This window comes from Arthrobacter russicus (assembly GCF_031454135.1).
Taxonomy (GTDB): domain Bacteria; phylum Actinomycetota; class Actinomycetes; order Actinomycetales; family Micrococcaceae; genus Renibacterium; species Renibacterium russicum.
Map to the genome: position 1 here is coordinate 2674500 of NZ_JAVDQF010000001.1, position 230686 is coordinate 2905185.

Sequence of the window (230686 nt, forward strand, 5' to 3'; positions counted from 1 at the left end):
GCCGCCGATGGAATTGCCGACGACAGTGACTTCCGCCAGGCCGAGTTGGTCCAGCAGCTCGGCCTGGATCTGAGCCAGGTCCTTGATCGTGCTGACGGTTTCGGGGCGGTCCGTAACTGGCGAAGGCCGGGGGCGACTCGGTATGAACGCGAAAATCTGCGCGGCCGAGCGCCCTAGACTCGAAGCGTGAATGTTTCGACGGCTGGACTCAGTTCAATGGACTCGGCACGGGGCGCGATTGCCGCCTTGATCGCCGGTGGCGTGCAGCAGGTGGTGTTGTCGCCCGGCTCGCGGAACGCGCCTTTGGTTTACGCCGTGGCCGCGGCCGGTGCTGCCCTGGAGGCGGTGGTCCGGGTCGATGAACGAAGTGCCGGGTTCACCGCATTGGGCCTCGCCGTGGGTTCCGGAGCCCCGACCGCGGTGCTGACCACCTCCGGAACCGCCGTGGGCAATCTGCTGCCGGCGGTGATGGAAGCCGACCACGCAGGCGTGCCGTTGCTGGTGCTTTCCGCAGACCGCCCGGAAGAACTCCGGGGCACCGGCGCGAACCAGACCACGGACCAAGTGGATTTGTTCGGCTCGCATGTCAGATTCGCCGTCGATGTGGCGGCCGGCGACGATCCGCGAGCCGCGGTGCAAACCGGGCTGGATGCCGCCCAGGGCCATTTGCAGGGTGTGCCGGCCGGCCCGGTGCAGCTGAACTTCGGCTTCCGCGAGCCGCTCACCCCAGCACTCGACGGCAGCGGTTATCTGCCGATGAAAGCACCCCAACCGGTGCGCAGCGCGGTGGAAACCGTGATCCCGCAACACCTGGAACCGGGCCGGCAGCACCGCACCGTGGTGCTGGCCGGGCACGGAGCCGGCCCCCAGGCTGAATTGTTCGCACGACGCCACCGCTTGCCGTTGCTCGCCGAACCCTCGTCGAACGCCCGCTTCGGACCGAACGCGATCGGCCCCTACCGGTTGCTGTTGCCGCACTTCGAGGCGCTGGTGGAACGGGTCGTGGTGTTCGGCCGGCCGACGTTGTCCCGTCCGGTGGCGGCCTTGCTGGACCGGAGCGATCTGCCGCGTGCGCTTTACCTGCCGCGGCCGGTCGCCTGGTTCGAACCCGGCCGGCGGAGTGAGCGGATCATCGACGGCTGGAATGAGCTCGGCGAGTTCGCCGGGGCCGGGCCGCAAGGCTGGTTGGAGGCTTGGCTGGCGGCCGGAATCCAAGCTGAAAGCGCTCTGGACGAGGTGCTGGGCGAGGCCATGGGCGAACAACCCAGCGGCTTGCTGCTGGCCCGGGAGATCTGGAAGCGGCCGGAGCATCTGGTGATCGGCTCATCGAACCCGATCCGGGATGCGGACCTGGCTGCCCGGCCGAGATCCGAAAGCCCCAGGGTGCATGCGAACCGGGGGCTGGCCGGCATCGACGGTACGATTTCGACGGCGAGCGGGTTGGCGCTGGGCAGCGGAAAGCCGAGTCGGCTGTTGCTGGGCGATCTCACCTTACTGCACGATGCGGGCGGGCTGTTGCTGCCCCGCGGCGAACGTGTTCCGGATTTGCAGATCGTGCTGCTGAACGATTCCGGAGGTGGCATTTTCAGCCTCTTGGAACACGGCAGGCTGGGACTCCAGGAAGGCTACCGAACCGCCGTCGAGCGCTTTTTCGGCACTCCGCACGACGTCCGGATGTCCGCGCTCGCCGAAGCCTACGGCGTGGACCACCGACTGGTCGGGACCGTGGCCGAGCTCGTCGAAATGCTGCAAGCCCCGGTCCGCGGGCGTTCGGTAGTGGAAATCCGCACCGAACGCACCGCTTTGCGGGGCTTGCATGATCAGGTCAAAACCGCGGTGGACGCCGCCGTCGCCGGTTGAGCCGGGGCTCAGAGCACCCGGCTGAGGAAGCCTTTGGTGCGTTCGTGTTGCGGGTTGGCGATGATTTCGCGCGGATCGCCGGATTCGACCACGACGCCGCCGTCCATGAAGGTCAGCGTGTCGCCGACTTCCCGGGCGAAGCCGATCTCGTGCGTGACCACGACCATGGTCATCCCGGATTTGGCCAGATCCTTCATGACCTGCAGCACGTCGCCGACGAGTTCCGGGTCCAGGGCCGAGGTGGGCTCGTCGAAGAGCATCAATTCGGGGTCCATGGCCAAGGCCCGGGCGATCGCCACGCGTTGCTGCTGGCCGCCGGAGAGCTGCGCGGGGTAATGGTTGGCATGATCGGCCAGGCCCACCTGGTCCAGCAGTTCCAGAGCGCGTTTTTTCGCGGTCGTCTTGGACTGCTTTTTGACCTGGGTAGGCGCTTCGATGATGTTTTCGACCGCGGTCCGGTGGCCGAACAAGTTGAACCGTTGGAACACCATGCCGATTTCGGAACGCTGCGCCGCGATCTCTTTGACTTTGAGGTGATGGAGCTTGCCGTCGACCTCTTTGTAGCCGATGAGTTCGTCGCCGACGTGGATCCGTCCGGCGTCGATGGTTTCCAACAAGTTGATGCAGCGCAGCAGCGTCGACTTGCCGGAGCCGGAAGGACCGATCAGCACCGAGACCTCGCCCTGCTTGATCGTCATGTCGATGCCCTTGAGCACATGGTGGCTGCCGTAGAGCTTGTGCACGCCCTCGATGCGGACCAGAGGCTTGGTGGTGGTTTCGGTGCTCATACGTTCTGCTCCGGGGCTCGAAGGGGGGCCGGTGAGAGATTGTCCACGCCTTTGCCGTAATAGCGTTCGATGTAGTGCTGGCCGACCATCAGGATCGAGGTGATCAGCAAGTACCAGAACGCGGCGATCAGCAGGAACGGAATCGGCAGGTAGGTTTTGTTCGCCAAGGCGTTGCTGGCGAAGGTCAGTTCCAAGGTGAACGGCACCGCGAGCACCAGCGAGGTGGTCTTGAGCATGCCGATGGTTTCGTTGCCGGTGGGCGGCACGATAATCCGCATCGCCTGCGGCAGCACGATCCGCCACATGACTTTGGCCTTGCGGATGCCGAGCGCTTCGGCCGCTTCGATCTGGCCCTTGTCCACCGACTTCAGGCCGGCCCGGAAGATTTCCGCGAGGTAGGCGGATTCGTTCAGCCCCAAGCCCAGCAGTGCAGCCAGGAACCCGGTGATGTAGTCCTGGGTGTTGAAGCTGAACAGCTCCGGCCCCCAGGGGATGCCGATCGCGATTTTCGGGTACAGCACCGCGAAAAGGCCCCAGAAGATCAACTGGGTGTAGACCGGGGTGCCGCGGAAGAACCAGACCCAGAACCAACTGACCCAGCGGAAAATCGGATTGTCCGATTGCCGCATGAAGGCGAGCAGGATCGCGAGCACGATGGCGAGCACCATGGATGCCACGGTGAGCAGCAAAGTCCAGCCCACACCCTGGATGATCTTCACATCGCGCAAGTACAACCAGACGATGTCCCAGCGGAAGTTTTCATTGGTGGCGACCGATTGGCCGATCAAGGCCACGATCACGGCAATCACCACGACGCCGATCCAGCGTCCGGGGTGCCGGACCGGCACTGCTTTGATCCGGTCGATTCGCTGCGGCACCGTGTGCTGTGCTGCGGTTTCGGGTCCGCTGGACATCAGTTGACCTCCGGGTTGACTTGGAAGGAGTCGATGGCGGAATCGCCGGAACCCCAGGAATCCAAGATTTTCTTGTAGGAACCGTCTTCTTTGAGCGCGTCCAGCGCCTTTTTGATCAGCTCGGCGAAGGCCAGATCGCTTTTCGCCACGGCGATTCCTTGCGGAGCCTGGTCGTAGGCGTTGCTGAGCTTTTCCACCTTGCCGTTGGTCTGCGCAATCGCGTAACCGGTGATCGGCGAGTCAGCAGTCATGGCCGCGATCGAGCCATTGATCAGGCGGGTGGTGATGTCGGTCTGGTTCTTCAGCGTGACCACATCGATGGGGGCTTTGCCTTCTGCTTTGCATTGGGCGTTGCGGCCGCTCAGGTCGGGGTCTTCCTGGGTAGTGCCGGTCTGCACGCCGATCGACAATCCGCAGATGTTGTTCAGATCCACGTTTTGCGGGTTCCCCTTCTGCACCGCCCAGGTGGTGCCGACGTTGAGGAAACTCACCATGTTCACGTTCTTCAGGCGTTCCTGGGTGATCGTGAAGGACGATATGCCGACGTCGTACTTGGGGCCGAGTGCGGGCAGGATCCCGGTGAATTCAGCGCTCTGCACTTCGGTTTTCAAGCCCAGCTTCTTGGCGATCGCGGTGATCATCTCGATGTCGTACCCGGTGGCATTGCCATTGGAATCCAGCGACTCTGCCGGCGGGTATTCGGTATTGGACCCGACGATCAGGGTGCCGCGGTTTTTGATCTGCTCGGGCAGCTGTGCGGCCAGTGCCGGATCCAGCTTGACCGAGTTCTGGTCGAAGGGCGCTGCGCTGGCGCCGCCTACCGGGCGGTCGAGTTTTTCGGATTCATAGGTGCATCCGGTCAACGCAAGCGCGCCGACGGCAAGGATTGCGACGGTTTTCGCAATCGCCGTAGTGGCTACTTTCATGAAGTTCCTCTGTTCGGATCAAAGTGCGTGCTGCAGCCTGCCGATGACTGCTCCCACATGTTTCCCCCGTGCGGGCCGTCACTTGTTGCAGGCCAGAACTATACCTTAGTAATCCAGATCACATTTTGTAAACAGTTGTTGCTCTAAAGAAAACTCGACTATTCCTGTGCGCCCAGGGCCTGCAGCATCGGGCGGAACTTGGCCCACGTCTCGGCGAGCTCAGCGGCCGGGTCGGAGGCGCCGACGATTCCGCAACCGGCATACAACCGCGCTTGGAATTCGTTCTCCAGAACTGCGCCGCGCAGGCCGATGCCCCATTCGCCGTTCCCGGCGGAATCCAGCCAGCCCACCGGCCCGGCGTAGGGGCCACGGTCGAAGTTTTCGAGTTCCCGGATCAAAGCCCCGGCCTCGGTGCGCGGGGTGCCGCAGACCGCCGCGGTCGGGTGCAGGGCTTCGACCAGGGCCAGGGAATTCGGCAGGTGGTTTCCGACGGCGGCCAATTCGGCACTCACATCGGAGGCCAAGTGCCACACGTTCGGCAACTCCAGGATGAACGGCTCGGTGGGGAAGTGCAGGTCCGCGGCGAACGGGGCGAGCTGGCGGATCAGCGAGCGGACCGCGAATTCGTGTTCTTGGCGTTGCTTCTCGGAGTCCAGCAGCATTTGTGCGGCATAACCCGGATCATCCGGGGCTCCGGCCCGGTCCACGGTGCCGGCCAACACCCGGGCCCGGGCTACTCCGGCTTCCACTTTGATCAGCATTTCCGGAGTGGCTCCGACGAAATCGCCGACTCCGTAGGTCCAGCATTCCCGATAGCGGCGCAGCAGCGCGTGCAGCACCGTGCCGCGGTCGATCGGCGCCGAACTGCGGGCCACGATGTCCCGGGCGAGCACGACCTTCTCCAAGCTCCGTTCGTCGATGGCTTTGATTCCCTCGGCCACCACGGCCATCCATTCGGCCTCGCTGAGTGCTCCGGTGGACAGCTCGAAACTGCCCTTGGGCTTGCAACCCTGATTCGAAGCCAGCCAGGCAGCGAACTCCGCACGGGCCTGTTCCTCGGAAACGTCGTCGTGCAGGCTGTTCATGGTGAGCCAGGCGTTGCCTTCGCGGAGTCCGACGAGCAGCCGCGGAACGATGAGTCGGGAGTCTTTTCCAGAGAGTTTGGAAAAGGCGAAGCTGCCGAAAGCCACCGGGCCGGTTCCGGCGACGCCCACGCGGTCCTGGACCTGCGCTTCGGCAGTGCGGGCGGCCCACCAATCCTGTGCTTCGGCGAAACGTTCCGGTCCGCGAACTGTGAATTCGCTGACATTTCCGAGTCCGACCAAGCCTTCGTCGCGGCGTACCCAGCACAGCGATTCCGGCACCAGGAAGCTGGAAAGTGTCCCGTCGGCGGACTTCGGGAGATCGGCATCCGTGAGTGGGACGGTCAGACTGCGTAGCACGGAACCAAGCGTACCCGCCCGTCGCGCAATGACCGTGTTCACCACCTCGCCCAGGATTTGCGAGAATAGGACGATGAGCCGTGCATCTTTGGACAAGCGTCCGGACGAAGTCGCCGCAATGTTCGATGACGTCGCGCCCAACTACGACATCACGAACGATGTGCTGTCCATGGGGCAGACCCGGCGGTGGCGCCGTCATGTGGTCGACGCCGTCGGTGCGCGCCCCGGCCAGCGGGTACTCGATGTGGCGGCCGGAACCGGCACCTCCAGCGAGCCGTACGCGGACGCCGGGGTCGATGTGGTGGCTCTGGATTTCTCCCTCGGCATGCTCAAGGTCGGCAAACGCCGTCGGCCGGACATCGATTTCGTGGCCGGCGACGCCACCGCACTGCCGTTCGCGGACGACTCGTTCGACGCAGTGACCATTTCCTTCGGCCTGCGCAATGTCAATGAACCCAAAAAGGCGCTTGCCGAGATGCTGCGGGTGACCAAGCCAGGCGGCAAACTCGTGGTTGCGGAGTTTTCCCACCCGATGTTCGGACCGTTCCGCACGGTCTACACCGAATACCTGATGCGCGCGCTGCCGGCGATTGCGAAGCGATCGTCGTCGAACCCGGCCGCTTACGTTTACCTGGCCGAATCGATCCGGGCCTGGCCGGACCAAGACCACTTGGCCCAGTGGATCGGCGGTGCCGGTTGGTCCCAGGTCAGCTACCGGAACCTCAACGGTGGGCTGGTGGCCCTGCACCGGGGCTACAAGCCCGGCGCGGAGAAAGCTGCTTTGTGAAAGTACTGATTGCCGGTGCCGGCCCGGCCGGGGCCAGTGCAGCCTATTATCTGGCGTCCGCCGGGCTGGACGTCACGGTGCTCGAAAAGACCTTTTTCCCCCGGGAGAAGGTCTGCGGCGACGGGCTCACCCCGCGCGCGGTGCGCGAGATCCAACACCTCGGGTTGCCGCATTCCTCAGCGCAGTGGCGGCGCACCCGGGGCCTCCGACTGGTGGCGCTCGGGCGCAGCGTCGAGGTGCCGTGGCCGGAACTGAGCGACTTCCCGGATTACGGATTGATCCGGACCCGGTGGGGTTTCGACCAGGAACTCGCCGAGCACGCCCGGTCGGCCGGTGCGGAAATCCTGGAAGGCCATTCAGTGATCTCCCTGACCGTGGACGAGGCGGGCCGGGTCAACGGAGCCCGGGCCGCGGTGCTCGACGCCACCGGCCGGAAGACCGGTGAGCAGCTGGACTTCGCCGCCGACGTCGTGCTTTCCGCAGACGGCAATTCGAGCCGATCCGCACTGTCGCTGGGTCTGGCCAAACGCGACGACCGGCCGCTCGGAGTGGCGGTGCGGACCTATTTCACCTCGCCCCGGCACCAGGAAGACTGGATGGAGGGCTGGTTGGAACTGGCCGGGCCCAAGGGCCCGTTGCCGGGATACGGCTGGGTTTTCGGGGTCGGCGATGGGACCTGCAACGTCGGATTGGGGATTTTGAATTCCTCCAGCTCGTTCGGCCGTCTGGATTACCGGCAAGTGCTCCGGGACTGGACCGGATCGATGCCCGGGGAGTGGGGGTTCAACGAATCGAACCAAGTCGGTGAAATCCGCGGCGCCGCCTTGCCGATGGGCTTCAACCGGACGCCGCACTATTCACCGGGACTGCTGCTGCTCGGCGACGCCGGTGGCATGGTGAGCCCGTTCAACGGCGAGGGGATCTCCTATGCCATGGAATCGGGACGATTCGCAGCGGAGCTGCTGCAGCGGGCCGCGGCACTGAAATCCCGGGTGGCCCTGGACGCGGCGATGGCCGAGTACGCGCAGCAGATCATGGCTGAATGGGGCAAGCATTTCACCCTTGGCCGCCATTTCGCGCAATTGATCGGAAAGCCGAACATCATGAAGCTGGCGCTGCGCACCGGCATGCCGGTGCCGCCGCTGATGCGATTCGTGGTGCGGCTCATGGCGAACCTCACCGATCAGACGAATCAAGACACCTCGGACCGGGTCGCGCACCTGCTGGAACGGCTGGTTCCGGCAACCAGTAACGGCCGGGTTAGGGTTAAAGCGTGAGCAACATTGCAGGTGCCGGCAATCCGGAATGGACGCACGCTGGCCACGGCCTGCCCGATTCGCATCAGATCGACCCGCCGACCAGCGCGATCGCCCTGGAAATCAAACTCCCGGCGGCTTTCTCCGAGATCGCCGACGACCCGGAATTGGGGCCGGCGATCTATCAGAGCCTGGCCAAAGTGGAGAAGCAACTGCGTGAGGCGATCGCGAACTCGGATCCATTGGCCGATGCCACGTCGCGGCATTTGATCGAAGCCGGCGGGAAACGGATCCGCCCTCTGCTGGTCTTGCTTGCCTCGCACTTGGGCGATCCGAGCCGTGCCGAGGTGATCCGGGCCGCCGTCGTGGTGGAATTGACGCATCTGGCAACGCTGTACCACGACGATGTGATGGACTCCGCGCCGTTCCGCCGCGGCGCGCCGACCGCCCACGAAGTCTGGGGGAATTCGGTAGCGATCCTCACCGGCGACCTCATTTTCGCCCGCGCTTCGATTTTGGTTTCCGAGTTGGGTTCCAAGGCTTTGGGCATCCAAGCGCGTACTTTCGAGCGGCTCTGCCTGGGCCAATTGCATGAAACTGTCGGCCCGCGCCCGGATGAAGATCCGGTGGAGCATTACATCTCGGTGGTTTCGGACAAAACCGGATCCTTGGTGGCGGCCTCCGGCCAGCTCGGTGCGATCTTCGCCCAAGTGCCGGAATCGGCGCAGAACGTACTCGTCGAGTACGGCGAAAAGGTCGGCGTCGCGTTCCAACTCGCCGACGATGTGATCGACGTGACCGGCATGAAGCAGACCTCGGGCAAAGCTCCGGGCACCGACCTGCGCGAACGAGTGCCGACGCTGCCGGTGCTGCTGCTGCGGAAGGCAGCAGTGACCGATCCCTCCGCAGCTGCGGTTCTGGAGCTGGTCGACGGGGATTTGACCTCGGACGAGGCGCTGGCCGCGGCGGTATCCGCGTTGCGCGCGCACCCGGTGACCGAAGAATCCTGGGCCGTCGCCCGGAAATGGTCCGAGGACGCGGTGGCTGCCTTGACGCCGCTGCCGGACGGCGTGGTGAAATCGGCTCTGGCGAATTTCGCTGCCGCCGTGGTGAACCGCGAAGTCTAGTTCTATGCTTGGCGCATGACCGATCAGCTTGCGCACATCCGAGGGTTGCTTTCGGCGATCGAAGAGGCCCAAGATCCCCGTGACTTCTATGCTCCGGACTTCGTGCAACACGAATGGCCCAATGCGATGTTCCCGCAGGGGGCGACCCGGGACCTCGCTGCAGCGCTGGAGGCGTTCCAGCGTGGCACCGAAGTCATTTCACTGCAGCACTTCGAAATCATCAGGAGCATTTCCGAAGGCGAGTCGGTGGCCGTTGAAGCCGACTGGTTCGGCACCTTGGCGATGCCTGCCGGGGATTTTCCCGCAGGCCATGTGCTCCGGGCCCGATTGGCGATGTTTTTCCGTTTCCGCGACGGCAAGATTTTCGAACAGGAAAATTTCGACGCCTACTTGCCGTAGCGAGGTACGGAATGAATCGTTGCCTGAATGGATTGACGTGGTTATGACTACTCAAAAGGTTTGGTTCATCACTGGGACTTCGCGCGGCTTCGGCCGGGAATGGGCGATAGCGGCCCTGGACCGCGGAGATCGGGTCGCCGCCACGGCACGCGACGCGTCGAGTTTGGCTGATTTGGTCCAGCAGTACGGGGAATTGATTTTGCCGATCCAGCTGGAGGTGACTGATCGGGAGGCGGTATTCGCCGCAGTCGCCCGGGCCGAAGCGCACTTCGGCAGGCTGGACGTGGTGGTCAACAATGCCGGTTTCGGACAGTTCGGCTTCGTCGAAGAACTCAGCGAGGCCGAGGTTCGGGCGCAGATCGAGACCAATCTGTTCGGCGCCCTGTGGGTCACCCAGGCCGCGCTGCCGTATTTGCGGGAACAAGGCAGCGGCCACATCATCCAGGTCTCCTCGATCGGCGGGATCTCGGCCTTCCCCTTGGTCGGCGTCTACCATGCTTCCAAGTGGGCGCTCGAGGGAATCAGCCAATCGTTGGCCCAGGAAGTCGCCGGGTTCGGGATCAAGGTCACCTTGGTGGAACCCGGTGGCTTCTCCACCGATTGGAGCGGCAGTTCGGCCAGGCACGCCACTCCGTTGCCGGCCTATGACGCGCTGCGGGAACAAGTGGTTTTGGCGCGGAGCCAGCGCGGGACGCCAGGTGATCCGGCGGCGACCCGCGGCCCGATCTTGAAGATCGTCGACGCCGAGGTGCCGCCGCTGCGGGTGTTCTTCGGCGATAAGCCGCTAGGCATCGCCAAGGCCGACTATGCGTCCCGATTGGCTGGCTGGGAGCAGTGGCAGGAATTGGCCGTCGAGGCGCACGGCGGACAGTGACCTGACTCAAAACCGTTGCTTTATGGACGTCGGTTTCCGGGTTTTCGGGGGCTAACAGTCAAAAAGGACTCATAAACCAACGGTTTTGAGCTGGCCGATTTCCCCACATCGGCTCGCTCGGTGCTGCGCAACCTGCTCTGCGGCGCGCAGAATGCGGTCATGGAACTGGTACGGATTCTGGAGTCCCGCGGCGGTGTCGCCCGACGGCGGACTTTGCTGCAACTCGGATTCACCGCTGCGGAGCTGCGAAAAGGGGTAGCGGCCGGCATTGTGCGCAATCCGGCCCAAGGCGTCTATGCCATTCCCGAGGCAGATCCGCAGTATCTGGCTGCCGCGAACCGGCATGGTCTGCTGACCTGTGTTTCGGCCGCATCGTATTACCGGCTCTGGCGGTTGCATGACCACCGGGAATTGCATCTGCAACTCAAGCCAGGGGTGCACCATGCCGGCGTTGTGGCACACAGGACCAGCCGGTTCAGGTCGGCGCAGACGGCACCGGTGGCGGCCTTGGCCGACGTACTCAGCGATGCCTTGCGGTGTTTGCCCGAGCCCGAAGCCCTGGTCATGGTGCAGTCCGCGGTGGGCCGCGGTGAGATAGCCCAGGAGTTTTTACATCGGAACCTGCCCGGCAAACGCAATGCCAAGGCCCGGAAGGTCTTGGCATTGGCCTACGGCAGAGCCGATTCGGTGCTGGAGGTGTTGGCGCGCAGCCATTTCATCAAAGCCGGGATCGGCTTCGAACAGCACGTCCAAATCCCCGGCATCGGCGAAGTCGATTTCGTCCTGGAAGGGTTTTTGATCGTCGAGCTCGACGGCGCAACCCATTTCGAAGCCAGGGGAGTCAAACGGGATCGGCGCCGGGACAATGCCTCGGTCCTCCGGGGGAATCCGGTGCTGCGCTATTTTTATGACGACGTCGTGCATCATCCGGAGCGGATGATGAGTCAGATCCACGGGGTATTGGACCGGGGGAGGGAGCTGGGGATCAGTCGTCCCCGTCGTCGTTGAGCACCCAATCGAAATAGTCGAAGACGAACTCGCTGAAGGTTCCTTCTTCGCAGACCCAATTGCCCTTGGCGTTGCTGCGACGCCAAATCAGCGGATCCGGGACGTCGATCTGATCGGCCCGGAAGCCCCAGGTGTAGAGCTCCTCTTCGTCTTCGAGGAAGAGCAAGTAGCCGTCCTCGATCTCCAACTCATCCGGATCCCAGAAGTAGTGGTGGGCTTCCATCAGCTCGCTGTTGCCCAGGGCCAAGTAGAACTCGCGCAGCACTACGGGAATCTCGAGCGAGAGGTCGGCAGCCAGCTCGTCGGGGGTCAGGCCGTCTTCTTCCTGCCACGGCTCGCCGATTAGATTTGGAATGACATCACGGAACTTCTGCAGGAACATTTCGCTCACAACACCATCCTACGGGCCGGGGCGGCTCCGCATTCACATTTTTCGGTGGCAGGATGGATCCATGCCTTCCGGAACGCCCACCCTGGCCGATGATGTCCGTACTCTGCTGAACCTTCCGCTGTCCACCGCGTTGGATGTCGCCGACGACGGGACCGTGCTTTTCGGAACCAACACCGACGGCACCAGCCAACTGTGGGAGAGTTTTCCGGATGGTTCTCAGCAGCAGCTGACCGACTTCGCCTCCGCGGCCACCGGGCGGTACCTCCCAGGCAGCCGAAAGCTCATCGTTTCCTCCGATCTCGATGGCAACGAGCACCACCAGCTCTACCTGCTCGACCCGGATTTGGAACAATTGCCGGTCACTGGACTGGCCCCGTTGATTGACGATCCGGCACACATCTACCAACTCGTGGCGCTGGACGCGCACAGCCTGGTCTACTCGACCAACCGGCGCAACGACGTCGACTTCGACCTGATCCGACGGGATGCGGACACCGGCGCGGAAACCGTTCTCTGGTCCGGTGGCGGCTTGTTCCGCCAGGCTTCGGCCTCGCCGGACGGCAGATTCCTGGTCGCCAATGAGCTCAGCCTGCAGCCAGCCTCGACGGTCTTGCGACTGCTCGACGTCGTTGCCGGGCAGTGGGCGGAGATCACCGCGGCGGACCGGCCCGGAGGCTACGGCGACAGCTATTGGACCGCGGACTCTTCCGGGTTCTTCGCCAGCCACGATGCCGAAACCGACTTCGCGTCGCTGGGTTTCTTCCGGGTCGCCGATCGGAGCTGGCATCGAATCGTCGAAGAACCCGGAGTGAATGTTTCGCTTGCCCTCGATGGAACCGGACGCCGGGCGTTGATCAGCCGGCTGGCGGACGGCAAAACCACGCTTTCCGTCTGCGACGTCGGCACGCAAACCGGCCTGCCGGTCCTGGGGCCGGAATCACCGGTGCTTTTCGCGGAGGAAGGTTATGCCCGGGGCATGCTCAGCGCCGACGGCGGCCGGTTGGCCTTGACGTTCTCTGCGCCGACTTTTCCGGACGAGGTGTTCAGCGCGGATCTGCCGGACGCCGTCGGCGTAGCGCCGATCCGACCGGTGCAACGCACTGCGGCGCCGGGCCGGGAGATCGCGGCGCGGCTGCCGCGGGCCCGCACGGTCCGCATTCCGGCCCGGGACGGTGAGCAGATCCCGGTCTTCGTCACCGATGGCGATGCCAGTGCAGTGTTGAGCATCCACGGCGGGCCGGAGTCGGCGAGCCTATACCAATGGTTGCCGCGCAATGCCTCGATGGTGCTGGCCGGCCACACGGTGGTGGTGCCGAATGTGCGTGGTTCCAGCGGCTACGGCCGGCGTTGGATCTCGATGGACGACGTCGAACTGCGGCTCGAATCGGTCAAGGACTTGGTGGACATCCACGCCTGGCTGGTGGCCGAGGGCATCGACGGTTCCCGGGTGGCGCTCTACGGCGGCAGCTATGGCGGCTACATGGTGCTGGCCGGAATGACCTTCCACCCGGAATACTGGGCGGCCGGAGTGGACATCGTCGGGATGAGCTCGCTGGTCACTTTCATGGAGAACACCTCCGCCTACCGCAGGGCCTACCGGGAGCGCGAATACGGATCCTTGGCGGGCCACCGGCAGGTCCTGGAAGACGCCTCACCGCTGCCCAGGATCAAAAATCTGGCCAAGCCGCTCATGGTGATCCACGGCGCCAACGACCCCCGAGTGCCGTTGAGCGAAGCCGAGCAGGTGGTGGCCGCGGTCCGGGCGAACGGGAGCGAATGCGAATTGCTGGTCTACCCCGACGAAGGCCATGGACTCAGCCGGCGCAAAAACCAGTTGGACGCCTACCCGCGGGCGATCGAGTTCCTGCGCCGCACCCTGGGCTGAGCTGGAATCGGGCTGGGCTGGGACCGGGCTGGGCTGGGATCGGGCTAAACGCTCGATTGGCCGGTCCAAGCGCCGGCTTCCGGGCTGCGCCGCCAGACCGCCAACGGTGCGTGCCAGCGGAAGTGCCAGGCCAACAGGCGGAAACTGAACACCAGCACCGCGATGACGATCCCGGTGCCCAGGTTCAGCACGCCGTTGAGCGAGCAGAGCACGGTCAACGCGGCACCGAGGAAGGCCGGAATCGCATAGATGTCGTGCGAACTGAAGAGCCGTGGGACTTCGTTCGCGACGACGTCGCGCAGCAGCCCGCCGCCGACCGCGGTGGTCACACCGAGTAATACCGAGGCCACTGGATTCATGCCGGAGTCGAGCGCTTTGGCGGTGCCGGTGATGCAGAACAAAGCGAGTCCGGCGGCATCGAAGACGGTCAGCAATCTGCCGATCCGTTCGACCGAGGAGTACAGGAAATACACCAGCAAGGCGGCGAGCACCGGCGCGACTAGGTACACCGGAGTCGAAAAAGCCGCCGGACTCTGGCCCAGGACCAGGTCGCGGACCACGCCGCCGCCGAGTCCGACCAGGGAGCCCAGGAGCAATGAGCCGATCAGGTCGAAGCCTTTGCGACCGGCCAGCAGCGATCCGGAGACCGCGAAGAAGAAGACGCCGAGCAGGTCGGGCAGAATTTCGATGCTCACCGGAGCAGATTACACTTCCTGCATGACTGCGCCGATCCTCGTTGCCTGCTCGCACGGCACTGACAACCGTTCCGGGCGGGCCGAAATCGACCACTTGCGGAAGCAGATCGCGGCCCTGCGCCCGGGCCTGGACGTGCGCGAAGCCTATGTCGACGTGCAGGACCCGGCCTTGCCGGAGGTGGTTGCGGCTTTGCCGGAAGGCGCGCCCGCGGTAGTGGTGCCGCTGCTGCTCTCCGTGGGTTATCACGTGGAAGTGGACATCGCACAGGCGGTGGCTTCCCGGGAACGGACGGTGGCGGCTACGCCCTTGGGGCCGGATCCACGGTTGGCACGCCTGCTGGCGGAACGGCTCGGCCCGCTCGGCCCGGAATGGGGGGTGGTGCTGGCCGCCGCCGGATCGTCCAAGCCGACTGCGGCCCGGGCCGTGGAACAGCTGGCGGAGCAGCTGGCCGGGATGATTCCGCAACCGGTCCTGGCCGGTTATGGCGCCGGCGCGGAGCCCAGGGTGCCGGCCGCGGTCGGACTCCTGCGCGGGCAGACCCGGCGGGTCGCGGTGGCCGCCTACTTGCTGGCACCGGGATTCTTCCACGACCAACTGGCCAAGGCCGGGGCAGATCTGGTCACTGCGGCGCTGCTGCCGGACCCGGTGCTGGCACAGATCGCACTGGACCGCTACGACGCCGCGGTGCTGGCTTTCTGAGCGCCTTGCCCCTTGGGGAAGCCCGCGGTGTCCCGGGTGCTGCACTTTGCCAGGGGCCGGGACGGCGGATTGCTGGCTAACCTCGAGAGGTGAGGTCACAGCAGGGGAAACAGGATGGTCCGGCCCAACAACGGCACCCTGGAGCTGGAAACCCCGGGCCCGCCCAGGGCGCATCCTGGCTTGCTTTGCAACGGACCGCCGGAAACCGCGCGGTGAGTCAGGTGCTGGCCGCGCCGGTGGTCAGCCGGGAAGCCAAAGAAGACAGCGGATTCATCGGCTCCGTCAAGCATGGCTACGACCTGGCCGCCAAGACGATGGCCCAAATCGCCGACGCGCTGGCCGTTCCCGGAGAGGTCGCCGGCAAGCTCGGCGAGGATTACGACCGGCAGAAATCCGCAGCGGCGGTCGGTGCCGCAGGAATCGAGGCGGCGCTGCAGCGGTTGGAGAACCGTTCGGCCAGATTCGTCTTCTCGGTCCTGCAGATTCTGCGCTCCACCGGTTCGGCGGAATCGCCCAATCGGGCGCCGTACCAATGGCTGATCGCCGGGCAGGCGTCGGCCTCGCCGCGGCTTGCCCTGATTTTCCGGGCGATCAGCGCGCCCAAGGGGATCGCCGATGCCGATTACGAGGGATTGCCGCCGGAGCAGGCCCGGGAGATCAAATCGTTCATCGGCCTGAGCTCGTGGGACGATCCGATCGCCGGTCTGCCGCGGTTGGGCAAGAGCGGTGCGGCGCTGACCGACGAGCAAAAAGCGCAGCAGCAAGAGCAGATCGGATACATCCGGACGCGGCGCGAATCCGCTTCCGCCGCCGGAAACCGCCTGAAAGACCACAAGATCTCCTCCGGCCCGAACAAAGACAAAGCCGGCCTCGAGTACGGCGGTTCCGGGAAAGCCGAACCGAATCCCACGAAAACGGTCGAAGGCTCGCTCAAGGCGGCGATTTGGAAAGAGCTCGCCGCCGAGGGTTCTTCGGCTGCCATCAACACATACGACAACCAACGGTTCACCTGGGGGCGGGGCTGGAGCGCCTTGTCGACGCTGCCCAAATTGGTGCAGGGCTATTTCAAAGCCGACCCGCAATTGCGGCAAGAGCTCATGGAAGCCGGGTTCACCAACGACGGCGCAGCGAAGGCGCCGGGTGATTCCTGGCTCTTCGTCGACGTCGAGCGTGGGGTTGTGCTCGAAGGGAAGGCTGCGCTGGAAGCTCTGCAAACCAACCGGAAATTCGCCAATGTCTTGATCGAAATCGCCGAAGACGACGAACACCTGCAGAAGATGGTGGACACGCAATTCGAGCAGATCAAGTACCCGAAGGCCTTCGAAGAACAATGGAACGCGCAAAAGTGGACCGAGGAGACAGCACGGTTCGCTTTCCATTGCGCGCATTGGGGTTCGAAGTTGGATGAAGCGGTAGCAGTCGGTCCGGATCTGTTGAAGCTGGCCAAATGGATCGCCGCGCAACGGATCGACCAGAAGGAGTCGAAGGGCAACCTCCAGGTGGTCGGCGCCGGCGCCTCCGCGACGATCCGGGTGATGGCGGACCATGCCGTGGAGAAGCTGCTCAGCGGGCAGAGCGCGGAGCCGCTGTCCGAGCACTCTGAACCGGGGATCTACGTTCAGTTCGGCGAACGGAAAAGCAAAGGCGGAGCGGCGGTCAAGGTCTACAAAGTGCTCAAGGCGCCCTGAGCCGGGCTCAGACCCGGGTCACCCACCGGGCGAGTGCGCTGCCGTCCGAGGTGAGCTCATCGGCCACCGAGATGATCATCGCCTGCATCGCGTGCGCGGCCGGTGTGGGATTCACATCGGAGCGGTGCGCCAAGCTGATGGTGCGCAGCAACTGCGGCTCGGCTGAAAGCGGCCCGGCCAGAGCCGCAGCGGGGGATTCGGCGAGCCGCACCGAACGCAGGCTGGGCCGGTCCAGCAGCACCATGGCCGGCACCACGGCCACGCCGAGTCCGCGTTCCACGAAGCGCAGCACCGCGTCCATTTCCGCGCCTTCGACCGCGACGGTAGGTTCCAGACCGGCGGCCCGGAAGGCGGCATCGGTGGTCACCCGCAAGTCGTAGCTCTCGTGGAAGGCCACGAGCGGCAGCTTCGACAATTCCGCCAAGTTTATCGCCGGATGCCGGGAGACCGGGGGATTCGCGGCCGACGACACCACGACGAGCTCTTCGGCCAGCAACGGCGTGTGCTGCAGGCTGCCGGCGACCGCCGCCAGGCCGTCCGTGGCCGTGATGATCGCCATATCGAGGGCGCCGCCGGCCAACTCTTCGACCAGGCCGCGGGAGCCGCGCTCGACGATGTGCAGGTCGATGCCCGGGTGCGCGGCCCGGAAGGCGCTGAGCACTTCGGCGACCAGGCTGATGCACAGGGTGGGTGTCGCGCCGAGCCGGACCCGGCCGCGTTGCAGGCCGGAGAGCTCGGCCATTTTCCGCCGCGCCGAATCCGCATCGGCGAGCATCCGGCGGGCCAGCGGCAACAGCGTCTCGCCGGCAGCGGTGAGCCGGATGTGCCCACGTGCCCGGTGGAAGAGTTCGGCGCCGAGGTCGTGCTCCAAAGTGGCGATCTGCCGGCTCAAGGACGGTTGGGCGAGATGCAACTGCTCTGCAGCTCGGGTGAAGTGGCCCAAGCGGGCGACTTCGACGAAGCTCTGTAGCTGTTCCAAATTCATGTCAATAGCATAATGGCATCGTAACGACTCGAACAATTCATTGGAGTAATCGTGGCGGAATTTCTAGCATGGAAGACATGAACACAGGGAGCAGCACCGAACGGCAATTGGCTACCAACGTCTTGGTCATCGGCACCGGCGGCGCCGGGCTCCGGGCCTCGATCGAACTGGCGGAACGCGGGGTGCAGGTGCTCGCGGTCGGCAAACGGCGCAAGCACGATGCGCACACCACGCTGGCCGCCGGCGGAATCAACGCGGCATTGGGCACCATCGACCCCGAAGACAGTTGGCAGCAGCATGCTGCGGACACGCTCCGGGAATCCTACTTCCTGGCCGACCCTGAGATCATCGAGATCGTGGCCCGCAACGCCGCGCGCGGGATCGAAGATCTGGAACGCTGGGGGATGCCCTTCGCCCGAGAGGCCGACGGCCGGTTGAGCCAACGGTTCTTCGGCGCGCACACCTACCGCCGCACCTGTTTCGCCGGCGACTACACCGGGCTGGAAATGCAACGCACCCTGGTCAGCCGGGCCACCGCCGTCGGCGTCGAGATCGTGGACACCATCTACATCACCCGGATCCTGGAGAGCGACGGGGTGGTTTTCGGCGCCTACGGCTTCGACGTCGTGGACGGCACCCCGGTGGTGATCCACGCCGATGCGGTGATTCTGGCGGCCGGCGGGCATACCCGGATCTGGCGTTACACCTCCTCCCGGCGGGACGAGAACACCGGGGATTCGTTCCGCTTGGCCGCGCTCGCCGGCGGGAAGATCCGGGATGCGGAACTGGTCCAGTTCCACCCCTCGGGTCTGATCGAGCCGGACGACGCCGCCGGGACCCTGGTCTCCGAGGCCGCCCGCGGAGAAGGCGGGGTCTTGCGCAACGCCTTGGGCGAGCGGTTCATGGAGCGCTACGACCCGCAACGGATGGAGCTGTCCACCCGGGACCGGGTGGCGCTCGCGAACTACACCGAGATCGCCGAAGGCCGGGGCACTGAAAAAGGAGGCGTATACCTGGACGTTTCGCACCTGCCGAAAGAGCAGATCCGGGCCAAACTGCCACGGCTCTACCGGAACTTGGTGGACCTGCAGATGCTGGACATCACCGAAAGCCCGATCGAAGTGGCACCGACTGCGCACTACTCGATGGGCGGGGTCTGGGTCCGGCCCGAAGACCACGGCACCGGGGTCGAAGGGCTTTACGCGATCGGCGAGGCCTCCAGCGGTCTGCACGGGGCCAACCGGTTGGGCGGCAACTCGCTCATCGAGCTGATGGTCTACGGACGGATCGTCGGTGAAGAAGTCGCCGAGTACTCCCGGCAACGTGGTTCAGTGCGCCGTGATCCGGAAGCCGTTGCCGCGGCCCGGGCGGAAATGCAAGGGCTGCTCAGCGGCGGGGGCAAGGAGAACCCGCGCCGGCTGCAGCGCGCGATCCGCGATTTGATGACCGAGCACGCAGGTGTGGTGCGCAGTGAAGCCGGATTGCGCGAAGGCCTGGCCAAACTCGCGGAACTGGAAGCGCGCTTGCCCGAGGTGACTGCATACCCGGACATCGCCGGATTCGACGACCTGGCGCACGCCTTCGACCTGCTCGGTTCGGTGCTCGCCGCCCGGGCTACCCTGGAATGCGCGCTGGAACGCCGCGAGACCAGAGGCTGCCACAACCGGGAAGACTTCCCGGAGCAGGACGACGCGCTGCGCGGCAACATGGTGTGGAGCAAGCACGAGGGCGTCGTCTTCGAGCCGGCGAAAGCAGCACCGGAGTCGTTCCGCGATCTGGCCTATGCCACGGCCGATGATTCGGTGGCCGGGAAGCTGGTCGAGTAGCCGACTAGTGACGGCGCTTCCGGGGCACGGCGGCGCCGAGCAGCAGCAAGCCCAGGGCCAGTGCTCCGCCGCTGGTCAGCAGTGCACCCGGGACGGACTCGATCCCGGTTTCGGCCAAAGTCTGTCCGGTATCCGCTCCGAGTCCGTCGACAATGCTCAGGCTGGTGGAGCCGAAGAGCGTCCCGTCCGGCAGATAGACCCCGATGGTGTGCTTTCCGACCGGCACTTCTGCCGGGATGGTGACCTGGTAGCTGCCTTGCGCCGAGGCAGTGTTCCTGCCGAGGAAGAACGGATCGCTGAACAACCAGGTATCCAATTCCTGCCCGGCTCCGACGGCTGCCACCTTGATCTCGATGGTCTGGCCTGGTTGCGCCGAAGCCACCGTGCGCACCGGGTTGCCGGTCTGGCCGGTCTGCGGCGCCACCGTGGGGGTGGTCGGTTGTCCGGTCGGTGGGCCGGTAGTCGGGGTCACCGGAGTTTCGGTCGGGGTGACCACCGGCGTCGGCGGAACCTCGGAGCCGAACGTTGCGAAAGCCTGCGCACTGCCACCGACGAAGGGGACTGACACGGTGCTCTTGCTCAGATCGATCGAGGTTTTGATGCCCGATTGCAGGCAGAGCGTGGTGCAGTTCTGCCCGTCGATATCGGTTGCATAAACCATCAGTTCCAAGGTGTGGTCCTTGGCGAGCAAGTATTCGGTCGAGATGAATGGCAGCTCCATGGCGTAGAAGGTTCCGGGTACGACCGCCGCGGAGCTGGTGAGCGAATCTCGGTTCTGCGGATCCCGCCAGGCCCGGGTGACGACCTTCGCTTTGCCATCGGGGCCCCGGTCCAAAAGCTGCAACGACAGGTTCGGAGCCACGCCGCTGAAGCTCAGATTCAGTTTGGCGGTGGCGAAACCGCTGAGCCGGATGTCCGCTTTGGCCGGGTTGGAGGCGTAGAGCAAACGCCCGGCCGAAGGTTTCGCGGCCAAATCCTGCTGCGAAGTCTTCGCATCGTCGGTCAGCGTCTGGATCGCCTCCGGCCCGCTGGGCAGTGCGCCTGGTTGGGGCGCCGGATTGAACGCGACCAGGCCGCTCTTGCCGGTGGAACCCGGCCGGAGGGTCAGCTCGGTCGTCCCGCTGCCGCGCAACGGCCAGGACGGCTGGTACTGCCAGGTCTTGTCTTTTGCGGCCTTCCCCGGGTCCGCATTCTGGATGCTGACTTCCGAAGTGTTCTCCACGCCGTTGGCCACGCCGAACAGATAGTGCGAGAACCATTTGTTGATCAGCGAGGTCCAGGAGAAGTCGCCGGACGACGGCGGGGTCTGGTGCCCGTACTGGTGCAGCACCAGTTTCACCGGCACATTTCGCGCCTTCAGCGCTTGGTACCACTTGGTGGATTGGTCCAATCGGACGTTCCAGTCGGAGAGGCCCGCGGCCAGCAGGGTTGGCGCTTTCACCTGGTCCGCTTTGTCCAAGAAGTTCCGTTCGGCCCAGAAAGCACTGTATTGGCCGGTGGCGCGGTCCTGCCTTTTCGCGTAGTCCTCGGCAAGATACTGGCAGGCAGCCTGCAGTTTTTCGGTGCTCAGCAGCGCTGAGACGTAGTTGTCCAGGTCTTCGCCGGGGTACCCCGCAGGTTCGACGACGGCGCCGCCGACCCGGTAGTAATCGTAGAAGTTGCTGAGTGCCGAAATCGGCACCACGGCTTCCAGGCCCGGCACTCCGGTGGTGGAGGCCAGGATCGGCAGGGTGCCGTCGTAGGAGACGCCGGTCATGCCGATTTTTCCCGTGGACCAGGCGGTGCTGCGGGCTTCGTTGCCCGCGGTGTCGCGGGCCACGGTGCGTCCGGCCAGCCAATCCACCACGGCCTTGGTGGAGGCGGCTTCATTGCCGTCCAGCATGGTCGGGCAGCCGGTGGATTCATTGGTGCCCAAAGCGTCCACCGAGACGAAGGCGAATCCGCGATCCGTGTAGAAGCTGCTGTTGGGGCGGTTGTTGGAAGGCCGGCCGGAACTGTCCTTGATCGTGCCGATGCCGCCTACCGGGATCGGCTGGCTGGGGTCCCAGGGGTTTTGTTTCATGTCATGCAGGAAGTATTCGGTATTGAAGCCGCCGTTGTAGGGGCTCATCCGGACTACCGAAGGAACTTTGATGCTGTCCTGGCCCAGATCGGTGTCTTTGGGCCGGTAGACCGTGGCCCGGATTTCGTCGTCCTTGCCGTCCCGGTCGGTGTCGATGCCCGGAACCGGGATCCAAACCTCATCCCTGACCAGGGGATGGCCTTTGTAGACCGGTTGGGCCTCGCCATTGCTGAACACCGGCTGTTGCGGGGTCACGCCGTCCCAGCCGGCAGCCGCGTCGGCCTCCGCCGTCGGGCTGCTCTGCCCTGGATCGTCCGACGTCCGGGCTGAGGACTCCTGGCTGGTCTGTTCCTGGAGTCCGACGTCGGCAAGCGCCGGCGTGCTGCCGGCGGCGAAGGTCAGGGCCAAAGCGGCGAGGATGGCGAGACTGCTGCGGGCGGTGGATTTTCCGAGTTCCATCTGTCTCCTTCACGAGTCGCAGCCACGCGGCGTCCCCGGTTCGTTTCATTGGCGTAACTCATGGAGCAGCTGTGAATTCGCCCTGATTAGCTGGAAACGTTACCAGCGCGGACGAGGTTCGTATAGGGCTCAACGGGCCGGCGCAGCATCGGATCCGAACGCCGTCGTCGCTTTGCTGACAGGGTGTGTGACGAAGTGTTTCCGCGCGTGACCTCGCGTGTCACCGGGGTTCGGGTGGCCCGGAGCCGCGCGCCTACCCTCAAGATATGACGCAGACCGCCACCGACACTTCGAATCGATCAGAAGGGTCAGCCCGCCCCGAGCGGCCATCCCGTCCTGCGGCCAAGCCGCACGGGCAATGGAAAGTGGACGGTACCGAGCCGTTGAACGCCAATGAAACCTGGAAACAGGAAGACGGCGGGCTCAATGTGCGAGAGCGGATCGAACAGGTCTATTCGAAGCAGGGATTCGACTCGATCGACGGCACCGATCTGCATGGCAGGTTCCGCTGGTATGGCCTGTACACCCAGCGCAAGCCCGGAATCGACGGCGGCAAGACCGCGACCCTGGAACCGCATGAGCTCGAAGACAAGTACTTCATGCTCCGGGTCCGGATCGACGGCGGCGCACTGAGCACCGAGCAGTTGCGGGTGATTGCGCAGATTTCGGTTGATTTCGCCCGGGGGTCCGCGGATCTGACCGACCGGCAGAACATCCAATTGCACTGGATCCGGGTCGAGGACGTGCCGGAGATCTGGCGGCGCCTGGAAGCCGTGGGGCTGTCCACGACCGAGGCCTGCGGCGATGTGCCGCGGGTGATTCTGGGCTCGCCGGTGGCCGGTATCGCGAAAGACGAGATCATCGATCCGACGCCGTTGATCAATGCGCTCGCGGAGCGGTTCATCGGTGATCCGGAGCTGGCGAATCTGCCGCGCAAGTACAAGACCGCGATCACCGGACATCCCTCGCAAGACGTCGTGCACGAGATCAACGACTTTGCCCTGGTCGGCGTGGTGCACCCGGAATTGGGCGCCGGCTACGACCTCTGGGTGGGCGGCGGTTTGTCCACGAGCGCTCGCTTGGCTGAGCGCTTGGGGGTTTTCGTTTCGCCCGAGGTAGCGCCGGAGGTGTGGCTGGGCGTGACCAGCATCTTCCGGGACTACGGTTACCGGCGGATGCGGACCAAAGCACGCTTGAAGTTCCTGATGAATGACTGGGGGCCGGAGAAGTTCCGTACGGTTTTGGAAACCGAGTACCTCGGCTATGCCCTGCCGGACGGACCGGCAGCGCCGAAGCCGAGCTCGCCCGGGGACCACGTCGGCGTGCACGAACAGAAGGACGGCCGGTTCTACATCGGCGTGGCACCGACGGTGGGCCGGGTTTCCGGTGACAAGTTGCTGGCCTTGGCATCGCTCATTGAATCTCACGGCTCGTTGCGGTTGCGGACCACGCCGCATCAGAAACTGGTGATTCTGGATGTGCCGGGGGATCAAGTGGATTCATTGGTTGCCGGTCTGGAGCCGCTCGGTCTGACCGCCAAGCCGTCGATCTTCCGGCGCAGCACGATTGCCTGCACCGGAATCGAGTACTGCAAATTGGCCATCGTGGAGACCAAAGTGACCGCTGCGACGGCGATCGCCGAGTTGGAAAAACGCTTGGCGGATTTGGTGGCATCGGGGGAGCTGGTGGACCCGATCGCGCTGCACATCAACGGCTGCCCGAACTCGTGCGCCCGGATCCAAACCGCGGACATCGGCCTCAAAGGGATGATGCTGCCGACCCCGGGCGGCGACCCGACCCCTGGTTTCCAGGTGCATTTGGGCGGCGGTCTGGCCTCGGCGAATCGGGAAGAGGCCGGGCTGGGCCGGACCATCCGCGGCCTGAAGGTCACGGTGGAAGATCTGCCGGATTACGTGGAACGCGTAGTCCGGACCTTCGTTTCAACCCGTTCCGAGGGCGAGACCTTCGCCGAATGGGCGCATCGGTCGGATGAGGAAGTGTTGAAGTGAGTACTGCACTGAGGTCCCAGGAAGATTTGCAGGCTTTGGCGGCATCGGGCGCCGATCGGCTCGGTTGGGATGCCCCGACGTCGGAAGTGATCGGCTGGGTGGCCGAGAACTTCGCGCTGCCCGCGGTCGCCGTCGCCTGTTCCATGGCCGACGCCGTGCTGCCGGCCCTGGTCGCGGACCAGCTGCCCGACGTCGACGTGCTGTTTTTGGAGACCGGCTACCACTTCCCGGAGACCCATGACACTCGGCGCGAGGTCGCCGAGAACTTGCGGGTGAACATCGTCGATGTGCTGCCCGAACAGACCGTTGCCGAACAGGAAGCCGCGCACGGCAAAGACCTGTTCGCGCGGAACCCGGCGCAATGCTGCCAGTTGCGCAAAATGGACCCGTTGAAAAAGGCGCTCTCCGGGTACGAAGTCTGGTTCACCGGCGTCCGCCGTGACGAAGCGCCTACCCGGACCAATACGCCGTTGGTCACCTGGGACTCGGTCCATGGTCTGGTCAAGGTGAATCCAATGGCCGCATGGAGCCTGGATGCCTTGGTCTCCTACGCCGAACAGCATCTGATTCCGGTCAATCCCTTGATGTCCCGGGGGTTCCTGTCCATCGGTTGCGCGCCGTGCACCCGGCCGGTCGCCGTCGGCGAAGATCCGCGGGCCGGCCGCTGGGCCGGCTTCGACAAAACAGAATGCGGGATCCACATATGAGCACGGAGACCATCCCGGTCGTCGGCGTCGGGCATGGGGGCGCGCGGCGTGGCGGGCATCGCGGAGCGGGCACGCGCCCCCTACCCGAGGCCGCACGGCTTTCGAGTCTGGACGTGCTCGAATCCGAATCGATCCACATCTTGCGCGAGGTCGTGGCGGAGTTCGAGCGGCCGGCGATGTTGTTTTCCGGCGGCAAGGACTCCGTGGTGATGCTGCACCTGGCGACCAAGGCGTTTTGGCCGGGACGGGTGCCGTTCCCGGTGTTGCACGTGGATACCGGGCACAATTTCCCGGAGGTGCTGGACTTCCGGGACCGGACCGTGGAGCGCTTAGGACTGCGTCTGGTGGTCGGCAGCGTGCAGGAGTACCTCGATCGCGGAGAGTTGGCCGAGCGGGCCGATGGTACGCGGAACCCGCTGCAGACTGCGCCATTATTGGGCGCGATCGCTGCGGAGAAGTTCGACGCCGTGTTCGGCGGCGGTCGGCGCGACGAGGACAAGGCCCGGGCAAAGGAGCGGATCTTGTCGCTGCGCGATGAGTTCGGGCAGTGGGATCCGCGCAATCAGCGGCCGGAGTTGTGGAATCTCTACAACGGCCGGCATACCGTGGGCCAGCACGTGCGGGCATTCCCGATTTCGAATTGGACCGAGCTGGACATCTGGCGCTACATCGAGCGCGAAGGCATTGAACTGCCTTCGATTTACTACGCGCACGAGCGGGAGGTGTTCGAGCGCGACGGCATGTGGATGGCGGTCGGACCGTATTCGGAGCCGCGCGCTTCGGAACCCGTGGTGGCCAAAACCGTGCGTTACCGGACTGTGGGGGACATGTCCTGCACCGGAGCGGTGCTGTCCTCGGCCGCGTCGGTGGCCGACGTCGTCGTCGAAGTCGCTGCTTCGACGCTGACCGAGCGCGGGGCCACCCGGGCGGACGACCGGATTTCCGAAGCGGCGATGGAAGACCGCAAAAAGGACGGGTACTTCTGATGAGCATTGCGGTTACCGAACTGGGTGCCTCCACGCTGTTCCGTTTCGCCACTGCCGGGTCCGTGGACGACGGCAAATCTACCTTGGTGGGCCGGCTGCTGCACGACTCGAAAGCGATCCTGGCGGACACTTTGGACGCGGTGGCGCGAACCTCCGCGGAGCGCGGCTTCGGCGGGGCTTCTGGTGGTATCGATTTGGCGCTGCTGACCGACGGGCTGCGGGCCGAACGGGAGCAGGGCATCACGATCGATGTGGCGTACCGGTATTTCGCGACCAATCGTCGGTCGTTCATTTTGGCGGACTGCCCAGGGCACGTGCAGTACACGAAGAACACGGTGACCGGGGCTTCCACAGCGGATGCCGTGGTGGTGTTGATCGATGCGCGCAAGGGCGTGCTGGAGCAGACCCGGCGGCATCTGTCGGTGCTGCATTTGTTGCGTGTGCCGCATGTCGTGGTGGCGGTGAACAAGATCGATTTGGTCGGGTTTTCCGAGTCGGTTTTCACGGAGATTGCTGCCGATGTTGCTGCGGTTGCCGAGTCGATTGGCCTGGCGGTGCCCGTGGTGGTGCCGGTATCTGCGCTGGCGGGCGACAATGTGGTTTCAGTCTCCGCGCGGACGCCTTGGTACTCCGGCCCGTCGTTGCTGGGGGTGCTGGAATCCTTGCCGTCGACCGATGATGCGGAGTCAGCGGCGGCTGCGTCAGATTCGACCGGTTCTACTGGTCTGACCGACAGTGCGGAGCCGTTCCGGTTCCCGGTTCAGTTGGTGTTGCGGCCGCAGGGCGGGCTTGCCCCGGGCTTGTCCGCGGACGAATTCCGGGATTACCGCGGCTATGCCGGGCAGATTGCTTCTGGGTCTGTGGCCGTGGGCGACGCGGTGACCTTGTTGCCGACCGGTCGGTCAACCACGGTGGCGGGGATCGACGGGCCCGGCGGGGTTGCTTTGGCTTCGGCGGCTGCGCCGCAGTCCGTGGTGCTGCGGTTGGCTGACGAATTGGATGTGGCGCGCGGTGAATTGATCGCAGCGGCCGGCACGGTGCGGGAACCTTCGCAGGATTTGTACTCGTCATTGAGCTGGCTTTCGCCGAAACCGTTGCGCGAAGGGTCTCGGGTCCTGGTCAAGCATGGAACCCGCACGGTCCAGGCGTTGGTGCGGGCGATCAACGGGAAGTTGGACCTGGATTCGTTCGAGCTCGAGCCGGCCTCCTCGCTGGAACTGAACGACATCGGCTCGGTGCAGCTGCGGCTGGCTTCGGCGCTGCCCCTGGAACCGTATGCCGCGCATCGCCGGACCGGGGCGTTCCTGGTGATCGACCCGGTGGACGGGAACACGCTGGCCGCCGGGATGGTCGGCGAGCACCCCGGGGATTCCGAAGATGAGCGGTATGTGATTTAGGGGTTCCTAGCTTGATTGTGCGCTCAAGAACTTTTCATAGGCTCGATGCAAGAGTTGTTGGTCAGGCCTTTTGTGTGTCGACTTGGGGATCGTCAGGAGCTTCTGTCCTTCATAGTTTTGGAGTCCAAATCGGAGCATCGAACCACCGGCTTCGTGGAGAATCTCTTCCCGAATTCTGACCACATAGTCTGGCGTGATTCCAAGAATCTGATTATCAAAGGCTGCGTGGTGGAGCTTGCAAAGCGCGAGTCCGTTACTTACCGAGGCGATGCCATCGGCTTCATTGTCCGGGATTATATGGGCTGCATCGAGAAGGGAAGCCTGTTTGAGCGAGCAGACTGCGCAGCGAGACTGGTATGCGGCAAGCACCATTGACCGAAAGATTGGCTGGTGAAGACGTTGCCTGGTCAGCACCTGGCGGTAACGTTTGATGGCCTCTTCTAAGGGGCTATCTGGTTGCTCAAATTTATCAACGAGATCCACGACAAACTGTCGCTGCATAGGTTCTTCGTTGATCAAAAAAACTGGAAAAATAGGAAGAAAAACCGACGGATCACTGCCTACTCCCTGAAACCAAATCAAGGGTTTTTGCTGTTCCATTGCGGTTCGGAGAGCCTTGTTATCTGAGTGTCCAGAGTCTTCGCCTCGCCATGCATAACGGTACAGTCCGTCCGCTGCAGGTGAATCTTCGTACGGACGGCTTACTCCAGGCTTCCGATAGACCGTGACGATCGATAATGCAGCAGTCAGCTGTCTGGGTTTCCAGATGCCGGTTTGCGTCGCTTTAAGCCGGAAAGGTTGTCCCCGAAATTCAAACTTGCTGAGGTCGTGGTTGCTTAGCGGTCGGTGACCCCCTTCAGTTTGAATACGAAGCCACTCCATGGCCTCTTGTCTCAGATGTCTATCAAATGAGTCGTCTTCCAACGATGACCTCGGCATATAGCAACCTTAGCGTCTAGCATTTTGTCGATCAGCGTGTGAGTGAGTGCGCGATCGAAATCGGGGGTTGCTGTGCTGTTCAATAACCAGATCGGTGTCTATCGGTTCAGCTAAGCTGCCGGAGCCGGGTTCCCTAGGCAGCGCACGCTTTTGAAGCGCTCGGCAACTAACGCTAGCCTTTTATCTGTGGTCAGTGCTGGGGCATTTAACTTCGGCTGAGGCATCGATCACTGGACGCTTCAACGCCTGTCGGCGTCTTTTGCGTTCATGACGTCGTCATGCGTGAGATAGTCGCAATCAAGCTCAACTTGCAGTTCGAGACCTCGGATGAAATCAATCGGGCTTGGTGTAGACGCATGACGGTTGAACTCTCCGGTCAGGAATTTCTGCAGTGATTTTCCAGATTGAGATGCCCGTGAAGCGAAGACGGCTCTATCTTCGTCGGGAACGTTCCGGATGGTGATGTTGACGCTCATGAACTGAGTTCGGTCTCCTGGCCTGCAAGGTGCATGCGCATTATCGTTCGGGCTATCTCATATTTTGATCTGCCGGGCAGGCCCAGCCGGTGGGGTTTTGTAGGCAGTTTTGGTCGACCCATTTGGTGGTGCTGCGCCAGACTCTGAGCGTCACAGTGTTGGTGTCGAAGTTTCCTTGGCCGGGGATGGCCACCGCTGGGCTGCCGTTGACGCTGTAGGTTCCGTTGAAGGTCGTAGTGACTCGCGCGTTGTAGTCGAGGGTGTCTTGGTAGGCATGTGAGGTCGGGGTTTTTTGACCGACGTTGTCACCGCTCAACGTAATGCCTGCGGCTACCGTTGGGCCGAGCTTGGTGCCGTCGCCGTAGTCGAAGGTGTAGGCAACCGGGGTGGCGTTGATTCGGACTCTTTGCCCGAGCAACGTAATGTCGAACGTCTGCGGCAGCGCCTCGACCACGAAGTTGGTCTGCGCACCCTTGAGGGTGTCCAGCCCGGGCTGCGAAACCAGAGTGCCAGCGTTGACCGGCTGCTGCTGGAATGCGGTTTGGATCTGGGCGGCGATTTGTTCCAGGATGTCGACGGGTTTCTGGTCGTAGACGCAGGTCGGGCTGCCAGCAGGCCTCCATGCCGGTGGCTCGAATCCGGCAAGGGCTGAGTACCACTGCACCATCTGACCGTTCTCACCATCGGTGCACTGGGAAGCGGAGATTGCTGCACAGTAGGCGCCGTCAAAGTTGCTGTTGTCTTGGCCGCCGGTGACGCACTCCTGGGTGTACTTGTAGATCTGTGAGTCTTGGGGTGTTATGGCATTTGACGAGGTCCAACCCCCATTTCCGGGGACTTGAATGAAGGTAGAAGTCCCTTTGTCTTTGTTCCATTGCACCGCGCCGGAGTCTCCATCTGCCCGTGAGCTAGTTGACGCGCTAAGCAGGAATACAGATGCAAAAGTCAACGACAGCGCGATTCTGAGCATGGCGGTCTGGTGCATTGTCGCGATCATCTTTAGCCAGCTTTTCCGATGTCTGTTACGACCCATTGATTTCCATTGTGGACCGCATTTAGGACATCGCCGTTTGCTACGGTCTTGTCGATTTTGTCGCCCAGAGTCTTATCGGCTTTGATGTATTGCCCCTCACCAATGCCGTACTGGATGAGTACCTGGTAGGCCCCATTCGACGCTTTAACGAAGGACACTTTGGTCGCGTCGACGGTGATGAGCCCTCCAACGACCCAGTTTTTGTTCTTATACCAGTCAGATGCGCTAGAGATAACGTTGTTGCACCTTGCGCATGATTGCTCAGTAACCGCCTGAACCAACGAGATATCCCCGGTTTCTTGCATGTAGTTATACGCCGCGTACCAGTACCTCGTGAACGCATCCAAACCTTGCTCTGAGAACTCGTCCGCCAACGCCGGCTTTTCTGGTTTGGGCACGTTCTCGGCCGGTCCGTTGGCGTCCGCCGGCTTGTAGGCCGCGGTCGGCGTCGGGCTGGCCGAACTGCTTGAAGCCGATGCGCTCGGTGGACTGGTTGAACTGCTCGGGGCGCCCCCTGCGCCGGTGCATGCACTCGCCCCGAGCAGTAGCCCGGCTACCGCAGTAAATCTGAAAACCTTCGTCAATACCAAGGGTCACTCCTGACCAGTCCCCAATGCGCCCCGCTCCCCAATGAGCCTGACTATGGTTGTCCACAGTAACCGCCAAAATCCGCAGAATGAAGCCCTTTTCTGAAATTGTGGATAACCCCAAGCCCCAGAAGCTGCCAAAGAACCAGCCCCGGAATGTGACCTCGGATTACCCCGAATGACCCCCTATTTCTGTGCCATTGAGCCGGGCCCAAAGCGAAACTACCGTTGACGCATGGTCAGCAAAACCTTGCCCGCAGCGGCTTCCGCGGCGGCCCTGGAACGGCGATGTCGAATGCGCTGATGCGCCCGCGCAAAGTCACCCAAAACCCCGCGGAAACCCCGCTCCCACTCACTCGCAGCAAGGACGCCACCATGCCGAACACTCCAGAAACTCCGGACCACACCCCCGAAGAAGTCCAGACCACCAAGATCGTGGCCGGCCAGAAACCGGCGCGGAACAATAAAGCAAAAACGAAGCAACCCCGGACCCAAAAGCGCCGCACCTTGGAAATCTCGATCGCCGTCGGCATCGCAGCGGTGATCATCGCCGGCGCCGCCACCGCGACGATCGCCGCCAACAGCAATAACAACAGCAGCAACAACCAACCGGCCCAGGCCGCCGACGAGCTCAAAGAGCTCAAGCTCGGCTACTTCGGGAACGTCACGCACGCGCTGCCCGTAGTCGGCGTGCAACAGGGTTTCTACGCCAAAGAACTCAAGAACACCGAACTGAAAACCCAGGTCTTCAACGCCGGCCCGGCCGCGGTCGAGGCGCTCAACGCCGGTGCCATCGACGCCGCCTACCTGGGCCCGAACCCGGCGATCAACTCCTACGTGAAGTCCAAAGGCGCGTCGATCAGCATTGTCGCCGGGGCAGCCTCCGGGGGAGCGCAGCTGGTGGTCAAGCCGGAAATCAATAATGCCCAGGACCTGAAAAACAAAGTCCTGGCCACCCCGCAACTCGGCGGCACCCAAGACGTCGCGCTGCGCAATTGGCTCGCGGACAACGGACTGAAAGTCTCCACCAACGGCGGCAACGACGTCACGATCAACCCCACGGACAACGCGCAAACCCTCAAACTCTTCCAAGAAGGCAAGCTGGACGGCGCCTGGTTGCCCGAGCCCTGGGCATCCCGACTGGTTCTCCAAGCCGGCGCCAAGGTGCTCGTGGACGAAAAGGACCTGTGGAAAGACGGCCAATTCCCCACCACGATCCTGATCGTGAACAAGACCTTCCTCAACGAACACCCCGCTGCGGTCAAAGCCCTGCTCAGCGCACAATTGAACACCCAGGATTGGCTCGCCGCCAACCAGGACCAGGCGATCAAGGCAGTCAATGACGGGCTCAAACAAGCTGCCGGTGCCACCCTGCCGGACGAAGTCCTGCAGCGGGCCCTGGCCAACCTGACCTTCACCGCGGATCCGATCGCCACCAGCTACCCCGCTTTGCTCGCCAATGGCGTCAAGGCCGGCGTAACCCAGGACGCCGACCTCAACGGGATCTTCGACCTGCGGCTGCTCAACGAGGTGCTCAAAGAACGGAACAAACCGGCGATCAGCGCCGGAAGCCTCGGCCAGAGCTGAAAACCCCGCGCAAAACCGTTGCTTTATGGGCATTGAGTTGCGTGAGAACCCTGAAATCGCCGGCAGATGGCTTCATAAAGTGCCGGTTTTGAGTCGGCCCGGTCCGCGGAATGTGACCTCCGATGAACCCCGATGACTCCGCGTTGCCGGATTATTGAGCGGGCAGGCCCGCAACCCTAGCGTTGAGGAATGACTGTGACCTCCACTGCCACAGAACCCCTGGCCCCGGAACCCCCGACGGCGCCGGAACCGACGACGGCGGGGCACCAGCCAGCGCCGCGGCCGGTCGTGGTCTTGGACGGGCTCGGCAAAACCTTCGGCAGCGGCCAATCCCAGAACACGGTGTTGGAAGACGTCGATCTGACCATTGGGCAGGGCGAATTCGTGGCCTTGCTGGGTGCCTCGGGCTGCGGGAAATCGACGCTGCTCAACCTGATCGCCGGCCTGGAGGCGCCGAGCAAGGGTGCCATGGAGATCCCCTCCGACGGCGTCGCCTTCATGTTCCAGGACGCGAACCTGTTCCCCTGGCTGACCGCGCAAGGCAACGTCGAACTGGCTTTGGAGCTCCGGGGAGTGCCCAAAGCCGAACGCAAAACGAGAGCCGAAGCGCTCTTGGCCCTGGTGCACCTGCAGCATGCCGGCAAGAAGCGTCCGCACGAACTCTCCGGCGGCATGCGGCAACGCGTCGCCTTGGCCCGTTCGCTGGCCCAGGACAAGCACGTCCTGTTGATGGACGAGCCCTTTGCGGCCCTGGATGCGATCACCCGGGATTTGCTGCACGAAGAGCTCACCCGGATTTGGCGGCACACCGGCCGCACCATCGTTTTCGTCACTCACAACGTCCGGGAAGCGGTCCGGTTGGGCCAGCGGGTTCTGCTGCTTTCCTCCCGCCCGGGCAAAGTGATCCGGGAATGGCGGATCGACGACGCGCAGAAGCAGCCGGAGCAGGCTGCGCTGCTGGCCGACGAGATGACCGCCGCACTGCGCCAGGAGATCAGCCGGCATGTCTAATACGCTGACTGATCCCGCGCAATCGGCAGCCGGGCCCGCTGAAGCGCAGCCGAACGGTGGAAAAGAAGCCGAGCTCGAGGGCCTGGACAAACTCCAGACCGACACTGCGCAGCAAAAAAACCTCAAGAAGACCTTGATCCGGATCATCGCGCCGCTGGCCGCGGTGTTGGTCCTAATCGGCATTTGGCAGGTCTACGTGCTGATCAGCGGCAAACGCGCCGATGTGGTGCCCGGACCGCTCGATGTGGCCGGTACTTTCGGTCAGCTCTGGGCGCAAGGGACCCTGCAAGAAGCGGTTTGGACCTCGGTGCAACGCGGGTTGATCGGATTCCTGGTCAGCGCCGTGATCGGAACCGCCCTGGGCCTGCTGCTGGCCCAGGTCAAGCCGCTGCGGATCGCTTTCGGGCCGTTGATCTCCGGTTTGCAGGTGTTGCCGAGCGTCGCCTGGGTGCCGGCCGCGATCATCTGGTTCGGGCTCTCCGACGGCACGGTGTATTTCGTCCTGCTGATGGGTGCGATTCCGTCGATCATCAACGGGCTGATTTCCGGCATCGACCAGGTGCCGCCGCAGTACCGTTCGATGGGCTCGGTGCTCGGTGCTTCCAAGCTCGAGATGGCGTTCAAGATCATTCTGCCTGCTGCCCTGCCGGGCTATCTTTCCGGGTTGAAACAGGGCTGGGCTTTCTCCTGGCGATCCTTGATGGCCGCAGAGATCATTGCGATCGGCGGCACCTTGGGCTTCGGTCTCGGTTCGTTGCTGCAACGGGGTCGTGACCTTTCGGATATGGGCATGGTGATGGCGGCGATTCTGGTGATCCTCTTCGTCGGAATCATCGTGGAGCTCGCCGTCTTCGCCCCGATCGAGCGCAAACTGCTCCGCGGCCGCGGCCTGCTGTCTGCCTGAGGCCCTGCCGTCGGGTCTCGGAAAAGCCTGTCGAATTTCGATACGGGCGCTCTCCATCGATCCGAAATGCCCCTGAAACCGGGAATTCCGAAATCGCAGAATTCATCGAACTAGAGGAATTTCCAGGAGACACGAACCCGGTCGACGCTTCCTGGAAAGTGGCTGAAAGTTTCATGCAAGCTGGGTTTAAGCTGAGAAATCTGTGCGTCAAAAGTGTGCACTTACGACTTAATCTGATCTGATAGATGCAAAAACAATCATAAAATGTCAAAAATGGTTTCAAAAAGATGAAATTAAGCTGAAAATAAGCTGAAAATTTGAATTTGCTGTGCAGCATCATGCTAGCCTCCTGGTGAGCTCGAAGTTCATCTCCGCGGAGAACCTGAGTTCATTTGGGGAAAACACGACAATTGGGGAATTGACATGAAAAAATTGCTTTCAAGCTTGGTGGTCGTCATTTCGTTGATGTTGGCCGGAGGGCTTGCTTTGGCACCCGCCGCGGCAGCGGAGACGCAGGCGGCACCTTCGACGACCAGCCCGGGCGAACCCGGCGACGGCGTCTGGTACCCGAGCCACGATGAGTCGCTGGCGATCATCCCGATCTGTCGGGGACCGCTGGCCACTCTTGACTGGCTCAATAAGAACTTCAGCGATCACGGTCGCGACAGCCAGAAGGCTTTCAACACCCGTTCGGCCCAGTACACCGCATGGTTGCTCGGTTCGAAAGATCCTTACGAGTTCTTGGCCCTGAGCTACGAAACTGCCTTGCAGTTCCCGGTCTACGCGATCAACGACACCAAGTTCCACGTTCCGGCGACCGTGAAAGACATCCTGAGCTTCTGCGCCTCCGCACGCTCACGCACCTGACGGAATCTGGCCCCTCTCCGATGAGGGGCCAGATTCTGCTTAACCCGAGTGCTGGGTCCGAATCTGCGCGATTCGGACCCAGCACTCGAGCCAACTCGGCGCAACCCGTTACCGGCGATATCATTTCCGGGCAAGCACCTTTTGCCCTCATGGTTTGGGGACCATTCATGAAGAATCAGAATTTGCCCATCGAAAACCTCGCGGGCGGGCTCAATCGCCGAGGATTCCTCGGCGCCACGGCCGCCGCAGCCGGCGGGTTCGTGTTCCTCGGATACGAGGCGCCGGCCAACGCGGCAGCCGGGCCGGCCGCCTTCCCGAAGACCATCCCGCTGTACCGCGAGGTCTACAAGAACTGGGACGAGGCCATCGTCTCCGACGCCCTCTGGACCTGCGCACCGACGTCGAGCGCCGACGTCGTCCGGGTGGTCAATTGGGCCCACAGCCAGGGCTACCGGGTCCGGGCCCGCGGCTACCGGCACAGCTGGTCGCCGCTGACCGTGGCCGGCAAAACTCCGGGCTCCGACAAGGTGATTCTGGTCGACACCACCAAAAGCCTGACCGGAATGCAGTTGGCCGGCGACCGGCTGGTCACCGTCCAAGCCGGGGCTTCGATGCTCGAACTGCTCACCTATCTGGCCGCCAAAGGCTATGGACTCACTGCGGCCCCGGCGCCCGGAGATATTTCGGTGGCCGGCGCGCTGGCCATCAACGGGCACGGCACCGCGGTGCCGGGGGCCGGTGAATCCAGCTATCCCGGGCAGGGCTTCGGCACGCTGAGCAACCTGGTGGTCTCGGTCAAGGCGATCGTCTGGGACGAGACGCAGAACGCCTATGCGGAGCGGCGCTTCGATCGCACTGATCCGGAATGCTCGGCCCTGCTGACCCACCTCGGCCGGTCGTTCCTCACCGAGGTCACGCTGCAGGTGGTCGACGATTACAACGTGCGCTGCCGCAACTACACGGACATCGATATCTCGGAGCTGTTCGCGCATCCGGACCGGATGACCTCCCGGTCATTGAGCCGGTTGATCGACGGTGCCGGCCGGGTGGGCATCATCTGGTACGCCTTCACCGACCGGCCTTGGGTGCAGATCTGGGAAGTCAGCCCGAACCGTCCGTGGTTCTCCCGCAAAGTGGTCACCCCGTTCAATTACCCGTTCGCGGACAACTTGCCGACGCCGGTGCCGCAGTTGCTGGGCGAACTGGTGGAGGGCAACCCGCAAGTAGCACCGAAGTTCTGCGCGGCGATCCTGGCGGCAACCGAAGCCGGACTCACGCTTTCCGGGGCCCGTGACATGTGGGGAAAATCGAAGAACTTCATCCACTTCGTCAAGCCGACGACGCTCCGGGTCACCGCCGGAAGCCACGCGGTGATCACCCGCCGGGACCAGGTGCAGCGCGTGGTGCACGATTTCACCACGTTCTACAACCAGAAGTTGGCCGAGTACCAGGCGGCGAACAAGTTCCCGATCAATAGCGGACTGGAAATCCGAGTCACCGGACTGGACGACCCCCGGGACACCGGGATTCCAGGAGCGCAGCCGGCCGCTTTGTCCGCGGCGCTTCCGGTGCCGGGCCGCCCGGACTGGGACACCGCGGTCTGGCTGGATGTGCTCACCTTGCCGGACACCCCGGACAACGCCGAGTTCTACATGGAGTTGGAAGACTATTTCCACCGCTTCGACCCGGCGTTGGGACTGCCCCGGCCGGAGTGGGCCAAACGCTGGGCGCACACCCCGCAAGGTCCCTGGACTGATCGGAAAGCCCTCAAGCAGCAGATCCCGGCGGCCTTCCCGCAGTGGGAATCGGCGGTGGCCACTTTGGCGAAACACGATCCGGCAGGGCTGTACCGGAATCCATTGCTGGACGAGCTCTTCGGCTGAGCCGCTTCCGGGTACCGGCCTCACCTTCGGCTTCATGACGTCGGATGACTCCGGATGAACCCGGCCGTAACACTCGTTCGTTGCGCTCATCCGGCGAAAACTACAGTCGGTCCATGACCGCTCGCGATCTGTATCCGATTTCGCTCCGCCTGCTGGGCCGCCCAGCCTTGGTGGTGGGCGGTGGCCCGGTGGCGACCCGCAGGGCCAAAGCCCTGCTCGACGCGGGTGCGGTTCTCACCGTAGTAGCTCCCAAAGTCTCGGCCGAACTGCACGGAATGCACGACGCCGGTCTGCTCACCTGGCTTGCCCGCGCTTACCGGACTGCCGACTTGGCGGGCATGTGGTTCGCGCAGACGGCTACCGGGCTCCCGGAGGTAGACGGCCAGGTGGCGGCTGACGCCGAAGCCGCTCGGATCTGGTGTGTGAACGCGGCCGATCAGGAAGCTTCCTCAGCCTGGACGCCCGCCGTTGCGCAAGTGGACGATGTCACCGTTGCAGTCAACGCCGGCGGGGATCCGCGCCGCGCGCTGGCGATCCGGCGTGGCATTGTCGAGGCCTTTGAGACCGGAGCGTTGCCGGTCCGGCGCCACCGCCCCGGCAACGGCTCGGTTGCCCTGGTCGGCGGCGGTCCCGGCGCCGAAGACCTGATCACGGTGCGCGGCCGGAAGCTGCTCGCGCAGGCCGATGTGGTGGTCGCCGATCGCCTCGGACCGCGCGGACTGTTGGCACAACTGGAATCCGATACGCAGGTCATCGAGGTGGGCAAGAGCCCGCAGCACCATCCGGTACCGCAGCACGAAATCAATGCAATTCTGGTCCGGGAGGCGAGGGCCGGAAAGCGGGTGGTCCGGCTCAAAGGCGGCGATCCGTTCGTTTTGGGCCGCGGCGGCGAAGAAGCCGAGTTCTGCCGGGAACACGGCGTCGACGTCGAAGTCGTCCCCGGTGTGACCTCGGCGGTTTCAGTACCGGCGGCGGCCGGGATCCCCGTGACGCACCGCGGGCTGGCCAGGGGATTCACCGTCGTTTCCGCACATGAGGATCTGGCCGACGTCCCGCCCGGCAGCGACCATACTGTGGTGCTCTTGATGGGCGTCGCCACGCTGCGCCGTTCCGCGGTGACCTTGACCACAAAGGAACGGGGCGAAAACTGCCCGGTTGCTATCATCGAAGATGGGTTCGGTTCCGGCCAGCGGATCACCATCGGCACCTTGGGCGGCATCGCTGATCAAGCGGAAGCCGTCGGGGTCGCCTCGCCCGCCGTCGTCGTGGTTGGCGATGTGGTGCGGATCAGCCCATTCGCGCCGGCCGAATTCGTCCGGGTTGCCATCGGCGAAGTAGCGCACGCAGCTCGTTGAGCTTCGTATTCATAAGGAGAACGAACTGTTGTCTAGCCATACCGAACTGTTCCAGCGCAATGCTGACCGTCCGTTGCGGGTTGCCGTGGTGGGGTCTGGTCCGGCTGGGGTGTATGCGGCGGATATTTTGACGAAGTCTGATTTGGTCAAAAGTGGTGAGCTGTCGGTCAGTATTGATTTGTTTGATCGGTATCCGGCGCCGTTTGGTTTGATTCGGTATGGGGTGGCGCCGGATCATCCGCGGATCAAGGGGATTATTCAGGCGTTGCATAAGGTGCTGGATCGCGGCGATATCCGCTTCTTCGGCAACGTCGACTATGGCACTGACATCTCGCTGGCAGATTTGCGGAAGCATTATGATGCGGTGATTTTTGCTACTGGTGCGATTGATGATGCTGCTTTGAACATTCCGGGTATTGATCTGGATGGTTCTTTTGGTGGCGCTGATTTTGTTTCGTGGTATGACGGGCATCCTGATGTGGCGCGGGAGTGGCCATTGGAAGCGACTGAGATTGCCGTGCTGGGTAACGGCAACGTGGCGCTTGATGTTGCCCGGGTCTTGTCGAAGCATGCTGATGATTTGTTGGTGACGGAGATTCCGGAGAATGTTTATGCGGGGTTGAAGAAGTCTCCGGTGACTGATGTGCATGTGTTTGGTCGTCGGGGTCCGGCGCAGATTAAGTTCACGCCGTTGGAGTTGCGGGAGTTGTCGCATTCGAAGGATGTGGACATTATTTTGTATCCGGAGGATTTCGAGTTTGATGAAGCTTCGGATGAGGCGATCAAGACGAATAACCAGGTGAAGACGATGGTGAACACGTTGACGAACTGGTTGGTAGAACAGCCGGAAGAGTCGACTGCTTCGCGTCGTCTGCATCTGCACTTCCTGCACAATCCGGTGGAGATTCTGGGTGTTGCTGGCAAGGTGACCGGGATCAAGTTTGAGCGTACTGAGTTGGATGGGACGGGTAATGCTCGGGGTACGGGGGAGTTCGTGGAGTACCCGGTGCAAGCGGTGTACCGCTCGATCGGCTACTTCGGCTCCGCACTGTCCGAGATCGAATTCGATGCGCAGCGCGGTGTGGTCAGCAATGCTGGTGGCCGGGTTCTGGGTGCCGACGGCGAACACACTCCGGGCATCTATGCGACGGGGTGGATCAAGCGCGGTCCGGTCGGTTTGATCGGGCATACCAAAGGCGACGCCCTGGAGACCATCACCTACCTGTTGGAAGACCTGGATTCCCTGCCGGCCGCAGAGTCTCCGGACCCGGAGGCTGTCGTGGCGCTTTTGGACCAGCGTGGCGTCGAATTCACCAGCTGGGAAGGCTGGCACGCCCTGGACGCCCACGAAAAGTCGCTCGGTGAAAACTTTGACGCCGCGGCCCTGGGACTGGAAATCAGCCGCGAGCGGGTCAAAGTCGTCGCCCGCGACGAAATGGTCCAGATTTCCCGCAGCATCAGCGCCGACGTCTAATCCCTGCCCTCCGGATTACGCGCGAACGCACACGTGTGCGTTCGCGCGTAGGGCAACGGGTGGGTTGGGCAGGTGGGGGAGAAGCGGGTCAGTTCAGCTTGCGGACGGAGAGGGCGAGCCAGAGCTGCACCCGGTCTGCGGTCACGGCCGGGTCGAATCCGGTCAGCTCGGTGATTTGGCCCAAACGGTAACGCACCGTGTTGCGGTGCAGTGAAAGATCGTCGGCGACGGCGGCCAGCGACCCGTTCAGCTGGAGGTAGCTGGCCAAGGTGTTCATCAGTTCCGCGCCATGCAACTCGTCGAATTCGAGCAACGGCCCCAAAGTCTCGGTTGCCATGTCCAGCATCGGCACGTCTTCGCTGGCCAGAAGCAACGAAGTCAAGGACAGCCGTTCCGGCTCGTTGACGTCCAAGCCGCGGCCCGCCGCTTCCCGGGCTTCGAAATAGCTCCAACGCAAGCCGTTGGCCTGTGTGTAGGCTCCACCGACGCCGACTGAGGCCGGAATCCCAGCGCCGTGCAAATATCGCGACAGATGCCGTGCCAGTTGCACCGGATCCCCGACCGCAGCGGGCAAAACCACCAAAAACTCACCGTCCACCACCGCAGTGATCCCGGCCCCGAGTGCTGGCGGCAAGGCGATGCCGCTCAACAGGGCGAACTTCTTGTCCGGGACCTGGACCAGCAACATCAGGTTCTTCTCCGCCGGATTGATCTGGATGCCGCGCAATCTGGCCGAGATGTCGGCTGCCGGCAACGCGGCACGCAGTACGTCATGGATGACCTGCCCGGCGACGTGCCGCCCGGCGTCCCGACGCTGCCATTGATTGGCGAGTTCCAAGCTGATCAGGCTCTTCGCATAGTCGACGATTCCGGCATCCCGGAATGGCTTGCGCAACCACAGCGTGCAGGAGTCCCGTTTGCCGGTCGGTACCGGAACCGGGAGCCAATCGTCGTCGTTGGGCTCGGCGTCGGGCAAGGAACTGAAAACCTTGGCCTGGAATTGTTCCAGCACGACGTCGGTGCCCACCATCGACTGAAGCGTCGCCAACAGGCTGGGCAGCCCGGATCCGAGGGTTTGGTTTGCGGTCAGCAAGGACTGCGCCAACGCTTGATGGCCGGCGAGCAGTGCCTCCAGCTCCGCGACGTGCTCGGCGCTAAGCGCATCGGCGACCAGCTTGCCGACCGCGATGAACGGGGTCTGGTACGGGACTTCGATGATCGGGATGCTCCAGCGGTTTGCCTCGGCGACCAGTGGGGCAGGTACCGCGTCATGGCCGAAGCCGGTGCCGAAACCGATGCCTACGGCGCCGGCCCGCTTGACCTGCCGGACGAAAACCCGTTGCGCATCAGCCGTGGCCAAGCGGGCTCCGGTGGTCAGGACCAACTCGGAGCCGCTCAGGAAAGGCTGTGGATTCTCGACTTCGGTGACCGCGACCCACTCGATCGGGGTGCCCACCGTGCTGGTCGAAGAGCCGAGCGCGCGCAGTTTGAGTGTGGGGTTGTCGAGCAGGTCGGTGAGCGTAATCGCCATGCACTCAACGCTACCGTGACAGACTATACAAACGCACTATCGCTTTGCTTGACTCTAGTGCATTCGTCCATTCATGCCGGGCACTACGTGTCATAGGCTCCAGATGGATCATCGTCATTACGCGCGATTACTCACCTACCGAACAGAGGTTGGACACCGTGGTCAACACCTTGCAGAACTTCATCAACGGCGAATTCGTCCCGGTTGCCGGCAGCGGAGCCCTCGACATCGTCAACCCGGTAACCGAAGAGATCGTCGCCAGCGCGCCGATCTCCGGCCAAGCCGATATCGATGCGGCGATGGCCGCGGCAGCAAAGGCCTTCACCACCTGGAAGCGGACGACGCCGGGCGACCGGCAGTTGCTGTTGCTCAAGCTGGCCGACGCCATGGAGGCGCGCAGCGACGAATTGGTCGAAGCACAGCACCGCAATACCGGCCAGCCGAAGCAGCTCATCGCCGATGAGGAGGTCGGCGCGGGCGCCAACCAGATCCGGTTCTTCGCCGGAGCCGCCCGGTTGCTGGAAGGCAAGAGCGCCGGCGAGTACATGGAAGGCTTCACCTCTTATGTTCGGCGCGAACCCGTCGGCGTGATCGCCCAGGTAACGCCGTGGAACTACCCCTTGCTGATGTTGATCTGGAAGATCGGACCGGCCCTGGCCGCCGGGAACACGATCGTGCTCAAGCCTTCGGACACCACTCCGGAAAGCACCCTGGTTCTTGCCGATCTGATCAAAGAGATCTTCCCGGCCGGCGTGTTCAATGTGGTGCTCGGCAACGGCGAGACCGGCGCGGCGATGGTGGCGCACAAGACCCCGGCGATGGTCTCGATCACCGGTTCGGTCCGGGCCGGCATCGCGGTGGCCACCGGTGCGGCCGCCGGACTCAAACGGGCCCATCTGGAACTCGGCGGCAAAGCCCCGGCGCTGGTCTTCGCCGATGCGGATCTGGCCAGGACCGCCCAGGCCGTGGCGGAGTTCGCTTTCTTCAACGCCGGCCAGGACTGCACCGCGATCACCCGGGTGCTGGTCCAAGACTCGGCCAAGGACGAGTTCCTCGGGCTGCTCAAAACCGCGGCCGAAGGTTTGCACACCGGCAGCCAGGACGACAGCGAGAATTACTACGGCCCGCTCAACAACGTGAACCACTTCAACGCGGTCAGCAAGGTAGTCGAATCACTGCCCGAGTACGCGACCGTGGTCACCGGCGGGCACCGGACCGGGGAAAAAGGGTTCTTCTATGCGCCCACCGTGGTGGCCGATGTGAAACAAACCGATGACATCGTGCAGCGGGAAACCTTCGGCCCGGTGATCACGGTGCAGAGCTTCAGCACCGAAGACGAGGCTGTGACCCTGGCGAACGACGTCGACTACGCGCTCGCCTCGAGCGTCTGGACGACCGACCACGGTACCGCGATGCGGGTCTCCCGGGAACTGGATTTCGGTGCGGTCTGGATCAACACCCACGTCATGCTGACCGCGGAAATGCCGCACGGCGGATTCAAGCAATCCGGCTACGGCAAAGATCTTTCGATGTACGGCGTCGAAGATTACACCCGGATCAAGCACGTCATGTCCGCTCTGGACGCGTAGCTCGCGTCGCTCAGCCTGGGCAACAACCCAAGCTAAAACTTTTTCGCAATCGTGAAAGGCAACATCATGGCTGAAATCCACTACCGGCTCGAACAGAAGCGCCGGGTGCTCGGCGACTTCCCGGGCCCGAAGTCCGTAGCGCTTGCCGAGCGCCGCAAAAAGGTCGTCGCCGGTGGTGTCGCTTCCAGCGTGCCGGTCTACGTGGCCGACGCCGACGGCGGCATCATCCACGACGTGGACGGCAATTCGTTCATCGATCTGGGCTCCGGCATCGCGGTGACTTCGGTGGGGGCTTCGGATGCCGCCGTAGTCGGCGCCGTGGCGGAGCAGGCCGCGCACTTCACGCACACCTGCTTCATGGTGACCCCGTACGAGGGCTACGTCGAATTGGCCGAGGAGCTGGCCCGGCTCACACCCGGCGAGCACGAAAAGCGCTCCGTACTGTTCAATTCCGGTGCCGAAGCCGTGGAAAACGCGGTCAAAATCGCCCGACTGGCCACTGGCCGCGACGCCGTCGTCGCCTTCGACCACGCTTACCACGGCCGGACCAACCTGACCATGGCGTTGACCGCGAAGGCGATGCCGTACAAGACGGGCTTCGGCCCGTTCGCCCCGGAGATCTACCGGGTGCCGATGAGCTACCCGTACCGCGAGGAAGCCGACATCAAGGGTGAAGAAGCCGCCCAGCGCGCGATCACCATGATCGAAAAGCAGATCGGTGGCGATCAGGTTGCCGCGATCCTGATCGAGCCGGTGCAGGGCGAAGGCGGATTCATCGTCCCCGCCGAGGGCTTCTTGCCGACGCTGGCTGCTTGGGCCAAGGAAAAGGGCATCGTCTTCATCGCGGACGAAGTGCAATCCGGGTTCTGCCGCACCGGTGCCTGGTTCGCGAGCCAGCACGAGGGCGTGGTGCCCGATCTGATCACGATGGCCAAGGGCATCGCCGGCGGTCTGCCGCTCAGTGCGGTGACCGGCCGGGCGGAATTGCTCGACTCGGTGCACCCGGGCGGCCTGGGCGGCACCTACGGCGGCAACCCGATCGCCTGTGCCGCGGGGCTCGCTGCGATCCGCTCGATGGAGGAATACGATCTCAATGCCCGGGCGCAGCGAATCGAAGACCTCGTGCTCGGTCGGCTGCGGAAATTGGACGAAGAGCTCGGCGCGCAGAGCATCATCGGCGACATCCGGGGCCGCGGGGCGATGCTCGCCGTCGAACTGGTCAAACCGGGCACTGCGCACACCACCAAAGAGCCCAACGCCGAAGCGACTAAGGCGATCGCAGCGGCCTGCCTGCAGGCCGGCGTGGTGATTCTGACCTGCGGCACCTACGGAAACGTGGTGCGGCTGCTGCCGCCGCTGGTGATCGGCGAAGAGCTGCTCAATGACGGTCTGGACGTTTTGGAAGCGGCGATCCGCAACGCCTGATCCGGAACTTCTGCCCCGGGCCGCGTGCCCGCCGTCGAGTGACGGCGGGCACGCGGCCCGGCGGCGTTTTCGAGGGCTTGTCCGGCTGTGTAAAGTGTGAGCAGTTGTCTGGTCTGGTTGTCTGTTCCGGCAAGTCCAAGGGAGGGCTTTTATGCGGTATGTGGTCGGTTACACCCCGAATGAGCGCGGCGCGGATGCGGTGGCGCTGGCCGCGGTGATCGCCAAAACCCAGGGCGCGCACTTGGACCTGGTCTATGTGGTCAAGGACGGCGCCCCGTACGTGGCGTTGAACCCGCAGGGCAACCGGGTCAGCATCGCCGAACAGGAAGTGCTCACTGCCCGCCGGGAAGCGCTCAAGCACGTGCCGGAAGGCATCGAGGCCGAGTTCCATGTCCGGGAAGCCGAGTCCTTCGCGACCGGTCTGATCGAGGCTGCCGTGGAGTACCGGGCCGGGCTGATCGTGGTGGGTGCGGCGAACAACGGATTGTTCAAACGCTTCACGGTAGGTTCGGTGGCCAACGGCCTGCTGCATGCTTCACCGGTTCCGGTGGCCTTGGCTCCGCGCGGTTATCAGCGGACCGAAGCGTTGAGCCGGCTGACTTTGATGGTCGGCACCCGGCAAGGTGCCCAGGCTGCGATCGATGTGGCGATCGATTCCGCGGGCCGGCGCGGCATCCCGCTCCGTTTGGTGTCCTTGGTGGAACTCGACGAACTCAAACAGCAAGAGTTCGATTTGGACAATCCGCTCAGCCCGGCCCGTCAGCACGTGAACACGGTATTGGCCAAGGCTGCTGCCCGGCTGCCGGACGGCGAAGCCACGGTCACCATGGCGCATGGCCGCAGCATCGAAGCGGCGATCGACTCGATCGGCTGGGACGACGGGGAGCTCGTGATCATCGGCTCATCCCGATTGGCGCAACGGAATTTGCTGTTCTTGGGCAGCACCGCGAACAAGGTGCTGCGGGCCTTACCGGTGCCGATGGTCGTCGTGCCGCGCGATTACGAACGGGTCGATTCGCAACTGTGAATCCCCGGCCTCGTTGAATTCTGCAGCTTGAAGTCCCGTTCCCGGATGGCATGCCATCCGGGAACGGGACTTTCGTCTGCGAAAACAGGTGATTCGGTGCTCAGACGCGCAACGCGGCCTTCCGCAGACCTGCGTTGCGTTGCACCGAGAGCAGCATGTCCACGGTGAGCAGCAGCAAAGCGAGCCAGACGATGCTGAACCCGATCCAACGTTCCGGCCCCATGTGCTCGCCCAGGAACAGCACGGCGATCAGGAACTGCAGCACCGGTGCGAAGTACTGCAACAGCCCGATCGTGGTCATCGGCAGCCGCCGCGCCGAGGCGCCGAAGAACAACAACGGGACTGCGGTGATCACCCCGGACGCCGCCATCCACCAGAAGTGCGCACCGCCTTCGGTGCCCAGCGTCGCGGTGCCGGTGAAGGTCAGCACCAGCATCACCACGGCGGCGAGCGGCGCCAGGACTGCGGTTTCCACGCTGAGCGAGCTGATCGCGGAGACATTCGGTCCGACCCGCTTCTTGACGAATCCGTAGATTCCGAAGCTGAACGCGAGCACCAAAGCGATCCATGGCAGTTGGCCGTACGCGATGGTCAGTTCGACGACGGCGATGAATCCGATGCCCACCGCGATCCATTGCAGGGGGCGCAGTTTTTCTTTCAAAACGAACACGCCCAAAAGCACCGAGACCAACGGGTTGATGAAATAGCCCAGCGACGATTCGATCGCGTGCCCGGAGGTCACCCCATAGGTGTAGGTCAACCAGTTGACCGCGATCAGCACGGCTGCGACCGCCAAGACGCCCAGGGTCTTCGGGGTTCGGAAAATCTGCAGCAGCGGCCGCCAGGCCCGGGTCACGGTGACCAGCAGCGCACAGAACACCAATGACCAGAGCACCCGATTTGCCACGATTTCGATCGGCGCGGCCGGCTTGAGCAGCAAGAAGTACAAGGGCAGCAGTCCCCAGAGCCCGTAGGCGGCGATCCCGTAAAGGATGCCGTGCCCGGTCTGCGGGGACTGTGCGGTTGGACCGGGGCGGACGGGACGGCTTGCCGGTGCTTCCGGCTGCGGTTCGGTGAGGGGCACCTACCCATAACTACCTGAGCGTGGCCGGTTATTCCAGTCTTCGCCGATGCCCGCGGACAGTTTCGAGCCGGTTTCCTCGACGCGATTGGTATTTGCGTTTAGGTTGGTGGGAGATTGTCTCCGGAAGCACCGACGAATGAGGAGCAACAGTGACGGACGAAGCTGGGTTTCCACGATTCCATCCGGACTTCATCTGGGGTGTCTCGACCTCTGCCTACCAAATCGAAGGCGCCGTGGCCGAAGCCGGCCGGGGTCCTTCCACCTGGGATGACTTCTGCGCGATGCCGGGTCGGGTATTCGACAACCAGAGCGGGCAGGTCGCTTGCGACCATTACCACCGCTATCGCGAAGATTTGGCCCTGATGAAGCAGCTCGGGCTCGATGCCTACCGCTTTTCGTTTTCTTGGTCCCGGGTACTGCCCGACGGCGTCGGGCAGGTCAACCAGGAAGGCCTGGACTTCTACGACCGGCTGATCGACGGACTGCTCGAGGCGGGGATCGCGCCGGCGCCGACGCTGTTCCACTGGGACACTCCGTCGCCGCTCGAAGCAGCGGGCGGCTGGCTCAATCGGGACATCACGGACCATTTCGCGGCCTACGCCGGATTGCTCGCGGAACGGTTCGGGGACCGGGTGAAACAATGGATCACGATCAATGAGCCTGTGGTCCTGACCTTGTTCGGTTACGGTTTGGGGCAGCATGCGCCGGGTCGGACCCTGTTCTTCGAGGCGTTGCCGGCGGCCCACCACCAACTGTTGGCGCACGGCAAGGCAGTTCAGGTGCTCCGGGCCGCCGGTGCCTCGAATATCGGAATTGCCAATAACCATGCTCCCGTATGGTCGGCCAGCGAGGATCCGGCCGACCGGATGGCGGCAGCCGGTTACGACGCCCTGACCAACTGGCTTTTCGCCGATCCGATTCTGCTGGGACGTTACCCGAACGACGAGTTCGCCGCTGCCATGCCGGGGCCGGTCGCCGAGGATTTGGCGATCATCGCCAGCCCGATCGATTGGTACGGGATCAACCACTACCAGCCGGCCAATATCGGGGCGCCGGGTGGTGCTGCAGATCCCGATGCCTCCGACGGGGCAACCCTGCCGGCCGGATTGCCGTTTCAACTGCGTGCGATCGAGGGCTATCCCAAAACCGATTTCGGTTGGTCCGTGGTTCCGGAAGGACTGGGCGAAATCCTCCGGATTTTCCGGAAGCGGTACCGGACCGCGCTGCCTCCGGTCTACATCACGGAAAACGGTTGCGCCATCAATGACGGGCGGAACGCCGCAGGTCTGGTCGACGATCAGCGCCGGGTGGCGTACCTTGCCGGATACACGGCCGCGCTCGCGCAGGCGATCGACGACGGTGCCGACGTCCGGGGCTACTTCCACTGGTCCCTGCTGGACAATTTCGAATGGGCAGTCGGTTACTCGCAGCGCTTCGGCCTGGTGCACGTGGATTTCGATACCTTGTCGCGGACGCCGAAAGCCTCCTTCGATTGGTACCGACGGCTGATCGCGGCGTCGCACGGATTGCCGGAGGGCCGCTGATGCTGGCGCGTCCGTTGCGGGTTGCCGTGGTGGGGTCTGGTCCGGCTGGGGTGTATGCGGCGGATATTTTGACGAAGTCTGATTTGGTCAAAAGTGGTGAGCTGTCGGTCAGTATTGATTTGTTTGATCGGTATCCGGCGCCGTTTGGGTTGATTCGGTATGGGGTGGCGCCGGATCATCCGCGGATCAAGGGGATTATTCAGGCGTTGCATAAGGTGCTGGATCGCGGCGATATCCGCTTCTTCGGCAACGTCGACTATGGCACTGACATCTCGCTGGCAGATTTGCGGAAGCATTATGATGCGGTGATTTTTGCTACTGGTGCGATTGATGATGCTGCTTTGAACATTCCGGGTATTGATCTGGATGGTTCTTTTGGTGGCGCTGATTTTGTTTCGTGGTATGACGGGCATCCTGATGTGGCGCGGGAGTGGCCATTGGAAGCGACTGAGATTGCCGTGCTGGGTAACGGCAACGTGGCGCTTGATGTTGCCCGGGTCTTGTCGAAGCATGCTGATGATTTGTTGGTGACGGAGATTCCGGAGAATGTTTATGCGGGTTTGAAGGCCTCTCCGGTGACTGATGTGCATGTGTTTGGTCGTCGGGGTCCGGCGCAGATTAAGTTCACGCCGTTGGAGTTGCGGGAGTTGTCGCATTCGAAGGATGTGGACATTATTTTGTATCCGGAGGATTTCGAGTTTGATGAAGCTTCGGATGAGGCGATCAAGACGAATAACCAGGTGAAGACGATGGTGAACACGTTGACGAACTGGTTGGTAGAACAGCCGGAGGAGTCGACTGCTTCGCGTCGTCTGCATCTGCACTTCCTGCATAACCCGGTGGAGATTCTGGGTGTTGCTGGCAAGGTGGCGGGGATCAAGTTTGAGCGTACTGAGTTGGATGGGACGGGTAATGCTCGGGGTACGGGGGAGTTCGTGGAGTATCCGGTGCAGGCGGTGTACCGCTCGATCGGCTACTTCGGCTCCGCGCTGCCGGGGCTTCCCTACGATCCGGTCAGAGGCGTGATTCCGAACGACGGCGGCAGGGTGATCGATGAATCAGGAACGCCGATGCCGGGGGTCTATGCGACGGGGTGGATCAAGCGCGGTCCGGTCGGTTTGATCGGGCATACCAAAGGCGACGCCCTGGAAACCATTGGATTTCTGCTCGAAGATCTCGACTCGCTACCCGCGGCCGAGGCACCTGCGGAAGACGCCGTCGTCGAACTATTGGATGCGCGTGGCGTCGAATTCACCAGCTGGGAAGGCTGGCACGCGCTCGACGCCCACGAAAGGTCGCTCGGTGAAAACTTTGACGCCGCGGCCCTGGGACTGGAAATCAGCCGCGAGCGGGTCAAAGTCGTCGCCCGCGACGAAATGATCCGGATCAGCCGGCAGGGCCCGAGCGCCGAAGAGCAGTCGGATAGTTAGAGGCTGCACTCCATGCAGCCGGTTGCGTGCACCTCTCGGGGCGCGGCGCTCAATTGCGGCCACTGGCAGGCGACGCCTACTACGCGCTCCATTTCGGCGGGCAGCGCGCAAGGCGAAAGCTCGCCGAGCGTGAGTGCCTCACCGATCTCCTGGAGGCTGCCGTAGATGAAACGGGCGGCCTCCTCAGCCCGGTGCGAACTGTCGAGGCTCGGCTCGGCTGACCAATGCAGCAACAGCTGGGTTTCGAAGAGCTGCAGCAAAGCCCGCCGGCCCTGGCGGTATTTGAGGTTCAGCATCGGATCGGTCACAGCTGCGACGAACAACGCCCGCAAAGCCAGATTGTCGTAGGCCTGGGCTTCGCTGGGCACGGTCACCCCGGCCAGAATCGCCATGATCCGTTGCCGCGGCGAGGCGTCCGCAGACGAACGGAGGGCTTCTTCGATGCTGCCGAACGTGCGATCGTGGATGACTTGGGCAGCATTCCGAATGAGTTCTTGGCGAGTGCTGAAGTAGTACTGGAGCATGCCTTTGGAGACACCGGCCGCATCCGCGACCCGTGCCAGCGTGACGGCTTCGATGCCGTTTTCCGCCGCCATCCGGATCGCGCTGTCCGCAATCTGGTGCCGGCGTTGCTGGTGGTCTACTAAGCGAGGCATGGCGTCCTGAAGGTTTTGTTGCTTCGAGGTCTTTCCGCGACGCGGTTACAGTCTACCAAAATGCCGCTTCGCCCCGGCTTCTTGTGTACTTTCTGAGAACCGTTCAGCTTAGTCTGATACAATCCGATCGGACTGAAAAAAGCTGACGTCGCCGTCAGTTGTATTGGGGTACCTCGCGGGGGCGGGGTTGTATTTCATTCATATTGGAGGATTTCTTGTTCATCAAGTCCGCGCTTTCGCGCGCTCTTTTCACGGTAACGACCTTGGCCGTTGCTGTCTCGGCGACAGTTGCGCCCGCAGCCGTCGTCCATGCAGCACCGGCCCCGACCAGCACCTCGGCAGCCGCATTGCCTGCAGCGTTGCCAGCCGCTCCGCCGGTAGTGACTCCGGGCCAGCCGCTCAGTTGCGTGAACACGATTTACGCGAACAACACCGGGACCGGCAACCAAGCGGGCACCGGAACGCTGATCGCGATCAACACTGCAACGGGTGAATACACCGAGGTGCCGGTTGCCGGTGGCCGAGTCGGCAATAACTCGCTTGGCATGTCCGCTGACGGCAAGTTCACCTACAGCTACCGCAGCGTGGGGCCCAACTACCCGGTAGTGGTGCACGATGTAGAGGCCGGAACCTTGCGGGAAGTTGCCACGACCATAGGTGCTGCCACGATTCGTGGCGCGGTCAACCCGGTCAACGGGCTCTTCTACCTCTCGACCAGCGGCTCCAACGCCGCGGTGTACGTCTTCGATACCAAAAACAACACGTTCCTCGGCAAAGTGGGCGACCTCGCGCCGGATGTCGTTTCAAAGGCGAACAACGGTGATTTCGCCTTCGACAGCAACGGAACTTTGTACATCACCTCGGGTGAACGGCTTTACCGGGCGACGGATCGAGTGCCAACGACAACGGGCAACGCCACGATCAACATGACCACGATCGCGGTGCTTCCTGATGGTACGAACAGCCCGGCCATCGCCTTCGCCAACGACGGCTACCTCTATGTGAGCTCTGGCAGCACTGTCACCCGAATCGACCCGAGCAGCGGACAGAGCGCCGGAAGCTACACCCTGGCCAATGGTTTTGTGCCTTCCGATTTCGCCAGCTGTGCATCGCCGAACACGCTCAGCGTGCAGAAGAACGTCGCAGGCCGGATTCTGCCGAGCGACCAGTTCAACTTGCAAATCACGGGTTCCGGTATCAATACCGGCAATACCGCGACCACTTCGGGCAGCGCCAACGGCATCCAGCCGCAGGTCGCCGGTCCGGTCCTGACTTTGCAGGACCGCAGCTACACGATTACCGAAACGGCTGCCGGGACCACCAACCTCGCCAACTATGTGAGTCGTTGGCAATGTGTTGACACCAATAGTGCGAATCGGGTCGTGGCCAGCGGAAACGGCAACACCGGAACCTTCACCTACCCGGTGCCGACCAATTCGGACGGCGCGAACGTGGTTTGCACGTTCACCAATACCGCGAAACCCCAATCCTTCACGGTGCAGAAGTCGGTCGACAAAACCGAAGCCAAGCCCGGCGACGTCGTGAACTACACCTTGACCTTGCGCAACACCGGTGAAGTCGACTACACCACGGGCAACCCGGCCCGGATCTCCGATGATCTGAGCCGCGTGATCGACGACGCCAGCTACAACAATGACGCCAAGGCCTCCGCCGGACCGGCCCCGAGCTACTCCGCGCCGACGCTGAGTTGGGCGGGGCCGTTGGCCGTCGGTGCTTCGATGACGATCACCTACAGCGCCACGGTGAAAGCCGATGGCCAGCGGGGCGATAGCTTGCTCAAGAACGTCGTCACCGGTGGTTCGAATTGTGCGGCCGGCTCGGGCGATCCGAGCTGTACCACGACCACGGGCGTTCCTTTGGTCCAGGATTCGAAGTCGGTTGATCCGGCTTCCGGGACCGCCGTGAAGGCCGGTCAGGAACTGACCTACACCTTGACCTTCGAGAACAAAGGCGGAGCTCCGGGCACGGTTGACCGGGTCGATGACTTGGCCAATGTTTTGGATGACGCGACGATCACGTCGGCTCCGGTGTCCTCGGACTCCGCGCTGACGGTTTCCAATGGCAGTGACGGCAAGATCTCGGTCAAGGGAACCTTGGCGGCCGGTCAGAAGGTCACGGTGACTTACAAGGTGACGGTGAAGCCGGATGGCCAGCGGGGCAATAATGTGTTGGGCAACTTCTTGGTTGATCCGGGCGTCACCCCGCCGACTACGTGTGAGCCGGGCAATCCGGACTGTACGGTGAACCCGGTACCGCAATTGGAGGATTCCAAGTCCGTCGATCCCGCCTCGGGCACCACGGTGCGCGCCGGTCAGGAACTGACGTACACGTTGACCTTCGAGAACAAGGGCGCTGCGGCTGGCACGGTTGACCGCGTTGACGATTTGGCCAATGTTTTGGATGACGCGACGATCAGCTCTGCTCCGGTGTCCTCGGATTCTGCGTTGACCGTGACCGACGGGTCCGACGGCAAGATTGCCATCAAGGGAACCCTGCAGCCCGGTCAGAAGGTCACCGTCACGTACAAGGTGACGGTGAAGCCGGATGGCCAGCGGGGTAACAACGTGTTGGGCAACTTCTTGGTTGATCCGGGCGTCACCCCGCCGACGACGTGCGAGCCGAACAATCCAGACTGCACGGTCAACCCGGTACCGCAGGTAGAGGATTCCAAGAGTGTGGATCCGGCGTCGAACACGACCGTGGTCTCCGGCCAAGAGCTGACCTATACGTTGACTTTCGAGAACAAGGGCGCGGCTGCCGGAAACGTTGATCGGGTCGATGACTTGGCCAATGTTTTGGACGATGCCACGATCACGTCGGCTCCGGTGTCTTCGGATTCTGCGTTGACTGTGACGGACGGGTCTGATGGCAAGATCGCGATCAAGGGAACTTTGGCTGCCGGTCAGAAGGTCACGGTGACTTACAAGGTGACGGTGAAGCCGGATGGCCAGCGGGGCAATAATGTGTTGGGCAACTTCCTGGTGAATCCGGGTGAGGAGCCGCCGACGACGTGTGAGCCGGGCAACCCGGATTGCACGGTGAACCCGGTACCGCAATTGGAGGATTCCAAGTCTGTCGATCCGGCGTCGAACACGACCGTGGTCTCCGGCCAGGAATTGACCTACACGTTGACCTTCGAGAACAAGGGCGCTGCGGCTGGCAATGTTGACCGGGTCGATGACTTGAGCAATGTTTTGGATGACGCGACGATCACGTCGGCTCCGGTGTCTTCGGATTCCGCGTTGACCGTGACCGACGGGTCTGATGGCAAGATCGCGATCAAGGGAACCTTGCAGCCGGGCCAGAAGGTCACGGTGACTTACAAGGTGACGGTGAAGCCGGATGGCCAGCGGGGCAATAACGTGTTGGGCAACTTCCTGGTTGATCCGGGCGTCACTCCGCCGACCACCTGTGAGCCGGGCAATCCGGACTGCACGGTGAACCCGGTACCGCAGCTGGAGGATTCCAAGTCTGTCGACCCGGCCTCCGGAACCACGGTGCGCGCAGGCCAGGAGCTGACCTACACCTTGACCTTCGAGAACAAGGGCGCTGCGGCCGGAAACGTTGATCGGGTCGATGACTTGAGCAAGGTTCTCGATGACGCGACGTTGACCACGGCGCCTGCTTCCTCTGATTCCGCACTCGAAGTTTCCGATGGCTCCGATGGAAAGATCACCATTAAAGGCACCCTGCAGCCGGGCCAGACGGTCACGGTGACTTACAAGGTGACGGTCAAGCCGGATGGCCAGCGTGGGGACAATGTGTTGGGCAACTTCCTGGTTGATCCGGGCGTCACCCCGCCGACCACCTGTGAGCCGGGCAATCCGGATTGCACGGTGAACCCGGTACCGCAATTGGAGGACTCCAAGTCGGTGGATCCGGCGTCGAACACGACGGTGGTCGCCGGCCAGGAACTGACGTACACGTTGACCTTCAAGAACACCGGTGCTGCCGCCGGAAACGTTGATCGTGTTGATGACTTGGCCAACGTTTTGGACGATGCCACGATCACCTCGGCTCCGGTGTCTTCGGATTCCGCGCTGACCGTGACGGACGGCGCGGATGCCAAGATCGCGATCAAAGGAACCTTGCAGCCGGGCCAGACGGTCACCGTTACCTACAAGGTGACGGTGAAGCCGGATGGCCAGCGGGGCAATAACGTGTTGGGCAACTTCTTGGTTGATCCGGGCGTCACCCCGCCGACTACGTGTGAGCCGGGTAATCCGGACTGCACGGTGAACCCGGTACCGCAATTGGAGGATTCCAAGTCGGTGGATCCGGCGTCGAACACGACGGTGGTCGCCGGCCAGGAGCTGACGTACACGTTGACCTTCAAGAACACCGGCGCGGCTGCCGGGGATGTTGACCGGGTCGATGACCTGAGCAACGTGCTCGATGACGCGACGTTGACCACGGCGCCTTCCGCATCTGATTCGGCATTGACGGTTTCCGATGGCAGTGATGGCAAGATCACGGTCAAGGGAACCTTGCAGCCGGGCCAGACCGTGACCGTTACCTACAAGGTGACGGTGAAGCCGGACGGCCAGCGGGGTAACAACGTGCTGGGCAACTTCTTGGTCAACCCAGGCGAGGAGCCGCCGACCACCTGTGAACCGGGCAACCCGGATTGTACCGTGAACCCGGTGCCGCAATTGGAGGACTCCAAGTCGGTTGACCCGGCGTCGAACACGACCGTGGTCGCCGGCCAGGAACTGACGTACACGTTGACCTTCAAGAACACCGGTGCTGCCGCCGGAAACGTTGATCGTGTTGATGACTTGGCCAACGTTTTGGACGATGCCACGATCACCTCGGCTCCGGTGTCTTCGGATTCCGCGCTGACCGTGACGGACGGCGCGGATGCCAAGATCGCGATCAAAGGAACCTTGCAGCCGGGCCAGACGGTCACGGTGACCTACAAGGTGACGGTGAAGCCGGATGGCCAGCGGGGCAATAACGTGTTGGGCAACTTCTTGGTTGATCCGGGCGTCACCCCGCCGACCACGTGCGAGCCGGGCAATCCGGACTGCACGGTGAACCCGGTACCGCAATTGGAAGATTCCAAGTCGGTGGATCCGGCGTCGAACACGACGGTGGTCGCCGGCCAGGAGCTGACGTACACGTTGACCTTCAAGAACACCGGCGCGGCTGCCGGGGATGTTGACCGGGTCGATGACCTGAGCAACGTGCTCGATGACGCGACGTTGACCACGGCGCCTTCCGCATCTGATTCGGCATTGACGGTTTCCGATGGCAGTGATGGCAAGATCACGGTCAAGGGAACCTTGCAGCCGGGCCAGACCGTGACCGTGAGCTACAAGGTGACGGTGAAGCCGGATGGCCAGCGCGGCAATAATGTGTTGGGCAACTTCCTGGTGAATCCGGGTGAGGAGCCGCCGACCACGTGTGAGCCGGGAAACCCGGACTGTACGGTGAACCCGGTACCGCAACTGGAGGATTCCAAGAGCGTCGACCCGGCCTCCGGCACCACGGTGCGCGCAGGCCAGGAGCTGAGCTACACCTTGACCTTCGAGAACAAGGGCGCGGCGGCCGGCAATGTTGACCGGGTCGATGACCTGAGCAACGTGCTCGACGATGCCACGATCACCTCGGCTCCGGTGTCTTCGGACTCCGCGCTGACCGTGACCAACGGCTCCGACGGCAAGATCTCGGTCAAGGGAACCCTGCAGCCGGGTCAGAAGGTCACGGTGACTTACAAGGTGACGGTGAAGCCGGATGGCCAGCGCGGCGACAACGTGCTGGGTAACTTCTTGGTCAACCCAGGCGAGGAGCCGCCGACTACCTGCGAGCCGGGAAACCCGGACTGCACGGTGAACCCGGTACCGCAGTTGGAAGACTCCAAGTCCGTCGACCCGGCCTCCGGAGCCGCAGTATCGGCCGGCCAGGAGCTGACGTACACGTTGACCTTCAAGAACACCGGTGCGGCTGCCGGGGATGTTGACCGGGTCGATGACCTGAGCAACGTGCTCGACGACGCGACGATCAGCTCGGCACCGGTGTCCTCGGACTCCGCGCTGACGGTATCGGACGGCAGCGATGGAAAGATCACGGTCAAGGGTTCCTTGGCTGCCGGCCAAACCGTCACGGTGAGCTACACCGTGACCGTGAAGCCGAACGGCCAGCGCGGTGACAACGTGTTGGGCAACTTCCTGGTCGATCCGGGCGTCACTCCGCCGACCACCTGCGAGCCGGGAAACCCGGACTGCACGGTGAACCCGGCCTCGGACCTTTCGGACAAGAAATCGGTCAATCCGGCGTCCGGGACCGCGGTGACCCAGGGGCAGGAACTCAGCTACACGCTGACCTTCGAGAACAAGGGTGCTGCCGCCGGAAACGTCGACCGGGTCGATGACCTGAGCAATGTGCTCGACGATGCCACGATCACGTCGGCTCCGGTGTCCTCGGACCCGGCGTTGACCGCTACCGATGGCAGCAACGGCAAGATCTCGGTCACGGGAACCCTGCAGCCGGGCCAGACAGTGACCGTGACCTACAAGGTGACGGTGAAGCCGGATGGACAGCGGGGCAATAACGTGTTGGGCAACTTCCTGGTGAACCCTGGTGAAGTCCCGCCGACCACGTGCGAACCGGGCGTCGAGACCTGCACCAGCAACCCGGTGACACCGACCCCAGTCGACCCGCCGGCTCCGAATCTGCCGGAAACCGGCGCGCAGGGTTTGCTGCCGCTGTTGATCGGTGCCGGTGGCGCCTTCCTGATCGGCGTCATGCTGTTGCTCGGTGCCGCAGTGCGCCGTCGGAATAGCTAAGCGATAGGCTGAAGGAAAGGGCGGGCAGCATGCTGCCCGCCCTTTCCTTGTCCGAAATCACCCGGAGATTGTCTCAGAATATGAGACAGATCTGCTGATCGGGCGATCGAGTAACCGCTTTGGTTAGGGTAATTTGGTTACCCTGGCCGGGCAACGACGCACGGTATGAAGGCGAAGGCAAAATCAATGAATCTAATGCGCACGAAATCCATCGAGCAATCGATGGCGGATGCTTCCGAGCCCGGACGGACCTTGAAGCGCTCACTGAGCACCTGGGATCTGATGATCATGGGCGTCGCGGTAGCAGTCGGCGCTGGGATCTTCTCGGTAGGCGCCAAGGCCGCTGCGCACAACGCCGGGCCGGCCGTCACGGTCTCCTTCATCCTGGCCGCGATCACCTGCGCGGCCGCGATCATGTGCTACGCCGAATTCGCTACGGCGATTCCGGTCACTGGTAGCGCCTATGTGTTCACCTACGCGACGATGGGTGAATTGCTGGCATGGATCATCGGCTGGAACTTGATTCTGGAACTGCTCATGGCGGCATCGGTAATTGCCAAGTACTGGGGCGTCTACCTCTCTGATTTCCTCTATGCGATCAATCTGCCGTTGCCTGCAGAAGTCTCGGTTTTCGGGCTGACCCTGTATTGGGGTCCGCTGATCGTAGTGGCGGCGTTCACCGTGGTGCTGGTCCTGGGCACCAAGCTCTCCGCCCGGGTCAACAATGTGGTCACCGTGATCAAGATCGCGATCGTGCTGTTCGTGATCGTGGTCGGCTTCTTCTTCGTGAAGGCGCAGAACTACACGCCGTTCGTGCCGCCGAGCCAGCCCGCTCCGGCTGCCGCCACCTGGGCCGAGCAGCCTTTCCTTTCCTTCCTCTCCGGCTCGATGCCGGCGATGTACGGCTTCGGCGGCATCATCACCGGAGCCGCCCTGGTGTTCTTCGCCTTCATCGGCTTCGACGTCGTGGCGACCAGTGCCGAAGAGGTCAAGAACCCGAAAAAGACCTTGCCGCGCGGCATCTTCGCCGGCCTTGCCGTGGTGACCGTGCTGTACGTGTTGGTGACTTTGACCGTGACCGGGATGGTTTCCTACACCGACCTGGCGCAGGCGAAAGACCCGTCGCTGGCGACCGCGTTCCAGCTGGTCGGCGCCGATTGGGCGGTGGTGGTCATAGCCCTGGGCTCGCTCATCGGATTGACCACGGTGATCATGGTGCTGCTGATGGGCTTGGCTCGGGTATCCATGGCGATGAGCCGGGACGGGCTGCTGCCGAGGACGCTGTCGCGCACCTCGGAGAAGCGCTCGACGCCGGCCCGGACCCAAATCATCTGCGGCGCGGTGGTGGCCCTGCTGGCCGGGTTCACGCCGATCGAGTTGCTGAGCGAAATGATCAACATCGGCACGTTGTCCGCCTTCGTCATGGTCAGCATCGGAATTCTGGTGCTGCGTCGCAAGCAGCCTGATCTCAAGCCGGCCTTCCGGGTGCCGTTCGGCCCGGTCATCCCGATCGTTTCCGCCCTGCTGTGCATTTACTTGATGTTCAATCTGGCGACCTTGACCTGGATCTTCTTTGCGATCTGGCTGGTCGCGGGCTTGATCATCTACTTCTGCTACGGGCAGTGGAATTCCCGCTTGGGCCGGGAGCAGAAGGCGGATCGTGAAAAAGTAGCCGATCGCACATAGGCTTCGGATATGACTCAGGGATTTGTCGCGGATAGCTACCAACCAGTTGCTGATGCCTTCGATTCGCTCTTCACCGACGGCCTCGAGGACGGCGGATCGCTGGCCCTCTACCGGCACGGCCAAGCGGTCCTGGACCTCTGGGGCGGGGTCGATCCGGATGACGGGACGCCGTGGGAGAAGCACAGCGTCGGGTTGGGATTTTCCACCACCAAAGGTGCCGCGACCATTTGCCTGCTCCGTTTGGCTGAGCGTGGCTTGATCGATCTGCAGGCCCCGGTGGCCCGCTACTGGCCGGATTTCGCCGCCGAAGGCAAAGCCGACATCACCGTGTACATGGTGCTGCGGCACCTTTCCGCACTGCCCTATTTGCCCGGGCCGTTGGAACAGTTCTACGAACCGGGACGCGCCGAGTCCTCGCTTGCCGCGCGGCCCACTTACTACCCGGCCGATTCCACGTTCATCTACCACGCAATCACCTTCGGCACCCTGGTCGGCGAGATCGTGCGCCGGGTCAGTGGAAAACCCATCGGCGAGTTTTTCGCCGATGAAGTGGCGGGGCCGCTCGGTTTGGAATTCTGGATCGGATTGCCGGAAGCCGAGGAGGGCCGGTTCCGCCGCAGCACTTACCGGAGCTTTGACGCGCCGCCGTCGATACCCGACGAAGCGCTCAAGCAACTCCCGGCCGATGTCGCGGCTTCGGTCCGCACCTTCCAACAACTCGCCGAATCGTCGATGCCGCCGAGCATCGATTCGGAGTTCAACAGCAGAGGCTTCCGGGCTGCGGCTCTGGCCGGTGCAAGCGGCGCGAACAACGGTCGTGCCCTGGCCCGGATGTACGCCGCACTGATCGGCGAAGTGGACGGCATCCGGCTGCTTTCCGCCGAAACCGTGGCTGCTGCCGGAGTGCTCACCACGGGCGGGGTGCATCGGCCGCCGCTGCCGGACGGGACTCCGCAGCCGGACCCGCGCTGGGGGATCGGGTTCCATCTCGACGACCAGTTCCAGCCGATGCTCGGCGAAGGCTCGTTCGGCCATACCGGGATGGGCGGGCGGCTGGGCTTCGCGCATCCGGCCAGCGGGATCGGCTTCGGCTATGTGAGCCAGCGGATGGAGCTCTCCATGGTGCCGCAAATCGACGAACGGATGCGCCGGCTGATCGCAGCCCTGCACGAGTCGCTTTGACGATCCGGGATAGTCCTTTGCACTTTGGTTAGCCGTTTGTCGTGCAAACGCCTAACTACAAGACAATCGACTAACTGAAACCGGAAGGACGCAAAGCGGCGGCGTCTGCGGTTCGTGAATTCTCACTACCGCAGACGCCGCCGCTTTCAGGTCAAACGAGCTTACTGGGCGCCGTCGTGCTCGCCGGTCAGGCCGCCCTGCTGGACCGCGCCGTCGGCTGAGCCTTTGTCACCCGCACCCAAGTTGGCGCGCAGCTTGGCACCGAGGTCGGAATCCACATTGGTCCAGTACTGGATTGCTCGTTCCTTGATGTCGGCATCCTGCACGCCGCCCACCGCACCGGTGATGGTCTCCAGGAAACGGGCCTTGGCGCCGTCGTCGAAGACCTCGCGGTACAGCGTGCCGGCCTGGCCGAAGTCGCTGTCTTCGGAGTGCAGGCGGGCCGCCGCGATGGTCAGCTCGCCGTCGTTCTCCCAGCCGCCGGCCTGGAACTTCGACTCGTCAGCAGCCGGGCCGCCCTTGGAGTTCGGTGCGTAGTTCGGAGTGGCCGCCGAGTTGAAGGTGTAGCGGGCTGCACCGTTCTGCGAGTAGTTGTGCACCTCGTTCTTCGGGGCGTTCACCGGGATCTGCGCGTGGTTGGTGCCCACCCGGTAACGGTGTGCGTCCGCGTAGGAGAAGATCCGGGCCTGCAGCATCTTGTCCGGCGAGGCAGCGATGCCCGGCACGAAGTTCGACGGCGCGAAGGTCGCCTGCTCGATCTGCGCGAAGTAGTTCTCCGGGTTCTTGTTCAGCGTCATGGTGCCGACGTGGATCAGCGGGTAATCAGCCTTGGGCCAGACCTTGGTCAGGTCGAAGGGGTTGAACCGGTAATCCTTGGCGTCTTCGTACGGCATGACCTGGACGTGCAGTTCCCAGGAGGGGAAGTCGCCCTTGTCGATGGCCTCGTAGAGGTCACGGATGTGGTGATCGCCGTCCGAGCCGGCCAATTCGGCAGCCTGCTCGTTGGACATGCCTTCAACGCCCTGGTTGCTGTGGAAGTGGTACTTGACCCAGAAGCGCTCGCCCGCGGCATTGATCCATTGGTAAGTGTGCGAGCCATAGCCCTGCATCTTGCGCCAGGACAGCGGCAGGCCGCGGTCGCCCATCAACCAGGTCACCTGGTGTGCGGATTCGGGAGAGAGGGTCCAGAAGTCCCACTGCATATCCGCATCGCGCAGGTTGGAACCCGGCAGACGCTTCTGCGAGTGGATGAAGTCGGGGAACTTGATGCCGTCGCGGATGAAGAACACCGGGGTGTTGTTGCCGACCAGGTCGTAATTGCCTTCACTGGTGTAGAACTTGATCGCGAAGCCGCGCGGATCGCGCCAGGTGTCCGGGGAGCCCTGCTCGCCGGCCACGGAGGAGAAGCGGATCAGCATCTCGGTTTCCGCGCCGGGCTGGAACAGTGCGGCCTTGGTGTACTTGGAGACATCTTCTTTGGTGACGAAGGTGCCGAATGCGCCGCCGCCTTTGGCGTGCACTACGCGCTCCGGGACCCGCTCGCGGTTGAACTGGGCCAGCTTCTCGACCAAGTAGTGGTCGGTCAGCGCAATGGCGCCATCCTGGCCGACGCTTGCGGAATGCGCGTCGGACGTGACGGGGGCGCCGGACTGGGTCGTAGAATTGACGGTCATGACTCTCCTTCAGTTGTGTTTCGTGCGGTGGAATGGAAACTTTGGGTCGCCGCATCCGATGCGGCGCAATCAGCGCAGATGCCATGAAAGGTGACTTCTGCCCGGTAAATGGCCATGGTCGAATCCGCCGGTTGCAGGCAAGGCGCGTGGCCTACCGCGCAATCCACGTCTTCGATCCGGCCGCAGACCGTGCACACCGCGTGGTGGTGGTTGTCGCCCACTCGGGTTTCGTAGCGGGCCGGGCCGGACGTCGGCTCGATCTTGCGTAGCAATCCCAGGCCGGTGAGGTCCGCCAAAACGGTGTAGACGCTTTGCAGGGTCAGTTCCGGCAATCCGCCGCGGGCTTCGCGCCAGATGTGCTCGGCATCTTGGTGCGGGGCGATGTGCGAGGCGGCAAGGACGGCCAGCCGCTGCTTGGTGACCCGGCGCCCGTGTGCGCGCAGGCTGGTTTCCCAGTCCTGCTGAGTCTGCTCCGGAGCCGGTAGGCCGGTAGCAGTGTCGCGCGTCACGGTCATGGAACAAGTCAAACATTTATTCTGAGTAATTCGTAATAAGGTGAACCTAAGTTTGTGCCGCGCCTGGAGTCCGGCTTTGCCGAAGCTGTGCGCGGGCGGTCTGGAACGCATTAGTCTGATCCGGTGCGAAAACTTTTGGTGGACCTCTCGCCCCTGCGGGAAAGTCCGGCCTACCGCAGACTCTGGATCGGCATGGCGCTCTCCGCGATCGGTGCGCCGCTGACCCTGGTGGCGATGTCGTTGCAGGTCTATGCCTTGACCCAATCGACCTTCGCGGTGGGCATGATCGGCGTGTTCTCGCTGATCCCATTGGTCGCGGCCGGCCTGTACGGTGGCTCGATCGTGGATGCGCACGATCGCCGTAAAATCGCGATCCTCGCCTCGATCGTGCTGTGGGCGGTGACTCTCGGCGTGGCGTTCCAGGCCTGGTTGAACCTGGAGCAAGTCTGGTTGCTCTATCTGTTCGCTGCGATCCAGAGCGCGGCAATGGGCATCAACCAGGCGGCGCGTAGCGCGATCATTCCGCGCTTGGTGCGGCCCGAATTGCTGCCGGCTTCCAATGCCTTGAGCATGATCGTGTTCGGTGCCGGGATGAGCGTCGGGCCGCTGCTCGCCGGGTTCCTGGTGGCCACCGTGGGCTATGGCTGGACCTATTCGATCGATGCGCTCACCTTCACCGCAGTGCTCTGGGCGGTATTCCGGCTGCCCCCGGTGCCGCCGGAAGGCGAAGTGCACAAAGCCGGCCTGCGTTCGGTGCTCGAAGGGCTGCGGTTCGTTGCGGTGCGACCGAATATCCGGATGACCTTCCTGGTCGATTTGTGCGCCATGGTTTTCGCGATGCCCCGGGCATTGTTCCCGGCGATCGGCGCGGTATGGCTCGGCGGAGGCGAGGCGACGTCCGGTTTGCTGTTGGCCGCGATCGCGATCGGCTCGTTGCTGGCCGCGCTGTTCTCCGGTCCGCTCGGCAAGGTTCGCCGGCAGGGCTTGGCGGTAGGCGTCTGCATCACGCTCTGGGGCGGCTCGATCGCCGGGGTCGGCATGGCGCTGCTGGCCGCCGGAAAGCACGACGGCGCTGGAGTTTCGGCCTGGCTCGCCGTGGTGTTCGCACTCTTGGTGCTGTCCGGGATCGCCGATTCGATCAGCGGGGTGTTCCGCTCCACGATCTTGCAATCGGCCACTCCGGACCATTTGCGCGGACGGCTGCAGGGGATCTTCATCGTGGTGGTGGCCGGCGGACCCCGACTGGGCGACTTGTTCGCCGGCAGCGCTGGGCAGCTGCTGGGCGAGGCGATGGCTGCGGTGGCCGGCGGCCTGCTCTGCATCGGCGCGCTCTGGGTGCTGCTGAAAATGCAGCCGAAATTCCTGCGCTACGACGCCCGGATTCCGGAGCCGTAGTCCCACCGGGTGAGCCGAAACAGCTCCTCAGGGGGATGACAGCCTGATCTGCGATGACAGAATGGAACCATGCGTCTCATTCTCATCCGACATGGCCAGACTGAATCCAATGTGCACCGACTGCTGGACACCGCGATGCCGGGACCGGAGCTGACCGAGTTGGGCCGGGCCCAGGCGACGAGCCTGGTTCCGGCGCTCGCCGACGAACCCCTGGATGCGATTTACACCTCGGTGGCCACCCGGGCGCAGCAGACCGCGCAGCCGCTTGCCGAAGCCCGGTCCTTGCCGCCGGTCGTGCGCGCCGGAGCGCGGGAGATCGCGGCCGGCGATCTCGAGATGGCAGCCGACCTGGATTCAGTGATGGCGTACCTCAAAGTGGTTTCCGAATGGTTGCGCGGGAACCCGGAACATCGGATGCCCGGCGCGGACACCGGGAGCGAGGTCCTCGGCCGGTTCGACGACGTCGTCGCAGAAGCGCGCGACGCCGGCCATGCCAGCGTCGCGGTGGTCAGCCATGGTGCGATGATCCGGACCTGGACGGCGGCCCGCGCAGTCAACCTGGATCCGCGGACCCCGGAGAAATACGACCTGAGCAATACCGGAGTCGTCGTTTTGGAAGACGGCACGGGAGATCCGGAACGGCCATGGAGGGTGATCAGCTGGCAAGGGGAAGCTGCCGGCGGCCCTGCGGTGGCCGATCCCTCGCATGATGGGCCGAATGTAGATGCCTGGAATTCCGAAGCCTGATTGGCGGTCTTGGACGGTTCGCCGGCGGACCGTCGGAGGCTCTGCCGGGACCGAGACCCGGGATAGCCGGCAGCGTGCGGAGTGGCTGAAGCAAGGTTCGTCCGAGCGGCTGCGCAGCATGTTGCGCACGCGTTGGGAACTGGTCCTGCTGCCGTTCGTGACCCTGGTCATGCTGGTGCTCGGGGCGGCGTTGAACACCGCGCTCTACGAGATGAACGTGGTGGTCGGGTTCGCCCTCGCCGTGGCCCACGCGGGCAGCATCCTGCTCACCTACAACCGCCCACTGCCCGGGATCCTGCTGTCCGTGGTGTGCGTCACCCTGATCGCCTGGGTGATTGCCCCCGAATCGACGTTGCCGCGCCCGTTCACCGTGGTGGCCCTGCTCACCCAGCTTGCGGTCACCGTGATCAGCGGATTCCGCGCGCCCTGGTATCTGGCCGCCGCCGGTTGGCTGGCCAGCGTGGTCTTGGTCTCGATCGGCGCTTCGCACCTCGGCAGCCAAGACGTGCCGCAGGCCGAAATCACCAATATGGTGGTCTTCGCTTCGATTTCCTTCGGAGCGCTGCTCGCCTCGATCATCGCCCGGCAGTGGCAGTTGATCCGGCAACAACTGACCGTGGAACGCACAGTCAGCGCGGCCGAGGCCGCCCGGCGCGAATTGGTCGAAGAACGTGCCGGAATCGCCCGGGAACTACATGATGTGGTGGCCCACGGAATGTCCCTGGTCACCGTGCAGGCGACCACAGCACGCTACCGGTACCCCGGCATGGACGAACGGATCGTGGCCGAGTTCGACGAAATCGCCGGGCACTCCCGCCGCGCGATGGCGGAAATGCGGCAGATGCTCGGCGTACTGCGTTCGGAATCCGCCGGCCGGGAGACCCTGCCGCAGCCGGGCTTGGATGATCTGGAAGCGTTGGTGGGTTCGATCCGGCGAGCCGGCATCGAGGTGGATTTCGAGGCGCCCGCTGGCTTGAGCCCCGGGCCGGTGCTGGGCTTGGCGGTGTACCGGATCGTCCAGGAGGCGCTGAGCAACGTGGTCCGGCACGCGCCGCAATCGCATGCCTCGGTGGACTTGGAGTCCCATGGCGAGCAGCTGACCGTGGTGGTCGAAAACGGCGCGGCCAAGGCCGCGGCGACGGTGAGCAGCGGCGGGCACGGCTTGGTCGGCATGCAGGAGCGCGCGCAGGCGGTTGGCGGTAGGCTCGATTACGGCCCCCTGCCCGGAGGAGGGTTCCGGGTGGTGGCCACGCTGCCGCTGGAAGGTGAAACGACGACGCCGGGACGGCCGAAGACAGGGAAGAACAGATGACCATCTCGGTAGTGCTCGCGGACGATCAGGCCATGGTGCGGGCCGGATTCGCTGCACTGCTCAATGCCCAAACCGATATCGAGGTGCTGGGCCAAGCGGTGAACGGGGTGGAAGCCGTTTCGCTATGCGCCCAGATGCACCCGGACGTGGCGTTGCTCGATGTGCGGATGCCCGAGCTCAACGGTTTGGAAGCCGCGCAGCGGATCCTGGCGGCGGGCTACGGCACCAAAGTTTTGATGCTCACCACCTTCGACATCGACGACTACGTCTACGACGCCTTGGCGATGGGTGCCAGCGGCTTCCTGCTCAAAGACGCGCTCGCGGACGAACTGGTCTCGGCGGTGCGGATCGTCGCCTCGGGGGAGGCGTTGCTGGCGCCGAGTGTCACCAAACGGCTGATCGAGAATTTCGCCAAGAGCCGGCCGCGCAGCCCGGTCCAGACGAGCCGGTTGAATGGGCTGACCGAACGGGAACGCGAAGTGCTGACCCTGGTGGGCCGGGGCTTGTCCAACCAGGAAATCGCGGCCGAGCTGTTCATCGCGGAGCAGACCGTGAAAACGCACGTCTCGAAAGTGCTGAACAAACTGGACCTGCGCGATCGCGTGCAGGCCGTGGTGCTCGCCTATGACACCGGTTTGGTGGAACCGGCCGGCTGAACCGGCAGCCCGGCCCAGCCGACCGGTCCCACCGGTCCGGAATCAGCCGAGGCTTTGGATGATCTTGAACAACGCTCCGGTCGGATCGGTCATCGACCCCATCCGGCCGAACGGCGTGTCCTCAATCGGCTGGACGATCTGCGCGCCCAGTTCCAGGGCGTCCGCGACTGTCTGGTCCGCATTCTCGACCGCGAAGTAGACCTCCCAATTGGACGGCGTGCCTTCGGGCAGGAAGGACGAGGAATCCATCAATCCGGCGATCGCCGCATCGCCTTCGCCCACCGTGCTGTAGCGGAACTCATCGCTGTCGCCCATGGTGGTGTATTCCCAGCCGAAGACTTCGTTGTAGAAAGGCAGCGCCGCCGCGTAGTTCCGGCTGTGCAGTTCGTGCCAAGCTGCCGCGCCGGTCTCATCGTGGGCTTGGAAGCCGGTGTGGCCGCCGAACTCCCAGACGCCGACCGCCGCTCCGTCGGGAGCGCCGATCATCATCATCTTGCCCTGCTCTGGGACCTCCATCGGCGGGAAGAAAACCTGGCCCCCGTTCGCCGTCGTCAGTTCTGCGGTCCGGTCGATGTCTTCGCTGCGCAGATAGGTGGACCAGACGTCGGGCTGCCCGGTCTCGGGCTCGTTCTTCATCAGCCCGGCGACGCTTTTGCCGTCTTTGAAGGCCAGCATGTAGCCGCCGTACTTTTCCTCGTCGCCGGTTTCATAGGTCCAGCCGAAGAGCTTGGTGTAGAAGGCCTTGGCCTTCTCCGGCTCCGAGGTCATCAGGTCGATCCAACAGGGTGCGCCCGCCGGGATATTCGGTGTCGGCATTTTTTCTCCTCAGTCGGTGAAGGTCGGTTCCCTTGACCCTATGCCGGGGCTCCAGCGGTTTCAATGCCCCCGCCTGGGAGCCAGCTTTGAGCGCGCCCTGCTACCGGGGTACCGGTGGCAAACAACCCGGATGGGGGATGTTTCGGCCGGAAGCTGCTTTCTAGCCTGCTGGTAAGCGAATTTCAGGGTGAAAAGGTGCAGGGTGAAAAGGAGTCTGAGATGACCAATCATGTGACGATCGGGCGCAGTGGCGGGCTTGTCCCGAAACCACGGCAAGCCGGCATCGGCGTGCCGCGGGACGGGGTGGTCGATCTCGCCCGGGCAGCCTGCCTGGCCGTTGTGGTGCTGTTCCACGGCATCATGATGGGCGTGACGCCGGCAGCTGCCGGCTGGTCGGTGACCAATGCTTTCGACGGCCAATGGTTCTTCCCGGTGCTGTCCTTGTTCCTGCAAGTGATGCCGCTGTTCTTCATCCTTGGCGGGTTCTCCAGCTTCGGCGCATGGCAGCGCCGGCAAGCCGCCGGAGTCGGGGCCGGGGTGTTCGTCAGGGAACGCCTGCTGCGTCTGGCCAAGCCCGCGATCGTGGTTTTCGGCACGGTCGGGTTGGGCCTGGCCGCGCTCGCAGTGGCCGGATTGCCGGCAGACCTGCTGGGCCAGATCGGTTTCCGGATTTCCCAACCGATGTGGTTCTTGGCGGTCTACATCGGCTGTTCCGCGATGGTCCCGTTAATGTCCGGATGGCACCGCCGCAATCCGTGGGCCACCGTGTCGGTCCTCGCCTTGGCGATCCTGGGCGTCGATGCCTTGCGCCAGGGGACCGGAGTCGAGGCGATCGGGCTCGCGAACCTGGCTTTCGTCTGGTTGCTGATGCAGCAGATCGGATTCTTCGTCGCCGACGGCAAACGCCCGGAACGCGGCATCCTGTGGCTGGTGTTCCTGGTCCCGTTGGCGGTATTGCTGATCGGCGCCGGCAATGGTTGGTGGCCCCTGGACATGCTGCTCAGCCTCAACCCGCCGCGTTTTTCGCTGATTCTGCTGGGCCTCGCCCAGCTGGGCCTGATGGAACTGCTGCGTCCGCAGTTGGCCGCGCTGCTGTTGCACCGGAAGGTGAAAGCGGTGAGCGGCTTCGCCAATGCGAAATCGCTCACCGTCTATTTGTGGCATGCCTCGGTGATGTCCGTCCTGCTGGGCATCCTGCTGGTGCTCGGGGTGCCGATGCCGGAGCCGTTGAGCCCGCTCTGGTGGGCGACCCGCCCACTCTGGCTCCTGGTCCTGCTGGCCGCGGTGGTGCCGGTCGCCGCGGTGCTCCACCGGTTCGAGAAGCCGTCGGCAGCGCGGCCGGCGGCCGGCCCGAACTCGCCGGCGCAGCTGGCCGGGGTGCTGAGCACCCGGAACTCGGTGGCCGCGACCGGGCTGGCGATAGCCGCCGTCGTCCTGGTCCTGGCGCTCGGTGCCAGTCCGCTGAGCTGGCTGGCCGCGACCCTGCTGCTTGCGGTGGGCCTGACCGTTGTGGGAGCCTGGCAACCCCCGGGGAACACGGCTCTGCGACTGCGCGTTCCTCTTTTCGGGAAAGCAATTTTGCGATGAAAGGCGAAGATTTTGCACCGGCATTACAACGGATTGAAAACCGCCGCGCTCTTCGGGGTGCTCTGGGCGGTGCTGCTGGGCATCGGCGCCTTGATCGCCAGCAGCACCCGCAGTCCTGCGCCGCTGGTGATTTTCGCCTTGATCGGTGTGGGCACCACGGCCTATGGCTATTGGAACAGCGACAAGATCGCGATCCGGTCGATGCAGGCCTACCCGGTCACGGAACAGCAGGCACCGCAGATCTACCAGATCGTCCGCGAGCTTTCGGCCAAGGCGAATCAACCGATGCCGAAGATCTACCTTTCGCCGACGCAGTCGCCCAATGCCTTCGCCACCGGCCGGAATCCGCAGAACGCAGCAGTCTGCTGCACTGAAGGAATCCTGCGGATCCTGGATCTGCGGGAATTGCGCGGGGTGCTCGGGCACGAGTTGATGCATGTCTACAACCGCGACATCCTGACCTCCTCGATGGCAGCGGCAATCGCCGGAGTGATCACTTCGGTAGCCCAGATGATGCTCTTCTTCGGTGGTGGCGACCGGCGTAACGCGAATCCGATCGCGATGATCGCGATGGCCTTGTTGGCACCCTTGGCGGCCTCCTTGATCCAGTTGGCGATCAGCCGGACCAGGGAGTACGACGCCGACGAAGACGGCTCGAAGCTCACCGACGACCCGCTGGCCCTGGCCTCCGCGCTGCGCAAATTGCAGTCCGGGATCCAGCAAGCGCCCCTGCCGCAGGACCAGAATCTGGTCAATACCTCGCACCTGATGATTGCCAACCCGTTCCGCGGCGGCGGATTGAAGAGCCTGTTCGCCACGCATCCGCCGATGGACCAGCGGATTGCCCGGCTCGAAAAAATGGCCGGACGCCCGCTCAACTGACGAACCCCATAACGGAGGCGCCTGTCCAGTTGGACAGGCGCCTCCGTTATGGTTGCTGTGCCGGGGTTCTAGCGCAGGTTGACGAACTGCAGGTCGGCCTCTTCGAAGCCTTTGAGCAAGGTCATGGTGGCTTGCAGATCGTCACGAGACTTGGAGCTGACCCGCAGCTCATCGCCTTGGATCTGCGCCTTGACGCTCTTGGGGCCTTCGTCGCGGATCAACTTGGTGATCTTCTTGGCGATGTCCTGCGCGATGCCTTCTTTGATCGACGCTTCCAAGCGGTACTCCTTGCCCGAGGCGAAAGGCTCACCGGCGTCCAGTGATTTGAGCGAAATTCCGCGCTTGATCAGTTTGGACTCGAAAACGTCCAGAACCGCCATCACGCGTTCTTCCGAGTTCGCCTTGAGCAGGATGTTTTCACCGCTGAAGTCGATTTCCGCGCCCACACCCTTGAAGTCGTAACGCTGCGCGATTTCCTTCTGCGCCTGATTCAGCGCATTGGCAACTTCCTGTTTGTCGACTTTGCTGACTACGTCGAATGTCGAATCGCCGGCCATGATTCCTCCTGCACGGGCTGGGGTTACTACTTTTGACTGGCCTCTAGCCTAGTCCAGTTCAGCCCCAAGGTGGATGCGTTCTTAGTACTCCCCAAGCTTAACTGGAGGCAGAACCTAAACAGGTTTGGAAGAGTGAGGCCATGAAGACGCAGAAGGCACGAAGATATGTGGTGCGGAGCGCGAAGGCGGCGGCGGGCACGATGCTCGCCGCGGCCACAGTGGCAGCGATGACGGCGTTCGCGCCGATCCCGCAGTCCGCACCGAGCACGGGGACCCGGGTGGCCGGCGTGCAGTCCGATTTGGCCCGCGCGGTCGCGTTGGGACAGGTGACCCCGGAGCAGGCCAAACGGTTCCAGGACCGGATCACCAAGCAGATCGCCGGCGGGGCTTAGGCCCAAGGGCGGTACAACACGCCTGCACAATTGCGGCATCCAACTGGTTCCGGGAGCGCCAGATCAGCAACGTGAACACGTTCAGCAGCATTATCCGTGCAGAAGTGTCCGCAGAACTCCGGAGCGCAGGGCCCGATTCGATTCTTGGCGATGAGTTCTGTAAAGTTGTCTTGCTTCCACTTTGGAAGCCGCTCACGGCAGATTACCCGAGCGGCCAAAGGGGGCTGACTGTAAATCAGCTGGCAACGCCTACGGGGGTTCGAATCCCTCATCTGCCACCGAGAAAGGCCCGGAATCATTGCGATTCCGGGCCTCTGCCGTTGCCGGAGTGGGCGACTGATCCGGAGCAGTTTTCGATGCGGCAGTGAGGCAGAGTCCGCGGATCGACCGAAAGCGGGCAGTTTCACCGGAAATCCGCCCCGCCTGTGCCGACCCGCGGGCCCCGCTTCCGGGCGCAGCCGCCGAACCGCTGGGCGGCTAGCTGCCCAGCGTGTAATACCCCACCAGATCCGAGTGCGAGCTGACCGGGTCAGTGCGCGCATTCGCCCCGGTGTACGGGGCATTGGCCATCTTGTCGTTGCCCAAGTAGATGCCCACGTGGTGGGTGTTGCGCGCGGTGCCGAAGAACCCCAAATACCCGGGCTTGGCGATGAGGTCTTGTGCATTTTGGCGAGCTGGTTGTCCGAGTTGCCGGCACCCAACAGGTCGGAGCTGTCGGCCAGGATGAAGACAACCAACGGAATCGACCGGCCGAGTTTGTCGCCGACCAGCAGAATGAAGAAGGAAGCCAGGATCCCGCCCCCCGGTGGAGCCGCTCAGCACCAGGCTGAGCTGCGCGTTGTCCAAGCCGGCCTGGCCGGTGCCGTGGGCAGCCAATAGGCGAACAGCGCGCCGCTGAAACTGAGCAGGCTCAGGAAGCCGAACACGGTGAGCATCTGGATGCCCAGCAACGGGATCACTGCCAGCACAATGGTCACCAGGACCCGGTTGGACAAGGAGCTGAGCCCGGACATGCGCTCCGGATCCTTCAGGGCCGCCAAGGCGGCACCACTGGCTGCGCTGGTCGCACCGATGCCGATGCCGCCGCCGACCATGCCCAGGAAAACCAGCAGATCCGAAGGGGCGAGGGCCGCCAGCAGGAAGCCGGAGCCGCCGACCAAGGCGCCGATCCGGGCCACCGGCTTGCGGCAGGTGCTGGTGCAGTACCGGGAGCTGAGAATGCAGGCGGCTGCGGTGCTGAGCAAGGATACTGTGGTGAACAGGCCCGCGGTGCTGACTTCGATGCCCAGGGCTTCCAGGGCCAGAATCATCACCGGGACCAGATTGGCGGTGAGCAGCCCCAAGACCGAGATGCCGAAGGTGGACACCGCGTACTTCGGCGTCAGCGCGCGGGCGTTCTGGCCCGGTGAAGCGAGGGTGACGGACAAGCGGCAGCCTTTCCAGGACGCCTGCGAGGTGCATTCTGAATGAGATGCAGATCACAAAACGAATGAATTTCGTTTAATGATTGGATATCGTCGGCGCAATTGCAAGAGGTTTCGGAAATCTCCCTCCGGGAGTGCCTGTTCAACCCAGAACTTCGGCTTCGCGGGCCAAGCCCTCCAACAGCAGTCCGAGGCCGAACTCGAAAGACTTCTGTGCCCGGTCCGGTGCGCCCAAGCCGGCATCGAGGGCGGCGCGCAGCTCTGGACTGGCGGCTTCGCCGGGTGCCCAGACGTTGTCCGGCGCGCCGGCGTCGAGCGCCGAGCCGAGCACGAAGTTGTCGATCACCGTGATGATCTCGAGTTGCCGGGTGCTGTCGAACCCTGCGGTGCGCAGTGTCTGGGCCATCAAGTTGTACATGCCGATGGTGGTTGCGTCCCGGACCGAATAGGCGGTGACCAGTGGCAGCAGCCGGGGGTTGAGTGCATAGGCGTTGCGGTAATGCAGCGCGATGATGCGCAGCGATCCGGCCCAGTCCGCCGATTCCGAGTCCACGCCGCTCAGGTCCATCCGCCCCATCACCTGGCCGCGCATGAGCTCGATCACGTCGGCCTTGGAGTCGATGTGGTTGTACAACGAAGAGGGGCTCACCTTGAGTTTTTTGGCAATGCCTTGGATGGTGAATTCGCCATCGTGGTCAACCGCGTCGAGCGCTGCTTGGGCGATGATCGACGGGGAAAGTTTGGGGCTGAGCGGCCGCGCCATCTGCACCTCCTGTTGGATTCCTCCAGCTTAGTGTTTTCTGCTGATTGGCAGGACATCCGGTAAGCTGCTTTCCCCCGACTGGACTGGGCGAGGTTCGGCGGGCGGTGGTTGGCGAGGGCATCATTGGAAATCCACGCTATGTATAAATAAAATTATCGTAACGTTTATTTTCCCCGGCATCGGATATGGTTTGACTATGCCTCCTTACGCGTACGATGAAAACGGTCGACGGGTGATGGCGCCGTCGAAGGGCGAGCTCCGCGAAAAGGCGATCCTTGACGAAGCCGAGAAGCAACTCATCGATATCGGCCCGGACGCTATGACCGTCAATTCGATCGCGATCGCGGCAGGGATCACCCGTGGGGCGTTGTACTTCTACTTCCGTTCGAAGAACGATGTTCTCGCAGCTCTCGTGCAGCGCGTCGTCGAGGAGCTCAGCAGTGCCGTCGCGACCCGGCAAAAAGCGATACCCGATTCTCCGCTCGACGCTCTCAAAAGTGCGATAGAACTGACCGGTGACCTGTGGAGCAGGCATGGTGCTGTGATGCGTGCCGCCGTTGATCTGTCGCCTTCGGTTCCTGTCGTCGCGAATCTTTGGGACAGCGCGCGGCGTGAGATCCACCAGAGTGCACGCGCCATGGCGGTTGCCGGCGGGGTCGCCGCCGACGACGGGCCGGACGGTGCGGGAGCGCTCGTGCATGCCCTCGTCGCAATGACGGAGCGGACGTTCTACGACGCCGCCGTGCAAGGAGCGTCGCTCGATGACGCTGCCCGAACAATCCAGGTCGTTTGGGGCAGGGCGCTTCGGATGAGCTGAACTGGTGTGCGCGCCGCGCTCGCGGACTCGGCGAGTTCGACGAGCTTGCTGAGGCCAGGCGGCCTTTCCGTCCGGACTGAACGCAATGGTGGATGGCCGGCCAAGCAGTCCGGTGTTCGCTTTTTCGAGCAGCCCCCGCCTGGTCGAGAAAGCGAACACCCCCAATAGCTATTCAGTTGATCTGGTGGGGCTCAAAGTCTGATTCGTTCGACGATTCCGTAGTAGGCATGCCGATCGAGCCAGGCGGTGCAAGTGACAGCTTTCTGGTCCTTCATCGTGAAAATGTACAGGTATTCGTTGTTGTAAGGCTCGCCATCGACGGCCTCTCCAGCGGAGGTCATATGCACAAAAACCTTGTTGCCATCTGCCCAGGTGCCCTTCTGGGCAACTCTCAGTGTGCCGGAAATCCGGTCGAAGAGATCCTGCTCGGCATCGTCGATCAGGCTGGCGATGCCGTGAAAGGTGCGCGCGACCGGGCCGTGGCCGGTGATGGTCCATTCGATATCTTCGGCGAAGACCTCGGAGAGCTTGCCGAAATCGGTCGCAGCGCCGTCGAGCGCTTTCCGGACTGCGTCGAGGTTTTCTTGTTCCTGAGTGCTGTAGCTCATCGTTTTCTCATTTCGTTTCAAGGCTAAGGCGGGCGCTCTGGCCGGGTCGTCCTGGAAAATTCCGGCGTGGGAGGCAGCTGCCGGGGTGGCGGACTTTGGCCTAGTGGCCGTCGGTTGGCACGCTTCGTCTGCCTAAGTGGTTGTTGACGTGAACGATCTTTGCACAAAAAAGACATAGCGTCAATTATATTTATCACTACGTTGAATCGACGCTCGGCGTGAGTGGGCGGAGCGTGGTTGGGTCGACGCGGTTGGGCGAAGTCGCGCCGGGTGGTGCCACGCGCGCCCATTTGAGTCGGGCGGCAGAGCCGGAAATGGATTTCCTTAGCAGTCTCGCAGCTCCGAACCCCGGCGGCGGAGAGTAAGATTCAGCGCTCCGGGCCGTCACGGATCGACTCTTGCGCCCCGGGTGGAGTCAGGTCATAATAAACGAACAAGATTCGTTTATTATGACCTGACTCCGGAGGAGTGGCCATGCTTGAAATCACCCGACTCACCCCTTTGCCATCGCTGAGCCCTGTTGCGCACGAGCAGGCCAGGTCGCTGCGGATCGGGCTCGTGCAGCACCGCTGGCAAGAGGATCCGGCGATGCTCAGAGCCGAGCTGGCCGAGGGGATCGCCCGTGCTGCCGGCCTCGGTGCTTCAGTGGTTTTCCTGCCCGAGCTGACGCTGTCCCGTTATCCGGCCGACAGCTATCCGGACACCGCGACGCCGGTGGACCAGGCCGAAGACCTGCGCACCGGACCGACCTTCGAATTCGCCGCGGAGCAGGCCCGCAAGCACGGAATCTCGGTACATGCTTCGCTGTACCAAAAGGTCGACGACGGCGATGGGCTGGGGCTGAACACCGCGATCCTGCTCGGTGCCGACGGTGAATTGCGCGGCGCCACGAACAAGCTGCACATCCCGGTTTCGGCGGGCTATTACGAGGATCACTACTTCCGGGCCGGACCGGCCGACGGGGACCCCTACCCGTTGTACCAATTGCCCGGCGCGGCAACCGCCCAGTTGGGCATGCCGACCTGCTGGGACGAGTGGTTCCCGGAGTTGGCCCGGGTGTATTCGCTCGCCGGCGCAGAACTTCTGGTGTACCCCACGGCAATCGGTTCGGAACCGACGTATCCTGATTTCGACACGCAGCCATTGTGGCAGCAGGTCATCGTCGGCAATGGGATCGCCAATGGACTGTTCATGGCGGTGCCGAACCGTTGGGGGGATGAGGGAAGCGTGAGTTTCTATGGTTCGTCGTTTATTTCCGATCCGTATGGCCGGATCCTGGTGCAGGCGCCGCGTGCCGAATCAGCGGTGCTGGTCGCCGAACTCGATCTGAACCAGCGCAAAGATTGGCTGACCTTGTTCCCGTTCCACGAGACCCGGCGTCCGGATACTTACGCCAGTCTGTTGGACCCGGCACCGCAGCGGAACGGGGTGCAGCCGTGAACTGGACCATGCCGGCCGAGACTGCGGAGCAGGAGCGGATCTGGATGGCGTTCCCGCCGTCCGGCCCGAATACCGGGGAGACCCCGGAGCAAGAGCATGCGGCACGGACCGCCTGGGCCGCCGTCGCGCACGCGATCCTGCCATTCCAGCCGGTCAGCATGATCGTGGACCCGGCCGACGTCGGACTGGCCGCGGATTACCTCGACGCTTCGGTGGAGCTGCACCAGGCTCCGCTGGACGATGCCTGGATGCGGGATATCGGGCCCAGTTTCGTCACCGGGCCGTCCGGCGAGCTGGGTGCGGTGCTTTGGCACTTCAACGGTTGGGGGCAGCAGGACTGGGCCGAATGGGGCAAAGACTCGTTGATCAATGCCGAAGTGGCGATGTTGTCCGGAGCACAGCCGTTGCGTTCGGCGATCGTCAATGAGGGCGGTGGATTCCATCTCGACGGCGAGGGCACGGTGCTGCTGACTGAAACCGTCCAGCTGGACCCGTTGCGCAATCCGAACGCCAGCAAGGCCGAGATCGAAATGGAGATCCACTCATTGCTGGGTACCCGGCACGCCGTGTGGTTGCCGCGCGGTCTGGTCCGCGATGCGCAGGCTTTGGGCACGAAAGGCCATGTGGACATCGTGGCCACGATTCCGTCACCCGGAACCGTGCTGCTGCACGATCAGCAGGACCCGGCGCACCCGGACTTCGAGGTCTGCGCCCAGATCCGGACGGTTTTCGAGAACAGCACCGATGCGGCCGGCCGGCCGTGGCGCATCGTGCCGGTGCCGGCGCCGAAGGTGCTCGAGGACGAGATCGATTTCGTCGACTACAGCTACATCAACCACTTGGTGATCAACGGCGCAGTGATCGCTTGCACCTTCGACGATCCGAATGACGCGGCGGCCTTGGCGATTCTGGCCGAGGCCTACCCGGGCCGGCAGGTCATCGGTGTGGACGCCCGGGAGATTTTCGCCCGGGGCGGCGGCATCCACTGCATCACGCAGCAGCAGCCGGCGCGCGGACCACACCGATGACCGGGGCCTAGAGGCTGCGCGAAATCAATTCCTTCATGATTTCGTTGGTGCCGCCGTAGATCCGCTGGACCCGGGCGTCCACGAAGATCTTGGCGATCGGGTATTCCTCCATGTACCCGTAGCCGCCGAACACCTGCAGGCAGCGGTCGGCGACGATGTTCTGCTGATCGGTGAGCCACCACTTGGCCTTCGACGCGGTGGGCACGTCGAGTCCGCCGGCAATGTGCTTGACCACGCAGTCGTCGTGGAAGGCCCAGGCAACCGAAGCCAGCGTGTCGCATTCGGCCAGGACGAATTTGGTGTTCTGGAAGCTGAAGATCGGTTTGCCGAAGGCTTGGCGTTCCTTGGCGTATTGCACGGTCAGGTCAACGGTCTTCTCAATCGCTGCCGCCGCCATGGTGGCGATCAGCAAGCGCTCCTGGCCGAGTTGCTGCATGAGCTGGATGAAGCCGACGTTGGGTTCGGTGCCGAGCAGATTGCTGGCCGGCACCCGGACCTCGTCGAAGAACAACTCGCAGGTGTCTTGGCCGTGCTGGCCGATTTTGCGCAAGTTCTTGCCGCGTCGGAAACCTTCCACTTTGTCGGTTTCCACCGCGATCAGCGACAGTCCGCCGGCGCCGCCGGCTTCCGAGGTCTTGGCCACGACCAGGATGAAGTTGCTCAGGAACCCGTTGGTGATGAAGATTTTCGAGCCGCTGATGACGTATTCGTCGCCCTCCAGCTTGGCCGTGGTGCGTACCGATTGCAGGTCGGAGCCAGTGCCGGGTTCGGTCATCGCGATGGCGCCGATGTACTCCGCGCTGGCCATTTTCGGCAGCCAGTTCCGCTTCTGCTCTTCGGTGCCGTAGGCCAGGATATAGTGCGCCACGATGACGTTGTGCAAGGGTGCGCCGTGGCTGGGTGCCAGGGCCCGGGTTTGTTCGATCACCACAACGGCCTCGTGCCGGTAGTCGCCGCCACCGCCGCCGTATTCTTCCGGGATGCTGAGGCAGTGCAAGCCCAATTCACCCATCTTCGTCCAGAGCTCGCGGTCCACGTGCTGCTGTTCGCTCCAGCGTTCTTCGTTCGGCGTGGCTTCTTTGGTGTAGAACTCCCGGGCCAGATCAGCCAAAGCGTCGAGCTCTTCGTTCATCCAAGTGGGGCGGTGCAAGGCCATAGTGGCTCCTCGTTGAGACGTTGTGACAAGTCGATTGTTGCGAACTAATGGACAAATGGCTAGGAGTGATCGAATTTCGATGCCGCTGGGGCCGGAGTTTTCACCGATTCAGTGAAAAGTATTGTCCTTAGGCAACCTAACTGTTAGGCTACCTAACTGTGACTGACTATGACCCCACGGACCTGGAGCTCGCTTCGGCATTCCGCACGGCTTTGCGCCAAACGGTATTCCTGACCCGCCGGCTGGACCTCGACGCGGAGCTTTCCGCGGCACAGCTGAGCGTGCTGAACATGCTCTCCGATGACGGCTTGCGAGTCAGCAAGATCGCGGCGAACCTCGGCGTCCGGGTGCCCAGCGCAACCGAACAGATCAGCCGGCTGGAATCGGCCGGGTTGCTCGAACGTCGGGCGGATCCCAGCGACTCGCGCGCCGTCGTGGTCTCGTTGACCGAATCGGGCCGGATCGCCACTGAGCAGGCCAATCGCCGGCGCAACGCGTTGATGGCCGGAATCCTCGCCCGGCTGGAGCCCGGGGAACGCGCCCAGCTCACTGCGGTCATGCCGGTCTTCGACAAAATCAACAGCTATTTCGAATCCCCGGGGACGCCGGGACACTCAGGAAACTAGGAACCAACCGTGTCAGCATTGCGACCAGCCAAATCCGAAAATCTGGACGGCCCGGAAATCCCGGACCCTACAGAATCAGCCGAAGAAATCCTGCACGAAGAGAAAATCTCGATGCTGCGCCAGCCGGTGGCCGTCTGGGCCACTGCGGTGGCGGCAGTCTTCGCATTCATGGGCATCGGATTGGTCGATCCGATCCTGCCGGCGATCGCGAAGAACCTGGAAGCGAGCCCGTCCGAGGTTTCCTTGCTGTTCACCAGCTACTTCCTGGTCACCGCGATCGCGATGCTGCTCACCGGTTGGGTTTCCTCGCGGATCGGCGGCAAGAAGACCCTGCTGATCGGCTTGGCGCTGATCGTGGTCTTCGCCTCCTTGGCGGGGTTCTCCGGCAGCGTTTCGCAGTTGGTCGGCTTCCGGGCCGGTTGGGGACTGGGCAACGCCCTGTTCGTGGCCACCGCGCTCGCCGTCATCGTCGGCGTGGCGAGTGGCGGCACGGCCACCGCGATCATCCTCTACGAAGCCGCGCTGGGCCTGGGCATTTCGCTCGGTCCGTTATTGGGTGCCTTGCTGGGCGGTTGGCAATGGCGTGCGCCGTTCTTCGGCACCGCGACCGCAATGGCGATCGCCTTCATCGCGTGCGCCGCGCTGCTGCCCAAAATGGCACCCCCGACGGCCAAGACCCGGCTCCGCGACCCGTTGCTGGCGCTGGGCCACAAAGGGCTGCGATTCACCGCCGGCAGTGCCCTTTTCTACAACTTCGGCTTCTTCACGATTCTGGCTTTCACACCGTTCATCCTCGGCATGGACGCCTATGGAATCGGGGCGGTGTTCTTCGGCTGGGGCGCCTGCCTGGCGGTGACTTCGGTCTTCGTGGCCCCGGTGTTGCAACGTTGGCTCGGCACCGTCAAGGTGGTGATCGCCACCTTGGCCGGCCTGGCCGTGGTGCTGCTCGTCATGGGCCTGGCAGCCGGCCACTCAGTGCCGCTGGTGGTCGCCATGGTGGTGCTTTCCGGAGCGCTCCTGGGCATCAACAACACCTTGTACACCGAGCTCGCCATGGGCGTTTCCGATGCGCCGCGTCCGGTGGCCAGCGCGGGCTACAACTTCGTGCGTTGGATGGGCGGTGCCTTGGCCCCGTTCGTCGCGGCGCAGCTGGGGGAACACTTCGGAGCGCAGGTGCCGTTCTTCGCGGCCGCGGTCGCGATCCTGATCGGCATCGCGGTGGTGCTCCTGGGCCGCAAGCACCTGGCGGTCGCCGGGCACTGAAGGCTGCCCGCGCGATGGCACGGGCAGCCGGACTCAGACGCCGACGTCGCGCTTCCGGAGCGCCAGGGCGGTCAGCCCGCCGAGCGCCAGGATCGCGAGGTAGAACCCGATCGCGGTTCCCCAGTTGGCCCCGTTGGTCAGCGGCGTATTGCCGAAGACCCAGGAATAGGGCGAGAACGAGTGCAACCATGCCAAATCGCTGCTCTGGTTGCCGATCGCGTTGAAAATGTACCCGACGACGGCCACGAAGGCACCGGCCCCGATGCCCCAGACGCGACGGCCGAACAGCGTCCCGAAGAGCAAGGCGACGGTGCCGCTGAGCAGGGTCAGCCCGCCGAACAGCAGGCTGGTGCCCAGTAGCTTCAGCGGGTCCAGTTCCAGCTTGGACGGGCCGTTCAAGGCCAGCACCAGGACGAAGACCAAGGCGGTCAGTGCCAGGACCTTCACGGCCAGTGCGGCAAAACGTTCCAATGCGACCTGCACCCGGGTCACGCCATGGGCCAGGGTCAGTTCCAATTGCCCGGACTCTTCGTCACCGCCCAGTGCGGAGGCGCCCCAGCTGACTGCCGCGATGGTCATCAGCAGAAAGCCGAGCAGGCCGAACATGGTCGACTCGGTGTAGCCGGATCCGGTGCTGATCTGGTCGTAGCCGATGCTTTTGGTCAGTTGCTTGGGCAGCGAGTTGATCAAGTCCTGCATTTGCGAGCTGCCGCCGATCGACGGGTAGATCGGCAGGTAGAGGAAAATCACGGCAGCGAGCCCGACGCCCCAGCCGATCAGCGACCGCCAACTGTCCGTGAACGCCTTTCCGAAGATCGGAAACGGCGCCCGACGGATGTCGGCACGGGAACTTGGCAGCGTTGCGTTAGTCATGGTGCTTCTCCTGACGTGGTGCCGGCTCGCCTGGCGCCGGTTGGTCTGGTGCGGTGTAGAGCTTGAGCACCGACTCTTCCAAATCGGGCTCTTCGATCACGAGGTCTTTGAGCTCGAGCGTCGATGCGGCCTGCACGAAGGGTTGGATTTCGCCTTCCAAGGTCGCCGTAGCCTCGACGGCGGCCGGATCATCGGAGGTTTTGAATTCCAAAGAACCGAGTCCGGAGACTGCGGCCAAGCGTTCCTGGAGCTCCGACGCCGTCACGCCGGTGCAGACGATGCGCAGATGCCGGATCGCCGAGTTGCGCAGCTCCTCCACACCCGCGATGCGGACGATTTTGCCATCGCGCAGAATCGCGACCTCATCGGCTGCCTGCTGGATTTCGCTGATCACGTGCGAGGAGAGGAAAACGCTCTGGCCGCCGTCGCGCGCTTCCTTGACCAAGTTCAGGAATTCCTGCTGCATCAGCGGGTCGAGGCCGCTGGTCGGCTCGTCCAGGACCAGCAGATCGGGCTGGTGCATGAAGGCCTGGATGATGCCGAGCTTCTGCTTGTTGCCTTTGGAGAGTTTGCGGACCGGGCGCTTGAGGTCCAGGTTCAGGCGCTCGGCCAGTTCTTCGATCCGGCCCTTCGCGACCGGGCCGGAGATGTCCGCATAGTGTTGCAGCAGCCTCCGGCCGCTGATCCGGCCCTCAAGGATGAGTTCACCCGGCAGGAAGCCGATTCTGCGGCGCAGTTCCGGGCCGGCGTTGCGCGAATCGACACCCAGTACCATGGCGTGGCCCGAGGTCGGCCGGATGATGTCCAGCAGGGTGCGCATGGTGGTGGTCTTGCCGGCGCCATTCGGCCCGATCACGCCGAAGACGGTTCCGCGTTGCACCGCGAAACTGACGCCTTGCAAGGCCAGGTTGCCGCCGTACTTTTTGGTCAGCCCGTGGGCTTCGACGGCGTATTCCGGCTGTCTCGAATTGCCCGAGGACTCGGTCATGGTCGCAGTATGGCTCATGATCGGGACTCCTTTCGTGGATTGCTCGTCGCGGCCAGGGTTTCCCGGGCCGCCTTGAGGAAGGTGTCGTCTGCGTAGAGGCCGTGCGTGTAGAGCTCCAGGCTGGGCAGTGCCATCCGCCGCATGAGTTCCGGACCGATCGCATCGAAGCCTAGGGTCCGGCTCAAATAGCCCGGCATGGTCAGGATGGAAAGGCTGGCCATCACGATCATCGCGGCCACCACTCGGATGTCCGAGGTCGGATTCATGCTGCCGTCGGCGATTCCGGCTTTGATGATCGCCTCGGTCTCATCGGTCATGATGTCCGCGAATTTCCGGCCGGCCGGCGAGTCTTCGGCAAGGGCTTTGCCCAAGTACGCGACGTCGACGTTGTATTCTTCCGGATTCGCGAGGTACTCCCGCATGATCGCTTGCAGGCCGATCGGATTGGCTTTGTGGTTCGCGCGTTCCACCATGGCCTGGAGTACGTAGTCGTCACACGCTTCGCGCAGTTTTTCCTTGCTGCCGAAATGATGGATCACCAGTCCCGGGCTGACCTCGGAAGCCGCGGCGATGGTCCGGATGCTGGTCTTGCGGAAGCCGTCCGCGGCAAAGCAGCGAATCGCGGCGTCCCGGATTCTCGCCGGAGTATTGAGATCCTCGTCCGGAGTCCGGGGCAGTGGAGTTGAACGCATGTTTAACATGCTAAACACGTGTTCAATTCTTGGCAAGAGGCCGGCTCCCGTGCCGGGCTGGCGGGCTCGATGGTACCAAGCGGCGGCACCAGGCGGCGGAAACGCATGATCCGGCCGGATGAGTCCGCCGCGCAGGCTCGGTGCCGGCTCGGGGTCTTTGCAATTCCTTGACGGAGGAATAGTTGACGCAGCATAGATTTCTCTGTCACCCTGGAAGAGCAGCACCTCGTTAGGCGAGGCTCCTGCGCGAACACAGGCCACTGATCTGACGACATCGAGAGATGCCCAAGATCAGGACAGGCCGCCTCGGCTTAAGGGGCGGTCCCAAGTGGCTTCCGGGTAGCTCCAGATACGTCGCGTAGTGCCGAAGCTCTACGTGGGGGTGACTTCTTCACTTTTCATGGGCGCATCCGGCATGCGCCCAGGTCTCCCACGCTGTCGTTCCCGAACGATCGATACGGAGGTGGACGCCATGGAATTCTTCGACGTGGTTCTGCGGATTTTGGCCGGCCTGGGCTTCGGCGCCCTGGTCGGATTCGAGCGGCAATGGCGGGCCCGGCTGGCCGGGCTGCGGACGAATGCCCTGGTGAGCCTGGGTGCCGCCCTGTTCGTGATCTTCGGCGGTTACACCTTTACCGGCCCTGGCGCCGATCCCACCCGGGTGGCCGCCCAAATCGTCTCCGGCATCGGCTTCCTGGGTGCCGGGGTGATTATGAAACAAGGTGCCAACGTCACCGGACTCAATACTGCCGCGACGCTCTGGGCGACTGCCGCCGTCGGCGCCTTGGCCGGTGCCGGGGAGTACGCGATTGCCGCAGCCGGCACGGTGGCGATCATGATTGCCAATATGCTGCTGCGGCCCTTGGGCCGGTTCATGGACAAAGCGCCCGAGGGCGGTCGGGAACCGCAGTCGGTCGACTATCTTTTCGAAGTGCGTTGCGCCGAGGAGGCCGAAGCCCATCTGCGGACCTTGATCGTGCACGCGGTGACGCTGCCGGAATTCAAGCTGCGCTCGGTGCAGTCCTCGGACACTGCCAACCCCGGCGAGGTGCGGATTTCGGCCGAATTGACCGCACACGAACGCGATGACCGGCAGCTCGAGGCGGCGGTGAGCCGGCTCAGTCTGGAGCCCCGGGTCACGTCGGTGCGCTGGACCATCGCGGAACCGGCGATCCTGGACTGATCCCTTCCGCCGAGCGTTGATTTGTGGCGGCTTTGAGCGCGTTGAACCAGCCACAAGTCAACGCTCGAGAGAGGTTTGCGGGAATACCCGGGCAGCGTGGGCTGTTGCCCGAAGCAGAAGAAAGGATACGGTTGAAATATGGCGACTATTGACATCACAGGTGAAACCTTCGGCCCCACCGTGGAGGGCAATGACATTGTCCTGGTGGATTTCTGGGCTGACTGGTGCCAGCCCTGCAAGCGCTTCGCGCCCACTTACGACGCGGCTTCGCAGAAGCACGAGGACGTCGTCTTCGCCAAAGTCGACACCGAGGCGGAGCAGCAGCTGGCTGCCGAGGCGAATATCAGCTCGATCCCGACTCTGATGGCGTTCCGCGAAAAGGTCCTGGTCTTCGCGCAGCCGGGTGCCCTCAACCCGAGCCAGCTCGAAGAGGTGATCACCGCAGTCAAAGGCCTGGACATGAAAGAGGTCCATGCCCACGTGGCGGCCCAGGCGGCTGAAGCGAAAAACGAAGAGGGTTAGACCCGCTCGAGTTTGACCGGCTCGGCCAGCAGGGCGGAGAGCGATTCGTTCAAGTCCTGCACGGCCGAGCCTTTTCCATGCGCGGCGAGTGCTTCTTCGCTGGCCCACTGCTCGGTCAGCACGATCCGTTCCGGGGTGTCCTCGGTGATTTCGTACTGCAGGCAGCCGGGTTCTTTGACGACCTCTTCGATGGCGATGTCCAGCGCCAAGCGGACCCGGAACTGCTCGCCTTCATTCGGCACGAAGGTGGCACGCAGGTTGATGATTTCGCTCATGGATTCAGCCTAGCTGCTGCGGCGGGTCGACGAGCACTCCACGGCCGGCCAGATCAGGTTCGGCTCAGATGTCCCGGTAGTCGCGCACGCTCATCCGAGGCCCGTGGCGTTCCTTGCTGATACCGGAGAGGTAGAGCATCCGCACTACACGTTGCCGGTGTCCACGCCACGGTTCCAAAAGCTCCATCATGGTGTTGTCATCCACCGGTTGTCCGGTCAACGCCAGGCCCACAAACCCGGCCAAATGGTAATCGCCGACCGCCACCGAGTCTGGATCGCCGTGGCTGCACTGGGTGACTTCCGCCGCAGTCCAGGGGCCGATGCCAGGAATGCTCATCAGTCCAGTGGCAGCCGTTGAGGCATCGGCTGAACCTAGGCGTTCCAGCCCGGCGGCTCGCTTCAGCGCGCGCATCACGGTGTCCGATCGCTGCGGCCCCACCCCGGCTCGGTGCCACTCCCAGGATGGAATCGAAGCCCATTCGGCGGGACTAGGCGCCAATCGCAGCCTGGCTGGAAAACCCGCACTTCCTGCGCCCGGCGGTACTGAACCATAGCGAAAAATCAGTCGGCGGTACCCGGCGAAAGCTTCCTTGCCGGTGACTTTTTGCTCCAGAATGGCCGGAACCAGGCTGTCGATCACCCGGCCGGTGCGCGGCAGACGCAAGCCGGGATGACGACGTCGGGCGGTTTGCACGTGCTCGGGAAGCGATGCTTGGAACGAGCGCGAATCGAACTCCGTCCAATCGTCGTCGGCGCCGAGGAGCGCTGGCGCCGAAGCAAATGCCCGCTCAGCGCCCGGTCCGAAGCCAAGGAGGTTCACCCCATCGGGGAGCTGCTGCAATCGCAAGCTCGCTGCGCCGTCCGGGGTATGGAACGCAAACCACCAGGCACCATCGTGGAAGATCGAGCACGGATCTGCCGGTCCGCGCCGCAGGATGCCGACCGTAGCGTTCAGGTCGTAACTGCCAGTAGGCACCCAGCGCATTTCGAGCGGCGTCATTGTGGCGCTCCGGCGCCAAGCCACAGCGCCGCGACGGAAAGCGGCAACAGCAGCACCACCAGCAGCAGGCCGAGGACTGCGAAACGAGCCCAGGAGATTCGAACTCCCATGCTTTTGAGTCTTTCGTGCCACAACAGGGTGGCCAGCGATGCCCACGGAGTGATGAGCGGGCCGAGGTTGACGCCGATCAGCACCGCGGCCAATCGCAGCGGCGAACCGGAAACCGGTTCCAGGGCCAGGTATGCCGGAAGGTTGTTCACCGCATTGGCCGAGCCTGCGGCCAAGCCGGCTAGCTGGAGCAGGGCCAAGAAGACATTACCTTCTCCCGCGGCGCCGGACAACAATTCAGGCAAACCGTGGGCGTGCAGGGTTGCGATCACCAGGAAAAGGCCAATCGTCAAGATCACCGGACGCCAGGGCAGCATCCGCCAGGACAGGGCGGATCGACGTCGAAAGACAAACACCAACAACAGCACGACGGCGGCCGCCAAGGCCGGGTACTCCACCGGAATTCCGCTGACTAGCGCGGGCAATAGCAGCAGCACGACAGCTGCGCAGATGATCAGAAGCGCGCGGTCCGCCGGTTGACGCACGGCATCCGGCCGATAGCTGCCAGCAAAGTCTTTCCGGAAAAGCAGCCACAGCGCCGCGGCCGGAATCACGACGCCGACCACAGCGGGCGCCCAGAGCAAGCCCGCGAATTGCCAAGGCGTCATGGCTAATTGATGCTGCGCCAGCAGGTTTGTCAGATTGGACACCGGCAGCAACAAGGAAGCGGTATTGGCCAGCCAGACTGTGGTCAAGGCAAACGGCAAGGGCCGGATTCCGGCATGTACCGCAAGCAGCACCACGACTGGCGTGATCAGCACCGCAGTGGTGTCCAAGGATAAGAAAATCGTGCTCAGAGTGGACAAGGCGACCACTAGCAACCAGAGCAAAATGATCCGGCCACGGCCGGTCTGACCGGCTGTTTTGGCCGCCAGCCAGCCGGTCAGCGTGCGGAACACCCCGGCGTCGTCGGCCATTTCGGTGACCAGCGTCATCGCTATGACAAAAAGCAGGATCGGTACGGTGCGCTGGGCCAAAGTCCAGGCATCTGCGCTTGGCAAGAGCCCGGTCAGCAGGAAGGCGAGGCCCAACAGCAATGCCGTACCCGGCACTGCCCACGACCGCACTGCAACCTTCACCAGCCACATCTTGCCATGCAGCTGTGACAATTGGCTCAGGGACAATCAGAGCTTCACAGCACTCGCGGTTGCTGGTACGGTGATAGCTCCGCCACCAGGCGGAGCCCGGATACTGATGCGAAAGGACCGTCCGATGACTTTTACGAACAAGCCCACCGGATCGCTCCTGGGCGCCTCGGAACAGTTGTCTGAGCAGTTGTTCAACTCAGAGCAATCGTTCAACGGCGTTCGCTTTGACGCATCCGGGTTACCGGCAACGGTCTAGATTCACCAGACTTGCAGCCCCGTAACCACAAAGGTACGGGGCTTTTCTTTGCCCGATTCCCCAGAATCGAGCAATAGCTGGCCAGCGGCCCCGTACCTTTTCACTCAGCAAAATCTAGAGAGAAAAGGATCATGAAGAAGATCAATTCGAAGCTCTACAGTTGGGCGTCCATCATTGACGATGCGACGCTGGAGCAGGCCGAAACGGCCTCAACAATGCCATTCATTTACCCGCACCTGGCGCTTATGCCGGATGCGCACTTGGGCAAGGGCGCGACCGTCGGCTCGGTCATTCCTACCCTCGGTGCGATTATCCCGGCCGCGGTGGGTGTGGATATTGGCTGCGGCATGATCGCGGTCAAAACGCAGTTCCAGGCCAGCGAACTGCCCGAAGACCGGAAGAGTCTCCGGGAGCAGATTGAACGGGCAATTCCACTTTCCGCCGGAAGCTACAACCGCAAGGTAGTGGCTACCGCGGTGCCGCGAATTGAAGCGCTCAAGGATTTGGCGGCTAAGGCCGAATTTGATCCGGCGAGTTATGCCGGGAATTGGGAATTGCAGCTGGGGACGCTGGGCAGCGGCAATCACTTCATCGAAGTCTCGTTGGACGAGGACGACGGCGTGTGGCTGTTTTTGCACTCGGGGTCCAGGGGAGTGGGTAATCGGATTGCGCAGAAGCACATTAAGGAAGCGCAGCGGATTGCCAAGCAGTACTGGATTCAGCTGCCAGACCCTGACCTGGCCTACCTGGTTGAAGGAACCGAGGAGTTTACGGCTTACATCCGGCAGCTCAAGTGGGCGCAGCAGTTTGCGCTGTTGAACCGTGAAGAAATGATGGACCGGGTGATCCGACAGTTCTCCGACTGGGTGGGAGCGGCAGTTGTCGAGCAGGACCGGATCAACTGCCACCACAACTTCACCGAGAAGGAAACCCACTTCGGTAAATCGGTGTGGCTGTCCCGGAAGGGTGCGATCAAGGCCAGCCCCGGTGTTCCTGGGCTGATCCCGGGGTCGATGGGGACGGCGTCGTACGTAGTTGTTGGTAAGGGTAACGCGATGGGGATGGACTCCTCGCCGCACGGAGCCGGCCGGGAATACTCCCGGTCCCGGGCTCGGAAGAGTTTTACCCACGACCAGCTGCGCGAAGCGATGGCCGGCATCGAGTACCGGGATACCGATGCCTTTATTGATGAAATTCCGCAGGCGTACAAGCCGATTGACACCGTAATGGCCGATGCAATGGATTTGGTGGAAATCAAGCACACGCTGCGGCAGATCATCAACGTGAAGGGCGACTGAGCCTGCTGGCCGGAAGCTGAGCAGACCGGGCGGACCCAGGCAACCGATTCTGCCCGAAAGGGCCGAAAACGGGCTTGGGTCCGCCTGCGCTGTTCGCCTTGGCCAAGCTGGCATAGGCTGAATTCCGGTGCCGCTGCCGGTGCCGCCGCCGACCTCGAAGGAGCCTCCGAATGACCACCCGCACCCAGGAACTCGCTGCCGGATTCGCCGGGGACATCGTGGCGCTGCGTCGCGATTTGCACCAGAATCCGGAAATCGGTCTGGACTTGCCGCAAACCCAGCAGCGGATCCTCGATGCTCTGGCACCGCTGGACCTGGAGATCACCCTGGGCAAAGGGCTCAGTTCGGTGACTGCCGTCCTGCGCGGCGGAAAGCCGAGCGAAGGGGATCGTCCGGTGGTTTTGCTCCGGGGCGATATGGACGGTCTGCCGGTGGATGAACTGGTGGACGTCCCGTTCGCTTCGACCAACGGCGCGATGCACGCCTGCGGGCATGATCTGCACGTCGCCGGTTTGGTGGGGGCGGCGAAGATCCTGCATGCGATGCGCGACGACCTGGCCGGCGACGTGGTCTTCATGTTCCAGCCCGGCGAAGAGGGGCCCGGCGGCGCCAAGCCGATGATCGACGAGGGCCTGTTGGACGTGGCGGGCAAGCGCGTCGATGCTGCTTACGGCCTGCATGTGATGTCGGACCAGGCGCCGCGTGGGGTCTGGACCGCGCGCCCGAAGACTTTGATGGCTTCGCCGGACACCCTGCGGGTGAGCTACCTCGGCCAGGGCGGGCACGGGTCGACGCCGTTCCGGGCCAATGATCCGATTCCGGCGTTGTGCGAAGCGGTGACCGCGTTGCAGACCATGGTGACCCGGCATTTCGACATCTTCGATCCGGTCGTGGTGACCGTGGGCCACATCTTCGGCGGCAGCAAAGAGAACATCATCCCGGACAGCGCCGGTTTCGAGGCCACGGTGCGTTCGTTCAGCCCGGAGACCCGGGCCAAGGCCGAAGAGCTGAGCGTCCGGCTGCTGGAAGGGATCGCGGCCGCGCACGGACTCACCTCCGAAGTGCACTTCGAACACGTCTACCCGGTCACGGTCAATGACGAAGCCGAATTCGCCTTCACCCGGAGCACCATCGAAGAACTCTTCGGTGAGCCGCGTTTCCACCTCATGGAGAACCCGATTCCCGGTGGCGAAGACTTCTCCTACGTGTTGGAAGAAGTCCCCGGGGCGTATGTCTTCCTCAGCGCCTGCGTCTTCGAGGACCCGGCCGATGCCGACGCCAACCACTCGCCGCGCGCCGCGTTCGACGACGTCGTGCTGGCCGATGGGGCGGCGCTGCTCGCCGAACTGGCGGTGCGCCGGATCAACCGGGGCTGAGCTGGCCGTGGGGAACCTAGGCGCCCTCAGGCAACTTCGCTTCGAAACCCGCCAAATCGTCAGCATCAGGGTTGTGGTCTCGGTAGTTCTGGCGAAGTAGCCGGAGTTGCCGCTGCACTCGGGATGCCAGTTCCGGTCCGACCGGCGATCGATTCGCCGCTGCCGCGGTGATCAGGCGGTTGCCCAGCTTCACCAGCTCCAGCAGAACCGGCGGGTGGTCGATGCCATTGCGTCGAATGGCGCTGAAAACCGAGTCGATCACATCACCCAGATCGGCTCGGCTGACGATGAGTCGCAAGTTGCCGTTCGAATCTTCCCGGCCAAGAGCGGAGTCCGCCCGGGCTGCCAACAAAGTCAAGCCGGGTCCCAGTTCAGCTAGTGCATTGCAGGCCGTATAGGGATCGTTCGTGCTCGGGGAGAGGGCCCGAACCGCCATCTCTTCCAACTGTTGCACCGCGAACCGGAGGTCCTGGAACGGCGTGCGGGCATCGTCGACGGTGAAAAATCGACGGATCTGTTCGGCGTCCCCGCCTTCTCCGTAACTGACCGCCAAAGGTTCCGATTCGATGAGGTGGTCGCCCACTTGGGCGCGGACTTCGATCACCAGATCGTGCTCCTGAGCCCATCGGAGAAGACCGGACTCGTCGACCTCCTGCACATAGCCGGAACGCAGCGGATGGGCGGTGCGCTGCAGCCCGGTTCGCGGGCCGGAAGCCTCTGTCACGCAGTCCGCCGGCTCTGCGGGGTAGAGCCGCTCGACGGTGGCGATCAAATCTTTTTTGACCCGTTCGGAGAGAGTGGAGACTTGGACGGAGTCGGCGATGTGGTTGATGAAGTAGACCAGGATGGCGACATCGGCGATGGCGATGAGCACCGCGAGCATGATCGCCAGGGCCGGAACGAAAGCGCCACCGTCCTGCGAGGGATCCCTGATCGTTCGGAGCACCAGCAGCGCGTAAACGAAGGTCGCCCCGAAGCTGCCCAGGACCAGCTGGTTTCCCCGATCTGACATGAAATTGCGCACCAAGCGCGGCCCGTAGGTGGAACTTGCCGTGGCCAACACCGAGATCGTGATCGAAAAACTAGTCGCAGCCACGGCGAGGATTGAACCGGCTACGGCGCCGAGGATGTCGCGACCGCCGCTCGCGCTGACTACATCGAGCCAGTCCAACTGGTCCCGTAGCCCGGCAGCCACCACCGCGCGGTCGATCCCCACCACGACTTCCGCCAGGATTATCGCGAGCAGAACCACCAGCGCGGGCACGAACCAGAAACTATCGACGGCTCGACGCAGCCGGAGCAGGAGACTAGACATTGTCCAAGCGTAGCCGCGCGCCGGCCAATCATCTCGCGGTTCAAGCCAGAAGCAGCTCGCCCGCCCGCCGGGTGGTCTCCGGCGACGGCCCGTCGAGCGAATCAACCAGAGCTTCGGCCAAGGGATGCCAAGGACGGGAAGCCGGCCCGCAAATCACCAGTTCGCGTTGCAGCCGTGGCGTGAGCGGGACCAGCACCAGTTCCGCGGGCAGCATGGCTTCGCCCAAGCTGGGCATCACGCCGACGCCGAGGCCTTGCCGGACCAGGCTCAGCAAGGTGCCCAATTCACGGACCCGCTGGGTTGCCGCGTACCGGATGCCGGCTAGCTCATGGATCCGGCGGACTTGCTCTTCGCAACCGCCGGTAGAGGAGATCAATCCGTCTTCGATCAGTTCGGCCAGCGGGATCTCGGCCTGTGCCGCGAGCGGGTGGTCACGCCGGACCAGCGCGCGGAAGACATCGCTGGCCACCAGCCGTGAGCGCTTGTCCCGGTCCTTCGGGTCGACCAGGATCGCGGCATCGACCAGGCCGCTGTCCAGCCACTCTGGCAGTTCTTCGTCGTCGCCTTCGAACACTTGCACGTCGACGCGCGGCAGCCGGGCGGACCACAGCTGGAGCAGCCCTGGCAGCAAACCCTGGCAGACCGTGGGCACTGCGGCCAGCCGGACGGTTCCGGAGTGCTCGCCGGAATGCTCCCGGACGCTGGCTTCGAGGGCGTCGACGGCGGCCAGCACGGTCCGTGCGCGGGGGATCAACTGGGCACCCAGCGCAGTAGGCGTCACGCCGGAGCTGCGGACCAGCAGCGGCCCGGAGATTTCCCGTTCCAAGGTGGAGATCGCATGCGAGACCGCGGACTGGCTGACCCCCAGGGCCACGGCGGCCACGGAGAAACTGCGGTGATCGACGACGGCGGCGAAAGCCCGCAGTTGCGGAATGGTCACTGACATGAACCCTCCTCATGTTTGCATTAGGTTTACCTGTTTGATTCATGGGGCTGCGGCTCTGATACTAGTCCTGGAACAAAGGAGCGCACAATGCCGGAATCATCGCGGAAACCCACCACCCTGCTGGTCTTCTTGGGGCTGGCCGTGGTCTGGGGCTCGAGTTTCCTGTTCATCAAGGTCGGTCTGCAGGGGCTCTCCGCACCCCAGGTGGTTTTCGGCAGAGTCGGCTTCGGCGCTTTGACGCTGGTCGCGGTGATGCTCCTTTCGCGGCGCCGTTGGCCGCGCGAGCGTTGGATTTGGGGGCACATGCTCGTCGTCGGGCTGTTCTTCTGCGTATTCCCGTTCTTGCTCTTCGCCTGGGCCGGCGAAACGCTGCCTTCCGGGCTCTCCAGCATCCTCAATGCGACCACCCCGATCATGACTTTGGCGATCGCGGCGATCATGCTGCCCGCGGAACGGTTGAACGCCCTGCAGATTGCCGGTCTGGTCCTGGGCATCGCGGGTGTGCTGGTGATCGTCGGTCCCTGGGAGCTGTTCACCAGTCCGGCCTTCTACCAATCGGTGCCGGCCCAGATCGCCTGCCTGGGGGCCACCGCCTGCTACGGGTTCGCACTCAGCTATCTGCGCCGGTTCATCTCCGGAAAACATTCCTACGATGCGCCGACGATCGCTGCAGTGCAGCTGGTGCTGGCCTTCGGAGTGATCCTGCTGATCACCCCGTTCACGATGTTCACCCCGATGCAGTTGAGCTGGCCGGTGGTGTTGTCGGTTGCCGCACTGGGCATCCTGGGTACTGGCGTGGCTTACATCGGGAACACCGTGGTGGTCTCGAATTGGGGAGCCAATGCCGCCGCGGGGGTCACCTATCTGGTGCCGGTGGTGGGCGTGCTGCTGGGAGTCCTGGTGCTGCAGGAGACCCTGCATTGGAACGAGCCGGTGGGCGGGTTGATCGTGATCCTCGCGATTCTGATCAGCCAAGGCAGACTGCGATTCCCGGTCCGAAAACCGGCGCCCGAATTGCCGCTCCGAGAAACCATCTGATCGGCCGTCGGTTCCGAATGGCTTCAGGGGAGAGATTGACCAACCTGCCCAGAAGCCGTGGAGGAACAGATGAGCCATCGAAGTGGGATGCCAAAACCTGGCGCCAAGCCAGGATTCAGCCCGTCCAAAACCGATTCGACGGTGGATTTGACCACCTACGCCGTCGAGCATCCGGAACTCACCGGGCCGCGTCCCGTGGTGCACGGGCCGCGAACCCTGATGTCCCAGATCAGTGTCTATGCCGGAGTGCTGCTTCCCCTGTCGGCGCTGATCGCTGCGGTTCCGCTGCTGTGGGGGAAAGCCCTGGGCTGGGCCGACGTCGGGCTTTTCCTGGTTTTCTACCTGATCACCGGGCTCGGTGTGACGGTCGGCTTCCACCGTTACTTCACGCACGGCTCCTTCCGGGCGGTGAAGCCGCTGCGTGCAGCTTTGGCTATTGCCGGCTCGATGGCGGTGCAGGGATCAGTCATCACCTGGGTCGCCGATCACCGCAGGCACCATGCCTTTTCGGACACTGACGGGGATCCGCACTCGCCGTGGGCTTTCGGGACGTCGCCCTGGGCCTTGACCAAAGGCTTCTGGCACGCGCATATGGGTTGGCTTTTCGAACGGGATGTGACCAACCGGGTCCGGTTCGCCCCGGACCTGCTCAAAGACCGGATGATTTTCCGGATCCACAACCTGTTCCCGCTCTGGGCGTTGGCGACTTTGCTGCTGCCCGGCATCATCGGCGGTCTGATCGGCCAAAGCTGGTGGAGTTTTTGGACTGCATTGTTCTGGGCCGGATTGGTACGGGTCGCAGTGCTGCACCATGTGACCTGGTCGGTGAATTCGATTTGCCACATGATCGGCGAGCGGCCCTACGCCTCCCGGGACAAAGCGGCGAATTTCTGGCCCTTGGCGATCGTCTCCTTCGGTGAATCCTGGCACAACTCGCACCATGCCGACCCGAGTTGCGCCCGGCATGGCGTCCGGCGCGGGCAAATCGACATCTCCGCCCGAACCATCTGGATCTTTGAGAAATTCGGCTGGGCCAGCAAGATCAAATGGCCGAACGCTGAAAGATTCGCAAAATTGGCCATTGTGAAGGATTAGATTCGATTTCGGCTGAAAAAGAGGTTCGACCGGTGTTTCCCTTGATGACTCGGTGTCGCAAAGTTTTTGCCGCCCGCCGACGCAGACGGCTAGCGTTGGCAGTATGAAATATGCCAACTCGGTGCTTGACCTGATCGGAAACACGCCACTGGTCAAATTGAACAGCGTCACCGAGGGGATCGCGGCCACGGTTCTGGCCAAAGTCGAGTACCTCAATCCCGGGGGATCCGCGAAGGACCGGATCGCGGTCAAAATGCTCGACGAGGCGGCGAAGGCCGGGCTGATCGAACCCGGTGGAACTGTGGTCGAGCCGACCTCCGGCAACACCGGCGTCGCTATGGCGCTGGTGGCGCAGCAGCGCGGCTACAACTGCGTCTTCGTGGTGCCGGACAAAGTCTCCGAGGACAAAAGGGCGACGATCCGGGCCTACGGCGCCGAAGTGGTGGTCACCCCCACTGCGGTCGCCGCCGATTCGCCGCAGTCCTATTACGGGGTGTCGGATCGGATCGCGCGGGAGACTCCGGGTGCCTACAAGCCCGACCAGTTCTCGAATCTGAATGGGCCGCTGAGCCATTACGAGAGCACGGGTCCGGAAATCTGGCGGGATACCGAAGGCAAAGTCACGCATTTCGTGGCCGGCATCGGCACCGGGGGCACGATCACCGGTACCGGGCGGTACTTGCGTGAAATTTCCGGCGACACGGTGCGGGTCATCGGCGCTGATCCGGAAGGCTCCGTCTATTCCGGCGGCACCGGGCGGCCATACCTGGTGGAGGGCGTCGGCGAAGACATCTGGCCGCCGGCCTATGATCCGGACGTGCCGCACGAGGTGATCGCGGTCAGCGATGCGGACAGCTTCGAGATGACCCGGCGGTTGGCCAAAGAAGAAGGCCTGTTGGTCGGCGGATCCAGCGGCATGGCCGTGGTCGCCGCGCTCCGCGCAGCCGAGGGCCTGGGGCCCGACGACGTCGTGGTCGTGCTGCTGCCGGATTCCGGACGCGGCTACCTGGCCAAGATCTTCAGCGATGAATGGATGCAGTCCTACGGCTTCCTCAAGCTCGGCGACGAACCTGCGGTCGGTGAAGTGCTCCGGGCCAAGACCGGCCAGCTGCCCGATCTGGTGCACATCCATCCGAACGAGACGGTGCGCGACGTGATCCGGTTGATGGACGAGTACGGGGTTTCGCAGATCCCGGTGCTCAGCGCGGAACCGCCCGTCGTGATGGGCGAAGTGGTCGGCTCGGTGGACGAGCGGTTGCTGACCGCGAAGCTCTTCCGCGGCGAGGCCAAGATGACCGATAAGATCACCGAACACATGAGCGCGGTTCTGCCGATGGTCGGCTCCCTGGAGCCGATTTCCGCTGCCCGGGAAAAGCTGCAGGACGTCGACGCGCTGTTGGTGACCTTCGTCGGAGCTCCGGTGGGAATTCTTACCCGGCACGATTTGCTGTTCTACCTGCAGGACTGACTCCGGCGCCGATAGCAGGCTTCCTTTTGTACCGCATCTGATTTTTGGAGGATTCACCCGTGGCTGATCTCAACGAGCTCGGTTTCAATACCCGCGCGGTCCACGCCGGGCAAGAGCCGGACCCAGTGACCGGGGCGGTGGTGGGCGGAATAGTGCAGTCCTCGACGTTCGCCCAGGACGGCATCGGCCAGTTGCGCAACGGCTACGAATACGGCCGTGGCACGAACCCGACCCGGGACTCGCTGCAGACCCAACTGGCCGCCGTCGAGCAGGCTCGGCACGCTTTTTCCTTCAGCTCCGGCTTGGCCGCGGAGGATTCGCTGATCCGGGCGCTGTTGCGGCCCGGCGACCACATCGTGCTCGGCAACGACGTTTACGGCGGCAGCTACCGGTTGATCGACCGGGTGCTCGGGCCGTGGGGGATCTCGCATTCCACTGCGGACATGGCCTCGGCGCCGAGCGTGGCCGCGGCGGCGACCGGAGCGACCAAGATGTTCTGGGTGGAAACGCCGTCGAACCCGATGATGAAGATCACCGATATCGCGGCGCTCGCCGAGATCGCACATGCGCAGGGCGCGCTGTTGCTCGTGGACAACACTTTCGCCTCGCCATACCTGCAGACTCCGATTGCCCTGGGTGCGGACATCGTGGTGCATTCGACCACCAAGTACATCGGCGGGCACTCCGATGTGATCGGCGGTGCGGTGATGGTGAACGACGACGGGTTGGCTGAGAAGATCGGTTTCGTGCAGTTCGCGGTGGGCGCGGTTTCCGGACCGATGGACGCCTTTCTGACCACCCGCGGACTCAAGACGCTGGGCATCAGGATGGACCGGCATTCGGCGAACGCGCTGCAGATCGCGCAGTGGTTGACCGGGCGCCCCGGGGTGGAGCGGGTGCTTTACCCCGGTTTGGCGGAGCACCCGGGGCACGAACTCGCGGCCCGGCAGATGCGCGCGTTCGGCGGCATGATCTCGGTGCAGTTCTCCGGCGGGGCGCAGGTTGCCAGGGCGGTGGCCGAGTCCACCAAGCTGTTCACTCTGGCCGAATCGCTGGGTGGGATCGAATCTTTGATGAATTACCCCGCGGAGATGACGCATGCCTCGGTGAAGGGTACCGAGTTGGAGGTCCCGGAGAACCTGATCCGGCTTTCCGTCGGCATCGAAGAGGTCGAAGACCTGATCGCGGACCTGGACCAGGCTTTGAAAATCGCAGTCAGCTGAGCCAAAGCCGAGCGCCCGGTGCGCTGCCGGATTCCCGGTTACCGGTTGGCTGCGCACCGGACGCCGGGCTTCGCGGAATCAGGCCGGCCAGGGTCGATTGCGGACTCGGCTGATAATATCTTGCGGCACCCCGACCAAGCTGTCCAAGGAGTCCTTGAATTTGGCATAGTCACCGTTTGCCGAGGAACTGGTGAAGCGTGCGAACGCCGTGCCCTGCACTCCGAAGAGGGATTGGCCGAGATCGTCAATCCAGCGTTTTTGGGTCTTCAGGACCTGGTTTCCGGTCAAGGTTTCGGTTTGCAGCGTGTCGAAGTAGACCGAGGCAAAGGCGATCTTCCGGCCCCAGTCAGTGACATATCCGGCATTCTGCAGCCGTTGGAACGTGGTGGTGGTGGCTTCGCGTTCCGGCGAGGTGGCATTGATGAATGCCAGGATCACGGCTACCAGGCCAAAGACGGCGGCGGCAAATCCCAGCGTCATCGCAACCACCCCTGCGGCAGCTGACGCGATGATTTCGAAAGTGATCGCGAGGCCGAGCCCTGACGATACCAGGGCCAGCGCGTCGGAGGTGAGGAAAAGCCAGCCACTGGCTCCCTGGGATTCCCCGCTGGACAATGAGACGACGTCGTAGCTGAACGCGAGCAGATCCCCGATGACGCCGGCCAGGGCCAGACTCGCAGTGAATACCCTGGCGCCGAGCCGGGCCGAGCTTGCGGCCAGTCCGGTGCCCGCGACAACCGATTCCATGACTGCGGCCGAGGCTGAAGCTTCAACCTGATCCATGATCGCTGCTCGGGCCGCGCTTCTTCTCCCCGAGGGGAGTTTTGCCAAGGCTTCGTCGAGCGTTGAGTTCAAGGCTTGTTCAACCGATGATCCCGAAACGTCGATTCTCGGCTGGATTGCCACAGCGCCCTCTTCGGACAGCGAACGCAGCGCGGTGGCTGTGGTGTTCGAGACATTGTCGGCGGCAATGATTCCCCTCCAGGCGACGCCGGAAGACAGCTCGTAAACTTCTGGAGCAGCAAGATTGAACCCGGCAAGACTGGCTGCGGCTTTTGACGTGGTCTGGGCCTTGCTGAGGAAGGTCACCAGGAGCGTGCGCAACGACCCGAGGGCCGAATAGGTGCTGAAAACGCTTCCGGCGAAGCCTAGGGCGGTCGCTGGGGTGACCTTCTGCTTGGCGATTTTGTCGTTCAACGCCAACGACTTGTAAACCAACCGGGTGATCGAAAGCACTGCCGAAACCGAACCTAGGACGCCGTGGGAATTCAAGGTATTGAGCCCGTCGACCAACTTCGCCTTAGCGCCGACGTTATTGGTGAAAACCGTGTCGGTTTCGGCAACAGCTTGGGAAATTTGGGCATTGGTGAATTCGCCGTTGGACTCTCCGACGAATTCAAAGGCGGTCAGCCGCATGAAGGTATTGCGGATCGCTACGCTTCGATCCAACCCGGGGAGATCGTCGGCCGAGTTGGGCAGGAGTTCGAGGATGCCCGCAATCGCACTGGTGGCCTTCCGCAGTGTGGAGAGGGAAGATGCCCCGATTCCGACCTCGAGATTCTCGAGGGTGTAGCGCTGCATGGTCACGTCGTAGGCTGAGTCCGCAGCGGGGAACTCGCCCTTGACGAACTGCTCGAAGGGCTGGGCCAAGTAGCTGCTGGCGGCTCCGGCGGAGATCTTCTGCAAGCTGGTGCCTGCTGGATCGAGGATGGTGATCGTAGCCATCTCGCGTGCATGCCAATACTTCTCAGCTTTGCTTAGAGCGGGGTCTTTGACGACTTCAACCAAGTACTTCTGATACCCGCTGGACGTCTGGCCGGTGATGAGTTTGGTTCGCCATTCGAGCGGAGTCAGAGGCTCTTGGTTGAGGCTGAAGCCGGACAGGATCCGGTTGATCAAGGCATTGCTGTAGTCGGCCTGGATTGCTTTGTTCCGCAGGCATTCCGCGATATCCAGGGAGGCTTTTTCGCGTCCGGCGTCCGGCTCCCCCGATGAGCCATTGAGCAGATAGGAGAGATCGGAAGGGTAGAGCGGAAAGTTCTTATCGCCGCCGTACGTTGCGGATCCTCCGTTGTTGTACAAGGCATTGGCCCACATGCCCGTGCTGGCGAGCGAGATGCAACTCATCGCGTCACTGAGCTTTTTCCGCAGTTCGGGAAGCCTCTGGGCGCTCGGATCGTTCGGTGCCGGGTCTACCTTCGAACTGGCGAAGAAGTGGGCCGATTCTGTGTCCACAGTGCGTTTCGACCAGGACTGACTGGTGTCTGCGGCATACGCTTCGCCGAGCGTGGTCAACGCCGTGTATCCAAAGCTCTTCGGGTCCTCGCCTTGGACGACAGTGGTGATGTCGGAAAAAGCCGTGACCGGGAGGCCGAATTGGTTGCGCAGCTGGTTGAGCTTGGCGGTGTCTGCTTCACTGGGCCGGTCCTCTCGGGCAATGGCTCCGGAGGACTGGGGCTTCAGTGAGGTGGGCTTTGCGCTGGCTGGCGAAGCGGACAGGACCGGGATTGCGGCGCCGGTGAGAACCGCCAGGCTCAGGAACCCTCTACGGCCGAAGGCCTTGCTCATGGTGTTATTCACGAAAAACTCCCCAATGTGATGAATATCAGTTGATTGACCAGAATTTGTGTTGCACATCATTGGGTGCAACAGCGCGCGAACGATTCGCAGTCGAAGCGTAAGTTCCGCAACCTGTCGGAAGTCTGACAGTAGTCTGAGTCCTGACTGTGTCCGGAGAATTCAACGTTTTTTACATTAATAATTTGCCTTGTTTTCGTAAAGACGCAGTGTCGGATTCAGTGGCATCTGGACCCGCACCGGGACGCTTCCTCTCCGATCTGCCTGGGGCTGACGTGGAACAGGCGCTTGGCTGCGGTTCCGGATCCCTTATGCGAAATGAGCGGATGCCGGCACTAGCGTAATACTTCTTCATCGAATTCTGACGGAAATCCATCGATGAAGTTTTCGGTGCGGACCGTCGGAGATTCGCATTCGGGATAATTCGATATTTACTCGGATTTGAATTCTGGAAATCGAATTTCAACGGTCATGCATCGAATTTCAACGGTTCGTCCGGGCCTGCTGGGTTGGGCTGGTGGCAACCATCGGGGCGATGGAGCCACGGCCCGTCCGGTGAAAAGTAGGCCAATTCACAGCCCGCGGTCAGTCTGGGCGACGTTGTCTGCACGATGCACGCTGATTGCCTTGGAATAGCCTGGAAAAAGTGTCGTGAGGCAACTTCTGGGAGTAGCGTTCAAGCCGCGGCGGCAACAGCCAATCGTGGTTGCCGATTCGTTTTGGAACACTGTCCAGCGGGCAAAGACGCGCGCCGGATTCGATCATTCACAAAATGACCAAGAAGGATAAGAATGAACAAGATCTTCAAGTCGGTCCTGGTAGGGGCCGCTGCTGCATCGATGGCATTCCTCGGCACCGGCGCTGCGAGCGCTGCTCCGGTCGCTGGTGGTGGAGCCACTCCGGACATCGTCGGCGGCACCAAAGCCCCGGCCACCGCCTGGGAAGTCCAGTTGATCTTCGTGCAGAACGGCGGCACCTATGGTTGCACCGGCGAAGCCATTTCGGCCGACTGGATTCTGACCGCCAACCACTGCATCGATGGCGACACGTCAATGAACGTGTACTACTCGAACAGCACCACCAACCGCGGTACCGCCATCAAAGCGGACAAATGGGTGACTTCCGGCAAGGGCGACGTGGCCCTGGTCCACCTCTCCCAGTCGAAGAACCTCGGTTCTTACCCGGCGCTGGCGGACAGCTACACCGCCACTTCCGGCGATGCCGGCAAGATCATGGGCTACGGCCGGCGCGCCAACGCTGCCAACGCCGATGGCCTCTACCAGGCCAACGTCACGGTGATCGGCAAGAGCACCGATGCCTACCGCGGCACCGCGGTGCACATCAAGGGCGTCGACGGCGCCGCGAACCACGGTGACTCCGGCGGCCCCTTGATCGTCGGCGGCAAGATCGTCGGCGTGTGCTCGACTGGTGACGACCAAGACCCCGGCGCGAATACCCAGGCCGGCAGCAACTACGCCAATCTGACCGCTTCGCGCAGCTGGATCAAGAGCACCTCGGGCGTCTGAGCCCTTTCCCCGGTCGTCGGGTGGCTCCCGTCCGAGCCACCCGACCACCTCGAACTGATTCCTGCCGGAGCTGAAGACGCGGGGCGCCTCAGCGTGGCGGTTGAATCTGTTTCACAATCTTTTGCCGAAACCGTAAATATGCCGAATATTTGCGGAGTTTTTTATGCCCATTTTCAGGAATAGAAAGAGACAGGAACCTATTGTGAACAAAGTTTTCAAGTCGGTATTGATCGGCGCGGCTGCTGCGTCGATGGCTTTCCTCGGCACCGGCGCGGCGAGCGCTGCTCCGGTCGCTGGTGGTGGAGCCACTCCGGACATCGTCGGCGGCACCAAAGCCCCGGCCACCGCCTGGGAAGTCCAGTTGATCTTCGTGCAGAACGGCAGCAGCTATGGTTGCACCGGCGAAGCCATCTCCGCTGAATGGGTCCTGACCGCCCAGCACTGCATCGACGGCATCAGCTCGATGAATGTCTACTACAGCAACAGCACCACGAACCGCGGAACGGCCATTGCCGCCGACAACTGGGTTGCTTCGGACAACGGCGACGTCGCCCTGGTGCACCTGTCCCAGTCGAAGAACCTCGGTTCCTACCCGGCGCTGGCGGACAGCTACACGGCCAACGCAGGCGACAAGGGTGTCGTGATGGGCTATGGCCGGCGCGCCAACGCGGTCCAATCCGATGGCCTCTACCAGGCGAATGTCCAGGTGGTCGGCGCCAGCACCGACGCCTACGGTGGCACGGCTGTGCACATCAAGGGCGTCAACGGCGCTTCCAACCACGGTGACTCCGGCGGGCCTTTGTTGGTCGGCGGCAAGATCGTGGGCGTCTGCTCCACGGGCGATAGCTCGGATCCCGGTGCGGACATCCATGCCGGCAGCAACTACGCCAACCTGACTGATTCCCGTCAGTGGATCTCGGACACCGCAGGGGTCTGATTCAGAGCTTTGAAGCAATGGCCGGCCTACTTGAACTGGGTAGGCCGGCCATTGCGCTATATATCCCAGCAAAAACAAAGGAGTTTTCGATGAACAAGGTCTTGAAATCCGTTTTGGTCGGTGCAGCTGCTGCATCGATGGCATTCGTCGGCGTGGGGGCGGCCAATGCTGCTCCGGTCGGCTCCGGGTCGACTCCGGATATCGTCGGTGGCACCAAGGCCCCAGCGACGCCGTGGGCGGTCCAGCTCATTTTCCAGCAGGACGGGGCCAGCTACGGTTGCACCGGCGAAGCAATTTCGGCCGAGTGGGTATTGACCGCTAATCACTGTGTCGACGGCGATACCGGGATGAAGGTCTACTACTCGAACAGCACCACGAACCGTGGCACCGGCATCGCTGTAGACCAGTTCTACTCGTCGACCAATGGCGACGTCGCTCTGGTTCACCTTTCGCAGGCAAAGAACTTGGGCTCTTATCCGGCGCTGGCGGACAGCTACACCGCAAAAGCCGGTGATCAAGCCGTGATCATGGGTTACGGACACCGCGCCAACGGCGCCAACGCGGATGGCCTCTACCAGGCAAACGTCAAGGTCCTCGGCTCAAGCACCGATGCGTATGACGGCACCGCGGTGCACATCCAAGGCGTTAACGGTGGCGCAAACCATGGCGACTCCGGCGGCCCGATCATCATCGGCGGCAAGATCGTCGGCGTCGCGTCAACGGTCGACGCGGAGCCCGGCGCAAGCACTACCGGAAAAGCCAACTACGCCAACCTGACAGATTCGCGCCAGTGGATTTCAGACACTTCGGGCGTCTGAACTAAGTCCGGCATCTGACCGGCTGGCCCGGTCCCGGTAAAGGGCCCGGTCAGCTGTTTTTCCTAACCCCCAACTTCGTCTGAAGGAATTCCTCATGAACAAGATTTTCAGATCGGTTCTGGTCGGTGCGGCTGCCGCGTCGATCGCTTTCATCGGCGCCGGCGCAGCCGGCGCTGCCCCGGTCGGCAACGGCGGGGCGACGCCGAACATCGTCGGCGGCAGCAAAGCCCCGGCGACGCCGTGGGCGGTTCAGCTCATTTTCCAGAAGACCGGGCAGTCGGGCAGCTTCGGTTGCACCGGCGAGGCCATTTCTGCCGATTGGGTCTTGACCGCGGGGCACTGCGTCAAGGGCGTCAGCGGCATGAAGGTCTACTACTCCAACGTGACTCCGGCCAGCGGCGAGAACATCGCGGTCGACAACTTCTACTCGCAGCCGGGCAACGACGTTGCTTTGGTGCACTTGTCGAAGTCCAAGCAGCTGGACTCCTACCCGGCGCTCACGGACAGCTACAAGGTCAGCACCTCGGACACCGGGTTGATCATGGGTTACGGGCACCGTGCAAACGACGCGGTCGCTGATGGCCTCTACCAGGCCAAGCAGAAAGTCATCGGCTCCAGCAGCGACACCGCAGGCGGCCCGGCGATCCACCTGCAAGGTGTGGATGGCAGCGCCAACCGCGGCGATTCCGGCGGCCCGTTGATCATCGGCGGCAAAATCGTCGGCGTTGCTTCGACGGTTGATTCGCTTCCTGGCGCAAGCACCACGGGCAAGGCCAACTACGCGAGCGTGACGAACGCCCGCCAGTGGATCAAGAGCACTTCCGGAGTCTGATTTTCCGGCCAAAGCCAGGTAGCAAAAAGGTGCGCTAAACACTGTGTTTAGCGCACCTTTTTGTCGATTAGCCCGGCTTTAGGACGGATGAAAAGCGGAATGCCCGGTGAGGTACTGACCCAAAATCAGTGTGTGCACTTCATCTGTGCCCTCGTAGGTCCGCACCGATTCCAAATTATTGGCATGCCGGAGCGGTGAATAATCCAGCGTGATGCCATTGCCGCCAAGGATGCTCCGAGCTTGGTGGCAAATTTCCAGGGCCTCGCGAACGTTATTGAGTTTGCCCACCGAGATCTGTTCCGGCCGCAGTGTGCCAGCGTCTTTGAGTCGGCCGGTATGCAAAGCGAGCAACTGCCCCTTTTGCAGTTCCAGCATCATATCCACCAGCTTGGCCTGGGTCAGCTGATAAGAAGCCAACGCCGATCCGAAGGGTCTACGTTCCGCGGCGTAGCCCAATGCGGCTTCAAAGGCATCCCGGGCAGCACCCATCGAGCCCCACATGATCCCGTAGCGGGCTTCATTCAAACAAGAGAATGGTCCGCGCAATCCTTGCGCAAGCGGCAAGATTGCCTCCGCTGGCAGCTCGACGTCGTCGAACCGAACATCGCACTGGATCGAGGCGCGCATCGACAGCTTGCCGGTGATCGGTTCAGCAGTGAAGCCCGAGGAAGACGTCGGCACCAAGAACCCGCGCACGCCTTCGTCGGGTACTGAAGCCCAGACGACGGCGACGTCGGCCACCGAGGCCAGGCCGATCCAACGCTTGGCGCCGTTGAGCCGCCAACCGTCGGCGGTGCGCACCGCCGTCGTACGCATTGCACTCGGATCACTGCCGGCTTCTGGCTCAGTCAAGGCGAAGCATCCGATGAGTTCGCCACGCGCCATCAAAGGCAGGTAGCGCTGTTTCTGTGCTTCGCTGCCCCAACGGTGGATTGCGGTCATCGCCAATGATCCCTGCACCGAGACGAAAGTGCGGATCCCGGAGTCACCCGCTTCGATCTCCATCGCGGTCAAACCGTACTCGACGGCGGACGCCCCGGCGCAGCCGTAGCCGTCCAGGTGCATGCCGAGCACGCCGAGGGCGCCCAATTCGGGGACCAGTTCCAGCGGGAAATAGGCGTCCTCGAACCAGCGGGCGATCTGCGGTTTGATCCGGCGCTCGGTGAATTCTCGGATCTTGTCCCGTTGCGCCAGCTCCGCCTCGCTCAGCAGCGAACCCAAATCGAGCACGTCATGCCGGCCCAGCAGGTCGTGCTCGCCGGACGTCTGGCCGTTCACAGCCCGGTCATTTCCCGGGAGGCGACCACGCCCTGCCGGGTCTCGGGGTCGTAATGATAGACCGGCTTGCCGCCGATGAACACTTGGTTCGCCCGTTGCATGACGTCCAAGGGATCGCCGCTCCAGAGCACGAAGTCGGCGTCTTTCCCGGTTTCCAAGGAGCCGATCCGGTCTGCCAGGCCCAGCACCTTGGCGGGATTGATCGTGATCGAACGCAGGGCGGTATCCCGGTCCAGGCCTTCTTTGACGGCCAAAGTGGCTTGGTGCACCAGGAAATGGATCGGCACCACCGGATGGTCCGTGATGATGGAAATCTCGACGCCGGCCGCAGCCAGTTTCCCGGGATTGGCCAATGAGCGGTTGCGCAATTCCATTTTGGACCGGGAAGTGAACAACGGCCCGATCAGCACCGGAATTTTCTTCTCCGCGAGCAGCGGCGCCAGCAGATGCGCTTCGGTGCCGTGATCGATCACCAGCTGGTAGCCGAACTCTTCGGCGATCCGCACTGCCGTGGCGATGTCGTCGGCGCGGTGCGCGTGCTGCCGCCAAGGGATTTCCCGGTTCAGCACCAGGCCCAAGGCTTCGAGCTTGAGGTCCTTGGCCTTGCGTTCTTTGGCCGGCGTGGCCAGATAGTCCCGGGCTTCCTGGAAGGCTTTGCGGATCACCAAGGCGGTGCCGAGCCGAGTGGAGGGCGTTTGCTTCTTCTCGCCATAGACCCGCTTCGGATTCTCGCCCAGCGCCGCTTTCAAACCGCTCGGGCTGCGCAGCACCATTTCGTCCACGTAGCCGCCATGGGTGTGCAGCGCGACCGCCAATCCGCCCACCGGATTGCCGGAACCGGGATTGACATTGACCGCGGTGATGCCGCCGGCGAGCGCATCGTCGAAGCCCATTTCCCGTGGATTGATCGCGTCCAGAGCCCGGACGGCAGCCATGATCGGGTCGGTCATCTCGTTGGTGTCGTTGCCCATCGGGCCTTCGGCCTCTTCGTGCACGCCCAGATGGGTATGCGCATCGATGAGCCCGGGCACCAGCCACTGCCCGGCGGCATCGACGACGTCGGCGCCGCGGGGCGCCTTGACCGCAGGCCCGAGCTCGGTGATCTTGCCGTTCTTGACGATCACGCCGCCGTCGAACGCTTCGCCGGTCACGGGGACCACGTGGGCATTCAGGATCGCCAGGGTCGGGGTGGACTTATGGGGCTTCGTGGGCACGGTAGGCCTCTCTGTGGGCACTTTGCAGATGTCCTCCCAACCTACTCCGTCCGCAACTCCACGGCGAGGACTCCGGCGCCCGGTAAGGATTCCGTAAAGGCCCGGCGGCGGAGTGTAAGAGTGTCGTAAAGACCGGCCTCGGACGCGGAAAACAGGCGTTGCATGGAACTGCCGCCCACTTCGGGCGGCATCAGTTTTCCGTGAAAGGACAGGACATGTCAGACCTCGTTGTCGTCGTGATTTTCCTTGCTTCTGCCGCCGCCGTGATGTGGCTGGCGAAAGGGGTGGCCAAGCTCTAATGCCCGCCGTATCCGCACTCTTTGTTTGGCTGCCGCTGGCGATCCTCGGATTGGCACTTTGCGGCTACCTGATTGCTGCCCTGATCCGACCGGAGAAGTGGTAGCCCGATGACCTTTTCACTCGCATCCTTTCTGACTCAAGCCGCAATCCTGCTGGTTCTGCTCGCGGCGGCGCACAAACCCCTGGGCCTCTACATGGCCCGGGTCTTCGAAAGCACCAAGAACTACCTGCCGGAACGCGTCTTCTACCGGATCGCCGGGGTCGATGCCGCAGCGGACCAGAAATGGTCCACCTACCTGCGCAGCGTTTTGGCTTTTTCCGTGGTGGGGATCCTGTTCGTTTTCCTGTTGCAACGGCTGCAAGGCCTGGTCGCCGGCCAAGGCGAGGCGGTGGACCCGTGGATCGCGATGAACACTGCGATCTCCTTCGTCACCAACACCAACTGGCAGACCTACGCCCCGGAAGCCACGGTCGGCATCCTGGTGCAGATGCTGCTGCTCGCGGTGCAGAACTTCCTCTCCGCAGCGGTCGGCATCGCGGTCGCGATTGCGCTTGTTCGGGGGATCAAGCGCAGCAAGACCGACGAGATCGGCAATTTCTGGGTTGACCTGTCCCGGGCCGCGTTCCGGATCCTGTTGCCGATCGCGATCGTCGGGGCCGTAGTCTTCCTGGCCACCGGGATCGTGCAGAACTTCACCGGCAGCCCGGTGACGAATGCCGCTTTGGGCGTGCAGCAGCAGATCCCCGGCGGCCCGGTCGCCTCGCAGGAAGCAATCAAGCTCCTGGGCACCAATGGCGGCGGCTACTTCAACGCCAATTCGGCGCACCCCTTCGAGAACCCCAATGCATACTCCAATTTGTTCTCGATTTTCCTGATCCTGGTGATCCCGTTCTCGCTGACCTACACCTATGGCCGGATGGTCGGCCAACAACGCCAGGGCTACACGGTGTTGACCGTGATGGCCGGGCTGTGGGCGATCAGCACTGGTCTGATGGCCTGGGCGATGGCCGCGGCCGGCCCTTTGGGCGAAGGCTTCGAACAGCGCTTCGGCCCGGCGGCGAGTTCGCTTTTCGCCTCCGCGACCACGCTGACCTCCACCGGTGCCGTGGACGTGGCGCATGATTCGCTGCCGCCGTTGGCCGGTGGCATGGCACTGCTGAACATGATGCTCGGGGAGATCGCCCCCGGCGGTGTGGGTTCGGGACTGTACGGCATGTTGGTGCTGGCTATCATCTCGGTGTTCATCGCCGGGCTGATGGTCGGCCGGACGCCGGAGTTCATGGGCAAGAAGATCACTGCGAAGCAGATGAAATTGGCCGCGATGTACATCCTGGTCACCCCGACCCTGGTGCTGGTCTTCACCGGTATCACCATGCTGATCCCGGATCAGCTGGCGAATGCGGCAGCCTCCCCGCAAAACAGTCCGCACCAATTCTCCGAGGTGCTCTACGCCTTCACCTCGGCGGCCAACAACAATGGCTCCGCGTTCGGCGGAATCACCAGTTCCGGACCGTATTTCGCCACGCTGCTGGGCTTGGCGATGTTCTTCGGCCGGTTCATCCCGATCATCCTGGTGCTTGCGCTGGCCGGCTCGCTGGCCCAGCAGAAAGTCGTTCCGGCCTCCTCCGGAACCGTGCCGACCCACGGACCGCTCTTCGCCACGCTGCTTCTGGGCATCTCCGTGGTGTTGACCGCTCTGACTTATTTCCCGGCCCTGGCTCTGGGCCCGCTCGCAGAAGGTCTCGCGAAATGAATACCACTACCGTCTTGCCTCCCCGTACCGAATCCGAACCCGCCCCGAAGCGGGTCAAAGCTCCGGCGAAGCTTTCCATCAGCGCCGTGTCCGCGGCGCTTCCAGTTGCGCTGAAGAAACTTTCGCCACGGCAGATGGCTCATTCGCCGGTGATGTTCACGGTGCTCCTGGGCGCCGCGGTCTGCACCGTGGTCGCGGTGCTCGCGCCGAGCGTGTTCAGCATCGCGGTGACCCTCTGGCTCTGGCTCACCGTGCTCTTCGGCACGCTCTCCGAAGCGATCGCCGAGGGACGCGGCAAAGCCCAGGCCGCGAGCCTGCGGGCCGGCCGGACCTCGGTGCTGGCCCGGAAAGTCCTGCTCGACGGCGGACGTGCACCGGCGGTGATGGCCGATCTGGCCGGCGCGGAGTTCGTACAGCTGGCCGCGACCGACCTGGCCGTGGGCGACGTCGTCGTTTGTTCGGCGGGGGACACGATTCCCTCGGACGGGGAGATCATCGCCGGGCTGGCGAGCGTGGACGAATCCACGATCACCGGCGAATCCGCACCGGTGATCCGGGAGTCCGGCGGCGACCGCAGCTCGGTCACCGGTGGCACCAAAGTGCTCTCCGACCAGATCCTGGTGCGGATCACCGCAGCACCCGGGCAGACCTTCATCGATCGGATGATCCGCTTGGTGGAAGGCGCTACCCGGCAGAAGACGCCGAACGAAATCGCGCTCAACGTGCTGCTGGTTTCGCTCACCATCGTGTTCGTGATCGTCGTCATGGCGTTGGCGCCGATGGCCTCGCTGGCGGACGCGGTTCCGTCGCCGATCGTCTTGGTGGCGCTGCTGGTCTGTTTGATCCCGACCACCATCGGGGCCCTGGTCCCGGCGATCGGCATCGCCGGGATGGACCGCTTGGTCCAGCACAATGTCCTGGCCACCTCGGGCCGGGCGGTGGAGACCGCCGGCGACGTCGACACCTTGCTCCTGGACAAGACCGGAACCATCACCTTCGGCAATCGGCGGGCCGTGGGCTTCTTTCCGGTGCCGGGAGTAAGCGGCAGCGATCTGGTCGAGGCGGCGAGGCTCTCTTCGCTCGCCGACGAGACTCCGGAAGGCCGATCCATCGTGGAACTCGCGGAACACCGCGGGGTCTATGAACCCAGCCTGGAATTCCTGGAATCCCGCGCCCGGGTGGGCGAGGTCGAGCTGCAGGCCATCGAGTTCACCGCAAGCACCCGGATGAGTGGTCTGGATCTGGTGCAGAACGGAATCCGCCGGGAAATCCGCAAAGGCGCCGCGAGCGCCGTCGAACGGCATGTCGCCGAGGCCGGATTCGAGCTGCCTGAGGCGGCCCGGGCCGAGGTGCAGCGGATCGCCGAATCCGGTGGTACCCCGTTGCTCGTCGCGGAAAACGGCCGGCCGTTGGGCGTGGTGGAACTCGCCGATGTGGTCAAACCCGGCATGCGCGAGCGCTTCGAGCAGCTGCGCACCATGGGCATCCGGACCATCATGATCACCGGCGACAACAAAGTCACTGCTGCCGCGATCGCTGCTGAAGCCGGAGTCGACGACTTCGTCGCCGAGGCGACGCCGGAAGACAAGCTCGCGGTGATCAAACGCGAGCAGGACGCCGGACACCTGGTCGCGATGACCGGCGACGGCACCAACGACGCTCCGGCACTCGCCGCCGCCGACGTCGGGGTGGCGATGAACTCCGGCACGCCCGCCGCCAAAGAGGCCGCGAACATGGTCGACTTGGATTCGGACCCGACCAAGCTGATCGACGTGGTCGGCATCGGCAAACAACTGCTGATCACCCGCGGCTCGTTGACCACTTTCTCGGTGGCCAACGACGTCGCGAAGTATTTCGCGATCGTGCCGGCGCTGTTCGCTGCCGCGTTCCCCGGTCTGGGGCTGCTGAACATCATGGGCTTGTCCTCGCCCAACACGGCGATCCTCTCCGCAGTGATCTTCAATGCGTTGATCATCATCGTCCTGGTGCCCTTGGCCTTGAAAGGCGTGAAATACCGCGCAGTGACCGCAGGGCAGGCATTGGCCCGCAATTTGCTGATTTACGGAGTCGGCGGTTTGATCGCGCCGTTCATCGGCATCAAAATCATCGATCTGCTCATCTCTCTGATTCCAGGACTGAATTGATATGAATACTTTTACTTCCTATCTGCGCCAATTCGGCACCGCCTTCCGACTGTTGCTGGCGGCGACGCTGGTGCTCGGCCTGGGCTACCCGGCGGTGGTCTGGGGCGTGGGGCAGCTGGCCTTCCCGAGTCAGGCGAATGGTTCGATTGTCTTGGTCGACGGGCAGCCGGCAGCGAGTTCGCTGATCGTGCAGTCGCCCGCCGACGGCCTGGGCCCGGAGTGGTTCCGCCCCCGGCCGTCTGCGGTGAATTGGGACCCGACTTCCTCGAGCCCGAGCAACTTGGGCCCGAACGATCCGAAGCTGGCCGAATCCATCGCCCAGTTGCGGGCCCAGGTTGCCAAGGACGAGGGCGTCGTCGAAGACCAGGTGCCGCTCGATGCGGTGACCGCCTCCGGATCCGGGTTGGATCCGCAGATCTCTTCCGGCTATGCCAAGCTGCAGATTCCGCGGATTGCCGCGGCGACCGGGTTGCCGGAGTCGGCGCTCGCGGACCTGGTGGCGAAAAACACCACGTCGGCACTGGAATCGCTGCTGGGCCAGGAAGCTGTCAACGTGACCAGGCTGAATCTGGACCTGGCTGCTGCGGTCCGGAAATAGCCCGGGGCCTCGGCCCGGACCGGATGCCTGGATGCCGGAGGTCGGAGTACTGGAACGTGGGAAGGAAGTGCAGATGTGCGGTTGGCTGGACGCGATCGCGTTGGACGAGTCGGACGCGCTTGCCGGGGACGCCGAGCAGGTGCTGTTCATCGGTGGGCGGCCCGGCGTCGGAAAGCGTTCGTTGGTTTCCGAGTTGCACGGCCAATTGGCGCGGCAACGGGTCAAGCACGCGGTGATCGAAGGGGCCGGCTTGGATCTGGCTTATCCGCCGGGGTGGGAGCACTTGCTGGCGGAGCGGAACTTGGCTGCGATCTGGAACACGTACCGGGAGCTGGGCTACCGGAGGCTGATCTACAGCAATACCGGGAGTGTCTGCCAAGTCGCCGGGTTGGTCGAGGCGATCGGCGGGCGGCCCAAGGTCGCCGCGGTGCTGCTGACCGCGGGGGATCGCACCGCGGCGCAACGCCTGGCCGGGCGGGTGCCGGAGCACGAGCTCGCCGGGCAGGTCGAGCATGGCAATCGTACGGCCCGCCGGCTCACGGAGAACACGCCGGGATGGGTGAACCGGATCGATACCGAGAACCGATCGGTAGCCGGGTTGGCGGTCGAAGTGCTGCAGTTGACCGGCTGGAGCCAGGCTGCCGGCACAGCCAGATCGGGCTAGCCCGGAGCCGGGCCGGGTGCGCCGGAAGCGCAGCTGCGGAAGGGACCAGGAAAGGAATGGCTGGGGATAGGCGAAGATAGGACCATGGCTAGAGGCACCTTGAGGATCTTGCTCGGCGCAGCACCGGGCGTCGGCAAGACCTACACCATGCTCGAGGAAGCCCATCAGAAGGTCGCCCAAGGGGTGGACACCGTGGTGGCGCTGGCGCTGCACCACGGCCGCAAAGAGACCGCGAGCCTGCTCGACGGTTTGGAAATCATCCCGCCCAAACGGGTCGAGTACCGGGGCTCGAGCTTCGACGAGATGGATGTCGAGGCGGTCTTGCGGCGGGCGCCGCAGCTCGCCCTGGTGGACGAGTACGCGCACACCGTGGTCGGCGAAGGCGTCGCCCGGAAACGCTGGCAGGACGTGGAGCTCCTGCTGGCCGCGGGCATCGATGTGATTTCCACACTGAACATCCAGCATTTGGCGTCCTTGGGCGATGTGGTCAGCCAGATCACCAACACCAAACAAGGCGAAACGGTGCCGGACGATGTGGTTCGCCGGGCCAACCAGATCGAACTCGTGGACATTTCGCCGGAGCTTCTGCGCCAGCGGCTCAGTGCCGGCCACGTGTACGCGGCGGACAAAGTCGATGCGGCGCTGGCGAATTATTTCCGGATGGGCAACCTTTCCGCTTTGCGCGAGCTGGCGCTGCTCTGGCTGGCCGACCAGGTCGAAGACGGCTTGTCCGCCTACCGGGCGGACAACCGGATCGAGGCCAGCTGGCCGACCCGGGAACGGGTGGTGGTCGGCCTGACCGGCGGAGCCGAGGGCGAGGTACTGATCCGCCGGGCGGCGCGGATCCTCGCCCGGGTCTCCGGCGGCGAATTGCTGGGCGTGCACGTCCGCGCCGCGGACGGGGTGCTGGGCGAATCGCCGCGTGAAATCGAGGCGCAGCGGCAATTGCTCAAGGACCTGGGCGGCAGCTACCACAGCGTGACCGGCGACGATCCGGCGCAGGCCTTGCTGCAATTCGCCCGCAGCGCGAACGCCACCCAACTGGTGGTCGGGACGTCCCGGCGCAAATGGCTGGCCCGGCTGCTCAAGGGCCCCGGGGTGGGCAGCAAGGTGGTGCGCGGTTCCGGGGACATCGACGTGCACATGGTTTCGCACCCGCTGGGCGCCAAAGGCATCCGGTTCCGGAGGGTGGGCGCCCCCGGCCGGCGCCGGCTGATCCTCGGCTTCGCACTGGCGATTTTCCTGCCCTCCCTGATCGAAGCGGTGCTGGCCACCTGGGTGCCGGACAACTTCGTCACGGACACCTTGCTGCAACTCGTCGGCTGCGTCATCGTCGCGGTCGTGGGCGGACTCTGGCCGGCGCTGTTCGCTGCCGTTTTCAGTTCCCTGCTGCTCAATTTCTTCTCCGCGGAACCGACCCTGACCTTCAGCATCGCAGACCCGGAGAACCTGTTGTCCCTGGTGGTGTTCGTGCTGGTCTCCGTGGTGGTCGCGGTGGTCGTGGATGTGGCCACCAGAAGGACCCGGGAGGCGCTCCGGGCGGGTGCGGAAGCCGCCACGCTGAGTGAATTGGCGAGGGGAGCGGTGGCCGGGGAGGATTCTCTGCAGACCTTCCTGGACCAGGTACGCGAAGCCTTCCGGGTGGATTCGGTGGCTTTGCTGGTCGACGATTCGGCGGATTCAGGCGGTGCGGAGCAAACCAGATGGCGGCTTGAGGCCGCTTCCGGCGAAAACCCGCCGTTGGCACCGGAAACCGCGGACAACTCGGAAGAAGTAGAGCCGGGGTTGGTGCTGGCCTTGGACGGTCGGGTGCTGGATGCTTCCGACCGCCGGCTGCTGGCCGCGTTCGGGGCGCATCTGGTCGCCTTGCGGCAACGGATCCAGCTCAATGCCAGCCGGCGGGAGAACATGCGGTTGGCGGAAGGGAACACGATGCGCACTTCGATCCTGCGTGCCGTCTCGCATGACCTGCGCACTCCTTTGGCCGCGATCAAACTGTCGGTGAGCAGCCTGCGCCAGGAAGAAGTCCATTTCGCGCCGGATGACGAAGCCGAGCTGCTCGCCTCGATCGAAAGCTCGGCGGACCGCTTGGACGCCTTGGTGGGCAACCTCCTGGACATGTCCCGGATTTCCTCGGACGCGGTCAACCCCTTGCTCGGACCGGTGCGTTGGAGCGATGCGATCGATGCCGCGCTGCTGGGCCAGCCGGAGGGCGCGGTGCGGCTGGAATTGCCGCCGAACATGCCGGCGGTCGAGGCCGATCCCGGGATGCTGGAACGGGTGATCGCGAACGTGGTGGAGAACGCGCTGAAATATGCCCCGGATTCCGATCTGGTTTTGGTGGGCACGGTTTCCGGGATCCCGATGATCGATGGGCATCCGGCCAGCGAATTGCGGATCGTGGACCATGGCCGCGGGGTGGCGGCCGAAGATGTGGTGGCGATGTTCCGGCCGTTCCAACGGCTCGACGACGTCCCGGCCGGTTCCGGAGTGGGGCTGGGCCTCGCCGTGGCCAAGGGTTTCACCGAAGCCATGGGCGGTGTGCTCAGCGCCGAAGCCACTCCCGGAGGCGGCCTGACCATGGTGGTCCGGCTGCCGCTCAGTGCCGGCCGGCGGGCAGCGCCGACCGGTGATATCGACCCTGCACACTCCCAGGAAAGGGGAGCGTTGTGACTACCGTGCTCGTCGTAGACGACGAACCGCAAATTCTCCGTGCTTTGCAGATCAACCTGCACGCGCACGGATACACCGTGCACACCGCGGCGAACGGCGCCGATGCTTTGGCGAGCGCGGCCGCGCACCGGCCGGACGTCGTCGTCCTCGACCTGGGCTTGCCGGACATGGACGGCTTGGAGGTGATCGCCGGGCTGCGGGGTTGGACGGCGGTGCCGATCATCGTGCTGTCGGCCAGACACGCCTCGGAAGAGAAAGTGGCGGCGCTCGACGCCGGTGCCGATGATTACGTGACCAAGCCTTTCGGCTTGGACGAGTTCTTGGCCCGGTTGCGGGCCGCGCAACGCCGCTCCGAAACCGATTCCGACGGTGCCGCTTCCGCGACCGTGGCAACCGACGACTTCGTGGTGGATTTGCAGGCCAAAAAAGTCATGCGCGGCGGCCAGCGGGTGCGTTTGACCCCCACCGAATGGTCGATTTTGGAGTACCTGGCCCGGAACTCGGGGCGGTTGGTCTCGCAGCAGCAACTGCTGACCCAGGTCTGGGGCCCCGCCTACGCCAAGGAGACGCAATATCTGCGGGTCTACATCGGGCAACTGCGCCGGAAGCTGGAACCCGATCCGGCGAATCCGCGGCATCTGCTCACCGAAGCCGGCATGGGGTATCGGTTCGAGCCGTGACCGCTGGGCGCCCGGCAGTGCGGCTCGCCGAGTAGGTCCCACGAAACCGGACGCGACGTGATTCCGGGCCGGGTCGGTTGGGCCGCCGGGTCGGTTGTCCTGGCGAAAGCGCCGTGCGAGGTCTACGCTCAACTCCGTTCAGGCTTTTGCTCCGTTCGGGAAGTGGGCGTGTGATGTCGGGATTCGAAGCGGTTTGGGAATCGATCGACCGGAAAGTGGCAGCCGGTTACCTGCCCGGCGCGGTGGCCGGAGTGCGGCGCGGCGGGATCACCGAATTCCATGCCAGCGGAGTGAAGGCGCTCGGCTCGCCGGAACCGATGACGGAGCGGACCCAGTTCCGGATCGCCTCGTTGAGCAAGCTGGTCGCGGGGGTTCTGGGTGCCATGGCCTTGGCCGACGGGTGGTTCGGGCTCGACGATCCGGTCGCGGCTTGGCTCCCCGAGTTCGCCGAACCCCGGGTCCTGCTGGATCCAGCTGGCCCGTTGGCGCAGACGGTTCCGGCGCAGACGCCGATCACGGTCCGGCATTTGTTCAGCTTCACGATGGGCACCGGGGTCATTTTCGAGCCCACACCGTTGCACGAGGCAGTGCAGAGTGCCGGCATCGGTGCGGGACTTTTTCCGCCCGAAATGAGCGCCGACGAGTATCTCGCCAGGCTCGCCGGCTTGCCCCTGGCCGATCAGCCGGGCAGCCGGTGGATGTACAACACCAGCAGCGACGTGTTCTCGGTGCTGATCGCCCGGGCCGCTGGGACGCCGTTGCGGGAAGTGCTCGCGGAGAAGATCACCGGACCGCTGGGGCTGGAGTCCACCGGGTTCTTCGGACGTGCAATGGATCTGGCCACGCAATACACTCCGACGCCGGGCGGCCTCCAAGCCATAGACCTGCCGGACGGCGGGTTCAGCAAACCGCCGAAGTTCGAGACCCTGGCCGGCGGACTGGTGTCCACGGTGCCGGACTACTTCAGGTTCCTCACCGCGCTGGCCGACGGCGAGCTCCTGCCGGAGGCGCTGAAAACCCAGATGGTCTCGGACCAGTTGCGGCCGGAACAGCGCGCCGGGGCTTACCCGATTCTCGGCCGGGCCGAGGGCTGGGGCTGGCAGACCGGCGTGACGATTGCCCTGGGCGATAATGCCCGGTCGGTCGGCAGTTATGGCTGGACCGGCGGCAGCGGCTGCAGCGCCGGCGTGGATCCGGCGCGCGACCTGGTCGGCGTCGTGATGAGCCAGCGGGCAATGACGGAGCCGGATGAGAGCTTCGATTATTTCTGGGCACCATTGGCCGGAATCGGTCCGGATCCCGGAACGGCCAGTTCCAACCCGGCTTAATTCCCCGGTCACAAGCGTCTGCTAAGGTGCCCTCAAGAGCCTAGATCCGCTGGCAGCTGGGGGGTGCGTATGTCGTCTCAACGGTCTTTTCCAGGCACCGGCACACTGCGGCGTCCGGTTTTGCGCTGGATCGATCTGGTGGTCGGCGGCGGGCTGGTGGTTTTGCTCTTCGGGGTGATCCGGCTGGCACCGGATCTGAATGTGCCTTTCGACGTCGGAAGCGCCCCGGCCGAGGTGTCCACCGATCCGGAGATGCTGCCGTATTACGCCTTGCGCTCGCTGCTGCGGATGTTCATCGCCTTGGCCTGCAGCCTGCTGTTCACCTTCGTCTTCGCCACCGCGGCCGCCCGGTTGCCCCGGGCCCGGAAGGTGTTGCTGCCGATCCTGGACATCTTGCAATCGGTGCCTATTCTGGGCTTCCTCTCGGTGACCGTGACCGCCTTCATCGCGCTGTTCCCGAACTCGCTCCTGGGACTCGAAATGGCGTCGATCTTCGCGATCTTCACCTCGCAGGCCTGGAACATGGCCTTCTCCTTCTATTACGCACTGGTATCCCAGCCCAAGGAACTGGACGAGGCTGCCCGGTTGATGCGGTTGACCAAGTGGCAGCGCTTCTGGAAACTGGACGTCCCGGCCGGCATGATCCCTTTGGTCTGGAACGGGATGATGAGCTTCGGCGGAGGCTGGTTCTTCCTGGCCGCTTCCGAAGCGATCACGGTGAACAACCAGAGCTACGCGTTGCCCGGGGTGGGCGCCTACGTCGCCAGTGCCGTGGAAAAAGGCGAATTGGGCAACGTCGGCTGGGCGATCCTGGCCATGGCGATCATGGTGATCGGAGTCAACTTCCTCTTCTGGCGCCCCTTGGTGGCCTGGGCGGAGAAGTTCCGGCAAGAGGAGACCCCGGCCGCGGACAAGCCGCGCAGCGTGGTCTTGGACCTGCTCCGCCGCTCTTCGATCCCCTACGGGTTCGGCCGGGCGCTCAAACCCGTGGCCCGTGGTCTGGAAGTCGCGGCGCGGCCGTTCGGCATCGCGGAACACCCGTTGCGGGTGCCGGTACTGCGACGCCGGGTGGGCGATGTGCTGCTCTGGGTGCTGGTCGGCGCTGCGATCGGTTACGGCGCATGGCAGGCCGCGCTCTTCATCCAAGCCGGCCCGGGATTCGGGACCTTCGCCGAAGCGGCCGGACTCGGTGCGGTCACCATGATCCGAGTCGCCGTGGTGATGGTGCTGGCCACCCTGATCTGGGTTCCGATCGGGGTTTGGATCGGGATGAACCCGAAGGTCAGCAGACTGGCCCAGCCGGTGGTGCAGCTGCTGGCGAGTTTTCCGGCGAACTTCCTCTTCCCCTTCGTGATCGCCTTCTTCGTGGCCTCTGGAATTTCCCTGGACTATGGCGGGGTGCTGCTGATGGCGCTCGGCGCACAGTGGTACATCCTGTTCAACGTGATTGCCGGGGCATCGGCGATCCCCACCGACTTGAACCAGGCGATGCAGAGTTTCGGCGTCTCCGGCTGGCAACGTTGGCGGCGGCTGATCCTGCCTGCCGTGTTCCCCGCTTACGTCACCGGAGCGATCACCGCTGCCGGCGGGGCCTGGAACGCTTCGATCGTTTCCGAGATCGTCACCTACAACCAGCAGACCCTGACCGCGACCGGTCTGGGCAGCTACATCGCCCAGGCCACCGCCAGCGGAGACATGGCACGGGTGCTGGTCGGAGTGATTCTGATGTCGGTGTTCGTGGTCGGCCTCAACCGACTGGTTTGGCGGAGGCTGTACGCGCTCGCCGAATCCCGTTACGCCCTCTGAAACGCTTCGCCCGCCCTTTTCGAGAATCAGGAGTCCGAATGAGCAATCCGACCTCTCTCATCAGCGTTGCCGGAGTTTCGATGAAATTCGCCACCCCGGGTGGTGAATTGACCGTGTTGGAAGACATCGATGTGGAACTCGTCGAGGGCGAGATCGTCGCGCTGCTCGGCCGGAGCGGATCCGGCAAGAGCACCCTGCTGCGCTGCATCGCGGGGCTGACCGCGCCCAGCTCGGGAACCGTGGCCTACCGCGGCAACCGGCTCAACGGCGCCAATGAAGGAACCTCCATGGTCTTCCAGTCTTTCGCGCTGCTGCCCTGGCTGACCGTTCAGGAGAACGTCGAGCTGGGCCTGGAAGCCCGGTCGGTTCCGCTGGCCGAACGGCATGAACGGGCGCTCAAAGCGATCGACTTGATCGGCCTGGACGGCTTCGAAACCGCGTACCCGAAGGAGCTCTCCGGCGGCATGCGGCAACGGGTCGGCTTCGCCCGGGCCCTGGTGGTGGAACCTGACGTGCTGCTCATGGATGAGCCGTTTTCCGCGCTCGACGTGCTGACCAGCGAAAACCTCCGCGGTGAATTGCTGCGGATGTGGGCCGATGGGACTTTTCCGACGAAGACCGCGTTGATCGTGACGCACAATATCGAAGAAGCGATCCAACTGGCCGATCGGGTGCTGATTCTGGAATCCAACCCCGGCCGGCTCAAGGCCGAGTTGCTGATCGATTTGCCGCAACCGCGGGACAAACGCTCGATCGCCTTCGAAGCCCTGGTCGACCAGGTCTACGAAATCCTCACCGGGCAGCGCAGCCCGGAGCGGAATCGTCCGGCCAGTGCCGCAGGTTCGCCGTTCGGCGGCACCGCGACCGAATACGACACGCCATTGCCGGAGGCCAGCACCGATGCCCTGGGCGGCTTGGTTGACCTGTTGGCCGAGCTCGGCGGGCAGGAAGGACTGGCCGAGATCGCGGAGGAACTCCGCTACGAGATCGACGATCTGCTGCCCCTGGTCGACGCCGCGCAATTGCTCAAACTCGCCTATCCGACCGGGGGGCAGCTCCGGCTCAGCGAGCAGGGCCGGCGCTTCGCCGCGGCCGATACCCTGCGTGCCAAAGAACAGTTCGCCACGTTGGCGCTGGAGGAGGCCCCGCTCGTGCGCAGCATCGTCCGTGAGTTGCGCAAGCAGGAGAGCGGCAGCCTGCGCGCCGAAACCGTGGTCGAGGAGCTGCTCAGGAGCTACAGCGACGAAGATGCCCGGCAGCAAGTCGACACTGCGATCGACTGGGGCCGGTACGCGGAGCTGTTCGAATACGACTCGGCCTCGGATCGGATCCTGATCCCCGGCCACCGGGACGCGGCCGAAGACTCCGGAGCCTGAGCGGCTGCCTGATCGGCGTCGGCCGGCTCGTACAATGCAGTGGTGAACTCCAAAGGGACCTTGCTCGCCGTCTGCCGTCTGCATGCGCTCACCCCCGACGCCAATGCATTCGGATTGACCGCGATCGACAAACGCCCGGTGGCCGGCCCGGTCAAGGTGACCAAATACGGGCTCTATGCCGATGTCCAGGTCGACCGCAAAAACCACGGCGGTCGGGACAAAGCGCTCTATGCCTATGCACAGCACGACGCCGAGTACTGGCAGGAGATCTTGGGCTATCCGGTGCCGCCGGGCCTGTTCGGCGAAAACCTGCGGATTGCGGGCCTGGACGTCAATCAGGCGCTGATCGGCGAACAATGGCGGATCGGCGCCGAAGTGCTCGTTGAAGTCACCATGCCGCGAACGCCCTGCGCCACGTTCCAGCGACGCCTGGACGAGCCGCAATGGGTCAAACGGTTCAGCCAAGCCGGAAGGGTCGGGCCGTATTTGCGGGTCCTGGAAACCGGCAGCATCGAAGCCGGCGACGTCGTCGAGGTCGTGCACCGGCCCGGGCACGGCGTGCGTATCGCGGAGTGGTTCGCACACCCCACGGCAGAGCTGGCGCAGGCGTTGCTGGCGGATCCGGACCTCGACGTCGCGGCAGCTTTTGAGCCATACTTCGAGAAGGTGTTTCGGCGCGAAGCCTGAAAGGAGCCGAGGTGTGCGCCATCTCACCCCGCTGTTTTCTTGAGTTCGCGCGGCGGGGTGCGGCTGATACCTTACAATTGAACAGACCCCTTCTTACGGAATCCCTTATTCTTATCTGTTTCTTCCTGCCCAATTCTTGAGGCAGGAGTGTTCGTGTTGGGCCCCGCATCGTGCGGGCTTGTGCCTAGGGATAGCCGTGAGGTGAATGACTGGAAGCGTGACACACGCGGTCCGGCCCTAGTGCAAATGAGGAATATCCCCATGTCCGAAAACACCCAGAACAACAGCGCCGAAAATCACAACGGTGCCGCCGAATCCGAAGAGAAAGACATTCTCTTCACCGACTTCGGCCTTGACGGCCGAGTGCTCGCAGCGCTGAAAGACGTCGGCTACGAAAAGCCTTCGCCGATCCAGGCAGCGACCATCCCGGTGTTGCTGGAAGGCCGCGACGTCGTCGGCCTGGCCCAGACCGGGACCGGAAAGACCGCAGCCTTCGCGCTGCCGGCGCTGTCCCGGATGGCGGATCTCCCGGCGACCAAAGACACCCAGATCCTGGTGCTGGCACCGACCCGGGAACTTGCCCTGCAGGTAGCGGAGGCGTTCTCCTCCTACGCCGCGCACATGGACAACTTCACCGTTCTCCCGGTCTACGGCGGATCGGCCTACGGCCCGCAGCTCGCCGGCTTGCGCCGGGGCGCTCAGGTCGTGGTCGGCACCCCCGGCCGCGTGATCGACCACCTCTCCAAGGGCTCGCTGGACCTGTCCAACCTGCAGTACCTGGTCCTGGATGAAGCTGACGAGATGCTGCGGATGGGCTTCGCCGACGACGTCGAGCAGATCCTGGCCGAAACCCCAGAGGACAAGCAGGTCGCCTTGTTCTCCGCGACCATGCCCGGCCAGATCCGCCGGATCGCGAAGAAGTACTTGAACAACCCGGCGGAGATTTCGGTAAAGGCCAAAACCACCACCGGCGAAAACACCCGCCAGCGCTACCTGCAGGTGATGGGCCCGCACAAGCTCGACGCGATGACCCGGATCCTCGAGGTCGAAGAGTACGACGGCGTGATCGCCTTCGTGCGCACCAAAATGGCTACCGAAGAGCTGGCCGACAAATTGAAGTCGCGGGGTTACCGTGCCGCAGCGATCAACGGCGACATCCCGCAGCAGCAGCGTGAGCGCACGGTCGAAGCCCTGCGCTCCGGCAGCATCGACGTCCTCGTCGCCACGGACGTCGCAGCCCGTGGTCTGGACGTCGAGCGGATCAGCCTGGTGGTCAACTACGACATCCCGCACGACACCGAATCCTACGTGCACCGGATCGGCCGTACCGGCCGTGCCGGCCGCTCCGGCGATGCGATCCTGTTCATGACCCCGCGGGAGAAGTACTTGCTCCGGGCCATCGAGAAGGCCACCCGTCAGCCGGTCGAGCAGATGCACCTGCCCAGCGCGGACACCATCAACAACCTGCGTTTGAACAAATTCGCGGACCAGATCACCGAGACCCTGGGCTCCCAGGAACTTTCGGTCTTCCGGGACCTGGTGACCACGTACGAGCAGGAGCACGATGTCACCGCTGCCGAGATCGCGGCCGCACTGGCCTATATGGCGCAGGGCGGCGAATCGTTGCTGGTGAAGGATCTGCCGGCCGCTCCGGAGCACCAGAAGCGCGAACGTTCCAAGGACGGCTTCGGATCCCGTGGCCCGACCCGTGCACTCACCGAGGGCAATGCGACGTATCGGATCGCGGTCGGCCGCCGGCAGCGCGTGTTGCCCGGTTCGATCGTCGGCGCCATTGCCAACGAAGGCGGATTGTCCTCCTCGCAGATCGGCGGCATCGACATCCGCGCCGACCACACCTTGGTGGAACTCCCCGCGGACCTGAGCAAGGATCAGCTCCGGGCGCTGTCCAAAACCCGCATCGGCGGTGAACTGATCCGCTTGGAGTTGGACTCCGGCCGCAAGCCGCGCGCCGAGCGCGAATCCGAAGGCTACAGCGGCGGCGGGTACAAGGGCCGGCGTGAAGGCGGCGAGCGCGGCTACGGCGCGCGTTCGACCGGTGGCGGACACACCGGGCACGGTGCCGGCGACCGCAAGCCCCGGCACGGCAAGACCGATGGTTCCAAGGATTTCAACCGCAAGGGCAAGTGGTAGTCCACTGCGCGGTCCGGCCGGTTCGGGTGAACAATTGCCGAATGCCGGCTTAACGCAAGCTGACGGTTTCCGGAGAAATTCCCCGGGTATGACAGCACCCCTTGGCAGCGGCATCGCCAGGTCCTAGCATCGGTCATGTCATGCTGATTGCATGGCATGACCGGCGCGATGACTGGCTATCCGCAGTATCGCGCCCGACGGTTGGAAGGTGTTTCCTATGGGACTGTTCGATGACATCAAAAAGAATGTCGAAGATGTTGCCAAGAATGTCGGCGACGCAGTAAACGATGCGTTCAATCGCGACCAGAATCAGAATCAGGATCAGCAGGCCGAACAGCCCGCGGAAGAAGCTCCGGCGGAGCAGCCGGCCGCCGAAGAGGCTGCTCCGGAAGCCGCCCCGGTGGAAGAAGCTGCTCCGGTAGCCGAAGAAGCCGCGCCGGTGGAGGAAGCCGCCGCGCGCCAGGTGACCGTTGCCGACGGCGACAACCTGTCCGCGATCGCTGCCGCGAACGGTGTGGATCTGCAGGCGCTGATCGAGGTCAACGGCATTGAGAACCCGGACTTGATTTTCCCGGGCCAGGTGCTGACTCTGCCGTAGTCGATTCTCTGGGCACACGCAGCGGACTCGGCTGGGAAACCTGGTGTTTTAGCGGGCTTCCGGCTTGCCGAGTCCGCTGCGTGCGTCTGGCTTCGGGGTGAAATCGCTCGGTTGCGAGGTCGATTTCCCCCCAGCTGAATCCGCTGGTAAAGTATTCATCTGTTGCCCCCCTAGCTCAGTGGTAGAGCGCGTTCTTGGTAAGAACGAGGTCACCGGATCGATTCCGGTGGGGGGCTCGCAATGGGTAGGCTCGTGTCAAGACGGTTTTGGCCGGCAAAGGCACGGGCCAATCCCATTTATGGCGGTGTAGCTCAGTTGGTTAGAGCGCACGACTCATAATCGTGAGGTCGGGAGATCGAGCCTCCCCACCGCTACCAGTACAGGCCCGGAACCAGCGTTCCGGGCCTGTTGTGCGCCCGGCTCCCGATGCGGGGCGGCCGCGGCCCCACCGATCGGGTGAGCGCGCCGTTGATCTGCAGCAAGGTGGAAGCCGATGCGATTCACCCGCGGTGGTGGGCCGGCCTGGACGCCCGAAATGGCGGCGCGTCAGGGCAGGTCCTGGCGCCGCCGGGCGTTGTCGGCCTGCTGTCTGCTGGTGTCGCCGGTGCGCCTGATTGTCGACAAATTCTTCGCGTTTGAAAAAGCTCAGTGAATCCTTAGCGGACACTTGGCAGTAACTGCCAAGCTGTCAATTCAGCTCAGTTTCCCTAGTGGAGCCAAAGTGCCGGCCCGGCATCCGTCCTGGATTGGTTCAGCAAGCCAGGTTGGCTGACGAGTCACCGGGCAAAACTGGTGCGCCGCGCAATTGGGGAAGCGCGGCGCACCAGCAGTGAGGGCGGTTGCGCATTGGGATACGCAGCCTTTATGTAAGGACAGACAGACACGTCCATCCTCCACCCGGTGCCGCTTTGGGGAGTCGGCACCGAGAGGTTCATGGGATTCCTGGTTCAGGAGACCAGTTCGGCACCCGTCCGGACGGGGCGGATGAAGTTCCGACTGGATGCGGCAGGCGCTGGCCGGAGGCTCGTTTCGCCGAGTCCGAGCAGTTTGCTGACTGCTGCGGCGCATCGGAGCGAGGCCAAGCCATCGCCGAACGGATCTTCGCTCGGAGTGCTCAGTGGTGGGCTTTGCAACGCCGATTCGATCTGCCCGGCGATCTTGATCGGGTCTACCGGAGAGGACCCGGGTCCCGCCGAAGCAGCTGGCAATACCGGTTTGCCGAGGGCGCCGGCTTCCGTCAGCACGCTGGAATCGTCGGTGAGCACGAGTTTGCTCCGGGCGAGCAGGCGGCAGTAGCTGCGAAAATCCAGCGAGCCGCACAGCGTCACGTTGGGCAGGGCCGTGGCCGGTCTGCGCCACCGGAAATTTCCCATTGCCGCTGGTGCAGAGACCAAATAGCTCCGCTCCGGGTGCTTCGCTGCGGAATCCAACATCGCGTCCACTATGCCGGCTACCGCGGCGTCGTCCTTGCCGCCGCGGAGGATGGCCAGAATCGGAGTTGCAGAGCCGGTGAGCAGTCGCCGGAGGGGAGCCGGAGTCGAATCCGGACGACGCCCGGCTTGCGCGGAGGAGATCCCGTGCAGCAGCGAGTCGATCGTGGTACTGCCGGTGAGTTCGATCGAGGCTGCGGGCACACCTTCAGCAAGCAGCTGATCGCACCCGGCGTGGTTCGCTTCGAGATAGAGGTCGGCAGTTCCTCCGGTCGGGTGCCGATGTCGGATTTTGGTCGCCAAGGCGGCAGCCGAGGTGTCCAGGCTGGCCAAGGGAATCAGCAGGTGTGCTGCTGCCATGGCCAGGGCCGAAGAGTCCCGCCCGGAGGCGTGGACGAGCACGGCGTCGGGCCGGTTGGCGGCCAAGAACTGACCGGCTTCGGCCAGCAGCTGGCCGAAGCCGAGCCGCGCATGACGGGATTTCCGGTTTTGCGGAAAAGCGTGTTCGGGCCGGATGCCGAAAAGCCCTGCTGCCAAGGAAGGCCCCGCCATGTGGTCGTGCGGGGCGACGACCCGGACGGCAAGTTGCGATGAATCGGCGAGGCGGGCTGCCACGGGGGCGACCTTGATCGCCTCGGCGTGGGTGCCGAAATAGGCCAGGACCGTTTTCATCGGGCGTTGAGTTCCTCTTCGTGGATCGTCGGTGTGTGCAGAACCCGGTGGGCCAGGTTCGGGAAGGGGTACCCAGGGTTCGGATCTTATGACGCGGCTTTTCCGGAAAACACTTGTGATCCCCATCACATGCCGTGAATGTCTGTTCATTGTCTCTACGCGTGCGCGACGATGATCTCAGGACGAAAAACATTCGTGCTATCGTCAACGTGATTTGAGCTGGAATTAGGTGCTGGCGCGGCAGGATTCTGCCCGCCGGCTGCCGGGGACGAGAAGACGGTATGGCGGGATTGAACAAGCTTCGGGCGGGGGCGATGCGAAAGGGGTTGGGCATACTGGGCCTAGCGCTGTTCGCTGGCCTGGTCCAAGCGCCAGGTGCGGCCGCGGAGACTGGCGACCAATGGCCGTTGACGGCAGCCACCGCACCGGTCCAGATCGACCCCGCTGGGCTGTACGGATCCTCGGGAAATCAGATTTTCAAATTCACCGGGCTGCAAAACGGGCAGGCTGGTACTGAACTGACCGCCCAAACTGCTCCTGGGGCACCGGCCTATTGGTCCTCGAATCTCGGGCTGGGGCGTGATGCGCAAGGAAGCCTCGAGTTCGTCGGCAGCCGTTACAACACGGGTTATCCTGCGCTCTACAGCCTCAAAAACGGAGCTAGCTCAATCACCGAAATCGGCTCCGCTCCGCAAACCAGCGCCGCATGGGGTGGGCTTTCAGTGGCCCCAGACGGCGGCATCTGGCAGGGTACGAATCTGCAGAGCACCGGGAACAGCCGGCTGTCGCGGTTCGATCAGCAAGCCGGGACTGGTGTGATCAGCGGCCCGCTGACGTCCACGTTGGCCGGGGACCGGATTTGGGACGGGGGAGGCGTGGTCGCCCCGGACTACGCCTTCGATGCCGCAGGCAACCTTTTCGGTCTGGTGTTCAACCGTGGCGAAGGCTGGATCTACCGCTACAATATCGACTCTTTCTCTGCTTCCGGGATGACGGTGACGCCCTGGCTGCAGATCTCCGGGCCGGCGCTGACTGCAGGTTCCTCGAACTACGGATTCGCCTGGCTGGGCGGCAATTGGTACGCGGGAAACGGCAACGGCACCTTGTACCGGATCAATGCGGAGACCGGCGCGTCGGTGGTCGCCGGGGAGGTCACCACTCCGTCGACGTTCGACTACCGGTTGACCGATCTCGCCTCGGCCGAGTTGGTGCCCGGTCCGCGCCTTGAGGTGACTAAATCCGCGGATCGCACGGTGGTGGACCCGGGCGGTGTGGTCAGGTTTACGCTGACCGGGACGAATACCGGTGCTGCGACGTTCGCGGCGGATTTCGCGGACGAGTTGTCCGAGGTGCTCGATGAGGCTGATTACAACGGTGATGCGAGCGCAGACATCGGATCAATTGGGCTTTCCGGTCAGCGGTTGTTGTGGCGTGGCGAGCTTGCGCCGGGGCAGCGGGTGACCGTGACGTTTTCGGTGACGGTCAAGGCCGTGGTGCCGGGGGACTACCGTTTGGTGAACCGGGTGAGCAGTACGGTCCCGGAGGCGGTGCTGCCGCCTCCGGTGACCGTCGACATTTCGGGCTTCGTGTTGACCAAAACCGTGGACCGGACAGTTGCAGCTCCCGGCGACCAGGTGAGCTACACCGTGGTCGGCCGGAACGTCGGGCGGACGCCACTGCGGGCGGGCTTCAGCGATGACCTGAGCCAAGTGCTCGACGACGCCGCGTTCCGCGGTGATGTCGATGCCAACACCGGGCGGGTTTGGAGCTCTGCCGATTCGATCCGTTGGAGCGGTCGGTTACTGCCCGGCCAAGCGGTCACCGTGACGTATCAGGTGGTGGTCCGGGCCGGTGGAGGCGACGGGATCCTGCGCAATTCAGTGACCAGCAGCACCTCCGGAGGGCAGGAAACCACGCCGGTGCAGACCACCGTGCGGGAAGTTCCCGGGACGCCGCAGGCTGACCGTGCCGTCCAGCCGGTCGGCCCCGGGGCGCCGGGTCCGACCACGGAGACGCTGCCGAACACCGGATCGGCCACCGCCGCGTTGATCTTCTCCGGTGCGCTGGCGGCGCTGCTCGGCTTGGTCTTGTTGGCAGCAGCTCGATTCCGTCCTGAGGAGGACCGGTCATGACGAATCCAGTTTCAGTGCGTTCTGACGAGGACCTGATTTCGGCGACCAGGGAAGGCGACGACGATGCCTACGCGGAGCTCTATCTGCGGCACCGTTCAGTGGCCAAAGGGGTCGCGATGCAGATCGGCGCGAGCCATGACGACGCCGATGATTTCGTCGCCGAAGCTTTTGCGGCAACGCTCCGCAAGCTCCGCTCCGGTGGCGGGCCCGAGGTCTTCTTCCGGGGCTACATCCTCGGTGCGGTACGGAATCTGGCGAATCGGAATTTCGGCAAGGCGGCCAAGCTCGAGCTGGTCTCGGAATACACCGGTGATGCCGAACGCTCGGTCGACGACGATCCGGCCGGCCGGTACGAATCCGAGATCGTCCGCGCGGCCTTCGAGTCGTTGCCGGAGCGCGCGAAAATGGTGCTCTGGCTGACCGAGGTCGAAGACAAGAAGCCGCACGAGATCACCGAAATGATGGGGCTGAACGCCAATGCGGTAGCGGCGTTGGCTTATCGCTCCCGGGAGACCTTGCGGCAGGCCTATCTGCAGAGTCATCTGCAGCAGACGCCGGAGCCGGGCTGCCGCAAATACGCGGAGCAACTGGGCGCCTTGATCCGGCAGAAACTGCCGGCCAACCGGTCCCGCCAGGTGCAGGACCACGTACGCGGATGCATCTACTGCACCACCGCCTTGCACGACATTTCGGATGTGAACAGCAGTCTGCGTCGCGTGGTCGGCCCGGGACTCATCGGGACGGCCACCGCCGGGCTGTTCCCGGCCGCGCTCGGTGCGGCTCCCGGTGCGCTGGCCGATCCGACCGGGCCGGCCGCTGCCGAAGCCGCGGATCCGGATGCGCCGGGCCTGGCCGAAGAAGCCTCCGGTTCCGGCCGGCGCGCTTGGTGGATTGCCGGGGCTGCTGCGCTCTTGTTGCTGTTGTCGGCCGGAATCTGGTTAGGTCTCCGGGCCGATGCCGGATTCAAAGCAGTCGGCCCGGAGCCGAGCCGCAGCCCGAGCAGTTCCAGCCCGACGGCTTCCGGGAGCGCCAGCCCGAGCACCTCGCCTTCGCCCAGCAGCTCGACTGCGCCGACTCCGACGGCGAGCCAGCCGCCGCGGACCTCTCCGGTTGCCCCGCCGCCCACCCCTCCAGTGGCTCCGCAGGCGATCAATACGCTCACGCCGTCGGGCAGTTTCAGCAGCGACGAATTCGATCCGGCCAGTTCCACGCTCAAAATCGGGCTGACACCGGCCAACGACGGACCGCTGCGCGATGTCCGGGTGAACCTGACGCTTCCGGCCGGGATGAGTTTCGACTACGTCGACGCCGGCCCCAACGGCTGGCAGTGTTCCGGGTCCGGGCAATCGGTGAATTGTTCCGGGTCGGTGGACAGCACCGGTCCGAATTACCTGCGGGTCGGCCTGCAAACTGCGGCCGCCGGAAATTACCCGGTGCAGATCTCCGCTTCCGGAGCCGGCTGGGGGCCGGTCTCGACCTCGGTATCGCTGAACCGCAATTGATCCGCCGGCGGCTATGGTGCTGGCGGCAGGGCGCGGGCAAGCCCGGAAACCCGGGCAACCAGCTCGTCGAAAAATGCTTCCGGATCGGTCTGCACGGCGACCCAGGCGTTTTTCGGCCGCTGCCAGAGGCCGTGCCAATCGGCCACGGTAGCGCCGCGGCACAGCGTCCCGCCGAGTTCGACGTCGACCGTGGCGTGCCGCAGCCGGGCCAGTTCCGGATTCAGGGCCACTGCGGCGGCGAAGGGATCATGCATGTGGCTGAGGTAGCCCTGGCCCTGCGCGGCATGGAATTCCAGGTAAAACCGGACGGCGTCGACCAGATGGCGAACCAGGGGGTTCGAGGCCTGGGAACGGGTTCCCAGCGGATCCTCGGCCCGCGGGGTCTCCACGGGGCTGCTTCCGGAGGCTTCGGCCAGTGCGGCGAGGTGCCGCGGCTCCATGATGACGGTTTCCGTGACGTCGAGCGGGCAGATGATCGGCTGCCGCGCCGCGGGCAGGCCGCTGAAGGCGTCGAAAACCAGCTTCGCCGCATCGGGGTCCACGGCGATGTTCCATTCGCTGCTGGGCGTGGTGTTGCCGGGATGGTTGAACGCGCCGCCCATCACCACCAGGCGGTGGAGCAGCCGGGGGAGTTCGGGTTCGAGTTTCACGGCCAGGGCCAGATTGGTCAGCGGACCGGTCACCAAGCCCAGCACTTCGCCGGGGCGGGCGCGGACCGTATCGATCCAGAGCCGGACCGCGTGTCGGTCCGAAATGGCGTGCCGGGGATCCGGCAACTCGGCATAGCCGATGCCCTGCGGACCATGGGTTTCCTCGGTGGTCATCAGCGGTGCCAGCAGCGGCACCTCGGCGCCCAAGGCGACCTCGATGCCGCTGCGCCCGCACAATTCCAGCCAGGCCAAATTGTTTTTCGCCACTTGTCTGGCCGGCACGTTGCCGGCGGTGCAACTGATGCCGAGCAGCTCGGCGTCAGGGCTGGCCAGCAGGTAGAGCAAGGCAAGCGAATCGTCGATTCCGGTGTCGACGTCGATCAGGACCGGGGTGCGTGCTGAGCTGGGCATGCCTCAGTTCTAACACTGATCCCGGCTGGCGCGCTCAGCCTTGTCCGGCGGCGTAGTCCGGGAGTTCTTGGAGCGCCCAGGAATTGCCGTCCGGGTCCGAGAAGTAGACGAACCGGCCCCAGTCCATGTCGACCACCTCGCTGGTTTCCACGCCGCGGCTGCGCAGTTGCGCGTAGGCTTCGTCGGCGCTGTCGATGACCATCATCACGCCCTTCTGGGTGCCGGGCGCCATTTCGACGATGCCTTCGCCGATCACGATCGAGCAAGCGGAGCCGGGCGGCGTGAGCTGGACGAAACGGATCTTCTCGTCGACCCGGTGGTCGTGGTCGGGGTTGAACCCGAGCTGGTCCACGTAGAACGCCTTGGCCCGGTCCACATCGGTGACCGGGATCGGAACGACTTCGATTTTCATGCTGAAGCTCATGGCATTTCCTTTCGTCGGGTGATGTCACCAGCTTTCGTCGGGTGATGTCACCAGCTTTCGTCGGGTGATGTCACCAGCCTAAAAAACATTTAGGCCATTTTCTGACCTGATGGAAAAACTTTTTTCACCAGCGATCCGGGGCCCCGCAGCCGCGGTTCACAGCCTGTACCAGGCATTGTGGCGCCTGGCTCGTAGCCCGCCGGATTGGCTTTGACGGTGTGGATTTCAAGAGGGCTGAGGCAAAAATACCGGACTGCAGAAGTATTCGCGACGCAATGTGCTGAGCTGGAGGTCCTGAGCCGGAGCCACTTCGTCCAATTGGCGGCGCTCGATGCGGCCGGGAAGGTTTTGGGCAACTCCGAGGTCCGGCCCATTGAGCGTTCCTGACCGCGTCATCTGGATCACGGAAATCGCAACCCGGCCAGTTGCGGCGTTACGGTAGAGACATGTCTTCTGCTACCGATGCCTACGGCGATACCGGCCTGTCCGACCAAGCACATCCGTTGACCTCCCCGTTGCCCCGGATCCGCAATGTGCCGGCCGAAATCGCGCGCTCCTGGCTCCTGGTGCCGGCCACCCAGCCGGAAACCTTCGACGCTGCCGTGGCGTCCCGGGCTGACGCCGTGGTGCTGGACATCGAAGACGCCGTCGATCCTTCGCACAAGTCCTCGGCCCGCAACGACGTGATCCAGTGGCTGCGCAACGGCGGTGAAGCCTGGGTCCGGATTAACGACGCGAGCAGCGATTTCTGGGCGGACGACGTGGCCGGGCTGCGCGGCACTCCCGGGTTGCAGGGCGTGATGCTCGCGAAGACCGAAAGCGCGGCCCAGGTCAAGGAGACCTTCCACCGGCTCGACGGCAAAACCCGGGTGCTCGCCCTGGTCGAGTCCGCGGTCGGCATCGAAGAAGCCAACAACATCGCCCGTGCCGAAGGCGCCTTCCGCTTGGCGTTCGGCTCGGGCGACTTCCGCCGGGATACCGGCATGGCCGCCGATCGCGAAGCGATGGCCTACCCCCGGGCCAAACTGGTGGTAGCCAGCCGGGTCGGCAATTTGCCGGGCCCGATCGACGGTCCGACGGTCGGCACCAACCACCCGATCCTGCGCGAACAATCCGCGATCACGGTCGCCATGGGGATGACCGGCAAACTCTGTCTGCAAGCCGATCAGAGCACGGTGATCAACGAAGTCATTTCGCCGGCCCCTTCGGACGTCGCCTGGGCCACCGACTTCATGGCCGACTTCAATGCCCGCGGCGGCGTGATCCGGGACGGCTCGGACCTGCCCCGTTTGGGCCGGGCCGAGAAGATCATGAAATTGGCCGTGGCCTTCGGCGTGCAGCCAGCCAGCTGACATGCCGGAAGCCCTCGTCCGCGGTGTCGGCTGGAGCGCTTCGGCCTCGGTGGTTCTGAGCGTCATGGCCGACGGTGTGGCTGCAGAGTTGCCGTTGCCGCCGGAGGGGGTTTTCGGATTCCGGGTCCGCGATCCGCGCAAGCATTGCTTGGGCTTCTCCCGGGTGCACGGACGCTCGGCGTCGATGCATCTCCCGTGTCCGGAGGCTTCGCTGGCCGAGCGCGGATACCAATGCGGACCGTGCTTCGGCCGGGACGAGTTCCGGTTCATGCATGATTTCCACCGTGGCGGTGTGGCTCCGGCCGGTTTGCGGGATTATTTGGCGCAGCCGCATTGGCTTTACATCGCGACGTTCGCGCACGGTGCGAGCAAGGTAGGCACCGCCTCGGACTTGCGCAAATGGATTCGGCTCGCCGAGCAAGGCGCGGTTGCCGCGCAGTACGTGGCGCACGCCGACGATGGCCGGATCGTGCGGATCCTCGAAGATTCGGTCAGCTCGGGGCTGGAATTGCCGCAGCAAATCCGTTCCGCGGCGAAGGCCGCGGCCCTGGTCGCCGCAGACGGGCCGTCGCTCGGTGCCGTCGAAGCGGCCAACGCCGAGGTCGCGCACCGAGTGCGGAACCATCTGGCCGGGGTGGGCGTCGCCGGCTTCCGCGTCGTCGACGAGCCCTGGACCTTGCCGGAGGCTGCGCGGAAGCTGCTGGCCGTGCGGCCGCGCGAGGCGTATCCGTTGCCGCTCCTGGAGGGCGCGCACGGTTTGCCGCTGAACGGGGTGCTGGGCAGTTTCGTGCTGAGCAGCCTGGAGGGGCACGATTTCATCGCGGACTTGGCGCAGCTCAAGGGGCGGATCATCGAAGCAGGCAACTTCCGCTCGGAATTGCCCAGTCTGCAAGACTCCCTGTTCTGAGCCAAGGGCGCTGAGCCGGCGGGTAAACTGTTGGCGTGCTCAACGAATTTTGGCAGAACTCTGGCCCTGCGTATCGGATCATCGTGTTCTCCGCCATGGGCTTGATCGCGATCGGGCTGATTCTGACCATCATCGGCGGTAGCACCGGCAACAACGGGTTGATGTGGGCAGGCATGCCGTTCCTGGGCCTCGGCGTGGTGCTCAACCTGATCGGCATCGTGGTCCGTGGCCAGGGCGTGCGCCGGATGCTGCGTGAGCGGCGGAACCAGAGCTAACCCCGGCGTATGCCGGCTCAGGATGCTTTGGCTTTGCGCAACGTGACGATTGCCAGGGCGGCTGCGGCCAACATCAGTATGAAGCCCACCGTGGAGGTCACCACGGCGCCGCTGTCGAAGGCGCTCATCGCGGACTCGCGCAAGGCTTCGCCGACGCCCGGGCTCTGCTGCCCGGCCACTTCGAGCGCGCCGCCCAAGGTGCCTTCGGCTTTCTGGGTCGCCGCGCCGTCGAGCCCGGTCGGCAGTTGCAATTGGGCACGGTAGACCGCAGCCAGCACCGAACCGAGGATCGCGGTACCCAGTACTGAGCCGAGCTCGTAGGCGGTTTCCGAAATCGCGGAGGCCGCGCCGGCTTTTTCCGCAGGTGCGGAAGCCAGGATCAGATCATTGGAAATGGTCTCCGCAGCGCCGACGCCCATGCCCAGCACCGCGAACGCGATGATCAGCACTGCGATCGGCGGCGGGTTGAGCAATGCCACCACGGCATAGCCGACGGCGTTGAGCAGCAATCCGCCGGTCACCAGCCATACCGGCTTGATGAAGCGCGCCAACGGGACCACCAGCAGCCCGGCGGCGACCGCGACGATCAACCCGGGCAGCAACGCCAGGCCGGCTTGGGTGGGCGCGAGGCCGGCGACCAACTGCAGGTGCTGCGAGATGAAGAACAAGAAGCCGACCAGGGAGAAGACGCTCAGCAGGTTGGCCAGCACGCCGCCGGTGAACACCGGGTTCCGGAACAGGGTCACGTCCAACATCGGCGAGCTTCGCCGCAGCTGGCGTCGGATGAACAGCCAAATGCAGAGCGCTCCGAAGATTGCAGTCACCGCGAACTTGATGCCGAATCCCTCGGTCGCGAAGGTCTTGATGCTGTAGACGAAAGGCACCATTCCGGCGAAGGAAAGCAGGATGCTCACCGGGTCGATCGGGCCCGGGCGCGGATCGCGCGACTCGGTGATGAAGATCGGGCCGAAAATCAGCAACGGGATCAACACCGGAACCGCCAGCAGGAAGACCGACCCCCACCAGAAGTGTTCCAGCAGCAGCCCGCCGACGATCGGGCCCAAGGCCGCGCCGCCGGAGAAGCAGGCCGCCCAGATCGCAATCGCGGTCCGCCGTTGCCGGGTGTCCAGGAAGATGTTGCGGATCAAGGAAAGCGTCGAAGGCATCAGCATTGCGCCGAAGAAGCCCAGCAGGGCACGGGCGGCGATGAGCCAGCCCGCGGTCGGCGCGAAAGCTGCCAGGACCGACACCAAGGTGAATCCGGCGCCGCCGATCAACAGCATCTTCCGCCGGCCGACCCGGTCGGCGAACGAACCCATCGACACCAGCAATCCGGCCAGGACCAGCGGATAGACGTCCACGATCCAGAGCAGGTCCGGGGCGCTCGGCGAGAGCGTGGTGGAAATCTCCGGGATCGCGAACGAAAGCACAGTGTTGTCCACGGCGATCAGCAACACGGGCAGCATGAGCACGGCCAGGGCCAGCCAGTCCCTTGTGCTGGCGCGGGGTGGGGCCTGCCCGATGCTGGAAGCGGGCGCGTTTGCGGACATGATCGGCTCTTTCACTGGGGTTGACGAACTTCATTACTGTACCGTCTGGACGGTATATAATCAATTCTCCGGCACGATGAAGGGATATATTGACGCCATGGTTCGAACATCTTCTGCCCGGGACCGGATTCTGTCCGCCTTCGAGGATCTATTGGTCAGCGAAGGCGAACGCGGGGCGACGCTGGAATCCGTGGCCGCCGCGGCGGGCGTCTCCAAGGGCGGCCTGCTGTACCACTTCGGCAGCAAGGAGGCGCTCGGCGAAGGACTGATCGAAAAGTTCCGGCAGCTGAGCCAGCAGGACCTGCGCGCGATCCGTGCGGCGCCCGAGGGGGCGGTCAATTACTACCTCCGCACCTCGGGCGAAAGCGATCTTGAGTTCGACCGGGTGCTGATCGCCGCCTTGCGGTTGCCGCAAACGCAGCAGGAGGCGGCCAAAGCAGCATTCGCCGAATTGCAGCGCAGCTGGTTCGAAGCGATCCAGGAAGAAGTACAGGATCTGGAAGTAGCCCAGGCGATCATGCTGATGGGCGACGGAATGTATTACAACGCCTCGTTGCACGGGAGTTACCTGGGAATCCCGGGCACCAGCTATGAACAAAACGTCGCGGCATTGCAGAATGTAGTCAATCGACTGAGGAAGTTGGCGGATTGATGTTGCTGGACAGCCGTTCGGGTCCCTGGAAATGGGCCGTCATCGTAGTGGCGCTTTTGGTGGTTCTGGGCCTGGTGGTGGCATTTTTCCTGGGCGGGGCGCTGGCCACCGGCCGGCCGGCCTCGCCCTCGGCCGCGAGCAGCGATTCAGTGGGTCCGGCGTCGCAAGCGCAACCGAATCCGAGCCTGAACCCGGATCTGGCGGCGTTGCTTCCGGCGAAGCCGCTGCCCGGCGGTTTGACCATGACAAATCCAGGAGTGCTCAGCAGTGCGGAACAAGCCAGTGCGGTCGCCCTGTACCAGGCACTCAGCGCCGATCCGGTGGCTTGCCTGCCCCTGCTGCCCACTGATCCGGGATACTTTTTGATCCCGGATGCGCCGGGCCAAGCCAGCTACCGGCTCAGCGGGCCGGGGTTGGACAACACCAATCAGCGCATCGCCTCCGGGACGCTTTCCGAGTACACCAGTGTTGCGGCTGCCACGGCCCAGTTGCAGAAAGTTGCCGGTGCAGTGCCGCAATGCGGGCAGAATGTCACGGTGGGCGGCAGTCAGAATTACCGCGCCGTGGCTTCGGTGGAACCGCTCACGGTGGATACCTCGGGCGTGGAGGCTTCCTGCTACAACATCCGCTCCACGGTCAGTTCCGGCGGTGCTTCGAACAACGTGTTGGCCTGCCACCTGCGGAGGCAGAACATCGTGATCACCGTGATGGAACTCAGCAGCGGAGTGTCTCCGAGCGCGGAAGTCCTGGCCCAATGGACGTCGATCGTGCAGGCGCAATCCGCGGCCTTGGCAAAGCTCCCGGCCTGAGCCGATAGGCTTGAGCCGAGTATTTCTACCTTCAAGGAGTGACATGCCAGTCAATCCCGACTTGCCCGGCCGGATCTATCCGGCGGCCGGGATCTACGACGTCGGCCGGGAAAAGATCCGCGAGTTCGCCCAGGCGGTGAAAGCGGAGAATCCGGCGCATTTCGATGTTGCAGCCGCCCAGGCACTCGGCTACCCGGATCTGGTGGCGCCGCCGACCTTCGCGATCATCGTGGCGCAACGGGCGGACGCCCAATTGATCAACGACCCGGATTCGGGCATCGATTTCTCCCGAGTGGTGCACGGCGAGCAACGGTTCAGTCTGCATCGTCCGATCTTGGCCGGAGATGCCCTGCAGGCCGAATTGCACGTCGATTCGGTCCGTGCCATGGGCGGCGGGATCATGATCGCCACCCGGGCCGAAATCAGCACGGTGTCCGGCGAAGCAGTAGCCACCACGGTGTCCAAAATCGTAGTCAGAGGAGACGAACAATGAGGGCACCGGTATTGGCCGAGCTGGCTGTCGGCGATGCAGTGGGCAGCCGTGAGATCAGCTTCAGCCGGGCCGATCTGATCCGCTATGCCGGGGCGTCCGGCGACTTCAACCCGATCCATTGGAATGAGCGCTTTGCCCGGGAGGTCGAATTGCCCGGGGTGATCGCACACGGCATGCTGACCATGGGCGCGGCAGTGGAATTGGTCTCCGACTGGCTGGGCGACCCGGGCGCGATCCTGGATTACCAGACGCGGTTCACCAAACCGGTGCCGGTGCCGGACCTGGCCGAAGGGGCTGTCATCGAGGTCTCCGGCGCAGTGGGCGCCGTCGACCCGGTGGCCAAGACCGCGCGCATCGACTTGACCGTGCTCTTCGGCGGGGAGAAAGTCCTGGTCAAGGCGCAGGCCCTGGTGCGGCTGGCCTGAATGCTGCTTTCGGAACTCACCACCTTGCAGGTCGGCGGCCCGGCAGCCGGATTCGTCCGGGCGGAAACCGAAGCCGAGGTGATCGATGCGGTGCGCAGCGCCGATGCCGCCGGGACGCCGTTGCTGGTGATTGGCGGCGGCTCAAATCTGCTGGTCTCGGATTCCGGGTTCCCGGGCACCGTGCTGCAGATCGCTTCGACCGGATTCGAAGCTTCGTCGCAGGACAGCTGCGGTGGGGCCGCAGTCCGGGTCCAGGCCGGGCAGAACTGGGATGACTTCGTGCACCAATCGGTGCTGCACGCCTGGAGCGGTTTGGCGGCCCTGTCCGGCATCCCCGGGCTTGCCGGAGCGACGCCGGTGCAGAACGTGGGCGCTTATGGATCCGACGTTGCGCAGACCATAGCGATGATCCGGACCTGGGACCGGGAAATCTCGGCCGTGCGCAGCTTCAGCAATTCCGAACTGCAGTTCGGCTATCGGGATTCGCTGCTCAAACGCAGTTCGGTCAACGGTTCGCCGCGCTACGTGGTGCTGAGCGTGGAGTTCCAATTGGCTCTGGGCCGGATGAGCCCCCCGGTGCAATACGCCCAATTGGCCGCTGCACTCGGCGTCCAAGTCGGCGACCGGGCACCGGCCCTGGACGTCCGCGAAGCGGTGCTGGAGCTCAGATCGGCCAAAGGCATGGTCAGCGACGCCGCAGATCGGGACAGCTATTCAACCGGTTCGTTCTTCACGAATCCGATCGTGCCGGCCGCGCTCGCCGAATCACTGCCGGCCGCGGCGCCGCGGTTCCCAGTGGCCGGCCGCGACGCGGTCAAACTCAGTGCCGCCTGGCTGATCTCGCAAGCCGGCTTCGACCGTGGCTTCGGTGCCGAGCTCACCGGAGGCCGTTCGACGCTCTCCACCAAGCATTCTCTGGCAATCACGAACCGGAGCGGCGCCAGTGCCGAAGACGTGTTGCGGATCGCACGCGTGGTGCGAGCGGGAGTGCAGCAACGGTTCGGCGTCGAATTGGAACCCGAACCCTTGCTCATCGGCTGCAGTTTGTGAGCTACAGCTATACCGCGTTCTGGACCGCCGCGGCCCGGGCCCGGGAAAGCGAACGGGCCGACGCGTTGTTCGTCGATCCGTTTGCCGGTCGACTGTCCGGGCCGCGCGGTCAGGCGGCCTTGGCGGCGAGCGAGGCGGCCTCCGGGATGCCCAACCCGTTCCTGCCGATCCGCACCCGATGGTTCGACGACCGGGTGTCTGCCTCGGATGCGAAACAGCTGGTGGTCTTGGGTGCCGGAATGGATGCCAGAGCATTCCGGTTCCGCACTCCGGAGGCGGTTTTCGAACTGGACCTGGCCGAATCCTTCGACCACAAGGAGCGGGTCCTGGCCGGCGAGCTGCCACTGGCCCGCCGGACCGTGGTGCGGACCGATGTCACCGGCGAATGGGCGGTGGACCTGCTGGCGGCCGGCTTCGACCGCCGGTTGCCCACACAGTGGGTCGCCGAAGGCTTGTTGTTCTATTTGGACGGCCCCGCGGTCGGGCGGATGCTGCGGGCTGCAGCCGGGCTTTCGGCACCCGGGTCCGAGTTCCTGGCGGATGTCTTCGGCAGCGGACTGCTCGGGACGCCGGGCATGGCGGAATTCATCGCGGCACGGGCCAAGGCTGCGCTGCCGCCACCGTTTTGCACGGACCAACCCGAAGCGCTTTTCCGCGCCGCCGGGTGGCAGGCGCACTGCACGCTGGTGGGCTCCGCCGAAGCGAATTTCGGCCGATTGCCGATGCTCCAACCGGACCTGCCAAGCACGGAAAGCTCAGTGCCGGGGATGCGGACGTATCTGGTCCGAGCCGGCATCCACGCCGGGGTTTGACCGGCGACGGACCTCAGCGGTAAACGGTTTGCTGGACCCGGCGATAGCCGAGCACCGCGATCGCGGAACACAGCAGCAGGTAGCCGGCGAGGATGAGCAACGCCGGAATCGCCACCGACCCATGCAGTGCTGCCGCGATCAGATCCGACCAGGCGCCGGTCGGACTCCACGTGTGCAGGGGCTGCCATGGTCCGAAGTCCACCGGTCCGAACAGCGCGCCCAGGAAGGACAGCGGGAAGTAGATCAAATTGGCAATCGGCAAGGCACCTCGGGAAGGCAGCCAGTAGCCCAGGGCCAAGCCCAGACAGCCGTGCACCAGAGCTCCGGTCACCAGCGCCGCGGATGCCAGCCCCAGCGCGGTCGGCGGAATCCCTTGGAACCCGCCGAAAAGCATTCCGATGACCGCAAACGGCGAGGCGAAAAGCACTGCGAAAACCACTCCGGCGAGCAGCTGGGCGAAGATTCGTTGCCTGGGGCTGGCCGGCAGCGAAAGCAAATAGAGATTCCAAGGGTCGTTACGGGTGGCGGCAATGCCCACGCCGAATTGAAACATCGCTGCACCGAGCATCGCGAAGGCGGCGTAGTTGAACAGCGTCTGCCCTGGTGGCCCTCCGGAACGCAGCCCGACGGTCAGATAGAGCAACACCGGAAAGGTGGCCATGGGGATCAGGAAAGACGGCAATCTGAGCAGCTCGAGCAGTTGCAATCTGACGTAGGCAAGCAGATACCTCATCGCTGCGGCTCCAGCAGCAATTCGCCGACGGCCTCTTCCAAGGACGACGGGTTGATCTGCAGCCGGGGACGGTCCAAGGCCTGGAGCAGGATCCTGGCGGCTTGGTCCGGGTACCGCGTGGTCAACCGGAAGCGGCCGTCGTCGAGGCGTTGCAGCGCGCCCAGCGGAGTCACCCCGGCCGGTGCCTCCGGAGCGTTGAAAACCACGTGGCTCAAGGCCAGGGTACCGCGGACCGAATCGGTGCTGCCCGAGGCCAGCCGGACGCCGTCCTTGACCAGTGTGACGGTGTCCGCAGTGGATTCGACTTCGGCATAATCGTGCGAGGCCATGATGATGCAGCGGCCGGCCGAGCGCTGTGCCAGGATCAAGTGCCGCACCGCGGCCCTGCCCTCGATATCGAGTCCGGCGAGCGGTTCGTCGAGAATCAACACGGGTGCATTGGCGATCACCGCGCAGGCGATGCCGAGCCGGCGTCGTTGACCGCCGGAAAGGCCGCCGCAGTGCTTTTCCAGGAAAGCCTGCAGACCCAATTCGGTGACGATCCGGCCGAGCGGAACCGGATCCGGATAATGCATCGCCACGAAACCGAGTACCTCGCGCGCGGTGAGCGTGGCCGGAAACGACAAGGATTGCGGAACGCTGCCGAGCCAACGGGTTTGTGGTCCGCCGCGCACCACGGTCTTGCCGAGCACCTGGACGGTGCCCCGGCTGGCGGCGCGGACTCCGGTCAAAATGCCCAGCGCAGTGGATTTGCCGGCGCCGTTGGGCCCGAGCAGGCAATGCACGCCCGGCCCCAGGGCGAGCGAAAATTCGGTCAGCGCAGGAACTCCGCGGTACTTCTTGCTGACGGATTCCCAGCTGGCCATCGGTTCTCGGCTCATGCGGCATCGCGGCGCCGCGCGGTGCCGAAGGCGACGCTGTAGACCACGGATTGTTCGACGCCGTCCAAGCAGAGCAAATCGTCGACCTCTTGATCGATGAAGCCGCCGACCGGGCAGCTGGCGATCCCGGATTCCTGTGCGGACATGATCATGGCTTGAGCCAGGTGCCCGGCCTCGAGCAAGGTGAACCGGTAGGACCGTTGGCCGTATTTGATTCGTTGCCGGGCGAACGAGGCGATGAAGAAGACGTGGAATGCGGAACTCTCGGCGAGGTCCTGGAACAGCAAGGTCTCGCTGAGGAAAGTCCGGGGATCCTTGCCGATCCGCAGCCGGTTCAGCTCGGCCGCGAACGGATCCAGGGAGTAGATTCCGGAGGCGAGCCCCCGGACCCCGCAGACGCAGAGGTAGACATCGAGCGGGTAGAGCGCCCCGGCCGAAGGCGCACCTCGACGGCCGGCAGGGGAGGTGCACGCGGTATCCAACAGGATCCGGCTCAATTGGCCGAAATCCACCTGCGATGGCCCGAAACCGGTGACCGATTGCCGATCGCGTAGCACCGTGCCGACCGGCGTCGGCTCGGTGGCCGGGGCCAAGGGATGACGTTCGGCGGAACCCACGATCGAGCTCGGCACCCCGAAGCCGGCCAAGGCTTCGGGGTCGTTGGCGAGCTCGAAGGCGTAGGGTCCGGAAAACGATTCGCTGACCCAGGGGCTGAGTTTGGCGGCGGCGTGGTAATTCTCGGCCGGATCATCTGCGGGAATCCAGGGCAGTGACTTCAGCAGGCTATCTTCCATACGGGGCTCCTCGGTCAAGGGAAAGGATGCGGGGTCGGGTTGCGGATCTCGCCGTGCTGACGCAGATGCGGGAACTCGACGTCGAGCGTCGCCGCTTGCGGGCTCAAGGCCCGGACGACGTGCCAGCCGCTTCTGGCGACGTCCGGCGAACGCAGATCGGCCAACCAGACGTCCCAGCCCTGGTCGCGGGTCCGGGCGATCACATCGCCCAGCGGCTGGTTGCCGTTGGCGGTGAAATCCGCTTCCGCGGATTCCGGCCCGCGGTCCAGAAAAGCGTTGTGCTTCCGGTTCTCCGGCGCGGCATGGAAGGCGATGTGGTCTTCGAGCTCGGCCACGGCGTCGATTTCGGGTGTTCCGCCGAGCATCCGCAGGCTCCAGTTGTACGTGTGCACCGACTCCAGGAAAGCGGCGGTCATCGCCGAGCGCACCTCCGATTTGGCGGCGCAGCCGACGGCGAGCCCCACCTTCGCCGAGCGCGCGCAGGCCAGGATCACCGGTACACCGCCGGCGCCTTCGAAGCGGACCAAGGTGACCGTGATGCCGAGCAGTTCGAGTTGCCGGCAGATCCGGCGCAGCGGCCCGGTGAAATGCATCGGCACCCGCTCCGGGATGCGGAAGCACTGACCGGTTTCGGCTCGGTACCAGGCACGCATGAAGGCATCGCGTTCGATCAATTCGAAGACCGCGCCGCGAGCGGCCATGCCGAAATTTCGCCCCGCGGCAAGCCCGTTGGAGGTGATTGCGCACCACTGCCGGGAGCCGGTGGGATGCAGAAAAGCGAGATCGGCCGGCACCGCCCCGAGCCGGCCGTCCGAAGCGCGCATTGCCCGGTGGAACCGGATGTCCCCGGCCGCGTCGGGATGCGTGAACGGAAAGCCCGGGCTGGCGTACTGCGCGTCGGTGAACTGTTGGAACTCGCGGACCGGGATCTGCTCCGCAGCCGGATACGCTTCGAACCGGCGCGGAATGACATTCGCGGAATACCGTTCCACGAACTCGCCGCAGGCGGAGCCGAAGAGCTGCCCGGCAGTCAGGCCGAAACCCATGCTGGACCTGCGCGAGATGGCAGTCCCGGTGCAGGCGGGGAGATTGGGTGCCTGCACTGCGAACGCCGGTACCTGGACCGAACCCGGGGCCAATCTGACCTCGCGCAGGGCGGGGATGAGCCCGACGTCGGCCCCGACGAGCCCTTCACTCAGGACGGGGAAGGGAGCCAGGGATAGTTGGTCGAGAATATCCCGCTCTTTGAACAGGTAGGGCATCGGGGAACACTCCAAACTCGGGAGCAGTAGGCGGTCAGGGAATCCGGAGTGAACACGAGGCAGGCTCCGATCGACTCGCCGCGCTGCTGGTAAAACGCGGAGTCGGCGAGGCGCCGGGCCAGATTGAGCCCGAGCAGGAGATCGGCCCGGTCGAATTCCCGGATCGCATCCGCCGAGTTCAGCAAGAGGTATTCGTCAGGCCATTCGGTCAAAGCCGCGCGGCGGACGAGCAGGCATTCGAAACATGCCGTGATGCCGGGCACCACGGCCGGGCCGATGACGATCTTTTCGCCGTCGGAAGGGAGCAGCGGAACGTGGCAGAGCCCGGAATCCCAGTACCGCTTGGCGGCTTGCAGCATTTCCGAAACCGATTCGCGGACGAGTACGGCCGGCAGCGTCGGCGAATTGCTGGTCCGGGCGAATCCGGAGCAGGTCTGCTGGTCCAACAGCTGCTCCGGCGCGTCCAGGCTGAGTTCCCGTGCGGCGCGCCCGGGGCCGAAGTCCAATTGCCGGATCTGTCCGATCAATCGCGAGGACGCAGTGACCACGCCAGTGTTGGCGAGCGACCGCAAGAGGCGTTCCGGGTCCTGCAGATCCGGAACGCCTCCCGCAACCTGCGCCACGGTTCGGGGCTCCGCAAGGAATTCGAACAACCGCCTGGCCAGTTCCTGGTTGTCCCGGAAACGCACCAGTGAACTGCCCAGCACCAAGGCGAAACAGTCGGTGAAATCGGCCTTCCTGGTTCCTGCGGCCGTGACGTAGGTGACCGGCATGGTGCTCAGGGCTGGCTGGGCTTGGTGGTGCTGGAGCAGGAACACGAAGTGGAGCTGCACAGCGAGACGCCGTCCTGCATGGTCGCGGTGCGCGCCGTGGAACCGGTGAACTCGAACTCGAGCTCCTTGAGCAGTTCCGGCATCACGGTTCCCGGTCGGGTCTCCGCGGGGTCGAAGGTGATCGCCGGAAGCACTGGAGGCAGATCGATGGCGGGTTGCGGGGTAGCGATCCGATTCATGGTTCTCCTATCTCGGGATTTGCCGGCGAGCGGTGAAGCGTCCGGCATGCCTCCGGGGTCGGAGGCATGGCAGCGACTTTATTTCAGCGACTGACGAATCGTCAACCGGTGTTTGACGAGCTTGTGGATATCCCATCCGACGCTCCGGCCTGCCGCAGCGCATTGATGATTTGATGGGGGAATGAAGCTCACGGCGAAGGCGATGACCCGGCTGCGGCTGCATTCGCAACTGCTGCTGGCCGAGAAGGCCGCGGATCCGGTGGCGGCAGCCGGCTGGATGACGGCGCTGCAGGGGCAGGACCTTCCCGGGGTGCTCTATTCGCTCGGCCTGCGAACGTCGCGGCCATCCCGGATGGCGGTACGGCAGGCATTCGATTCGGGAGACCTGGTGCGGACCTGGTTGATGCGCGGCACGCTGCATGTCTGCCGCGCGTCGGACCTGGTCTGGATCCTTTCGCTGACGGCCGGGCGAATGGCGGCAGCGCTGGCCCCCCGGCTCGATGCGGCGGGCATCGCCGAACCGGACTTGGCCGCTGCCCTGGACGTCGCCCTGGACCGGCTGGGCTCCGGCGCAGCGGGTCGCGAGGAGCTGTTCGACGCTTTCGAGGCGGCTGGCCAATCGACCGGAGGCCAGCGCGGCGGATATCTGCTCAATGCGCTCAGTATCCGGGGCCAGTTGGTCCAGGGTCCGTTCCGCGGCGAGCGGCAGCTGTTCGCCGCGGCGGCCGATTGGCTGCCGGCGCCGCGCGAACTCGAACGTGATGCGGCTCTGGCGGAGCTGGCCTCCCGGTACTTCCGTTCGCATGCTCCGGCGACGCTGCGTGATTTCAGCTGGTGGTGCCAACTGACCTTGACCGACTGCCGGCGCGCGGTGGCCGCGCTCGGGGATGCGCTGTCGACCGTGGAGTTCGCCGGCCGGGAGTACCTGGTCCCGACGACGGCGGTGAACTCGGCGGAGCCACCCGGCAACTTGGCCGCGGCGCACCTGTTGCCCGGGTTCGACGAGTACCTGCTGGGTTACGCGGATCGTGGCCTGGCGCTCACTGCGGAAAATGCCGGGCGCATCGTCCCGGGGAACAACGGGGTGTTCCTGCCCACGATGCTCCGTTCCGGGCGGGTCGTCGGCACCTGGCGGAAATCCGGGACCGGCCCGGGCGTCGACGAGGTCGAGTTTTCTCCTTTCGGCGAGCTGTCGGCGAACGGATTGCGGTCGGTGCGGACCGCAGCGCGGAAGCGGCGGGATTACCTGGGCCGGTGACCCCTACCCCGGTAGGGGGTGCGGTCGGCTCTCCAGGGTGATGTGCCGATCGGAATGGGCCTCGTAGCTTGGGAGCCTGGAAGCCGTAGCCCATCGAAAGGCCGAGCCGTGACCCTGGCACCGACCGAGAACCGCCCCCGCCCCGCCACCAACCGGCAGACGGCGGACTTCATCGAGCTCGCCGAAAAGGTCCGGGCCACCGGACTGATGGAGCGCGACGTCGGCTGGTACATCTGGCGGATGATCCGGATCGGGCTGGGCTTTGCCGCGGTCGGCGTGATGTTCGTGCTGCTCGGGCAATCTTGGTGGCAACTGCTCACCGCAGTCGCCTTCAGCGTGATGTGCGGAATGGCCGGGTTCCTGGCCCACGATGCGGCGCACCGGCAGATTTTCGCCAGCTCCAAGGCCAATGAATGGACCGGCCGGATCGTCGGCAATCTGTTCGTGGGCCTGAGTTATGGCTGGTGGATGAACAAGCATGGCAAGCACCACGCGAATCCCAATAAAATCGGCTCCGACCTGGATATCGCCGCCGGCGTCGTGGTCTTCGACCCGGACAGTGCCCTGGAACGCCGCGGCCTGGCCCGATGGTTCGCCGCGCACCAAGGGTGGTTCTTTTTCCCGCTGTTGACCCTGGTCACCCTGGACCTGCACATCAATGCGACCAAGCGGGTGCTCAACCGCAAGGAGATCGTGCCGAAACGCGGTTGGGAGGCCGCACTGCTGGCGGTACGACTGATCGGAGTCCCAGTGGCCGTCTTCGCAGTGGCCGGCTGGGGCATCGGTGCTGCGCTGCTGGCCGTGCACATCGCGACGTTCGGACTCTACTTCGGCGGTGCTTTCGCACCGAACCACAAGGGCATGCCGTTGGTCCCCAAAGACCTGAAAATCGACTTCCTGCGCCGCCAGGTGCTGATGAGCCGCAACATCTCCGGCGGCAAACTCGTGGACATTGGAATGGGCGGCTTGAACTATCAGATCGAACACCACTTGTTCCCCACGATGTCTTCGCGGAACCTGGGCAAGGTCCAGCCGATGGTACGTGAATTCTGCGCCGAAAAAGGCATCACCTACACCGAGACCACATTGCCCGAGTCGTATGGGATCGTGGTCCGCTACCTGAACCGGGTGGGTCTGGGCCAGCGGGATCCCTTCGATTGCCCGCTCACCGCGCAGTTCCGCACCCGTTAGCCGGCTCCGGCTGCTTGGCCATTGTGCCGAGGGGGCGTCCGCGAATCGTCGCGGACGCCCGCTCGGTGTTTTCGTCATCGACGGCCGGTATGCTCCGGCCGGGTTGCCGTCTTGGCTGGTTGACAATCCACGATCAAAGTATTTAAATAATTAAATATATTAATACTTTGATCATGGATTGAATTCAGGAGGCTCGGATGGCGAAATACGACGTCGGGATATTGGGAGCGGGTCGGATGGGTGCAGCGTTCGTCCGGCACTTCGCCGCGCAAGGGCTAGACGTGGCGGTATGGAACCGGAGCCCCGACAAGGCCGAGGCGCTCGTTTCGTCGAAGGTGACCGCGTTGTCGGCGGCCGATGAATTGCTGGACCAGGCTGATCTGGTGATCAACCTGGTCTCCGGTTATGAAAATCTGGAAAAGATCCTGCGCGGACGGCAAAGCCAATCCCCGATCGACCTGCTGAATTTGTCGACGGGAACTCCGGGCGAAGCACTTGCCATGCTTTCGGCTTTGCCGGAAGGCTCCCGTTATTTGGACGGCGCCAACCTGAATTTCCCGCAGGACATCGGCAGCGAGCGCGGTTTCATCGGGTTCGCCGGTTCGGCGCAGCTTTGGCACGAGCATCGGGAACTCTTCACCTCGTTGAGCGGCGATACGGCTTATTTGTCGGACGATGCGTCGTCGGCCAACGTCCTGGACGCCGGTTATGTCGGGATCTTCGAGATTCCTAGCATCGTCGCCTTCCTCGAATCGGCAGACTACTTGGCCGGCAACGGCATCTCCGATGACGTGGTGCAAAAGTTGATCGACGTCCAGGCCCGGAACCTGGGCGGGGTCCTGCGAGAGGTCTTCGCCGAACGCAGTACAGGTGTTTCGCCAGGCTCCGCGGCGCTCGGCACGTATGGACTCGCTGCGCAGCTGTATCGGGAGACGGTCGGCAAGGCGGGGCATTTCCCGAAACAACTGGAAGCTGCCCGGACCGCCCTGGACGGAGCGATCGCGGCTGGGCTGGGCGAGTCGAGCATCGCGGCGCTAGTCGGCCGAGCGGACTCTGTGCGGAACTGCTGAAGATCCCGGTGCCGGGCCGGTTCCGCCGACCGGTGCCGGTCGCGGAGGACGGCTCAGAGTGCACCGATTGCGATATTGACCATCCGGCGCAGTGGTTCCGCGGCACCCCAGAGCAACTGGTCGCCGACGGTGAACGCGCTGATGTAACCGGGGCCCATTTCCAGCGTGCGGATCCGGCCCACCGGAATTTCCAGCGTGCCGGAAGTGGCTACCGGGGTGAGCGCTTTCATCGAGGCGTCTTTGGTATTGGGCACCACGGTGGCCCACTTATTGTCCGCGTCGAGGATCCGTTCGATCTCCGGGACTGAAAGGTCTTCGCGCAATTTGATGGTCAGCGCCTGGGAATGCGTCCGCATGGCGCCGATCCGGACACAGAGGCCGTCCATGATGATCCGGTCGGTTCCGCTGCGGCCCAGGATCTTATTGGTCTCCGCGCCGTTCTTCCACTCTTCTTTCGACTGGCCGTTGCCCAGATCGGCATCGATCCAAGGAATCAGCGAACCGGCCAAGGTCACGCCGAACTGGCTGGCATCGACGTTTTGCTGCGCGGCCAGGACGCCTCGGTCGATGGCCAAGATCGCCGACGCCGGATCGGCCAGGTCGGCAGCGACCGCACCGTGGATCGCACCGAATTGGCTGAGCAGCTCACGCATGTGCTTGGCCCCGCCACCGGAGGCGGCCTGGTACGTCATCGAAGTGGCCCACTCGACGAGGCCGTTGCGGAACAGGCCGCCCAGGCCCATCAGCATGCAGGAGACCGTGCAGTTGCCGCCTATGAAGTCTTTGACGCCGGAGGCCAGGCCGGCATCGATGACCGCCCGGTTGACCGGGTCGAGCACGATGATCGAATCATCGTTCATCCGGAGCGTGGAAGCGGCATCGATCCATAGTCCGTCCCAGCCGCGGGCCCGCAGCTGCGGGTGCACCGCCGAGGTGTATTCGCCGCCTTGGGCGGTGACGATGATCGGCAGGGCTTCGAGCGCCTCGAGGTCGTAGGCGTCTTGGAGGATTCCGGCGTCGCCTTCCGCGAAAGAAGGCGCGGCACCGCCGTGGTTCGAGGTCGAAAAGAAAGTCGGTTCGATCCGGCTGAAATCGCCTTCCTGCTGCATCCGCTGCATCAGGACCGAACCCACCATGCCACGCCACCCGACGTAGCCAACATGTTGACTCATCCCTCAATGGTACGGGCGTTCCCTGGCCGTCGCGAAGCTCATGACGTGCGCTGCTGGAAGTTCAGCGGCGCCATTTGGTGAAGCGGTATCGCTCGCCCCGGGAAGACTCATGCCAACCGGACGCCGGGTCCATTCCTTCCAGCGTCCAGCTGGCGTCCAGTTCCGGTGCGAAAGTGTCACCGGCCACCGCGGAATCTATCAGCGTGATCGCGGCGGTGTCGGCCAATTCCATAGCCTGGGTGTAGACGTTTCCGCCGCCGATGATCCAGATTTCCTCGGCCCCGGGAGCTGACTTCGCGACCGCAAGCGCCTGGGCCAGGGAGGCCACTGCAGTGGCACCGGCGGCTTCCTCGGTGCCGCCCCACCCGGGGTCCGAGGTCAACACGATGTTGGTCCGGCCCGGCAGCGGACGAAACTTCGCGGGAAACGACAGCCAGGTGCGGCGGCCCATGATGACCGGGTGGCCCGAGGTCACGGCGCGAAAATATGCCATGTCCTCGGGGACGTGCCACGGCATGGTGCCGGCTGCACCGATCACGCCGCTCGGAGTCTGGGCCCAAATGACGCCGATGGTCATACCGCGATCGGCGCTTTGATCGTCGGGTGGTGCTGGTAATCGAGCAGCTCGAAGTCTTCGAAGGCGTAGTCGAAAATCGACTCGGGTTTCCGGGTGATCCGCAGCTTCGGGTAGGCATAAGGCTCGCGGCCCAGCTGCTCGTTGACCTGATCCAGATGGTCGTCGTAGATGTGCGTATCGCCGCCGGTCCAGATGAATTCGCCGGGCGCCAGACCGACCTGCTGCGCGACCATCAGGGTCAAGAGCGCATAGGAGGCGATGTTGAACGGAACGCCCAGGAACATGTCGGCGCTGCGCTGGTACAGCTGGCAGGAGAGCTTGCCGTCCGCCACATAGAACTGGAAGAAGGCGTGGCACGGCGGCAGTGCCATCTTGGACAGTTCCGAGACGTTCCAGGCCGAGACGATGTGCCGGCGGGAATCGGGGTTGGCCTTGAGGCCCTCGACCACGGCTGCGATCTGGTCGATGTGCTCGCCGTCCGGAGTGGGCCAGGAACGCCACTGGACGCCGTACACCGGGCCGAGCTCGCCGTCGTCGTCGGCCCATTCGTTCCAAATTTTGACGCCGTTCTCCTGCAGCCAACGGACATTGGAATCGCCGCGGAGGAACCAGAGCAACTCCATCGCGACGGATTTGAAGTGCACCCGTTTGGTGGTGATCAGGGGGAACGATTCCGCCAGGTCGAAGCGGATCTGCCGCCCGAACACGCTGCGGGTGCCAGTGCCGGTGCGGTCCGATTTCGCGGTGCCATTGGCCAGCACATCGCGCAGCAGGTCCTCGTACGGAGTCTGAATCGTCATGCTTGGAATCTTATCCGCTGCGGCCGGCAAAGTGCGTTCAGCGCGGCATGGCCGCCCAGAGCGCGATCCCGACCGCGACCACCGGGATCGCGAGTACGCCGAGGAGCAGGGCCTTGCCGCCGGGACGGCCCCAATTCACGGTGTAACCGAGTCCGGAACGCTTGGGCACGATGACCGAACGGTCATCCGGATTGTGGTACACGAATCCGGCGGCCCAGAAGCGTTCGTCCTCGCGTGGATCGGGTGCCGGCTCAGCCGGATCACGGGGTGGCAGTTTTCCGAGCTCGGCCCGGTACCGGCGGTTGGCGAAGATCGCCGCGATGGCCAGGCCCACGGCGATCAGCAGCACCAGGAGCAGCGGATTCGTGGTCTTTTCGGAAACCGCCCAGACCTGCTGATTGACCAGCCAGAAAACCAGGGCCAGCACGATCGAGAGCACACCGAGGAAGCGCTGCGTGGCCGCGAGATGGGGAATGGGCCGGATTCCTTGGCGCTGGGCCGCCCGGCCGAGGAGCCACGCGATCACCAGGAAGAGCAACAGGACTCCGAGCCCGATGAAGACCCCGAAAAATGCCGTCCCGATGCTTTTGCCGGCATAGCCGTCGGCGAACCCTGCGGCGTTCCAATGGATCGGGAACCGTTCTGGCAGGTTCGGATAGCGCAGCGCACCGTAGCCCGCCGATGCCGCCAGGATCAGGAAGGCGACGGCGTACAGCAGCCAATCTGGCCGGGCCAGGCGGATCGAGGTCTCAGGCATGTCTTCAACCTAGCCGATGCCAGGCTGCCGGAGCCATGGGTTCAGTCTTCAAAGGGCTTGTACCGCTCCACCGAGACGATGTGTTCGCCGACCACTTGGCAGACCAAGACCTCGCCGGGGCTCAAATACGGGTCTTCGCGCGGCAGGGCTCTGCGCAGACCGGAATCCATGTGTTTCGCCAACTGGCCGAAAACCGTCGGCAGGGCCGGTCGATGGGTGCACAGGACCACGTCCCGGCGCTTGTCGAACAAGGCCTCCAGGGCGAGTCCGGTTTTGGCCGGTTTGCGGTGGTGGTTGGCTTCGGTGAGTGCGTCCACGAGCTTCACCTTGGCGTTGCTGGCTTTGGCGTACGGTGAGATCGTGGCCACGCACCGAGCCCAGGGGCTGCTCACCACCCGGCTGGGCCACCAGGCCATCAGCAACCGCTTCACCGCAGCCGCCTGGCGTTGCCCGGTGGCGGCCAGCGGCCGGTCGCCCTCCGCGCGGCTCCAGGAGGAACGCGGTTTCGCCTTGGCATGGCGCAGCACCAAGAGCGACCAGGTGCGCAGCGCCTTCTCCTGATGCGCCCGCACCAGCGCGTCGAGCGGTTCGATGTCGGTGGCATTGCTGAGCAGTTCACGGGCCCGGTCCGGCGTGCACCAGAGCACATCGTCGACTTCCTTGCCGTCCGGCAACGGTTTTTGCTCGGCCACCTCGCAAGCCCAGTAATAGACCCGTTTCAAACCGGCGGACACCTGGTAATCGGTGTGCGGCAGCGGAATGCCCAATGTCGCTTGGACGCCGATTTCTTCGTCGACTTCGCGGACCGCGGTTTCCGGAAGGGTTTCGCCTTCGTCGTGTTTGCCCTTCGGCCAGGACCAATCGTTGTACCGCGGGCGGTGGATCAGCAGAACCCAGAGTTGTTTCTGCTGGATTCGCCAGCAGATCGCGCCGGCGGCCAAAACTGCGGGAACCTGCTCCGGGGCCGGGGGAGTGACCGGATTGCCCATTACCGCCGGGACGCCGATCGTTGCCGGGCGCGGCTGGCCAAAAGCCAGGACTGCACATCGGTCAAAGCGGCGCCTTCGGCATCCAGGTGGTGCCGGGTCCAGATCCCTTGGTTGTCCAGATGCCAGCTCGACGTGCCCTCGTCCACGTAACGGTTGAGCAGGGCGACCATGTCGCTGATGTCTTCCTGGTTCGAAAGTTGCACCAGGGCTTCGACCCGGCGGTCCAGGTTGCGGTGCATCATGTCGGCCGAGCCGATGAACACCACCGGCTGGCCGCCATTGGCGAAGGTGAAAACCCGGGAGTGCTCCAGGAACCGGCCCAGTACCGAGCGCACCGTGATGTTCTCGCTCAGCCCGGGTACCCCGGGGCGCAATGAACAGATGCCACGGACGATCACGTCGACCCGGACGCCGGCCTGCGAGGCCCGGTACAGCGAATCGATGATCGCTTCGTCGACCATCGAGTTGACCTTGATCTGGACCCGGGCGGCCAGACCTGCCCGGGCATTGACGATTTCGCGTTCGATCCGGTCGATCAGTCCGGAACGCACCGACCGCGGTGCCACCAGGAGGCGTTTGAAGGTCGACTTCGGCGCGTAGCCGGAGAGCTGGTTGAACAACCGGGTCAAATCTTCGCCGACCTGTTCATCGGCGGTGAGCAGGCCCAGATCCTCGTAGTAACGGGCGGTTCGCGGGTGATAGTTCCCCGTGCCGATATGGCAGTAGCGGCGCAAACCGTCCTGCTCCTGCCGGACCACCAGGGAAAGCTTGCAGTGCGTCTTCAGTCCGACGATGCCGTAAACCACGTGCACGCCGGCCTGTTCGAGTTTGCGCGCCCAGGAGATGTTCGCCTGCTCGTCGAACCGGGCCTTGATCTCGACCAGGGCCAGCACTTGTTTGCCGGCTTCGGCGGCATCGACCAGGGCATCGACGATCGGCGAATCACCGCTGGTGCGGTAAAGCGTCTGCTTGATCGCCTGCACTTTGGGGTCCGCTGCAGCCTGTTCCAGGAACGCCTGCACCGAGGTGGAGAAGGAATCGTAGGGGTGGTGCAGCAGAATGTCCCTGCGGCGCATCGCGGCGAAGACGTTGGCCGCTTTCGAGGTCTCCGATTCGTTCAAATACCGCGAGGTGTGCGGAACCTGCTTCGGATAGCGCAGATCCGGCCGGTCGATATTGGCGATCACGCTCAGCCCGCGCAAGTCCAGCGGTGCCGGGAGGGCATAGACCTCGGACTCTTCGACGTCCAGCTCGCGCACCAGCAGCGCCCTGATGTTCGGATTGATATCGGTGGTGACTTCCAGACGCACCGGCGGGCCGAAGCGGCGCCGCAGTAACTCCTTCTCCAGAGCCTGCAGCAGGTTCTCGGCGTCGTCTTCTTCGACTTCCAGGTCTTCGTTGCGGGTCACCCGGAAGGTGTGGTGCTCCAAGACCTCCATTCCCGGGAACAACTGGTCCAGGTGGACTGCGATGACTTCTTCGAGCGGAATGAAGCGGGCCACCCGGCCGGGCACGGTGCCGGCCCGGGGACCGTCGACGGCGACCATCCGGGGCAGCTGGTCCGGAACCTTCACCCGGGCGAAGAGTTCTTTGTCGCTGACCGGATTGCGCACCACCACGGCGAGATTGAGTGAAAGGCCCGAAATATAGGGGAACGGGTGCGCCGGATCGACGGCCAGCGGAGTCAGGATCGGGAAGACTTTTTCCGCGAACATGTTGCTCAACCGGGTTTTCGCGGCATCGTCGAGTTCATCCCAGCGCACCAGGTGGAAATGCTCATAGGCCAAGGCGGGCCGGATCTGGTCCGCGAAGACATGTGCGTGCCGGGCTTGCAACCGGTGCGCCTCCTCGCTGATCTGCTCCAGCACTTCGATCGGGCTGAGCCCGGCCGGCGAGGGCACCGCCAGACCGGTGGCGATGCGCCGCTTCAGCCCGGCCACCCGGACCATGAAGAACTCGTCCAGGTTGGAGGCGAAGATGGACAGGAAGTTGATTCGTTCGAGCAGCTGCAAGTCCGGGTCTTCAGCCAGCTCCAATACCCTGGCGTTGAAGGCCAGCCAGCTCAATTCGCGGTCCAGGAACCGGTCCGCGCTGATTTCGCCGTCCGGGATCAGACTCGGGGCGAATTCCGGGATGTCGATGCGGTCCTGGGTGGCGCGGGCAGCGGGCACCTCGGAACTGCCGAATCGCTCGGATCCGGTCCGTAAAGTGATTGCTGTTCCGGTGGGTTCGGCCTGCATGGTTCCTCTGCTTTCGTTGCTCAGTACCAAGCCTACAAGCGGCGGGCCGCAACTACTCCACTGTTGCGCCGGCAGCGGCGTCCGGAAGCCCGTACATGACATCGGCGTCCCATGGGCTGAAGCCCAATTTCCGGTACAACGCCACCGCTGCGGTGTTGTCCGCGTCGACGTACAGCATGATCGCGGCCAAACCACGGCGGTGCAGGTAATCGATGCCGGCCAAGGTCAGCGCTTTGCCCAGGCCTGTTCCCTGGGCCTGGGGGGCGATGCCGACGACATAGACCTCGCCCAGATCGGCGTGGCCGTTGGCCCCGGCGTGGACTTTGGTCCAATGGAAGCCCAGGACCTGGTCCGCGTCGTCCACGGCCAGCAGGAAGCCGTCCGGATCGAACCAATCCTCGGCCATCCGGGCCTGCAGATCGCTCAGCGTCATGGCTCCTTGTTCCGGGTGGTGGGCGAAGGCTGCGGCGTTGACCGCCAGCCAAGCCTGCTCGTCCTGGCCCGGCACGAAGCTCCGCAGCCGTACTCCGTCCGGCCAGACCGGTGCCTGGTCGGTCCCGGCGCTGGTGGCCAGGCGGAGACGCAGCAGCTCGCGGACCGGTTGGAAGCCGAAGCGTCCGGCGAGCCGCTCGGCCGCGGCGTGGTTGCCGTGCGACCACGCCCGGAGGCCGGCGAATCCGCGCTCCTCACGGAGCTGTTCCAGCAGAGCGGTTCCGATCCCCTGGTTGCGGAAAACCGGATGGACGGTGAGTTCCAAGGTTGCGCCAACCCCGTCGGCGTCGGCGAGCAGCACGGCGACGCCGGCCAACGGGCCCGGAGTTTCGACCGGCACCGACTGGGGTTCGTCCGGCACGAAGCCGAGCAGCAGCCACGGTCGGACCTGATCAGCGGTCGGCTGCTGGCGCAGCCGGACCAAGGTCTGTTCCGAAAACGGCGGATGGCCGTCGGTTTCCTCGGCGGCGTCGGCCAGCGCGCGGAACTCCGCGAACCCGCCGGGCTCCGGAAGGCCGTCGGCAGAACTGATCCTGGCGGCGGGACGGTTCGGTGGGATGGCTTGTGCACTCTGGGCTGGCCCATTCGTCATGCCGCAAGCCTAGTGCCCGGACGAATCAGGCGACCAGCGGAATCCGGCAACGAGGATTTCGGGTATAGTAGTCGGACGGCCGCAAGCGGCTGCCAGGGGGATGCGTCACTGGGACGCCTTCGATACGTTCGACCCGTATGTCCTCCACCAAAGGGATCCGGGCGTTCAGGCCTCGGACAACTCTTCCTCCGGAATCCGTTGCAGGGTCAACCGATAACCGACATTGCGCACGGTGCTGATCAGGTTTTCGTGGTCCGAACCCAGTTTCGCCCGGAGCCGCCGCACGTGCACATCGACGGTCCGGGTGCCGCCGTAATAGTCGTAGCCCCACACTTCGTGCAGCAATTGGGCCCGGGTGAAGACCCGGCCGGGGTGTTGCGCCAAGTACTTCAACAGCTCGAATTCCTTATAGGTCAAATTCAAGGCTGCACCGTTCACCCTTGCTGTGTAAGAGGTCTCGTCGATCACCACGCCGGCGGCCCGGATCTCATGCCCGGTGTCCTCGGTCTCCTCGTGGGTCCGCGCGATGGCCAGCCGGAACCGGGCTTCGACTTCCGCGGGTCCAGCGGATTCCAAAACGATGTCGTCGGCGGCCCAGGTCGCGGAAATCGCTGCCATTCCGCCTTCGGTGAGAACCAGCAGCAGCGGTGCGCCCGGACCGGTGGCGCGGAGCAATTGGGTCAGCGAGCGGGCGCCGACCAGGTCCTTGCGCGCATCCAGCAAAATGATGTCCGCCGGCTCCGCATCAAGCAAAGCCGAAGGCTCGGCAGGAAGGATGTGCACGCGGTGATTGAGCAATTCCAGCGCAGGCAGGATGTCCACCGAAGAACCGGTGCTATTGGTCAGTATCAGGATGTGGGACATGCTTTCCTCCAATGTGCTCAGGCGCGCATCTTCGGGCGTCTTCGGCTTCTGCGTGGCGCTTGCAGCGCTTGACCGACGAAACCGATTGCCTTCGAGTATAGCCTCAGCGCTCGCGGCCGCCGGGTCGGTTACGAGCGTCGGGGAGGACACACCGGGCGCGGATAAGGCAGGATGAGTATGTGAAAACTTGGAGTGTGGGCATGGCGGGGCTGCTCGGCTTGGTCACCATCGTCGCCGCCTCCTATGGGCCTTCCGGATTGTCCGTGTTCGTCGGCGTGCTCTTCTCCGTGTTGTTCGGTTATGGCTGGCCGCACTATTTGGGTGTCCCGGCGAAGAAGACCCTGGGCGTAGTGATCGCACTCTGCGGTTCATTGTCGGTGCTCGTGGCCAGATTCGCCCCGGGGCCGGACATCCTGTCCGGGTTGCCGGTGATCATGGCTTTGGGGATCATCGCGGTTTTCGTGATCCAACTGATCCGCGGCACCGGGCAGAGCCACCGGCTCGAATCGACGTTCGGCTGCGTAGTGGGGGTGTTCATCGCCTCGGTGGGTTCAGGTTGGATCGCCGCCCACCGGTTCACCCAAGAGAGCGCGATGACCTGGATCGCCGGGATCTGCGCCGTCGTGGTGTTGTTGCTGAGCATGATCCCCTGGCCGGACCGGATCATTGCGCCGCTGGGCTTGCTGCTCGGCGCGCTGGCCGGCCCGCTCGCCGCATTGCTGTTCTCCGATCTGCACATCCTGCCCGCTGCGGTGATCGGTGCAGTGATTGCCGCGGTACTTCTCAGTTTCCGCAGGCTGGCCAATATCGCAACCCCATTGGGCCATGTCGCCGGTGCCGTGGCGATGGGTCTGGCGCCGGTGCTTTCGCTCGGTGCGATGGTTTATTTCATCGACAAACTGCTGGTGACTTGAGCGTCATCCGACCGCGATAAGATGAAGCCATGTCGATACTCGCTCTGGAAATCTTCTTCATTGTTCTGCTGGTGATTGCCGGTCTGACAATTGCCTGGTTCGCGGGTCTGGTCGTCTGGCGGTTGTTCAAAGGTCAGAAGTAGCCACTATGCCGATCGAGATTCCCACGGATCTGACCCCGGAATTGGTTCCGCTCTCCTGGCTCATCGGCCAGTGGGAAGGCCGCGGCAGATTGGGCAGCGGTGAAGCGGACTCGGAACACTTCTTCCAACGCGTGAGCTTCCGGTCCAACGGGTTGCCTTACCTCGAATACGTCGCGGAAAGCTGGCTGACCGACGAGGACGGCATGACGCTGCGCCCGTTGAGCGTGGAGATGGGGTTCTGGGCGCTGGACCGCAAGCTCGGCGACGCCGATGGCGGCCCCGGGCTGATCCCGGCGGACATCGTCCCCGCGCTGACCACGGCAGACGACGTCGAAGCGCTGCGCAACGATTCCGGCGGTTTCGACATCACCGCCACGATCGTGCATCCCGGTGGCATTTCCGAGCTTTATTACGGCACCATCACCGGCCCGCAGATCCAATTGGCCACCGACGCGGTGATGCGCCGGGAGGGAGCCAAGGACTACACTGCGGCAACCCGGATCTTCGGCCTGGTCAATGGGGATCTGTTCTGGCGGTGGGACGTCGCGGCAGAAGGCAATTCGCTCGAAGCCCATGCCTCGGCGATTCTGAAGAAGCTTCCAGCCCCCGACGCGGCGGAATAGTGCGCCAGACGGCGGGGTTGGCACTGGTATGAGTTATCAGAGCGCGTTATTGTCCCGGCCCGGTGCGGTTGAAGCTGCCGGCCTGGATGCCGGTGTCGCCGCCCACTACGGCGACCCGATGCGCGAGCAACGAGCGTTGGCCGAAGGCCGCGCGGTCGTGGACCTTTCGCAGCGCGGCGTGGTCACGGTCGGCGGCGCGGACCGGCTGAGTTGGTTGACCACGCTTTCCTCGCAGGATGTTTCCCGACTGGCTCCGGGCGATTCCGCGGAACTTTTGCTGCTGAGCGTGCAGGGCCGGATCGAGTTCGACGCCCGGATCATCGACGACGGCGCGACTGCCTGGTTGTTGGTCGAGGCACCGGAGGCGGCCGGGCTGGCCGCGTGGTTGACCTCGATGAAGTTCATGCTGCGTGTGGAGGTCGCGGACGTTTCGGCGGATTGGGGCGTGTTGGCGGCAACGGCCCCCTTGCTCCAGGGCGTCGAGCCGGCGCTGCTGGTTTGGCGGGATCCTTGGCCGGAAGTCGCGGTCGGAGGCTATTCGTATTCGATTGAGGCGGGCCATCCCGGTGCGGACCGGCCGTGGGTCGAATACTTGGTGCCGTTGCCCTTGCTGGATGCTGTGGCCGCCGATCTGCCCTTGGCTGGAAGCCTGGCTGCGGAAGCGCTGCGGATTGCCGCCTGGCGGCCGCGCTGGGGCGCCGAGACCGATGAAAAAACGATCCCGCACGAGCTCGATTTGCTGCGTACCGCGGTGCATCTGGCCAAAGGCTGCTACAAGGGGCAGGAGACCGTCGCCCGGGTGCACAACCTGGGCCACCCCCCGCGCCGTCTGGTCTTTTTGCAACTCGACGGATCGCAGCACACGATGCCGGTAGCGGGGTCCCCGGTGCAACTCGGTGAACGTCAAGTCGGAACACTCACTTCAGTGGCACAGCATTATGAAATGGGGCCGATCGGCCTGGCCGTGGTGAAACGAAATGTCGACCCGGCCGCGGAGCTGACCGTGCTCGACGGCACCGAGGCCTACGTTGCCGCGCAGGAACTGATCGTGACGACCGATGCCGGCCAAGTGGTCGGCCGGCAGAAGGGCTTCCTGAAGCCGGTGCGCTAACCGCGCCCCGTTGGGTCCGTGCCTTTGACCTGTTTTTGCATCGGTGCCAGGCGGGCTCAGCCAAACAGGAGCGCTGCTTCGTCGTACCGGCTCTGCGGCACGGTTTTGAGGTTGCCCAGGGCAGCTTCAAAACCGACGTGCTTGATTTCGGTGCCGCTCAAGGACACCATGGTGCCCCATCGGCCGTCCACGACGGAATCGATCGCGGCCATGCCCAACCGGGTGGCCAGCACCCGGTCGAAAGCACTCGGCACCCCGCCGCGTTGGATGTGGCCCAGGATCGTGGCCCGGGTCTCGATGCCGGTCCGCGCTTCGAGCTCCGGAGCCAGCTGGTCCGCGATGCCGCCGAGCCGGGGCCGGCCGAAGGTGTCCAAGCCGCGGACCGAATGCGGCGTCTCCAAATGGTCCGGCACGAAGCCCTCCGCCACCACGACCAGGGGCGCCCGGCCGCGTTCGTGGGCTTCATTGACCCAGTCGGCAATCTGCTCGATGCTGACCTTCTGTTCCGGGATCAGAATCGCATGCGCTCCGGATGCCATGCCCGCGTGCAGCGCGATCCAGCCGACATGCCGGCCCATCACCTCGGCGATCATGCAGCGGTGGTGCGATTCCCCGGTGGTGCGCAGCCGGTCGATGGCTTCGGTAGCGATTTGCACTGCGGTGTCGAAACCGAAGGTGTAGTCGGTGGCGTCCAAATCGTTGTCGACGGTTTTGGGCACGCCGACGATTTTCAGCCCGACGTCGGTCAATCGTTTTGCCGCGGCCAGGGTGCCTTCGCCGCCGATCGCGATGATCGCATCGATGCCCAGCCGCTCCAAGTGCGCTTTGATGACTTCCGGTCCGCCCTCGTCGAAGGGGTTGGTCCGGGACGTGCCCAGGATCGTGCCGCCCTGTTTCGAGATTCCACGCACGTTGTGCCGGGGCAAATCCATGATGTCGCCCTCGACGACGCCGCGCCAGCCATCGCGGAAGCCCACGAATTCCTGGCCGTGGACTTTGATGCCTTTGAGCACTGCGCCGCGGATCACTGCGTTGAGTCCGGGGCAGTCGCCGCCGCTGGTCAGGATTCCGATCTTCATTAAGGCTCAATCCTCGAGTGGAGTGTGGTCAGGAGCGGAGCGCTCCATTGAGCTCTGTGAAGATTCTAGACAATTCTCCGGCAGGATGTGATCTGGGCAACTTTTGTTGCGCAATCGCGGCCTGAAATGCCTGGGAACACAGGGGATTTCGGTTATCTTCGAGACTGGGGGGGATTTGCGGAGATCCCTAAAGAGAGAACGGAGACTTCAATGGCTAAGCACGAAGAAGTCGAAATTGCAGTAGCGAGTCCGAGCGCGACCGTGGAAAGCACGCTGGGCGCACGTTGGGGTGCCGAAGTCTTCGGCACTTTCCTCCTCGTCTTCGGCGGCGCTGGTACCGCGATTTTCGCGGCGAAATTCGGCGGCGACGGGAATCCGCTCGGGGTCGGCTTCCTGGGCGTCGCGCTGGCCTTCGGCCTGACCGTGCTGGCGGGCGCCTATGCGGTCGGTTCGATTTCCGGCGGCCACTTCAACCCGGCGGTGACATTAGGCCTTGCGGCCTCCGGCCGGTTCGCGTGGAAAGACGTCTTGGGCTACATCGTGGCGCAGCTGGTCGGCGGTGTCATCGCCTCGGCGTTGCTTGCCGCGATCGTCGCCGGAGCCCCGGGTGGATTCCAGTCCTCGGTATTCGCCGGCGCTTCCAACGGCTACGGCGAAGGTTCGCCCAATGGATTCAATCTGGTTTCGGTGCTCTTGATCGAAATCATCCTGACCGCGGTCTTCGTCTATGTGATCCTCGGTGTCACCAGTGCCCGGGCGCCGTCCGGATTCGCACCGTTGACGATCGGCCTGACCTTGACCTTGATCCACCTGATCAGCATCCCGGTGGACAACACCTCGGTGAACCCGGCGCGTTCGATCGCGACCGCGATTTTCGGCGGCAGCGTGCCGATCTCCCAAGTCTGGGTTTTTATTGTGGCTCCGATCGCCGGTGCCTTGCTGGCCGGGTTCACCTTCAAGCTGTTGTTCGATTCGGTCAAGAAATAACCGTCGTCCCGCAGCTTCGGCTCAGGCCCGTTTCCGGGCCAAGAGCTTCGCGATGACGATTCCGCCATCCTGGTCCGGCACGATTGCCCACGCCGCAAGGTAGAGCAAGAAGGCCGGGCCAGGAAGCAGGCAGAAGAGCAAGAAGCCGATGCGCACCCAGGCGACATCGATGTTCATCGCCGCGGCCAGTCCGCCCAGCACCCCGCCGAGCAGCCGTTTGGGGCCGCGGCGCAGTCGTTGTGATCGCATCGTCCGGTAAAAGGATTCCATGCCGCCAGCCTAGCTTTCTTCGTTGGGCAGGGTCAGCGGTTCCGCGGACGGTTCTGCGTTCCGGCTGCGTTCCCGGGATTTGGCGGCTCCGCTGAGCACCCCGCCGACGAGCAGGGCGAGCCCGGCCAGCAGCAGCAGGGCGATCAGCACCAGGCGCGGATCAAGCTCGACGGCGGTGTAGCGGCCGACCATGATCAGGGTGGCGACGGCGATCAAAACCACCCCCCAGACCAGGGTCCCCACCCGCACCGATCGGCGCTGCCCGCTCAGGGGGTCGGAATTCAACTCGGTGCTCATCTGAATCATCTCTTTCATCTCGGGTTCGTGGTGGTGACGCTGACATCGCCCACCGTGCCGCGCACTTGCAAGGTGACGGTGCCGCCGGTGGCGGCCGGATTGACGACCGTGTTCTGGACTGAGTTGTTCAGCTTCTGGCCGTTCACGTAGAGCGAGCGGATCCACATCTGCTCATTGATCACGACCCGGAGGTCGCTGGGCACGCTGATCTTGGCGCTGCCGGCGTTGACGTAGACTGGGATGCTGACATCGCTGCCCGGTTTGCCCAGGTCTGCCAAGTCCAGGCTGCCGGTCGCGGCAGTCATGCTGTAACCCTGCTCGGCCTGTTCGGCCGACGTCGGGCTCCAGGTCGCGGAACGGGCGAAGACCCAGCTACCGCTGGAAGGCAGTACCGCGAAAGCTGCGGAGACCGCGATGGCCAGTACCGCGAAGAATCCCAGAACCCCGGAGCTGCGTCCGCGGACCGCGCAGACCACGATGCCCAAGGCGCAGACCACTGCGGCCGTGCCCCAAGCCAAAGTCGCCACCGATCCATTGGAATCCGGGAACCAGCCGGCAACGTCTGCCAGGAAGATGGCGCCGGCCAGCAGGATCGCCGCCCCGGAGGTGATGCCGATCGTGGCGGCACCCGGACCGGGCGCCCGCGGTACCACGCGCTCCGGGCGGAAGACCGGCGCAGTATGCTGCGGCACCGGTTGGAACGTCTGATAGGGCTGAGTCGGCGGAGCATAGGCGGCCCCTGGATCCGCCGGCCGGTAGGGTTGTGCCGGCGCGGTCATCGGAGCAGCCCCGCTCGCGGCCGCCGGCGCCGGCGTCGGGGACCCTGTTTGGCCGGAACGGTTCTTCCGGCCCGAGTTGACCGCCCAGACGATGACGCCGACGATGCCGCCGACCCAGAGTAGCGGCCAAGGGAACCACCAGTCCCGGGCACCGAAGACCAGGGACAGCGCGCCGCGCCATAGCGGGGTCATGCCGAGCACGGTGAAAATTGCCGCTCCGGTCATGCCCGAACTCCACCGGCCGTAACTGACTTCTTGGGCATGGATCCGGCCATCCGGTTCGGGCAGCAAGGCCCAGGCCACGCCATAGGCGAAGACGCCGAGGCCGAAGAAGAGGGTCAAGACGACCAGCAGGCCTCTGACAATGATCGGGTCGACGCCGAGCCGGTGCGCCAGGCCGCTGGCCACCCCGCCGAACCAACGGTCCTGGCCGCGAGTGATTTGCAGACCGCGAATCCAATCGAAGAACCGGTCGGCCTGTTCCCTGGCCTGGCCGCCGGAGGGAACTCCGGGACGCGGGTCGCCGGGCGGAGTGCCGCCGAGCGGTTCCGTGGGCTGGCCCGGGCCGGAATCGGCAGGACGGTAATTCCTCGAAGGGGGGCCGTAATGGCCCGGTTGCTGTTCGCTCATGCTTCAATCCTGCTCGGCACCGGTGTCCGGGGGTATCCGGGGATCCCCTGATTCAACCCTGAAGACACCCCCAGAGACAGCTCCTCGGGGCCCTGAACGTGCTTGAATCGAACTATGGAAGCCAGGATGTACCGCAGCAAGGACCGCATCCTTGCGGGCGTTTGCGCGGGGCTGGCCCAGCATCTCGGCTGGCGGGTCGGTTTGATCCGGGCCGCGTTCGTCTTGAGCACGCTGTTTTTCGGCGCCGGCGCGCTCTTTTACGCCTGGTTGTGGGCGTTGGTCCCGGAGCGCTCCGCAGCGGATCAGCCCGGTCCGGAAGCTGCATCGGCTCCGCAGCAGGCCGGGGCGGAGTTCTTCCAACGGCTGAGCACGGATCCTGGATCCTGGTGGCGCCGGCGTGGGGTGAAAGAAATCCTGACCGGGGCCGGGCTGTTGTTCGTCGCCGGGTTGATCGTGGCGCAAATCGCCGGTTTCGATCTGCAGCTCGGCGTGGTCTTGCCGGTGTTCGTGATCGTGGTGGGTGCCGTCCTGGTCTGGTTGCAGCTGGATGCTTCACGACGTTCGCTGCTTTTGGACCGGGCGCAGGCGAACAATTCCTTGGGATTGCTGCGCTTGGCCGCCGGGCTGCTGCTCCTGGTGCTGGGGTTGCTGGTTTTGGTGGTCGGCGGCGGAGGTTGGGACCGGGTAGTGCCGGCCGTGGCCGCGGCCTTAGCAGTGCTGGCCGGCGTCGGGCTCGTGCTGGCTCCTTGGGGGCTGCGGATCTGGCGTGATCTGCAAGATGAACGGGCGGCCCGGGTCCGGGAGACCGAACGGGCCGAGATCGCCGCGCATCTGCATGATTCGGTATTGCAGACTCTGGCATTGATCCAGCGGCGGGCTGGCTCGGAGCAGGATGTCACCTCGCTGGCGCGGGCCCAGGAGCGGGAGTTGCGCGAGTGGATCTACCAGGACGCCAGCCGGAATCCGGACAATCTGGTGGCCCGGATGCGGGCTGTCGCAGCCGAATTGGAGGACGCCCACGGCGTGGGCATCGAACTCATCGCGGTCGGCGATGCGACGGTGGACAGCCGGGTCGATGCCCTGGTCCAGGCGAGCCGGGAAGCCATGCTCAATGCGGTGCGGCATGCCGGGACCAGCGTCTCGGTCTATGTCGAGGCGAGCAAGGAACTCGTTGAGGTTTTCGTCCGGGACCGAGGTCCCGGATTCGACCTGGATCAGGTACCGGAGGACCGTCTGGGGTTGCGCGAATCGATTCTCGGCCGGATGGGCCGGCACGGCGGATCGGCCAAAATATCCTCGTCCGGCTCCGGCACCGAGATCCAATTGCGCTTGCCCTTGTTGGAGACCAATCAGAAAGACGAAACATGATCCCGGTACTGGTGGTCGACGACCACGCGATTTTCCGCTCCGGCCTGCGCGCTGATTTGGCCGCCGATCTGGAAGTTCTGGCGGAAGCGGCTTCGGTGGATGAAGCCGTGTCGCTGATCGCCCAGCACAAGCCTGCGGTGGTGCTCCTCGACGTGCATCTGCCTGGCGGGAACGGCGGCGGTGGGCGGGAAGTCATCGAACGGTCCAATGCGTTGCTCGGCGAAGTGAAGTTCTTGGCGCTGAGTGTTTCGGATGCGGCGGAGGACGTGGTGTCGGTGATCCGGGCCGGTGCCCGAGGTTATGTCACCAAGGCCAGCTCGGGCGCTGAAATTTCGGCTGCGGTGCGGACCGTGGCCGGCGGCGATGCGGTCTTCTCCCCGCGGTTGGCCGGATTCGTCTTGGACGCCTTCGGCGGCAGCGGTCCCGTGGAAGACGAGTTGGACCGGCTGTCCGCGAGGGAGCGGGAGGTGATGCGGTTGATCGCCCGGGGCTACAGCTACAAGGAGACCGCCAAGGAACTCTTCATCTCGGTCAAAACCGTGGAAACCCATGTTTCGGCGGTGCTCAGGAAGTTGCAACTGTCCAACCGGCACGAACTCACCCGCTGGGCAGCCAGCCGCAGACTGCTCTAGTCGCCATCCAGTACGTTTTGCGTTGCATGTGGTGTTGGAGTGTCAGGTGTGACGCCAAAATCCGGGATTTCTGGCTCAAAATGTATTGCTTGAGGACTAAGTTATCCACATCTTCCTCAGAATCTTCCTCGGAACCCGTTTCTGCCTCGGCATTCGGGGTAGAAATTTGCTGTGGAATCGGTGCAAGCACTCCAGGCTCTTGGCGGGGTGGGCCGCTGGGCGGAACTGCAGCGAGTCGGAGTCACCCGGTTCGAACTCAATCAAGCGCTGGCGCGGCGAGATGTGCACCGGCCGTTCCGAGCCATCTACCAACTTCCCGGAGCTGACCCGCAAGACCTGCTCCGGGCCGAGTTCTCGGCGTCTTTCGGCTGTATCAGCGCGGCAGGGGTACATGGTTTGTGGGTGTGGAAAAAGCCGGTCAAACCCCATCTTTCGGCGTCCCGGGCATTGTGTTCAGACGGTAGGTTCGTGGTTCACCGGAGCCGCGACCGGCAGCCCCGAGTCGTCGAAGTCGCGGAGTGCGTGCGTCAAGCGATTGGCTGCCTGCCGGAGTTGGAGGCTCTTGTGGTTGCTGAATCCGCCTTGGTTTTGGGCAAGATGAGTCCGGCTGAGCTCCGGGATATCGCCCAGAAGACGAAAAGCGCGAAAGCGCGTCGGGTGACCCGCCAGGTCGAACTCACCTCGCAGTCCTTGATCGAGACCATCGCCCGGCAGAGCCTTCGTGCTGCGGGCTTTCAGGTGGAATGCCAATACCGTATCGAGGGGGTGGGCCGGGTGGACCTTTGGCTGGAGGGCAAACTGGCAATCGAACTCGACGGCAGGCAGTTCCATAGCGGGGAGGCTGAATTTCTGGAGGATCGCAGACGGTGGAACGAACTCACGCTGCGTGGAATCCCACTGCTCCGATTTCCCGCAAAACTGGTCTTGAACTCGCCGGAGAGACTCGTCAGCATAGTGACCTCCTGGTTGGCGAACCAGGGTTAGTTACCGGCCAAAACTTTTTGAGTTGCTCATGGTGCCAAAGTGAAAGCTGAGCAGATCATTGACCCAAAGCGGAGCTGAAAACGTTGCGGATGGAAACTCTAGCTCAGGAATTCCTGCAAGCGCCGCACGCCTTCGGCCAAATCGTCGTCGCCCAAAGCGTAGGACAAACGCAGATACCCGCTAGGTCCGAAGGCTTCTCCGGGAACTACGGCAACCTCGGTCTTTTCCAGGATCAAATTTGCCAATTCGGCCGAGGTGGCAACGTTGAGGCGGGGCAACAGCCCGCGGACATCGGCGTAGACGTAGAACGCCCCGTGCGGAGTGGGGCATTCCAGCCCCGGGATCTGGTTCAACCCGGCCACGATGGCTTTCCTGCGCCGGTCGAAAGCCACGCCCATCTCGTGCACCGCGTCCAAGGGTCCGGAAACCGCGGCCAAAGCAGCGCGCTGCGAGACGTTGGAAACATTCGACGTCGCATGGGACTGCAGATTGGTCGCCGCCTTGATCACGTCTTTCGGGCCGATCATCCAGCCCACTCGCCAACCGGTCATCGCATAGGTTTTGGCCACGCCGTTCACCAATACCACTTTGTCGCCCAACTCCGGGGCCGCCGTGGCGATCGAAGTGAACGGCACGCCGTCGTAGGTCAGGTGCTGGTAGATTTCGTCGCTGACCACCCAGAGCCCCTTGGCCGCAGCCCACTGGCCGATTTCCCGAGTCTGTTCCGGAGAATACACGGCACCGGTCGGGTTGGACGGTGAAACAAAAAGCAGCACCTTGGTTTTGGGCGTCAGAGCCGCTTCTAACTGTTCCACGGTCACCAGGTAACCCTGATCGGTTCCGGCGAAAACGTCCACCGGAATACCGCCGGCAAGCCTGATCGCCTCTGGGTAGGTCGTCCAGAACGGGCTGGGCACGAGCACCTCGTCACCGGGATCGAGCAGCGTGGCGAAGGCCTGATACACGGCTTGTTTTCCGCCGTTGGTCACCAGCACCTGCGCGGCGTCGACCGGGTAGCCGGAATCCCGCAGGGTCTGTGCGGCAATCGCCTCGCGCAGTTCCGGCAGTCCGCCGGCGGGGGAGTACCGGTGGTTTTTGGGATCCCGCGCCGCCTCGACTGCGGCTTCCACGATGTAGCCCGGAGTGGGGAAGTCGGGCTCGCCCGCGCCGAAGCTGATCACTGGCCGGCCGGCCGCCTTGAGCGCCTTGGCTTTGGCATCGACGGCAAGGGTTGCGGATTCGGCGATCGCGGCAATGCGCTGCGAGATACGGCTGGAAGTCATGGCATTCCTTCGGGTGCGTGGGCGATACAGCCCACTTTAGGCCCAAAACAACCGGGGTTTAAAGCGAGTTCGACGTTGGCGCGCAGATTGCGTAGACTTGTACCTCGGTGTTGAAATCACCATAATGGTTTGCGCCTTCATGGCGGTCCGAAAGGGCGATTTCAACGCACCAACCTAGGGTAGTGGCGCAATTGGTAGCGCAGCGGTCTCCAAAACCGCAGGTTGCAGGTTCGAGTCCTGTCTGCCCTGCGCAATATGCAATCCGCAGAGTCAAGTCGAATTTCAAATCGAGTGAGGCACAGTTGACCGAAACAGCTGCCAGTAGCTCCCAGGACCGTCCTGCCAAGAAGTCTGGCAATGACGCCAAGGGTGCCAAGTCCGGCAAGCCGGGATTCTTTGGGCGCATTGCGCTCTTCGTCCGGCAGGTTATCGGCGAATTGCGCAAGGTGGTCACCCCCACCCGCAAAGAGCTGATCCGCTTCACCATTGTGGTTCTGATTTTCGTGATTCTCATGATGGCGATCGTGACCGTCCTCGATACGGCCTTCGGCATTGGCATCGGCTGGGTCTTCGGCGGCACCGGATCGGTTGAACGGTAGCCGTCCCGGACGCGGGCCCAGCTGGGCCCGGCGCAATAGGTTTACCGCACTAAGAAAGCAGGAAATACGTGTCTGAGCAGGAGCTCGATATGACGGAACAGAGCGAAGAGCCCGGTGCCGAGCAGGATGCTGCCCAGGACGAACTCGTCGATGCTGTAGCGCCGGCCGGGGAAGTCGCAGAGACTGAAGCCGAGGCGGAAGCCACCGAATCCGAAGACGCTGATTCCGCCGACGATTCCGAGGCCGCTGCTGGCGAGGAGCCGGCAGACGCCGTCCCCGCAGTGGATCCGGTGGAAGAATTCAAAGCCAAACTCCGCCGCCAAGAGGGCGACTGGTACGTCATCCACTCCTACGCCGGTTACGAAAACCGGGTGAAGGCGAACCTGGAGACCCGGAGCCAGTCGCTCAACATGGAAGAGCACATCTTCGAAATCCAGGTCCCGATGGAAGAAGTCGTCGAGATCAAGAATGCGCAGCGCAAGGTGGTCAACCGCGTGCGCATCCCCGGCTACGTGCTGGTGCGGATGGAATTGACCGATGCTTCCTGGGGCGTCGTGCGGCACACTCCCGGCGTCACCGGATTCGTGGGCAATGCGCACAACCCGGTGCCCTTGCGCCTGGACGAAGTTTTCTCGATGCTCGCCCCGGTCTTCGAAGAAGAGCAAGCGGCCGAGAACGGCAAGGGCTCGGCGACCAAGGCCGCCCAGGCGCCGATCGCAGTCGACTTCGAAATCGGCGAATCCGTGATCGTCAAGGAAGGCCCGTTCGAGACCCTCCCGGCCACGATCTCGGAGATCAAACCCGAGTCGCAGACCCTGGTGGTTCTGGTCTCCCTGTTCGAGCGCGAGACCCCGGTGACGCTCTCGTTCGGCCAAGTCACCAAGATCTAGTAGACTTAATAGGTTCCAAAAGACTTAGTCGTCTCCTGCCATGCTTTAGGCAGGGGGCGACGTCGGTCGTCTTGCCATGACGACCACCGCCTCGGATGCGCTCCGGCAGCCGAGGAAACATGTACAAGAGAAGGACCTGAAGTGGCTCCCAAAAAGAAAGTCACCGGCCTCATCAAGTTGCAGATCCAGGCAGGCGCCGCCAATCCGGCACCGCCTATCGGTCCTGCACTTGGTCAGCACGGTGTCAACATCATGGAATTCTGCAAGGCGTACAACGCTGCGACCGAATCCCAGCGTGGAAACGTCATCCCGGTGGAAATCACGGTTTACGAAGACCGTTCCTTCACCTTCATCACCAAGACCCCGCCGGCCGCCGAGCTGATCAAAAAGGCTGCCGGCGTCGCCAAGGGTTCGGCTACCCCGCACACCGTGAAGGTTGCCAAGCTGACCCAGGCCCAGGTGAATGAAATCGCAACCCAGAAGCTCGTGGACTTGAACGCCAACGACGTCGAGGCTGCGGCCAAGATCATCGCCGGCACCGCCCGCTCGATGGGCATCACCGTAGAGGGCTGACCCCTTCACGGAACACAATCATTAGCGTCTTCCGAGCGAAGACAGTGGCAGGGCCCAGCGCGGTCCGACAGACCACAACTGCACAAGGAGAAACAGCAGCATGGCAAAGCGCAGCAAAGCATATGAGGCAGCAGTAGCCAAGATCGAAGAGGGCAAGCAGTACGCCCCCGTCGACGCGGTCAAGCTGGCCAAAGACACCAACCCGTCCAAGTTCGACGCCACCGTCGAGGTCGCGTTCCGTTTGGGCGTCGACCCGCGCAAGGCGGACCAGATGGTCCGCGGCACGGTCATCCTGCCGCACGGCACCGGCAAGACCGCCCGCGTCCTGGTTTTCGCAACCGGCGACCGGGCTGAGGCCGCAATCGCAGCCGGCGCCGACTTCGTCGGTTCGGACGATCTGATCGAAAAGATCGCCGGCGGTTGGACCGATTTCGACGCCGCTGTGGCGACCCCGGACCTGATGGGCAAGGTCGGCCGTTTGGGCAAGGTCCTCGGACCGCGCAACTTGATGCCGAACCCGAAGACCGGCACGGTGACCGTTGACGTCGCGAAGGCCGTCAACGAAATCAAGGGCGGCAAGATCGACTTCCGCGTCGACAAGCACTCCAACCTGCACTTCATCATCGGCAAGGTGTCCTTCGACGCCAAGCAGCTCGCGGAGAACTACGCAGCCGCGCTCGACGAAGTGCTCCGTTTGAAGCCGTCCACGTCCAAAGGCCGCTACTTGCAGAAGGCAACCGTGACTACCACGTTCGGCCCGGGCATCTCGGTCGACCCGAACGTCACCAAGGTCCTCACCGAGGCCTAAAATGCACTGAACCAAACAGAAGCGGGTCGGGAAGCCATGGCTTCCCGACCCGCTTTTCTGGTTTTTGACTACAATCGGTTGCATGCCCGTTTTCCGCCCTGCAGAACCCGCCGACCTCGACGCCGTCGTCGAACTCGCCGCAGCGACTTTCCCCTATTCCGCGCCGGCCGGTGCCGATCCGGAGAACATCGCAGCGCACATCCACCGGTATCTCAGAGGCGAGGTTTTCACCGGATACCTGAACAATCCGGCGGCCCGGCTCTTGCTCGCCGAGGGCCCGGGCGGACTGCAGGGCTACAGTTTGCTGCTGGTCGAAGCACCCTCGGACCCGGAGGTCGCGGCGGCGGTCCAGGGGCGGCCCACCGCGGAACTGAGCAAATGCTACGTCCGGTCGGAATGCTTCGGCTCCGGCTTGGCCGCCGAACTGATGCGGGAAACCTTGGACCGGGCCAGGGAAACCGGCCTCGCCTCAATCTGGCTCGGCGTGAGCAATGTCAACGAACGGGCCAAAAAATTCTATCGGAAACACGGTTTCGAAGCCGTGGGTACAAAGCATTTCATGTTCGGCGGAGTTGCCGAACGCGATGATGTGCTGGAACTCGGGCTGTGACCGATCCGGCGGAAGCAAAGGCGACGGCCGAGCGGACGGTGCTGCTGCGGCCCAGAACCGATGCCGATCTACCGGGGCTTTTGGCGATCCTGGCGGCCTGTGCTGAGGATTCCGGATATTTCGCCGACGATGCCGGCAGGCTGGTGCCGCATGCGCTCGAATCGCTGGCTGATCCGAGGTTCAGCGCATCGTGGGTCGCTGAAGACCAGCACGGACTGCTCGGCCAGGTTTCGATCATGCCCTTGTCGGCGAGCGAGGACCTGGCCTATCTGCCGTTCTGGTTGGCCGCGACCGGTGCGCCGATCGAACGGCATTGCCTGATCAAACGGCTCTTCGTCGATCCGCAGCAGCAAGGGCGCGGCGTGGCCCGTTCCTTGATGTCCGCCGCAATGGCCGTGATCTCGGCGAACGGAATGATCGGCGTGCTGGATACGGCGTCGGTGGCCGAGTCGGCGATGGCGCTGTACCGCAGGTCCGGCTGGCGCGAAGTGGCGCGCTGCAAGCCGACCTGGAGCGATGGGGCTTTCGACGCAGTGCTCTTCGTGCAGCCCGGAAGCTGAGCGGTTTTCCGGACCGGCAGGCAGATCATCGATTTAATGGCCAATTGCGGCAAATGAGACATGTTGTCAACAACGTCCGGCCAGTAGGCTGGTTTCATGAGCAACGACTTGGTGATCACTGCGCTGCGTTTGCCGGCGACGCTGGACGCCCCGGATGCGGCCGACTTCCATTCGCTCAGTGCGGCCGTCGATCAGATCAAACGGGACATCTGGCACAACGATGACCGGCTTGCCACGCCCTTGGCGCGCTTGGTTTCCTCCCGTTCGGACGAATACTGCGAGCGGCTGATCTTCCTGGGCCAGGTGGCCGGGGAGACTGTCGGGTATTGCTGGGCGATGCGGTATTTGAAGGACAATCCGAATTCGGCTTACCTGTTCGCCGCAGTGCTGCCGCAGTTCCGGCGTCGCGGCTACGGCCGGGCGATGCTCGAACACGTCGAGCGACTCGCCCTGCACAACGGCCGTACGGTTTTCCAGAGCAGCACGGAACACCCCGCGGACTTCGATCTGCAGGGGACCGGCGTCCTGGTTCCGAAATCCGGCAGCGGCGCGGTGCCCCTGGACTCGGCAGCGGTGCAATTCGCCAGGCAAGCCGGCTACGAGTTGGAACTGGTCGAGCGGTTCAGCGAATTGCCGCTGCCGCTGCCGCCGGAAAAGTTGCAAGCCTTCGTGACGGCTGCCCGGGCGAAATCCGGTGACGGCTACCGATTGGTTTTCTGGAAAGACCGGGTTCCCGAGGAAATCGTGGAAAGCTTCACCACCGCGTTGACCCAGATGAGCATCGACATCCCCACTGCGGGGCTGGATTCCGAGGCCGAATATTGGGACGTGGCACGGCTTCGGAAGGACGAAGCCGATCGCGTGGCGGCTGGCCAGGGCAATTACGGCTGCGCTGCCGTGGACCGGGCATCCGGGGAAGTGGCAGCATACAGCTACTTCGGTTACCACCCGGAGAAGCCCGGAGTGCTCAGCCAGGAAGACACTTTCGTCAGCGGGGCGCACCGCGGGAAGCGGCTCGGCATGTTGATCAAGGCGGCCAATTTGCAACGCATGGCCGAGCTCGTGCCGCAGGCCGAAAAAGTGATCACCTGGAATGCCGCGGAAAACGAGCACATGTTGGCGATCAATGTCGACTTGGGCTTCACCCCGGTCGGCTACGACGGCGAATGGCAGAAGATCAGCAGCGAAACACAGAACGGATCAGCGCAGTGACCCAAGCAGCATCGTTGGAGATCGAAGAACTCCGGCTCCCGGAGAGCCTGGACAGCCCGGCGGCCGCCGACTTCCTGGCCGCGGTAGAGGTCGTCCGGCAGGAGCGGCTGGACACCTGGGGAAACGACGACCTCGCCTACACCCCGGACGAGGTCCTGGTGATGGCTTCGGACCCCTACGAGCGGCATGTCTACCTGATCGCCAAGCTCGACGGCGTGGTCCGCGGGCAGAGCGAGATCATCCTGCCGCTCGAGGACAACCAGCACCTTGCCTGGGTCTGGCTCTCCACCGATCCGGGGACCCGGGGCGAAGGCATAGGCAAGGCTCTGCTGCTGGCTTCCGAGGCGTACATCAAGGCGCAAGGCCGAACCACCGTGGTGGTGGAAACGTCGCACCCGGCAGACACCGTGGCCGAAGCCGGCGCGGCCACGCTCAAGCCGGCGACCGGGGTGGGGGAGTTGCCGGTGAGCAGCCGGGAAGTCCGGTTCGCCCAGAACGCCGGATACACCTTGGAGCAGGTCGAACGGTTTTCCGGCTGCGACCTCCCGGTGGATCCGGAGGCGTTGTCCAGCCATTTGCGGATCGCCGAGTCAGCAGCCGCTGCTGACTACCGCTTGCACACCTGGACGGACCGCTGCCCGGAGGAGTGGGTCGACGACTTCGCCTGGCTGGAGTCCCGGATGTCCACCGACGCGCCGCATGCCGGAGTGGACCTCGACGAGGAACCCTGGGACGCGGACCGGGTGCGCGAAGGCGAGTCGATCGCGTTGGCACAGGGACGGACTACGCTGGTCACCGCCGTCGAACATCTGGCTACCGGGAAGTTGGCCGGATTCACCGTGATCACCGTTCTGGGGCACCGTTCCGATGTGGTTTTCCAGGATGACACATTGGTGATCCGCGAACACCGCGGGCACAAACTCGGCCTATGGGTGAAGGTCGCGAATTTGGCCCGGATCGCCGCGGAGCAACCGGCTGCGCGGCGGATCTATACCTGGAACGCTGCGGAAAACGAGCACATGCTCGCGGTCAATGTGTCGTTGGGCTTCGTACCCACCGGGTTCACCGGGCAATGGCAGAAGGTGCTGGATTGAGCTTTTTCGGACTCGACGGCGACTCGTCGGCCGAATCGCTGGCGGCTTGGCTCGAACTCGGCAATTCCGCGGTCGCCGAGATTTCCGGCAACCATGACGAAGACCGGGTCTCGAACAACCCGGCGGCCTTCTTCGAGGCGAATGTCTTCCGTGCGATCGAAGTCTTCGGCGTCGGGCAGCCGAGCCGGCCGGTAGGCATTGCGGAGATCGCCTACTCGCTCAAGGAAGACCTCGCAATGGCGAGCTTCCAGATTTTCCTGCCTCGGGGCAGCGGGCACGGCCCGCGGCTGTTCGAGGAGGTACGGCGCCGGGCCGGCCAGGCCGGCCGGCAGCGGCTGCGGACCTTCGTCGACGAGCGCGACGCCGGATTGCTCGACCTGTACCGGCGCCGCGGATTCGTCGAGACCCAGCGGGCGAAGGTCAGCGTGCTGCCCGTGGAACCGGATCGGCAGGTCGAGGCACCGGCCGATCCGGACTATGAACTGCGCAGCTGGCAGGATCATTGCCCGGAGGAATTGGTCGCGGCGTTCGCTGTGCTCCGATCGATGATGAGCACCGATGCACCGCAAGGCGAAGCGAAAATGGACGAACAGGTATGGGACGCTGCCCGCGTCCGCAGGATCGAAGCATTCCGGTCTGGCCAAGGGGCTTCGGTCCAAGTGACCGCAGCCCGCCACCGGGGCACCGGCGAGTTGGTCGGCTATACCGAGCTCAGCTGGCACCCCGGACGCCCGGTGTCGGCACTGCAGAGCGACACCCTGGTGGTCCGGGCGCATCGCGGCCATGGCCTCGGGATCTGGATCAAAACCGCGAATCTGCGGGCCGCTTGCCAGCGTTGGCCTTCGGTCGAACGGATCTATACCGGCAATGCCGAAGAGAACGCGCCGATGCTCCGGATCAACCAAGCCATGGGCTTCGTCCCGGACAAGACGTTCCTGACCCTCGACCTGGACATTTGAACCATTGCACATCTGAACTATTCGACGAAGGAGGAGCGACCGTGTTGGAAGACCAGCGGTGGGCAGCGAAGATCTTCAGTTCCGGCTGGCAGCCGGGCAGCGGGACGCTCGACGTCGTCGAGCCGGCCACCGGGGCATTGTTGGGCCGCACCGGCCTGGCCGACGCCGCGGACGTGGCTGCGGCGTCGGCCGCAGCTGCCGCCGCGCAGCCGGCCTGGGCGGCGGCGTCGATCCTGGAACGCGCCGCGGTACTGCGCCGGGCTGCCGGGATCCTGGAGCAGCATCTCGCGGAAATCACCGAGCAGCTGATCCGGGAAACCGGTTCGGTGCCGGGCAAGGCGGGCTTCGAACTCGGCTTGGCCCTGCGCACTCTGCTGGAAGCCGCCGGGCTGCCCGGCCTCGCGCAGGGTGAAGTGCTGCCCACGGCCGGTGACCGATGGTCGTTCGCCCGCCGGATTCCGATCGGGGTGGTCGGGGTCATCTCGCCGTTCAATTCGCCGATCGTGCTCGGCTTGCGGTCGGTGGCGCCGGCTTTGGCCCTGGGCAACGCCGTGCTGCTCAAACCCGACCCGCGCACCCCGATTGCGGGTGGGGTCATTCTGGCTCGCCTGTTCGAAGAGGCCGGATTGCCGGAGGGACTGTTGCACGTGCTGCCGGGCGGGGCGGAAACCGGACAGGCCGTCGTGCGGGCGGCCGAAGTGCAGATGATTTCCTTCACCGGTTCGGCGGCCACCGGTCGGCAGGTCGGCGAACTGGCCGCAGCCCAGTTGAAAAAGACCCATCTGGAACTCGGCGGCAAGAACTCGGTGCTGGTGCTGCCCGGCGCGGATTTGGCCAGAGCGGCTTCGGCAGCTGCTTTCGCGAGCTTTTTCCACCAGGGCCAGGTATGCATGTCGGCCGGCCGGATTCTGGTTCCGGAAGCGCAGCACGACGAGTTCGTGGAACTGCTCTGCGCGGCGGCCGATCGGCTCAAGGCCGGTGACCCGAGGTTGGCCGATTCTGATCTCGGCCCCTTGATCGATGCCCGGCAACTGGCCAGGATCGAATCCATCGTGTCGGATTCGGTGGCCGATGGCGCCCGGATCCGGACCGGTGGCGAGACCGCCGGTTTGTTCATGCAGCCTCTGGTGCTCAGTGGATTGCGTCCGGAGCACCGCGCCTGGCAGGCGGAAATCTTCGGACCGGTGGCGCCGGTCATGGAGTACCGCGACCTGGATCAGGCGGTGGAGTTGGTGAATGCGACCGAGTACGGGCTGAGCACGGCGATCCTGGGCGACGTCGGTACCGCCATGCGGCTCGCGGACCGGATCCGTTCCGGCATCGTGCATATCAATGAGCAGACCATCGACGACGAACCGAATGTGCCCTTCGGTGGCACCGGGGCATCCGGGAACGGCACCCGGTTCGGCGGAGCAGCAGCAAATCTCGAGGCTTATACCGAAACCCAATGGCTTACCGTGCGGTCGGAGATCGCAGACTATCCGTTCTGAGCCCCGGTTCCCCGGCGGCATTGCCCGGTCGGCCGGATTTGGTCTGCCTCGCCCCGATGCCGTAAGCTTGAACTACCAAAGACCGCCGGTCGATCACCTGTGTGCGCTGAATCCTCAGTAATCGCGATGATCCGAAAGTCCTCTGACGAGAACGGCCTGCGCAGGTGAACGAAGCAACGCTCTCTGGCATGCTGTGTGCAGACCGGATCGAGCCAAGCCCCGTGCATCTGCGCGGGGCATTGTTGTTGCTGGACCCGATCCACCGGCATTGAAATCCCGGAAGGAGGGTTATGGCAACGCCGAACAAGGTGGCCGCCGTGGATGAGATCACCACTGATTTCAAAGAATCCACCGCAGCAGTCCTGACCGAATACCGTGGGCTCACCGTTGCGAAGCTCAAAGAGCTGCGCGTATCCCTGGGCACCGAGACCAAGTTCTCGGTCGTCAAGAATACGTTGACCGCAATTGCCGCGAAGGAAGCTGGTGTTGACGCTTTCGAAGGTCAGCTCGCCGGCCCGACCGCAATCGCGTTCATCAAGGGCGACGCAGTCGCCGCAGCGAAGAGCCTGACGGATTTTGCCAAGACCAACAAAGAACTGGTCATCAAGACCGGTATCTTCGAGGGCAAGGCATTGAACGCCGCTGAGGTTGCCGCACTGGCAGCACTCGAATCCCGTGAACTGCAGCTCACCAAGGTTGCCAGTATCCTCAAGGCTCCGATTGCCGCAGCCGCGCGTTCCATCGACGCGCTGCGCATCAAGCTTGCCGAGGGCGCTCCGGCTGCCCCCGCTGAAGAGGCTGCTCCCGCAGAGGCCCCGGCCGCTGAGGAAGCTCCGGCTGAAGCAGCTCCGGTAGCTGAAGAAGCCGCGGCCGAGGCTCCGGCCGAAGCTGCTGCCGAGACCGAGACTCCTGCCGAGGCTTAGTCACGCGGGCGCAAGCCCTGGAACCAACCTGGTCCGCAACGGAATCAGGATTCAGACCCGGCCCTCGTGGCCAAAGAAGAAAAGAAGGAGCGCCAACCATGGCAAAGCTCACCAACGACGAGCTCATTGAAGCTTTCAAGGAACTGACCATCATCGAACTCTCCGAGTTCGTGAAGCAGTTCGAGGAGACCTTCGAGGTCACCGCTGCTGCGGTTGCAGTTGCCGGCCCCGCCGGTGGCGGCGGCGAAGCTGCTGCTGAGGAAGAGAAGGATTCCTTCGACGTCATCCTCGAATCCGCTGGCGACAAGAAGATTGCAGTCATCAAGGAGGTGCGCGCGCTGACCTCCTTGGGCCTGAAAGAAGCCAAGGACGTTGTCGACGCTGCTCCGAAGGCTGTCCTCGAAGGCGCCACCAAGGAAGCTGCCGAGAAGGCCAAGGCTCAGCTCGAAGAAGCCGGCGCTACCGTTACCCTCAAGTAACCCAACGTCGCTTCAGAAGGGCCCCGACTCGCACCGCGAGTCGGGGCCCTTCCGTTTAATTGCACGCTGAGCGTTGACGTATGGCGGGTATGCGGCTGCGAAACCAGCCATACGTCAACGCTCAGCTAGAGCAGCAGCGATGCCTTGGCCGGGGCGGAACGAGTGCCATCGGGGGAAATCGCAACCAGTTCGAAGTTCATCGTCTTATTGGCCGGAATCGCAACGTTCTCCGCGAAGAAGCAATCCCGGTGGCAACGGCCCAGCCAGGTCTTGGCCCCCGCGGTGTCGACGTTGAAAACGTCGTAGGCATAGGCATCGGCCGCCTTGGTCCAATCGAGGAAGACGTTCTCGCCATTGCTGCCCGCGGTGCCGGCGGTGACGCTGAATCCGTTCGGTTTGGCCGGCGTCGTGCCGTTTCCGGCAATCCGGACGCTGCCCAGGTTGAGGTCGAAACTACCCGCCGCCGCGACCTTGAGGCTGATCTTGGCGATCTGGCCGGTGGTCGGTGCGAGATTCGCGGTATAGGCGGTCCAGCCGTTGACGGCCGCTCCGCTCGGCGTCAGGGCCACGGTGCTGACCGAGGCCGGGGCGGCTTTCGGTGCCAGGACCAAGGACAAGGCCGGCGCCGAGGAGGTCTTCACCATGACCGTTGCGGTGACCGAGCTGCCGATCGTGAGGTCGGTCTTGAACAGATGCACCGTGCTCTCCGGGTTGGCGCCGGCGCTGCTCTTGATCCGCAACGAATGCGAACCTTCCCACGCGGTGGATTCGTCCAAGGTCACGCTGCTCTGCGTGCCGGCCGCATTGCTGACCCAGAACTGCCAGCTGAGCACCGGATCGGCGATGCCGGCGTTGTTCCAGGCCTTCGTGCTGGCCGTGGCGCCTTGCAGATTGAAATAGGAGCCGACGCCGATCGTGAAGTTGGTATTGATCGGCAGCGCCGAATAGGGCGACTTTTCCACCACGGAATGCGCGACGCCGTCGAACCCGCTGGTGTTCCAGATGTTCTGCCGGTAGGGCTGGGTGGGCTCGGTGATCCGCCCGCTCTGCGAGGGGTCGCCCTTGGGCCCGGACCAGAACTTCTGCTCCAGATCCCGGAAGATCGACCGGCCCAGCACCGTGCGGGTGGTGCCGTCGCTGCAGCCGCGGTTCCAGAATTCGCTCGGCACGAACATGCCCCAGCTGACCGGGGGATTCTTGCCGGGCGCGGCCAGGCCGCCGAAGATCTCCGAGGGGTTGAAACCGCCTTGTTGGAACTCGGTGGTGCCGTAGGCGACCTTCTTCGGGTTGAAACCCAGGTCCGAGACCGTTTTCGCGCTCTTGGTCAGATCCGGGTCGGGCCCGCCGGTGCCGCTCACGCCCCAGCCGCGGAGCCAGCCGTAGTTCATGAAGATCGAGTCCATCAGCGGCTTCTGCGCGGTGCCCAACCAGCCGACGTTCTTCGAGTTGATCATGTTCTGATAGGACAGCGATCCGCTCTCCAGCATCGCGTCGTAGTACTGCAGGTAGCACTCGGGGTCGCGTGATTTCAGGTACGCGACCATGGCCTTGAAGGCTTTGGCGTCCGTCGCCGAGACTTGGGCCTCCTGGTTCAGGAAGTAGCCGTCGAAGCCGAAGTATTTGCGGATCTCGATCATCTTGTCGGCAACCGGGTAACTGCCGTCGGGGTTCTTTTTGACGAAATCGCTGAAGCTCGCACCATTCCGGGGCCAGAACCAGCAGCCGATCGACATGGCGCCGTTCTTGTGCGCGGCTTCGGTCCAGCCGGCATTGGGCACCTCGAGCACGCCATAGGTTCGCCCGGAGGCATTTTTGTCCGCGACTTTGTCCGCGGGCACATTCGGGGTCAATTGGCCGTGCCAGCTGGAAAAGACGTCCAGGTACTGCCAGTAGCGGAAGGTGTAGACATAGGATTCGTCGCCGATTGCCCGGGCGCGTTCGTCGTAGATGCTGCCGCGGTAGTCGCCGTCGATGGTCAGCACTTGGGTGCTCGGATCCAGGTTGGGCCGGGCTTGGGTCGCCGCGAACGGCGCGATCCGGGCGGCCCGCGGGATATGGCAGACGAAGTGCTTGGCGTTGGGGTCGAGCCCGGGGCTCCAGCCAGTGATGTCGCTCGCCCAGAACCCGTACGACGCCGGTCCCGCCGGGATCCCGCCGCCTTGGTTGCCCGGCAGCACGGGTCCCGGGGCGCTGGGGTCTTTGGGCTGTGGAACGTCTGCGGCGAAGGCGGCGGTGGCTCCGGCGCTGAGCAGGCTCGGTGCCGCGACTGCGGCAGCGGCGCCGAGGGTTCCGTAGCGGATGAACATCGCCCGGCTCAGACCGGTTTTCTCCGGAACGGGAGGACTTTGCTTTTTCTTTCGCATGACACTCTCCTTGCTGGTAGATGCTAAACCCCGACGCTGGGACTCAGCAGTGTAGTTGCTCAACCTTTGACGGCGCCCTCACCGACTCCGCGGAAGAACCAGCGCTGGGCGAGGATGAAGACGATCGCAATCGGGATGAAGGCGATCGTCGCCCCGGCAGCGATCAACCGCGGATCGTTGCTGAACGTGCCCTTGAGATACTGCAAGCCCATGGTGAGCGTGAAATTGTCCGGATTGGTCAACACGATCAACGGCCAGAGGAAATCGTCCCAGGCGCCGATGAAGGCGAAGATCAGCACGATCGCGAGGGTGCCCTTCACCGCGGGGAAACCGATGTAGCGAATCCGCTGCCAGACGTTGGCGCCGTCCACGATCGCGGCCTGGTCGATTTCCTCCGGGATGCCGCGGAAAGCGTTCCACATCAACAACACGTTGATCATGCCGAGCATGCCGGGCAGGGCGACGCCGAGCAGGGTGTCTGCCAGGCCCAAGTCTTTGACCGTGACGAATTGCGCGATGATCGTCGCTTCGCCGGGCAGCACCATGGTGACCAGGATCAAGCCGATCACCAGGTTCCGGCAGCGGAAGGCGAGCCGGGCCAGCGCGAAGCCGGCCATGGTGCAGCCGATGACATTGCCGGCCACCACCAGGAAGGCGACGATGACCGAGTTGCCGATGTATTTGAAGACCGGGATGGCGTCATTGACATTGGCGAAATTCTGCCCGGTGGGGTTTTGCGGGATCAATCCGCTCGCCGCGCCGTAGATGTCCTCCGACGGCGACTTCAGGGCAGTGGAGAGCTGCCAGAGGAATGGGCCGATGCTGATGGCCAGGACCAGCAGCAGCAGAATGTACCGGATCGCCAATTCGCGCGGCGAGGAGCTGTTGAAGCCCCTGCTGCGTGCTCGTTTCGGGGTTTTTCCGGCCGGCTTTGCGGTCGGGAGGGAGCTGCGGGACTCCGCTGCCGGAAGCGCGGTCATGTCAACTTTCCTTACGGTTCTGCCGGGCCAGGATCAGCATCGGGATGAGGCAAATGAAGAACAGCACCACGGAGAGCGCGGAGGCGTAACCGAGGTTGCCGAGCAGGCCGCGGGCGTATTGCTGGATGATCATCACGAAGCTGGAGGCGAAGCCGCCGGGGCCGCCCGTGGTGCCGGTGAGGAAGTAGGGTTCGGTGAAGATCCGCAGTGCGGAAACGCAGATCATGATCGCCACCAGGATCATCGCGCCGCGCACGCCGGGCACGGTGACCGACCAGAAACGCCGCCAGGCGCCCGCGCCGTCCAGTGCGGCGGCCTCGTGCAGGTCATTGGAGACGTTGCCGAGCGCGGCGATGTAAATCACCATGTAGTAGCCGAGGCCTTTCCACACGGTGAGGCTGATCGAACTGAACACCACGAGCCACCGGTCGGTCAGGAACGGGATCGGCCCCTGCACCCATTTCAGCGATTGGGCGATGTTGTTGACCACGCCGCCGTCGTCCAGGACCAGGTTCCAAAGCAGGGCCACGACCACCGCACTGGCGATCACCGGAAGGTAGAACGAGGTGCGGAAGAAGGTGATGCCGGGGATTTTCTTTTCCACCAGGATCGCGATGCCGAGCGGGAGCAAGGTCAGCAGGGGCAGGCAGACGGCCATGTAGACCACCGAGTTCAGCAGCGCATTGCCCACTTGGGGGTCGCTGAACAGGTTCGTGTAGTTTTGCAGGCCGACCCAGCGTTCGGTTCCGCCCAACGGCTTGGCGTTGGTGAAGGACATCCGGACCGTGTTGATGGCCGGCCAAAAACTGAAGGCACCCAACCACAGCAGGGCCGGTGCCACCAATAGCCAGGGCGTGAACCAACGATGTGAACGCATGGATTTGTTTCCTCGTGCTTGCTCTCGGGCGGATCGGCGGATCAATAGTGCTGCGAAATGGGCAGTGCGGGCGATCGGATCAGGATCGCCCGCACTGGGCCTATTGGCTCGCCAAGAGCTTGTCGATTTGCGAAGCGGCGTCGTCGAGCGCCTTTTTCGGTGCCACATCGCCCTTCATCGCGAGCGAGATCTGCTGGTTGAGGATTTTCTTCATGGCGTCGTCCAGCTGTACCGGGCTGAGCACCTTCGCCTTCTGCAGCGAATTGAAGGCGAGCACCTTCGCTTCGCCGGCCGGGGTGCCGTCGCTCTTGCTGAGCGACGGGTCGTTGGCCGAGGCCAGGGTGCTGGGGAAGGTGTTGGTCAGGTTCGCGAACTCGAGTTGGTTCTCCGGGTTGAGGATGAACTTGGTGAAGGCCAGCGCCGTCGCCTGGTTCTTGCTCTGCTTGGAGATCGCGAAGCCTTGCACGTACAGCGGCGGCTGGTCGTTCAGCGCCGGTCCCATCACGATCGAACTCGCCAGGCTGGGATTGTCCTTGACGAAGCTGGCGTAGGCCGGGCCGCCACCGGTGCTGAAGGCGACTTGGCCTTTGGTGAAGAGCTGCGAATTGCCCAGGTAGTCGTCATTGAGCACCGACGAGGGGTAGTACCCGGCTTTGTAGGCGTCGACGTATTTCTGCACCAGCTGCGCGGCGGCATCGGTGTTGAAAGCCGCCTTGGTGCCGTCGTCGCTGAGCACCTTGATGCCGGCGCGCAGGAAATCGTCAGTCGTCGGCTTGGAACTCATCAAGAAGTACTTGCCGCCGGAGGCGTCGTGCATGATCTTGGCCTGCGCCAATTGCTCGTCCAGGGTGGTGGGCAGCTTCTTCGGATCCAAGCCGGATTCGGACATCTGGCTGGCATTCCAGTAGCTGATATCCGTGTTCAGGTACCAGGGGAAGCCGAAGGTCCCGTCGACGCCGGAGTACTTGAATGCATCCAGCGCGCCTTTGACATAGGTCTTGTCTAGGTCCTTCTCCACACTGGCGATGTCCAGCAGGGCGCCGGATTTGGCCAAGGCGACGCCGAAGTCCGGTGGGATGTTGACCACGTCGGGCAGCGTGTTGGTGCTGGCCTGCGAGACGATCTTGTTGGAATAACCGTCCCCGGGTTGATCGAGCAACTTCACCGTGGTGCCCGGGTTCTTGTCTTCGAAACTCTTGATTACTTTGTCGAGGTAGGGCTGGAACTTGGGCGTCAGCGCCCAGGTCTGCACGGTGATCTCGCCTTTGATTTCACCGCTCGCGGAACCGTCCGAGCTTGCACCGCCTGAGCAGCCGGTCAGCACGAGGCCGGCGACGGCGATTGCCGCGGCGGCAGGGATGAGCTTTCGCATTTACTCTCCTAGAGGCCCAACGGGTCTGCGCACTCGGCAAACTCCGTTGATAAACCGTTATAGTAATTTTCAAGGAAACACCCAGTTGCGCCGGTTGTCAAGGTAGTTTTGTGATGCCGGTCACGAAGCCGGTTTTGCTCGATAGGCTGGGTGCGGAGTTCCCGCAGCGGTGCAGAGGCCTGCCGGGACCGAAAGAGAGGCGGCAATGCCGAAGAAGAGCAGCAGCGGCGCTCCCCGCGCCCGGATCGAAGACATCGCCCAGCGCGTCGGGGTGTCCAAGGGGGCGGTTTCGTTCGCGCTCAACGGCAAGCCGGGGGTCAGCGAGGCCACACGGCAGCGGGTGCTGGCGGTCGCCGAAGAGCTCGACTGGGGCCCCAACAGTGCTGCCCGGGCGCTGAGCGGTGCCGGGACGTCGGTGATCGGTCTGGTGATCGCGCGTCCGGCGAAAACCCTGGGCATCGAGCCGTTCTTCGCCGAATTGACTTCCGGGATCCAGGCGGCGTTGTCCGAACGCGGCTTCGCGGTGCAGATGCAGATCGTGGAGAATCTGGAAGCGGAAATCGAAATCTACCGCCGTTGGTGGCGGGAGCACCGCGTCGACGGTGTGATCCTGGTGGACCGGCGCGACGTCGATCCGCGGATCGAGGTGATCAATTCGCTCGGCATGCCGGCGGTCATGGTGGGCGGGCCCGGTGCGCCCGGTGAAATCCCCACGGCCTGGGCGGACGACTGGGAGGCGATGACTTCGATCGTGGACTACCTGGCCGCACTCGGGCACCGGCGGATCGCGCACGTCGGCGGCGTGCCGGAGTTCCTGCACAGCAAGCGGCGCACCGAAGCCCTCGATGCCGCCCGGCAGCGCTTGGGGCTCGACGAGCTCCTTTCGGTGGTGACCGACTTCAGCGATCAGCAAGGGGCCTCGGCTACCCGCAGGTTGCTGGCGGCTGCGCAGCGGCCGACGGCGATCATTTTCGACAACGATGTGATGGCGCTCGCCGGGCTGTCGGTGGCCATGGAAATGAACATTTCGGTGCCCGCGGAACTCTCCGTGGTCTCCTTCGACGACTCGTTGTTGACCAGCCTGACCCACCCGGCGATCACGGCATTGAGCCGGGACACCTTCGATTTCGGCCACCGGGTGGCCCGCTTGCTGTTCGAATCGTTGCAAGAGCCGATGCCGGCCGGAGCCGCGCGGAATCTGCAATTGCCGACGCCGGTGCTGCAAGTGCGCGCGAGCACCGGGGCAGTACCGCGCTAGCCGCCGGATCCGGGTTCGGACGGGGCCGTAACGTTGCGGAACCGGGGCTGTGCCCGCGCCGTCGGCAGGCCGGCAACTTGCCCGGGGGATGTGGCGCGGCTCACGATCGTGTGCTAAAACGGATTAGTTCGATTTTCCGACCGTAAAAATCCAGCCCGGCAAAACCGTCCAATCAAAAAAATCTGCTCCGTTCGGGGCTCAGTACAGAGGAGGGCCGCATGCAGGCTCCGGTCAGCCCCCGGGCTGTTGCGAGACCGCGGTTCGGGGTCAACTACACACCCACGCAGGGCTGGTTCCACCACTGGCTCGACTTCGACCTTGACGAAGTGCGTCGGGATTTCGACGCGCTCGCGGAGCTTGGCCTGGACCACGTGCGGCTTTTCGCGGTGTGGCCCTATTTCCAACCGAACCGCGGCCTGATCCGCCCGCGTGCGGTGGCGCAGCTGCTTGCCATGATCCAGGCTGCCGGGGAACGCGGTCTGGATTGCTCAGTGGATGCGCTGCAGGGACACCTGTCCAGCTTCGACTTCCTGCCCGCCTGGGTGAAGACCTGGCATGGCCGGAACCTTTTCACCGATCCTGACGTCATCGAGGGGCAGAGCCGCTATCTGCGTGAATTGGCGAGCGCGATTTCGGCGGAACCCAATGTGCTGGGCATGAGCTTGGGCAACGAGTTCAGCCAATTCGCTTCCGCCATCCATCCGGAGCGCAACCCGGCGACGATGCCGGAAGCGGACCACTGGCTGCGGACCATGCTCGAGGCGTGCGAGGCAGGTGCACCTGGCCTGGCGCACTGCCACTCGGAGTACGACAGCGCGTTCTTCGACGGCAGGCACCCGTTCACCCCTGCCGGAACTGCCCGGAACGGCACCATGAGCACCGTGCATTCATGGATCTTCAACGGCACCGCGCAACGTTACGGCGGAATGAGCCAACAGAGCTTCCGGCTGGCCGAATACCTGATCGAGGTTGCCCGGGGCTGGGCGGTCGACCCGGGACGCGCCATCTGGCTGCAGGAAATCGGTGCTCCGGCACCGCACGTCGGGGCCCAGGACGCGGCCGAGTTCAGCACTCGTGCGCTCGAATACGCGCTGGACTGCGAAGGCCTGTGGGGCGTCACCTGGTGGTGTTCGCACGATGTTTCGGGCGAACTGCTGGACTTCCCCTCGCTCGAATACACCTTGGGCCTCCTGGGCAACGACCAGCGGCTGAAACCCGAAGGCTCGGCGTTCGCTGCGGCCATCCAACGGAGTGCCACGGCGCCGGCCCCGGCGCCGCGCCACACCGCCCTGCTGCTCGACGTCGGCCCGGAGCCGGAAGCCCCGGGACGCGGCACCTGCGCGCCCGGCGGCGAGTTCTTCGATGCTTGGATGTCCTTGGCGATCGCCGGGGAACGGCCGACCGTACTGCTGGCTTCGCAAGCCCACGACCAAAGCCAGCTGGAGGCACGCGGCATCACCGCCGTCGTGCAGCCCAGCGACGTCAGCTCGGCGCACCTGCCGATCCGTTGATCCGTGACCGACGAACCTGAAACCCCTTGAGGACGCGCCATGCACAGCGACCAGAAACTGATTGAAGACCGGGTCTCCCGGGCCCTGCGGGAACGGCTGCGCCGGGAAATCCATATCCCTGCGGTGCCCTTGGAGATCGAGGTGTGGCACGTCGACGGCGGCCTGATCGACGGGGAGCACGGCGAGCCGGTGGCGCCCGCGGAGGCCTTGGCGCAGGTGTACCAGCCGACCGCGCTCGGCGAATCCTGGGGACCGGCCTGGGCCACCAGCTGGTTCCGGTTGCGGGCCGAGATTCCGGCCGAGCTGCAGGACCATCCCCTGGAGGCGATCTTCAACCTCGGCTTCGGCGACATCGACCCCGGATTCCACGCCGAAGGCATGGTCTACTTGCCGGATGGCACGGTGCTGAAAGGGCTGAACCCGAAAAACCAGTGGATTCCGGTGGACGCCAGGACTGCCTCGGGTGGCCGGTTCGAAGTGTACGTCGAAGCCGCGGCGAACCCCCGGATCGCGGGTCCGGACGGGTACTTGCCGACCTTCATCGGTGACAAGCTGACCTCCAGCCGGGAACCCTTGTACCGGCTGAGCCGGGCCGACATCAACCGCTTCGACGCCGAGCTCTGGGAACTCTGCCAGGATTTGGAGACGCTCAACGAACTGAGCCGCGAACTCGCCGAGTCCGACGCCCGGCGGTTCCGGATCCTGCGCGCGATCGAACGTTCGCTCGATGCCATCGACCTGCAGGATGTGCACCGCACGGCTGCTGCGGCACGCGCCGAATTGCGCGAGGTGCTGGCGAGCCCGGCCTCGGCCAGCGCGCACCGGATCGCGGCGATCGGCCACGCGCACATTGACTCCGCCTGGCTCTGGCCGTTGCGCGAGACCGTCCGCAAAGTGGGCCGGACCACGGCCAACGTGGTCAACCTGATGGACCAGTACCCGGACTTCCTCTTCGCGATGAGCCAGGCGCAGCAGTTGGCCTGGCTCAAAGACCACCGGCCGGACGTGTTCGACCGGGTCCGCGAATACGTCCGGCAAGGCCGGTTCATCCCGGTGGGCGGCATGTGGGTGGAATCGGACACCAATATGCCCGGCAGCGAAGCAATGGCCCGGCAGTTCCTCTACGGCAAGCGGTTCTTCCTGGAAGAGTTCGGCGTGGAGACCGAAGAAGCCTGGTTGCCGGACACCTTCGGCTATTCGGCATCGCTGCCGCAGATCGTCAAAGCGGCCGGGATCAAATGGTTCCTGACCCAGAAGATCTCCTGGAACACGGTGAACAAGTTCCCGCACCACACCTTCGATTGGGAAGGCATCGACGGCAGCCGGGTATTCACGCATTTCCCTTCAGTGGACACTTACAGTTCGGACCTCTCCGGCGGGCAACTGGCGCACGCGGCGCGGAACTTCCAGGAAAAGGGCGCAGCCAGCATGTCCTTGGCGCCCTTCGGTTGGGGCGATGGCGGTGGCGGGCCCACCCGGGAGATGCTGGCCCGGGTCTCCCGGAATGCGGATCTCGAAGGCGCCCCGAAGCTTTCCATGCAGCGTCCGGCGGATTTTTTCCGGGCCGCCGAGGCCGAATACCCCGATCGTCCGGTCTGGGCGGGGGAGCTCTACCTGGAGTTCCACCGGGGGACCTTCACCACGCAGGCGAAGAACAAGCAGGGCAACCGGCGCAGCGAGCATTTGCTGCACGAAGCCGAACTGTGGAGTGCGACGGCTGCGGTACGCCTGGGCACGGCATATCCCTACGCGGATTTGGAGCGGATCTGGAAAGAGGTCCTGCTGCTGCAATTCCACGACATCCTGCCCGGCACCTCGATCGCCTGGGTGCACCGCGAGGCCGCAGAGCGCTACGCGGTGCTCGCAGCGGAGTTGGCAGCGATCATCGCCGAGGCGCAGCAGGCACTCGTCGGTGCCGGTGACACCGAGATCAGGTTCAATGCCGCGCCGCACCGGCGCAGCGGTGTGCCCGCCTTCGGGGCGTTGGCCGCCGGGGAGGTGGCCGCCGTCGAACCCGTCGGGCGGACCGTGCTCAGCAGGCTGGCCGAATCGTCCGAGGACGGCGATGGTTGGCTGCTGGAGAACGACCGGCTCCGGGTGGTCGTCGGGGCCGATGGCTTGTTCGAATCCGTCTACGACGTTCGGCAGAACCGCGAAGTGCTGGCCGGTCCGGGAAACCTGTTCCAGCTGCACCCGGACTTCCCGAACGATTGGGACGCCTGGGACGTGGATTCGTTTTACCGGAACACCGCGGTCGACCTGACCGCAGCCGATTCGATCGAGCAGGTCGACGCCGAGACCTTGTTGATCAAACGCAGCTTCGGCGACTCGACGCTCGAAGAAATGGTCAGCTTGCGTTCCGGGGCCGGGCAAGTGGATTTGAAGGTCAGTGTCGACTGGCACGAGAAGGAGAAGTTCCTGAAACTTTCCTTCCCCTTGGACGTCCAGGCCGAGCGCAGTTCGGCGGAGATCCAGTTCGGCCATGTGCATCGCCCGACGCACGCCAATACGTCCTGGGACGCCGCGAAGTTCGAGATCTGCGCGCACCGCTGGGTTCAGGTGGAAGAGCCGGGCTACGGCGTGGCGGTGGTGAACAGCGCGACTTACGGCCACGATGTCTCCAGTTCGGCCCGGTCCAGCGCGGCCGCAGCAGCCGGCACCACGGTGCGGCTTTCGGTGTTGCGGGCGCCGCGGTTCCCGGACCCGGGAACCGACCAGGGCCGGCACGTGTTTGATTACGCCTTGGTCCCGGGTGCCTCCGTGGTGGATGCGGTGGCGGCCGGTTATGCGATCAACCTGCCGGAACGGGTCCTGCACGGAGCGCAGGGGGTCGGACCGCTGCTCGCAGTGGATCACGACGCCGTCGTGATCGCCTCGGTGAAACTGGCCGAAGACCGCAGCGGCGACCTGGTGGCCCGGATCTATGAGGCCGGCGGCGGTCGGGCTGCGGCAACACTGCGTGCGGACTTCGAATACCTCGAGGTCCAGGAGACCGATTTGCTGGAGCGCCCGATCCAGCCGAAAGCGTTACGTGGCACGGCGGACGGAGTCCGGCTCGAACTGCGCCCCTTCCAGCTGCTGACCCTGAGGTTCCGCATGAGTTGAGCTGCCGGGTTCCGCGGACTGTCAGGGAAAATCCAGTTTCAGCTTGATAGCGTTAGCTCGTCGTCGTCGCAGAGTGGAGTTTCCGTGTTTGGTTTTGACCGTGGTTCCAGAGTTTCCCGATTTGCCTGGGCCGGAATCGTCGTCGCCGGTGCGTTGGCGCTGAGCGGATGCGGCGGCCAAGCGCCGCCTGCGGAGTCGTCGGCGGGCAGCTCTCCGGCGCCGGCCGACGGCGGCCAAGCGACGTTGAGTTTGCCCCCGGGCGGGACCGCGGCCGGTACCGCCCCGCCGCTGGACGCGAAAGCTGCTTGCCAGGCGTTCAACGCAGGCTTCGTCGAATACCGGGACGGGCTCAAAACCGCGGCGAATACGAACTGGTTGTTGCTCGGCGCCAAGATGATCGATCAGGGCGGGCGCTCGCCGGCCGAGGTGGCCGGGCCGCTGAACGCATTGTCGGACTTGGCCTATGCCCGGGCGGACGCCGGCGGCGAGTCGGCGCCCAGCGACAAGGAAAAGGCGGTCACCGACGCGGTGCTCAAAGCGATGGGCGCCTGCACTGCGGCCGGTGTGACGCTGGAGCTCTGAGCTCAGCCGAGCGGTTCGCTGATATCCGCCACGGTGGCCCGGTAGGCCGCGATCAGCGAGTCGGCATGCAGGAACGCGCTGCGGCCGTGCGCCCCGGCGCCCATGGAGATCCGTTTGCCGCGGATCGATTCGTCCGCATACACCGGCCAGTCGCCGTCGGCCCCGACCGGCGTGATCGTGCCGCGTTCATATCCGGTAGCCGCCAAGGCCGCCTCTGCCGAGGGCATGGACAGCTTGTTCACGCCGATCAACTCGCGCAACTTGGGCCAGGAAATCTGCCGGTCGCCCGGGATCAAGGCAAACAAGAACGTGCCGTCTTTGTGTTTGACCACCAGCGATTTCACGATCTCCGCAGCTTGAATGCCCAAGATCTGCGCAGCTTCCGCCAAGCTGCCGGCGGCCGCCCGTTCCACGACCTGCACCTCGAGGCCGCGGTTGCGCGCGCCCTCGAGGAAACGTTCCGCGCTCATCAGTCGGTGTACAGCAGCAGGGCCTCGCCCTGGCCGCCGCCGCCGCAGAGCGAAACCGCGGCTTTGCCGCCGCCGCGCCGGTTCAGCTCCAGCGCTGCGTGCAGCGCCAACCGGGCGCCGGAAGCCCCGATCGGGTGCCCGACGGCGATCGCGCCGCCGTGGATGTTGGTCTTTTCCAGCGGGTAATCGAGGTCTTTGAGCGATTGCACCGCCACCGAACCGAACGCCTCGTTGATCTCGATGAAGTCGAGGTCCGCCGCGGTCCAGCCGGCACGGCCCAGCGCTTGCTTGATCGCGTTGGAAGGCTGGGAATGCAGCGAAGTGTCCGGACCGGCGACTTGACCGGGCTTGCCGACGATCGCGATCCAGGACAGGCCGAGTTCTTCGGCTTTGGCCCGGGTGGTCAGCACCAGCGCCGCCGCTCCGTCGGACAACGGGGAGGAGTTGCCCGCGGTGATCGTGCCGTCTTTGGCGAAAGCCGGGCGCAGGCCGCTGAGCGTTTCGACCGTGGTGTTGGCCCGGACGCCTTCGTCCTGGCTGACCAGGAGCGGATCGCCTTTGCGTTGGGGTACGCTGACCGGCACGATTTCTTCGTCGAAGACGCCGGCTTCCTGCGCTTTGGCGGCGCGTTGGTGCGAGGCGGCTGCCACTTCGTCCTGCTCGGTGCGGCCGATGCCGAGTTCGGTGTTCTTGCGTTCCGTCGAAGCGCCCATCGATTCGCCGTCGAACGCGTCGGTCAGCCCGTCGTGCGCCACCGAGTCGATCGCGGTGAAGTTGCCGTAGTTCCAGCCGTTGCGCGAGCCGGGCAGGATGTGCGGGGCATTGGTCATCGATTCCTGGCCGCCGGCGACCACGATGGACGCTTCGCCGCTGCGCAGCAGCCGGGCCGCATCGGTGACTGCGGCCAGGCCGGAAAGGCAGACTTTGTTGATCGTGACCGTCGGGGTGTTCCAGCCGATGCCCGCCTTGATTGCGGACTGCCGGGCCGGGTTCTGGCCGCAACCGGCTTGGACCACATGGCCCATGATCACGGCGTCGACGTCGTCCGGGCTGACTTTGGCATTGTCCAGGGCGCCTTTGATCGCGAAGCCACCCAGGTCCACGGCCTGGAAGCCAGCCAAGGCTCCCTTCAATTTGCCGAGCGGGGTGCGTGCTCCGCCGAGGATGACCACGTCGTCGGGGTTGCTCATGCTGGATTCCTTCGCCTCGGTTAACCGGATTCGGTTAACGTCCAGTAACTCAAAGTGTTAAACCGAGTGTAGTGCGTGGTTGTTCCCGTGGGTATTTGTTGCGGGGCTAGCGGGGACGACTGTGCGAAAAGGGTGCGGAAATGCCATTGCGGGTCCGGCATATGCCGGACCCGCAATGGACTATTCAGGGGTAGGTGTTGTTTATGGCGTGGGCAGAGCCAACGGGCTCGAGATCTTCCACGCGGTATCGTTGACTACCCACTGCTGGTTGTCGGCCTCCGGCACGCCGGCGTCGAAGTAGGCGGCCTGGTAGAGCTTGGTGTCGTACATTCTCAGGCTGCGGAATGCGTCAGTGTAGCGGTAGAAGGAGATCGCTCCGTTGCCGAATTTCGCTTGTTCGGCACAGAAAGTGAAATCTCCCAGGTTTTTTCCGGTGGTGGGTTGGACTTCGACTACGGCCCCTGGACCGATGCCCAGAAGGTAGGAGTTCGGAGTGTCCATGGATTGGAAGCTGTAGCAACGCGGATTCCCCAGCCCCGGGACGATTTTCCAGGACGCCGCTTGACGGGCGGCTGCCGGAGCGCTCGAGTTGATGGCGCCGACGGTGCCCTTCGTCCCTGCGTGGTTGATGAAGCGGCCGGCAACCGAAGCGCTTTCGATCGAAATGAAATCGTTCGGTTTCGCGATGTCGTAGCGAGCTTTGCCGACGACGGCAGGCGTCCAGTTCTGTTTCGCAGCGAACTGGGTGCTCTCCAAGGTTGCTGGCCGGATGTTGTTCTCGTTCACACTGTTGTTGGTCAGGAACAGACCGTTGGCGACATTGCGGACCCTGGTGACGTCTTTGCCGAGTGCCAAGAACTGCCACTGCTGGGCGGCGTTGACCGAGTCGCAATTCTGTTGGCTCAGACTCTGTCCTTCGCCTGCTCCGGCGAGGCAGAGATCGGAGAGCACGTTGCGGATTGCGAAAGTGTTCGGGCTCTTGTCGATCTCAACGAGTTCCCATTTTTTCGAAATGTACGGTCCGGTGCAGATTTCATTGCGGACCTCGGCTCCGGCGGCTTTCGACAGACTCTTGAGCGCGATGCAGGCGTAACCGTTTTTCGGGTCAGTCGCAGCTGTTTCGCGGATCTCGATGAAGGCGTTGTTTTCGAGGCCTGCGACCGCACGGCCGTTGTTGATGACGCCTTGGATCCAGGGGGTGATGTCGTCGGTGCGGGTGGCGTAGGCGCCGTCGTTGGTGGTTTGGGTGGTGCCGATGCAGTTTTTCTGCCAGGAGCGGGAGTTGATGGCGGCGAGTTCTTGGCCGTTGGTTGTGGTGCGGATGCCGGGGGCTCCGGAGTCGCCGAGGCAGAGGCTGGTGTTGGCTGGGTTGTAGCCGGTGATGGTGAGTTCTTTGGCGTCTACGGTGTTGATGTTGAAGGAGCCGATTTTCTTTTCGGTGGGGATCCATTCGGTTTTGGTTCGTCCCCAGCCGATGAAGTCGAGTTTCTCGTCTTTGGTTGGGGCGGTGGTGGCCAGTTTCATGGGTGTGGTGTTCAGGGCCGGGGTGGCGAGTTTGGCCAGGACGATGTCGCGTTTGTCGGCGCCGGTGTAGAGGGCGAGTTCGGCGATGGGAATACCGGTGTTTTCTTTGCGTGCGGCGTCGGTGCCGAAGAGTGCCCGGGCGCCCAGGAGCGGGTCGGTGGTTTTCAGGTTGGCGTATTCGGCCGGGTTTTGCGTGAAGCAGGAAGCGACGGTGGCGATCCATTGGGCGTCGACGAGGACGCCGGTGCAGGTGCCGTAGCCGGTGACGATTTTGGCGACGTTGAGGTTTTCGCTGTTGCCGGGTGTGGTGCCGTTGCTGATGGCGGAAGCTGGGATGGCGCTCAGGCCGGTGATCGCGATGATCGCGATTCCGGCGCTGGCGACGAGTTTAGAGGCCCGTCGTTTGAACATGGTGTGGGTTCTTTCTCTCAAAGAAAACTCGAAGAAGTTGCTGGAGGCGAAGCTGGAATTGGCGAGGGCTTACTGGGGGTTGACGCGTAGTTCGACTACCGTGACGGTTGCTCCGGCAGAGCGGATTGGTCGGTTTTCGCCTTTGGGGACTTCGGTCAGGATTTCCCGATTTTGCACATCGGTGGCCTTGACCGAGAGATTTTTGTCTTCTGTGGCCCGGGCAATGTAGGAGCCGGTAATCTCCATCTTTAGCCAGCCGGTCGGTCCACTGAGATTGAAGCAGAACATCAGATCTGCGGCGACTACGCTGCGGATGTTGATCTGATTCGGTGCGGAGCCGCATTCAGCGAGCATGATCTGCCCGTCGCCGTCTTTGAGTAGGATCTTTTTCTGCGCGGCGATCTTGTCGGCTCCGGGATAGGTTCCGGGTTCAATCGTGTAAGCGGCTTCGAACGGGTCGCCGACTGGCTCCACGGTGTATCCGGCGCCTTCCGCGGTGTTCGGGTCCGCGGCTTGAGCAGCCGGGATCGTGAACGAGGTCACGGTGATGGCTGTGGCGGCGATGGACAGGGCGAGTAGTCTTCGCCTTTTTCTGATCGGTTTGATCATGGTTTCCCCCTTTTCAAGGCAGAGCTCATCCAGGAATGAGAATCATTGTCATATGTATGCAAGAGGCGGCTCGACGGCGTCTAGATAGCCATTGTGAGTTGACCATGCTGCGGCAAAGCATAGCATCGTGCAAATTGATTGTATATTTGATGGCAAAAATATTCTTCCGAAGGTATGATCCATGTTGGGCGACCCACTTCTGGGCAGAATCCATTCGCCCCGCCGCAAGCTTTGAGTGCCTTGAGAATGATTCTAATTCGTATGTATGTTTGATAGGAGATCTGCGTGAACCGTCCAAGAAAAACTGAGCTTAGAATGATGCCGAGAATATTCAGTAGCATTCTTCTTGCGCTTGCTCTTGCTGTCGGGGTCCTTCAGGTCCCTGAGTTGACTCTGCCCATGGCCCGGGCCGAGTCAACTCAGGTCTCGAGCCCCTCGGATCCAATCAAGCCGGCTACTGACTTGGCCGGCGTGTTGCAACTTTGGCGCTTAGGCGGCTCGGCTACCAAGGACGCAGCCAAGGCGGTTCTCGTTGGAGATTCTGCCCAGCTGCAGGAGTTCATCACGACCGGGCAGTACGTGGCGCTCCGCCAGGACTACCAGACGATTGCAATCCAGCTGGCCACGGTTGGCAGGTCAACCACTCGCGCAGCTGCTGATGCGGCGTTGTCTGACGGTACGTGGCAGGTTTTGCGTGATTTCGTCTCCTCAGGATGGAAAAAGTCTTGGCTTGTCGATGATCAGCAGGAGATCGCTGGATTGATTCCATCCGCCGGGCAGGAGACCAAGAAGGCAGCCCAGAAAGCCCTGGATGGCGGCGACGGCGCTGTCCGGTCGTTTGTTGTTTCAGGTCGGGACCGGGCCGAGCGGATTGACAAAGAAAACCAGATTGCAGACCTCTTGGGTGGTTCGCCAAACGTTTCAAAGGCCGCCAGTGCTGCTCTTGATGCCAACACGATCACGGCTTTTGATGATTTTTTGCGCTATGGCCAATTTGTTGCAGCTGCGCGGGATGCCGAGACTGCGACCGTCGCTCAACTAGCTGGTCAAGCGAAGAGCGCCAGCATTCAGGCCGTAGAACTGAGTGGCCGAGCGCACGAGTATTCACAGCAGGCCGTCGATGCAGCCAGGCTCGCGAAAGAAGCCGCCCAACGAGCTGCCGATGAGGCGGCTGGGGCCCAAGGCGCTGCCGCAAAAGCGGGGGCGGCGGCCATGCGAGCTGGTTCGTTGGCAGAACAGGCTGCTGTCGCAGCCGAAGTTGCGGTGAACTCGGCAGAACAGGCGCGGCAGGCTTTGGCACAGGCAGTCAGTGCATCGGCAAATGCTGCTGCTGCTGCAGTGCGGGCGCAAGGGGCCGCGGCCAATGCGCAAGGTGCTGCGGCCGCTGCAGCGGCCGATGCTGGCAAGGCGTCCGCTGCCAGAGTTGCTGCTCAAGGTGCCAGGGACGCTGCAGCGGGAGCTAGGATGGCGGCTGAAGCTGCGGGGAAAGCTGCGCAAGCAACCAGCGCATCCAAGGAGGCCGCCAACGCATCGGCTTCTTCTGGGCGTTATGCGGCTGCGGCAGCTTATTCTGCTGCTGCAGCGGCCAAGCAGTCGGGTGTGTCTAGCGCCGAGGCGGCTCGGGCCGAAGCTGCTTCCGTGAGGGCCAATACCGCAGCGCGGCGGGCAGCTTCGGCATCGGCGCAGGTCAACTCGTTGGCCGATCAAGTTGCGCAGAGCGCCCAGATTGCTCGAACGTCCGCATACGAAGCGGCGCAGTACGCCGATCGTGCGGCGGCGAATGCCGACGAGGCCGCCATCCAGGCGCAGAACGCCGGCACTTCAGCAGAGAAATCAAAACAATACGCAGGTGCGGCAATCGAAGCAGCAAACGCCGCTACGGACGCAGTCGATAAAGCACAACAGGTTTACAAAGCAGCACGCGAAGCCGATGCGCAACGGCTAGAGGCCGAGCGGCAATTCAACATGGAGCGGGCTACTCAAGCACGTCTTGACGAGCAGCAGAGACGGAATTCTGCAGCTGAAAACGCGACCTTGGCCAAACAGACCGCTCAGAAGACTCAGGAATTGATCGCGAAGCTCCAGGCCAGTGATGGCGAAGTAGGAGATCAACTACCTCAAGTCAAAGAAGCCATCTTGGGTGTCGCGGTAACAGGCGGGCCATGGCAGCGGCCGGCAGCAGAGCAGGCATTGGTCGGCGGATCTGAGGCGATGAAGGAGTTCATCACGAAAACTCTCCCGATTGTGCAAAGTCAAGACGGTTGGGACCAGGTCTACGAGTTGTCGAAGACCGGCCCCGAATCGGTTAGACCGTCTGCGACAACCGCCCTGGGTACCAATCAGGGTGTCCGAGATTTTCTTGCCACCGGCCAATGGTCGGCGGTAAGGGCAGATTTCGAAAATCTTGTCGCAGACGCGCTTTCGACTGGCGGGTCCATGGTCAAAGAGGCTGCAAACGCCGCCTTGGACAAGAACACGATTGAGGCACTCTACGGTTTCCTATCTGACGGTGTAGTCCGGGCTACTATCACTGATATGCGTACAAGTGTGGCTGAGATGATCACGACAGCGTCGCCCGAGGTGAAGGCGGGTGCCAATGTGGCGGTAGAAGGCTCCGACATCGCGCTGGCTGAATTTTACTATTTCGGTCAGTATCAGGCGGCCAAAAGGGACCAAGACTCTGCGGCGCACGCGGCAATGATCGAGAAAATGATTGCTGGGGCTTCAGCCGATGCTGCCGCGGCAAGGGCTCAAGCAGCTAAGGCTCAAGAAGCGGCAGCCACAGCCGAGCGGGCGTTTGACAAGGCAAAAGGCTATGCGGAACAAGCCGCCGGGCAGGCCAGTGCGGCTAAGGGATTTGCTACTCGGGCAGCTGAATTCGCCACTGCGGCTGAACAAGCAACAGTGCGTGCTCAGCAGTCGGTGGTCATTGCGAGCAAAGCCACGAAAGCTGCTGGCGAGAGTGCCAATCAGGCTCTGGGTCAGGCGATTAAGGCGGCCTCTTCGGCTTCTTGGGCGAAATCCTCGGCTTTTACTGCAGCGGCGGCGGCCAGTGAGGCACGCGCATCCCAATTAGCAGCAAACAACGACGCCGCACAAGCTGCCCAGGCCGCGACAGGCGCCTGGGCAGCTCAAGCAGCGAAGCAACGCGCAGAATCGGCCCAACAGCAGCGCGAACAGCAACGAGACCGAGATTCGAGCAGCCTGGTAAGCAATCCGCCCCGGGCTCAGATCATCACGGCAAGTAATGTTTTCAACACAACAAACAAGGCGCTTACCCAAGCGACCGATACAACAGATCCCAAACCAGTAAAATGTAGCGAGGCAGAAAGTGCTGCATACATGAATAGCACAGCTGGTAATGGCGCGGCGATTGGTGGATTTTTAGGCGGAGTGGTCGGTGGGATTATCGGCGCCGTTGTTGGGATTCCCACGGGACCAGGAGCAATATTGACCGGCTGGGGCGGGGCCGCGGCTGGGATAACCGTTGGGGTCGCGGCTGGGGCTGCTGTAGGCGCAATTCTAGGTTTTCTAAGTGGTTCTGCTCGAACGGTCCAAACAGACAGTAGGTTGTGTCGATAATGAAGAAAGCATATAAAGTTTTCATTGTAATTTTTAGTGTTGGCTTCTTCGGAACTCTTGGCATAATGAGCTTACTGGCTCAAATTGGGACTTTGTTCAGTTCGCGACCGATCGGCTTTGCCGTCGCCGGAATGGGTTTTAACCTCTTAATGCTTCTTGGGATGATATTTGCGTTTCTTGCTGTCAAAAGAAATGTTTCGCTTGAAGCTTGGCCTACCCTGCCTGGAAGATGGGCTGTTCTCGTCTCCCTTCCCTGGGGGTCAATTTTTGGAAGCATCGTATTTAATTTATCGAGCTATTTACTCGATGTAAAAAATGAACAAAATGGAATTTCATTTGATTTAACGGAGTTTTTTTCTAGAATCACTATTCAATTTTTAATTTTCATTCCAGCATATGCGGCGATTGCCTTTTTTATCGGTAATTCAACTACTGGGAAGCTGTCGAATCTGAAGAGCTGATTCTCGAAAGTTCGATTTGAGGACCCTATGTGGTTATTTGTTTGGGGCTGCACTGGCTAATCCCGATATCGTTGAGGTGGTGCGCTGAGTGCTACTTCAACAACAATTAGGGACAGTGATCGCTGAAGCGGCACCCTGTGGGGGTAGTAACGTTGAGCGATGTCCACCTAAGCGGATGGGCAGTCGCGAGCGGATGGGTGAGCCAGGTGGGGGAGCGGAGCCAGCAGCGGCGTGAGGAAACCAGGACCTCAACTAGTAACAGCCTCAACAGCAGCCCGGTTTCAGCCCAGCTCATCAGGACGAACGATTTCACCCTAGCAAGTCAGAAGATTCTCACCCAGAATTCGGGTCCTGCGAGTACATCAAGCTCGGGAGACGATTTCGGTAAGGATTTCCGGACCGGAATAGCGCCCGTTCTTGCTTCTGGTGTTATTGGGGCCTTTGGTTTCATTCTTGGAAAAGTAATCACTTCCACTCCTTGGGGAATTGCTGCTTCGGCGGTAATAGGTTGTCTCAGCAACATCGTAGGGACGAGGGTAAGCGACAATATGACTGGAAATCAGTCAGGAGCGGGGGCGTACGTCGGCGCGTGTGCTGGTGGCGCCGTTACCGGCGTAGTGGACGGAATCGGGGGAGTTCTGTGGAAAAATGCGATGGTGCCTAAATGATTATTTTCGGAATATTTCTCTGCATTTTCTTGGTTGCAGCAATGGTGATTCCAATTTATGCCGTGTTTCATAAACCGACGATTAAATTGGACGATGGAAATCATGGAGTTCTATATTCATTATTTTGGACATTTACGATCATAGCTATCTTGTTTGCTGTTTTGTTTATGCTGGATCGATTTGTTTGGAACTGATGACTTTCAACTCAGGGTGTGCATTGTAAATCTCTAGAGAGTCTATTGGGCCACTCGATCGCCTAGCGAGGCTGGTACCTTTCAAACTTCTTCTCGGCTGAGCCAATGCGGAGGTGAATGCCAAAGGTCTACCGATATCGTTGGGGTAGTGCACCAAGCGCTACCCCAACGATCCAAAGGCGACGATGGCCGAAGCAGCACCTTCCGAAGACACGGCGGACGAGATGGAGTCCGCAGAACAGGCCGCCGGACTCTGGCTGGAACGCGCGTACATCGCCGCGGCCCTGCTGCACGATCCGGAACAGGCCGCCGAAGCAGCCCGCAGCGCCGTCGAACTCGCCGATGACCCGCTCGGCCGCGCCAAAGCCGGTGCGGTGCTGATCGGCACCTTGGTGGAACTCGGCCGCGACGCCGAAGCAAGCGAAGCGCTCAAAGCCCGGGGCCAGGCGCTCATCAGACTCGGCAAAGGCCAGCTCGCCGAAACCGAGCGGCGGCTCGGCTTCCTGCTCTTCGGCCGCGCGGACTTCGGCAACCCGCAGCACCTGGAATTGCTCCGCACCGAACTGGCCCGGGCGCAGAAGTTCGGCGATCCGGAAACCGTGACCGTGGTCGGTGCCGCATTGGCCGGGCAGGTCTGGGCCGCGGCGACTCCGGAAAAACCCGGCCAGCTCGAAGAAGCCGTCGCGTTGGTCAGACTCAGCATCGCGGCAGCCCAAGGACTCAGCGACCCGCAGCAAACCCACAGCGTCATCGCCTGGGCCGGCTGCTTGTTCTCCGCCATCGATGATCCCGCTTTCAGCCGGGAATCCGCGCAACTGCTGGACACGGCACTTAACTACATCCTCGACGGCGATTCCGGCCTGCCGATCTCCTACCTGGCCGCCGCACTGCAGGCCCGGGCGCAACTGCACGGCCGGGCCGGCGAGTTCGCCGAAGCCGTCGAATTGGCCGACGAACGCGCACAACTCTGCCTGGACGTCGGCGCCGCTCTCGAAGCCTTCGAAGCCTTGATCTTTTCGGCTGCACTGCACAGCAAGATCGATCAGGACGCGGTGGCGGTGCAACGGGCCGCCCAGGCCCTCAGTTTGACCGGCAAAGCCGTCATCGAGCCGCAGCGCGCGATCACGACCCACTTTAACCTGGGCCAATACCAACTGTGGTCCGGGGACCCGCAGAGCGCACTCGCCACCCTGCAGGCGGTCAGCGGGCAGGAAACCGCCTTCGGCCTGCCAGCCGGAGCCCGGGCGGAAACGCTGATTTGGCGGGGACGGGCGGCTAACGCCTGTCAGGACGAAGATCAGGCCAAGGGCTGCTGGGCCCAAGCCATGCAACTGGCGGAGCAAGCCCAGCTTCCGGAAGCCACGGCGATGGCCGGGATCGACTTGGCCCAAGCGTTGCTCGCTGCCCAGGACCAAACGGTGCTGCCCGTCGTCGAACGTGCCCTGGCCGCAGCTCGACAGGCCGGGGTGCCGCAATTCCTGGTGCACGCGCTGGACGTCTCCGGCCGGGCGAAAGCCGAGTTTGGCGACGTTGCCGGCCTGCAGGATCTCGATGAAGCTGCGGAATTCGCAGCCAGCCACGGCGCCGAATGGAACGTGGCCGACGTGTTGGATTCCAAAGGCCGGGCGCTGCTGCGACTGCTCCGGGTAACCGAGGCGGCCCAAACGCTCGACGCCGCAGCGGGCAGATTCGCCGCCGTGGGCGATGGCTTGTCGGCCGCGATGGCCCAACTCGCCCGGGCCCGCGGCCTCGCCGTGGCAGAAGAATTCGAACCGGCCTACTCGGCTTACGCGGCCTCGGTCGAACAGCTTGCCGGGCTGGGCGAGCCGGCAGCGATGCAGCATCAGGCGGTCAGTCTCGAATTCGCGCAGCTCCTCGACGAACAGGGCTTCGGCGAGGCTGCCCAAGCGGTCCGTCGCGGAGCGCTCCGCTGAGCCGGATGGTGGCTGAGCGGAACCATGGCAGATCAGGGTCACGGGGCGGCAGAACCGTTGCCCGGGAGGGCAGGCAACCGGCCCGTTGATCCCAGCACCATCGTTTGGAGCTATCGTGTGAACTGACGATCGATCGCAACAACCGAGGATCCAGAGAGGGCCGGATGAACCAGGACTCCGTTGCACGGCCTTTCCAGGTGGATCTCCGCGGAGTGGTCGACCTGCTCAGCCGGCACATCTACTCCTCACCCCAGGTGTTCCTGCGCGAATTGCTGCAAAACGGCGTCGATGCGGTGGCCGCGCGCAAAATGCAGGACCCGGCAGCTCCCGAGGGCCGGTTGGAGATCGACAGCGACGGCGAGCTGCTGACCGTCAGGGACAACGGCGTCGGGCTCACCCTGGACGAAGCCACCCAATTGCTCGCCACCGTGGGCCGCAGCTCCAAGCGGGACAGCGTGCTGAACTTGCGCCGGGAGGACTTCCTGGGCCAATTCGGCATCGGTTTGCTCAGCTGCTTCCTGATCGCCGATGAAATCCGGGTGGTCTCGCGCAGCGCCTCCGGAAGCCGGCCAGTGGAGTGGATCGGTTCCACCGAAGGATCCTTCACGCTGCGCAGCCTGGATGATCCGGCGCCGGACGGAAAAATCGGAGACCGCGCCGTGCTGCCAGTCGGCACCACGGTCTATTTGCGGCCGCGACCCACCGAAGCGGCGATCATCGAACCGGGCAACATCCGCCGGCTGGCCGCGCATTTCGGCGAATACTTGGCATTGCGGATCAGCGTCGCCGGGGAACCGATCAACAAAGCAGCCAGTTTCTTGGACCCGGCCGGCCCGCCCGAGGAGATCCTCGCGCTGGGCGCCGATCTCCTCGGGGCCACGCCGTTGGACTGGATTCCGCTCGATATCCCGGGCACCGGTACCCGGGGCATCGCGTATTTGCTGCCCACCGCGCCGCCGCCGTCCGCCCACCAGGCGAACCGGGTGTACTTGGGCCGGATGCTGCTCGGCGAACGAGTCGATTCGCTGCTTCCGGACTGGGCCTTCTTCGTCCGCTGCATCCTGGACACCGACGGATTGCAGCCCACTGCCTCGCGGGAGCAGCTCGTCGAGGACGCTTCCTTGGAGTTCACCAGGGAAGAACTCGGCAAAACCCTCAAGCGGTGGATTGTGCAGTTGGCCACCACGCAGCAACGCCGGTTCGACCAGTTCCTTTCCGTGCACCAGCTCTCGCTGCGCGCCCTGTCCCTCCACGACGACGAGCTCGCCGCAGTGATCGTGCCCTGGCTCAGCGTGGAGACCGCGGCCGGCCGGATGCCGATCCGTGCCCTGCTGGAATCCGGCGGCACCCTGCGGTACACCGAAACCACCGACGAGTTCCGGCAGATCGCGGCGGTGGTGCCGCCCGGAATGCCGGTGCTCAACGGCGGCTACGCCTATGAATCCGAGCTGATCCGTCGACTCCCGGAGTTGAGTCCGCAGATCCAGGTGGAACGGATCCGGGTAGCCGAGGTGCTCGACGAACTGGCCGCGCCGGCGCTCGCCGACCGGGACGCCACGGCCGAACTGGAACGGCGTGCCGAGCGAGCGCTGGCCGAGGCCGCCTGCAAAGTTTCGGTCCGGAATTTCAACCCCGAGCACTTGCCGGCGCTGTACGTCGCGGACCCGGAAGTACTCCGTCGGATCGAGCGGAGCAAAGCCAGCGACGTCGCGCCGAGTTTCTGGGCCGGGATCATGGCCAATGTCGACGAGCAATTGGGCTCGAACGGCAAAAAGCCCGACGACGATCGGCTGCGCAGCCGGTTGTGCCTCAACTGGGCCAACCCGTTGACCCGGGAACTCGCCGGAGTCGACGATGGGCTGGTCTTCGAACGCACGGTCCGGCTGCTCTACGTCCAGGCGATGCTGGAAGGACACCGGCCGCTGGCCGCGGTAGACCGTAAACTGCTCAGCGGCTCGCTCAGCGATCTGATTCACCTTTCGGTCAGCCCGGATTTCGGCTCGATCCGCTGAACTTCCCATTCGCCTTGCCATGACAGCCCACGAGGAGAAACCGTGAGTAGCCGCCAAGAAGCACAAGACCTGTTGGATCAGAGCGCAGCGCTGCCCTACGGTCCGGAAGAGATCGCGTTGGTGCAATCCGCGGTCTCGGCAGCGGACGCGGCCGGTGCCGAGGACCTGGCCTACCTGAGCAGATTGCACCTCATCGCCTCGGCCTCGATGGTGGGGGACACCGAAGCCGGGCTGACGGCCTTCACCTGGTGCCTGGGCAAGCACGACGCCGATCCGGCACAGTTCCCGTACCGCGTGGACGGCTACGACCTGCTGTGGTACTTCAAGCACATGGCCGGGCATCTGAGCGCCAACCCGGCGTTCTCCCTGGCCCAATTGGACCAGATGCTCCAGGAGATGGAAGCCCGGTACCAAGCTGCCGGCGTCGGGCTTTCCGGGGTCTGGCAAGCCAAATTCTCTGCCGCGACGACCACCGGTCAATTGGCTCAGGCCGCGGAATTCCGGAATCAGCGTGAGGCCATCCCGCGGGACGACTACAGTCACTGCGAGGCCTGCGTGCGGTCCGAGGACGTCGAGTTCTTCGCTGCCACCGGCCGCGCGCCAGAGGCCTTGGCGCGTTACGACGAAATCATCGAACAAAACCTCAGTTGCGCCGACGAGCCCGAATTCTGCGAGTCGAACTCGTTGCTCAGGCTGCTCCGGGCAGGTCGCCTGGACGATGCCAAAACCGCGCATTTGCGCGCCTACCGGATGGCGATGCGGGGTCCGGACAGTTTCCCGATGCTCTGGCACCATCAGGTGTTCTGCGCGGTGACCGGGAACGAGGCCCGTGGCCTGAGTATCTTGGAACGCTCGATCCACTTGTTGCCGGAGGATCCGCTGGACTTGGGCCGACGGTTCAACGCCCTGTTGGGCTACGGAGCGCTGCTCGACGCGGTCGCCGCAGCCGGGCACGCCGAGCTTCCGGTGCGCGCCGCCGACGCCAAGAGCCTGCAGCCGATCCTGGGTGGCCAGGATGGCGGCTTCACGGTCTCCGGACTGGCGGCGGCGAGCTGGGCTGCGGCCGAGAAGCTCGCGGAGGCTTTCGACCAGCGCAACGGCAACCTGCATTATGCCGGGCAAGTGGCCGCGATGCGTGCCGCGGGTACCGAGCACTACCCGGTGCCTTTGGACGGGCAGACTTTCGTGGCGGCGAGCTTGCCCGAGGTCACCGAACCCACAACGGCCGAAGAATGGTTGGAACGGGCCTATATCGCTTCCGGTCTGCTGGATGATCCGGAAGCGGCGATCTCCGCAGCGGAAGCCGCTATCGGACTGGCCGAAACCGACCGAATCAGGGCCAGTGCTGCCACACTGCTGATCTCGAACCTGGTAAACCTGGATCGGGACGTGGCAGCGGTCTATGCGGTGGCTAGGCGCGGGGAGTTCCTCCGAGCGGAGGGTCGGGACTACCTTGCCGACGTCGAACAACGCCTGGGTCTATTGCTTTTTGGTCGAGCCGGGCTTGAACAGGATGAAAGCCTGCTGCTCGCTGAATTCGAGGCGGCGAAACAACAGGGCGATGCTGACGCCATCGTGGCGCTAGGCTGCCGCTTGGCGATCATGTGGTGGGGCGTGGTTCGGGTTGAAGAAGCGATTTCGGTAAGCAAAATCATTTTGGCAGCGGTTCCGGCCATGACGCACGAGGTCCACCGGCCGGAGATTCTGGCGATGTTCGGCAGCCTCTATTCAGTCGCCAGTGACACGGATCTGCTGGCCCAGGCAGCGGAACTTTTGGACAATGCTCTGGCCTCGGGCCAGTTGCCGACGCCTTATGCGGCAGCGGCGTTGCGCGCCCGGGCCCGCTTGCACGGCCGTCAGGGCGAATTCCAGGCGGGCACCGCACTCGCCGACCAGCGGGCGGATCTTTGCCTGAAGGCAGGGGCCCGGAACAGCGTCATCGATTCCCTGATGCTCGCCGCCGCGTTGTACAGCGACGCCGGACAGGACGATGTTGCGGCGCAACGCGCGCAACAGGCTGCCCGGCACGCGGCGCTGGCCGAATCGGAACCCGGTCAACGTGCCGCGATCGATTTCAAGTTGGCGCAGTACCAGCTGTGGAATGGCCAGAGCGAGTTCGCGATGGAGACTTTCGACGGCGTCCGGGAGCGCGAGGAGGCGGCCGGCGAGGACCCCGGCTCGATCGCGATGACCCTGCTCTGGCACGGCCGTGCGGCCAATGCCGCCGGGCTCGGCGGCGAGGCGTATCGGAGCTGGAGCACCGCGATGCAGCTTGCCGGCTCGGTCGGGAACTCCGATGTGCTGGCGATGGCCGGCATCGATCTGGCCCAGTTGTTGATCGGCGCCCGGGACGAGGAGGTTTTGGAAGTCGCCCAGATCGCGGTGGCGGCGGCCCGGGAGTCCGGGGTTCCGCAGTTGGTGGTGCAGGCACTGGATATTTCGGCCCGGGCCAAATCCAGGTTCGGCGACCCGGCCGGCCTGGCCGAGTTCGACGAAGCAATCGGCTTGGCCGGCGCGCAAGAAGCCGAGTGGAATGTCGCCGACCTGCATGATTCGAAAGGCCGCGGGCTGCTGTCGCTGCGCCGGATCACCGAAGGCGTGGCCGAATTGCTGTCTGCGGCTGACGCCTTCGCCGCACTCGGCGACGGGCAGGCTGCGGCGATGTCCGAACTGGCGGTCGGCCGGGTGCTCGCTGAAGAATCCCGTTTGGCGGATTCCTTCACCGCCTTCCGTGCCGCGCTGGAGCGGCTGCCGGAAGGCAGCCCGGCGCACAGCGGGATCAGCGTCGAATTCGCCGATCTGCTCGAATCCGCAGGTCGCCGCGAAGAAGCCGAAGCGGTCCGGGCCGGCGTCAGGCTCTGAAAGCACCGTGCTGCGCTGCCGCATCAGCCCCGCCCCCGCCCCCGGCATCCGGCCCGCCCGTCCAATCAGGGGTTTCAGTGGGCAGGGACGTCTGAGCCCACCGAACCTGCGAATTGGACGGGCGGGGGACGGGGCAAGGACACTTGTCCGGCCGAGAAGTTGTCAGGCAATCAGCAGGTAACTCGCTTGATTAAGTCCTTGCGCAAGCGGCAGTCCGGGGCGTACTCTGATGGGCTGGACATATTTGGAAGCATCAGCTATTCTTAATATTCGCATCTTCCCTGTTTACCCTCAGCCTTCATATAGCGGTGGGCTCGCCACGCAGTCGTCTTCGGCAGCGTGTGCAGTGCGGTAGCGCCGGTTCTCCGGCCGCAGGGAGACGCAGAAAAGCCTGAAGGTCTGTGGAAGGATCCCTCTTGGTCGCCTCAAGCGCCTCTAATAACGAAACCGCTAACAACGCTGACAGCACGGATGGTGCAACCCGGCGTATTTCATTCGCAAAGATTCACGAGCCGCTTGACGTGCCGAATCTGCTTGCCCTGCAAACCGAGAGCTTCGATTGGCTCGTCGGCAACCAGCGCTGGCAGGAACGGATGCGCAAAGCGGTCGACGCCGGAGATGAGAGTGTAGCCACTACCTCCGGTCTGTCGGACATCTTCGAAGAGATCTCCCCGATCGAGGATTTCCAGGGCACCATGTCCCTGAGCTTCTCGGAGCCGGAGTTCGCCGATCCGAAGTACACGATGGCCGAGTGCAAGGACCGCGACGCGACGTTCGCGGCTCCGCTGTACGTCAAGGCCGAGTTCATGAACAACAACACCGGTGAAATCAAGCAGCAGACCGTGTTCATGGGCGACTTCCCGTTGATGACCGAAAAGGGCACCTTCGTGATCAACGGCACCGAGCGTGTCGTGGTGTCCCAGTTGGTCCGCTCGCCGGGCGCATACTTCGAGCGCACCGCGGACAAGACCAGCGACAAGGACATCTTCACCGCGAAGATCATCCCGTCCCGCGGTGCTTGGTTCGAGCTCGAGATCGACAAGCGCGATCAGGTCGGCGTGCGCCTCGACCGCAAGCGCAAGCAGTCCGTCACGGTGCTGCTGAAGGCGCTCGGCTGGACCGAGAGCCAGATCCTCGAAGAGTTCGGCCAGTACGACTCGATGCGGGCCACCTTGGAGAAGGACGGGACCGCTACCCGCGAGGACGCCTTGCTGGATATCTACCGCAAGCTCCGTCCGGGCGAGCCGCCGACCGTCGAAGCCGCGCAGACGCTGCTCGACAACCTCTACTTCAACCCGAAGCGCTACGATCTGGCCAAGGTCGGCCGTTACAAGATCAACCGCAAGCTGGGCATCGACAAAGCGCTCTCCGCGCCGGGTGCTTCGGTTCTGGACATCGACGACATCGTCGCGATGATCAAGTTCCTGGTTGCCTTGCACGCCGGTGAGAAGACCTTGATGGCCAAGCGCGACGGCAAGGAGCACGAGCTCCGCGTCGAGGTCGACGACATCGACCACTTCGGCAACCGTCGGATCCGCGCCGTGGGCGAGCTCATCGAAAACCAGGTCCGCACTGGCCTGTCCCGGATGGAGCGCGTGGTCCGCGAGCGGATGACCACTCAGGACGTCGAAGCGATTACGCCGCAGACCCTGATTAACATCCGTCCGGTCGTCGCTGCGATTAAGGAGTTCTTCGGAACCTCCCAGCTTTCGCAGTTCATGGACCAGAACAACCCGCTGGCCGGTTTGACGCACAAGCGTCGTCTCTCCGCGCTGGGCCCGGGCGGTCTGTCCCGTGACCGTGCCGGCATGGAAGTCCGTGACGTGCACCCTTCGCACTACGGCCGCATGTGCCCGATCGAAACCCCTGAAGGCCCGAACATCGGTCTGATCGGTTCCTTGGCTTCCTACGGGCGGATCAACCCGTTCGGCTTCATCGAGACCCCGTACCGCAAGGTTTCCAAGGGTCACGTGTCGGACGAGGTCGACTACCTGACCGCGGACGACGAGGTCGAGGTCGTGATCGCCCAGGCCAACGCTCCGCTGGACGCCAAGAGCAACTTCATCGAAGACCAAGTGTTGGTCCGCCAGCGCGGCGGTGGCGGCGAACCCGTGCTGATCCCGGCCGACGAGGTCGAGTACATGGACGTCTCCCCGCGCCAGATGGTGTCGGTCGCTACCGCGCTGATCCCGTTCCTGGAGCACGACGACGCCAACCGCGCGCTCATGGGTGCCAACATGCAGCGTCAGGCTGTGCCGTTGGTCCGTTCCGAGGCTCCCGTTGTGGGCACCGGCATGGAGCGCGCTGCTGCAGTTGATGCGGGCGACGTCGTGATTGCCAAGAAGGCCGGTGTGGTCACCGAAGTTTCGGCCGACCTGGTCGTCATGCTCAATGACGACGGCACCGAGACCAACTACCGGATCGCCAAGTACAACCGCTCGAACCAGGGCACCGCCTACAACCAACGCGTGCTGGTTGCCGAAGGCGCCCGGCTTGAGGTCGGCGGCATCATCGCCGACGGCCCGGCCACGGATCAAGGCGAATTGGCGCTCGGCAAGAACTTGCTCGTCGCGTTCATGTCCTGGGAAGGCCACAACTTCGAGGATGCGATCATCCTCTCGCAGCGCCTGGTCTCCGAAGACGTGCTCTCCTCGATCCACATCGAAGAGCACGAAATCGACGCCCGGGACACCAAGCTCGGTGCTGAAGAGATCACCCGGGACATCCCGAACGTCTCCGAAGAAATCCTGGCTGGCCTGGACGAACGCGGCATCATCCACATCGGTGCCGAGGTCGACGCCGGCGACATCCTGGTCGGCAAGGTCACCCCGAAGGGCGAGACCGAGCTGACTCCGGAAGAACGCCTGCTGCGCGCGATCTTCGGCGAGAAGTCCCGGGAAGTCCGCGACACCTCGCTCAAGGTTCCGCACGGCGAGTCCGGAACCGTCATCGGCGTCCGGGTCTTCGACCGCGACAACGACGACGAGCTGGCCCCCGGTGTGAACCAGTTGGTCCGGATCTACGTCGCGGCCAAGCGCAAGATCACCAATGGCGACAAGCTCGCCGGCCGCCACGGCAACAAGGGCGTCATCTCCAAGATCCTGCCGATCGAAGACATGCCGTTCCTCGCCGATGGCACTCCGGTGGACATCGTGCTGAACCCCTTGGGTGTGCCGGGCCGAATGAACGTCGGCCAGGTGTTGGAATTGCACCTCGGCTGGATCGCGAAGACCGGTTGGAAGATCGAAGGCGAGCCGGACTGGGTCAAGAACCTGCCGAACATGCCTCGGGAAGCCCCGCGCAACCAGACGCTGGCCACCCCGGTGTTCGACGGTGCACGCGAGGAAGAGATCTCCGGCTTGCTGGACTCGACCAATGTGACCCGCGACGGCGATCGGCTGATCGACCGCTCCGGCAAGACCCGGTTGTTCGACGGCCGCTCCGGCGAACCGTTCCCGGACCCGATCTCGGTGGGCTACATGTACATCTTGAAGCTCCACCACTTGGTGGACGACAAGATCCACGCCCGTTCCACCGGCCCGTACTCGATGATCACCCAGCAGCCGTTGGGCGGTAAGGCGCAGTTCGGCGGCCAGCGCTTCGGTGAAATGGAAGTGTGGGCGCTGGAAGCATACGGCGCCGCGTACACCCTGCAGGAGCTGTTGACCATCAAGTCGGATGACATCCACGGTCGGGTGAAGGTCTACGAGGCGATCGTCAAGGGCGAGAACATCCCGGAACCGGGCATCCCGGAATCCTTCAAGGTTCTGATCAAGGAAATGCAGTCGCTCTGCCTGAACGTGGAAGTCCTTTCCACCGAAGGCAACACGATTGAGATGCGTGACTCGGATGAAGAAGTCTTCCGGGCCGCGGAGGAACTCGGCATCGACCTGTCAAGGGCCGAGCCGAACTCCGTCGAAGAAGTGTAGCTAGGCCACCGAACTGGTGGACCTCGGGGAAAGCCGGATATTAGCTGGCACAGGTCGCCCGGCGACCGAAGCCAGGTCGTTCCGGCGGCCCGAGGGCCCATCAGTTCGGACCAGCCGCCAACACTTTTCGTAAGACTTCAGATTCAAGATGAGAGAGATAGGACCCTATGTCCAGCGAAGCTACCTTCGGCCTCATGCAGATCGGCCTGGCCACCGCGAGTGATATTCGCGATTGGTCCTTCGGCGAGGTCAAGAAGCCGGAAACCATCAACTACCGCACGCTCAAGCCTGAGAAGGACGGCCTCTTCTGCGAGAAGATCTTCGGCCCGTCCCGGGATTGGGAGTGCTACTGCGGCAAATACAAGCGCGTGCGCTTCAAGGGCATCATCTGTGAGCGCTGCGGCGTCGAGGTGACCCGTGCCAAGGTCCGCCGCGAACGGATGGGCCACATCGAGCTCGCCGCTCCGGTGACCCACATCTGGTACTTCAAGGGCGTTCCGTCGCGCTTGGGCTACTTGCTCGATTTGGCTCCGAAGGACCTGGAAAAGGTCATCTACTTCGCGGCCTACATGATCACCAGCGTGGACGAGGAAATGCGCCACGCCGATCTGCCGAACCTGCAGGCCGAGCACGACCTGGAGAAGAAGCAGCTCGTCGACACCCGCGATGCCGACATCGCCGGCATCGCCCGCGACCTCGAAGGCGAGCTGACCAAGCTCGAAGGCGAGGGCGCGAAAGCTGCCGACAAGAAGAAGGCCCGCGATTCGGCCGACCGCCAGATGGCGAACATCCGCAAGCGTGCCGATGCCGACATCGAGCGTCTCGAGCAGGTCTGGGACCGCTTCAAGAACCTCAAGGTCACCGACCTGGAAGGCGACGAGGCGCTGTACCGCGAACTGCGCGACCGTTACGGCCTGTACTTCGAAGGTTCCATGGGCGCCGAGGCGATCAAGAAGCGCCTGGAGAACTTCGACATGGAAGCCGAGTCGGAGTCGCTGCGCGACACCATCCAGAACGGCAAGGGCCAGCGCAAGACCCGCGCCCTGAAGCGTCTGAAGGTCGTCAATGCGTTCCTGACCACCAACAACAGCCCGCTCGGCATGGTGCTTGACGCCGTCCCGGTGATCCCGCCGGAATTGCGCCCGATGGTCCAGCTCGACGGTGGCCGGTTCGCCACCTCGGACTTGAACGACCTCTACCGCCGCGTGATCAACCGGAACAACCGGCTCAAGCGCCTGCTTGATCTGGGTGCGCCGGAGATCATCGTCAACAACGAAAAGCGGATGCTGCAGGAAGCCGTCGACTCCTTGTTCGACAACGGTCGTCGTGGCCGTCCGGTCACCGGGCCGGGCAACCGCCCGCTGAAGTCCCTGAGCGACATGCTCAAGGGCAAGCAGGGTCGTTTCCGGCAGAACCTGCTCGGCAAGCGCGTCGACTACTCGGGCCGTTCGGTCATCGTCGTCGGCCCGCAGCTGAAGCTGCACCAGTGCGGTCTGCCCAAGCAGATGGCGTTGGAGCTCTTCAAGCCGTTCGTGATGAAGCGCTTGGTTGACCTCAACCACGCGCAGAACATCAAGAGCGCCAAGCGGATGGTCGAGCGTTACCGCCCGCAGGTCTGGGACGTGCTCGAAGAGATCATCACCGAACACCCGGTGCTGCTCAACCGCGCACCAACCCTGCACCGTTTGGGCATCCAGGCGTTCGAGCCGCAGTTGGTCGAAGGCAAGGCAATCCAGCTGCACCCGCTGGTCTGTGGCGCCTTCAACGCCGACTTCGACGGCGACCAGATGGCCGTGCACCTGCCGCTGAGCCCCGAGGCCCAGGCCGAGGCGCGCATCTTGATGCTCTCCTCGAACAACATCCTGAAGCCGTCCGACGGCCGTCCGGTCACCCTGCCTTCGCAGGATATGATCATCGGCCTGTACCACTTGACCACCAAGCGGGTCGGTTCGGCTGGCGAAGGCCGCATCTTCACCTCGCCGTCCGAAGCGATCATGGCCCACGACGCCGGTGTGCTGCACCTGAACTCGAAGGTCAAGATCCGGCTGGACGACTTCGTGCCGTACGAGGGCTGGGAAGCTCCGGAAGGCTGGGAACCCGGTCAGCCGGCCTTGGTCGAGACCTCGCTCGGACAGGTCATCTTCAACGACACTTTGCCGGCGGATTACCCGTGGGTGGAGAAAGTCGCGGACAAGGGCCAGCTCTCCGAGATCGTCAACGATCTGGCCGAGCGCTACCCGAAGGTCGTCGTGGCGGCAACGCTGGACAACTTGAAGGATGCCGGTTTCTACTGGGCTACCCGCTCGGGCGTCACCGTCGCGATCTCGGACATCGAGGTGCCGGCTGCCAAGCCGGCGATCCTCGAAGGCTACGAGGTCAAGGCCGCCAAGGTGCAGTCCCAGTTCGAAAAGGGCCTGATCGCCGACGACGAGCGCCGTCAGGAACTCATCGACATCTGGAACCAGGCGACCAACGACGTGGCCGACGCGATGCGCAAGAGCCTCTCCGCTTCCAACACGATCAACCGGATGGTTTCCTCCGGTGCTCGTGGCAACTGGATGCAGGTTCGGCAGATTGCCGGTATCCGTGGTCTGGTGGCCAACCCGAAGGGCGAGATCATCCCGCGTCCGATCAAGTCTTCGTACCGCGAAGGCCTGTCGGTCTTGGAATACTTCATCGCCACGCACGGTGCCCGTAAGGGTCTGGCCGATACCGCGCTGCGTACCGCCAACTCGGGGTACCTGACCCGTCGCCTGGTGGACGTTTCGCAGGACGTCATCGTTCGCGAAGACGACTGCGGCACCGAGCGCGGCTTGACCCTGCCGATCGCCGTCGCTGACGCGAACGGCGAGCTGACCATGCACGAAGAGGTCGAGAACTCGGTGTACGCCCGTACCCTGGCGACCGAGGTCACCGACGCCAAGGGCAAGGTGCTGGCCGAGGCCGGGGCCGACGTCGGCGATGTGCTGATCGACGAGCTCTTCAAGGCCGGCGTCACCGAAGTCAAGGTCCGTTCGGTGCTCACCTGTGAGTCCGCGGTCGGAACCTGCGCCCAGTGCTACGGCCGTTCCTTGGCCACCGGCAAGCTCGTGGACATCGGTGAGGCCGTCGGCATCATCGCCGCGCAGTCGATCGGTGAGCCCGGTACTCAGCTGACCATGCGTACCTTCCACACCGGTGGTGCGGTTTCCGCCGGCCGTGGCGAGGACATCACCCAGGGTCTGCCGCGTATCCAGGAGCTCTTCGAAGCCCGTACCCCGAAGGGTGTCGCTCCGATCGCCGAGGCCGCTGGCCGCATCACGATCGAAGAGACCGAGCGGCAGATGCGTCTGGTGCTCACCCCGGACGACGGCTCCGAGGAACTGGCGTACCCGATTCTGCGCCGGGCCCGTCTGCTGGTTGCCGATGGCGATCACGTAGAGGTCGGCCAGAAGATGATCGTCGGTGCCGTGGATCCGAAGCAGGTGCTCCGAGTGCTCGGCCCGCGTGCCGCGCAGAAGCACCTCGTGGAGGAAGTCCAGGGCGTGTACCGCAGCCAGGGCGTAGGCATCCACGACAAGCACGTCGAGGTCATCGTCCGGCAGATGCTCCGTCGCGTGACGGTCATCGAGTCCGGCGACTCGAACCTGCTGCCGGGCGAGCTTGCTGAGCGCGGCCGCTTCGAGACGGAAAACCGTCGCGTGGTGTCCGAGGGCCAGAAGCCCGCTTCGGGACGTAACGAGCTGATGGGTATCACCAAGGCTTCGTTGGCTACCGAGTCCTGGCTCTCCGCGGCATCCTTCCAGGAGACCACCCGCGTCTTGACGCAGGCGGCCATGGAAGGCAAGAGCGATCCGTTGCTCGGCCTGAAGGAGAACGTGATCATCGGTAAGCTGATCCCGGCCGGAACCGGTCTGCCGCGCTACACCGATATCACGGTGGAGCCGACGGAAGAGGCCAAGGCGAACCTGTTCACCGCGCCGAGCGCGTTCAGCGACTTCGATTACGCGGGAGTCGGTGGCGATCTGGCCCCCGAGTTCCACGCAATCCCGCTGGACGACTACGATCTGGGTTCAGAGTACCGCTGAGCACAGACTGAATAGCTAGAAGGTATGTCCCACTGAGCCATGGTGCTCGGTGGGACATACTTGTTTCTGCCCACTGAGCAACCCGGCCCAGTAGGAGGAGCTCGCGCGTGGCGGACGTTGCGGGCAACTCGATGCAGACATGCTGGACGCTTTGTCCGTAGGATGGCCTAACGAGTTGTCCGAGTCAGGGAGTGCTGTGAGCAACGACTTCGTCCCCCAGGAGGGGGCGCCAGAGACGCCGGTGGACCCGACGGTGCCATGGAACGGGGAGCTGCCGGTGAACCCGGGGCAAAGTCCCTATCAGCAGCCGTATTTCGCGGCACAGACACCGGCCCCGGCGCCGCCGAAGCGACCGCGGCGGGCTTTGCTGCTCGGCTTACTCGCCAGTGGTCTGGTGCTGGCGCTTCTGGTGGTCGCTGGTGGAATTTGGCTGTTCAACGCCGGCGAGCGGAATGCACCGGCGAAGCAGGTGGCTTCCTTCCTGACCGCCTTGGTCGAGGGCCGGGCCGAAGATGCAATGCGGCTCAGCGGCAATGTGCTCCAGGATCAGGACAAGACGCTGATCAACGATGCCGTTTACCAGAACGCGTCGAACAAAATCAGCGGATTCAGTATCGGGCAGACCCGGATCGCCAATGGCAAGGCCACCGTGAGCGCCGAAATTTCCCAAGGCGGCGAAAGCTATGCCGAAGAGTTCGCGCTCTCACTCGATGGGAAAGAGCTCTTCATCGACAAGTGGCGGCTGGATCCGATCGTGCTGCCCACGATGACGGTCCAGCTCGCCGGCCCGGCTTCACTGGGTCTGACGGTGGCCGGCGTCGGCCTGAAACCGGATCTGGTGCCGGCGACCGCGACCCAGCCGGAATCGCTCAAAAAACTCAGCGTCAAAGCACTGCCGGCGGACTACCCAGTGGCTGCGGCCAACTCAGATCCTGATCTGACCACCAATCAGGCGACGGCGAAGGTCCGGGGGTTCAACAGTGCGAAGCCGCAGAACGCGGTGGTGGCCGCAACCCTGAACGAAGCTGGAAAGGCTTCGATCACGGCGGCGGTGAACCAGTATTTAGACGCTTGCGCGGCGCAGCGCACGGCGGTGCTCAAAGACTGCCCGTTCAGCGGCAAAGCGGATGATCCGCTGCTCTCGCAGTACCAGGTCAGCAACGCCCGGTGGAGCATCGTCACCAGGCCCACCCTGAGCATTGCGGAGTGGAGCCCGTCGATCGGCTGGCTGGTGTTGAGCACGGCTCCCGGGACTGCGAGTTTCGCGGCCGATCTTTCGAACAGCGTCAGCAGCGGCACCGCGAGCATCGACGCGATGACATTTTCCTTGGGCGGCCAAGTCCTCGGCTTCAAGGACGGTGTGGCGCAGTTCAGCCGGCCGACGCCCGGTACGCAGAGCTGAGCCGCAGCCCCGAAGCCCCTGACTGGCCCCGCCCAGGGTGGTTGGGCGCGGGGTGGTTGGGCGAGGGGTGGTGTGGTTCAGCCGTGGTCGATGTGGCCGAGTGCTTGGTTGAGGAATTCCTGTACGTGCTGGTCGAACAGCGAATAGATCACCTGGCGCCCGTCGCGGTGCCCGCTGACCAGATTCAAGTGCCGAAGGATCCGCAGGTGGTTCGAGATGGTCGCCTGCGCCATCCCGCAATCTTCCACCAGCGTGCTCACGGAGCAGGGGCCGTCGTCGAGCCGGGCCATGATCAAAAGCCGCCCGGGGGAGGAGAGTGCCTGCATGACTTGGGCCAAGTCTTCGGCGTGCTCGTTGCTGAGTTTCACGGTTCCATCTTCACCTAGCGTTTGCTGAATCTGATAATCATTAGCAACAACTTCAAATATTTACATATGTCGATATCTAAATGTATACTGTAGTCATGACGATTACCGAAACCAAGCCTCATGTCCACAAGGAAGGCGCGCACGATCACGGGGGGAGCCCGAAGCTGGAGATGGGCTTCGCGATCGCCTCCGGCGTGACCTTCTTGATCGGCACCGCATTCGAATACTGGATCCCGGGGATGAGTTCCTATGCTCTGCCCTTCTTCCTGGCAACCTACTTCTTCGGCGGGTTCTTCACCTTCAGCTCGGCGATCCGCTCGATCCGCCGCGGCCGTTTCGAAGTCGATTTCCTGATGTTGGTGGCCGCCATCGGTGCCGCCACCGTAGGCCGCTTCGCTGAAGGCGCGGTGCTGCTGTTCTTGTTCAGCCTCGGCCACGCGCTCGAGGAATACGCCATGGGCCGGGCCAAGCGCTCCATCGAAGCGCTTGCCGAACTCGCACCGCCGACGGCACTCGTTCGCACCGCTACTGGCGAGATCGAGGAACGCCCCACGGAGGAACTGGTCCCGGGCGAAGTGGTCCTGGTCAAGCCGAACTCCCGGATCCCGGCCGACGGCTTCGTTGTGCTCGGCAATTCCGCGGTCGACCAATCGTCGATCACCGGAGAGAGCATCCCGGTGGAGAAGAGCGCGGTGTCCCGTGCCGCGATCAACAACCCCTCCACCATCGACGATTCCGGCAAGGTCTTCGCCGGCACGGTGAATGGCTCAGGTCCGCTGGAGATCGTGGTCAGCGTGGCTTCCAAGGACAACACCCTGTCCCGCGTGGTGGCCATGGTCCGGGATGCGGATTCGACCAAGTCGAACACCCAGCGGTTCATCGACCGCTTCCAGCGCTTCTACGTGCCGGCCGTGATCGCCGTAGTCGCGATCGTCTTCCTGGTTGGCTGGTTGTTCCTCAACGAGCCGATCGCGGACAGCTTCTACCGGGCGATGCTGGTGCTGGTCGCCGCAAGCCCCTGTGCTTTGGCGATTGCGACGCCGGCTGCGGTGCTTGCCGGAGTGGCCCGGGCGGCCAAGGCCGGCTTGCTGGTCAAGGGCGGCGCTGCACTGGAGAACCTGGGCCGGGTCAACGCCATGGCGTTCGACAAGACCGGCACGCTCACCTGGGGTCAGCCGCGGTTGACCGACGTCGTGGCGCTGCCCGGCGTGGACCGTGCCGAGCTGTCTCGTTTGGCGCTGGCGCTCGAATCGGTCAGCGACCACCCGTTGGCCGGAGCGATCACCCGCGGCCTGGACAGTGAAGTTCCCGCAGACCGCAGGGCTGAAGCGTTGGACCTGCAGGCGGTCACCGGGCGCGGTGTCCAAGCGTATGTGGACAACGAGCTGGTGCAGATCGGCAGCCTGCGGCTTTTCGAAGAGTCCGGGGCGGCGATCGAGGGTGAGTTGCTGACCGCGGTCCAGCAATTGCAGGGCACCGGGCGGACCACCATGGTGGTCAAGTCCGGGGACCGGTTCCTGGGCGTGCTCGGGGTCATGGATGCGCCTCGCCAAGAGGCCAAAGACGTGCTCGATTCGCTGCGGCAGAATGGCGTCCAGCAACTGGTGATGATCTCCGGAGACAACCAGCGGGTTGCCGATGCGGTCGGCAAGCAGGTCGGCGTGGACACCGCCCACGGCGAGCTGATGCCGGAGGACAAAGTCGCTGCGATCGGCAAGATGGGCGGCCAGGGCCGCTACACCGCAATGGTGGGCGACGGCGTCAATGACGCTCCGGCGATGGCCAACGCCACCGTGGGCATCGCGATGGGCGCTGCCGGATCCGCCGTGGCCTTGGAAACCGCCGACGTCGCTTTGATGAGCGACGATCTGGGCCGAGTCCCGTTCCTGATCAAATTGAGCCGGGCCAGCAGCAACATCATCCGGCAGAACTTGATCGCCTCCTTGGTGATCGTGGCGTTCCTGATCCCGGCGAGCTTGCTCGGCATGGAAATGGGCCCGGTGGTGTTCATCCACGAAGGTTCGTCGTTGCTGGTGGTCTTCAACGCGCTGCGCCTGCTCCGGTTCGGCCTGGGCAAGGAGCACGCGGGGATCACCCACGAAACCCGCCCGGTCAACGCCTGACCGGGGTCAGGCGGGCTGGGTTTCCCGCAGCGTGGGAACGTCGGCGGCGCTGGAGAGCACGTAGTCCGGTGCCGCCGACGCGAAGTCCTCGGCGGTCAGCGAGCCGGTGAGCACGCCGACGCTCAGTACGCCGCCCTGATTCGCGGCCTGGACGTCGACCAGGGTGTCGCCCGCGGAGAGCACCGCCCGGACGTCCTGGGCACCGGTGCGTTCCATCGCGCGATGGATCATGTAGGGAGCCGGGCGCCCCGCCCGGACGTCAGTCGTGGTGACCACGGTGTCCAACAGCCCGTCCGGGCCCAGCGACCAGCCCAGCGAATCAAGCAGCGGGTAGGCGACCTCGTCGTCGAAACCGGTGGTGAGCGCGATTTTGATGCCGCGTCCGCGCAGCGTCTGCAAAGCCGATTCTGCGCCGGGGAGCGCTATTGGGGGCCTCCCGGCGTAGAAATCGGCCAACAGGGCCCGGAACCGGGCAAAGGCGGCATGCACGGCCTCGCCGGCCGGCTCCACGCCGCCCAAGCGCATCAAGGCGTTGATTGCGGTCACTTTGTCGGTGCCCATCCACAATTGCAGGTCGGCTTGCGCCACTGAAGCGCCGGTTTCTTCGACGCAGCCGCGCAGGGCTTGGTACACCAGCCCGTGATCGTCGATGGTGGTTCCGGCCATATCGAACACTGCTAACTCGATCATTCTTCTCCTGAGCTTTCGGACCCGGTGCTTTCCGGGTGGCGCGCCGCGCGTTGTTCCGGGTTGTCGATCCTGGCCAGCGGGGTGCGGTTGGCCAAAGTGTTGTCGATCATGAAGCTGGTCAGCTCCGGGCGGTAGCGGTCTTCGCCGTACTCGAGCCGGGAGCCGTCGTCGCTGAAGCTGATCCGGCGTTCCCGCAGCAGCGGGGCGCCGGGCTCGATGCCCAGATAGTGCGCATCTTCATCGGTCGCCGCCACCGCATCGATGATGTGCCGGGCCGAGCTGAGTTCCACGCCGTTTTCGCGCAGGTAGCGGAAAGTGGAACCGCTGTCGGTATCGAAGTTGAACAACGGGTTCCCGGCTTCGGTCACGTAATGGGAGCGTTCCAGCATCGTGGGGGAGCCGTCCAGGAAGCGCAGCCTGAAGACCGCGACGACGGAATCCTCGGCATCGATGCCCAACTGTTCCGCCACGTATTCACCGGCCGGCCGCCGGGCGATTTCGAGTGTCTTCTGGCCCGGCACCCGATTGATGCTTTCGGCCCACTGGGTGAATGACATGAAGGTACCGAAGGACTGCGAAGGCACATCGCCGCGGACCATCGGGGAGCGGCCGCGGCCGCCGGTGATGCTGCCGTCCTGGCGCAACGCCGCAAGCGCCTGCCGTACCGGGCCGCGGGAGACAGAGAATTCTGCGCAGAGTTGCGCCTCGGAGGGCACCAGCGATCCTTGCGGCCAGACGCCGGAATGGATCCGTTTTCTGAATTCCTCGCTGAGCTTGAGGTGAAGCGGGGTTGTCATCACCTCAGCATAACTTCCGCAATGGGCGTGCTGAACGGCTTTGCAGGGCTGCAAAATGAACATTTGGCAAACATGTCTATACAAGTATGCTTTCAACTTGAGCCAGTCGGACGCAGCCCGCAGAGTAGCTGCATGAACACATTTATCGCCGAGGCGGATCTGCTCGTCGTCGGAGCCGGCATCATCGGCTTGGCGCACGCCTTCGAAGCCCAGCAACGCGGCCTCAAAGTCGTCGTACTGGAACGCGACCACCACGCCGTCGGCGCCTCGATCCGGAACTTCGGCCACTGCTGCATCACCGCGCAAGACGGCGATCTGCTCGACCTCGCGGTCGCGGGCCGGCCGCGCTGGCTGGCCGCTGCCCGGAACGCCGGCTTCTTCGCCGTTGAATCGGGTGCGCTCGCGGTGGCCCGCAGCAACACCGAACTGGAACTGCTCGGACAGCTCGCGCAGAGCCGGCCGATGGGGCAGATCCAGCTCCGCTCCGCGGACCAGGTCCGGGAAACGCTTTCCGGCGGCCAACCGGAGATCGTCGGCGGTGCCTGGCTGCGCGACGATCTGCGGGTGGACCCGCGGGAAGCCGTCGGAAGCTTGGCGCAATGGCTGGCCGGGCAGGGCGTGCAATTCTTCTGGAACACCAGCTTCTTGGGACTCACCGCCGCTGGTGCGACGACCAGCCGGGGTGAAATTTCCGCCGGTCATACGCTGATTTGCGCCGGCCACGATCTGGATTACCTGTTTCCCGAACTGGCTGCCGAGCGGGAAGTTTTCCGTTGCGCTTTGCAGATGATCCGGGTGGCTGCTCCGGATGGATTCGAAGTGGCACCCGCGGTGCTGACCACGACGTCGATGCTGCGCTACCCCGCGTTCACGGCGATGCCGGCAGCACGGCGGCTGCGCCAGGAGCTGGCCGAAGCGGATCCGGTGTTGTTGGAGATCGATGCGAACGTGATGTTCACCCAGCGCCCGGACGGCAGTTTGCTGGTCGGTGACTCGCATGTGCTCGGCAAGTCGCAAGCGCCGTTCCAGACCGAGGCCACGAGCGAGGTGCTGTTGGACCGGGCCAGTGCAGTGATCGGACGTGGACCTTTGACGGTCCTGGAGCGTTGGCAAGGGGTTTACGCGGCGAGTCCGCAACAGCCCTATCTGATCGCACCGGTCGGGGAACGGGCGACGGCGGTCAGCGTCACCAGTGGCATCGGCATGACGATCTCCTTCGGTTTGGCGCAAAAGGTGCTCGCAGGGCTGTCCTAAGGGGCAGTGCGGCCGGGCTGCCTCGGGACCAGAATGGGAAGATGAACCGAGGACCACGACGGCAGGCCGGGTGAAGCTCAACCAGGCGGCGGAGCACCAAGCGCCAGTGACCGCCGCGCCCGCCGCCCGGCGTCGTGCCGAGCCGCCGGTGATCGCGACGCTCGGTTCGGAAAACCTGCTCGCTCTGCAGCGCAGTGCCGGCAACGGCGCCACCGCGGAGCTGCTCCGGACACCTGCCGTGGCCCAGCGGAGTGCTGCGGATCCAGTGTTGCAAAGGGCCGGCGGGCACTCCGGCGGAGTCGGTCCGAAAGGCAGCTATGAAATCGAACTGAGCAAAAGCGACTTCTTGAAGGATTCCTTCGTCAAGGGGTCGCTCAAGACCAAATTCGAGTTCACGGTCGAAGCTGCCATTGCCGCTGCCTCGATCAGCGCGGCCGGTTCGGATTTCGGTTCACCGGGCAAGCGCAATGCCGGGGCCAAAGCCGAGATCACCCTGCTCAAGGAGAAACTCCATCAGGAGCTTTGGCTGCTCACCGTGGTCGAACGCAAGGTCAAGCTCGGTTTTGAACTGTCCCGGAAGAAGTTCGACCTCTCCGCCGGCGTGGATTTCAAGGCAGCAACGCCCTTGAAGTGGTTCGACCTCTCCGGCAGCGGCAAGCTGACCGCGGTCGGCGTGGACTGGGAGAAAATGCAGAAAAACCCCGACGACGTGACGCTCGCAGAGCTCAAGTTCGGGGTCAGCGGAGTCCCCAACTTCGTCGTCGAGCTGGGTGGCAGCCGGGTCAAAGTGCAAGGCAAGCTCACCGCGGAAGTCGGGTTCAAGCCGAATTGGCCCAGGATCGTCCAAGAAGTGCTGCTCCGGCAAGCCCAGACTGCCGGTGAAGTGGTTTCCGGCACCGCAGAAACCGCAATGGCCGGCGGGGCTGCGGAAGGCGCTGCGGCGACGGGCGCGGCGGTCGGCGAGGGGGCAATCGGCGTCGGCGCCACCGCTTACATCGGGGCAGCCGCGGCAATCGGGCTGCCGTTGTTGTCGGTGGCCGCCTTGGGCTACGCTTTCAGCCGGATCGACGCGGACATCCAGGCCACCGTCGACGGCGCGATCGCCGGGCAGGACGGCAGGCGTGCCGCCGCGGGCTACGCTGCGGACTACGCGACCGTGATGTCCGGCTACAAATCCGGGTCCGGGCCGGGAGCGGTCGAGGCCGAGCAGCATCTGGACCAGGCGATGGCGAAACTTGCCCGGGAGAACCCGGGCAAGGAGATTTCCCGCCAGGAACTGTGCCGGGAGATCCTGAACCGGCACGGCGGTTATCAGCAATTGGTGAAGGAACTCGAAAAGGCCTTCAAGGAGAAGTACTTCGCGAACACCGTGCAGAACTGGGAAGCCGCGCACCGGCCGGACTTCAGCTGGCTGGAGAATCTCGGCGAAGGCTGGGGCCGCCGCGGGATCTTCGCCCGGAACCTGAGATCGGCGCTCTACGCATACTGAGCGGCTCGCCCTGCGCGGAGAGTGCTCGCAGGATTGCCCCAAAGGGCGGGCGTCTATCCCGGGTCCGGGCCAGGATGGATGCATGAGGACAGCGTTGCGTTTCCGGACGGCCGGATGAAACTCGATCGGGTCGCGCAACAACAGCCAGCCGGGGAGCGGAAGCCGGCGCCGGTTGCCCGGGCAGGACGCCCGGCTGCCCCGCCGATGGCCAAGCTCGGCCCGGAATACGCACTTGCACTGCAGCCCAGCGTCGGGAACTCGGCGGTCGCCTCGTCGATGGTGCAGCGTGAGCCCGAGTCTCCCGCCATGAAGATCGCGCCCAAGGGCTCGCTCGCCACGCCTCCGGTCAAAGGGGAGTTCGACTGGGGCAAGGTCAAAGGGGAGTGGGAGATCAAGGCGGAAGGCTCAGTCGAGAAAACCGGCGCGGAGAACACCTTGGGCGTCGGGTTTGCTCCGGACAAGGACGTACGGGAACAAGGCGTGAAGTTCGAAGCGGAACAGCTCAAGATCGAGATCGCGAAGAGCCTGGGCGGCGTCGAGTTCAAAGAAGGCACCTTCAAATTGGCGGCCGAGGCCTCGGCCAAGGAACTCAAACTGGGCGGCAGCGGCGAGGTCGAAGTCGGGGTGCCCTCGCTCAGCCTGGCCGGCGGCAAGGTCGGTGGGACCTTCGGCGTCGAGGTCGCAGCGATCAGTCTCGAGTGGAAGAAATTCGCCAAGAATCCGAAAGAGTTCGACGTCGCGATCGGCAAGTTGACCGGCGCGATGACCGGCACCTGGGAATACACCCGTGACGGTGAGCCCAGGAAGGCCCAGGTCAAAGTGGGCATCGAAGTCACTTTCAAACCGAATTGGACCGCGATCATCGCTGACCTGCTCGCGAAACGGGCCGCTTCCGCAGCCGCCCAGGCTGCAGCAGAGGCTGCCCTGGCCGCTTCCGAGGGTGCCGGTAGCGGGATCGCCGCGGTGGGCGGCGCGGCGGCCATCGCGCCGCTGGGCGGCATCGCGCTGGCCACCGGAGTCGCGTTGTTCCCGTTGAGCCGAATCGACGGCAACACCGATGCCGGGAAGCAGGGACTGCATCTGGGCAACCAAGGCAGCCGGGACGCGGACCGGTATGCCGACGAGTACTGCCGGGTCCTGGAAAACGGCGCCGCGGGGAGCAGCCAAGGTGGAATGAAGGCGCTGGCCGATCTGCAGACCGCGTTGGCGCAAGCTGCAGCCGCCGTACCGACCAGCGCGGCCGACCCGGATTTCGCCGGGCGGGTGAAGCAGGCGCTCATCCGGGACCAGGGCGGCGTGGACCAGATCCGGCGCAATGTGGTTGGTCGGTACAAGAAGGACTTCTACCAAGCGGCCATGAAGCAGTGGGATGCGGACCATTCCGGGTTCTGGAACAAGGTCTTCGATTGGGACAAGCGGGAATTCTTCGAACGGCACCTGCGGATGTCTTTGTGACCGGTCGGCCGGCTGGCGGGCCAAGCCCCGCCCTGGCATTTCTGGGCAAGTTCACGGCTGCTGCATAGCGGGAGGCCAGCTGAACCGCGTTTTGAGCGGGTAGCCTCGATTTGGTCTGCTCAGGCAACGATGCCGGCGGAAGATCACGATTTTTGGGGGAACCACGTGTCGGCTGGCAGCATCCAATTGCTTCTCATTGCGCTCGGCGGAGTCGTCGTCCTCGTGCTGCTGATCGTCAGCAAGCTCAAATTGCATCCTTTGCTCGCCCTGATGGGGGTCTCGATCCTGGTCGGCATGGCGGCGGGGATGGATCTGGGCAAAATCGCCGATGCGATCGAAAAGGGTGCCGGCGAAACGCTCGGCAATGTCGGGATCGTGATTGCGCTCGGCGCGATCCTCGGCAAGATCCTCTCCGATTCGGGGGCGACTGAACGGCTGGCGAATGCGATTCTCGACCGGTCATCGGCGCGGGCGCTGCCGTGGGCGATGAGCGGTGCCGCCTTCGTCATCGGGATACCGATGTTCTTCGAAGTCGGTCTGGTGATGCTGTTGCCTTTGATTTTCAGCGTGGCCAAGAAGCTGGAGGAACGCGGCGGACTCAAGGGCTCGCCGTACATCTGGGTCGGGGTGCCGGCGATAGCCGCCTTGGCCGCGATGCACGGCATGGTGCCGCCGCATCCGGGGCCGTTGACGGCGATTGCGACACTGCGCACCGACGTCGGCCCGACCTTGCTCTACGGGATCGTCGCCGGAGTGCCGGCGATCATCTTGGCCGGCCCGGTGTACGCCCGGCTCATCGCGCCGAAGATGCGGGTCCGGCCGGATGCCGCGCTCCTGGCGCAATACACCAGCGCTCCGGTCGGCCAGAGCGCCGGGGGGCTGCAGCGCAATCCGGAAAAGCCCGGCCCGGGCCTGGCGATTTCCCTGCTGGCGGTCCTGCTGCCCGCCCTGTTGATGCTTTTCCGGACCGCCGGCGAGGCCGCATTCCCGCTCGACTCGGCCGCCGGGAAGATCACGGTTTTCCTCGGCGAACCGGTGATCGCGATGTTCGTCGGGGTGGTTTTCGCAGTCGTGGTGCTGGCGTACGGGCGGGGTGCCGGAGGCGCCGAAGTGCGGCATTCGATGGCGGAGAGCCTCAAGGCGGTGGCTGGCATCTTGTTGATCATCGCCGGTGGCGGAGCCTTCAAACAGGTCCTGGTCGATGCCAAAGTCGGCGATGCGATCGTCGATCTCACGCAGAACCTGGCCTTGCCCGCACTGGTCCTGGGCTGGTTGATCGCGATGCTGCTTTCGGTCTCCACTGGCTCCTCGACGGTGGGCGTGGTGGGCGCTTCGGGGCTGCTCGCGCCGCTGGCGCTGGCCGATCCGAGTTTGAACCTGCCGTTGCTGGTGATTGCGATCGGTTCGGGCTCGTTGTTCTTCGCCTATGCGAATCACGCCTCGTTCTGGTTGGTCAAAGAATCGTTCGGGATGAGCATGGGGGAGGCGACGAAGGCCTTTTCGGTGACCCAGTCGATCGTGTCCTTGGTCGGACTGGGCATGGCCCTGTTGCTGAACCTGCTGCCGGCCTGGGGCGGCTGAGTCCCGGCAGGCAGCGCCAACGTGCTAAACTAGACGCAATTGTTAGTGATGGCAGAGGATCCCGTTCCGCGTTGCACGCACCTTGTGCAACAAATGCCACCTTTTTGCATGCCTAGGGTATGTGGAATATTCCTCGTAGGTTACACGCTGTAACCGTTGGAGAAACTATTCCCTGAGGCTGCACTACGAGTACAAGTGCTTGACGCCTCGCACTTCCCCACAATTCTGCGGGGGTAGGGGTGTGGGGCGAAACAGCCGAGTCCGTGATGAACAGTCTCGACAGAACTACAACGGAGAACTATAAGTGCCTACGATCAATCAGCTGGTCCGCAAGGGCCGCTCACCTAAGGTCGCCAAGACCAAGGCTCCCGCGCTGAAGAACAACCCGATGCGCCGCGGCGTCTGCACCCGCGTCTACACGACGACCCCGAAGAAGCCGAACTCGGCGCTGCGCAAGGTCGCCCGTGTGCGTCTTGCCGGCGGCATCGAAGTGACCGCCTACATCCCCGGCGTCGGACACAATCTGCAGGAACACTCCATCGTGCTGGTGCGCGGTGGCCGGGTTAAGGATCTGCCCGGCGTTCGCTACAAGATCGTCCGTGGCTCGCTCGACACCCAGGGCGTGAAGAACCGCAAGCAGGCTCGCAGCAAGTACGGCGCGAAGATGGAGAAGAAGTAATATGCCTCGCAAGGGTCCGGCCCCCAAGCGGCCGCTCGTCGTCGATCCGGTTTACGGATCCCCGCTGGTCACCCAGCTGATCAACAAAATCCTGGTGGACGGCAAGAAGTCCACTGCTGAGCGCATCGTTTACGGTGCCCTCGAAGGTGCCCGTGAGAAGAGCGGCGGCGATCCCGTTGCTGCTCTGAAGAAGGCCATGGACAACATCAAGCCCAGCCTCGAGGTCAAGTCCCGCCGCGTCGGCGGCGCCACCTACCAGGTTCCGGTTGAGGTCAAGCCCGGCCGCGCAACTGCTCTGGCATTGCGTTGGTTGGTGGGTTACTCCAAGGCCCGCCGGGAGAAGACCATGACCGAGCGTCTGCGCAACGAGATCCTGGATGCGTCCAATGGTCTCGGTGCCGCGGTCAAACGCCGCGAAGACACGCACAAGATGGCTGAAGCCAACCGCGCGTTCGCTCACTACCGCTGGTAGTCCCTACTCGCCCCCTCAAATTGCTTCGCAATTTCAGGGAACCCGGCGAGCAGGGGCCCACCTTCCCCGCAGCCCGCAAAACGCTTTGCGTTCGAGGGAATCCTGCGGGCGGTCAGCAACTGTCAGGCAAAGGAGGACGGCGGCAATCCCACTCCGGTGGGACGTCGCCGTCGCCCGTACCAATGGCCCTCCAGGGCCGATGCAAGTTCAACACCTTGAATTAGGGAGACACCGTGGCACAGGACGTGCTTACCGACCTCAACAAGGTCCGGAATATCGGCATCATGGCGCACATCGATGCCGGTAAGACCACTACTACCGAGCGCATCCTGTTCTACACGGGTGTGAACCACAAGATCGGCGAAACCCACGACGGTGCTTCGACGACCGACTGGATGGAGCAGGAGAAGGAACGCGGCATCACCATCACCTCCGCCGCGGTGACTTCGTTCTGGAACGGTAACCAGATCAACATCATCGACACCCCGGGGCACGTGGACTTCACCGTCGAGGTGGAGCGTTCGCTCCGCGTGCTCGACGGCGCCGTCGCCGTGTTCGACGGCAAAGAGGGGGTGGAGCCGCAGTCCGAGACGGTCTGGCGCCAAGCCGACAAGTACAACGTGCCGCGGATCTGCTTCGTCAACAAGATGGACAAGCTGGGTGCTGATTTCTACTTCACGGTAGACACCATCATCAACCGCCTCGGTGCCAAGCCGCTGGTCATCCAGCTGCCGATCGGTGCTGAGAACGACTTCGTCGGCGTTGTCGACCTGCTCGAAATGCGCGCGTTGGTCTGGCCCGGCGATGCCAAGGGCGATGTGACCATGGGTGCCAAGTACGAAGTCCAGGAGATCCCGGCCGATCTGGTCGAGAAAGCCAAGGAATACCGTGCCGCACTCGTGGAGACGGTTGCCGAAGCTTCCGAAGAGCTCATGGAGAAGTACCTCGAGGGTGAAGAACTGACCCTGGCGGAACTCAAGGCCGGCATCCGCAAGATGACCATCGCCTCCGAGATCTACCCGGTGCTCTGCGGCTCCGCATTCAAGAACCGCGGGGTGCAGCCGATGCTGGACGCCGTCGTCGACTTCTTGCCGTCGCCGCTGGACGTGCCGCCGATGATCGGCCACGATCCGCGTAACGAAGAGACCGAAATGACTCGCAAGCCGAGCGTCGAGGAGCCGTTCTCGGCCCTGGCGTTCAAGGTCGCCACGCACCCGTTCTTCGGCCAATTGGTGTTCATCCGGGTTTACTCCGGACAGATCGCCTCCGGCACCCAGGTGGTCAACTCGACCAAGGGCAAGAAGGAGCGCATCGGCAAGCTGTTCCAGATGCACGCCAACAAGGAGAACCCGGTCGAGGAAGCCCTCGCCGGTCACATCTACGCGGCGATCGGCCTGAAGGACACCACCACCGGTGACACCCTGGCCGACATCGGAGAGCCGATCGTGCTCGAATCGATGAGCTTCCCGGAGCCCGTCATCTCGGTGGCGATCGAGCCGAAGACCAAGGGGGACCAGGAGAAGCTCTCCACGGCCATCCAGAAGCTCTCGGCCGAGGACCCGACCTTCCAGGTCAACCTCGACGAAGACACCGGCCAGACCATCATCGCCGGCATGGGCGAGCTCCACCTGGACATCCTGGTGGACCGCATGCGCCGCGAATTCCGGGTCGAAGCCAACGTCGGCAAGCCGCAGGTCGCTTACCGTGAAACCATCCGCCGCAAGGTGGAGAAGCACGATTACACGCACAAGAAGCAGACCGGTGGATCCGGCCAGTTCGCAAAGATCCAGATTGCGATCGAGCCCTTCACCTCGGAAGACGGCGTCTTGTACGAGTTCGAAAACAAGGTCACCGGTGGTCGTGTTCCGCGCGAATACATCCCCAGCGTTGATCAGGGCATCCAAAGCGCGCTCACCGATGGTGTGCTCGCCGGTTACCCGGTTGTCGGCATCAAGGCGACGCTGCTCGACGGCGCTTACCATGACGTTGACTCCTCCGAAATGGCCTTCAAGATCGCCGGTCGCATGGCGTTCAAGGAAGCTGCTCGGAAGGCTGATCCGGTTCTGCTCGAACCGCTGATGGAAGTTGAAGTCCGCACGCCCGAGGAATACATGGGCGATGTCATCGGCGACTTGAACTCCCGTCGTGGCCAGATGCAGTCCATGGAAGATGCAAGTGGCGTCAAGGTCATTCGGGCCTTGGTCCCGCTGTCCGGAATGTTCGGTTACATCGGTGATCTGCGGTCCAAGACCCAGGGTCGTGCCGTGTACTCGATGCAGTTCGACAGCTACGCCGAGGTCCCGAAGGCTGTTGCCGACGAGATCATCCAGAAAGCCCGTGGCGAGTAGGCTGTACAGCCCGCTCCACCGCAATTTCAGAAATCAATTGACCACCAGTAGACTTGCTAAGATTTCAGTGACGAAAAGCGTCCTGAAGAGAAAGTCTTCTGATATACGTTCTAGGAGGAACTTGTGGCAAAGGCAAAGTTCGAGCGGACTAAGCCGCACGTTAACATCGGAACCATTGGTCACGTTGACCATGGAAAGACCACGTTGACGGCTGCCATTTCCAAGGTGCTTTACGACAAGTACCCGGATCTCAACGAGCAGCGTGACTTCGCTTCCATCGACTCGGCTCCCGAGGAGAAGCAGCGCGGCATCACGATCAACATCTCGCACGTTGAGTACCAGACCGATAAGCGTCACTATGCACACGTTGACGCCCCCGGCCACGCCGACTACATCAAGAACATGATCACCGGTGCTGCTCAGATGGACGGCGCAATCCTCGTGGTTGCCGCTACTGACGGCCCGATGGCTCAGACCCGTGAGCACGTTCTGCTCGCCCGCCAGGTTGGTGTTCCCTACCTGCTGGTCGCGTTGAACAAGTCGGACATGGTTGAAGACGAAGAGCTTCTCGACCTGGTCGAAATGGAAGTACGTGAGCTGCTCAGCTCGCAGGAGTTCGACGGCGACAACGCCCCGGTCGTTCGCGTTTCGGGCCTGAAGGCTCTGGAAGGCGACCCGCAGTGGGTCAAGTCCGTCGAGGACCTGATGGAAGCTGTCGACAACAGCGTGCCGGACCCGATCCGCGACAAGGACAAGCCGTTCTTGATGCCGATCGAAGACGTTTTCACGATCACCGGTCGTGGCACCGTCGTCACCGGTCGCGCCGAGCGTGGCACCCTTGCTATCAACTCCGAGGTCGAGATCGTCGGCATCCGCCCGATCCAGAAGACCACGGTCACCGGTATCGAGATGTTCCACAAGCAGCTCGACGAAGCATGGGCAGGCGAGAACTGTGGTCTGCTGCTGCGCGGTATCAAGCGTGAAGACGTTGAGCGTGGCCAGGTTGTCGTGAAGCCGGGTTCCATCACCCCGCACACCGACTTCGAGGCCAACGTCTACATCCTGTCCAAGGATGAAGGCGGACGCCACAACCCGTTCTACTCGAACTACCGCCCGCAGTTCTACTTCCGCACCACGGACGTGACCGGCGTCATCACCCTCCCCGAGGGCACTGAAATGGTCATGCCTGGCGACAACACTGAGATGACCGTTGAGCTCATCCAGCCCATCGCCATGGAAGAGGGCCTCGGCTTCGCAATCCGCGAAGGCGGCCGCACCGTTGGTTCGGGACGCGTTACCAAGATCATCAAGTAATTGCTGATCTAACGTTCTAAGAGGAAGCCCCGGTTCGCCAAGCGAGCCGGGGCTTTTTCATGCTCGAATCTGAGCCGCGGATCGCTGTTGGGGGCTTTCGTCGAGCGAAATCTGCGACTGATAGGCTGGATTCAAGGCAGTCAGCGAAGGAGATCGTGGATGGGCTTCTTGATTTTTCTGATTATCGTCGTGGTGATCGTTGCCGGGTACTTCGTGGTCCGGAAGACCTTCGGCAAGGAGATCGAACGGTACAAGCGGATCCGCCGGTCCAAGGGCCAGGACTGAAGCTGCCGGCCCGCGCCGGTGTGCAAGTCCTATTCCGCTAGTTCGTCGATTCGGGCCAGATTTGCTGCCGCCAATTCGCGGACGAAGGTTTCGACGTCGGGCCTGATTTCCGTCTCGGTGCTTTGGTAGCGTTCGGCCATCCGGTGGCAGAGAACTCCGAATCTCAGCGGTTCAACGATTTCCTGCCAAATGACCGAGGCAGTGCCTTCGAGGCGCAATGGCGTCCCGGCCTCCGAGTCCAGATCCAAAACCAGCACCGCGTCGTCATCGATTTCAGCCGTCAGGGTTTCCGGGCAGCGGCTCACGATGGCAGAGGACTTCACAATTACTACTCTATCCGGAATTTCGGGTAGAATTGGGCGTTAGACCTATATCTGGATACAGCGAGGCCTCAATGGGATTTATTGTGGGTCACAACCGTGACCGAGACTCATACCAAGTACCTCTGGCGTTTGCCGAGCTTGGTGATTTATCTCTCTTTGTCACAGATTACTATCATAAAAGCGGTCTTGCAAGTACCCCTCTATTGGCCCATCGTCAGAACAGCGGTATCGACCCCGGGAAAGTGCGTCAATCGACCGGTGCGCTGTTGCGTCAACTGCCTTACGAATTCAAGCGTCGGGTGGGTCACGCCCACTTCCCGTCGATGCCGGTGGAGAGCCTTTTGGGGCGGACCATCGCCAAGTACGCGCGACGGATGCCCGATGCGGACTTGTTCCTGTACTCGGGTTCGGCGCTGCAGGCTTTTTGCGGACCGAGCCGTGGGCGCCGATTCCTGTTCCAGTACCACCCGTCGCCGAAGTTCATCGAGGCAACGCTGTCGGAGATCGACGATTTGGCCGAGCTCCGGGCGTGGGAAGACGAGGCCGAGGTGAGCAACACCGCGATGGAAGCGCACCATCGGGCGGAAGTGGCTCTGGCCGACTACTTCGTCGTCGCTTCGTCATTCACCAAAAATGGGCTGCTGGAACTGGGTGTTGACGAGCGCAGGGTGGCGGTGGTCCCCTATGGCTGCCCGCCGGTCAACACTGCCCCGGTGCCGCCGCCGGTCCGGAACGAATTCCTCTTCGTCGGGCAGGGCGTCAAACGCAAAGGGCTGCATTTGCTGATTGAGGCTTGGCGTCGGGCCGAACTCGACGGCATGCGGCTCCGCGTGGTGGCCTCCAGAATGGACCCGGAGATCGCGGACTTCGCCAAAGACCTGTCCTCGGTGGAGATCACCCCGCGGGTCAGCAGGCAAGAACTCGGCGAGCTGATGGCCAGCGCGGACACCTTCGTGATGCCCAGTCTGGTCGAAGGGTTCGGGCTGGTCTTCGGCGAGGCGCTGGCTCAAGGTTGCCGTTTGATCGGATCGAGCAACACCGGGGTAGTCGATTACCGCTTGGACAGCCGGATCGGAACCGTGGTTCCGGCCGGAAGCCTGGACGCGTTGACCCGGGCCCTGCAGGAAGCTGCGGCGAGCATGGACCCGAAGCGGCCCTACTGGCACGATGCCATCGCTGCCGCCCGGGAACGGAGCTGGGACTCGTTCCGTGCCGGAATCGTGCAGTCAGTATCCGATCTGGCCCGGCCCGGATCGGCAGTCGAAGGAAGAGATGAATAGGAAACCTTTGCGGATCGCGATCATGGTCCATCGTTTTTACCCGGATACCGGCGGCGTCGAAGTCACCGCCGAGCTGCTGGCTCGGGGCTTCGTCGAACGGCACGGTGCGCAGGTCGTGGTGATCACCCATACCCGGGAAACCGGCGAGCCGAAAGACTTCCCGTTCAGGGTCCTCCGGGCACCGGGCAAACGGGAACTCTTCAAAGCGATCAGCGGCGCAGACGTGGTCTTCCACAACAACCCGTGCATGCAGTTCTACTGGCCGCAGCTGCTGCTCAAACGGCCCTGGGTCGTGGTGCTGCGAACCTGGATGAGAATGCCCGGGGAGACGTACCCGATCGCTCAGACATTGAAGAATGCCGTGAAGATCGCGATGGTCCGGCGGGCCGACCGGCTGTTGTCAAACAGTGCAGCGCTGGCCGGACACCTGGGCGTACCGGCGAAGGTCATCCACAACAGCTACCGGAGTGAAATCTTCAAGTCGGAGGTGCCCTGGGCGAATCGGCCGGAGCGGAGCCTGGTCTTCCTGGGCCGGCTCAGTGCCGACAAAGGCATCTGGATGTTGTTCGCCGCACTGCGGCAGTTGCGCGAGCAAGGCAGCGAGCACCGGCTGACACTGATCGGTGACGGCGACCACCGGGCAGCCTTGGAGCAACAGGTTGTGGAAATGGGCATCTCCGATCTGGTGCATTTCCGGGGCGCATTGCAAGGCGCCGCGATCAACGAGGAACTGAACCGGCACCGCATCGGCGTCGTACCCTCGGAAATCCCGGAGCCATTCGGAACTGTAGCGCTCGAGCTGATGGGCGCCGGCTGCCTCACCGTGGTCGCTGATCACGGCGGATTGCCCGAAGCCGTCGGTGACGCGGGCCTTCGGTTCACCCCGAAATCGGTGGCATCCTTGGTCCAGAAATTGGCGCAGGCGGCAACCGACGAAACGCTCCAAACCGAGTTGCGGGCGAAGATGGCACGGCACCTGGAGGGCTACCGGGAGCCGGTGATGATCGACAAGTTTTATCAAGAGATGGTGAAGGCAGCCAAACATGACTAGCATGAATCAATTTCTGGACGGGGCCGGACGGCCATCCCGTCGACGCCGGACGAGCCGGAAGACGAAACGCACCACCCGGCGGGTGCTGCTGTTCTTCCTGGCCCTGTTCCTGGTCGCCGTCGGAATCGTGGTCTGGTACCTCTGGTCGCTTTCCAGCGCCTTCGACAGCAAATCGGAAAAGATCCAGAATGCCTTTCCGACCGAGGTGAGCCGGCCTGCGGAAACCCAGGGCAAGGGCTTGAACATCCTTTTGATGGGCAGTGATTCCCGGGCCGCATCGGATGGCCAGGACGCTACCGTCTCGGACAACGCGCGTTCCGACACCCTGATCCTGGTGCATATTCCGCAGGATCGCTCCGCGGTGTACTTCACGTCCATCATGCGCGATACCTGGGTGGAAATTCCGGGCCGCGGGCCGGCCAAGATCAACGCTGCTGCGGCCTTCGGCGGGAGCGCGTTGACCGTCCAGACGGTTGAGAGCCTCACCGGGGCGCGCATCGACAATGTGATGCGCATCCAATTCGAAGGATTCAAATCACTGGTGGACGCGCTCGGCGGCGTCACGGTCAATGTGCCGGTGGCCTATCAAGGCACTACGATCGACCGCAGCTTTGCGGCCGGACCCCAGAACATGGACGGCGAAACGGCGCTGGCCTTCGTCCGGGAACGGTACGCGTTTGCGGACGGCGACTACC

At 63.7% G+C, this 230686-nt stretch carries 196 protein-coding genes, 4 tRNA genes and 1 riboswitch (1 of these 201 running past the window's edge); of the genes, 130 read left to right on the forward strand and 70 right to left on the reverse strand.

From position 1 onward, the window contains the following. Positions 1–216: 216 nt before the first annotated feature. A complete protein-coding gene (gene menD / locus JOE69_RS12500; protein ID WP_309801281.1) occupies positions 217–1860 on the forward strand; it encodes a 2-succinyl-5-enolpyruvyl-6-hydroxy-3-cyclohexene-1-carboxylic-acid synthase in 1644 nt (547 codons plus the stop codon). A gap of 8 nt (positions 1861–1868) precedes the next feature. Here the strand turns inward: menD and JOE69_RS12505 are convergent, their stop codons facing one another. The 4 genes from JOE69_RS12505 to JOE69_RS12520 all read right to left on the reverse strand — a co-directional run bounded on the left by JOE69_RS12505 (position 1869) and on the right by JOE69_RS12520 (position 5930). Then, on the reverse strand, positions 1869–2648 hold the full coding sequence (locus tag JOE69_RS12505) for an amino acid ABC transporter ATP-binding protein (RefSeq protein ID WP_296362197.1): 780 nt from the start codon (positions 2646–2648) through the stop codon (positions 1869–1871). Beyond that, a complete protein-coding gene (locus tag JOE69_RS12510) occupies positions 2645–3562 on the reverse strand; it encodes an amino acid ABC transporter permease (protein ID WP_296362196.1) in 918 nt (305 codons plus the stop codon). Before JOE69_RS12510 ends, JOE69_RS12505 begins: the two co-directional genes overlap by 4 nt. Continuing rightward, a complete protein-coding gene (locus tag JOE69_RS12515; protein ID WP_296362194.1) occupies positions 3562–4488 on the reverse strand; it encodes an ABC transporter substrate-binding protein in 927 nt (308 codons plus the stop codon). The genes JOE69_RS12510 and JOE69_RS12515 overlap by 1 nt, the downstream gene beginning before the upstream one ends. Before the next feature lie 158 nt (positions 4489–4646). Then, on the reverse strand, positions 4647–5930 hold the full coding sequence (locus tag JOE69_RS12520) for an isochorismate synthase (protein WP_309799196.1): 1284 nt from the start codon (positions 5928–5930) through the stop codon (positions 4647–4649). A 73-nt stretch (positions 5931–6003) separates the two neighbouring features. Between JOE69_RS12520 and JOE69_RS12525 the strand changes: the two genes are divergently transcribed. The 6 genes from JOE69_RS12525 to JOE69_RS12550 all read left to right on the forward strand — a co-directional run bounded on the left by JOE69_RS12525 (position 6004) and on the right by JOE69_RS12550 (position 11381). Next, on the forward strand, positions 6004–6717 hold the full coding sequence (locus JOE69_RS12525) for a demethylmenaquinone methyltransferase (RefSeq protein WP_296362192.1): 714 nt from the start codon (positions 6004–6006) through the stop codon (positions 6715–6717). Then, on the forward strand, positions 6714–7994 hold the full coding sequence (locus JOE69_RS12530) for a geranylgeranyl reductase family protein (RefSeq protein ID WP_309799200.1): 1281 nt from the start codon (positions 6714–6716) through the stop codon (positions 7992–7994). Before JOE69_RS12525 ends, JOE69_RS12530 begins: the two co-directional genes overlap by 4 nt. Positions 7995–7999: 5 nt before the next feature. Then, entirely contained in the window at positions 8000–9100 is a 1101-nt protein-coding gene (locus JOE69_RS12535) for a polyprenyl synthetase family protein (protein ID WP_309801284.1), read from the forward strand. 15 nt (positions 9101–9115) lie between these two features. Beyond that, the gene (locus JOE69_RS12540; RefSeq protein WP_309799202.1) at positions 9116–9499 is read left to right on the forward strand and encodes a nuclear transport factor 2 family protein; all 384 of its coding nucleotides are present in this window, start codon (positions 9116–9118) and stop codon (positions 9497–9499) included. A gap of 43 nt (positions 9500–9542) precedes the next feature. Continuing rightward, positions 9543–10373: an SDR family oxidoreductase gene (locus tag JOE69_RS12545; protein ID WP_309799204.1), complete on the forward strand. Its 831-nt coding sequence runs from the start codon at positions 9543–9545 to the stop codon at positions 10371–10373. Between the two features lie 120 nt (positions 10374–10493). Continuing rightward, the gene (locus JOE69_RS12550; RefSeq protein WP_309799207.1) at positions 10494–11381 is read left to right on the forward strand and encodes an endonuclease domain-containing protein; all 888 of its coding nucleotides are present in this window, start codon (positions 10494–10496) and stop codon (positions 11379–11381) included. Here the strand turns inward: JOE69_RS12550 and JOE69_RS12555 are convergent. Then, positions 11359–11772 carry a hypothetical protein gene (locus JOE69_RS12555; protein WP_296362184.1) on the reverse strand — a complete coding sequence of 138 codons (414 nt, stop codon included), beginning with the start codon at positions 11770–11772 and terminating at the stop codon, positions 11359–11361. The two genes, JOE69_RS12550 and JOE69_RS12555, sit on opposite strands and share 23 nt — an antisense overlap. Positions 11773–11833: 61 nt before the next feature. On the opposite strand from JOE69_RS12555, the gene JOE69_RS12560 reads away from it, so the two are divergent. Continuing rightward, entirely contained in the window at positions 11834–13657 is a 1824-nt protein-coding gene (locus tag JOE69_RS12560; RefSeq protein WP_309799209.1) for a S9 family peptidase, read from the forward strand. A 44-nt stretch (positions 13658–13701) separates the two neighbouring features. On the opposite strand, the gene JOE69_RS12565 is transcribed toward JOE69_RS12560, so the two are convergent. Further along, positions 13702–14352, reverse strand: coding sequence for a trimeric intracellular cation channel family protein (locus tag JOE69_RS12565; protein WP_309799211.1), 651 nt, complete (start codon positions 14350–14352; stop codon positions 13702–13704). 22 nt (positions 14353–14374) lie between these two features. Between JOE69_RS12565 and JOE69_RS12570 the strand changes: the two genes are divergently transcribed. Together JOE69_RS12570 and JOE69_RS12575 are read left to right on the forward strand one after the other, a co-directional pair. Further along, on the forward strand, positions 14375–15052 hold the full coding sequence (locus tag JOE69_RS12570) for a sirohydrochlorin chelatase (protein ID WP_309799213.1): 678 nt from the start codon (positions 14375–14377) through the stop codon (positions 15050–15052). A gap of 89 nt (positions 15053–15141) precedes the next feature. After that, the gene (locus JOE69_RS12575; RefSeq protein WP_309799215.1) at positions 15142–16740 is read left to right on the forward strand and encodes a hypothetical protein; all 1599 of its coding nucleotides are present in this window, start codon (positions 15142–15144) and stop codon (positions 16738–16740) included. Between the two features lie 7 nt (positions 16741–16747). On the opposite strand, the gene JOE69_RS12580 is transcribed toward JOE69_RS12575, so the two are convergent. Then, positions 16748–17725, reverse strand: a complete 978-nt coding sequence (locus JOE69_RS12580; RefSeq protein WP_309799217.1) for a LysR family transcriptional regulator — start codon at positions 17723–17725, stop codon at positions 16748–16750. Between the two features lie 77 nt (positions 17726–17802). On the opposite strand from JOE69_RS12580, the gene JOE69_RS12585 reads away from it, so the two are divergent. Next, the gene (locus JOE69_RS12585; protein ID WP_309799219.1) at positions 17803–19551 is read left to right on the forward strand and encodes an FAD-binding protein; all 1749 of its coding nucleotides are present in this window, start codon (positions 17803–17805) and stop codon (positions 19549–19551) included. A gap of 4 nt (positions 19552–19555) precedes the next feature. Here the strand turns inward: JOE69_RS12585 and JOE69_RS12590 are convergent, their stop codons facing one another. Then, positions 19556–22072, reverse strand: a complete 2517-nt coding sequence (locus JOE69_RS12590) for a CocE/NonD family hydrolase (protein ID WP_309799221.1) — start codon at positions 22070–22072, stop codon at positions 19556–19558. A gap of 266 nt (positions 22073–22338) precedes the next feature. On the opposite strand from JOE69_RS12590, the gene JOE69_RS12595 reads away from it, so the two are divergent. Genes JOE69_RS12595 through JOE69_RS12610 form a run of 4 tightly spaced genes read left to right on the forward strand, consistent with a single transcriptional unit; the run spans position 22339 to position 27171 of the window. Further along, positions 22339–24081, forward strand: a complete 1743-nt coding sequence (locus JOE69_RS12595) for a nitrite/sulfite reductase (RefSeq protein ID WP_309799223.1) — start codon at positions 22339–22341, stop codon at positions 24079–24081. Next, on the forward strand, positions 24078–24788 hold the full coding sequence (locus JOE69_RS12600) for a phosphoadenylyl-sulfate reductase (RefSeq protein WP_309799225.1): 711 nt from the start codon (positions 24078–24080) through the stop codon (positions 24786–24788). The genes JOE69_RS12595 and JOE69_RS12600 overlap by 4 nt, the downstream gene beginning before the upstream one ends. Then, a complete protein-coding gene (cysD, locus tag JOE69_RS12605) occupies positions 24785–25774 on the forward strand; it encodes a sulfate adenylyltransferase subunit CysD (RefSeq protein ID WP_309799227.1) in 990 nt (329 codons plus the stop codon). Before JOE69_RS12600 ends, cysD begins: the two co-directional genes overlap by 4 nt. After that, positions 25774–27171 carry a sulfate adenylyltransferase subunit 1 gene (locus JOE69_RS12610; RefSeq protein WP_309799229.1) on the forward strand — a complete coding sequence of 466 codons (1398 nt, stop codon included), beginning with the start codon at positions 25774–25776 and terminating at the stop codon, positions 27169–27171. The genes cysD and JOE69_RS12610 overlap by 1 nt, the downstream gene beginning before the upstream one ends. Positions 27172–27177: 6 nt before the next feature. Here JOE69_RS12610 and JOE69_RS12615 read toward each other — a convergent pair whose 3' ends face one another. From JOE69_RS12615 to JOE69_RS12630, 4 genes are all read right to left on the reverse strand, one after another. After that, positions 27178–27771, reverse strand: coding sequence for an HNH endonuclease (locus tag JOE69_RS12615; protein WP_309799231.1), 594 nt, complete (start codon positions 27769–27771; stop codon positions 27178–27180). A gap of 578 nt (positions 27772–28349) precedes the next feature. Further along, positions 28350–28586 (reverse strand): hypothetical protein, encoded by a 237-nt coding sequence (locus tag JOE69_RS12620; protein ID WP_309799232.1) that lies wholly within the window; start codon positions 28584–28586, stop codon positions 28350–28352. A gap of 52 nt (positions 28587–28638) precedes the next feature. After that, entirely contained in the window at positions 28639–29571 is a 933-nt protein-coding gene (locus JOE69_RS12625) for a hypothetical protein (protein ID WP_309799233.1), read from the reverse strand. Positions 29572–29585: 14 nt separating this feature from the next. Continuing rightward, on the reverse strand, positions 29586–30209 hold the full coding sequence (locus JOE69_RS12630) for a DUF6318 family protein (RefSeq protein ID WP_309799234.1): 624 nt from the start codon (positions 30207–30209) through the stop codon (positions 29586–29588). 372 nt (positions 30210–30581) lie between these two features. Between JOE69_RS12630 and JOE69_RS12635 the strand changes: the two genes are divergently transcribed. From JOE69_RS12635 to JOE69_RS12665, 7 genes are all read left to right on the forward strand, one after another. Continuing rightward, a complete protein-coding gene (locus JOE69_RS12635; protein ID WP_309799235.1) occupies positions 30582–31793 on the forward strand; it encodes an ABC transporter substrate-binding protein in 1212 nt (403 codons plus the stop codon). A gap of 189 nt (positions 31794–31982) precedes the next feature. Then, on the forward strand, positions 31983–32804 hold the full coding sequence (locus JOE69_RS12640; protein WP_309799236.1) for an ABC transporter ATP-binding protein: 822 nt from the start codon (positions 31983–31985) through the stop codon (positions 32802–32804). Continuing rightward, entirely contained in the window at positions 32797–33708 is a 912-nt protein-coding gene (locus JOE69_RS12645) for an ABC transporter permease (RefSeq protein WP_309799240.1), read from the forward strand. The genes JOE69_RS12640 and JOE69_RS12645 overlap by 8 nt, the downstream gene beginning before the upstream one ends. Positions 33709–34131: 423 nt before the next feature. After that, positions 34132–34575 (forward strand): hypothetical protein, encoded by a 444-nt coding sequence (locus JOE69_RS12650; protein ID WP_309799241.1) that lies wholly within the window; start codon positions 34132–34134, stop codon positions 34573–34575. A 167-nt stretch (positions 34576–34742) separates the two neighbouring features. Then, positions 34743–36458, forward strand: a complete 1716-nt coding sequence (locus JOE69_RS12655; protein ID WP_309799243.1) for a cholesterol oxidase substrate-binding domain-containing protein — start codon at positions 34743–34745, stop codon at positions 36456–36458. A gap of 113 nt (positions 36459–36571) precedes the next feature. Beyond that, the gene (gene cobA / locus JOE69_RS12660; RefSeq protein WP_309799246.1) at positions 36572–37813 is read left to right on the forward strand and encodes a uroporphyrinogen-III C-methyltransferase; all 1242 of its coding nucleotides are present in this window, start codon (positions 36572–36574) and stop codon (positions 37811–37813) included. Positions 37814–37841: 28 nt separating this feature from the next. Next, complete coding sequence (locus JOE69_RS12665; RefSeq protein WP_309799247.1) at positions 37842–39287, forward strand: FAD-dependent oxidoreductase; 1446 nt, start codon at positions 37842–37844, stop codon at positions 39285–39287. Between the two features lie 88 nt (positions 39288–39375). On the opposite strand, the gene JOE69_RS12670 is transcribed toward JOE69_RS12665, so the two are convergent. Then, positions 39376–40818 carry a PucR family transcriptional regulator gene (locus tag JOE69_RS12670; RefSeq protein WP_309799249.1) on the reverse strand — a complete coding sequence of 481 codons (1443 nt, stop codon included), beginning with the start codon at positions 40816–40818 and terminating at the stop codon, positions 39376–39378. Positions 40819–40976: 158 nt separating this feature from the next. On the opposite strand from JOE69_RS12670, the gene JOE69_RS12675 reads away from it, so the two are divergent. The 3 genes from JOE69_RS12675 to JOE69_RS12685 all read left to right on the forward strand — a co-directional run bounded on the left by JOE69_RS12675 (position 40977) and on the right by JOE69_RS12685 (position 44859). Beyond that, positions 40977–42407, forward strand: a complete 1431-nt coding sequence (locus JOE69_RS12675; protein WP_309799251.1) for a gamma-aminobutyraldehyde dehydrogenase — start codon at positions 40977–40979, stop codon at positions 42405–42407. Positions 42408–42473: 66 nt separating this feature from the next. After that, the gene (gene gabT, locus JOE69_RS12680; protein ID WP_309799253.1) at positions 42474–43832 is read left to right on the forward strand and encodes a 4-aminobutyrate--2-oxoglutarate transaminase; all 1359 of its coding nucleotides are present in this window, start codon (positions 42474–42476) and stop codon (positions 43830–43832) included. A gap of 151 nt (positions 43833–43983) precedes the next feature. Next, positions 43984–44859 (forward strand): universal stress protein, encoded by an 876-nt coding sequence (locus JOE69_RS12685; RefSeq protein WP_309799255.1) that lies wholly within the window; start codon positions 43984–43986, stop codon positions 44857–44859. Between the two features lie 100 nt (positions 44860–44959). On the opposite strand, the gene rarD is transcribed toward JOE69_RS12685, so the two are convergent. After that, entirely contained in the window at positions 44960–45943 is a 984-nt protein-coding gene (rarD, locus tag JOE69_RS12690) for an EamA family transporter RarD (protein WP_374709707.1), read from the reverse strand. 149 nt (positions 45944–46092) lie between these two features. Here rarD and JOE69_RS12695 point away from each other — a divergent pair, with 149 nt between their 5' ends. Next, positions 46093–47487 (forward strand): GH1 family beta-glucosidase, encoded by a 1395-nt coding sequence (locus JOE69_RS12695; RefSeq protein ID WP_309799258.1) that lies wholly within the window; start codon positions 46093–46095, stop codon positions 47485–47487. Next, on the forward strand, positions 47487–48917 hold the full coding sequence (locus JOE69_RS12700; protein WP_309801289.1) for an FAD-dependent oxidoreductase: 1431 nt from the start codon (positions 47487–47489) through the stop codon (positions 48915–48917). Before JOE69_RS12695 ends, JOE69_RS12700 begins: the two co-directional genes overlap by 1 nt. Here JOE69_RS12700 and JOE69_RS12705 read toward each other — a convergent pair. Further along, positions 48914–49573: a TetR/AcrR family transcriptional regulator gene (locus JOE69_RS12705; RefSeq protein ID WP_309799260.1), complete on the reverse strand. Its 660-nt coding sequence runs from the start codon at positions 49571–49573 to the stop codon at positions 48914–48916. The genes JOE69_RS12700 and JOE69_RS12705 overlap by 4 nt on opposite strands. 215 nt (positions 49574–49788) lie before the next feature. Between JOE69_RS12705 and JOE69_RS12710 the strand changes: the two genes are divergently transcribed. From JOE69_RS12710 to JOE69_RS12720, 3 genes are all read left to right on the forward strand, one after another. Continuing rightward, positions 49789–56382 carry a DUF7927 domain-containing protein gene (locus JOE69_RS12710; protein WP_309799262.1) on the forward strand — a complete coding sequence of 2198 codons (6594 nt, stop codon included), beginning with the start codon at positions 49789–49791 and terminating at the stop codon, positions 56380–56382. Between the two features lie 186 nt (positions 56383–56568). Then, positions 56569–58068 (forward strand): APC family permease, encoded by a 1500-nt coding sequence (locus JOE69_RS12715; RefSeq protein WP_309799264.1) that lies wholly within the window; start codon positions 56569–56571, stop codon positions 58066–58068. A gap of 9 nt (positions 58069–58077) precedes the next feature. Then, on the forward strand, positions 58078–59250 hold the full coding sequence (locus JOE69_RS12720; protein WP_309799266.1) for a serine hydrolase domain-containing protein: 1173 nt from the start codon (positions 58078–58080) through the stop codon (positions 59248–59250). A gap of 161 nt (positions 59251–59411) precedes the next feature. On the opposite strand, the gene JOE69_RS12725 is transcribed toward JOE69_RS12720, so the two are convergent. Together JOE69_RS12725 and JOE69_RS12730 are read right to left on the reverse strand one after the other, a co-directional pair. Next, on the reverse strand, positions 59412–60923 hold the full coding sequence (locus JOE69_RS12725) for a catalase (protein ID WP_309799268.1): 1512 nt from the start codon (positions 60921–60923) through the stop codon (positions 59412–59414). Then, a complete protein-coding gene (locus JOE69_RS12730) occupies positions 60920–61438 on the reverse strand; it encodes a Fur family transcriptional regulator (RefSeq protein WP_309799271.1) in 519 nt (172 codons plus the stop codon). Before JOE69_RS12730 ends, JOE69_RS12725 begins: the two co-directional genes overlap by 4 nt. A 123-nt stretch (positions 61439–61561) precedes the next feature. Between JOE69_RS12730 and JOE69_RS12735 the strand changes: the two genes are divergently transcribed. The 4 genes from JOE69_RS12735 to JOE69_RS12750 all read left to right on the forward strand — a co-directional run bounded on the left by JOE69_RS12735 (position 61562) and on the right by JOE69_RS12750 (position 65548). Beyond that, positions 61562–62833 (forward strand): MFS transporter, encoded by a 1272-nt coding sequence (locus JOE69_RS12735; protein WP_309799273.1) that lies wholly within the window; start codon positions 61562–61564, stop codon positions 62831–62833. Positions 62834–62902: 69 nt separating this feature from the next. After that, complete coding sequence (locus tag JOE69_RS12740; protein ID WP_309799275.1) at positions 62903–63580, forward strand: histidine phosphatase family protein; 678 nt, start codon at positions 62903–62905, stop codon at positions 63578–63580. Positions 63581–63698: 118 nt separating this feature from the next. Next, the gene (locus tag JOE69_RS12745) at positions 63699–64892 is read left to right on the forward strand and encodes a sensor histidine kinase (protein WP_309799277.1); all 1194 of its coding nucleotides are present in this window, start codon (positions 63699–63701) and stop codon (positions 64890–64892) included. Then, positions 64889–65548 carry a response regulator gene (locus tag JOE69_RS12750; protein ID WP_309799279.1) on the forward strand — a complete coding sequence of 220 codons (660 nt, stop codon included), beginning with the start codon at positions 64889–64891 and terminating at the stop codon, positions 65546–65548. The genes JOE69_RS12745 and JOE69_RS12750 overlap by 4 nt, the downstream gene beginning before the upstream one ends. A 42-nt stretch (positions 65549–65590) precedes the next feature. On the opposite strand, the gene JOE69_RS12755 is transcribed toward JOE69_RS12750, so the two are convergent. Then, positions 65591–66364, reverse strand: coding sequence for a VOC family protein (locus tag JOE69_RS12755; protein WP_309799281.1), 774 nt, complete (start codon positions 66362–66364; stop codon positions 65591–65593). A 219-nt stretch (positions 66365–66583) separates the two neighbouring features. On the opposite strand from JOE69_RS12755, the gene JOE69_RS12760 reads away from it, so the two are divergent. Together JOE69_RS12760 and htpX are read left to right on the forward strand one after the other, a co-directional pair. Further along, positions 66584–67951, forward strand: a complete 1368-nt coding sequence (locus JOE69_RS12760) for an acyltransferase family protein (RefSeq protein WP_309799283.1) — start codon at positions 66584–66586, stop codon at positions 67949–67951. A 12-nt stretch (positions 67952–67963) separates the two neighbouring features. Further along, positions 67964–68833: a zinc metalloprotease HtpX gene (gene htpX, locus JOE69_RS12765; protein ID WP_309799285.1), complete on the forward strand. Its 870-nt coding sequence runs from the start codon at positions 67964–67966 to the stop codon at positions 68831–68833. Positions 68834–68901: 68 nt separating this feature from the next. Here htpX and JOE69_RS12770 read toward each other — a convergent pair whose 3' ends face one another. Continuing rightward, positions 68902–69390 carry a YajQ family cyclic di-GMP-binding protein gene (locus tag JOE69_RS12770; protein WP_309799287.1) on the reverse strand — a complete coding sequence of 163 codons (489 nt, stop codon included), beginning with the start codon at positions 69388–69390 and terminating at the stop codon, positions 68902–68904. A gap of 140 nt (positions 69391–69530) precedes the next feature. Between JOE69_RS12770 and JOE69_RS12775 the strand changes: the two genes are divergently transcribed. Both JOE69_RS12775 and JOE69_RS12780 read left to right on the forward strand, forming a co-directional pair. Then, positions 69531–69782, forward strand: a complete 252-nt coding sequence (locus JOE69_RS12775) for a hypothetical protein (RefSeq protein WP_309799289.1) — start codon at positions 69531–69533, stop codon at positions 69780–69782. 196 nt (positions 69783–69978) lie between these two features. Beyond that, a tRNA-Tyr gene (locus JOE69_RS12780) sits at positions 69979–70060 on the forward strand. Between the two features lie 199 nt (positions 70061–70259). On the opposite strand, the gene JOE69_RS12785 is transcribed toward JOE69_RS12780, so the two are convergent. From JOE69_RS12785 to JOE69_RS12795, 3 genes are all read right to left on the reverse strand, one after another. Next, complete coding sequence (locus tag JOE69_RS12785; protein ID WP_309801291.1) at positions 70260–70604, reverse strand: NlpC/P60 family protein; 345 nt, start codon at positions 70602–70604, stop codon at positions 70260–70262. Beyond that, on the reverse strand, positions 70598–71209 hold the full coding sequence (locus JOE69_RS12790) for a hypothetical protein (RefSeq protein ID WP_309799292.1): 612 nt from the start codon (positions 71207–71209) through the stop codon (positions 70598–70600). Before JOE69_RS12790 ends, JOE69_RS12785 begins: the two co-directional genes overlap by 7 nt. Positions 71210–71348: 139 nt before the next feature. Further along, on the reverse strand, positions 71349–71969 hold the full coding sequence (locus JOE69_RS12795; RefSeq protein ID WP_309799294.1) for a TetR/AcrR family transcriptional regulator: 621 nt from the start codon (positions 71967–71969) through the stop codon (positions 71349–71351). A 196-nt stretch (positions 71970–72165) separates the two neighbouring features. On the opposite strand from JOE69_RS12795, the gene JOE69_RS12800 reads away from it, so the two are divergent. Beyond that, positions 72166–72786, forward strand: coding sequence for a TetR/AcrR family transcriptional regulator (locus JOE69_RS12800; RefSeq protein ID WP_309799295.1), 621 nt, complete (start codon positions 72166–72168; stop codon positions 72784–72786). A 191-nt stretch (positions 72787–72977) separates the two neighbouring features. On the opposite strand, the gene JOE69_RS12805 is transcribed toward JOE69_RS12800, so the two are convergent. Continuing rightward, positions 72978–73394 carry a nuclear transport factor 2 family protein gene (locus JOE69_RS12805; protein ID WP_309799297.1) on the reverse strand — a complete coding sequence of 139 codons (417 nt, stop codon included), beginning with the start codon at positions 73392–73394 and terminating at the stop codon, positions 72978–72980. Positions 73395–73868: 474 nt separating this feature from the next. Between JOE69_RS12805 and JOE69_RS12810 the strand changes: the two genes are divergently transcribed. Continuing rightward, a complete protein-coding gene (locus JOE69_RS12810; RefSeq protein WP_309799300.1) occupies positions 73869–74834 on the forward strand; it encodes a nitrilase-related carbon-nitrogen hydrolase in 966 nt (321 codons plus the stop codon). 8 nt (positions 74835–74842) lie between these two features. Then, positions 74843–75862 carry an agmatine deiminase family protein gene (locus tag JOE69_RS12815; RefSeq protein ID WP_309801293.1) on the forward strand — a complete coding sequence of 340 codons (1020 nt, stop codon included), beginning with the start codon at positions 74843–74845 and terminating at the stop codon, positions 75860–75862. A 7-nt stretch (positions 75863–75869) separates the two neighbouring features. On the opposite strand, the gene JOE69_RS12820 is transcribed toward JOE69_RS12815, so the two are convergent. Further along, complete coding sequence (locus tag JOE69_RS12820) at positions 75870–77018, reverse strand: acyl-CoA dehydrogenase family protein (protein WP_309799302.1); 1149 nt, start codon at positions 77016–77018, stop codon at positions 75870–75872. A 158-nt stretch (positions 77019–77176) separates the two neighbouring features. Between JOE69_RS12820 and JOE69_RS12825 the strand changes: the two genes are divergently transcribed. Then, a complete protein-coding gene (locus JOE69_RS12825) occupies positions 77177–77644 on the forward strand; it encodes a MarR family winged helix-turn-helix transcriptional regulator (protein ID WP_309799304.1) in 468 nt (155 codons plus the stop codon). A 57-nt stretch (positions 77645–77701) separates the two neighbouring features. Then, positions 77702–78907 carry an MFS transporter gene (locus tag JOE69_RS12830; protein WP_309801296.1) on the forward strand — a complete coding sequence of 402 codons (1206 nt, stop codon included), beginning with the start codon at positions 77702–77704 and terminating at the stop codon, positions 78905–78907. A 33-nt stretch (positions 78908–78940) separates the two neighbouring features. On the opposite strand, the gene JOE69_RS12835 is transcribed toward JOE69_RS12830, so the two are convergent. Genes JOE69_RS12835 through JOE69_RS12845 form a run of 3 tightly spaced genes read right to left on the reverse strand, consistent with a single transcriptional unit; the run spans position 78941 to position 81460 of the window. Next, entirely contained in the window at positions 78941–79780 is an 840-nt protein-coding gene (locus JOE69_RS12835) for an ABC transporter permease subunit (RefSeq protein ID WP_309799306.1), read from the reverse strand. Continuing rightward, positions 79773–80786, reverse strand: coding sequence for an ABC transporter ATP-binding protein (locus JOE69_RS12840; protein WP_374709708.1), 1014 nt, complete (start codon positions 80784–80786; stop codon positions 79773–79775). Before JOE69_RS12840 ends, JOE69_RS12835 begins: the two co-directional genes overlap by 8 nt. Then, positions 80783–81460 carry a TetR/AcrR family transcriptional regulator gene (locus JOE69_RS12845; RefSeq protein ID WP_309799308.1) on the reverse strand — a complete coding sequence of 226 codons (678 nt, stop codon included), beginning with the start codon at positions 81458–81460 and terminating at the stop codon, positions 80783–80785. The genes JOE69_RS12840 and JOE69_RS12845 overlap by 4 nt, the downstream gene beginning before the upstream one ends. A gap of 218 nt (positions 81461–81678) precedes the next feature. Beyond that, a riboswitch (M-box (ykoK) riboswitch) is annotated at positions 81679–81849 on the forward strand. An 83-nt stretch (positions 81850–81932) separates the two neighbouring features. On the opposite strand from JOE69_RS12845, the gene JOE69_RS12850 reads away from it, so the two are divergent. Then, the gene (locus JOE69_RS12850; protein WP_296364328.1) at positions 81933–82643 is read left to right on the forward strand and encodes an MgtC/SapB family protein; all 711 of its coding nucleotides are present in this window, start codon (positions 81933–81935) and stop codon (positions 82641–82643) included. Between the two features lie 138 nt (positions 82644–82781). Then, positions 82782–83165 (forward strand): thioredoxin family protein, encoded by a 384-nt coding sequence (locus JOE69_RS12855; RefSeq protein ID WP_296364327.1) that lies wholly within the window; start codon positions 82782–82784, stop codon positions 83163–83165. On the opposite strand, the gene JOE69_RS12860 is transcribed toward JOE69_RS12855, so the two are convergent. The 3 genes from JOE69_RS12860 to JOE69_RS12870 all read right to left on the reverse strand — a co-directional run bounded on the left by JOE69_RS12860 (position 83162) and on the right by JOE69_RS12870 (position 85627). Beyond that, positions 83162–83440 carry a putative quinol monooxygenase gene (locus JOE69_RS12860; protein ID WP_309799311.1) on the reverse strand — a complete coding sequence of 93 codons (279 nt, stop codon included), beginning with the start codon at positions 83438–83440 and terminating at the stop codon, positions 83162–83164. The genes JOE69_RS12855 and JOE69_RS12860 overlap by 4 nt on opposite strands. Positions 83441–83504: 64 nt before the next feature. After that, complete coding sequence (locus JOE69_RS12865; RefSeq protein ID WP_309799314.1) at positions 83505–84440, reverse strand: DNA-3-methyladenine glycosylase family protein; 936 nt, start codon at positions 84438–84440, stop codon at positions 83505–83507. Further along, a complete protein-coding gene (locus JOE69_RS12870) occupies positions 84437–85627 on the reverse strand; it encodes an ArsB/NhaD family transporter (protein ID WP_374709709.1) in 1191 nt (396 codons plus the stop codon). Before JOE69_RS12870 ends, JOE69_RS12865 begins: the two co-directional genes overlap by 4 nt. A gap of 396 nt (positions 85628–86023) precedes the next feature. Here JOE69_RS12870 and JOE69_RS12875 point away from each other — a divergent pair, with 396 nt between their 5' ends. Further along, on the forward strand, positions 86024–87190 hold the full coding sequence (locus JOE69_RS12875; protein WP_309799316.1) for an RtcB family protein: 1167 nt from the start codon (positions 86024–86026) through the stop codon (positions 87188–87190). A 170-nt stretch (positions 87191–87360) separates the two neighbouring features. Beyond that, positions 87361–88566: a M20 metallopeptidase family protein gene (locus JOE69_RS12880; protein ID WP_309799318.1), complete on the forward strand. Its 1206-nt coding sequence runs from the start codon at positions 87361–87363 to the stop codon at positions 88564–88566. A 16-nt stretch (positions 88567–88582) separates the two neighbouring features. On the opposite strand, the gene JOE69_RS12885 is transcribed toward JOE69_RS12880, so the two are convergent. Further along, positions 88583–89881, reverse strand: coding sequence for a DUF2254 domain-containing protein (locus JOE69_RS12885; protein WP_309799320.1), 1299 nt, complete (start codon positions 89879–89881; stop codon positions 88583–88585). A gap of 40 nt (positions 89882–89921) precedes the next feature. Further along, the gene (locus JOE69_RS12890; RefSeq protein WP_309799322.1) at positions 89922–90827 is read right to left on the reverse strand and encodes a LysR family transcriptional regulator; all 906 of its coding nucleotides are present in this window, start codon (positions 90825–90827) and stop codon (positions 89922–89924) included. 87 nt (positions 90828–90914) lie between these two features. Here JOE69_RS12890 and JOE69_RS12895 point away from each other — a divergent pair, with 87 nt between their 5' ends. From JOE69_RS12895 to JOE69_RS12910, 4 genes are all read left to right on the forward strand, one after another. Then, the gene (locus JOE69_RS12895) at positions 90915–91865 is read left to right on the forward strand and encodes a DMT family transporter (RefSeq protein WP_309799324.1); all 951 of its coding nucleotides are present in this window, start codon (positions 90915–90917) and stop codon (positions 91863–91865) included. A gap of 69 nt (positions 91866–91934) precedes the next feature. Then, positions 91935–92960 (forward strand): acyl-CoA desaturase, encoded by a 1026-nt coding sequence (locus tag JOE69_RS12900; protein ID WP_309799326.1) that lies wholly within the window; start codon positions 91935–91937, stop codon positions 92958–92960. 103 nt (positions 92961–93063) lie between these two features. Then, on the forward strand, positions 93064–94428 hold the full coding sequence (locus JOE69_RS12905; protein WP_296364318.1) for a cystathionine beta-synthase: 1365 nt from the start codon (positions 93064–93066) through the stop codon (positions 94426–94428). 59 nt (positions 94429–94487) lie between these two features. After that, positions 94488–95651: a cystathionine gamma-synthase gene (locus tag JOE69_RS12910; RefSeq protein ID WP_309799328.1), complete on the forward strand. Its 1164-nt coding sequence runs from the start codon at positions 94488–94490 to the stop codon at positions 95649–95651. Between the two features lie 78 nt (positions 95652–95729). Here JOE69_RS12910 and JOE69_RS12915 read toward each other — a convergent pair whose 3' ends face one another. Continuing rightward, positions 95730–98219: a hypothetical protein gene (locus JOE69_RS12915; protein ID WP_309799330.1), complete on the reverse strand. Its 2490-nt coding sequence runs from the start codon at positions 98217–98219 to the stop codon at positions 95730–95732. An 800-nt stretch (positions 98220–99019) separates the two neighbouring features. Between JOE69_RS12915 and JOE69_RS12920 the strand changes: the two genes are divergently transcribed. The 4 genes from JOE69_RS12920 (at position 99020) to JOE69_RS12935 (ending at position 102341) form a co-directional block, all read left to right on the forward strand. Next, positions 99020–99754 (forward strand): S1 family peptidase, encoded by a 735-nt coding sequence (locus JOE69_RS12920; RefSeq protein ID WP_309799333.1) that lies wholly within the window; start codon positions 99020–99022, stop codon positions 99752–99754. A gap of 202 nt (positions 99755–99956) precedes the next feature. Next, a complete protein-coding gene (locus tag JOE69_RS12925) occupies positions 99957–100691 on the forward strand; it encodes a S1 family peptidase (RefSeq protein WP_309799334.1) in 735 nt (244 codons plus the stop codon). 89 nt (positions 100692–100780) lie between these two features. Further along, positions 100781–101509, forward strand: coding sequence for a S1 family peptidase (locus JOE69_RS12930; protein WP_309799336.1), 729 nt, complete (start codon positions 100781–100783; stop codon positions 101507–101509). A gap of 94 nt (positions 101510–101603) precedes the next feature. After that, positions 101604–102341: a S1 family peptidase gene (locus JOE69_RS12935; RefSeq protein WP_309799338.1), complete on the forward strand. Its 738-nt coding sequence runs from the start codon at positions 101604–101606 to the stop codon at positions 102339–102341. Between the two features lie 78 nt (positions 102342–102419). On the opposite strand, the gene JOE69_RS12940 is transcribed toward JOE69_RS12935, so the two are convergent. Together JOE69_RS12940 and JOE69_RS12945 are read right to left on the reverse strand one after the other, a co-directional pair. Further along, positions 102420–103619, reverse strand: coding sequence for an acyl-CoA dehydrogenase family protein (locus JOE69_RS12940; RefSeq protein WP_309799340.1), 1200 nt, complete (start codon positions 103617–103619; stop codon positions 102420–102422). Continuing rightward, on the reverse strand, positions 103616–104833 hold the full coding sequence (locus JOE69_RS12945) for an amidohydrolase (RefSeq protein WP_309799342.1): 1218 nt from the start codon (positions 104831–104833) through the stop codon (positions 103616–103618). The genes JOE69_RS12940 and JOE69_RS12945 overlap by 4 nt, the downstream gene beginning before the upstream one ends. Positions 104834–105131: 298 nt before the next feature. Between JOE69_RS12945 and kdpF the strand changes: the two genes are divergently transcribed. The 16 genes from kdpF to JOE69_RS13025 all read left to right on the forward strand — a co-directional run bounded on the left by kdpF (position 105132) and on the right by JOE69_RS13025 (position 122244). Continuing rightward, positions 105132–105236, forward strand: coding sequence for a K(+)-transporting ATPase subunit F (gene kdpF / locus JOE69_RS12950; RefSeq protein ID WP_296364305.1), 105 nt, complete (start codon positions 105132–105134; stop codon positions 105234–105236). Positions 105237–105240: 4 nt separating this feature from the next. Next, entirely contained in the window at positions 105241–106887 is a 1647-nt protein-coding gene (gene kdpA, locus JOE69_RS12955; RefSeq protein ID WP_309799345.1) for a potassium-transporting ATPase subunit KdpA, read from the forward strand. Then, the gene (kdpB, locus tag JOE69_RS12960) at positions 106884–109031 is read left to right on the forward strand and encodes a potassium-transporting ATPase subunit KdpB (protein WP_309799347.1); all 2148 of its coding nucleotides are present in this window, start codon (positions 106884–106886) and stop codon (positions 109029–109031) included. Before kdpA ends, kdpB begins: the two co-directional genes overlap by 4 nt. Position 109032: 1 nt before the next feature. Next, the gene (locus JOE69_RS12965) at positions 109033–109629 is read left to right on the forward strand and encodes a potassium-transporting ATPase subunit C (protein ID WP_309799349.1); all 597 of its coding nucleotides are present in this window, start codon (positions 109033–109035) and stop codon (positions 109627–109629) included. Between the two features lie 31 nt (positions 109630–109660). Further along, on the forward strand, positions 109661–110293 hold the full coding sequence (locus JOE69_RS12970) for a hypothetical protein (protein ID WP_309799351.1): 633 nt from the start codon (positions 109661–109663) through the stop codon (positions 110291–110293). A gap of 84 nt (positions 110294–110377) precedes the next feature. Then, the gene (locus tag JOE69_RS12975; protein WP_309799353.1) at positions 110378–112966 is read left to right on the forward strand and encodes a DUF4118 domain-containing protein; all 2589 of its coding nucleotides are present in this window, start codon (positions 110378–110380) and stop codon (positions 112964–112966) included. Then, positions 112963–113646 carry a response regulator gene (locus tag JOE69_RS12980; protein WP_296364299.1) on the forward strand — a complete coding sequence of 228 codons (684 nt, stop codon included), beginning with the start codon at positions 112963–112965 and terminating at the stop codon, positions 113644–113646. Before JOE69_RS12975 ends, JOE69_RS12980 begins: the two co-directional genes overlap by 4 nt. A 173-nt stretch (positions 113647–113819) precedes the next feature. Next, entirely contained in the window at positions 113820–114974 is a 1155-nt protein-coding gene (locus tag JOE69_RS12985; RefSeq protein WP_309799355.1) for a serine hydrolase domain-containing protein, read from the forward strand. Between the two features lie 69 nt (positions 114975–115043). Next, on the forward strand, positions 115044–116780 hold the full coding sequence (locus JOE69_RS12990) for an ABC transporter permease (protein WP_309799357.1): 1737 nt from the start codon (positions 115044–115046) through the stop codon (positions 116778–116780). A 38-nt stretch (positions 116781–116818) separates the two neighbouring features. After that, a complete protein-coding gene (locus tag JOE69_RS12995) occupies positions 116819–118156 on the forward strand; it encodes an ABC transporter ATP-binding protein (protein ID WP_309799360.1) in 1338 nt (445 codons plus the stop codon). Positions 118157–118198: 42 nt separating this feature from the next. Further along, positions 118199–118843: an MOSC domain-containing protein gene (locus tag JOE69_RS13000; RefSeq protein ID WP_309799362.1), complete on the forward strand. Its 645-nt coding sequence runs from the start codon at positions 118199–118201 to the stop codon at positions 118841–118843. Between the two features lie 261 nt (positions 118844–119104). Then, a complete protein-coding gene (locus JOE69_RS13005; RefSeq protein ID WP_309799364.1) occupies positions 119105–120994 on the forward strand; it encodes a DEAD/DEAH box helicase in 1890 nt (629 codons plus the stop codon). Between the two features lie 217 nt (positions 120995–121211). Then, on the forward strand, positions 121212–121592 hold the full coding sequence (locus JOE69_RS13010) for a LysM peptidoglycan-binding domain-containing protein (protein WP_309799367.1): 381 nt from the start codon (positions 121212–121214) through the stop codon (positions 121590–121592). 164 nt (positions 121593–121756) lie between these two features. After that, a tRNA-Thr gene (locus JOE69_RS13015) sits at positions 121757–121828 on the forward strand. A 64-nt stretch (positions 121829–121892) separates the two neighbouring features. Further along, positions 121893–121969, forward strand: a tRNA-Met gene (locus JOE69_RS13020). A 116-nt stretch (positions 121970–122085) separates the two neighbouring features. Then, on the forward strand, positions 122086–122244 hold the full coding sequence (locus tag JOE69_RS13025; protein WP_309799368.1) for a hypothetical protein: 159 nt from the start codon (positions 122086–122088) through the stop codon (positions 122242–122244). Between the two features lie 295 nt (positions 122245–122539). Here JOE69_RS13025 and JOE69_RS13030 read toward each other — a convergent pair whose 3' ends face one another. Continuing rightward, positions 122540–123694 (reverse strand): UDP-N-acetylglucosamine 2-epimerase, encoded by a 1155-nt coding sequence (locus JOE69_RS13030; protein ID WP_309799370.1) that lies wholly within the window; start codon positions 123692–123694, stop codon positions 122540–122542. 281 nt (positions 123695–123975) lie between these two features. Here JOE69_RS13030 and JOE69_RS13035 point away from each other — a divergent pair, with 281 nt between their 5' ends. Beyond that, positions 123976–125826 carry a DUF7927 domain-containing protein gene (locus JOE69_RS13035; RefSeq protein ID WP_309799372.1) on the forward strand — a complete coding sequence of 617 codons (1851 nt, stop codon included), beginning with the start codon at positions 123976–123978 and terminating at the stop codon, positions 125824–125826. Beyond that, positions 125823–127328, forward strand: a complete 1506-nt coding sequence (locus JOE69_RS13040; RefSeq protein WP_309799374.1) for an RNA polymerase sigma factor — start codon at positions 125823–125825, stop codon at positions 127326–127328. Before JOE69_RS13035 ends, JOE69_RS13040 begins: the two co-directional genes overlap by 4 nt. 11 nt (positions 127329–127339) lie before the next feature. On the opposite strand, the gene JOE69_RS13045 is transcribed toward JOE69_RS13040, so the two are convergent. Both JOE69_RS13045 and JOE69_RS13050 read right to left on the reverse strand, forming a co-directional pair. Further along, complete coding sequence (locus JOE69_RS13045; RefSeq protein ID WP_309799376.1) at positions 127340–128389, reverse strand: nucleoside hydrolase; 1050 nt, start codon at positions 128387–128389, stop codon at positions 127340–127342. 34 nt (positions 128390–128423) lie between these two features. Further along, positions 128424–128813 (reverse strand): glyoxalase superfamily protein, encoded by a 390-nt coding sequence (locus tag JOE69_RS13050; RefSeq protein WP_309799378.1) that lies wholly within the window; start codon positions 128811–128813, stop codon positions 128424–128426. 446 nt (positions 128814–129259) lie between these two features. Here JOE69_RS13050 and JOE69_RS13055 point away from each other — a divergent pair, with 446 nt between their 5' ends. Genes JOE69_RS13055 through JOE69_RS13065 form a run of 3 tightly spaced genes read left to right on the forward strand, consistent with a single transcriptional unit; the run spans position 129260 to position 131347 of the window. Further along, the gene (locus JOE69_RS13055) at positions 129260–130165 is read left to right on the forward strand and encodes an HpcH/HpaI aldolase/citrate lyase family protein (protein WP_296364282.1); all 906 of its coding nucleotides are present in this window, start codon (positions 129260–129262) and stop codon (positions 130163–130165) included. A 1-nt stretch (position 130166) separates the two neighbouring features. Next, complete coding sequence (locus JOE69_RS13060) at positions 130167–131072, forward strand: DUF2797 domain-containing protein (protein WP_309799381.1); 906 nt, start codon at positions 130167–130169, stop codon at positions 131070–131072. 35 nt (positions 131073–131107) lie between these two features. Beyond that, positions 131108–131347, forward strand: a complete 240-nt coding sequence (locus tag JOE69_RS13065) for a DUF3188 domain-containing protein (RefSeq protein ID WP_309799383.1) — start codon at positions 131108–131110, stop codon at positions 131345–131347. Between the two features lie 17 nt (positions 131348–131364). Here JOE69_RS13065 and JOE69_RS13070 read toward each other — a convergent pair whose 3' ends face one another. After that, a complete protein-coding gene (locus JOE69_RS13070) occupies positions 131365–132897 on the reverse strand; it encodes an MFS transporter (RefSeq protein WP_309799385.1) in 1533 nt (510 codons plus the stop codon). 97 nt (positions 132898–132994) lie between these two features. Here JOE69_RS13070 and JOE69_RS13075 point away from each other — a divergent pair, with 97 nt between their 5' ends. From JOE69_RS13075 to JOE69_RS13100, 6 genes are read left to right on the forward strand one after another with little or no spacing between them, the layout of a single operon-like run. Beyond that, positions 132995–133549 (forward strand): TetR/AcrR family transcriptional regulator, encoded by a 555-nt coding sequence (locus tag JOE69_RS13075; protein WP_309799387.1) that lies wholly within the window; start codon positions 132995–132997, stop codon positions 133547–133549. Continuing rightward, a complete protein-coding gene (locus JOE69_RS13080; protein WP_309799389.1) occupies positions 133549–134358 on the forward strand; it encodes a hypothetical protein in 810 nt (269 codons plus the stop codon). Before JOE69_RS13075 ends, JOE69_RS13080 begins: the two co-directional genes overlap by 1 nt. Before the next feature lie 43 nt (positions 134359–134401). Further along, the gene (locus tag JOE69_RS13085; protein ID WP_309799392.1) at positions 134402–134851 is read left to right on the forward strand and encodes an FAS1-like dehydratase domain-containing protein; all 450 of its coding nucleotides are present in this window, start codon (positions 134402–134404) and stop codon (positions 134849–134851) included. Beyond that, on the forward strand, positions 134848–135276 hold the full coding sequence (locus JOE69_RS13090) for a MaoC family dehydratase (protein WP_296364275.1): 429 nt from the start codon (positions 134848–134850) through the stop codon (positions 135274–135276). The genes JOE69_RS13085 and JOE69_RS13090 overlap by 4 nt, the downstream gene beginning before the upstream one ends. Continuing rightward, on the forward strand, positions 135277–136326 hold the full coding sequence (locus JOE69_RS13095) for a UDP-N-acetylmuramate dehydrogenase (protein ID WP_309799396.1): 1050 nt from the start codon (positions 135277–135279) through the stop codon (positions 136324–136326). Next, complete coding sequence (locus JOE69_RS13100) at positions 136323–137138, forward strand: SAM-dependent methyltransferase (protein WP_309799398.1); 816 nt, start codon at positions 136323–136325, stop codon at positions 137136–137138. Before JOE69_RS13095 ends, JOE69_RS13100 begins: the two co-directional genes overlap by 4 nt. A gap of 13 nt (positions 137139–137151) precedes the next feature. On the opposite strand, the gene JOE69_RS13105 is transcribed toward JOE69_RS13100, so the two are convergent. Genes JOE69_RS13105 through JOE69_RS13130 form a run of 6 tightly spaced genes read right to left on the reverse strand, consistent with a single transcriptional unit; the run spans position 137152 to position 141820 of the window. Further along, a complete protein-coding gene (locus tag JOE69_RS13105; RefSeq protein ID WP_309799400.1) occupies positions 137152–137871 on the reverse strand; it encodes an ABC transporter permease in 720 nt (239 codons plus the stop codon). Then, a complete protein-coding gene (locus tag JOE69_RS13110) occupies positions 137868–138752 on the reverse strand; it encodes an ABC transporter ATP-binding protein (protein ID WP_309799402.1) in 885 nt (294 codons plus the stop codon). The genes JOE69_RS13105 and JOE69_RS13110 overlap by 4 nt, the downstream gene beginning before the upstream one ends. After that, positions 138749–139546, reverse strand: a complete 798-nt coding sequence (locus JOE69_RS13115; protein ID WP_309799404.1) for a SagB/ThcOx family dehydrogenase — start codon at positions 139544–139546, stop codon at positions 138749–138751. Before JOE69_RS13115 ends, JOE69_RS13110 begins: the two co-directional genes overlap by 4 nt. Before the next feature lie 14 nt (positions 139547–139560). Continuing rightward, positions 139561–140808, reverse strand: coding sequence for a YcaO-like family protein (locus JOE69_RS13120; RefSeq protein WP_309799407.1), 1248 nt, complete (start codon positions 140806–140808; stop codon positions 139561–139563). Then, positions 140742–141641 (reverse strand): hypothetical protein, encoded by a 900-nt coding sequence (locus JOE69_RS13125; RefSeq protein WP_309799409.1) that lies wholly within the window; start codon positions 141639–141641, stop codon positions 140742–140744. Before JOE69_RS13125 ends, JOE69_RS13120 begins: the two co-directional genes overlap by 67 nt. Then, the gene (locus JOE69_RS13130) at positions 141587–141820 is read right to left on the reverse strand and encodes a hypothetical protein (RefSeq protein WP_309799411.1); all 234 of its coding nucleotides are present in this window, start codon (positions 141818–141820) and stop codon (positions 141587–141589) included. The genes JOE69_RS13125 and JOE69_RS13130 overlap by 55 nt, the downstream gene beginning before the upstream one ends. 181 nt (positions 141821–142001) lie before the next feature. On the opposite strand from JOE69_RS13130, the gene JOE69_RS13135 reads away from it, so the two are divergent. From JOE69_RS13135 to JOE69_RS13145, 3 genes are all read left to right on the forward strand, one after another. Further along, positions 142002–143078: a winged helix DNA-binding domain-containing protein gene (locus JOE69_RS13135; RefSeq protein ID WP_309799413.1), complete on the forward strand. Its 1077-nt coding sequence runs from the start codon at positions 142002–142004 to the stop codon at positions 143076–143078. A 108-nt stretch (positions 143079–143186) separates the two neighbouring features. Beyond that, complete coding sequence (locus JOE69_RS13140; protein ID WP_309799415.1) at positions 143187–144269, forward strand: fatty acid desaturase family protein; 1083 nt, start codon at positions 143187–143189, stop codon at positions 144267–144269. Positions 144270–144466: 197 nt separating this feature from the next. Then, a complete protein-coding gene (locus JOE69_RS13145; RefSeq protein WP_309799418.1) occupies positions 144467–145339 on the forward strand; it encodes an NAD(P)-binding domain-containing protein in 873 nt (290 codons plus the stop codon). A gap of 53 nt (positions 145340–145392) precedes the next feature. Here JOE69_RS13145 and asd read toward each other — a convergent pair whose 3' ends face one another. The 8 genes from asd to JOE69_RS13185 form a co-directional block, all read right to left on the reverse strand. Beyond that, entirely contained in the window at positions 145393–146511 is a 1119-nt protein-coding gene (asd, locus tag JOE69_RS13150; protein WP_309799420.1) for an aspartate-semialdehyde dehydrogenase, read from the reverse strand. A 61-nt stretch (positions 146512–146572) separates the two neighbouring features. Continuing rightward, positions 146573–147088 (reverse strand): dihydrofolate reductase, encoded by a 516-nt coding sequence (locus JOE69_RS13155; RefSeq protein WP_309799423.1) that lies wholly within the window; start codon positions 147086–147088, stop codon positions 146573–146575. Next, a complete protein-coding gene (locus tag JOE69_RS13160) occupies positions 147085–147888 on the reverse strand; it encodes a thymidylate synthase (protein WP_309799424.1) in 804 nt (267 codons plus the stop codon). Before JOE69_RS13160 ends, JOE69_RS13155 begins: the two co-directional genes overlap by 4 nt. 37 nt (positions 147889–147925) lie before the next feature. Further along, the gene (locus JOE69_RS13165) at positions 147926–148645 is read right to left on the reverse strand and encodes a DUF1648 domain-containing protein (RefSeq protein ID WP_309799427.1); all 720 of its coding nucleotides are present in this window, start codon (positions 148643–148645) and stop codon (positions 147926–147928) included. 41 nt (positions 148646–148686) lie between these two features. Further along, positions 148687–149634 (reverse strand): NUDIX hydrolase, encoded by a 948-nt coding sequence (locus JOE69_RS13170; RefSeq protein WP_309799428.1) that lies wholly within the window; start codon positions 149632–149634, stop codon positions 148687–148689. Next, positions 149634–151874, reverse strand: a complete 2241-nt coding sequence (locus JOE69_RS13175; protein WP_309799431.1) for an RNA degradosome polyphosphate kinase — start codon at positions 151872–151874, stop codon at positions 149634–149636. The genes JOE69_RS13170 and JOE69_RS13175 overlap by 1 nt, the downstream gene beginning before the upstream one ends. Before the next feature lie 52 nt (positions 151875–151926). Then, entirely contained in the window at positions 151927–152958 is a 1032-nt protein-coding gene (mshD, locus tag JOE69_RS13180) for a mycothiol synthase (RefSeq protein WP_309799433.1), read from the reverse strand. Between the two features lie 165 nt (positions 152959–153123). Beyond that, on the reverse strand, positions 153124–153822 hold the full coding sequence (locus JOE69_RS13185) for a winged helix-turn-helix transcriptional regulator (RefSeq protein ID WP_296364256.1): 699 nt from the start codon (positions 153820–153822) through the stop codon (positions 153124–153126). Positions 153823–154001: 179 nt separating this feature from the next. On the opposite strand from JOE69_RS13185, the gene JOE69_RS13190 reads away from it, so the two are divergent. From JOE69_RS13190 to ygfZ, 3 genes are all read left to right on the forward strand, one after another. After that, positions 154002–154736 (forward strand): permease, encoded by a 735-nt coding sequence (locus tag JOE69_RS13190; protein ID WP_296364255.1) that lies wholly within the window; start codon positions 154002–154004, stop codon positions 154734–154736. 148 nt (positions 154737–154884) lie between these two features. After that, a complete protein-coding gene (locus JOE69_RS13195; protein ID WP_296364254.1) occupies positions 154885–155502 on the forward strand; it encodes a heme-binding beta-barrel domain-containing protein in 618 nt (205 codons plus the stop codon). A gap of 28 nt (positions 155503–155530) precedes the next feature. After that, positions 155531–156613 (forward strand): CAF17-like 4Fe-4S cluster assembly/insertion protein YgfZ, encoded by a 1083-nt coding sequence (ygfZ, locus tag JOE69_RS13200; RefSeq protein ID WP_309799436.1) that lies wholly within the window; start codon positions 155531–155533, stop codon positions 156611–156613. Between the two features lie 56 nt (positions 156614–156669). Here the strand turns inward: ygfZ and JOE69_RS13205 are convergent, their stop codons facing one another. Continuing rightward, positions 156670–157692, reverse strand: a complete 1023-nt coding sequence (locus JOE69_RS13205) for a 6-phosphofructokinase (protein ID WP_309799438.1) — start codon at positions 157690–157692, stop codon at positions 156670–156672. Positions 157693–157902: 210 nt separating this feature from the next. On the opposite strand from JOE69_RS13205, the gene aqpZ reads away from it, so the two are divergent. Next, positions 157903–158679, forward strand: coding sequence for an aquaporin Z (gene aqpZ / locus JOE69_RS13210; protein ID WP_309799440.1), 777 nt, complete (start codon positions 157903–157905; stop codon positions 158677–158679). Positions 158680–158700: 21 nt separating this feature from the next. On the opposite strand, the gene JOE69_RS13215 is transcribed toward aqpZ, so the two are convergent. The 3 genes from JOE69_RS13215 to JOE69_RS13225 are packed head-to-tail and all read right to left on the reverse strand — an operon-like array spanning position 158701 to position 160655. Further along, positions 158701–158949 carry a PspC domain-containing protein gene (locus tag JOE69_RS13215; protein WP_296364249.1) on the reverse strand — a complete coding sequence of 83 codons (249 nt, stop codon included), beginning with the start codon at positions 158947–158949 and terminating at the stop codon, positions 158701–158703. A gap of 9 nt (positions 158950–158958) precedes the next feature. Continuing rightward, positions 158959–159264 (reverse strand): hypothetical protein, encoded by a 306-nt coding sequence (locus JOE69_RS13220; protein ID WP_309799442.1) that lies wholly within the window; start codon positions 159262–159264, stop codon positions 158959–158961. Further along, entirely contained in the window at positions 159261–160655 is a 1395-nt protein-coding gene (locus JOE69_RS13225) for a PspC domain-containing protein (protein ID WP_309799444.1), read from the reverse strand. The genes JOE69_RS13220 and JOE69_RS13225 overlap by 4 nt, the downstream gene beginning before the upstream one ends. A 114-nt stretch (positions 160656–160769) precedes the next feature. Between JOE69_RS13225 and JOE69_RS13230 the strand changes: the two genes are divergently transcribed. The 3 genes from JOE69_RS13230 (at position 160770) to JOE69_RS13240 (ending at position 163639) form a co-directional block, all read left to right on the forward strand. Further along, on the forward strand, positions 160770–162023 hold the full coding sequence (locus JOE69_RS13230) for an ATP-binding protein (protein WP_309799446.1): 1254 nt from the start codon (positions 160770–160772) through the stop codon (positions 162021–162023). Beyond that, the gene (locus JOE69_RS13235) at positions 162020–162655 is read left to right on the forward strand and encodes a LuxR C-terminal-related transcriptional regulator (RefSeq protein ID WP_309799448.1); all 636 of its coding nucleotides are present in this window, start codon (positions 162020–162022) and stop codon (positions 162653–162655) included. The genes JOE69_RS13230 and JOE69_RS13235 overlap by 4 nt, the downstream gene beginning before the upstream one ends. Before the next feature lie 207 nt (positions 162656–162862). Next, positions 162863–163639 carry an endonuclease domain-containing protein gene (locus JOE69_RS13240; protein ID WP_309799450.1) on the forward strand — a complete coding sequence of 259 codons (777 nt, stop codon included), beginning with the start codon at positions 162863–162865 and terminating at the stop codon, positions 163637–163639. A gap of 98 nt (positions 163640–163737) precedes the next feature. Here JOE69_RS13240 and JOE69_RS13245 read toward each other — a convergent pair whose 3' ends face one another. Then, positions 163738–164922: a pyridoxal phosphate-dependent aminotransferase gene (locus JOE69_RS13245; protein WP_309799452.1), complete on the reverse strand. Its 1185-nt coding sequence runs from the start codon at positions 164920–164922 to the stop codon at positions 163738–163740. A 176-nt stretch (positions 164923–165098) separates the two neighbouring features. Between JOE69_RS13245 and JOE69_RS13250 the strand changes: the two genes are divergently transcribed. The 13 genes from JOE69_RS13250 (at position 165099) to rplL (ending at position 175119) form a co-directional block, all read left to right on the forward strand. After that, positions 165099–165171 (forward strand) — tRNA-Trp (locus JOE69_RS13250). Positions 165172–165224: 53 nt separating this feature from the next. After that, on the forward strand, positions 165225–165521 hold the full coding sequence (gene secE, locus JOE69_RS13255) for a preprotein translocase subunit SecE (protein ID WP_309799454.1): 297 nt from the start codon (positions 165225–165227) through the stop codon (positions 165519–165521). 68 nt (positions 165522–165589) lie between these two features. Continuing rightward, positions 165590–166411, forward strand: a complete 822-nt coding sequence (gene nusG, locus JOE69_RS13260) for a transcription termination/antitermination protein NusG (protein WP_374709711.1) — start codon at positions 165590–165592, stop codon at positions 166409–166411. A 141-nt stretch (positions 166412–166552) separates the two neighbouring features. Further along, positions 166553–166984 (forward strand): 50S ribosomal protein L11, encoded by a 432-nt coding sequence (gene rplK / locus JOE69_RS13265; RefSeq protein WP_296364241.1) that lies wholly within the window; start codon positions 166553–166555, stop codon positions 166982–166984. A 100-nt stretch (positions 166985–167084) separates the two neighbouring features. Further along, entirely contained in the window at positions 167085–167792 is a 708-nt protein-coding gene (gene rplA / locus JOE69_RS13270; RefSeq protein ID WP_296364240.1) for a 50S ribosomal protein L1, read from the forward strand. An 82-nt stretch (positions 167793–167874) separates the two neighbouring features. Then, positions 167875–168402, forward strand: a complete 528-nt coding sequence (locus tag JOE69_RS13275) for a GNAT family N-acetyltransferase (RefSeq protein WP_309799460.1) — start codon at positions 167875–167877, stop codon at positions 168400–168402. Then, positions 168399–168962 (forward strand): GNAT family N-acetyltransferase, encoded by a 564-nt coding sequence (locus JOE69_RS13280; protein ID WP_309799463.1) that lies wholly within the window; start codon positions 168399–168401, stop codon positions 168960–168962. The genes JOE69_RS13275 and JOE69_RS13280 overlap by 4 nt, the downstream gene beginning before the upstream one ends. A 96-nt stretch (positions 168963–169058) precedes the next feature. Then, the gene (locus JOE69_RS13285) at positions 169059–170174 is read left to right on the forward strand and encodes a GNAT family N-acetyltransferase (protein ID WP_309799464.1); all 1116 of its coding nucleotides are present in this window, start codon (positions 169059–169061) and stop codon (positions 170172–170174) included. Next, entirely contained in the window at positions 170171–171268 is a 1098-nt protein-coding gene (locus tag JOE69_RS13290; protein WP_309799466.1) for a GNAT family N-acetyltransferase, read from the forward strand. The genes JOE69_RS13285 and JOE69_RS13290 overlap by 4 nt, the downstream gene beginning before the upstream one ends. Further along, on the forward strand, positions 171265–172227 hold the full coding sequence (locus tag JOE69_RS13295) for a hypothetical protein (protein ID WP_309799468.1): 963 nt from the start codon (positions 171265–171267) through the stop codon (positions 172225–172227). The genes JOE69_RS13290 and JOE69_RS13295 overlap by 4 nt, the downstream gene beginning before the upstream one ends. Before the next feature lie 41 nt (positions 172228–172268). Continuing rightward, positions 172269–173717 carry an aldehyde dehydrogenase family protein gene (locus JOE69_RS13300; RefSeq protein WP_309799472.1) on the forward strand — a complete coding sequence of 483 codons (1449 nt, stop codon included), beginning with the start codon at positions 172269–172271 and terminating at the stop codon, positions 173715–173717. Positions 173718–174007: 290 nt separating this feature from the next. Then, the gene (rplJ, locus tag JOE69_RS13305) at positions 174008–174640 is read left to right on the forward strand and encodes a 50S ribosomal protein L10 (RefSeq protein WP_296364233.1); all 633 of its coding nucleotides are present in this window, start codon (positions 174008–174010) and stop codon (positions 174638–174640) included. 98 nt (positions 174641–174738) lie between these two features. After that, positions 174739–175119 (forward strand): 50S ribosomal protein L7/L12, encoded by a 381-nt coding sequence (rplL, locus tag JOE69_RS13310; RefSeq protein ID WP_296364232.1) that lies wholly within the window; start codon positions 174739–174741, stop codon positions 175117–175119. 125 nt (positions 175120–175244) lie between these two features. Here rplL and JOE69_RS13315 read toward each other — a convergent pair whose 3' ends face one another. The 4 genes from JOE69_RS13315 to JOE69_RS13330 all read right to left on the reverse strand — a co-directional run bounded on the left by JOE69_RS13315 (position 175245) and on the right by JOE69_RS13330 (position 180711). Continuing rightward, positions 175245–177482 (reverse strand): endo-beta-N-acetylglucosaminidase, encoded by a 2238-nt coding sequence (locus tag JOE69_RS13315; protein WP_309799475.1) that lies wholly within the window; start codon positions 177480–177482, stop codon positions 175245–175247. Between the two features lie 59 nt (positions 177483–177541). Continuing rightward, positions 177542–178462, reverse strand: a complete 921-nt coding sequence (locus JOE69_RS13320; RefSeq protein WP_309799476.1) for a carbohydrate ABC transporter permease — start codon at positions 178460–178462, stop codon at positions 177542–177544. A gap of 1 nt (position 178463) precedes the next feature. Then, positions 178464–179339, reverse strand: a complete 876-nt coding sequence (locus JOE69_RS13325) for a carbohydrate ABC transporter permease (RefSeq protein WP_296364229.1) — start codon at positions 179337–179339, stop codon at positions 178464–178466. 100 nt (positions 179340–179439) lie between these two features. Next, a complete protein-coding gene (locus JOE69_RS13330; protein WP_296364228.1) occupies positions 179440–180711 on the reverse strand; it encodes an ABC transporter substrate-binding protein in 1272 nt (423 codons plus the stop codon). Positions 180712–180916: 205 nt separating this feature from the next. Between JOE69_RS13330 and JOE69_RS13335 the strand changes: the two genes are divergently transcribed. From JOE69_RS13335 to JOE69_RS13350, 4 genes are all read left to right on the forward strand, one after another. Continuing rightward, a complete protein-coding gene (locus JOE69_RS13335; RefSeq protein WP_309799480.1) occupies positions 180917–181969 on the forward strand; it encodes a LacI family DNA-binding transcriptional regulator in 1053 nt (350 codons plus the stop codon). A 218-nt stretch (positions 181970–182187) separates the two neighbouring features. After that, a complete protein-coding gene (locus JOE69_RS13340; RefSeq protein WP_309799482.1) occupies positions 182188–183480 on the forward strand; it encodes a glycoside hydrolase 5 family protein in 1293 nt (430 codons plus the stop codon). Between the two features lie 39 nt (positions 183481–183519). Next, positions 183520–186585 (forward strand): alpha-mannosidase, encoded by a 3066-nt coding sequence (locus JOE69_RS13345; protein ID WP_309799484.1) that lies wholly within the window; start codon positions 183520–183522, stop codon positions 186583–186585. A gap of 84 nt (positions 186586–186669) precedes the next feature. After that, on the forward strand, positions 186670–187167 hold the full coding sequence (locus JOE69_RS13350) for a hypothetical protein (protein WP_309799486.1): 498 nt from the start codon (positions 186670–186672) through the stop codon (positions 187165–187167). Between the two features lie 2 nt (positions 187168–187169). Here the strand turns inward: JOE69_RS13350 and JOE69_RS13355 are convergent, their stop codons facing one another. From JOE69_RS13355 to JOE69_RS13370, 4 genes are all read right to left on the reverse strand, one after another. Then, on the reverse strand, positions 187170–187637 hold the full coding sequence (locus JOE69_RS13355; RefSeq protein WP_309799488.1) for an aminoacyl-tRNA deacylase: 468 nt from the start codon (positions 187635–187637) through the stop codon (positions 187170–187172). After that, the gene (locus JOE69_RS13360) at positions 187637–188827 is read right to left on the reverse strand and encodes an acetyl-CoA C-acetyltransferase (protein ID WP_296364222.1); all 1191 of its coding nucleotides are present in this window, start codon (positions 188825–188827) and stop codon (positions 187637–187639) included. The genes JOE69_RS13355 and JOE69_RS13360 overlap by 1 nt, the downstream gene beginning before the upstream one ends. Before the next feature lie 201 nt (positions 188828–189028). After that, on the reverse strand, positions 189029–190762 hold the full coding sequence (locus tag JOE69_RS13365) for an AbfB domain-containing protein (protein WP_309799491.1): 1734 nt from the start codon (positions 190760–190762) through the stop codon (positions 189029–189031). Positions 190763–190831: 69 nt separating this feature from the next. Beyond that, on the reverse strand, positions 190832–191371 hold the full coding sequence (locus tag JOE69_RS13370) for a hypothetical protein (protein WP_309799493.1): 540 nt from the start codon (positions 191369–191371) through the stop codon (positions 190832–190834). Between the two features lie 399 nt (positions 191372–191770). On the opposite strand from JOE69_RS13370, the gene JOE69_RS13375 reads away from it, so the two are divergent. From JOE69_RS13375 to JOE69_RS13410, 8 genes are all read left to right on the forward strand, one after another. Continuing rightward, complete coding sequence (locus tag JOE69_RS13375) at positions 191771–194953, forward strand: ALF repeat-containing protein (RefSeq protein ID WP_309799495.1); 3183 nt, start codon at positions 191771–191773, stop codon at positions 194951–194953. Continuing rightward, positions 194953–195414 (forward strand): hypothetical protein, encoded by a 462-nt coding sequence (locus JOE69_RS13380; protein ID WP_309799497.1) that lies wholly within the window; start codon positions 194953–194955, stop codon positions 195412–195414. The genes JOE69_RS13375 and JOE69_RS13380 overlap by 1 nt, the downstream gene beginning before the upstream one ends. A 1047-nt stretch (positions 195415–196461) precedes the next feature. Then, on the forward strand, positions 196462–198210 hold the full coding sequence (locus JOE69_RS13385; protein ID WP_309799499.1) for an ATP-binding protein: 1749 nt from the start codon (positions 196462–196464) through the stop codon (positions 198208–198210). Positions 198211–198374: 164 nt separating this feature from the next. Continuing rightward, positions 198375–200222, forward strand: a complete 1848-nt coding sequence (locus JOE69_RS13390; protein WP_309799501.1) for an HSP90 family protein — start codon at positions 198375–198377, stop codon at positions 200220–200222. 42 nt (positions 200223–200264) lie between these two features. Continuing rightward, positions 200265–203084 carry a hypothetical protein gene (locus JOE69_RS13395; protein WP_309799503.1) on the forward strand — a complete coding sequence of 940 codons (2820 nt, stop codon included), beginning with the start codon at positions 200265–200267 and terminating at the stop codon, positions 203082–203084. Positions 203085–203500: 416 nt separating this feature from the next. Next, on the forward strand, positions 203501–207013 hold the full coding sequence (gene rpoB, locus JOE69_RS13400) for a DNA-directed RNA polymerase subunit beta (RefSeq protein WP_296365875.1): 3513 nt from the start codon (positions 203501–203503) through the stop codon (positions 207011–207013). Positions 207014–207180: 167 nt separating this feature from the next. Continuing rightward, positions 207181–211080, forward strand: a complete 3900-nt coding sequence (locus JOE69_RS13405) for a DNA-directed RNA polymerase subunit beta' (protein WP_309799505.1) — start codon at positions 207181–207183, stop codon at positions 211078–211080. A 196-nt stretch (positions 211081–211276) separates the two neighbouring features. After that, entirely contained in the window at positions 211277–212482 is a 1206-nt protein-coding gene (locus tag JOE69_RS13410) for a hypothetical protein (RefSeq protein ID WP_309799507.1), read from the forward strand. A 77-nt stretch (positions 212483–212559) separates the two neighbouring features. On the opposite strand, the gene JOE69_RS13415 is transcribed toward JOE69_RS13410, so the two are convergent. Continuing rightward, the gene (locus JOE69_RS13415) at positions 212560–212850 is read right to left on the reverse strand and encodes an ArsR/SmtB family transcription factor (RefSeq protein WP_296365869.1); all 291 of its coding nucleotides are present in this window, start codon (positions 212848–212850) and stop codon (positions 212560–212562) included. Between the two features lie 95 nt (positions 212851–212945). Between JOE69_RS13415 and JOE69_RS13420 the strand changes: the two genes are divergently transcribed. Beyond that, positions 212946–214973, forward strand: a complete 2028-nt coding sequence (locus JOE69_RS13420) for a heavy metal translocating P-type ATPase (protein ID WP_309799510.1) — start codon at positions 212946–212948, stop codon at positions 214971–214973. A gap of 6 nt (positions 214974–214979) precedes the next feature. On the opposite strand, the gene JOE69_RS13425 is transcribed toward JOE69_RS13420, so the two are convergent. Both JOE69_RS13425 and JOE69_RS13430 read right to left on the reverse strand, forming a co-directional pair. Next, positions 214980–215663 (reverse strand): phosphonatase-like hydrolase, encoded by a 684-nt coding sequence (locus JOE69_RS13425; protein WP_309799512.1) that lies wholly within the window; start codon positions 215661–215663, stop codon positions 214980–214982. After that, on the reverse strand, positions 215660–216460 hold the full coding sequence (locus JOE69_RS13430) for a GntR family transcriptional regulator (RefSeq protein ID WP_296365863.1): 801 nt from the start codon (positions 216458–216460) through the stop codon (positions 215660–215662). The genes JOE69_RS13425 and JOE69_RS13430 overlap by 4 nt, the downstream gene beginning before the upstream one ends. A 132-nt stretch (positions 216461–216592) precedes the next feature. Here JOE69_RS13430 and JOE69_RS13435 point away from each other — a divergent pair, with 132 nt between their 5' ends. The 9 genes from JOE69_RS13435 (at position 216593) to JOE69_RS13475 (ending at position 227337) form a co-directional block, all read left to right on the forward strand. Continuing rightward, positions 216593–217714 (forward strand): TIGR03364 family FAD-dependent oxidoreductase, encoded by a 1122-nt coding sequence (locus JOE69_RS13435; protein ID WP_309799515.1) that lies wholly within the window; start codon positions 216593–216595, stop codon positions 217712–217714. Positions 217715–217784: 70 nt separating this feature from the next. Next, a complete protein-coding gene (locus JOE69_RS13440) occupies positions 217785–219203 on the forward strand; it encodes a hypothetical protein (protein ID WP_309799517.1) in 1419 nt (472 codons plus the stop codon). A 78-nt stretch (positions 219204–219281) separates the two neighbouring features. Then, positions 219282–220658, forward strand: a complete 1377-nt coding sequence (locus JOE69_RS13445) for a hypothetical protein (RefSeq protein ID WP_309799519.1) — start codon at positions 219282–219284, stop codon at positions 220656–220658. Positions 220659–220823: 165 nt separating this feature from the next. Beyond that, positions 220824–222239 (forward strand): GntP family permease, encoded by a 1416-nt coding sequence (locus JOE69_RS13450; protein WP_309799520.1) that lies wholly within the window; start codon positions 220824–220826, stop codon positions 222237–222239. A gap of 304 nt (positions 222240–222543) precedes the next feature. Beyond that, complete coding sequence (gene rpsL / locus JOE69_RS13455) at positions 222544–222918, forward strand: 30S ribosomal protein S12 (protein ID WP_012245572.1); 375 nt, start codon at positions 222544–222546, stop codon at positions 222916–222918. 1 nt (position 222919) lies between these two features. Next, entirely contained in the window at positions 222920–223390 is a 471-nt protein-coding gene (gene rpsG / locus JOE69_RS13460) for a 30S ribosomal protein S7 (RefSeq protein WP_296365849.1), read from the forward strand. A gap of 233 nt (positions 223391–223623) precedes the next feature. After that, positions 223624–225738 (forward strand): elongation factor G, encoded by a 2115-nt coding sequence (fusA, locus tag JOE69_RS13465; RefSeq protein ID WP_296365847.1) that lies wholly within the window; start codon positions 223624–223626, stop codon positions 225736–225738. Between the two features lie 123 nt (positions 225739–225861). Beyond that, entirely contained in the window at positions 225862–227052 is a 1191-nt protein-coding gene (gene tuf / locus JOE69_RS13470; protein WP_309799524.1) for an elongation factor Tu, read from the forward strand. A gap of 159 nt (positions 227053–227211) precedes the next feature. Continuing rightward, the gene (locus JOE69_RS13475; RefSeq protein ID WP_309799526.1) at positions 227212–227337 is read left to right on the forward strand and encodes a hypothetical protein; all 126 of its coding nucleotides are present in this window, start codon (positions 227212–227214) and stop codon (positions 227335–227337) included. A gap of 29 nt (positions 227338–227366) precedes the next feature. On the opposite strand, the gene JOE69_RS13480 is transcribed toward JOE69_RS13475, so the two are convergent. Further along, complete coding sequence (locus JOE69_RS13480; protein ID WP_309799528.1) at positions 227367–227660, reverse strand: PqqD family protein; 294 nt, start codon at positions 227658–227660, stop codon at positions 227367–227369. A gap of 242 nt (positions 227661–227902) precedes the next feature. Between JOE69_RS13480 and JOE69_RS13485 the strand changes: the two genes are divergently transcribed. The 3 genes in view from JOE69_RS13485 to JOE69_RS13495 are tightly spaced (each overlapping or abutting the next) and all read left to right on the forward strand, a layout consistent with a single transcriptional unit that may run on beyond the window. Next, positions 227903–228940 carry a glycosyltransferase family 4 protein gene (locus tag JOE69_RS13485; protein ID WP_309799531.1) on the forward strand — a complete coding sequence of 346 codons (1038 nt, stop codon included), beginning with the start codon at positions 227903–227905 and terminating at the stop codon, positions 228938–228940. Next, positions 228933–229991, forward strand: a complete 1059-nt coding sequence (locus JOE69_RS13490) for a glycosyltransferase family 4 protein (protein WP_309799533.1) — start codon at positions 228933–228935, stop codon at positions 229989–229991. The genes JOE69_RS13485 and JOE69_RS13490 overlap by 8 nt, the downstream gene beginning before the upstream one ends. Beyond that, on the forward strand, positions 229984–230686 hold the 5' portion of the coding sequence (locus JOE69_RS13495) for an LCP family protein (RefSeq protein ID WP_309799535.1). 347 nt of this gene lie beyond the right edge of the window; 703 of the gene's 1050 nt are visible here — the first part of the coding sequence; its start codon is at positions 229984–229986; the stop codon falls past the right edge of the window. Before JOE69_RS13490 ends, JOE69_RS13495 begins: the two co-directional genes overlap by 8 nt.

Bases quoted from the DNA above. Each gene is read 5' to 3' on its own strand.
- menD (WP_309801281.1), top strand. From the start codon at position 217: ATGGACTCGGCACGGGGCGCGATTGCCGCCTTGATCGCCGGTGGCGTG.
- JOE69_RS12505 (WP_296362197.1), bottom strand. From the start codon at position 2,648: ATGAGCACCGAAACCACCACCAAGCCTCTGGTCCGCATCGAGGGCGTG.
- JOE69_RS12510 (WP_296362196.1), bottom strand. From the start codon at position 3,562: ATGTCCAGCGGACCCGAAACCGCAGCACAGCACACGGTGCCGCAGCGA.
- JOE69_RS12515 (WP_296362194.1), bottom strand. From the start codon at position 4,488: ATGAAAGTAGCCACTACGGCGATTGCGAAAACCGTCGCAATCCTTGCC.
- JOE69_RS12525 (WP_296362192.1), top strand. From the start codon at position 6,004: ATGAGCCGTGCATCTTTGGACAAGCGTCCGGACGAAGTCGCCGCAATG.
- JOE69_RS12540 (WP_309799202.1), top strand. From the start codon at position 9,116: ATGACCGATCAGCTTGCGCACATCCGAGGGTTGCTTTCGGCGATCGAA.
- JOE69_RS12545 (WP_309799204.1), top strand. From the start codon at position 9,543: ATGACTACTCAAAAGGTTTGGTTCATCACTGGGACTTCGCGCGGCTTC.
- JOE69_RS12560 (WP_309799209.1), top strand. From the start codon at position 11,834: ATGCCTTCCGGAACGCCCACCCTGGCCGATGATGTCCGTACTCTGCTG.
- JOE69_RS12570 (WP_309799213.1), top strand. From the start codon at position 14,375: ATGACTGCGCCGATCCTCGTTGCCTGCTCGCACGGCACTGACAACCGT.
- JOE69_RS12580 (WP_309799217.1), bottom strand. From the start codon at position 17,725: ATGAATTTGGAACAGCTACAGAGCTTCGTCGAAGTCGCCCGCTTGGGC.
- JOE69_RS12585 (WP_309799219.1), top strand. From the start codon at position 17,803: ATGAACACAGGGAGCAGCACCGAACGGCAATTGGCTACCAACGTCTTG.
- JOE69_RS12590 (WP_309799221.1), bottom strand. From the start codon at position 22,072: ATGGAACTCGGAAAATCCACCGCCCGCAGCAGTCTCGCCATCCTCGCC.
- JOE69_RS12595 (WP_309799223.1), top strand. From the start codon at position 22,339: ATGACGCAGACCGCCACCGACACTTCGAATCGATCAGAAGGGTCAGCC.
- cysD (WP_309799227.1), top strand. From the start codon at position 24,785: ATGAGCACGGAGACCATCCCGGTCGTCGGCGTCGGGCATGGGGGCGCG.
- JOE69_RS12610 (WP_309799229.1), top strand. From the start codon at position 25,774: ATGAGCATTGCGGTTACCGAACTGGGTGCCTCCACGCTGTTCCGTTTC.
- JOE69_RS12615 (WP_309799231.1), bottom strand. From the start codon at position 27,771: ATGGAACAGCAAAAACCCTTGATTTGGTTTCAGGGAGTAGGCAGTGAT.
- JOE69_RS12620 (WP_309799232.1), bottom strand. From the start codon at position 28,586: ATGAGCGTCAACATCACCATCCGGAACGTTCCCGACGAAGATAGAGCC.
- JOE69_RS12625 (WP_309799233.1), bottom strand. From the start codon at position 29,571: ATGCACCAGACCGCCATGCTCAGAATCGCGCTGTCGTTGACTTTTGCA.
- JOE69_RS12635 (WP_309799235.1), top strand. From the start codon at position 30,582: ATGCCGAACACTCCAGAAACTCCGGACCACACCCCCGAAGAAGTCCAG.
- JOE69_RS12640 (WP_309799236.1), top strand. From the start codon at position 31,983: ATGACTGTGACCTCCACTGCCACAGAACCCCTGGCCCCGGAACCCCCG.
- JOE69_RS12645 (WP_309799240.1), top strand. From the start codon at position 32,797: ATGTCTAATACGCTGACTGATCCCGCGCAATCGGCAGCCGGGCCCGCT.
- JOE69_RS12650 (WP_309799241.1), top strand. From the start codon at position 34,132: ATGAAAAAATTGCTTTCAAGCTTGGTGGTCGTCATTTCGTTGATGTTG.
- JOE69_RS12655 (WP_309799243.1), top strand. From the start codon at position 34,743: ATGAAGAATCAGAATTTGCCCATCGAAAACCTCGCGGGCGGGCTCAAT.
- cobA (WP_309799246.1), top strand. From the start codon at position 36,572: ATGACCGCTCGCGATCTGTATCCGATTTCGCTCCGCCTGCTGGGCCGC.
- JOE69_RS12670 (WP_309799249.1), bottom strand. From the start codon at position 40,818: ATGGCGATTACGCTCACCGACCTGCTCGACAACCCCACACTCAAACTG.
- gabT (WP_309799253.1), top strand. From the start codon at position 42,474: ATGGCTGAAATCCACTACCGGCTCGAACAGAAGCGCCGGGTGCTCGGC.
- JOE69_RS12685 (WP_309799255.1), top strand. From the start codon at position 43,984: ATGCGGTATGTGGTCGGTTACACCCCGAATGAGCGCGGCGCGGATGCG.
- JOE69_RS12700 (WP_309801289.1), top strand. From the start codon at position 47,487: ATGCTGGCGCGTCCGTTGCGGGTTGCCGTGGTGGGGTCTGGTCCGGCT.
- JOE69_RS12705 (WP_309799260.1), bottom strand. From the start codon at position 49,573: ATGCCTCGCTTAGTAGACCACCAGCAACGCCGGCACCAGATTGCGGAC.
- JOE69_RS12715 (WP_309799264.1), top strand. From the start codon at position 56,569: ATGAATCTAATGCGCACGAAATCCATCGAGCAATCGATGGCGGATGCT.
- JOE69_RS12720 (WP_309799266.1), top strand. From the start codon at position 58,078: ATGACTCAGGGATTTGTCGCGGATAGCTACCAACCAGTTGCTGATGCC.
- JOE69_RS12725 (WP_309799268.1), bottom strand. From the start codon at position 60,923: ATGACCGTCAATTCTACGACCCAGTCCGGCGCCCCCGTCACGTCCGAC.
- JOE69_RS12730 (WP_309799271.1), bottom strand. From the start codon at position 61,438: ATGACCGTGACGCGCGACACTGCTACCGGCCTACCGGCTCCGGAGCAG.
- JOE69_RS12740 (WP_309799275.1), top strand. From the start codon at position 62,903: ATGCGTCTCATTCTCATCCGACATGGCCAGACTGAATCCAATGTGCAC.
- JOE69_RS12745 (WP_309799277.1), top strand. From the start codon at position 63,699: ATGTTGCGCACGCGTTGGGAACTGGTCCTGCTGCCGTTCGTGACCCTG.
- JOE69_RS12750 (WP_309799279.1), top strand. From the start codon at position 64,889: ATGACCATCTCGGTAGTGCTCGCGGACGATCAGGCCATGGTGCGGGCC.
- JOE69_RS12755 (WP_309799281.1), bottom strand. From the start codon at position 66,364: ATGCCGACACCGAATATCCCGGCGGGCGCACCCTGTTGGATCGACCTG.
- JOE69_RS12760 (WP_309799283.1), top strand. From the start codon at position 66,584: ATGACCAATCATGTGACGATCGGGCGCAGTGGCGGGCTTGTCCCGAAA.
- JOE69_RS12770 (WP_309799287.1), bottom strand. From the start codon at position 69,390: ATGGCCGGCGATTCGACATTCGACGTAGTCAGCAAAGTCGACAAACAG.
- JOE69_RS12775 (WP_309799289.1), top strand. From the start codon at position 69,531: ATGAAGACGCAGAAGGCACGAAGATATGTGGTGCGGAGCGCGAAGGCG.
- JOE69_RS12795 (WP_309799294.1), bottom strand. From the start codon at position 71,969: ATGGCGCGGCCGCTCAGCCCCAAACTTTCCCCGTCGATCATCGCCCAA.
- JOE69_RS12800 (WP_309799295.1), top strand. From the start codon at position 72,166: ATGCCTCCTTACGCGTACGATGAAAACGGTCGACGGGTGATGGCGCCG.
- JOE69_RS12805 (WP_309799297.1), bottom strand. From the start codon at position 73,394: ATGAGCTACAGCACTCAGGAACAAGAAAACCTCGACGCAGTCCGGAAA.
- JOE69_RS12810 (WP_309799300.1), top strand. From the start codon at position 73,869: ATGCTTGAAATCACCCGACTCACCCCTTTGCCATCGCTGAGCCCTGTT.
- JOE69_RS12815 (WP_309801293.1), top strand. From the start codon at position 74,843: ATGCCGGCCGAGACTGCGGAGCAGGAGCGGATCTGGATGGCGTTCCCG.
- JOE69_RS12820 (WP_309799302.1), bottom strand. From the start codon at position 77,018: ATGGCCTTGCACCGCCCCACTTGGATGAACGAAGAGCTCGACGCTTTG.
- JOE69_RS12835 (WP_309799306.1), bottom strand. From the start codon at position 79,780: ATGACTAACGCAACGCTGCCAAGTTCCCGTGCCGACATCCGTCGGGCG.
- JOE69_RS12840 (WP_374709708.1), bottom strand. From the start codon at position 80,786: ATGAGCCATACTGCGACCATGACCGAGTCCTCGGGCAATTCGAGACAG.
- JOE69_RS12845 (WP_309799308.1), bottom strand. From the start codon at position 81,460: ATGCGTTCAACTCCACTGCCCCGGACTCCGGACGAGGATCTCAATACT.
- JOE69_RS12850 (WP_296364328.1), top strand. From the start codon at position 81,933: ATGGAATTCTTCGACGTGGTTCTGCGGATTTTGGCCGGCCTGGGCTTC.
- JOE69_RS12855 (WP_296364327.1), top strand. From the start codon at position 82,782: ATGGCGACTATTGACATCACAGGTGAAACCTTCGGCCCCACCGTGGAG.
- JOE69_RS12860 (WP_309799311.1), bottom strand. From the start codon at position 83,440: ATGAGCGAAATCATCAACCTGCGTGCCACCTTCGTGCCGAATGAAGGC.
- JOE69_RS12865 (WP_309799314.1), bottom strand. From the start codon at position 84,440: ATGACGCCGCTCGAAATGCGCTGGGTGCCTACTGGCAGTTACGACCTG.
- JOE69_RS12875 (WP_309799316.1), top strand. From the start codon at position 86,024: ATGAAGAAGATCAATTCGAAGCTCTACAGTTGGGCGTCCATCATTGAC.
- JOE69_RS12880 (WP_309799318.1), top strand. From the start codon at position 87,361: ATGACCACCCGCACCCAGGAACTCGCTGCCGGATTCGCCGGGGACATC.
- JOE69_RS12885 (WP_309799320.1), bottom strand. From the start codon at position 89,881: ATGTCTAGTCTCCTGCTCCGGCTGCGTCGAGCCGTCGATAGTTTCTGG.
- JOE69_RS12890 (WP_309799322.1), bottom strand. From the start codon at position 90,827: ATGTCAGTGACCATTCCGCAACTGCGGGCTTTCGCCGCCGTCGTCGAT.
- JOE69_RS12895 (WP_309799324.1), top strand. From the start codon at position 90,915: ATGCCGGAATCATCGCGGAAACCCACCACCCTGCTGGTCTTCTTGGGG.
- JOE69_RS12900 (WP_309799326.1), top strand. From the start codon at position 91,935: ATGAGCCATCGAAGTGGGATGCCAAAACCTGGCGCCAAGCCAGGATTC.
- JOE69_RS12905 (WP_296364318.1), top strand. From the start codon at position 93,064: ATGAAATATGCCAACTCGGTGCTTGACCTGATCGGAAACACGCCACTG.
- JOE69_RS12915 (WP_309799330.1), bottom strand. From the start codon at position 98,219: ATGAGCAAGGCCTTCGGCCGTAGAGGGTTCCTGAGCCTGGCGGTTCTC.
- JOE69_RS12920 (WP_309799333.1), top strand. From the start codon at position 99,020: ATGAACAAGATCTTCAAGTCGGTCCTGGTAGGGGCCGCTGCTGCATCG.
- JOE69_RS12930 (WP_309799336.1), top strand. From the start codon at position 100,781: ATGAACAAGGTCTTGAAATCCGTTTTGGTCGGTGCAGCTGCTGCATCG.
- JOE69_RS12935 (WP_309799338.1), top strand. From the start codon at position 101,604: ATGAACAAGATTTTCAGATCGGTTCTGGTCGGTGCGGCTGCCGCGTCG.
- kdpF (WP_296364305.1), top strand. From the start codon at position 105,132: ATGCCCGCCGTATCCGCACTCTTTGTTTGGCTGCCGCTGGCGATCCTC.
- kdpA (WP_309799345.1), top strand. From the start codon at position 105,241: ATGACCTTTTCACTCGCATCCTTTCTGACTCAAGCCGCAATCCTGCTG.
- kdpB (WP_309799347.1), top strand. From the start codon at position 106,884: ATGAATACCACTACCGTCTTGCCTCCCCGTACCGAATCCGAACCCGCC.
- JOE69_RS12965 (WP_309799349.1), top strand. From the start codon at position 109,033: ATGAATACTTTTACTTCCTATCTGCGCCAATTCGGCACCGCCTTCCGA.
- JOE69_RS12970 (WP_309799351.1), top strand. From the start codon at position 109,661: ATGCCGGAGGTCGGAGTACTGGAACGTGGGAAGGAAGTGCAGATGTGC.
- JOE69_RS12975 (WP_309799353.1), top strand. From the start codon at position 110,378: ATGGCTAGAGGCACCTTGAGGATCTTGCTCGGCGCAGCACCGGGCGTC.
- JOE69_RS12985 (WP_309799355.1), top strand. From the start codon at position 113,820: ATGTCGGGATTCGAAGCGGTTTGGGAATCGATCGACCGGAAAGTGGCA.
- JOE69_RS12990 (WP_309799357.1), top strand. From the start codon at position 115,044: ATGTCGTCTCAACGGTCTTTTCCAGGCACCGGCACACTGCGGCGTCCG.
- JOE69_RS12995 (WP_309799360.1), top strand. From the start codon at position 116,819: ATGAGCAATCCGACCTCTCTCATCAGCGTTGCCGGAGTTTCGATGAAA.
- JOE69_RS13005 (WP_309799364.1), top strand. From the start codon at position 119,105: ATGTCCGAAAACACCCAGAACAACAGCGCCGAAAATCACAACGGTGCC.
- JOE69_RS13010 (WP_309799367.1), top strand. From the start codon at position 121,212: ATGGGACTGTTCGATGACATCAAAAAGAATGTCGAAGATGTTGCCAAG.
- JOE69_RS13025 (WP_309799368.1), top strand. From the start codon at position 122,086: ATGCGATTCACCCGCGGTGGTGGGCCGGCCTGGACGCCCGAAATGGCG.
- JOE69_RS13030 (WP_309799370.1), bottom strand. From the start codon at position 123,694: ATGAAAACGGTCCTGGCCTATTTCGGCACCCACGCCGAGGCGATCAAG.
- JOE69_RS13035 (WP_309799372.1), top strand. From the start codon at position 123,976: ATGGCGGGATTGAACAAGCTTCGGGCGGGGGCGATGCGAAAGGGGTTG.
- JOE69_RS13040 (WP_309799374.1), top strand. From the start codon at position 125,823: ATGACGAATCCAGTTTCAGTGCGTTCTGACGAGGACCTGATTTCGGCG.
- JOE69_RS13045 (WP_309799376.1), bottom strand. From the start codon at position 128,389: ATGCCCAGCTCAGCACGCACCCCGGTCCTGATCGACGTCGACACCGGA.
- JOE69_RS13050 (WP_309799378.1), bottom strand. From the start codon at position 128,813: ATGAGCTTCAGCATGAAAATCGAAGTCGTTCCGATCCCGGTCACCGAT.
- JOE69_RS13055 (WP_296364282.1), top strand. From the start codon at position 129,260: ATGTCTTCTGCTACCGATGCCTACGGCGATACCGGCCTGTCCGACCAA.
- JOE69_RS13060 (WP_309799381.1), top strand. From the start codon at position 130,167: ATGCCGGAAGCCCTCGTCCGCGGTGTCGGCTGGAGCGCTTCGGCCTCG.
- JOE69_RS13070 (WP_309799385.1), bottom strand. From the start codon at position 132,897: ATGTCCGCAAACGCGCCCGCTTCCAGCATCGGGCAGGCCCCACCCCGC.
- JOE69_RS13075 (WP_309799387.1), top strand. From the start codon at position 132,995: ATGGTTCGAACATCTTCTGCCCGGGACCGGATTCTGTCCGCCTTCGAG.
- JOE69_RS13080 (WP_309799389.1), top strand. From the start codon at position 133,549: ATGTTGCTGGACAGCCGTTCGGGTCCCTGGAAATGGGCCGTCATCGTA.
- JOE69_RS13085 (WP_309799392.1), top strand. From the start codon at position 134,402: ATGCCAGTCAATCCCGACTTGCCCGGCCGGATCTATCCGGCGGCCGGG.
- JOE69_RS13090 (WP_296364275.1), top strand. From the start codon at position 134,848: ATGAGGGCACCGGTATTGGCCGAGCTGGCTGTCGGCGATGCAGTGGGC.
- JOE69_RS13095 (WP_309799396.1), top strand. From the start codon at position 135,277: ATGCTGCTTTCGGAACTCACCACCTTGCAGGTCGGCGGCCCGGCAGCC.
- JOE69_RS13105 (WP_309799400.1), bottom strand. From the start codon at position 137,871: ATGAGGTATCTGCTTGCCTACGTCAGATTGCAACTGCTCGAGCTGCTC.
- JOE69_RS13110 (WP_309799402.1), bottom strand. From the start codon at position 138,752: ATGAGCCGAGAACCGATGGCCAGCTGGGAATCCGTCAGCAAGAAGTAC.
- JOE69_RS13115 (WP_309799404.1), bottom strand. From the start codon at position 139,546: ATGGAAGATAGCCTGCTGAAGTCACTGCCCTGGATTCCCGCAGATGAT.
- JOE69_RS13120 (WP_309799407.1), bottom strand. From the start codon at position 140,808: ATGCCCTACCTGTTCAAAGAGCGGGATATTCTCGACCAACTATCCCTG.
- JOE69_RS13130 (WP_309799411.1), bottom strand. From the start codon at position 141,820: ATGAATCGGATCGCTACCCCGCAACCCGCCATCGATCTGCCTCCAGTG.
- JOE69_RS13135 (WP_309799413.1), top strand. From the start codon at position 142,002: ATGAAGCTCACGGCGAAGGCGATGACCCGGCTGCGGCTGCATTCGCAA.
- JOE69_RS13145 (WP_309799418.1), top strand. From the start codon at position 144,467: ATGGCGAAATACGACGTCGGGATATTGGGAGCGGGTCGGATGGGTGCA.
- asd (WP_309799420.1), bottom strand. From the start codon at position 146,511: ATGAGTCAACATGTTGGCTACGTCGGGTGGCGTGGCATGGTGGGTTCG.
- JOE69_RS13155 (WP_309799423.1), bottom strand. From the start codon at position 147,088: ATGACCATCGGCGTCATTTGGGCCCAGACTCCGAGCGGCGTGATCGGT.
- JOE69_RS13160 (WP_309799424.1), bottom strand. From the start codon at position 147,888: ATGACGATTCAGACTCCGTACGAGGACCTGCTGCGCGATGTGCTGGCC.
- JOE69_RS13165 (WP_309799427.1), bottom strand. From the start codon at position 148,645: ATGCCTGAGACCTCGATCCGCCTGGCCCGGCCAGATTGGCTGCTGTAC.
- JOE69_RS13170 (WP_309799428.1), bottom strand. From the start codon at position 149,634: ATGGGCAATCCGGTCACTCCCCCGGCCCCGGAGCAGGTTCCCGCAGTT.
- JOE69_RS13175 (WP_309799431.1), bottom strand. From the start codon at position 151,874: ATGCAGGCCGAACCCACCGGAACAGCAATCACTTTACGGACCGGATCC.
- mshD (WP_309799433.1), bottom strand. From the start codon at position 152,958: ATGACGAATGGGCCAGCCCAGAGTGCACAAGCCATCCCACCGAACCGT.
- JOE69_RS13185 (WP_296364256.1), bottom strand. From the start codon at position 153,822: ATGTCCCACATCCTGATACTGACCAATAGCACCGGTTCTTCGGTGGAC.
- JOE69_RS13195 (WP_296364254.1), top strand. From the start codon at position 154,885: ATGCCGATCGAGATTCCCACGGATCTGACCCCGGAATTGGTTCCGCTC.
- ygfZ (WP_309799436.1), top strand. From the start codon at position 155,531: ATGAGTTATCAGAGCGCGTTATTGTCCCGGCCCGGTGCGGTTGAAGCT.
- JOE69_RS13205 (WP_309799438.1), bottom strand. From the start codon at position 157,692: ATGAAGATCGGAATCCTGACCAGCGGCGGCGACTGCCCCGGACTCAAC.
- aqpZ (WP_309799440.1), top strand. From the start codon at position 157,903: ATGGCTAAGCACGAAGAAGTCGAAATTGCAGTAGCGAGTCCGAGCGCG.
- JOE69_RS13215 (WP_296364249.1), bottom strand. From the start codon at position 158,949: ATGGAATCCTTTTACCGGACGATGCGATCACAACGACTGCGCCGCGGC.
- JOE69_RS13220 (WP_309799442.1), bottom strand. From the start codon at position 159,264: ATGAAAGAGATGATTCAGATGAGCACCGAGTTGAATTCCGACCCCCTG.
- JOE69_RS13225 (WP_309799444.1), bottom strand. From the start codon at position 160,655: ATGAGCGAACAGCAACCGGGCCATTACGGCCCCCCTTCGAGGAATTAC.
- JOE69_RS13230 (WP_309799446.1), top strand. From the start codon at position 160,770: ATGGAAGCCAGGATGTACCGCAGCAAGGACCGCATCCTTGCGGGCGTT.
- JOE69_RS13235 (WP_309799448.1), top strand. From the start codon at position 162,020: ATGATCCCGGTACTGGTGGTCGACGACCACGCGATTTTCCGCTCCGGC.
- JOE69_RS13245 (WP_309799452.1), bottom strand. From the start codon at position 164,922: ATGACTTCCAGCCGTATCTCGCAGCGCATTGCCGCGATCGCCGAATCC.
- rplA (WP_296364240.1), top strand. From the start codon at position 167,085: ATGGCAAAGCGCAGCAAAGCATATGAGGCAGCAGTAGCCAAGATCGAA.
- JOE69_RS13275 (WP_309799460.1), top strand. From the start codon at position 167,875: ATGCCCGTTTTCCGCCCTGCAGAACCCGCCGACCTCGACGCCGTCGTC.
- JOE69_RS13285 (WP_309799464.1), top strand. From the start codon at position 169,059: ATGAGCAACGACTTGGTGATCACTGCGCTGCGTTTGCCGGCGACGCTG.
- rplJ (WP_296364233.1), top strand. From the start codon at position 174,008: ATGGCAACGCCGAACAAGGTGGCCGCCGTGGATGAGATCACCACTGAT.
- rplL (WP_296364232.1), top strand. From the start codon at position 174,739: ATGGCAAAGCTCACCAACGACGAGCTCATTGAAGCTTTCAAGGAACTG.
- JOE69_RS13315 (WP_309799475.1), bottom strand. From the start codon at position 177,482: ATGCGAAAGAAAAAGCAAAGTCCTCCCGTTCCGGAGAAAACCGGTCTG.
- JOE69_RS13320 (WP_309799476.1), bottom strand. From the start codon at position 178,462: ATGACCGCGCTTCCGGCAGCGGAGTCCCGCAGCTCCCTCCCGACCGCA.
- JOE69_RS13325 (WP_296364229.1), bottom strand. From the start codon at position 179,339: ATGCGTTCACATCGTTGGTTCACGCCCTGGCTATTGGTGGCACCGGCC.
- JOE69_RS13330 (WP_296364228.1), bottom strand. From the start codon at position 180,711: ATGCGAAAGCTCATCCCTGCCGCCGCGGCAATCGCCGTCGCCGGCCTC.
- JOE69_RS13335 (WP_309799480.1), top strand. From the start codon at position 180,917: ATGCCGAAGAAGAGCAGCAGCGGCGCTCCCCGCGCCCGGATCGAAGAC.
- JOE69_RS13340 (WP_309799482.1), top strand. From the start codon at position 182,188: ATGCAGGCTCCGGTCAGCCCCCGGGCTGTTGCGAGACCGCGGTTCGGG.
- JOE69_RS13345 (WP_309799484.1), top strand. From the start codon at position 183,520: ATGCACAGCGACCAGAAACTGATTGAAGACCGGGTCTCCCGGGCCCTG.
- JOE69_RS13355 (WP_309799488.1), bottom strand. From the start codon at position 187,637: ATGAGCGCGGAACGTTTCCTCGAGGGCGCGCGCAACCGCGGCCTCGAG.
- JOE69_RS13360 (WP_296364222.1), bottom strand. From the start codon at position 188,827: ATGAGCAACCCCGACGACGTGGTCATCCTCGGCGGAGCACGCACCCCG.
- JOE69_RS13365 (WP_309799491.1), bottom strand. From the start codon at position 190,762: ATGTTCAAACGACGGGCCTCTAAACTCGTCGCCAGCGCCGGAATCGCG.
- JOE69_RS13370 (WP_309799493.1), bottom strand. From the start codon at position 191,371: ATGATCAAACCGATCAGAAAAAGGCGAAGACTACTCGCCCTGTCCATC.
- JOE69_RS13375 (WP_309799495.1), top strand. From the start codon at position 191,771: ATGGCCCGGGCCGAGTCAACTCAGGTCTCGAGCCCCTCGGATCCAATC.
- JOE69_RS13380 (WP_309799497.1), top strand. From the start codon at position 194,953: ATGAAGAAAGCATATAAAGTTTTCATTGTAATTTTTAGTGTTGGCTTC.
- JOE69_RS13385 (WP_309799499.1), top strand. From the start codon at position 196,462: ATGGCCGAAGCAGCACCTTCCGAAGACACGGCGGACGAGATGGAGTCC.
- JOE69_RS13390 (WP_309799501.1), top strand. From the start codon at position 198,375: ATGAACCAGGACTCCGTTGCACGGCCTTTCCAGGTGGATCTCCGCGGA.
- JOE69_RS13405 (WP_309799505.1), top strand. From the start codon at position 207,181: ATGTCCAGCGAAGCTACCTTCGGCCTCATGCAGATCGGCCTGGCCACC.
- JOE69_RS13420 (WP_309799510.1), top strand. From the start codon at position 212,946: ATGACGATTACCGAAACCAAGCCTCATGTCCACAAGGAAGGCGCGCAC.
- JOE69_RS13425 (WP_309799512.1), bottom strand. From the start codon at position 215,663: ATGATCGAGTTAGCAGTGTTCGATATGGCCGGAACCACCATCGACGAT.
- JOE69_RS13430 (WP_296365863.1), bottom strand. From the start codon at position 216,460: ATGACAACCCCGCTTCACCTCAAGCTCAGCGAGGAATTCAGAAAACGG.
- JOE69_RS13435 (WP_309799515.1), top strand. From the start codon at position 216,593: ATGAACACATTTATCGCCGAGGCGGATCTGCTCGTCGTCGGAGCCGGC.
- JOE69_RS13445 (WP_309799519.1), top strand. From the start codon at position 219,282: ATGCATGAGGACAGCGTTGCGTTTCCGGACGGCCGGATGAAACTCGAT.
- rpsG (WP_296365849.1), top strand. From the start codon at position 222,920: ATGCCTCGCAAGGGTCCGGCCCCCAAGCGGCCGCTCGTCGTCGATCCG.
- JOE69_RS13475 (WP_309799526.1), top strand. From the start codon at position 227,212: ATGGGCTTCTTGATTTTTCTGATTATCGTCGTGGTGATCGTTGCCGGG.
- JOE69_RS13490 (WP_309799533.1), top strand. From the start codon at position 228,933: ATGAATAGGAAACCTTTGCGGATCGCGATCATGGTCCATCGTTTTTAC.